Source organism: Neoaquamicrobium sediminum (assembly GCF_040970315.1).
Lineage (GTDB): Bacteria > Pseudomonadota > Alphaproteobacteria > Rhizobiales > Rhizobiaceae > Aerobium > Aerobium sediminum.
In genome coordinates, this window is sequence record NZ_JAZHFV010000001.1 from 1 (window position 1) to 230152 (window position 230152).

General features: G+C 64.5%; 214 protein-coding genes, 2 tRNA genes and 1 riboswitch (1 of these 217 cut by a window edge). Of the genes, 110 read left to right on the plus strand and 106 right to left on the minus strand.

From position 1 onward, the window contains the following. The 4 genes from dctP (V1479_RS00005) to galE form a co-directional block, all read left to right on the plus strand. On the plus strand, positions 1 to 533 hold a 533-nt coding region (gene dctP / locus V1479_RS00005; RefSeq protein ID WP_368801125.1), incomplete at its 5' end, for a TRAP transporter substrate-binding protein DctP. 66 nt (positions 534 to 599) lie between these two features. Beyond that, positions 600 to 1106 carry a TRAP transporter small permease gene (locus V1479_RS00010; protein WP_368801126.1) on the plus strand — a complete coding sequence of 169 codons (507 nt, stop codon included), beginning with the start codon at positions 600 to 602 and terminating at the stop codon, positions 1104 to 1106. Continuing rightward, positions 1103 to 2386: a TRAP transporter large permease gene (locus tag V1479_RS00015; RefSeq protein ID WP_368801127.1), complete on the plus strand. Its 1284-nt coding sequence runs from the start codon at positions 1103 to 1105 to the stop codon at positions 2384 to 2386. The genes V1479_RS00010 and V1479_RS00015 overlap by 4 nt, the downstream gene beginning before the upstream one ends. 108 nt (positions 2387 to 2494) lie before the next feature. Then, entirely contained in the window at positions 2495 to 3487 is a 993-nt protein-coding gene (gene galE, locus V1479_RS00020; RefSeq protein ID WP_368801128.1) for a UDP-glucose 4-epimerase GalE, read from the plus strand. Between the two features lie 10 nt (positions 3488 to 3497). On the opposite strand, the gene V1479_RS00025 is transcribed toward galE, so the two are convergent. Beyond that, positions 3498 to 5642, minus strand: coding sequence for a glycosyltransferase family protein (locus V1479_RS00025; protein ID WP_368801129.1), 2145 nt, complete (start codon positions 5640 to 5642; stop codon positions 3498 to 3500). 169 nt (positions 5643 to 5811) lie between these two features. On the opposite strand from V1479_RS00025, the gene V1479_RS00030 reads away from it, so the two are divergent. Continuing rightward, a complete protein-coding gene (locus tag V1479_RS00030; RefSeq protein WP_173189152.1) occupies positions 5812 to 6561 on the plus strand; it encodes a hypothetical protein in 750 nt (249 codons plus the stop codon). On the opposite strand, the gene V1479_RS00035 is transcribed toward V1479_RS00030, so the two are convergent. Continuing rightward, positions 6545 to 7726 (minus strand): glycosyltransferase, encoded by a 1182-nt coding sequence (locus tag V1479_RS00035; RefSeq protein ID WP_368801130.1) that lies wholly within the window; start codon positions 7724 to 7726, stop codon positions 6545 to 6547. The two genes, V1479_RS00030 and V1479_RS00035, sit on opposite strands and share 17 nt — an antisense overlap. Before the next feature lie 186 nt (positions 7727 to 7912). On the opposite strand from V1479_RS00035, the gene V1479_RS00040 reads away from it, so the two are divergent. From V1479_RS00040 to V1479_RS00075, 8 genes are all read left to right on the plus strand, one after another. Then, positions 7913 to 8695, plus strand: a complete 783-nt coding sequence (locus tag V1479_RS00040; protein ID WP_368801131.1) for an ABC transporter permease — start codon at positions 7913 to 7915, stop codon at positions 8693 to 8695. 16 nt (positions 8696 to 8711) lie between these two features. Then, positions 8712 to 9497, plus strand: a complete 786-nt coding sequence (locus tag V1479_RS00045) for an ABC transporter ATP-binding protein (RefSeq protein ID WP_368801132.1) — start codon at positions 8712 to 8714, stop codon at positions 9495 to 9497. Positions 9498 to 9527: 30 nt separating this feature from the next. Beyond that, positions 9528 to 10652: a non-hydrolyzing UDP-N-acetylglucosamine 2-epimerase gene (wecB, locus tag V1479_RS00050; protein WP_368801133.1), complete on the plus strand. Its 1125-nt coding sequence runs from the start codon at positions 9528 to 9530 to the stop codon at positions 10650 to 10652. A 43-nt stretch (positions 10653 to 10695) separates the two neighbouring features. Next, positions 10696 to 10899: riboswitch (cobalamin riboswitch) on the plus strand. A 179-nt stretch (positions 10900 to 11078) separates the two neighbouring features. Continuing rightward, the gene (locus V1479_RS00055; protein WP_368801134.1) at positions 11079 to 12938 is read left to right on the plus strand and encodes a TonB-dependent receptor domain-containing protein; all 1860 of its coding nucleotides are present in this window, start codon (positions 11079 to 11081) and stop codon (positions 12936 to 12938) included. 14 nt (positions 12939 to 12952) lie between these two features. Then, a complete protein-coding gene (locus tag V1479_RS00060) occupies positions 12953 to 13804 on the plus strand; it encodes an ABC transporter substrate-binding protein (protein WP_368801135.1) in 852 nt (283 codons plus the stop codon). Then, complete coding sequence (locus V1479_RS00065; RefSeq protein ID WP_368801136.1) at positions 13801 to 14802, plus strand: FecCD family ABC transporter permease; 1002 nt, start codon at positions 13801 to 13803, stop codon at positions 14800 to 14802. The genes V1479_RS00060 and V1479_RS00065 overlap by 4 nt, the downstream gene beginning before the upstream one ends. Then, entirely contained in the window at positions 14799 to 15572 is a 774-nt protein-coding gene (locus tag V1479_RS00070) for an ABC transporter ATP-binding protein (RefSeq protein WP_368801137.1), read from the plus strand. The genes V1479_RS00065 and V1479_RS00070 overlap by 4 nt, the downstream gene beginning before the upstream one ends. A 13-nt stretch (positions 15573 to 15585) precedes the next feature. Beyond that, on the plus strand, positions 15586 to 16623 hold the full coding sequence (locus V1479_RS00075) for a DUF6925 family protein (RefSeq protein ID WP_368801138.1): 1038 nt from the start codon (positions 15586 to 15588) through the stop codon (positions 16621 to 16623). Between the two features lie 4 nt (positions 16624 to 16627). Here V1479_RS00075 and V1479_RS00080 read toward each other — a convergent pair whose 3' ends face one another. Next, positions 16628 to 17014, minus strand: a complete 387-nt coding sequence (locus tag V1479_RS00080) for a DUF2794 domain-containing protein (RefSeq protein ID WP_173189137.1) — start codon at positions 17012 to 17014, stop codon at positions 16628 to 16630. Positions 17015 to 17433: 419 nt separating this feature from the next. Then, on the minus strand, positions 17434 to 18189 hold the full coding sequence (locus V1479_RS00085; RefSeq protein ID WP_368801139.1) for a DUF1223 domain-containing protein: 756 nt from the start codon (positions 18187 to 18189) through the stop codon (positions 17434 to 17436). Positions 18190 to 18339: 150 nt separating this feature from the next. On the opposite strand from V1479_RS00085, the gene V1479_RS00090 reads away from it, so the two are divergent. Further along, positions 18340 to 19041: a ceramidase domain-containing protein gene (locus tag V1479_RS00090; RefSeq protein WP_368801140.1), complete on the plus strand. Its 702-nt coding sequence runs from the start codon at positions 18340 to 18342 to the stop codon at positions 19039 to 19041. A 79-nt stretch (positions 19042 to 19120) separates the two neighbouring features. After that, the gene (locus tag V1479_RS00095) at positions 19121 to 19600 is read left to right on the plus strand and encodes a cupin domain-containing protein (RefSeq protein ID WP_368801141.1); all 480 of its coding nucleotides are present in this window, start codon (positions 19121 to 19123) and stop codon (positions 19598 to 19600) included. Here the strand turns inward: V1479_RS00095 and acnA are convergent, their stop codons facing one another. Next, on the minus strand, positions 19601 to 22291 hold the full coding sequence (gene acnA, locus V1479_RS00100; RefSeq protein ID WP_368801142.1) for an aconitate hydratase AcnA: 2691 nt from the start codon (positions 22289 to 22291) through the stop codon (positions 19601 to 19603). It lies immediately after the preceding gene. 278 nt (positions 22292 to 22569) lie between these two features. Between acnA and ccmA the strand changes: the two genes are divergently transcribed. From ccmA to V1479_RS00125, 5 genes are all read left to right on the plus strand, one after another. After that, complete coding sequence (gene ccmA, locus V1479_RS00105; protein ID WP_368801959.1) at positions 22570 to 23181, plus strand: heme ABC exporter ATP-binding protein CcmA; 612 nt, start codon at positions 22570 to 22572, stop codon at positions 23179 to 23181. A 223-nt stretch (positions 23182 to 23404) separates the two neighbouring features. After that, entirely contained in the window at positions 23405 to 24070 is a 666-nt protein-coding gene (gene ccmB, locus V1479_RS00110; RefSeq protein WP_368801143.1) for a heme exporter protein CcmB, read from the plus strand. Between the two features lie 79 nt (positions 24071 to 24149). Next, a complete protein-coding gene (locus V1479_RS00115) occupies positions 24150 to 24923 on the plus strand; it encodes a heme ABC transporter permease (protein WP_368801144.1) in 774 nt (257 codons plus the stop codon). Then, the gene (gene ccmD, locus V1479_RS00120) at positions 24920 to 25090 is read left to right on the plus strand and encodes a heme exporter protein CcmD (RefSeq protein WP_368801145.1); all 171 of its coding nucleotides are present in this window, start codon (positions 24920 to 24922) and stop codon (positions 25088 to 25090) included. Before V1479_RS00115 ends, ccmD begins: the two co-directional genes overlap by 4 nt. Then, positions 25087 to 25668, plus strand: a complete 582-nt coding sequence (locus V1479_RS00125) for a DsbE family thiol:disulfide interchange protein (protein WP_368801146.1) — start codon at positions 25087 to 25089, stop codon at positions 25666 to 25668. Before ccmD ends, V1479_RS00125 begins: the two co-directional genes overlap by 4 nt. Before the next feature lie 73 nt (positions 25669 to 25741). On the opposite strand, the gene V1479_RS00130 is transcribed toward V1479_RS00125, so the two are convergent. The 3 genes from V1479_RS00130 to V1479_RS00140 all read right to left on the minus strand — a co-directional run bounded on the left by V1479_RS00130 (position 25742) and on the right by V1479_RS00140 (position 28018). Beyond that, positions 25742 to 26866, minus strand: a complete 1125-nt coding sequence (locus tag V1479_RS00130; protein WP_368801147.1) for a Glu/Leu/Phe/Val family dehydrogenase — start codon at positions 26864 to 26866, stop codon at positions 25742 to 25744. A 161-nt stretch (positions 26867 to 27027) separates the two neighbouring features. Continuing rightward, a complete protein-coding gene (locus V1479_RS00135; protein ID WP_368801148.1) occupies positions 27028 to 27453 on the minus strand; it encodes an OsmC family protein in 426 nt (141 codons plus the stop codon). A gap of 106 nt (positions 27454 to 27559) precedes the next feature. Next, on the minus strand, positions 27560 to 28018 hold the full coding sequence (locus tag V1479_RS00140) for a YbaK/EbsC family protein (protein ID WP_368801149.1): 459 nt from the start codon (positions 28016 to 28018) through the stop codon (positions 27560 to 27562). A gap of 116 nt (positions 28019 to 28134) precedes the next feature. Between V1479_RS00140 and V1479_RS00145 the strand changes: the two genes are divergently transcribed. Together V1479_RS00145 and V1479_RS00150 are read left to right on the plus strand one after the other, a co-directional pair. Then, positions 28135 to 28662, plus strand: coding sequence for a hypothetical protein (locus V1479_RS00145; protein WP_368801150.1), 528 nt, complete (start codon positions 28135 to 28137; stop codon positions 28660 to 28662). A 460-nt stretch (positions 28663 to 29122) separates the two neighbouring features. Next, positions 29123 to 29476: a YciI family protein gene (locus V1479_RS00150; RefSeq protein WP_368801151.1), complete on the plus strand. Its 354-nt coding sequence runs from the start codon at positions 29123 to 29125 to the stop codon at positions 29474 to 29476. Here V1479_RS00150 and V1479_RS00155 read toward each other — a convergent pair whose 3' ends face one another. Further along, entirely contained in the window at positions 29477 to 30736 is a 1260-nt protein-coding gene (locus tag V1479_RS00155) for a ubiquinone biosynthesis hydroxylase (RefSeq protein WP_368801152.1), read from the minus strand. A 102-nt stretch (positions 30737 to 30838) separates the two neighbouring features. Here V1479_RS00155 and tesB point away from each other — a divergent pair, with 102 nt between their 5' ends. From tesB to V1479_RS00170, 3 genes are all read left to right on the plus strand, one after another. Beyond that, positions 30839 to 31714: an acyl-CoA thioesterase II gene (tesB, locus tag V1479_RS00160; protein WP_173189114.1), complete on the plus strand. Its 876-nt coding sequence runs from the start codon at positions 30839 to 30841 to the stop codon at positions 31712 to 31714. 220 nt (positions 31715 to 31934) lie between these two features. Further along, positions 31935 to 32273 (plus strand): P-II family nitrogen regulator, encoded by a 339-nt coding sequence (locus tag V1479_RS00165; protein WP_173189112.1) that lies wholly within the window; start codon positions 31935 to 31937, stop codon positions 32271 to 32273. A gap of 28 nt (positions 32274 to 32301) precedes the next feature. After that, complete coding sequence (locus V1479_RS00170) at positions 32302 to 33684, plus strand: ammonium transporter (protein WP_206680494.1); 1383 nt, start codon at positions 32302 to 32304, stop codon at positions 33682 to 33684. 94 nt (positions 33685 to 33778) lie between these two features. Here V1479_RS00170 and V1479_RS00175 read toward each other — a convergent pair whose 3' ends face one another. Next, the gene (locus tag V1479_RS00175; RefSeq protein WP_368801153.1) at positions 33779 to 34666 is read right to left on the minus strand and encodes a LysR family transcriptional regulator; all 888 of its coding nucleotides are present in this window, start codon (positions 34664 to 34666) and stop codon (positions 33779 to 33781) included. 99 nt (positions 34667 to 34765) lie between these two features. Here V1479_RS00175 and V1479_RS00180 point away from each other — a divergent pair, with 99 nt between their 5' ends. After that, complete coding sequence (locus V1479_RS00180; RefSeq protein ID WP_368801154.1) at positions 34766 to 35926, plus strand: serine hydrolase domain-containing protein; 1161 nt, start codon at positions 34766 to 34768, stop codon at positions 35924 to 35926. Between the two features lie 10 nt (positions 35927 to 35936). On the opposite strand, the gene V1479_RS00185 is transcribed toward V1479_RS00180, so the two are convergent. Then, the gene (locus tag V1479_RS00185) at positions 35937 to 37136 is read right to left on the minus strand and encodes a multidrug effflux MFS transporter (RefSeq protein WP_368801155.1); all 1200 of its coding nucleotides are present in this window, start codon (positions 37134 to 37136) and stop codon (positions 35937 to 35939) included. A 336-nt stretch (positions 37137 to 37472) separates the two neighbouring features. Here V1479_RS00185 and V1479_RS00190 point away from each other — a divergent pair, with 336 nt between their 5' ends. The 3 genes from V1479_RS00190 to V1479_RS00200 all read left to right on the plus strand — a co-directional run bounded on the left by V1479_RS00190 (position 37473) and on the right by V1479_RS00200 (position 41840). After that, entirely contained in the window at positions 37473 to 40106 is a 2634-nt protein-coding gene (locus V1479_RS00190) for a DNA translocase FtsK (RefSeq protein WP_368801156.1), read from the plus strand. A 110-nt stretch (positions 40107 to 40216) separates the two neighbouring features. Then, the gene (locus V1479_RS00195; protein WP_173189103.1) at positions 40217 to 40906 is read left to right on the plus strand and encodes an outer membrane lipoprotein carrier protein LolA; all 690 of its coding nucleotides are present in this window, start codon (positions 40217 to 40219) and stop codon (positions 40904 to 40906) included. Positions 40907 to 41033: 127 nt separating this feature from the next. Further along, complete coding sequence (locus V1479_RS00200) at positions 41034 to 41840, plus strand: exodeoxyribonuclease III (RefSeq protein ID WP_368801157.1); 807 nt, start codon at positions 41034 to 41036, stop codon at positions 41838 to 41840. 1 nt (position 41841) lies between these two features. On the opposite strand, the gene V1479_RS00205 is transcribed toward V1479_RS00200, so the two are convergent. Then, positions 41842 to 42297, minus strand: coding sequence for a cyclic nucleotide-binding domain-containing protein (locus V1479_RS00205; RefSeq protein WP_173189101.1), 456 nt, complete (start codon positions 42295 to 42297; stop codon positions 41842 to 41844). Positions 42298 to 42352: 55 nt separating this feature from the next. Then, positions 42353 to 43036: a response regulator transcription factor gene (locus V1479_RS00210; RefSeq protein ID WP_173189099.1), complete on the minus strand. Its 684-nt coding sequence runs from the start codon at positions 43034 to 43036 to the stop codon at positions 42353 to 42355. 93 nt (positions 43037 to 43129) lie between these two features. On the opposite strand from V1479_RS00210, the gene V1479_RS00215 reads away from it, so the two are divergent. Further along, complete coding sequence (locus tag V1479_RS00215; RefSeq protein WP_368801158.1) at positions 43130 to 43708, plus strand: L,D-transpeptidase family protein; 579 nt, start codon at positions 43130 to 43132, stop codon at positions 43706 to 43708. Positions 43709 to 43727: 19 nt separating this feature from the next. Here the strand turns inward: V1479_RS00215 and V1479_RS00220 are convergent, their stop codons facing one another. Genes V1479_RS00220 through tsaD form a run of 5 tightly spaced genes read right to left on the minus strand, consistent with a single transcriptional unit; the run spans position 43728 to position 47200 of the window. Beyond that, positions 43728 to 44429, minus strand: coding sequence for a class I SAM-dependent methyltransferase (locus tag V1479_RS00220; protein ID WP_368801159.1), 702 nt, complete (start codon positions 44427 to 44429; stop codon positions 43728 to 43730). After that, positions 44384 to 44809 (minus strand): EVE domain-containing protein, encoded by a 426-nt coding sequence (locus tag V1479_RS00225; RefSeq protein ID WP_368801160.1) that lies wholly within the window; start codon positions 44807 to 44809, stop codon positions 44384 to 44386. Before V1479_RS00225 ends, V1479_RS00220 begins: the two co-directional genes overlap by 46 nt. Continuing rightward, positions 44809 to 45105 carry a YciI-like protein gene (locus V1479_RS00230; RefSeq protein ID WP_368801161.1) on the minus strand — a complete coding sequence of 99 codons (297 nt, stop codon included), beginning with the start codon at positions 45103 to 45105 and terminating at the stop codon, positions 44809 to 44811. The genes V1479_RS00225 and V1479_RS00230 overlap by 1 nt, the downstream gene beginning before the upstream one ends. Then, positions 45102 to 46118 carry an NAD(P)H-dependent glycerol-3-phosphate dehydrogenase gene (locus tag V1479_RS00235; RefSeq protein ID WP_368801162.1) on the minus strand — a complete coding sequence of 339 codons (1017 nt, stop codon included), beginning with the start codon at positions 46116 to 46118 and terminating at the stop codon, positions 45102 to 45104. The genes V1479_RS00230 and V1479_RS00235 overlap by 4 nt, the downstream gene beginning before the upstream one ends. Next, on the minus strand, positions 46115 to 47200 hold the full coding sequence (gene tsaD / locus V1479_RS00240; RefSeq protein WP_368801960.1) for a tRNA (adenosine(37)-N6)-threonylcarbamoyltransferase complex transferase subunit TsaD: 1086 nt from the start codon (positions 47198 to 47200) through the stop codon (positions 46115 to 46117). The genes V1479_RS00235 and tsaD overlap by 4 nt, the downstream gene beginning before the upstream one ends. A gap of 62 nt (positions 47201 to 47262) precedes the next feature. On the opposite strand from tsaD, the gene hemC reads away from it, so the two are divergent. The 6 genes from hemC to V1479_RS00270 all read left to right on the plus strand — a co-directional run bounded on the left by hemC (position 47263) and on the right by V1479_RS00270 (position 53560). Beyond that, a complete protein-coding gene (gene hemC, locus V1479_RS00245; RefSeq protein ID WP_368801163.1) occupies positions 47263 to 48192 on the plus strand; it encodes a hydroxymethylbilane synthase in 930 nt (309 codons plus the stop codon). After that, positions 48189 to 48911, plus strand: coding sequence for a uroporphyrinogen-III synthase (locus tag V1479_RS00250; RefSeq protein ID WP_368801164.1), 723 nt, complete (start codon positions 48189 to 48191; stop codon positions 48909 to 48911). The genes hemC and V1479_RS00250 overlap by 4 nt, the downstream gene beginning before the upstream one ends. A gap of 101 nt (positions 48912 to 49012) precedes the next feature. Next, positions 49013 to 50407: a COG4223 family protein gene (locus V1479_RS00255; RefSeq protein ID WP_368801165.1), complete on the plus strand. Its 1395-nt coding sequence runs from the start codon at positions 49013 to 49015 to the stop codon at positions 50405 to 50407. A gap of 13 nt (positions 50408 to 50420) precedes the next feature. Next, entirely contained in the window at positions 50421 to 52208 is a 1788-nt protein-coding gene (locus V1479_RS00260; protein ID WP_368801166.1) for a heme biosynthesis protein HemY, read from the plus strand. A gap of 86 nt (positions 52209 to 52294) precedes the next feature. After that, positions 52295 to 52774, plus strand: a complete 480-nt coding sequence (locus V1479_RS00265; protein WP_368801167.1) for a tellurite resistance TerB family protein — start codon at positions 52295 to 52297, stop codon at positions 52772 to 52774. Between the two features lie 6 nt (positions 52775 to 52780). Continuing rightward, a complete protein-coding gene (locus V1479_RS00270) occupies positions 52781 to 53560 on the plus strand; it encodes a glutamine amidotransferase (protein WP_368801168.1) in 780 nt (259 codons plus the stop codon). On the opposite strand, the gene V1479_RS00275 is transcribed toward V1479_RS00270, so the two are convergent. The 10 genes from V1479_RS00275 to ccoN form a co-directional block, all read right to left on the minus strand. After that, positions 53526 to 54761, minus strand: a complete 1236-nt coding sequence (locus tag V1479_RS00275) for an MFS transporter (RefSeq protein ID WP_368801169.1) — start codon at positions 54759 to 54761, stop codon at positions 53526 to 53528. The genes V1479_RS00270 and V1479_RS00275 overlap by 35 nt on opposite strands. 120 nt (positions 54762 to 54881) lie before the next feature. Then, positions 54882 to 56108 carry a 5-aminolevulinate synthase gene (gene hemA / locus V1479_RS00280; RefSeq protein WP_368801961.1) on the minus strand — a complete coding sequence of 409 codons (1227 nt, stop codon included), beginning with the start codon at positions 56106 to 56108 and terminating at the stop codon, positions 54882 to 54884. A 52-nt stretch (positions 56109 to 56160) separates the two neighbouring features. Next, positions 56161 to 56334, minus strand: coding sequence for a cbb3-type cytochrome oxidase assembly protein CcoS (ccoS, locus tag V1479_RS00285; protein WP_368801170.1), 174 nt, complete (start codon positions 56332 to 56334; stop codon positions 56161 to 56163). Beyond that, positions 56331 to 58562 (minus strand): cation-translocating P-type ATPase, encoded by a 2232-nt coding sequence (locus V1479_RS00290; RefSeq protein ID WP_368801171.1) that lies wholly within the window; start codon positions 58560 to 58562, stop codon positions 56331 to 56333. Before V1479_RS00290 ends, ccoS begins: the two co-directional genes overlap by 4 nt. Then, positions 58559 to 59059 carry a FixH family protein gene (locus tag V1479_RS00295; protein WP_368801172.1) on the minus strand — a complete coding sequence of 167 codons (501 nt, stop codon included), beginning with the start codon at positions 59057 to 59059 and terminating at the stop codon, positions 58559 to 58561. The genes V1479_RS00290 and V1479_RS00295 overlap by 4 nt, the downstream gene beginning before the upstream one ends. Positions 59060 to 59064: 5 nt before the next feature. Further along, entirely contained in the window at positions 59065 to 60615 is a 1551-nt protein-coding gene (gene ccoG, locus V1479_RS00300; protein ID WP_368801173.1) for a cytochrome c oxidase accessory protein CcoG, read from the minus strand. A 171-nt stretch (positions 60616 to 60786) separates the two neighbouring features. Next, the gene (ccoP, locus tag V1479_RS00305; protein ID WP_368801174.1) at positions 60787 to 61641 is read right to left on the minus strand and encodes a cytochrome-c oxidase, cbb3-type subunit III; all 855 of its coding nucleotides are present in this window, start codon (positions 61639 to 61641) and stop codon (positions 60787 to 60789) included. A gap of 1 nt (position 61642) precedes the next feature. After that, complete coding sequence (locus V1479_RS00310) at positions 61643 to 61795, minus strand: cbb3-type cytochrome c oxidase subunit 3 (RefSeq protein WP_173189065.1); 153 nt, start codon at positions 61793 to 61795, stop codon at positions 61643 to 61645. 11 nt (positions 61796 to 61806) lie between these two features. Continuing rightward, positions 61807 to 62538 carry a cytochrome-c oxidase, cbb3-type subunit II gene (ccoO, locus tag V1479_RS00315; RefSeq protein ID WP_173189063.1) on the minus strand — a complete coding sequence of 244 codons (732 nt, stop codon included), beginning with the start codon at positions 62536 to 62538 and terminating at the stop codon, positions 61807 to 61809. A gap of 11 nt (positions 62539 to 62549) precedes the next feature. Then, the gene (ccoN, locus tag V1479_RS00320; protein ID WP_368801175.1) at positions 62550 to 64172 is read right to left on the minus strand and encodes a cytochrome-c oxidase, cbb3-type subunit I; all 1623 of its coding nucleotides are present in this window, start codon (positions 64170 to 64172) and stop codon (positions 62550 to 62552) included. Positions 64173 to 64337: 165 nt separating this feature from the next. Here ccoN and hemN point away from each other — a divergent pair, with 165 nt between their 5' ends. From hemN to V1479_RS00360, 8 genes are all read left to right on the plus strand, one after another. Beyond that, positions 64338 to 65663 carry an oxygen-independent coproporphyrinogen III oxidase gene (hemN, locus tag V1479_RS00325; RefSeq protein ID WP_368801176.1) on the plus strand — a complete coding sequence of 442 codons (1326 nt, stop codon included), beginning with the start codon at positions 64338 to 64340 and terminating at the stop codon, positions 65661 to 65663. A 191-nt stretch (positions 65664 to 65854) separates the two neighbouring features. Further along, complete coding sequence (locus V1479_RS00330; protein WP_368801177.1) at positions 65855 to 66499, plus strand: 50S ribosomal protein L21; 645 nt, start codon at positions 65855 to 65857, stop codon at positions 66497 to 66499. An 81-nt stretch (positions 66500 to 66580) separates the two neighbouring features. Next, positions 66581 to 66850: a 50S ribosomal protein L27 gene (gene rpmA, locus V1479_RS00335; protein ID WP_173189055.1), complete on the plus strand. Its 270-nt coding sequence runs from the start codon at positions 66581 to 66583 to the stop codon at positions 66848 to 66850. 123 nt (positions 66851 to 66973) lie between these two features. Further along, complete coding sequence (locus V1479_RS00340) at positions 66974 to 67564, plus strand: GNAT family N-acetyltransferase (protein WP_173189053.1); 591 nt, start codon at positions 66974 to 66976, stop codon at positions 67562 to 67564. A gap of 145 nt (positions 67565 to 67709) precedes the next feature. Next, positions 67710 to 68117 (plus strand): OsmC family protein, encoded by a 408-nt coding sequence (locus V1479_RS00345; RefSeq protein WP_368801178.1) that lies wholly within the window; start codon positions 67710 to 67712, stop codon positions 68115 to 68117. Between the two features lie 28 nt (positions 68118 to 68145). Further along, entirely contained in the window at positions 68146 to 69282 is a 1137-nt protein-coding gene (gene dctP, locus V1479_RS00350; protein WP_368801179.1) for a TRAP transporter substrate-binding protein DctP, read from the plus strand. After that, positions 69283 to 69747 carry a TRAP transporter small permease gene (locus tag V1479_RS00355; RefSeq protein ID WP_368801180.1) on the plus strand — a complete coding sequence of 155 codons (465 nt, stop codon included), beginning with the start codon at positions 69283 to 69285 and terminating at the stop codon, positions 69745 to 69747. It abuts the gene before it with no gap. Then, positions 69747 to 71045, plus strand: a complete 1299-nt coding sequence (locus tag V1479_RS00360; RefSeq protein ID WP_368801181.1) for a TRAP transporter large permease — start codon at positions 69747 to 69749, stop codon at positions 71043 to 71045. Before V1479_RS00355 ends, V1479_RS00360 begins: the two co-directional genes overlap by 1 nt. On the opposite strand, the gene V1479_RS00365 is transcribed toward V1479_RS00360, so the two are convergent. Further along, complete coding sequence (locus V1479_RS00365) at positions 71042 to 71905, minus strand: endonuclease/exonuclease/phosphatase family protein (protein ID WP_368801182.1); 864 nt, start codon at positions 71903 to 71905, stop codon at positions 71042 to 71044. The two genes, V1479_RS00360 and V1479_RS00365, sit on opposite strands and share 4 nt — an antisense overlap. A 100-nt stretch (positions 71906 to 72005) precedes the next feature. Here V1479_RS00365 and obgE point away from each other — a divergent pair, with 100 nt between their 5' ends. The 12 genes from obgE to V1479_RS00425 all read left to right on the plus strand — a co-directional run bounded on the left by obgE (position 72006) and on the right by V1479_RS00425 (position 84062). Continuing rightward, complete coding sequence (obgE, locus tag V1479_RS00370) at positions 72006 to 73037, plus strand: GTPase ObgE (RefSeq protein ID WP_368801183.1); 1032 nt, start codon at positions 72006 to 72008, stop codon at positions 73035 to 73037. 214 nt (positions 73038 to 73251) lie between these two features. Further along, positions 73252 to 74400 carry a glutamate 5-kinase gene (proB, locus tag V1479_RS00375; RefSeq protein WP_368801184.1) on the plus strand — a complete coding sequence of 383 codons (1149 nt, stop codon included), beginning with the start codon at positions 73252 to 73254 and terminating at the stop codon, positions 74398 to 74400. Then, positions 74384 to 75670 (plus strand): glutamate-5-semialdehyde dehydrogenase, encoded by a 1287-nt coding sequence (locus V1479_RS00380; protein WP_368801185.1) that lies wholly within the window; start codon positions 74384 to 74386, stop codon positions 75668 to 75670. Before proB ends, V1479_RS00380 begins: the two co-directional genes overlap by 17 nt. A 33-nt stretch (positions 75671 to 75703) precedes the next feature. Further along, positions 75704 to 76291: a nicotinate-nucleotide adenylyltransferase gene (locus V1479_RS00385; protein WP_368801962.1), complete on the plus strand. Its 588-nt coding sequence runs from the start codon at positions 75704 to 75706 to the stop codon at positions 76289 to 76291. Positions 76292 to 76377: 86 nt separating this feature from the next. After that, a complete protein-coding gene (locus V1479_RS00390) occupies positions 76378 to 77682 on the plus strand; it encodes an MFS transporter (RefSeq protein WP_368801186.1) in 1305 nt (434 codons plus the stop codon). A 49-nt stretch (positions 77683 to 77731) separates the two neighbouring features. Then, on the plus strand, positions 77732 to 78178 hold the full coding sequence (rsfS, locus tag V1479_RS00395) for a ribosome silencing factor (RefSeq protein ID WP_368801187.1): 447 nt from the start codon (positions 77732 to 77734) through the stop codon (positions 78176 to 78178). A gap of 42 nt (positions 78179 to 78220) precedes the next feature. Then, positions 78221 to 78700 (plus strand): 23S rRNA (pseudouridine(1915)-N(3))-methyltransferase RlmH, encoded by a 480-nt coding sequence (rlmH, locus tag V1479_RS00400; protein WP_368801188.1) that lies wholly within the window; start codon positions 78221 to 78223, stop codon positions 78698 to 78700. Positions 78701 to 78792: 92 nt separating this feature from the next. Further along, complete coding sequence (locus V1479_RS00405) at positions 78793 to 80106, plus strand: murein hydrolase activator EnvC family protein (RefSeq protein ID WP_368801189.1); 1314 nt, start codon at positions 78793 to 78795, stop codon at positions 80104 to 80106. Beyond that, positions 80096 to 81421 carry a S41 family peptidase gene (locus V1479_RS00410; protein ID WP_368801190.1) on the plus strand — a complete coding sequence of 442 codons (1326 nt, stop codon included), beginning with the start codon at positions 80096 to 80098 and terminating at the stop codon, positions 81419 to 81421. The genes V1479_RS00405 and V1479_RS00410 overlap by 11 nt, the downstream gene beginning before the upstream one ends. A gap of 112 nt (positions 81422 to 81533) precedes the next feature. After that, positions 81534 to 82715: a divergent polysaccharide deacetylase family protein gene (locus V1479_RS00415; protein WP_368801191.1), complete on the plus strand. Its 1182-nt coding sequence runs from the start codon at positions 81534 to 81536 to the stop codon at positions 82713 to 82715. 5 nt (positions 82716 to 82720) lie between these two features. Beyond that, on the plus strand, positions 82721 to 83242 hold the full coding sequence (locus V1479_RS00420; protein ID WP_368801192.1) for an RNA pyrophosphohydrolase: 522 nt from the start codon (positions 82721 to 82723) through the stop codon (positions 83240 to 83242). A gap of 295 nt (positions 83243 to 83537) precedes the next feature. Further along, on the plus strand, positions 83538 to 84062 hold the full coding sequence (locus V1479_RS00425; protein WP_368801193.1) for a winged helix-turn-helix transcriptional regulator: 525 nt from the start codon (positions 83538 to 83540) through the stop codon (positions 84060 to 84062). A gap of 383 nt (positions 84063 to 84445) precedes the next feature. Here the strand turns inward: V1479_RS00425 and V1479_RS00430 are convergent, their stop codons facing one another. The 7 genes from V1479_RS00430 to V1479_RS00460 form a co-directional block, all read right to left on the minus strand. Continuing rightward, a complete protein-coding gene (locus V1479_RS00430; protein ID WP_368801194.1) occupies positions 84446 to 84853 on the minus strand; it encodes a F0F1 ATP synthase subunit epsilon in 408 nt (135 codons plus the stop codon). Between the two features lie 102 nt (positions 84854 to 84955). After that, positions 84956 to 86560 (minus strand): F0F1 ATP synthase subunit beta, encoded by a 1605-nt coding sequence (gene atpD, locus V1479_RS00435; RefSeq protein WP_368801195.1) that lies wholly within the window; start codon positions 86558 to 86560, stop codon positions 84956 to 84958. Positions 86561 to 86636: 76 nt separating this feature from the next. Further along, on the minus strand, positions 86637 to 87512 hold the full coding sequence (locus V1479_RS00440) for a F0F1 ATP synthase subunit gamma (protein ID WP_368801196.1): 876 nt from the start codon (positions 87510 to 87512) through the stop codon (positions 86637 to 86639). 32 nt (positions 87513 to 87544) lie between these two features. Next, the gene (gene atpA / locus V1479_RS00445) at positions 87545 to 89074 is read right to left on the minus strand and encodes a F0F1 ATP synthase subunit alpha (RefSeq protein WP_173189020.1); all 1530 of its coding nucleotides are present in this window, start codon (positions 89072 to 89074) and stop codon (positions 87545 to 87547) included. After that, positions 89074 to 89616 carry a F0F1 ATP synthase subunit delta gene (locus V1479_RS00450; protein ID WP_438620490.1) on the minus strand — a complete coding sequence of 181 codons (543 nt, stop codon included), beginning with the start codon at positions 89614 to 89616 and terminating at the stop codon, positions 89074 to 89076. The genes atpA and V1479_RS00450 overlap by 1 nt, the downstream gene beginning before the upstream one ends. Before the next feature lie 256 nt (positions 89617 to 89872). Further along, positions 89873 to 90268, minus strand: a complete 396-nt coding sequence (locus V1479_RS00455; RefSeq protein ID WP_368801198.1) for an AGROH133_08824 family phage infection protein — start codon at positions 90266 to 90268, stop codon at positions 89873 to 89875. 101 nt (positions 90269 to 90369) lie between these two features. Continuing rightward, positions 90370 to 92550, minus strand: coding sequence for a primosomal protein N' (locus tag V1479_RS00460; RefSeq protein ID WP_368801199.1), 2181 nt, complete (start codon positions 92548 to 92550; stop codon positions 90370 to 90372). Positions 92551 to 92640: 90 nt separating this feature from the next. On the opposite strand from V1479_RS00460, the gene fsa reads away from it, so the two are divergent. Beyond that, positions 92641 to 93294 (plus strand): fructose-6-phosphate aldolase, encoded by a 654-nt coding sequence (gene fsa / locus V1479_RS00465; protein WP_368801200.1) that lies wholly within the window; start codon positions 92641 to 92643, stop codon positions 93292 to 93294. A gap of 16 nt (positions 93295 to 93310) precedes the next feature. Here the strand turns inward: fsa and V1479_RS00470 are convergent, their stop codons facing one another. The 3 genes from V1479_RS00470 to leuS all read right to left on the minus strand — a co-directional run bounded on the left by V1479_RS00470 (position 93311) and on the right by leuS (position 97621). Beyond that, positions 93311 to 94207, minus strand: a complete 897-nt coding sequence (locus V1479_RS00470) for a GNAT family N-acetyltransferase (RefSeq protein ID WP_379014132.1) — start codon at positions 94205 to 94207, stop codon at positions 93311 to 93313. A 134-nt stretch (positions 94208 to 94341) separates the two neighbouring features. Further along, positions 94342 to 94995, minus strand: coding sequence for a hypothetical protein (locus V1479_RS00475; protein ID WP_368801201.1), 654 nt, complete (start codon positions 94993 to 94995; stop codon positions 94342 to 94344). After that, positions 94982 to 97621, minus strand: a complete 2640-nt coding sequence (gene leuS / locus V1479_RS00480) for a leucine--tRNA ligase (protein WP_368801202.1) — start codon at positions 97619 to 97621, stop codon at positions 94982 to 94984. Before leuS ends, V1479_RS00475 begins: the two co-directional genes overlap by 14 nt. Before the next feature lie 143 nt (positions 97622 to 97764). Here leuS and V1479_RS00485 point away from each other — a divergent pair, with 143 nt between their 5' ends. Beyond that, on the plus strand, positions 97765 to 98427 hold the full coding sequence (locus V1479_RS00485; protein ID WP_368801203.1) for a YggS family pyridoxal phosphate-dependent enzyme: 663 nt from the start codon (positions 97765 to 97767) through the stop codon (positions 98425 to 98427). Positions 98428 to 98439: 12 nt separating this feature from the next. Here V1479_RS00485 and V1479_RS00490 read toward each other — a convergent pair whose 3' ends face one another. Then, positions 98440 to 99348 (minus strand): LysR family transcriptional regulator, encoded by a 909-nt coding sequence (locus V1479_RS00490; protein WP_368801204.1) that lies wholly within the window; start codon positions 99346 to 99348, stop codon positions 98440 to 98442. A gap of 120 nt (positions 99349 to 99468) precedes the next feature. Between V1479_RS00490 and V1479_RS00495 the strand changes: the two genes are divergently transcribed. Then, entirely contained in the window at positions 99469 to 100662 is a 1194-nt protein-coding gene (locus V1479_RS00495) for an MFS transporter (RefSeq protein ID WP_368801205.1), read from the plus strand. A gap of 34 nt (positions 100663 to 100696) precedes the next feature. After that, positions 100697 to 101731 (plus strand): aldo/keto reductase, encoded by a 1035-nt coding sequence (locus V1479_RS00500; protein WP_368801206.1) that lies wholly within the window; start codon positions 100697 to 100699, stop codon positions 101729 to 101731. Positions 101732 to 101755: 24 nt separating this feature from the next. On the opposite strand, the gene V1479_RS00505 is transcribed toward V1479_RS00500, so the two are convergent. Next, positions 101756 to 102028 carry an usg protein gene (locus V1479_RS00505; protein ID WP_368801207.1) on the minus strand — a complete coding sequence of 91 codons (273 nt, stop codon included), beginning with the start codon at positions 102026 to 102028 and terminating at the stop codon, positions 101756 to 101758. Between the two features lie 313 nt (positions 102029 to 102341). On the opposite strand from V1479_RS00505, the gene acs reads away from it, so the two are divergent. Further along, positions 102342 to 104297, plus strand: a complete 1956-nt coding sequence (acs, locus tag V1479_RS00510) for an acetate--CoA ligase (RefSeq protein WP_368801208.1) — start codon at positions 102342 to 102344, stop codon at positions 104295 to 104297. Positions 104298 to 104574: 277 nt separating this feature from the next. Here the strand turns inward: acs and V1479_RS00515 are convergent, their stop codons facing one another. The 3 genes from V1479_RS00515 to V1479_RS00525 all read right to left on the minus strand — a co-directional run bounded on the left by V1479_RS00515 (position 104575) and on the right by V1479_RS00525 (position 106921). After that, a complete protein-coding gene (locus tag V1479_RS00515; RefSeq protein WP_368801209.1) occupies positions 104575 to 105963 on the minus strand; it encodes a vWA domain-containing protein in 1389 nt (462 codons plus the stop codon). A gap of 215 nt (positions 105964 to 106178) precedes the next feature. Then, positions 106179 to 106640, minus strand: coding sequence for a thermonuclease family protein (locus tag V1479_RS00520; protein ID WP_368801210.1), 462 nt, complete (start codon positions 106638 to 106640; stop codon positions 106179 to 106181). Positions 106641 to 106699: 59 nt separating this feature from the next. Then, positions 106700 to 106921 carry a DUF1674 domain-containing protein gene (locus tag V1479_RS00525; protein WP_368801211.1) on the minus strand — a complete coding sequence of 74 codons (222 nt, stop codon included), beginning with the start codon at positions 106919 to 106921 and terminating at the stop codon, positions 106700 to 106702. 108 nt (positions 106922 to 107029) lie between these two features. Here V1479_RS00525 and htpX point away from each other — a divergent pair, with 108 nt between their 5' ends. The 4 genes from htpX to purH all read left to right on the plus strand — a co-directional run bounded on the left by htpX (position 107030) and on the right by purH (position 112920). After that, positions 107030 to 108052 (plus strand): zinc metalloprotease HtpX, encoded by a 1023-nt coding sequence (gene htpX, locus V1479_RS00530; RefSeq protein WP_368801212.1) that lies wholly within the window; start codon positions 107030 to 107032, stop codon positions 108050 to 108052. Beyond that, positions 108049 to 109428 (plus strand): RsmB/NOP family class I SAM-dependent RNA methyltransferase, encoded by a 1380-nt coding sequence (locus tag V1479_RS00535; RefSeq protein WP_368801213.1) that lies wholly within the window; start codon positions 108049 to 108051, stop codon positions 109426 to 109428. Before htpX ends, V1479_RS00535 begins: the two co-directional genes overlap by 4 nt. A gap of 150 nt (positions 109429 to 109578) precedes the next feature. Continuing rightward, positions 109579 to 111225, plus strand: a complete 1647-nt coding sequence (locus tag V1479_RS00540) for a heparinase II/III family protein (RefSeq protein WP_368801964.1) — start codon at positions 109579 to 109581, stop codon at positions 111223 to 111225. A gap of 78 nt (positions 111226 to 111303) precedes the next feature. Beyond that, complete coding sequence (gene purH / locus V1479_RS00545) at positions 111304 to 112920, plus strand: bifunctional phosphoribosylaminoimidazolecarboxamide formyltransferase/IMP cyclohydrolase (RefSeq protein WP_368801214.1); 1617 nt, start codon at positions 111304 to 111306, stop codon at positions 112918 to 112920. A 165-nt stretch (positions 112921 to 113085) separates the two neighbouring features. On the opposite strand, the gene V1479_RS00550 is transcribed toward purH, so the two are convergent. Continuing rightward, entirely contained in the window at positions 113086 to 114477 is a 1392-nt protein-coding gene (locus V1479_RS00550) for an MFS transporter (protein WP_173188989.1), read from the minus strand. Positions 114478 to 114520: 43 nt separating this feature from the next. Next, positions 114521 to 119287, minus strand: a complete 4767-nt coding sequence (locus V1479_RS00555) for an NAD-glutamate dehydrogenase (protein WP_368801215.1) — start codon at positions 119285 to 119287, stop codon at positions 114521 to 114523. 124 nt (positions 119288 to 119411) lie between these two features. Between V1479_RS00555 and V1479_RS00560 the strand changes: the two genes are divergently transcribed. Next, the gene (locus tag V1479_RS00560) at positions 119412 to 119978 is read left to right on the plus strand and encodes a peroxidase-related enzyme (RefSeq protein WP_173188987.1); all 567 of its coding nucleotides are present in this window, start codon (positions 119412 to 119414) and stop codon (positions 119976 to 119978) included. Positions 119979 to 120456: 478 nt separating this feature from the next. Here V1479_RS00560 and V1479_RS00565 read toward each other — a convergent pair whose 3' ends face one another. From V1479_RS00565 to V1479_RS00585, 5 genes are all read right to left on the minus strand, one after another. After that, on the minus strand, positions 120457 to 121071 hold the full coding sequence (locus V1479_RS00565) for a LysE family translocator (protein WP_368801216.1): 615 nt from the start codon (positions 121069 to 121071) through the stop codon (positions 120457 to 120459). A gap of 26 nt (positions 121072 to 121097) precedes the next feature. After that, on the minus strand, positions 121098 to 121709 hold the full coding sequence (locus V1479_RS00570) for a LysE family translocator (protein ID WP_368801217.1): 612 nt from the start codon (positions 121707 to 121709) through the stop codon (positions 121098 to 121100). A 52-nt stretch (positions 121710 to 121761) separates the two neighbouring features. Then, entirely contained in the window at positions 121762 to 122430 is a 669-nt protein-coding gene (locus V1479_RS00575) for a DUF1062 domain-containing protein (RefSeq protein WP_368801218.1), read from the minus strand. A gap of 399 nt (positions 122431 to 122829) precedes the next feature. Then, on the minus strand, positions 122830 to 124656 hold the full coding sequence (gene typA, locus V1479_RS00580; RefSeq protein ID WP_173188979.1) for a translational GTPase TypA: 1827 nt from the start codon (positions 124654 to 124656) through the stop codon (positions 122830 to 122832). Between the two features lie 165 nt (positions 124657 to 124821). After that, positions 124822 to 126012 (minus strand): acyltransferase family protein, encoded by a 1191-nt coding sequence (locus tag V1479_RS00585; RefSeq protein ID WP_368801219.1) that lies wholly within the window; start codon positions 126010 to 126012, stop codon positions 124822 to 124824. A 180-nt stretch (positions 126013 to 126192) separates the two neighbouring features. Between V1479_RS00585 and V1479_RS00590 the strand changes: the two genes are divergently transcribed. Continuing rightward, the gene (locus tag V1479_RS00590) at positions 126193 to 127038 is read left to right on the plus strand and encodes a LytTR family DNA-binding domain-containing protein (protein WP_368801220.1); all 846 of its coding nucleotides are present in this window, start codon (positions 126193 to 126195) and stop codon (positions 127036 to 127038) included. A 67-nt stretch (positions 127039 to 127105) separates the two neighbouring features. On the opposite strand, the gene V1479_RS00595 is transcribed toward V1479_RS00590, so the two are convergent. Continuing rightward, positions 127106 to 128677 (minus strand): alkaline phosphatase D family protein, encoded by a 1572-nt coding sequence (locus V1479_RS00595; RefSeq protein ID WP_438620491.1) that lies wholly within the window; start codon positions 128675 to 128677, stop codon positions 127106 to 127108. Between the two features lie 253 nt (positions 128678 to 128930). Between V1479_RS00595 and V1479_RS00600 the strand changes: the two genes are divergently transcribed. Further along, positions 128931 to 129179 carry a hypothetical protein gene (locus V1479_RS00600; RefSeq protein WP_368801222.1) on the plus strand — a complete coding sequence of 83 codons (249 nt, stop codon included), beginning with the start codon at positions 128931 to 128933 and terminating at the stop codon, positions 129177 to 129179. Between the two features lie 4 nt (positions 129180 to 129183). Here V1479_RS00600 and V1479_RS00605 read toward each other — a convergent pair whose 3' ends face one another. Beyond that, positions 129184 to 131238 carry a M3 family metallopeptidase gene (locus V1479_RS00605; RefSeq protein ID WP_368801223.1) on the minus strand — a complete coding sequence of 685 codons (2055 nt, stop codon included), beginning with the start codon at positions 131236 to 131238 and terminating at the stop codon, positions 129184 to 129186. 152 nt (positions 131239 to 131390) lie between these two features. Here V1479_RS00605 and V1479_RS00610 point away from each other — a divergent pair, with 152 nt between their 5' ends. Both V1479_RS00610 and V1479_RS00615 read left to right on the plus strand, forming a co-directional pair. After that, positions 131391 to 131864: a MarR family winged helix-turn-helix transcriptional regulator gene (locus tag V1479_RS00610; protein WP_368801224.1), complete on the plus strand. Its 474-nt coding sequence runs from the start codon at positions 131391 to 131393 to the stop codon at positions 131862 to 131864. Next, positions 131861 to 133129 carry a multidrug effflux MFS transporter gene (locus V1479_RS00615; RefSeq protein ID WP_368801225.1) on the plus strand — a complete coding sequence of 423 codons (1269 nt, stop codon included), beginning with the start codon at positions 131861 to 131863 and terminating at the stop codon, positions 133127 to 133129. Before V1479_RS00610 ends, V1479_RS00615 begins: the two co-directional genes overlap by 4 nt. Before the next feature lie 4 nt (positions 133130 to 133133). Here V1479_RS00615 and V1479_RS00620 read toward each other — a convergent pair whose 3' ends face one another. Genes V1479_RS00620 through V1479_RS00635 form a run of 4 tightly spaced genes read right to left on the minus strand, consistent with a single transcriptional unit; the run spans position 133134 to position 135697 of the window. Continuing rightward, a complete protein-coding gene (locus tag V1479_RS00620) occupies positions 133134 to 133778 on the minus strand; it encodes a carbonic anhydrase (protein WP_173188965.1) in 645 nt (214 codons plus the stop codon). Between the two features lie 44 nt (positions 133779 to 133822). Further along, complete coding sequence (locus V1479_RS00625; protein WP_368801226.1) at positions 133823 to 134581, minus strand: DUF429 domain-containing protein; 759 nt, start codon at positions 134579 to 134581, stop codon at positions 133823 to 133825. Beyond that, positions 134578 to 135462, minus strand: a complete 885-nt coding sequence (pdxY, locus tag V1479_RS00630) for a pyridoxal kinase PdxY (RefSeq protein WP_368801227.1) — start codon at positions 135460 to 135462, stop codon at positions 134578 to 134580. Before pdxY ends, V1479_RS00625 begins: the two co-directional genes overlap by 4 nt. A gap of 4 nt (positions 135463 to 135466) precedes the next feature. Continuing rightward, positions 135467 to 135697, minus strand: a complete 231-nt coding sequence (locus tag V1479_RS00635) for a hypothetical protein (protein ID WP_368801228.1) — start codon at positions 135695 to 135697, stop codon at positions 135467 to 135469. A gap of 139 nt (positions 135698 to 135836) precedes the next feature. On the opposite strand from V1479_RS00635, the gene V1479_RS00640 reads away from it, so the two are divergent. The 5 genes from V1479_RS00640 to ppa all read left to right on the plus strand — a co-directional run bounded on the left by V1479_RS00640 (position 135837) and on the right by ppa (position 139239). Then, positions 135837 to 136466, plus strand: a complete 630-nt coding sequence (locus V1479_RS00640; RefSeq protein WP_368801229.1) for a LemA family protein — start codon at positions 135837 to 135839, stop codon at positions 136464 to 136466. Positions 136467 to 136485: 19 nt separating this feature from the next. Then, positions 136486 to 137331 carry a TPM domain-containing protein gene (locus V1479_RS00645; RefSeq protein ID WP_173188957.1) on the plus strand — a complete coding sequence of 282 codons (846 nt, stop codon included), beginning with the start codon at positions 136486 to 136488 and terminating at the stop codon, positions 137329 to 137331. A gap of 9 nt (positions 137332 to 137340) precedes the next feature. Further along, entirely contained in the window at positions 137341 to 137976 is a 636-nt protein-coding gene (locus tag V1479_RS00650) for a TPM domain-containing protein (RefSeq protein WP_173188955.1), read from the plus strand. A 92-nt stretch (positions 137977 to 138068) separates the two neighbouring features. Next, complete coding sequence (locus tag V1479_RS00655; RefSeq protein ID WP_368801230.1) at positions 138069 to 138575, plus strand: GNAT family N-acetyltransferase; 507 nt, start codon at positions 138069 to 138071, stop codon at positions 138573 to 138575. 136 nt (positions 138576 to 138711) lie between these two features. Further along, a complete protein-coding gene (ppa, locus tag V1479_RS00660) occupies positions 138712 to 139239 on the plus strand; it encodes an inorganic diphosphatase (RefSeq protein WP_173188951.1) in 528 nt (175 codons plus the stop codon). A 30-nt stretch (positions 139240 to 139269) separates the two neighbouring features. On the opposite strand, the gene V1479_RS00665 is transcribed toward ppa, so the two are convergent. The 3 genes from V1479_RS00665 to V1479_RS00675 form a co-directional block, all read right to left on the minus strand. Next, complete coding sequence (locus V1479_RS00665) at positions 139270 to 139869, minus strand: hypothetical protein (RefSeq protein WP_368801231.1); 600 nt, start codon at positions 139867 to 139869, stop codon at positions 139270 to 139272. Positions 139870 to 139933: 64 nt separating this feature from the next. Continuing rightward, positions 139934 to 140254, minus strand: a complete 321-nt coding sequence (locus V1479_RS00670; RefSeq protein WP_368801232.1) for a DUF167 family protein — start codon at positions 140252 to 140254, stop codon at positions 139934 to 139936. 5 nt (positions 140255 to 140259) lie between these two features. After that, positions 140260 to 140556, minus strand: a complete 297-nt coding sequence (locus tag V1479_RS00675) for a YggT family protein (protein WP_368801233.1) — start codon at positions 140554 to 140556, stop codon at positions 140260 to 140262. A 194-nt stretch (positions 140557 to 140750) separates the two neighbouring features. Here V1479_RS00675 and V1479_RS00680 point away from each other — a divergent pair. Further along, positions 140751 to 140826, plus strand: a tRNA-Ala gene (locus tag V1479_RS00680). Positions 140827 to 141037: 211 nt separating this feature from the next. On the opposite strand, the gene V1479_RS00685 is transcribed toward V1479_RS00680, so the two are convergent. The 5 genes from V1479_RS00685 to V1479_RS00705 all read right to left on the minus strand — a co-directional run bounded on the left by V1479_RS00685 (position 141038) and on the right by V1479_RS00705 (position 147598). Then, positions 141038 to 142711: a dipeptide ABC transporter ATP-binding protein gene (locus tag V1479_RS00685; RefSeq protein ID WP_368801234.1), complete on the minus strand. Its 1674-nt coding sequence runs from the start codon at positions 142709 to 142711 to the stop codon at positions 141038 to 141040. Between the two features lie 2 nt (positions 142712 to 142713). Further along, positions 142714 to 143526: an ABC transporter permease gene (locus tag V1479_RS00690; RefSeq protein ID WP_368801235.1), complete on the minus strand. Its 813-nt coding sequence runs from the start codon at positions 143524 to 143526 to the stop codon at positions 142714 to 142716. Further along, positions 143523 to 144467, minus strand: a complete 945-nt coding sequence (locus tag V1479_RS00695) for an ABC transporter permease (RefSeq protein WP_368801236.1) — start codon at positions 144465 to 144467, stop codon at positions 143523 to 143525. Before V1479_RS00695 ends, V1479_RS00690 begins: the two co-directional genes overlap by 4 nt. 25 nt (positions 144468 to 144492) lie before the next feature. Continuing rightward, positions 144493 to 146031 (minus strand): ABC transporter substrate-binding protein, encoded by a 1539-nt coding sequence (locus V1479_RS00700; protein WP_368801237.1) that lies wholly within the window; start codon positions 146029 to 146031, stop codon positions 144493 to 144495. A gap of 154 nt (positions 146032 to 146185) precedes the next feature. Continuing rightward, positions 146186 to 147598 (minus strand): M20 family metallopeptidase, encoded by a 1413-nt coding sequence (locus tag V1479_RS00705; protein ID WP_368801238.1) that lies wholly within the window; start codon positions 147596 to 147598, stop codon positions 146186 to 146188. A 103-nt stretch (positions 147599 to 147701) separates the two neighbouring features. Here V1479_RS00705 and V1479_RS00710 point away from each other — a divergent pair, with 103 nt between their 5' ends. After that, positions 147702 to 148598, plus strand: a complete 897-nt coding sequence (locus V1479_RS00710; RefSeq protein WP_173188935.1) for a LysR substrate-binding domain-containing protein — start codon at positions 147702 to 147704, stop codon at positions 148596 to 148598. A gap of 12 nt (positions 148599 to 148610) precedes the next feature. On the opposite strand, the gene V1479_RS00715 is transcribed toward V1479_RS00710, so the two are convergent. After that, positions 148611 to 148874, minus strand: a complete 264-nt coding sequence (locus tag V1479_RS00715) for an ACT-like domain-containing protein (RefSeq protein ID WP_368801239.1) — start codon at positions 148872 to 148874, stop codon at positions 148611 to 148613. Continuing rightward, a complete protein-coding gene (locus tag V1479_RS00720; protein WP_368801240.1) occupies positions 148871 to 149932 on the minus strand; it encodes a Glu/Leu/Phe/Val family dehydrogenase in 1062 nt (353 codons plus the stop codon). The genes V1479_RS00715 and V1479_RS00720 overlap by 4 nt, the downstream gene beginning before the upstream one ends. Positions 149933 to 150115: 183 nt before the next feature. On the opposite strand from V1479_RS00720, the gene V1479_RS00725 reads away from it, so the two are divergent. Next, entirely contained in the window at positions 150116 to 150571 is a 456-nt protein-coding gene (locus V1479_RS00725) for an Lrp/AsnC family transcriptional regulator (RefSeq protein WP_368801241.1), read from the plus strand. 121 nt (positions 150572 to 150692) lie between these two features. Here V1479_RS00725 and V1479_RS00730 read toward each other — a convergent pair whose 3' ends face one another. The 6 genes from V1479_RS00730 to V1479_RS00755 form a co-directional block, all read right to left on the minus strand. Further along, positions 150693 to 151652 carry an ABC transporter ATP-binding protein gene (locus V1479_RS00730; RefSeq protein WP_368801242.1) on the minus strand — a complete coding sequence of 320 codons (960 nt, stop codon included), beginning with the start codon at positions 151650 to 151652 and terminating at the stop codon, positions 150693 to 150695. After that, on the minus strand, positions 151649 to 152557 hold the full coding sequence (locus tag V1479_RS00735; protein WP_173188927.1) for an ABC transporter ATP-binding protein: 909 nt from the start codon (positions 152555 to 152557) through the stop codon (positions 151649 to 151651). The genes V1479_RS00730 and V1479_RS00735 overlap by 4 nt, the downstream gene beginning before the upstream one ends. Next, positions 152554 to 153375: an ABC transporter permease gene (locus V1479_RS00740; RefSeq protein ID WP_173188926.1), complete on the minus strand. Its 822-nt coding sequence runs from the start codon at positions 153373 to 153375 to the stop codon at positions 152554 to 152556. The genes V1479_RS00735 and V1479_RS00740 overlap by 4 nt, the downstream gene beginning before the upstream one ends. Before the next feature lie 6 nt (positions 153376 to 153381). Continuing rightward, positions 153382 to 154317: an ABC transporter permease gene (locus V1479_RS00745; protein ID WP_173188924.1), complete on the minus strand. Its 936-nt coding sequence runs from the start codon at positions 154315 to 154317 to the stop codon at positions 153382 to 153384. A gap of 102 nt (positions 154318 to 154419) precedes the next feature. Further along, positions 154420 to 156015, minus strand: a complete 1596-nt coding sequence (locus V1479_RS00750) for an ABC transporter substrate-binding protein (protein ID WP_368801243.1) — start codon at positions 156013 to 156015, stop codon at positions 154420 to 154422. Between the two features lie 110 nt (positions 156016 to 156125). Then, positions 156126 to 157751: an amidohydrolase gene (locus V1479_RS00755; RefSeq protein WP_368801244.1), complete on the minus strand. Its 1626-nt coding sequence runs from the start codon at positions 157749 to 157751 to the stop codon at positions 156126 to 156128. Between the two features lie 353 nt (positions 157752 to 158104). On the opposite strand from V1479_RS00755, the gene V1479_RS00760 reads away from it, so the two are divergent. Continuing rightward, positions 158105 to 159043: a LysR family transcriptional regulator gene (locus tag V1479_RS00760; RefSeq protein ID WP_368801245.1), complete on the plus strand. Its 939-nt coding sequence runs from the start codon at positions 158105 to 158107 to the stop codon at positions 159041 to 159043. On the opposite strand, the gene V1479_RS00765 is transcribed toward V1479_RS00760, so the two are convergent. Both V1479_RS00765 and V1479_RS00770 read right to left on the minus strand, forming a co-directional pair. Next, positions 159033 to 159830 (minus strand): M55 family metallopeptidase, encoded by a 798-nt coding sequence (locus V1479_RS00765; protein ID WP_368801246.1) that lies wholly within the window; start codon positions 159828 to 159830, stop codon positions 159033 to 159035. The two genes, V1479_RS00760 and V1479_RS00765, sit on opposite strands and share 11 nt — an antisense overlap. Then, a complete protein-coding gene (locus V1479_RS00770) occupies positions 159827 to 160861 on the minus strand; it encodes a DmpA family aminopeptidase (protein WP_368801247.1) in 1035 nt (344 codons plus the stop codon). Before V1479_RS00770 ends, V1479_RS00765 begins: the two co-directional genes overlap by 4 nt. A 222-nt stretch (positions 160862 to 161083) precedes the next feature. On the opposite strand from V1479_RS00770, the gene V1479_RS00775 reads away from it, so the two are divergent. After that, entirely contained in the window at positions 161084 to 162553 is a 1470-nt protein-coding gene (locus V1479_RS00775) for a M81 family metallopeptidase (protein ID WP_368801248.1), read from the plus strand. A gap of 16 nt (positions 162554 to 162569) precedes the next feature. On the opposite strand, the gene V1479_RS00780 is transcribed toward V1479_RS00775, so the two are convergent. Further along, positions 162570 to 163544, minus strand: coding sequence for a phosphotriesterase family protein (locus tag V1479_RS00780; RefSeq protein WP_368801249.1), 975 nt, complete (start codon positions 163542 to 163544; stop codon positions 162570 to 162572). 158 nt (positions 163545 to 163702) lie between these two features. Here V1479_RS00780 and V1479_RS00785 point away from each other — a divergent pair, with 158 nt between their 5' ends. The 8 genes from V1479_RS00785 to V1479_RS00820 all read left to right on the plus strand — a co-directional run bounded on the left by V1479_RS00785 (position 163703) and on the right by V1479_RS00820 (position 172482). After that, positions 163703 to 164617, plus strand: coding sequence for a phosphotriesterase family protein (locus V1479_RS00785; protein ID WP_368801250.1), 915 nt, complete (start codon positions 163703 to 163705; stop codon positions 164615 to 164617). Positions 164618 to 164651: 34 nt separating this feature from the next. Next, entirely contained in the window at positions 164652 to 165380 is a 729-nt protein-coding gene (locus V1479_RS00790) for a creatininase family protein (RefSeq protein ID WP_368801251.1), read from the plus strand. 45 nt (positions 165381 to 165425) lie between these two features. Further along, on the plus strand, positions 165426 to 166286 hold the full coding sequence (locus tag V1479_RS00795; protein WP_368801252.1) for a MurR/RpiR family transcriptional regulator: 861 nt from the start codon (positions 165426 to 165428) through the stop codon (positions 166284 to 166286). Between the two features lie 168 nt (positions 166287 to 166454). Next, positions 166455 to 167531: an ABC transporter substrate-binding protein gene (locus V1479_RS00800; protein ID WP_368801253.1), complete on the plus strand. Its 1077-nt coding sequence runs from the start codon at positions 166455 to 166457 to the stop codon at positions 167529 to 167531. Between the two features lie 89 nt (positions 167532 to 167620). Then, positions 167621 to 169120 carry a sugar ABC transporter ATP-binding protein gene (locus V1479_RS00805; RefSeq protein WP_368801254.1) on the plus strand — a complete coding sequence of 500 codons (1500 nt, stop codon included), beginning with the start codon at positions 167621 to 167623 and terminating at the stop codon, positions 169118 to 169120. Next, positions 169117 to 170094, plus strand: a complete 978-nt coding sequence (locus V1479_RS00810; RefSeq protein WP_173188900.1) for an ABC transporter permease — start codon at positions 169117 to 169119, stop codon at positions 170092 to 170094. The genes V1479_RS00805 and V1479_RS00810 overlap by 4 nt, the downstream gene beginning before the upstream one ends. Before the next feature lie 5 nt (positions 170095 to 170099). After that, complete coding sequence (locus V1479_RS00815; RefSeq protein ID WP_368801255.1) at positions 170100 to 171017, plus strand: ABC transporter permease; 918 nt, start codon at positions 170100 to 170102, stop codon at positions 171015 to 171017. Next, positions 171010 to 172482: a xylulokinase gene (locus V1479_RS00820; RefSeq protein ID WP_368801256.1), complete on the plus strand. Its 1473-nt coding sequence runs from the start codon at positions 171010 to 171012 to the stop codon at positions 172480 to 172482. Before V1479_RS00815 ends, V1479_RS00820 begins: the two co-directional genes overlap by 8 nt. A gap of 35 nt (positions 172483 to 172517) precedes the next feature. On the opposite strand, the gene V1479_RS00825 is transcribed toward V1479_RS00820, so the two are convergent. From V1479_RS00825 to V1479_RS00855, 7 genes are all read right to left on the minus strand, one after another. Beyond that, positions 172518 to 173648 (minus strand): M20/M25/M40 family metallo-hydrolase, encoded by a 1131-nt coding sequence (locus V1479_RS00825; protein ID WP_368801257.1) that lies wholly within the window; start codon positions 173646 to 173648, stop codon positions 172518 to 172520. 87 nt (positions 173649 to 173735) lie between these two features. Further along, complete coding sequence (locus V1479_RS00830; RefSeq protein ID WP_368801258.1) at positions 173736 to 174899, minus strand: M20 aminoacylase family protein; 1164 nt, start codon at positions 174897 to 174899, stop codon at positions 173736 to 173738. Between the two features lie 26 nt (positions 174900 to 174925). After that, entirely contained in the window at positions 174926 to 176587 is a 1662-nt protein-coding gene (locus V1479_RS00835; protein WP_368801259.1) for an ABC transporter ATP-binding protein, read from the minus strand. 3 nt (positions 176588 to 176590) lie between these two features. Continuing rightward, positions 176591 to 177445 (minus strand): ABC transporter permease, encoded by an 855-nt coding sequence (locus tag V1479_RS00840; RefSeq protein WP_244648832.1) that lies wholly within the window; start codon positions 177443 to 177445, stop codon positions 176591 to 176593. Between the two features lie 29 nt (positions 177446 to 177474). Continuing rightward, a complete protein-coding gene (locus tag V1479_RS00845; RefSeq protein WP_173188886.1) occupies positions 177475 to 178416 on the minus strand; it encodes an ABC transporter permease in 942 nt (313 codons plus the stop codon). A gap of 72 nt (positions 178417 to 178488) precedes the next feature. After that, positions 178489 to 180114, minus strand: a complete 1626-nt coding sequence (locus V1479_RS00850; RefSeq protein WP_438620474.1) for an ABC transporter substrate-binding protein — start codon at positions 180112 to 180114, stop codon at positions 178489 to 178491. Between the two features lie 73 nt (positions 180115 to 180187). Further along, a complete protein-coding gene (locus V1479_RS00855; protein WP_368801260.1) occupies positions 180188 to 181714 on the minus strand; it encodes a M81 family metallopeptidase in 1527 nt (508 codons plus the stop codon). A 127-nt stretch (positions 181715 to 181841) separates the two neighbouring features. Between V1479_RS00855 and V1479_RS00860 the strand changes: the two genes are divergently transcribed. The 4 genes from V1479_RS00860 (at position 181842) to V1479_RS00875 (ending at position 185877) form a co-directional block, all read left to right on the plus strand. Then, positions 181842 to 182657, plus strand: a complete 816-nt coding sequence (locus V1479_RS00860) for an IclR family transcriptional regulator (RefSeq protein ID WP_368801261.1) — start codon at positions 181842 to 181844, stop codon at positions 182655 to 182657. An 84-nt stretch (positions 182658 to 182741) separates the two neighbouring features. Further along, a complete protein-coding gene (locus V1479_RS00865; protein WP_368801262.1) occupies positions 182742 to 183245 on the plus strand; it encodes a TRAP transporter small permease subunit in 504 nt (167 codons plus the stop codon). After that, on the plus strand, positions 183242 to 184786 hold the full coding sequence (locus tag V1479_RS00870; RefSeq protein ID WP_368801263.1) for a TRAP transporter large permease: 1545 nt from the start codon (positions 183242 to 183244) through the stop codon (positions 184784 to 184786). Before V1479_RS00865 ends, V1479_RS00870 begins: the two co-directional genes overlap by 4 nt. A 26-nt stretch (positions 184787 to 184812) precedes the next feature. Then, positions 184813 to 185877 (plus strand): TRAP transporter substrate-binding protein, encoded by a 1065-nt coding sequence (locus V1479_RS00875; protein WP_368801264.1) that lies wholly within the window; start codon positions 184813 to 184815, stop codon positions 185875 to 185877. 54 nt (positions 185878 to 185931) lie between these two features. Here the strand turns inward: V1479_RS00875 and iolB are convergent, their stop codons facing one another. The 6 genes from iolB to V1479_RS00905 all read right to left on the minus strand — a co-directional run bounded on the left by iolB (position 185932) and on the right by V1479_RS00905 (position 192631). Continuing rightward, positions 185932 to 186741, minus strand: a complete 810-nt coding sequence (gene iolB, locus V1479_RS00880) for a 5-deoxy-glucuronate isomerase (protein ID WP_368801265.1) — start codon at positions 186739 to 186741, stop codon at positions 185932 to 185934. Between the two features lie 4 nt (positions 186742 to 186745). Further along, a complete protein-coding gene (locus tag V1479_RS00885) occupies positions 186746 to 186928 on the minus strand; it encodes a DUF3329 domain-containing protein (protein ID WP_173188874.1) in 183 nt (60 codons plus the stop codon). After that, complete coding sequence (iolE, locus tag V1479_RS00890; protein ID WP_368801266.1) at positions 186925 to 187809, minus strand: myo-inosose-2 dehydratase; 885 nt, start codon at positions 187807 to 187809, stop codon at positions 186925 to 186927. The genes V1479_RS00885 and iolE overlap by 4 nt, the downstream gene beginning before the upstream one ends. Positions 187810 to 187845: 36 nt before the next feature. Further along, positions 187846 to 189696, minus strand: coding sequence for a 3D-(3,5/4)-trihydroxycyclohexane-1,2-dione acylhydrolase (decyclizing) (gene iolD / locus V1479_RS00895; protein WP_368801267.1), 1851 nt, complete (start codon positions 189694 to 189696; stop codon positions 187846 to 187848). Between the two features lie 19 nt (positions 189697 to 189715). Beyond that, entirely contained in the window at positions 189716 to 191650 is a 1935-nt protein-coding gene (locus V1479_RS00900) for a bifunctional 5-dehydro-2-deoxygluconokinase/5-dehydro-2-deoxyphosphogluconate aldolase (RefSeq protein ID WP_368801268.1), read from the minus strand. A gap of 126 nt (positions 191651 to 191776) precedes the next feature. Beyond that, a complete protein-coding gene (locus V1479_RS00905) occupies positions 191777 to 192631 on the minus strand; it encodes a MurR/RpiR family transcriptional regulator (RefSeq protein ID WP_368801269.1) in 855 nt (284 codons plus the stop codon). Between the two features lie 126 nt (positions 192632 to 192757). Here V1479_RS00905 and V1479_RS00910 point away from each other — a divergent pair, with 126 nt between their 5' ends. Then, the gene (locus tag V1479_RS00910; protein WP_368801270.1) at positions 192758 to 193897 is read left to right on the plus strand and encodes a Gfo/Idh/MocA family protein; all 1140 of its coding nucleotides are present in this window, start codon (positions 192758 to 192760) and stop codon (positions 193895 to 193897) included. An 18-nt stretch (positions 193898 to 193915) separates the two neighbouring features. Here V1479_RS00910 and iolG read toward each other — a convergent pair whose 3' ends face one another. The 13 genes from iolG to V1479_RS00975 all read right to left on the minus strand — a co-directional run bounded on the left by iolG (position 193916) and on the right by V1479_RS00975 (position 209938). Beyond that, entirely contained in the window at positions 193916 to 194905 is a 990-nt protein-coding gene (iolG, locus tag V1479_RS00915; protein WP_368801271.1) for an inositol 2-dehydrogenase, read from the minus strand. A 79-nt stretch (positions 194906 to 194984) separates the two neighbouring features. Next, positions 194985 to 195767, minus strand: coding sequence for an ATP-binding cassette domain-containing protein (locus V1479_RS00920; protein ID WP_173188862.1), 783 nt, complete (start codon positions 195765 to 195767; stop codon positions 194985 to 194987). Position 195768: 1 nt separating this feature from the next. Beyond that, positions 195769 to 196917: an ABC transporter permease gene (locus tag V1479_RS00925; RefSeq protein WP_368801272.1), complete on the minus strand. Its 1149-nt coding sequence runs from the start codon at positions 196915 to 196917 to the stop codon at positions 195769 to 195771. Positions 196918 to 197047: 130 nt separating this feature from the next. Further along, the gene (locus V1479_RS00930) at positions 197048 to 197989 is read right to left on the minus strand and encodes a sugar ABC transporter substrate-binding protein (protein ID WP_368801273.1); all 942 of its coding nucleotides are present in this window, start codon (positions 197987 to 197989) and stop codon (positions 197048 to 197050) included. 317 nt (positions 197990 to 198306) lie between these two features. Next, the gene (locus V1479_RS00935) at positions 198307 to 199767 is read right to left on the minus strand and encodes a cryptochrome/photolyase family protein (RefSeq protein WP_368801274.1); all 1461 of its coding nucleotides are present in this window, start codon (positions 199765 to 199767) and stop codon (positions 198307 to 198309) included. A 169-nt stretch (positions 199768 to 199936) separates the two neighbouring features. After that, positions 199937 to 201658: an ABC transporter substrate-binding protein gene (locus V1479_RS00940; RefSeq protein WP_368801275.1), complete on the minus strand. Its 1722-nt coding sequence runs from the start codon at positions 201656 to 201658 to the stop codon at positions 199937 to 199939. Between the two features lie 70 nt (positions 201659 to 201728). Continuing rightward, positions 201729 to 202136, minus strand: coding sequence for a DUF2160 domain-containing protein (locus V1479_RS00945; protein WP_421929427.1), 408 nt, complete (start codon positions 202134 to 202136; stop codon positions 201729 to 201731). Continuing rightward, positions 202136 to 202954 carry a carbohydrate ABC transporter permease gene (locus tag V1479_RS00950; RefSeq protein WP_368801966.1) on the minus strand — a complete coding sequence of 273 codons (819 nt, stop codon included), beginning with the start codon at positions 202952 to 202954 and terminating at the stop codon, positions 202136 to 202138. The genes V1479_RS00945 and V1479_RS00950 overlap by 1 nt, the downstream gene beginning before the upstream one ends. A 104-nt stretch (positions 202955 to 203058) precedes the next feature. Next, on the minus strand, positions 203059 to 203928 hold the full coding sequence (locus V1479_RS00955) for a carbohydrate ABC transporter permease (protein ID WP_368801277.1): 870 nt from the start codon (positions 203926 to 203928) through the stop codon (positions 203059 to 203061). 2 nt (positions 203929 to 203930) lie between these two features. After that, on the minus strand, positions 203931 to 205001 hold the full coding sequence (locus V1479_RS00960; protein WP_368801278.1) for an ABC transporter ATP-binding protein: 1071 nt from the start codon (positions 204999 to 205001) through the stop codon (positions 203931 to 203933). Between the two features lie 9 nt (positions 205002 to 205010). Next, positions 205011 to 206078, minus strand: a complete 1068-nt coding sequence (locus tag V1479_RS00965) for an ABC transporter ATP-binding protein (RefSeq protein ID WP_368801279.1) — start codon at positions 206076 to 206078, stop codon at positions 205011 to 205013. A 35-nt stretch (positions 206079 to 206113) separates the two neighbouring features. Further along, the gene (gene glpD, locus V1479_RS00970; protein ID WP_368801280.1) at positions 206114 to 207637 is read right to left on the minus strand and encodes a glycerol-3-phosphate dehydrogenase; all 1524 of its coding nucleotides are present in this window, start codon (positions 207635 to 207637) and stop codon (positions 206114 to 206116) included. Positions 207638 to 207835: 198 nt separating this feature from the next. After that, positions 207836 to 209938 (minus strand): bifunctional rhamnulose-1-phosphate aldolase/short-chain dehydrogenase, encoded by a 2103-nt coding sequence (locus V1479_RS00975; protein WP_368801281.1) that lies wholly within the window; start codon positions 209936 to 209938, stop codon positions 207836 to 207838. Positions 209939 to 210172: 234 nt separating this feature from the next. On the opposite strand from V1479_RS00975, the gene V1479_RS00980 reads away from it, so the two are divergent. The 16 genes from V1479_RS00980 (at position 210173) to V1479_RS01055 (ending at position 227161) form a co-directional block, all read left to right on the plus strand. Beyond that, positions 210173 to 210952: a DeoR/GlpR family DNA-binding transcription regulator gene (locus V1479_RS00980; RefSeq protein WP_173188847.1), complete on the plus strand. Its 780-nt coding sequence runs from the start codon at positions 210173 to 210175 to the stop codon at positions 210950 to 210952. Between the two features lies 1 nt (position 210953). Continuing rightward, the gene (locus V1479_RS00985) at positions 210954 to 212477 is read left to right on the plus strand and encodes a sugar ABC transporter ATP-binding protein (RefSeq protein ID WP_368801282.1); all 1524 of its coding nucleotides are present in this window, start codon (positions 210954 to 210956) and stop codon (positions 212475 to 212477) included. Continuing rightward, on the plus strand, positions 212474 to 213463 hold the full coding sequence (locus tag V1479_RS00990) for an ABC transporter permease subunit (protein ID WP_173188843.1): 990 nt from the start codon (positions 212474 to 212476) through the stop codon (positions 213461 to 213463). The genes V1479_RS00985 and V1479_RS00990 overlap by 4 nt, the downstream gene beginning before the upstream one ends. A 78-nt stretch (positions 213464 to 213541) precedes the next feature. Continuing rightward, entirely contained in the window at positions 213542 to 214480 is a 939-nt protein-coding gene (locus V1479_RS00995) for an ABC transporter substrate-binding protein (RefSeq protein WP_368801283.1), read from the plus strand. Between the two features lie 67 nt (positions 214481 to 214547). Then, positions 214548 to 215441 carry a sugar phosphate isomerase/epimerase family protein gene (locus tag V1479_RS01000; protein WP_368801284.1) on the plus strand — a complete coding sequence of 298 codons (894 nt, stop codon included), beginning with the start codon at positions 214548 to 214550 and terminating at the stop codon, positions 215439 to 215441. Continuing rightward, the gene (locus V1479_RS01005) at positions 215438 to 216865 is read left to right on the plus strand and encodes an FGGY-family carbohydrate kinase (protein ID WP_368801285.1); all 1428 of its coding nucleotides are present in this window, start codon (positions 215438 to 215440) and stop codon (positions 216863 to 216865) included. Before V1479_RS01000 ends, V1479_RS01005 begins: the two co-directional genes overlap by 4 nt. Further along, a complete protein-coding gene (locus V1479_RS01010; protein WP_368801286.1) occupies positions 216862 to 218376 on the plus strand; it encodes a sugar ABC transporter ATP-binding protein in 1515 nt (504 codons plus the stop codon). The genes V1479_RS01005 and V1479_RS01010 overlap by 4 nt, the downstream gene beginning before the upstream one ends. 5 nt (positions 218377 to 218381) lie before the next feature. Next, on the plus strand, positions 218382 to 219377 hold the full coding sequence (locus tag V1479_RS01015; protein ID WP_368801967.1) for an ABC transporter permease: 996 nt from the start codon (positions 218382 to 218384) through the stop codon (positions 219375 to 219377). A 10-nt stretch (positions 219378 to 219387) separates the two neighbouring features. Further along, positions 219388 to 220332: an ABC transporter permease gene (locus V1479_RS01020; protein WP_368801287.1), complete on the plus strand. Its 945-nt coding sequence runs from the start codon at positions 219388 to 219390 to the stop codon at positions 220330 to 220332. A 61-nt stretch (positions 220333 to 220393) separates the two neighbouring features. After that, positions 220394 to 221500, plus strand: coding sequence for an autoinducer 2 ABC transporter substrate-binding protein (locus V1479_RS01025; RefSeq protein WP_368801288.1), 1107 nt, complete (start codon positions 220394 to 220396; stop codon positions 221498 to 221500). A gap of 84 nt (positions 221501 to 221584) precedes the next feature. Then, on the plus strand, positions 221585 to 222640 hold the full coding sequence (locus tag V1479_RS01030; RefSeq protein ID WP_368801289.1) for a class II aldolase/adducin family protein: 1056 nt from the start codon (positions 221585 to 221587) through the stop codon (positions 222638 to 222640). A gap of 64 nt (positions 222641 to 222704) precedes the next feature. Beyond that, positions 222705 to 223982 carry an FGGY-family carbohydrate kinase gene (locus V1479_RS01035; RefSeq protein WP_368801290.1) on the plus strand — a complete coding sequence of 426 codons (1278 nt, stop codon included), beginning with the start codon at positions 222705 to 222707 and terminating at the stop codon, positions 223980 to 223982. Then, positions 223979 to 224824, plus strand: a complete 846-nt coding sequence (locus V1479_RS01040; protein WP_173188825.1) for a TIGR01459 family HAD-type hydrolase — start codon at positions 223979 to 223981, stop codon at positions 224822 to 224824. Before V1479_RS01035 ends, V1479_RS01040 begins: the two co-directional genes overlap by 4 nt. A gap of 19 nt (positions 224825 to 224843) precedes the next feature. After that, a complete protein-coding gene (gene rhaI, locus V1479_RS01045; protein WP_368801291.1) occupies positions 224844 to 226133 on the plus strand; it encodes an L-rhamnose catabolism isomerase in 1290 nt (429 codons plus the stop codon). A 12-nt stretch (positions 226134 to 226145) separates the two neighbouring features. Next, on the plus strand, positions 226146 to 226463 hold the full coding sequence (gene rhaM, locus V1479_RS01050; protein WP_173188823.1) for an L-rhamnose mutarotase: 318 nt from the start codon (positions 226146 to 226148) through the stop codon (positions 226461 to 226463). A gap of 11 nt (positions 226464 to 226474) precedes the next feature. Then, positions 226475 to 227161: a class II aldolase/adducin family protein gene (locus V1479_RS01055; protein ID WP_173188821.1), complete on the plus strand. Its 687-nt coding sequence runs from the start codon at positions 226475 to 226477 to the stop codon at positions 227159 to 227161. Between the two features lie 101 nt (positions 227162 to 227262). Here V1479_RS01055 and V1479_RS01060 read toward each other — a convergent pair whose 3' ends face one another. The 4 genes from V1479_RS01060 to V1479_RS01075 form a co-directional block, all read right to left on the minus strand. Beyond that, positions 227263 to 227481 carry a hypothetical protein gene (locus V1479_RS01060; RefSeq protein ID WP_173188819.1) on the minus strand — a complete coding sequence of 73 codons (219 nt, stop codon included), beginning with the start codon at positions 227479 to 227481 and terminating at the stop codon, positions 227263 to 227265. A gap of 108 nt (positions 227482 to 227589) precedes the next feature. After that, complete coding sequence (locus V1479_RS01065) at positions 227590 to 227799, minus strand: cold-shock protein (protein ID WP_173188817.1); 210 nt, start codon at positions 227797 to 227799, stop codon at positions 227590 to 227592. A 249-nt stretch (positions 227800 to 228048) separates the two neighbouring features. Continuing rightward, positions 228049 to 229659 carry a GMC family oxidoreductase gene (locus V1479_RS01070; RefSeq protein ID WP_368801292.1) on the minus strand — a complete coding sequence of 537 codons (1611 nt, stop codon included), beginning with the start codon at positions 229657 to 229659 and terminating at the stop codon, positions 228049 to 228051. 204 nt (positions 229660 to 229863) lie between these two features. Continuing rightward, positions 229864 to 229938 (minus strand) — tRNA-Gly (locus V1479_RS01075). 184 nt (positions 229939 to 230122) lie between these two features. Here V1479_RS01075 and V1479_RS01080 point away from each other — a divergent pair. Continuing rightward, positions 230123 to 230152, plus strand: the beginning of a protein-coding gene (locus tag V1479_RS01080) for a prolyl-tRNA synthetase associated domain-containing protein (protein WP_173188813.1). It continues 468 nt past the right edge of the window; 30 of the gene's 498 nt are visible here — the first part of the coding sequence; its start codon is at positions 230123 to 230125; the stop codon falls past the right edge of the window.

The following is a 230152-nucleotide window of genomic DNA, read 5'->3' on the forward strand; positions in this document are numbered from 1 at the left end:
CCAACAACCGCAACGCCATTGCAGGGCCTGCCGACGTCGCCGGCCTGAAGCTGCGCACGATGGAAAACCCGACCCACATCACCGCCTTCGAGGCGCTGGGCGCGGCTCCCACCCCGATGGCATGGCCGGAGGTGATCGGCGCCCTGCAGCAGGGCACCATCGACGGCCAGGAAAACCCGCTCTCCGTCATCACGTCCGCCAAGCTGTCGGAAGTGCAGAAGTACCTGACGCTGTCGGGCCACGTCTATTCGCCGGCGATGCTGCTCGTCTCCAAGCAGCTCTGGGACAGCATGTCGGCCGAGGACCAGGAGATCTTCCGCAACGCGGCGTCCGAAGCCGTGACCGCCATGCGCGGCTTCGTCGACGACGTCGAGACCTCCGGCGTCGCACAACTCAAGGAAGCCGGAATGGACGTCGGAGAGCTGAGCACCGAGCAGAAGGCGATGTTCCAGAACGCGCTCGGCAGCGCCTACGAGCAGTATTACGGCACCTACGGCAAGGACCTGATCGACCAGATCATCGCGACAAAATAGGCCGCGACCGACCGTGACAGGCTGACCGGCGCGGGCCATCCGCGCCGGCCTTTGGGAGGGGAGCCGATGCACACTTTCGAGCGTATCTTCGTTGCAATCAACAAATGGGTAGTGGTGCTGCTGCTGGCGGCGATGTCGTCGATCGTCTTCGCCAACGTCTCGCTGCGCTATCTCTCGAACTTCTCGATCACCTGGGCCGAGGAAGTCGCCCGCTATCTGATGATCTGGATGACATTCCTCGGGGCGGGCCTGTCGCTGCGCATCGGCGGGCATGTCGCCATCACCAACCTGCATGACTTCCTGGGTACCCGGCCCCAGCGCCTCCTGCGCGCATTCATCGGCCTGCTGCTGATCTGCTTTTTCGTCGCCATGATGTGGATCGGCTACGAATACATGAACCGCATGGGCCGCCAGCTCACGCCGGCAACCCGCATTCCGTTCAGCTATATCTATGCCGCCATGCCGATCGGCTTCGCCCTGATGATCGCGCATTTCCTGCTGATCGCGCGCAGCTACATCCTCGGCGAGGATCTGCCGACCGACAATGTTCCGACGGAGGGGGCCGCCGGATGATCGCGATCCTCTTCTGCTCTTTCTTCGTGCTTCTCGTCATCGGCGTGCCGGTCGCCTTCTCGATGGCGATTGCCGCAGCGCTCGCCGTCTATTTCGGCTCAAGCTACCCGCTGATCGTCGTGGTCAAGGAGATGTTCTCCGGCCTCGACAGCTTTCCGCTGATGGCAGTGCCGTTCTTCATCCTCGCGGCCGAACTGATGTCCGGCGGTGCGATGACCACCATCCTGCTGCGCTTCGCCTCGCAGTTCGTAGGCCACCTGCGCGGCGGCCTCGGCTACGCAAACGTGCTGTCCTCGACCATGTTCGCAGGCATTTCCGGCTCGGCGCTGGCCGATGCCGCGGGTCCCGGCGCCATGATGGTGCGCATGATGGAAAAGGGCGGCTACGACAAGCCCTATGCCGGCGCACTCACCGCCTCGGCAGCCGTGATCGGGCCGATCATCCCGCCCTCCATCATCATGATCCTCTATGCCATGCAGGTGGAGGAGGTGTCCGTCGGCGCGCTGTTCATGGCCGGCATCCTGCCCGGTCTTCTCATCATGCTCATGCTGTGCGCGGCCAACTGGTACATCTGCCGCAAACGCGGCTACCGCAGCACGGAGCCACGGCCGGGCGCGCGCGAAATGCTTCGCACGACGCTCTACGCGCTGCCCGCACTCTTCCTGATCGTTATCATCATCGGCGGCATCCGCACCGGCATCTTCACCCCCACTGAAGCGTCCGTCGTCGCGGTCTTCTATGCGCTGCTTTGTGGCATGTTCGTCTATCGCTCGCTTAAGCTGCGCCACCTGCCGGACATCATCTATCGCGCGGCCCTCGTCAGCATCGCCGTCCTCATCATCCTCGCAGCGGCGCGCGCTTTCGCTTGGGTGCTCATAATCCAGAGCGTTCCGCAGACGCTTGCGGCTGTCATCGTGAGCTGGGAACTGAGCCCGATCGTCTTCCTGCTTGCGATCAACGTTCTGCTCCTCGCCTTCGGCCTCTTCATGGATCCGCTGCCCGGCGTCATGGTGCTGGTACCGATCCTCGCGCCGATCGCCCATTCGCTCGGCATCGACCCGGTCCATTTCGCCATCGTCGTTATCGTGAACCTGACGCTTGGGCTGATCACGCCGCCGGTCGGGAGCCTGCTGTTCGTGGTTTCATCCGCCGTCAAGCTGCGCGTGACCGAGCTTGTCGGCGAAATGCCGCCTTTCTTCATCGCTCACGTCATCGTGTTGCTCATCCTGACTTTCGTGCCGGCCGTTTCGACCTGGCTGCCGCATATCAGCGGTTTCTGATGCGCCGTTAACTCAGCCGAAATCGGGTGTTGTCATAACGGTCAGGCCCCATTTGCATGGCGGCGACATCGATGGCGCATGGAAGCCCTGTGGGCGAGGATTGAACGAATGGCAGTCTTGGTGACGGGCGGTGCCGGCTATATCGGCAGCCACATGGTCTGGGCACTGGTCGACGCAGGCGAGGAAGTGGTCGTCCTCGATCGCCTCTCAACCGGTTTTCGATGGGCGGTGGCCCCGGAAGCGGAGCTGGTGGTCGGCGATATTGGTGACCAGGAACTGGTCGCGTCGCTGATCGAAACCCATGCCGTCGATGCCATCATCCACTTCGCGGGCTCGATCGTGGTGCCGGAATCCGTGAGCGACCCGCTCGGCTACTACGCCAACAATACCTGCAAAACCCGCAACCTGCTCGAAGCTGCCATTCGCGGCGGGGTCAAGCACTTCATCTTTTCGTCGACCGCGGCCGTGTATGGCGCGGCCGGCCTAGAGCCGGTGCGCGAGAACGCGACACTTGCGCCTGAATCGCCCTACGGCACCTCCAAGCTGATGAGCGAACTGATGTTGCGGGACGCTGCCGTCGCACATGATTTCACCTACACTGCGCTGCGCTACTTCAACGTCTCGGGCGCGGACCCGCGCGGACGCACGGGCCAGTCGACGCCCGGCGCCACCCATCTCATCAAGGTCGCCAGCGAAACCGCGCTCGGCAAGCGGCCGGCACTGACCGTCTTTGGCGACGACTACCCGACTCCGGACGGCACCTGCGTGCGCGATTACATCCATGTGTCGGATCTGGCGGCTGCGCATCTTCTGGCGCTGCAGCGCCTGCGGTCCGGGGGCGGCAACCTCATCGCCAATTGTGGCTACAACCACGGCTATTCCGTGCTGGAAGTCATCAACGCGGTGCGTCGCGTTTCCGGCGAGGATTTTACCGTGGAGATGGGCCCACGCCGGCCGGGCGACGCCGCGGCCGTCGTCGCCGATTCCAGCCTTGCCCGTGCTGAATTCGGCTGGAAGCCGGCCTATGACGATCTCGACACGATCGTCGGACATGCGCTTTCATGGGAAAGCGCGTTGTCACGCCGCAACCAACGGGACTGACGGCGGCCCGTCAGCCGCGAAACCATCCCGCCAGATGGTCAACCGTACGGGCGATGTCGAAATCGCGCGCACCCGTCTCCTGCATCGCGGTCATCCCCGCGCGCGCGCCGGCATCGACAGCCAGAATGGCGCGCGCCATGTCCTCGACGGTCTCGAAGACCGCCGCGTCGCCGTAGACCGACCGCGCGCCGGGCCAGTCGATGACGATCGGCACCGCTCCGGAACAGATGCCTTCCGCGACCGAGGTGTGGCAGCCCTCGCTTTCAGACGTCGACAGGATGAACCCGACATTGCGATACCATTCGGCCATGTTGGCGCCCGGCCGGTCGAAAATCACTGCGTCCCGCAGATCCTGATCGGCATTCAGCCGACGGAAAAGCGTTTCGAAAGCCTCGCGCTCAGGAGCGTTGTCCTTCCAGATCCACTCGAACTCCCACGGCATTGCGGAACGCACGCGCATGCGGAACTCCGGATCGCTGCGGCGAACGATACGCAGGATGTCGAGGGCTCGGTCGAAACGCTTGTGGTGATAGCCATTGATGCCGACGAAACCGAGCGTCTTTTCCGCGCCGGGATTCTTGTCACGCCGAAGCTGATCGGCCAGGCAATATTGCGGCAGCACGCTGATCCGCTCGCCGCTCCAGCCGAATTCCCGCACGCAGATGTCGCGGAAATGGTCGCTGACGACAATGACGCCGTCGAGCGCGTCGCCGACCACCTCGCGTGGAAACGGCCTGAACGCCTCGAAGCGGTGAAGCCGCACATAGAGCTTCTGGTGCGGTTGCTTGTTGCGGCTGTACCATACCGCCTGACCCACGCACCACTCGCAGAAGATGATGTCGGCATCGCGCAGCAGCGAGCGGCTGTAGGCTTCGTCATGGGTCGAGGCCGAATACCAGTGGTCGCGCACGATCTCGCAGTCGCCTGCCTCCGCGAGCCGTTTCAGCGCTGTGTCGATGAACTTGAAGTCGTGCGAGGCGACGATCACCTTCGGTTTTGCCTGTGCCGCTGCGCGGCGCGGCCTTTCCAGTAGCAGCGCCTTACGCAGGCGCTGCGCGGCTGCCTCGTAGGTAAAGCCCGCGGCAAGGTCCAGGCAGCGCTGCCGCATCGCGTCGTGCCGGCCCGGATCGGTGGCAACGCCACGCGCGGCTGAAATCACATCGTCCATCGTCTCGGCGAAATAGGCATAGTCCGCACCCAGAAGGGCCTCGTAGGCGGCGGTCCTGTTGACGACGGAGGGCACGCCGACGCTCGCGAATTCAAGGAACTTCGTCGAGATTTCAAGAGAATCGTTGAGCGCGTCGGTACGCCAGCAGAGGCCGAGGTCGTGGCCTGCCGATTCCCGCATCGCGACCTCGCGATCCATCGCACCGTGCCAGGTGATGCCTGGCGTCGACTTGAACTTTTCCAGGATGCGGGCACGAAAGCCCGGATCGTCCTTTTCGTTGTGGACCTTGTCGCCGATCATCGACACGGTGGCTTCCAGCCCGGCTGCTCGGCATGCGGCCGGAATGTCGAAGAATGCCTCCACGTTCCAGTCGGCCGAATATTTGCCGGAATAGACAAGGCGCACGGGCTGGCGACCCGATGCGGCGGGGGCCCCCTCGGCCGCCACCGGTTTGACCATCGGCGGCAGGACCGACACCTTGTTTGCCGCGCCGTTGAAGACCGCTTCCAGAAGGCCCCGCTGCGTATCGGACTGGACCAGAAGCCCTCCGGCTTTCTCCGTCAGTTCCGCCAGTGCAGAACGGTCATCGTCGAGGTCGAGCGACGGGCTTTCCAATAGATAAGCCCAGACCCGCGCACGCAGGGCACCGACGCGCACGAGCGCCAGCGCGGTTTCCATGTCGCGCACTACGATCCGGTCCAGACCCTCCTGCTGGTCGATATGCTCGACGATCTTCGCGATTCCGGTGCTTTCACCGGGTTTCGGATGTTCGGCGGCGATTGCCTCGAAGTCGCCGTAGCAGACGATGCGCACATTATCGAGCCGCTCCAGTGCCGGTACGACGCCCTTGCCGGCCAGAGGGTCGCGACTGAGAACGATCACCTCGCAACCGAGCTGTTGCGACAGGATTTCCACGATGCTCTGGACCCATATGGTCGAGCCGTCGATGAGGTTGAGTCCGACGCTGGCGTAGACCAGGACCTTCATGGGAGCCTTCTTGATTTCGCTAGGAATGTCTGCGACATCAGCCTCTCTAGAGAGAGCATCCCGAGGATGCAAGGAACTCCCCTGCCTTCACGCGGGACCGGTATCCGGTCGCGATGCCGCCCGTTCGGGCGATGCGCGCGCGGCAGCGGCGCTTAAGGACGTTGTATTGATGAGCTCCGACAACGGCATGCGGGAAATCGGCGGCTATCTCCGGGAGCTGGAAAAGGTCAATCGCCAACTCGCCACCGAGAACACGCAGTTGCGCGTCTCCCACAGCTACCGCCTCGGCAACGCCTTCGTTGCTTTCGCCAAGAACCGCCGGATCGGCGGCATTCCGCAGTTGCTGCGCCAGATCAGGCAGGCGATGCGCCCTATGCAGGCGCACGCGCCTGCCCTGCCAAAGCGGCCTGACGAATTTTACGATATGCTGGGCGCGTCGGGTTCCGACCTCTTGCGCAAGCGGGTCGAGGAATCGCCTGTCGGCACCAGGATCATCCGGCAAGCGACCTTGCACGGGACCAGTGCCGATCTGCTGCGCCTCGTAGGCGTGATCGGACCCGACATCGCCACGAGGTGGGGCGGCGCAGTCAAGGATGCCTGCCTCGCCTATGACCGGTGGGATGGCGACTGGAGAACGCTGGAGCCGACCCATCTCGTCATCGACACCGATGAACTGGCTCGCCAGCCCGGCTGGCACCACGTCTTCACGCTGCGCGATCCAGCCGCTACCGTCGAGGCCGCAGCCATGCTTCACAAGGCGCGGCGGCAGGGGCTCGTAACGGTTCTGGTCGAGCCGTCACAGCCGAACCGTTTTCCGCTGCTTTCGCGCGCAAAGCCGCTTTTCGACGTGGTGCTCGAGCGTGACGATGTTGCGATCGATCGCCTGGCCGCAAGCGAGGCCCTCACAGCGCCAGAATAGCGCGCTCCAGCTCTTCGCCACGCCGTCGCCAGGACGTTCCGTCCGCCCATGCGCGACGCGCTTCGCGTGCCGGCGCGGTTTCCTCGGCGAGTACCGCTTTGACACCTTCCGCGAATTCGCCGGGCGTCCGGTAAAGCCGCACGTGGCCGGCGGCCGCCTCGATCTCGGCTGATGCATAACTCACCACCGGCAGGCCGGCGGCGCAGTATTCATAGAGCTTGAGCGGATTTATCGCGTTCACCAGTTCCGGCATGGCGGCAGCGTCGAACGGAATTATACCTGCCTGACAATGGGCAAGGAACGATGGGATCCGTGCGAAAGGCACCGCGCCAAGCAGATGGACGTTGCCGGGCAAGGCCTGCGGCAGATCGGTCGTGACTTTACCCAGCAGCACGAATTGCAGATCAGGAGAGGCCTGCGCGGCCGCCAGCAATGCTGTCCAGTCGAACCATGGCCCGATCGTGCCGGCGTAGATGATCCTCGGCCCGGCGATGCCCCGCAACTCCTCCGGCTCGTCCCACGAGCCGTAAAACCGGTCGATGTCGACGCCGTTGGGCAGGTAAAGCGTCTTGCCCTCGCGTCCGCCCAGGTCGTCGAGCAGCGCCTTGGACGTGTGCACGACAAGCGCGGCGTCGCGGAACACGGCCTGCTGCTTGTCCACCAGAGCCGGCGTCACCTCGGGAAAGCACTGGATGCGATCGGCGTAGCGATAGACCGTCGGCACCCCCAGTGCGCCGCCCAGCGAATGGAAATAGGGACTGTCGAACAGCAGGGCCCGCGCGTCCGAGAAGCCGCTGGCCGCCACGTAGCGCGTGATCGAAGGGTAGGTATGGCGCCACCAGCGATCGAGGATGAAGGCATTGCGAAAAACGGGAACGTTCACATGTGGCCACCAAGCCGCGACGCTCAGGAGCCGGACGCTGCCGCCGGCCGGCGTGGCGAACACCTGCTCGCGGCCGCGCGCCGTTTCGGCCGCGCTTCTCAGCTTCCTGCGAGCGATGCCGCTCGATCTCGGGTGCACGAGATGGAGCAGCGAGGTTGGCTGGTCGAGGTAAAGGACGTCCCAGCCACGGTTGGCAAGCGCCTCGGCGAGATAGGAGGTACCCAGCCGCATCTCCGGCATGTAGGGGTGCGCGGATGCGACGATGACCTGCGGTGGCGACATGAAATCCCGGCTGTGTGGGCGACGCGGTCTCTTAGCCCCTGACCCCGCCCCTGTCCAGTTGGCCGGGAAGCTTTGAAAGGGAACAAATACCTTGCAGCCGCCTCAATGGTCGGGCAAACGGTGTCCCGGCGCGGCGCGGGACACTCGCTGCCGCATCAAGCGGGATAGAATTCAAGGTATCAGCCGTTGCAAGCCATCCTCGCCGAATTTCGCTCCGTCGTCACGTCGTGGCGGTTCTGGTCCCTGTTCGGTTTTCACGACGCTCAGCTTCCGATGCACCGCACGCGTTTCGGATTGCTGTTCTACACGTTCCAGTCGCTGCTGCGCGTCACCGTGATCTTTCTCGTGCTCGGTCCGGCCGTCGCGGCAAATCATCACGACTATTTCGGCTATCTCTCGATAGGCATGCCGTTGTTCGCCTTCTATTCGGCGGCAGTTACGTCCGGCTACGGCATCCTGACGCGGAACAAGATCATTCTTGGCAACGGCAACGTCACCTATCTGGCCTGCGTCATGCGGTTCATGACGGAGCACTCGGTGCGTTTCGCCTTTTCCATATTGGGTTTTGCAGGATACCTCGCGGTCTATCCGCAGACCTTCAACGCAGCCATGCTGCTGCTCGTACCGGGAATCATCATCGCCGTCGTTTTCATTTTCGCGACGGCGCTCACCTTCATGGTGGTAAGTTCCTTTCTGCCGAACCTGGCAGAGGCGGTGAACTCGATCATGGGCATCATGTTTTTCGCAACCCCGCTTCTATGGTACGCCGACGAGCGCGGCGGGATGAGAGGCCTTATCGCAATGGTCAATCCGTTCACCCATCTGATCGCCGTCGTCCGCGAGCCTGCGCTCGGACGCGTACCGGAGGCGATCTCCTATATCTACGCCTGCTCCTTCACCTTGCTGGTGGTGGTCGCGTCGATCTGGCTTTTCGGCGTCACGCGCAGGTGGATGATCTTCAAGGTCTGACGAAGAGGTTGCGGCGATGACACACATCGAACTGACCAAGGCAGGCGTCGACTACCCGGTCATGCGCAGCGGGCGCGACCGCGGGCGTGGCGTCGGCGACCTGCTCGGCGGCACCATCTTCAAGATGGAAAGCCGCACATTCGTGCGCGCGCTGGACAACATCAATCTCGATCTGCGCGAAGGCGTGCGCCTCGGTCTGATCGGCAACAACGGCTCCGGCAAAAGCACGCTGCTGCGCACGCTGGCAGGCATTCTCCCGCTTTCGCGCGGCACCCGCACCTACAGCGGCAAGATCCTCACGCTTTTCAGCACGGTCGCCGGCATCGACCTGAGATTGACCGGCCTGGAAAACGTCCAGCGGCTTGCCGCTCTCCACCAGCTCGACCCGAAGCGGATCCCCGACGTCGTCGAGGACATCGTCGATTTCACCGAGCTGGGCGACTTCTTCGATCTGCCGGTCGGCACCTATTCCGCCGGCATGCGTGCCCGCTTTGGCTTCGCCTTCATGACCGCGTTGGAGGCCGACATCCTCCTGATAGACGAGGTCATCGGGGCCGGCGACAAGCGTTTCCATTCGAAAGCCGAGAAGCGACTGGAAACGTTCACAGCGTCCGGCGGCATAATCGTCGTTGCCTCGCACTCGACGGCCGTCCTGTCGGCGCTCTGCACACGGGCGGTCGTGATGCGCAAGGGCAGGATCGCGTTCAGGGGGTCCGTGCCGAAGGCATCCGCCTTCTTCACGGCAAGCGAGACCGGCGGCGCCACCGGAGACGATCCATCCGCCGAGCAGCCCGCTGCCTGACGACACGGCGCTAGAAACGCGGAGCAGCACTTGAAGGTAGCAATCGTATTCGGAACCCGCCCGGAAGCCATCAAGATGGCGCCTGTCGTGGCCGCGTTTCGCGCCGATTCCGCTTTCGAGACCCTCGTCTGCGTGACGGGGCAGCATCGCACGATGCTGGATCAGGTGCTCGGTATCTTCGGGATCGAGCCTGACATCGATCTCGACATCATGACGCCCGGCCAGTCACTCACCGACATAACCGTGCGTGTGCTGCAGGGTATGGAAAAGGTGATCCGCGAGCACAAGCCGGACGTCGTTCTGGTCCATGGCGATACGACCACGGCCATGGCGGCGGCGCTGGCGGCCTTCTACCATCAGGTGCCGGTAGGCCATGTCGAAGCAGGCCTGCGCACCCGCGACATCATGCGTCCGTGGCCAGAGGAGATGAACCGCAGCGTCATCGACGTGGTCGGACGCTGGCTCTTCGCGCCGACGCCGCAGGCGCGCCAAGCCTTGCTCGACGAACGGATCGACGCTTCGCGCATCGCCGTTACCGGCAACACCGTCATCGACGCGTTGCTGATGGCCTCCGATCTGATCGAGGGCGACGCGGCGAGGCAAAATGCGATCGCCTCGGATTTCACCTATCTCGATCCGGCCAAACGTCTCTTGCTGGTCACGGGGCATCGCCGCGAAAACTTCGGCGGTGGCCTGCGCCGCATGTGCGAGGCACTCGCGCGGCTGGCGAGGCGCGGCGACGTGCAGGTCGTCTATCCGGTCCATCTGAACGAGAACGTACAGCAGGCCGCACGCGAGACCCTGTCCGGCGTGGACGACGTCTTCCTGATCGATCCACTGGAATATCTGCCGTTCATCTACCTGATGCGTCGGTCGCACCTCATCATCACCGATTCCGGCGGCATCCAGGAGGAAGCGCCGTCGCTCGGCAAGCCTGTGCTCGTCACCCGCGACGTGACGGAGAGGCCAGAGGCAGTAGAAGCCGGCACCGCACGTTTGGTCGGAACAGATCCTGACGTCATCGTCCGTGAGGCGACCCATCTTCTCGATTCGCCCGAGGCGTACAGGCGTGTCAGCGAAATCACCAACCCCTACGGGGACGGCAAGGCCGCCCAGCGGATCCTCGAAGCGATCAGGATCGGCATTTCCCGTTGATCCAACGGCATCCAACTGCGTTGACGAGCGGCTTCGCACGCGATAGCACGATCTTGGAACTGGTTCCGCCGCGAGGCGGATGAAAATGGGAACGCGGTGCGGCCTTTGTGGGCCAATGCCGCGGCTGCCCCCGCAACTGTAACCGTTGAGCCAACTACCGGACATGCCACTGGCCTCGATCGGCCGGGAAGGTGGAAGGAGGCGATGACACGGGAGCCAGGAGACCTGCCGTTCCAGTCACCCAAGCCAGGATACGGGGTGTGTCCTAGCGCGGTCGTCCGTCGCGGTGACATCGAAAGTTGCCGCATGCCGGAAACGGCCGGGGTTCGATGTGCATTCGCCCGTCATAAGCCTCAAGCCTGAAACCGTCTGCGGTTCTGATGAAACCGGGGCGCGTAGCGCCCTTGCCTGGAAGCGGGGACAGACATGAGACAGTGGATTTTGACGGCAAGCGCGCTGGCGCTCGCATGTGGGGCGGCGCAGGGGCAGAGCGCGCTCGGTACGGACAACGACACGACCGTTCTGGACACGATCGTGGTAACGACGCCGTTGCGGCGCGAGACGCCGCTGATCCGTTCGACGTCGTCGGTGACGGTTGTCGACGAGGCGGAGATAGCAAGCTCGGCGGCGGCCGACTTGCCGTCGTTGCTCAAGCGCTACACCGGCGTTTCGATAACCAGCTACGGTGGCCAGGGCGCTTCATCCAACGTGCAGCTTCGGGGCATGTCCTCGACCCAGACGCTGGTGCTGGTCAACGGCGTGCGCACCGCAGCGGCAACAAGCGGCACCAGCTCGCTTTTCAATATTCCGCTGTCGGCGATCGAGCGTATCGAGATCGCCAAGGGGCCTCATTCTTCGCAATACGGCGCCGATGCGATGGGCGGCGTCATCAACATCATCACCAAGCGCGGCGGTGCCTGCGGTGACGGCCGCAATTTCTGCGGCAGCGTGACGGCGGGCGTCAGCCATCCGTGGGGTGCGCAGCTATCCGCAGACCTTCGTGGCGAGGTGGACGGCCTCGAATATTCGGTCGGCGGCGGCATCCTTGGCACGCGTGGCTACGACTTCACCCTGCCGACGACCTGGGGGCACGAACCCGATGATGACGGGTTCATGCAGGGCTCGTTCAATTTCTCGCTTTCCAAGCAGTTCGGCTGGGGCCGGCTCTATGCCGACGGTCTCTTCTCGCGTGGCCGCAGCCAGTATGACGCCACCGCTCCCGGCTTCAACGAGGTCGACACCACGACTTTCGCTGGCAAGGCCGGTGCAACCTTCGACCACACCGACGACTGGTCGTCGACGGTGGAATTTTCGAGCGGCGTAGACCTGAGCACGAATTTCCGTGACGGCGTGCCGGGCGAGGACGAATTTGACACGACCCGCTATGGCGTTCTTGCATCGACAGAAAAGAGCTTCACGACTGGACTGGTCGACCACACGCTGCTTGGCGGCTTCGAGGTCTATCGCGAAAGCGTCGACACCACCTTGCCGCTAGCCGTCACGGGCCGCACGCTTGCAGCCGGTTTCGCGCAATACTCGCTCGACTATGGCGCGCTTACCGTCGATAGCGGCATCCGCCACGACTACAACGAGCAGTTCGGTGATGCGACCACCTACAATATCGGCGCCAGCTACGAATTCGTGCCGGGCCTTGTCGGCCGCGCATCCTATGGTACGGGCTTCCGCGCCCCGACCTTCAACGACCTTTATTACCCTGGCTATTCCAATCCGGACCTGCGCCCGGAGAAGTCGCAGACCTACGAGGTCGGGCTAGCCTGGCAGCCGAACGCCGATACCAGCGTCGATCTCGTTTTCTACCAGACGTGGCTGCGTGACGCGATCGCCTCAATGCCGGCGACCTATATCCCGTTCAATGTCGCGCGTGCGCGCATCACCGGCTTCGAGGCATCTGTGTGGCACGCTTTCGACGAGCGCTGGAGCGGCAAGGTGACCCTCGACGTGCGCGATCCGGTCAATCTCGATAACGGGCTCCATATCCCCAACCGCGATCGCTTCAAGGCGGGCGCGGAGCTGAACTTCGCCGCCACCGACAAGCTCGACCTGTCGGCCAAGGTGCTCTACGTGGCCTCCAAGCACTCGAACGTGGCCAACACCACCAGGGCGCCGGACTATGTTACGGTCGATCTTTCCGCCAGCTATCGCTTCGATGAGAAGTCGACGATGAAGTTCTCGGTCGAGAACCTGTTCGATGAGACGTACGAGACTGTTGCGGGCTACCGCGCGCCGGGCCGGACGATCAATTTGAGCCTGACACGGCAATTCTGATCGGGAAACGCGCCGTGTTCATCGCCCGCGCCATAGTTGCCGTTTCCCTGACAATTGCTGCGGGGATATCGCCGGCGCGGGCGACCGACGCCGCACCAAGCCGCGTCGTCTCGATGAATGTCTGCACCGACCAGCTCGCCATGCTGCTGGCCGCGGAGGGGCAGCTCCACTCCGTTTCGCACCTTGCCGGCGATCCGGGCGTGTCCGTGCTGGCCGACGAGGCGGGACGCTATGTCGTCAATCACGGGCTCGGCGAGGAAATCTTCCTGATGCAGCCGGACCTGGTGATTGCCGGCACTTTCACCACGCGGGCAACCATCGACATGTTGCGGCGCCTGGGCTTTCGGGTGGAGGAATTCGCCCCCGAAGGCACGTTCGAGGGCGTGCGGGCCAACATACGCCGCATGGGCGAGTTGCTTGGGCGGCAGCAGCGCGCGGATGAATTGATCGCGGAACTCGATGCGGGGCTGGCGGAACTGGCACGCGAACCGGCGCCGCCGCTTTCCGTCGCGATCTATTCCGCCAACAGCTACACGTCCGGCGACGGCTCGCTGTCCAACGCCGTGATAGAGGCCGCAGGCCTGCAAAGCATCGCCGACCGGCTCGGGATCGTCGGCGTCCAGCGCCTTCCACTCGAGGAGCTCGTGCTTGCCAACCCGGATCTGGTCGTGCTCGGCGAACGCACTTACGACCGCCCAGCTCTCGCCCATCAGAATTTCCGGCATCCCGCCTTCACAGCGATCGCCTCGCAGGACCGGCTGGTGCGCATTCCCGACCGCTACTGGATATGCGGCGCGCCCTTCACGCTCGAGGCGGCGCGACTCCTGCGCGATGCGGCGAATGCCCATGCAGAGGCCGCGCGATGAGCGATCGCATCAGCTATGCGGCGGTGCTTGGCGCGCTTGCGGCGGCAACGCTTGCGCTGTTTTTCGTGTCGCTGACCACCGGACCGGCGGATGTCGGCTTCGGCGAGAGCATCAGGGCGCTTGTTTCCGGCGACGCCGACCTGCTGACCCTGGTGATGCGTGAGATACGCCTCCCCCGCGCGCTGCTGGGGTTGATGATCGGCGCGACCCTCGGTCTCTCCGGTGCGGTACTGCAGGGCTATCTGCGCAACCCGCTTGCAGAGCCTGGCCTCCTCGGCATCAGCGCTTCGGCCTCTCTGGGCGCCGTCGTCGCCATCTACACCGGTATCTCGGTTGCCTTTCCGCTCGGCCTGCCGCTTGCAGCCCTGGCGGGCGCCGTGCTGGCTGTGCTGCTGCTGCGCGTCATGGCCGGAGAGCGCGGCGGCACGCTCACGATCATCCTGGCAGGCGTAGCAATTTCGGCCTTTGCCGGCGCGATGACATCGCTGGTGCTGAACCTGTCGCCCAACCCCTTCGCCGCTACCGAAATCGTATTCTGGATGCTGGGCTCGCTCACCGACCGATCGATGACCCATCTGTGGCTGTCGGCCCCATTCATGCTTGCAGGCTGGGTGATGCTTGGCATGCTGACGCGGCCGCTTGACGTGCTGACGCTGGGCTCGGATGCCGCCGCAAGCATGGGGGTCGACATGCGTCGGGTCCAGTTCCTCGCCGTGTTCGGCACGGCGGCTTCTGTCGGCGCGGCTACCGCGATCGCCGGCGCGATCGGTTTCATTGGACTTGTGGTGCCCCACGTGCTGCGGCCGCTGGTTGGTGCCGTGCCATCCCGCCTGCTGCCAGCCAGCGCGCTGGGAGGCGCTACAGTGCTTCTTGCAGCAGACATACTCGTCCGCCTGATCGCACCCGGCCGCGACCTGAAGCTCGGTGTGCTTACCGCCATCGTCGGCGCGCCGTTCTTCCTGTGGCTCGTCTGGCGCACACGGAGGCGGATGCTGTGACGCTGCTGGCCCTTTCCAGTCTTTCGGCCGAACTCGGCGGCAAGACCGTGCTGCGCGACGTCGCACTGACGGTCAAGGAAGGCGAATTCGTCGGCCTGATCGGGCCCAACGGGGCCGGAAAGTCGACCCTGCTGCGCACCATCCTCGGCTTGACGCCGTCCCAAGGCAATATCGAGCTTGGCGGCCAGGCTGCCGCATCGATGAGCGCGGCGCAACGCGCCAAGCTGGTCTCCTACCTGCCGCAGGAGCGCGAGATCGCCTGGCCGGTAACCGTCGAGCGTCTTGTCGGCCTCGGCCGCGCGCCCCACCTGCCGCCTTTCGCCCGTCCCGGCGCGGCGGATGAAGCGGCGGTACGTGAGGCTATGCGGCGCATGGATGTCGAAGACTTCGCAACCCGCCGCGCCACCGAGCTTTCCGGTGGCGAAAAGGCGCGCGTGCTGATCGCCCGCGCGCTGGCGCAGGAGGCGCCCTTGATGCTGGCCGACGAGCCGACGGCCGGGCTCGATCCCGCGCACCAGATCACGCTGATGCGCGTGTTTGCCGGGCTCGCCAAGGAGGGGCGGAGCGTCATCGCGTGCCTGCACGACCTTGGACTCGCCGCACGCTGGTGTTCACGGCTGGTTCTCTTGGCCAACGGATCGATCGTCGCCGATGGCCCGCCTCGGGACGTTCTCACCGCTGCGCGTCTGCGCGACGTATATGGCATCCAGGCCTATCTGGGCGAAGACGGCGGCGGCCTCGTCGTCCACCCGCTCGACCTGGCCGAATGACGAGGCGAAGACAATGACGCAGCTGCCGCAACTCCTTGCCGAACATCTTTGCGACTGGCGCTCCGGCTGGAGCATGGGCACGTTCGGCGCGATCGCCGAGTTCCATCACGACGAAGGGGAAAAGCCGCAGGTTGACGACGCAGCCGGCCTTGCCAGAGCTACATCGAGAGGCGGTGTCCGCATCGATGCCGACCGTGTCGCCGAGATCGTGCCCCTCGCCTACGAGACCCTGAGCCCGCGCGCCCATCGCTGGACGCAGGCGGTCGCCCTGTGCATGCCGGAGGCGACAGCGCGACGCACCGCGCGCGCCGTGCTGACCGAGCTTGGGCCTGACATCGAAGCTGTGCGGCCGCAGGACCGCGATGGCGTGCTGTTCGACATGGGGCTTTCGCTGCCGCAATGCGATTTCTGCATCAGGACTGCCGATCCGGCGCTGCTCGAAATCTTGCGGCAGGCCGAAGGGCGCTCGCTGTTCGAACCCGGCAATCCGGCGATGCCAGCTATCCTCACGGCCCATCCGCACCGCGTGGCGATCACCAATATCGGTCGCGTCGAGGTTTATCAGAAGATCGGCGGGCCGGACACGGGCGGCGTCTCCCCGCCTGGACCCCACACCCACCTGTTACCCAAATTGCTCGCCACCGGTCGCACGCACTCGGCAAACACACCGATACCGAAAGGGTTGCTGCCGCTCGGCTCGCTTCATCCCGGCAATCCCGTGATCGGCGCGATGGGCGAAGACCGCCCGTTCGACGCCGCGTTGCATGAAGCCTTCCAGCAGATGCTCGTCCGTTTCGGATCGACGGAAGCCGTCGCCGAAAAGACGCGGGTGCTGGAGGCGGTTTCACGTGCCGACGAACCGACTACCTATGGTCTGCCGCGCACGCGCCTCGGCCGCGTCGCGATGCGACTGGCCCTGCGCCAGCAGGCCCATGTGACGGCAGAGGCTTCGGATACCGCGGCGCATGCCGAAATCAACCGCTGGATTGCCGCGATCGAGCCAGCGGGCGGCAACGAGGCCGACACCGACGACGACGCGCCCGGTCATTAGGCGTTCAGGTACCCACCAGCTTCAGCGGCTTGTCGAAAACGGCAAGAACGCGGCCGAGTTCATGTCCGCGCTTGAGGATCATCCCGCTCGCGGCGACCACCGAAAAAGCGCCCTGTCGTCGCGCCAGCGCCGGCGTCTTGACGATCTGGTAGAGCGGCACTTCGCTGGTGCGCCGAAAGACCGAGAACACTGCACGGTCCCGCAGATGGTCGATGGCGTAGTCGCGCCATTCGCCTGCCGCGACCATGGTGCCGTAGATTTTCAGGATCTGATCGAGCTCTCGCCGATGAAAGGTTACCGGAAGCTCATCCCGCTCGCGCCGCCTTTCGTGCAGCGGGATCAATATTGCGGAATCGTCCTTACCCTCCGCTCCGGTGCCGTGATCGGTCATGCAGTGGCCTTTCGTGACAGTTCGACGACAATACGAAGGTCGCGCTTCCAGACCGGAAATGCAAGCCCCGTTGCCCAGCGCGGGTCACGTCAGGGTTCGATGTGAAGTCGAAAAAGTTCCGTCACATTGCATCACAAAGTGCCACGGCGTGTCGTGATTGGTGATGGCTCGCCTTATTGTCGCCGCATTTTATCCAAGCTGACGCCCCATTGTGTGGCGACCATCCACCTGTTGCCTGAGACGGTTCGGTCCGGCAAGGCCCTGTAACCCCAAGCCCCCCGCCCACGGGGCAAGGTCGGATCGAACCAACTCCGGGTGAACGCCCGGACGTCGAAGGTACGACGATCCCAAAGCAAGCAATCACCGGCGCTGGTCCCAGTGCCGGTTTTTGTTTTTACGGGAACCGTCTGACGGTGTCTTCACCAGTTTGGGGGACGGGTAACGATCGCGGCGCCCAGGATCGGGCCGGGTAGTCCACCCGACACCATCTCCTGCACGAGCACGGCGCAGCCGCCGGCGCCCTTCTTGGCGACTTCGCTCATCGGCAATTCGAACCGCGCCTTCTTGCCGTGCCACATGCCTGCCGAGTGAAAGCCCGACACGGCGTTCAGATAAGTGAAGTTTCGGCCGCGATTTTCGCCGCGGGTGATTTCCACCTCGCTCGCCGCATTGAAATAGACCAGCACGACATGTGCTTCGTCGACCGAACGCGGCAATTCGCCGGTCTCGATGATGACCGAATCGCCGCTGTAGGAGACCTTGACGTCAACGACCATGCCTTCCGCGGTACCCGCCATGCGCTCTATGGCCGCCTCGACCTTGCCGCGCTTGGCGCCATTCATCTGCTGGCGGCCGTTGACGACCGCCTGGGGCGTGTAGACTGAGCGGTTCCCGAAGGCGCGGTTGTATTCCTGCTGGCGCGCGGTGTTGTCGGCGCTGGCGAGCGTGTCGCGCCAACCGAGATAGTCCCAGTAGTCGACGTGGTAGGCCAGAGCCACCACGTCACCGGCCAGCGCAAGGCGACTTAGCGTCTCGTCCGCCGGCGGACAGGAATTGCAGCCCTGGCTTGTAAAGAGCTCCACGACAGCCTTCGGCCGCTTGACATTTTCCTGCGCGAGCGCGCCATAGGGCAATGCAAGCAGGAGCACGGCCGTCGCCAGCCTCAGAAGGTTCACGCCCAATGGTTGTTTCCGAATTTCCCTGTCGGGTCCCCGACCGGACCCTTCTTGATGGCTGCGCAGATTAGGCATCGCAGCCCTCAACGGAAAGTCACGTTGCGGTGAAATTTTTGTACCAATCTTCAATGCCGTGCTTCGGAGCCGCGAATGTTTGACGATCTGCAGACCCGTTTCGACCTCTATTGCGAACGTACCGGCCCGGAATTCTGGTCAGAGCCCGTCAATGCACTGACCAATCTCGCTTTCGTCATGGCCGGACTGTGGGGCCTTTGCGCGACGCGGCGGCGCGGGAAAGACGCCTTCTCGGAATTGCTTTGCTGGTGGGTAGTGGCGATCGGCGTCGGCTCCTTCCTGTTCCACACCTTCGCCACCCGGCTCACTATGTGGGCCGACATCCTGCCGATAGCCGGCTTCACGCTTGCCTATACCCTGTTCAACCTGCGCCGATTCATGGGCCTGTCCTGGCTGTCGTCACTGATGGCGTTCGTGGCGTTCTATGTCGTAGCCGGCGTTTTCACGGCGCTCGTGCCAGACTGGCTGCGTGACGCCTCCAACGGTTCGACCGGCTATCTGCCGCCTTTCCTGGCGCTATTCGTGTTCGGTCTGCTGGTTCTGCGAAGCGGACACCCGGCCGGCTGGTACAACCTGGCAGCCGCCGGCATCTTCGTCGTATCCGTCAGCTTCCGTGCACTCGACCCGCATGTGTGCGAAGCCATGCCGCTCGGCACGCATTTCCTCTGGCACACGCTCAACGGGCTCCTTCTGGGCGTGCTGCTGGCAGCCGTTGCGCGATATGGAGCCGCAGGCGATGCCCGGCTCGCACGGCCACCCATTCAGTCGGCCGGATGAACCTGCAGGCCCCTTTGCAGTAAGCGTCGCCTTGCCGCAACTATGGTATGATCGGGGATGACACGGAGAGGTCGTTCCCATGTCCAGCTTCACAAGCGCAGTCGTATCGATACCGGGCAGTGAGCGCATTGGGCGAACGCCCTTCGGCGCGCGCATGATCGTGCATGCCACTGCTGCCGAGACCGACGGCGCCTTCGGCATGTGGGAGACGTTCACGCCACCCGGAAAAGGCCCCGCACCGCACACACATACGCGCGAGACCGAGGTCTTTCGTGTGATCCGCGGCCTCTATCGCTTCCATTGCGGTGACGACGAGTTCGACGCGCCACCCGGCTCGGTTGTGGTGCTGCCGCCGCATGTGCGTCATGGCTGGGTGAATATCAGTGACGAGGAAGGCCAGATGTTCGCCACCGTGACGCCGGGCGGCCTGGAGCAGCTGTTCCTGGAGATCGAGGCCCTTAGGACCATCACGCAGGAGGAAATTGCGGCGATGGAAGCGCGCCTCGGCATCATCAACGATGAAACCGAGGCGCTTGGCGTTTCGTTTCCCGGCTGGTGACTACGCGGCGAGATCGCGCAGAACGTACTGCAGGATGCCGCCGTTCTTGAAGTAGTCCAGCTCATCGAGCGTATCGATGCGGCAAAGGATCGGAACGTCCTTCACCGTGCCGTCGGCATATGTCACCTTGGCCACCATCTTCTGGCGCGGCTTGATGGTCTCGAGCCCGTCAATGGTGACGGTCTCGTCGCCCTTCAGGCCCAGCGACGCCCAGCTCGTGCCCTCGTCCAGCGTGAACGGCACGACGCCCATGCCGACGAGGTTGGAACGGTGGATGCGCTCGAACGACTGCGCGATCACGGCGCGAACGCCGAGCAGGTTGGTGCCCTTGGCAGCCCAGTCGCGGGACGAGCCGTTGCCGTATTCGACGCCCGCGAAGATCACCAGCGGCACGCCCTCGGCCTTGTATTGCATGGCCGCATCGTAGATCGACATCTCCTCCTTGGAGGGATAGTGGATCGTGAAGCCGCCTTCCTTGCCGTTTTCGCCGAGCATGTGGTTGCGGATGCGGATATTGGCGAAGGTGCCTCGCATCATCACCTCATGATTGCCGCGACGCGTGCCGTACTGGTTGAAGTCGGCAACGCCGACGCCGTGGTCGGTGAGATACTTGCCAGCCGGCGACGCAGCCTTGATCGAACCGGCCGGGGAGATGTGGTCGGTGGTGATCTTGTCGCCGAACAGGCCCAGAATGCGGGCGCCCTTGACCGGAGCTGTCGCGTCCGCCTTCTGGCCCATGCCCACGAAGTAAGGCGGGTTCTGCACGTAGGTCGACTGGTCGTCCCATGCATAGGTCTCGCCGGACGGTGCCTGCACCTTCTGCCAGTTCTCGTCGCCCTTGAACACGTCGGCATACTTCGTGGCGAAGATTTCGCGCGTAACGTATTTCTCGATGAATTCCTGGATTTCCTGCGTGGTCGGCCAGATGTCCTTGAGATAGACCGGCTGGCCGTCGGCGCCCTCGCCGAGCGGCTCGGTGGTCAGGTCCTTGGTCACCGTGCCGGCAAGCGCGTGTGCGACCACCAGCGGCGGCGAGGCGAGATAGTTCGCCTGCACGTCGGGCGACACACGGCCTTCGAAGTTGCGGTTGCCAGAAAGCACGGCCGCGCCGATCAGGCTCTTGTCGTTGATGGTCTTGGAGATCGGCGCCGGCAGCGGGCCGGAATTGCCGATACAGGTCGTGCAGCCGAAACCGACGAGATTGAAGCCGATCTGGTCGAGCTCCTTCTGGAGGCCGGACTTTTCGAGATATTCGGCCACCACCTGCGAGCCGGGCGCGAGCGACGTCTTGACCCACGGCTTCTGCTTGAGGCCGACGCGGTTGGCGTTGCGCGCAAGCAGGCCCGCGCCGATCAGCACCGAAGGGTTCGATGTGTTGGTGCAGGAGGTGATCGCCGCGATCACCACATCGCCATGGCCGAGGTCGAAATCCTCGCCCTCGACCGCATAGCGCTTGGAGACGTCGACGGTCTTCTTGTATTCGGTTTCGAGCGACTTGGCGAAGCCGGATGCGATGTCTTCCAGCGGGATGCGCCCTTCCGGCCGCTTGGGGCCGGCCATCGACGGCACGACGGCGCCCAGGTCGAGCTCCAGCGTGTCGGTGAAGACCGGATCAGCAATGCCGTCCTCGCGCCACATGCCCTGCGCCTTGGAGTAGGCCTCGACCAGCGCGATGCGATCCTCGTCGCGGCCCGAGGTCGTCAGGTAGCGCAGCGTTTCGTTGTCGACCGGGAAGAAGCCGCAGGTTGCGCCATATTCCGGCGCCATGTTGCCGATCGTCGCGCGGTCCGCCAGCGTCATCGAGGACAGGCCCGGACCGAAGAACTCGACGAACTTGCCGACGACGCCCTTCTTGCGCAGCATCTGCGTGACGGTCAGCACGAGGTCGGTCGCGGTCACGCCTTCCTTCAGTTTGCCGGTGAGGCGGAAGCCGATCACTTCCGGCAGCAGCATGGAAACCGGCTGGCCAAGCATGGCAGCCTCGGCCTCGATGCCGCCCACGCCCCAGCCCAGAACGCCGAGGCCGTTGATCATGGTGGTGTGGCTGTCGGTGCCGACGCAGGTGTCAGGGTAGGCGACCGTCTCGCCCTCTTCATCCTTGGTCCAGACGACCTGGCCAAGATATTCGAGGTTGACCTGATGGCAGATGCCTGTGCCGGGCGGCACGACGCGGAAGTTGCGGAACGCCTGCTGGCCCCACTTCAGGAACTTGTAGCGCTCCTCGTTGCGCTGGTATTCGAGCTCGACATTGCGGGCGAACGCCAGAGGTGTGCCGAATTCGTCGACGATGACCGAGTGGTCGATGACGAGATCGACGGGAACGAGCGGGTTGATCTTCTGCGGATCGCCGCCCAGCGAGGCCATCGCGTCGCGCATGGCGGCAAGGTCGACGACGGCCGGTACGCCGGTGAAGTCCTGCATCAGCACGCGCGCCGGCCGGTAGGCGATCTCGACGCCGGCCGTGCCCTTGTCGGTGAGCCACGCGGCAACCGCCGAGATGCTCTCTTTGGTGACCGAGCGGCCGTCCTCGTTGCGCAGCAGGTTCTCAAGCAGCACCTTCATCGAGAAAGGCAGCTTGGAAATGCCGGTCAGGCCATTCTTTTCGGCCTCAACGAGGTTGAAATAAGTGTATTCCGCACCGCCCGCATTGAGCGTCCTGCGGCAATTGAAGCTGTCGAGTGATTGTGACACGTGCGATCCCTAACGTTCGGTTGCCGATTGGGTAACGGACGCCAGTGCATGCTCATCACGCGCAAAGGTGCGGGTACGGTCATTTCCGCTGTCCGTTCCCGTGCGACCCGGCCGTTCAAGGCGGCGCGCGCGCTGGTTCGGCGCAATATGGTTCCCGTGCCGACCGCTGGCACGGTTGCCCCGCATATAGAGAATTTCGTAGAATAGTTCTAGAGCGCTTTGGGGTGAATTTGCTGCATCGCACCGGGTGGTCCGGCGCAGCCGGAGAACTGGAAGGCATGCGGCTGATTGCCGAGAACCTGGCGGGAGAACGCGGCGGAGAGCCGGTTTTCTCTGATGTAAGCTTTGCCATCGGAGAGGGCGAAGGCCTCGTCGTGACCGGTCCGAACGGGTCCGGTAAGTCGACGCTGCTGCGCATTGTCGCCGGCCTCCTGCCGGCAAGCGGCGGCCTGATTCGGCTGGACGGTGGAGGCGAGCAATGGCCAGACATAGCCTCGGCCTGCCACTATCTCGGCCACGCCAACGCGATGAAGACAGCGCTGAGCGTGGATGAGAACCTGCATTTCTGGCAGGACTTTGCCGGCGAGCCGCATCTTTCGATCGACGAAGCGCTGGACATGGTGGGCCTTCCGCAGATCGGCCACCTGCCTTACGGCTACCTCTCCACCGGACAGAAACGGCGCATCGCGATTGCCAGGCTGCTTGTCAGCTACCGTCCGGTCTGGCTGCTAGACGAACCGACGGCAGGGCTCGACAAGGCTTCTGAAGGGCAATTCGCCGCGTTGATGCGGGCGCATCTCGAGGACGGCGGCATCATCCTCGCCGCCACCCACCTGCCGCTGGGGCTCGAAGGGGCGAAGGCTTTGAAGATGGGAGAGCACCGGGAATGACGGCTCCCTACGTTGCCCCCCTCTGTCCTGCCGGACATCTCCCCCACGAGGGGGGAGATCAGCCGGCCGCGCGGCTTTCGCCAATCGCCGGCGTTGCAGTAGGAACGGTGCGCGCTAAGCTGCCGATCTCCCCCCTCGTGGGGGAGATGTCCGGCAGGACAGAGGGGGGCAACGTAGGGCGCGAGGCTGCCGTTTGCCTGCTCACACCAGGGCATGAAGCTCCATGCTAGCCCTCTATCTCCGCGACCTGCGCCTCGGCATCCGCGCCGGCGGCGGCGCGCTGGTGGGTATCCTGTTCTTCCTCGCCGTGGTGGCCGTGGTGCCGTTCGGTGTCGGACCCGACCTCAACCTGCTGGCCCGCATCGGCCCCGCCATCCTGTGGATCGGCGCGCTTCTGGCCTCGCTGCTCGGCCTCGACCGATTGTTTCAGGCAGAGCGCGAGGACGGCGCGCTGGACGTGATCCTGCTGACGGAAGGCCGTCACCTGCTGGCGCTGAGCGTCTTCGTCAAATGCCTCGCGCACTGGACGGCCGCGGTGCTGCCGCTGGTGGTCGCCTCGCCGCTGCTTGGCCTGTTCATGAACATGGACCCGCTGGGGATCGGTGCGACGACGCTGACGCTGCTCGTCGGCACGCCGGCCATCGCCTTCATCGGCGCGGTCGGAGCCGCGGTCGCGGTCGCTCTGCCGCGCGGCGGCTTGCTTGTATCGGTGCTTGTCCTGCCGCTGACCATACCCGTGCTGATCTTCGGGGTGTCCGCAGCCTACGGCGCGGTCAACGATCCCGATCCATTCCTCCCTCCCTTCCTCATTCTTGCCGCCTTGACGTTGTTCTTCGCCGTGATAGGGCCGTTTGCAGCCGCTTTGGCTCTCAAGGGCGGGTCCGACTGACGACCGTGCGGCGAAGACACTCACGCGAGTTTGATCCGCCGCAATTGCAAGCGCCCGAGCCTGAGCCTAAGAAAAGCGCATGAGCGACACTGCAACCGCACAGTCAGCACGCTGGATCGACCTAGCCAACCCGACCCGTTTCGTCGCGCTGGCCGACAGGCTTGTGCCGTGGCTGGCAGCGCTCTCCGCCCTGACTCTGGCAGCCGGCATATGGATGGGTTTCGCAGCACCCGAAGACTACCAGCAGGGCATCACCGTACGGATCATGTACCTGCACGTGCCGTTCGCGTGGCTGGCGATGATGTGCTACTCGCTGATGGCCGTCTCGACGCTCGGCACGCTGGTCTGGCGGCATCCGTTGGCCGACGTCTCGCTGAAGGCGGCCGCACCCGTCGGCGCCGCGTTCACGCTTCTGGCACTCGCCACCGGTTCGATCTGGGGCAAGCCGATGTGGGGCACATGGTGGGTCTGGGACGCACGCCTGACCTCCGTCTTCATCCTGTTCCTGATGTATCTGGGCATCATCGCGCTGACGCGCGCCCTCGACGATCCTTACCGCAGCGCGCGCGCCGCCGCGATCGTCACGCTGGTCGGCTTCGTGAACATTCCCATCATCAAGTTCTCGGTCGACTGGTGGAACACGCTGCACCAGCCGGCGTCGGTCATCCGGCTCGATGGCCCGACGATCCATCCGACGCTGCTGTGGCCGTTGCTCGTCTGCGCGCTCGGCTTCACGCTGCTGTTCTTCACCCTGCACATGATGGCAATGCGAACGGAAATCTGGCGACGCCGGGTTACCGCGATGCGGCGGCTGGCAGCCCGGTCGGCCGACGCGGAAAGGACCGCTTCGTGAGCGCGCATGCCCTCTACGTCTCTGCCGCCTATGGCATCTCCGCGTTGGTGATCCTTGGCCTGATCGGCTGGATTCTGATCGACCAGCGCAACCGCAAACGTGAATTGTCCCGGCTCGAGGCGGCAGGCATCCGCCGCCGCTCTGACGCGAGGCCGGCCACGCAATGAGCACTGAAACGGAAAGCGCCCGGCCCAGGTCGCGGCGGCTCTGGCTGGCCCTGCTGCCGCTTGGGCTTTTCATGGCGCTTGCGGCGATCTTTCTCGCCCAGCTTCTTTCCGGCCGCGACAACTCGGTGGTCCCGTCAGCACTCATCGGCGCCGAGGCGCCGCAAACGTCCCTCCCCCCGCTGGACGGTACCGGCCTGCCTGGTCTCGATTCGACCCAGTTCGAGGGCAAGGTGACATTGGTCAATGTCTGGGCTTCGTGGTGTGCGCCCTGCCGGCAGGAGCATCCGCTGCTGATGCAGATGGCGCAGGATCCCCGCATCGTCGTAGCCGGCCTCAACTACAAGGACAGACCGGAAAACGCCCGGCGCTTTCTGGGCGAACTCGGCAATCCGTACGCGCAGATCGGAGTCGACGGCAATGGCCGAGCCGCGATCGACTGGGGCGTCTACGGCGTGCCGGAGACGTTTCTCGTGGGCAAGGATGGCCGCATCGCCTGGAAGCATGTCGGCCCGTTCACGCCGGATTCGATCGTCACCGGACTGATGCCGGAAATCGAAAAAGCACTCGCGACAGAATAGTCACGAACAAAAAAGGCCGTTCGGGGCCGCCTTCTGTGTGCGGTCACCCGTCCGGTTCCCCTGAACGAATTTGTCAGGCCGCGCGCGCCTGCGCGATACGCTCCTCGGCGATTGCCTGCGCGATGTCGTTGGTGGGCCGCTGTTCGGCCTCGGCGCGCTGGAAGATGTCCATCAGCGTCTCAGGGATAAGCGCCACGTGCCGCATGACCTCCGCACGGTCGTAGCCTTCCGGCGCAAGCTCGGCGGCCACGTTGATGAGGCCGCCAGCATTGATGACGTAGTCGGGCGCGTACAGCACGCCGCGCCGCATCAGATGGGCCGCATCCTCATGGCGTGCGAGCTGGTTGTTGGCCGCACCTGCGACAATGCGTGCCTTCAGATGCGGGATCGTGTCGGCCGAAAGCACGCCGCCCAGCGCGCATGGTGCGAAAAGATCGGCCTCAGCCGCGACGATCGTCTCCGTCTCCACCACCTCGGCTCCGAAAGCCTCCCTGGCTTTGGCTACGCGCGCCGCATCGATGTCGGCGACTATCAGCGACGCGCCTTCGCTGTGAAGCTGCTCGCAGAGCGACCAGCCAACGGAGCCCAGCCCCTGGACGGCGATACGCAGGCCTGAAACGGCATCCGAACCGCGCGCGTGCTTCAACGCAGCCTTGACGCCCAGGAACGTCCCGAGCGCCGTAACGGGCGAAGGGTTGCCGCTACCGCCAACGGTGGTGCCGGACACATTCGGCGTGCGTTCACGCAGGAAGTTGGCGTCATCCAGCGTCAGCCCGACATCTTCGCCGGTATAGTACTGGCCGTTCAGGGCCGCCAGCATCTCGGCATATGCCTCGAGCATTGCCGGCGTCTTTTCGGTCTTTGAATCCGCCTTGATGACGGCCTTGCCGCCGCCGAACGGCATGCGCGCGATGGCAGACTTGAAGGTCATGCCGCGCGAAAGCCGCAGCGCGTCGGTGAGTGCGGCGTCGAACGTCGCGTGCGGCCACACCCGCGTGCCACCCAGTGCAGGTCCAAGCGCGGTGTTGTGGATCGCGACGATAGCGGTGAGACCGCGTTCATCGTCCTGACCGAGCCAGATCTGTTCGTGATTGTCGAAGGCGGCAAGCCGCGCGGCCTTCGCGGTGATGTCGGTCAGTTTCAATGTCGACGAAGCAGTGACCGGGCGCAGGGTGCGCGCCTCCCCTGTCTGCAGCATACGTTCCTCCCGGATGTTGCGTTTCCGGTGTAATTTTAACGCGGCAGCACGGTTTTTGGTTTCGAAGTAGCCTGGAAAGACGTTCTTACGTTGCGGGACCAACCGATTAGCATTGTCGAATATGTCGCGGGCGCTGCCGATGGCAGCGCCCGCGACATCGGTCAGGCGAGGCGAGCGTCGAGCGTAACCTCGATAGCGCCCAGCGCCTTGGAAACCGGGCAGCCTTCCTTGGCTTTGTTCGCCAGCTCCTTGAACTTGGCCTCGTCGATACCGGGAACCGCACCGACAAGCGTCAGCGCGCTGCCGGTAATGCCGGTGCCGGGCACCAGGGTGACGACGGCCTTCGCCTCCAGCTTTTCAGCCGGGGTGCCGTTCTCTGCCAGAAAATGCGAAAGCTGCATGGCAAAGCAGCCGGCATGGGCAGCCGCGATCAGTTCCTCGGGATTCGTGCCCGATTTGCCCTGTTCGTCCTCGAAACGGGCCTTGAATGAATATGGGTGAGCTGAGAAGGCCCCGCTCTGAAGGTCGATGGCACCCGTGCCTTCCTTCAGATTACCCTTCCATACCGCGGTTGCGTGTCGATCCATGGTGGTCTCCCTGGCAAATTGAGCTGCGTTGCCGCCGCGGACGCGACGGTTCCGCTTAAACATAGGGCAGCAGGCCCCGGCGTTCCATGATGCGACGGAAACTTGCCTACTGGCAGACGTCGACCCACTGCGCATCCGTCAGGGCGGCCAGCCGGTCCGGGGCGATGCGCACCGCAGCGTTGATCGCGCCGGCAGCAGGCACGACCTCCTCGAAGCGCTTGAGCGATACGTCGCAGTAGACCGGCAAGGGCTGTGGCAGCCCGAACGGGCAGACGCCGCCGATGGGATGGCTGGTCAGGGCGACGACCTCTTCCGCGCCCAGCATGCGCGGCTTGCCGCCGAGGGTAGACTTCGCCTTCTTGTTGTCCAGGCGTGCGGTCCCGGCCGCCACCACCAGCATGGGCTGCTCGCCCACGCGCAAGCAGATGGTCTTGGCGATCTGCGCCGGCTCGACCCCATGCGCAGCCGCTGCGAGATCGACCGTCGCAGAGCTCTGCTTGGTAACGATGACGGAAATTTCAGGGGCTTTTTCGGCGAAGAAAGTGCGGACGGATTCAAGGCTCATGCGCCGCACAATATCCGCGCGGCGGGATGATGCAACACCCGACATACGGGAAACTTGTCGCGTTCAGCAGCCGTGAGTATAAGCGCATCAGGGCGGGGTTATTCGAGGTTTCCCTGATGCATATCGTTCTGCTTGTGCTTGGTGTCGTCGCCGGTCTGGGTTTCTGGTGGTACCGCCTACGCGCCGCACATGATGCTGCGGGCGAGGTGGTGGATGCGGTGGGTCGCATGCGCGGGTCGATGCGGCGCAAGAAGATCCGCAACCAGAACCAGCTTTCGCCACTGACCGCCGTGAACGACCCGATAGTCGCCGCGGCGACGATCCTCGTAGCGGTCGCAACGGACGATGTTGCACTTTCAACGGCCCGCGAGGAGACGATCCGCGCCGAGATCGGCAAGCTGACGTCGCCCGACAAGCTGGAGGAAGCCGTTATCTACGGGAAATGGGCGGCCGCCCAGATCGCCGACACTGCGGTGGTTATCGACAAGCTCGGCCCATTTTTGGCCGAGCGGCTCGACGGCGCCGAAAAACACGGCATGATGACGATGGCCCGCAATGTGTGCGCGGCTGAAGGTCCCGACCTGCCGCTGGAAGCACAGCGATTCCGCCGGCTGACCCAGAAGCTCGGCCTCGAAGTCCACTGATCGGATAGCCCACCCGCAGCAGGCGCGGGGCTTGTCAGCAATCCTGACCTCGCCGAGCTTGACGCCAGTTCGGCGTCGAAGACGATCTCGTCGTTGGCAGCAACACCGCGGGCGTCCTGCGCCCGTACCCTCCAGACAATCGACAACTGGCGGTGGCTCAGCAGCCTATCAGGTTTGTCTGTGCAAAAATGTCGGCCTGTCCAGGGCCAACCCGTCTCCAGTACAGGCGCGCCATTCCGGCGCGGCAAAAGGGAGACGACATCATGGACCTGTTGCTGATGACTGATCATTTGCGGAAACTGTCTGCGGAGCCACGCGGCGCCCACCGGAGGAACTTTGCCGGAACTGGTCTCGCGATTCTCGGTTTCGCGCTACTGGGGTTTACACTGGCATCGATATTACACGATGGCGACGGTCGGCTGTCGCGCGTGAATGCAACGCCGACAACGGAGGATGCACGATGAAATTCGTTTGCCTGATCCATCATACCCAGGAAGCCTTCGCGCAGATGAGCGAGGCCGAACACAGCGCCATGCAGGCCGATTCGCTTTCTTATGACCGCGAACTGATGGACCAGGGCAAACTGTTCCTGGCACAGGCCCTGCGCCTGCCCGATGAGGCCAAGACGGTGCGCAGCCGTCGCCGCAAGCCCATGATCACCGACGGGCCGTTCGCGGAAACCAAGGAGCAGATTGTCGGCCTGATCGTGATCGAGGCGCGGGATATGGACGAGGCTGTCCAGATCGCAGGCAGGGTGCCGCTGGCCCGAACCGGCCACGTGGAGGTGCGCGAAGCCTATTCCATCCACGATTGATCAGATCGGCTCGCCCTGCAGAAGGCGCGGCGCGTGCTCCGACAGTCCGGACGCCTGGCGGATGAAGAAGTCCTTCATCCGCGGCATGCGCTCGACAATGCCCAGCCCGAAATCGCGCACCGCGCGCAGCGGGCCGAAATCATTGGAGAACATGCGGTTCAGCACGTCGGTGGTGATGCCCATCTGCAGCGTGTCGAAGCGACGCCATTGCTGGTAGCGCTCCAGCACGTCGAGCGCGCCGATGTCCTGTCCGAGCCGATCCGCTTCGACCACGACCTGCGCAAGCGCTGCCGCATCCTTGAAGCCGAGATTGAGGCCTTGGCCCGCGATCGGGTGGATGCCATGCGCGGCGTCGCCCGCCAGCGCGAAGCGCGGCTTCACGAAATCACGGGCCAGCGTCAGCCCGAGTGGCCATGCGCGGGGCTTGTCCGCAACCCTGATCTCGCCGAGCTTGAGGCCGAAGCGCTGTTCCAGCTCGGCCTCGAAGACGATCTCGTCCTCGGATACAAGCCGCTCTGCGTCCTGCGTCCGCTCCGTCCAGACGATGGAAGAGCGGTTGCGCCCGTCTTCGCCGGTCTTGAGCGGCAGGATCGCAAATGGACCGCCGGGCAGGAAATGCTCTTCGGCGCGGCCCATATGCGGTCTTTCGTGCTCGACCGTGCAGACGATGCCCGACTGGCCGTACTCCCAGTTCACCGTCCTGATGCCGGCCATGTCGCGCAGGCGCGACCGCACACCGTCGGCGGCCACCAGCAGCCGCGTGCGAAACGTCACGCCGTCGGCAAGATGCACGAGCGTTTCCTGCGCACCCCCCTCGAAGCCGGAAACGCCCACCCCTTCGATGATGTCGATGCCGAGTTCGGCAGCGCGGCGTCGAAGGGCGGCATTGAGGTGCCGGTTCGCGACCATGTGCGCGAAGGCCTCACCGGGCGCTACCTCGCCGTCGAAGGTGAGGAATACGGGCCGCACCGGATCGGCCGTGCGTGAATCGGTCACGACCATCTCGGTCATGGCCTGTGCATTGGGCTCGATCTCGTCCCAGCACCCAAGTTGCCCGAGCATGCGGGTGGCGGCCGCAGCAATCGCCGAAGCGCGACCGTCCTTCTGCCAGACCCCGGCAGGGGCCGCATCCACCACTGCGATCGCAAGGTGCGGGCTTGCCTGCGCAATGCTGACCGCTGCCGCGAGCCCAACATAGCCGGCGCCCGCGACGATCACGTCGAGGCGGACGTCGTCATCTTTTCTGGGCCGAGCCGGCATCGCGCATACCTTCCGTTTCCATCCGCAGGAACCCTCCCGCGCTTGACTTGTTCCGCCGAACTGTCGAAACCCGGATGACTTTCATTGCCGGGGACAGACCAGATGACGCAGGCCATGCAGGAGCTTCTCGACATACTCGACCTCGAGCAGCTTGAACACAACCTGTATCGTGGTCGCAGCCATAAGGTCGGCTGGCAGCGCGTATTCGGAGGCCAGGTCATCGGGCAGGCGCTGGTGGCAGCCCAGCGCACCGTCGATGGCGAGCGCTATGTTCACTCCTTGCACTGCTATTTCATGAGGCCGGGCGATCCTGCGGTACCGATCGTCTACGAGGTCGACCGCCTGCGCGACGGCGGCTCCTTCACCACGAGGCGCGTCACTGCGATCCAGCACGGCCATGCGATCTTCTCGCTCGAATGCTCGTTCCAGATCGAGGAGCACGGGCTCGAGCACCAGATGCCGATGCCGCTCGACGTACCCGGCCCCGAACAGTTGCATTCACAGATCGAGCTGCTTCAGGAAACCGGCCACACTGTGCCGGAATCGGTGCGCAAGTTCTGGGCGCGCGAGCGGCCGCTGGAGATCAAGCCCGTCAACATCGAGCACTACACCACGCGCGACAAGCTGCCGCCGCGCCAGCATGTCTGGGTGCGCGCCAGCGGCGAGGTGCCGGACGACCGGCGGTTGCAGGCCGCCATCCTCGCCTACCTGTCGGACATGACCCTGCTCGACACGTCGACCTTCGCCCATGGGCGCATCGGCTTCGATCCCGAAATCCAGATGGCGAGCCTCGACCACGCAATGTGGTTCCATCGCCCGCACAAGCTCGACGACTGGCTGCTCTACACGCAGGACAGCCCCAATTCGATCGGCTCCCGAGGCTTCTCGCGGGGTTTTCTTTATGCGCGCGACGGTGCGCTGATCGCCTCCACCGCCCAGGAAGGGCTGGTGCGCCTTCGCACGCCGCGCGAGAAATAGTCGATACTGTGCAATTGCCTAATTTCTAGGCAATTGTGTTGCTGCACCTGCGAACGGCGGTCGGCCGGTCTCAGAATTTTTCACGTATTTACAATCAGTTAACTGCGCCGGGGCAACTGGCACGCGGCTTGATTCACCTTTAGCACTCCTCGGCTGCCCAGGCAGACCGGCGATGTCACGGCAAACGCGGGGGACCCGCAAAAGCGAAGGGTGAAACCTTATGAAAATCGTGATGGCAATCATCAAGCCGTTCAAGCTCGACGAGGTGCGCGAAGCGCTAACCGCCGTCGGGATCCAGGGCCTGACTGTCACCGAAGTCAAAGGCTACGGGCGGCAGAAGGGTCACACGGAAATCTATCGCGGCGCGGAATACGCCGTTTCCTTTCTTCCCAAGGTGAAGATCGAGGTCGCTGTCAGCACCGATCTCGTCGACAAGGCCGTGGAGGCGATCTCCGGCGCGGCCAAGACCGGGCAGATCGGCGACGGCAAGATCTTCGTCTACGGCATCGATCAGGCCGTGCGCATCCGCACCGGCGAAACAGACACCGACGCGCTCTGAGCGGCACGGACCATCCATGGAGATTGCTATGAAAATTCCAACCTTCGTTTCAGCTGCCCGCGCGAGCGCCGGCATGCTGGCGCTGACCGCGTTCACCGCGATGCCCGCCTGGGCGCAGGACGCCGCCGAGGGTGCGGCCGAAGAGGCCGCAGAGGCTGCGCCGCAATTTGCCGCCGCGGCCGACACTGCATTCATCTTCAACACGCTGCTCTTCCTGATGGGTGGCTTCCTGGTGATGTGGATGGCTGCTGGCTTCGCGATGCTCGAAGCAGGCATGGTGCGCACCAAGAACGTCTCGATCCAGCTCACCAAGAACATCGCCCTCTACGCGATTGCAGGCCTGATGTACTGGGTCATTGGCTACAGCCTCATGTATGTCGACGTCGGCAGCTATTTCGGCACGTTCGCTCCATACAGCTTCGATCCGGTCGGGCTTGAAGGCGCCGACACGGCGGCGTTGCTTGAAACCGGCTATTCGACCGCCTCGGACTGGTTCTTCCAGATGGTGTTCGTGGCGACCGCCGCATCGATCGTCTCCGGCACGCTCGCCGAGCGCATCAAGCTGTGGCCCTTCCTCGCTTTCGTCGTCATCCTCACCGGCATCCTCTACCCGATCACCGGCGCCTGGACCTGGGGCGGCGGCTGGCTGAGCCAGATGGGCTTCTCCGACTTCGCCGGCTCCACGATCGTTCACTCGGTCGGCGGCTGGGCAGCCCTTGCCGGTGCGATCCTGCTCGGCGCGCGTAATGGCAAATACGCCTCCGACGGCTCCGTGCAGCCCATTCCGGGCTCCAACATGACGCTCGCGACCCTCGGCACCTTCATCCTGTGGCTCGGCTGGTTCGGCTTCAACGGCGCCTCCCAGCTTGCCATGGGCACGATCGGTGACGCGGCAGACATCAGCCGTATCTTCGCCAACACCAACCTTGCCGCGGCCGCGGGCGTAGTCGCCGCGCTGGTTCTGACCCAGATCCTCTACAAGAAGGTCGATATCACCATGGTGCTCAACGGCGCTCTGGCCGGTCTGGTGTCGATCACCGCCGAGCCGCTCGCCCCCGGGCCGTTCGCCGCGATCCTCATCGGTGCCGTTGGCGGCGTCATCGTTGTACTTGCCGTGCCGATGCTCGACAAGTTCAAGATCGACGACGTCGTGGGCGCGATACCCGTCCACCTCTTCGCAGGCATCTGGGGCACGCTCGTCGTTCCGTTCACCAACGCGGACGCAAGCTTCGGCACGCAGATCGTCGGCATCGTGGCCATGGGCCTGTTCACCCTGGTCGCCTCCTTCGTTGTCTGGTTCATCATCAAGGCCACCATCGGCCTGCGTGCGAGCCCCGAAGACGAAATGGCCGGCCTCGATCTCGCGGAGATCGGCGTGGAGGCCTATCCGGAGTTCTCGGCGGGCCGCTGACGCGAAACCCATCCCGTGGCGGCGGTCATAAAGGCCGCCGCACCTTTGAGGCCCGGTTCCCGCCGGGCCTCATTTTTGTCGACCGCCGAGACCGTCAGCCGCAGAACCAGTCGATGAATGCCTGCAGTTTGGGCGGCTGCCCGCGCGACGGATAGTAAAGCTGAAAACGGTCCGGTGCAGGCTCGAACCGTGACAGGACTTCGACCAGTTCGCCCGCTTCGATAGCCGAAAGTTCCGTTGCCCTGAAGCGTTGAGCGATGCCAAGTCCTTCGCGCACCGCCAGGCCCATATGGTCGTTGTCGTCCAGCACCAGCCGCGGATTCGGATCGATCCGCAGCACCTGGCCGTCGACGTTGAAGGTTAGCGGCTCCAGCCGCTGGCTGCCCGGCAGCCGATAGCGGATGATCTGGTGGCCTTCGAGGTCGCCCGGCACATCGGGAATACCCGCGATCTCCAGATAGCCCGGCGAAGCGAGCATGACCCGGCGAAGCATTGGCCCGATGGGGCGGGCGATCATGTCCATCTCGAGCGCATTCGGAAACCGGATACCCGCGTCGTAGCCGCCGGCCACGATGTCGGCCAGTCGGTCGTCGGTCGTCAGCTCCAGCGTGATTTCCGGGTAGGCCCTGATGAAAGCGCCCAGCCTTGGCAGGATGCAGACCTGCGCGGCCAGCCGCGACAGGTTGATGCGCAAATTGCCGGCCGGCCTCTTGCCAACGGTGCGGACCCGGTCGAGCGCGTCGGTAATGTCACCGAAAGCCCTTTCGGTATCCCGCAACAGGAGTTCGCCTGCCTCCGTCAAACGCACACTGCGGCTGGTGCGCTCGAAGAGCCTGACGCCGACCATGCCTTCAAGCTGGCGGATTTTCTGGGATACCGCGGAAGGCGTCATGCCCAACCGGCCGGAAGCCGCGGTGAAACCGCCGGCCGAAGCCACCATTCGGAAAGCAGGCAGAAGAGGGAAGACTTCCGGGACAATCATTTAGTATCTCTTCATGACGCTTGAAGAATGCATCGGCTCAACTTCACGATCAAGCCGCGTCATCTATCGCTCATTCCCTTTCAGAAGATGGAGTGACGAATGACCGGGATGACCAATCCGAAAATGCCGGACCCGGAGCAGCGGTTCGGCGACAGTATCGACGTTGCGATAGAGAAAGCCCTTGCAGAGCAAAGGATCGTGGGCTGCGTGGTTCTCGTGGCCGATAGCGGTGAGCTGGTTTACGAGCGCGCCGCCGGCTACGCCGATCGCGAAGCGGGCCTGCCGATGAAACCCCACACCGCTTTCCGCTTTGCATCGGTGACGAAACCCTTCACGACGATGGCGGCGTTGAAGTTGATGGAGGCAGGTCGCCTTTCGCACGAGGACAGGCTGACCAATCATCTGCCCGCCTTCAGCCCCCGCCTGAGGAGTGGCACCGTGGCCGATATGCGGATCCGCCACCTGATGGCGCATCTGGCGGGGCTCGACTACGGCTTCAACCAGCAGGCAGACGGTCCTTACGCCCGCGCGGGCATTTCCGACGGTCTCGACAACGCCGGCGGCTCGCTGGCAGAAAACCTCGAACGGATCGCGAGCGTGCCGCTCGATCAGGCGCCCGGTGAAGGCTGGCGCTACTCAGTGGCAACGGATGTTCTTGGCGCGGTGATCGAGGCGGTCGTTGGCGAGCCGCTCGACAAGGCGATCGGTGAACTGGTCTGCCGTCCATTAGGGCTCAATGCAGCCTTTGCGTGGCCCGGCGACGATCTCGCCATTCCGTATTACGACGCCGACCCGCAGCCCGCAAGAATGACCGGGCCGGTGGAAGTCCCGTTGCCGTTCGTCGAGGGGCCCGGCGTCCGCTTCGATCCCGGGCGCATCCGCTTGCACACTGCGTGGCCCTCCGGCGGCGCAGGCATGGCCGGCCGCGCCAGCGACGTACTGACCCTTCTGGAAGCTTACCGAACCGGCAATTTCCTGCACGACGATCTCCGCCAGGCCGCCCTGCTCCCTCGCACCGGCGCGGAGGCACAGATGGCCGGACCGGGCTGGGGCGCCTCCTGGCTCGGTGCCGTGCTGGTCGATCCCGGCACGGCTGGCAGCGCCTGGAGCCCGGGATCGGTTTCGTGGGGCGGTGTCTACGGAAACTGGTGGGGCATCGATTTCACACGAAAGAGAACAGTCGTCTCGCTGACCAACACGGCCTACGAAGGCATGATCGGTGAATTCGCGAGGGACATCGCCGCCGCGACCGCCCCATGAAAGATCCAGCCTATTGCCGGCTGGCTGCAGCCGAAGAGCGCTCCAGCCGGCCAGCGTACAAGGCCGCGGCAAGGGCAATCGCCGCGGAACCCAGCATGACGACCAGCATCCCGTAACGGGCATTGTCCGGCGTCAGAACGGCTCCCGTGATCGACGCCATTGCGGCGCCCCCGGCCACCGCAATGGCGCTCGCAAGACCGGCCGCACTGCCCGTCAGATGAGGCCGAACCGACATCGCGCCTGCATTCGCCGCCGGCATCGACAGGCCGTTCGAGAGGCCGGCGAACATGCAGGGACCGAACAGTGCCCAGACATGAGCCACCCCAGCCGCCCAGAGGACCAAGCCCAGAAGAAGACCGGCGCAGGCCACCATTCGTCCCCAAACGAGCATGGCCGTCAGTTGAAAGCGATGCGCAAAGCGCCCTGCAATAAAACTTCCCGACATGAACCCGACCGTGATCGAGCCCATGTAGAGACCGAGTGTCGTCGGCGACAGATCGAAAGAGGCAGCGGCAAGCGGCGCCCCGGCCAGAAAGGCGTAGAAGACACCTATCGAGAAGGCCATGCACAGCGAGTAGGCCCAGAAGCGGTTTGACCCGAGCAATTGGGGATAGGCGCGAAACTGTTCGGCAAGTGTGCTGGACGGGTTGGAGTTGGTTTCACGCAGATCGAACCAGCACAGGACGAACACGCCGATGCCGACGATTGCGAGGAACCAGAAACTCGCCCGCCATCCGAACATCTGGTCGAGAAAACCACCGAGGCTGGGGCCGAGCATCGGCGCCAACGCCCAGGCCATCGCCACATAACCGATCCTGCTTGCCGCATCTTCCCTGCTGGTCGTGTCGCGGATGGCCGCCAGCGCCACTGCATAGGTCGGCGCAATCACGGCCTGCACCATACGAAGAGCGAGGAATGTCCGGACGTCGGAAACCATGATGCAGCCGATCGTGGCCACAATGAAGATGGCAAGCCCCCAAAGAATCACCGGCCTTCGACCGAACCTGTCCGACAACGGTCCCATCACCACCTGCAGGCACGCCGAAACGGCGGCGTATGCCGCCAGCGCCAGACCGACAACGCCATAGCCCACCCCGAACTCCGCAGCCATCGCAGGCAAGGACGGGAGGAAGATGTTGATGGGGATGATTCCAAGCGCCGACAACAAGATCAGCGTGACGAGGTGTGGTGCGGTTGTTGTTTTCGACATGACGATCGGCTTCGGGAGCGAACAAATTCAGAGGCATAAAAAAGGCCCCATCCGGGGCCGGCTTACCGCGCATGGGTGCTTTCGCCTGGCAGCCTAAGCCACCTTGCCCACGCGCCTTCCCACTACGATCGAAACCATCTCGCTACTCATGATCTTACCCGCTAGACGGGAATCGGCGAGCGGTCAACATCGTCAGCGCACTGGAACAGACCGGTCTCAACACCGCACCGCGCGGTGGCGCATGGTTAATGCCGCCTTAACCTCCACCGCCTAACCTGCACTCGATTCCGCGCGGCCGTACTGGCCTGCGCAAACCATGCTTGACGGGGAGTTCTCATGCGTTCGGGTGCGTCAGCGCAGATGACCATCGGCGATTCGGGTTACGGCCTGCGAGGTTTCTTTCATCGTCAGTTGACGCGGGCCGCGGGGCTCGGCGGACTGGCGGCGATTGCCTTCTGCCTCGCCAGCCTCGGCACATGGAGTGTCGCCGATCCAAGCTTCAGCCATGCCACCGACAATCCCGTCACGAATGCGATGGGGTATCCCGGCGCTGTTGTCTCCGACCTGCTGATGCAGTTTTTCGGCCTTTCGTCCGTGGTCGCGCTCGTGCCGGGCCTTGCCTGGGCCACGTGGCTTCTGCTGGCCCGCCGTGTCGACCGCATGCCGCGCCGTGCAGCGGCATGGGCAGGCGGAGCGGCCCTGGCCGCCGGCATCGTCGGATGCATCGGCGCGCCGCCGACCTGGCCCCTGCCTTCCGGCCTCGGTGGCGTAGTCGGCGATGTCGCGCTCGCGATCCCGTCCTGGTTCGCCGGCAGCTATCCGACAGGTGCGGCCGCGATCCTGACCATCGCACTCTATGCGGTGCCGACCCTGTGGCTGCTTGCTTTCGGCGCGGCGATCATCCGCCGACCCGTTGACGAAGACGCTCCGGCAGCCTCGGGCCGTCCCGCCCGCAAACGCCGCGCGCAGGAAGTGGAAGAAGAGGACGATCTCGAGGACGACGAAGACGAGCGCGGCGGCTTGCTCGCGGCCTTTGGCGCGGTCACGCATTGGTGGCTGTCGACGCGGGCGTTCGTCAGGCGTCACACGGCCGGCATTCCGCGCCCGCGCGTTCTCGACCGCTATGACGATGAAGACGATATGCCGGAAATGCCTGTGGTCGCGCGGCGGGCCGACCGCATCGAACCCGGCTTCGACAATGCGCCCCGCCTCGACGAGGTCGAACCGCCCTTCGACGTCGGAAATTCCGATGACTATCAGGCATATGATGACGACTTCGACGACGACGTGGTCATCCGCCCGACCCCACCGGCGAGCGACGCTCAGGCCCAGGTGCGCCAGTTCCGCTCCGATGCGGCAACCCGCGTCGAAGCACCGGCAGCACGGCCGCAACAGGGAGCCCGCGTGCAGCGCGAGGCGCAGCGGTCTCTGATCGGCACCGACGCGTTCGAAATGCCGTCGCTGCATTTCCTGTCGGAGGCCAAGAACGTCGCCCGTGACCCATCGCTGTCACAGGACGCGCTTGAACAGAATGCACGGCTGCTCGAAGGCGTGCTGGAGGATTTCGGCGTCAAGGGCGAGATCATCCATGTCCGGCCCGGTCCGGTGGTCACGCTCTACGAGCTGGAGCCCGCGCCGGGCATCAAGTCCTCCCGCGTGATCGGGCTTGCCGACGACATCGCCCGGTCGATGAGCGCGATCGCCTGCCGTGTCGCCGTGGTTCCGGGCCGCAACGCGATCGGCATCGAGCTGCCCAACGTCAAGCGCGAGACGGTTTACCTGCGCGAGATCCTGGCCAGCCGCGACTTCGAGCAGACCAAGTGCAAACTGGCGCTGGCGCTCGGCAAGACGATCAACGGCGAGGCCGTCATTACCGACATCGCCAAGATGCCGCACGTGCTGGTCGCCGGCACCACCGGCTCGGGCAAGTCGGTGGCCATCAACACCATGATCCTGTCGCTGCTCTACCGCATGACGCCGGAGCAGTGCCGTCTCATCATGATCGACCCGAAGATGCTGGAACTCTCCGTCTATGACGGCATCCCGCATCTGCTAACCCCGGTCGTCACCGATCCGAAGAAGGCCGTCGTCGCGCTGAAATGGACCGTGCGCGAGATGGAAGACCGCTATCGCAAGATGTCGAAGGTCGGCGTGCGTAACATCGACGGCTTCAACCAGCGGGTCGCGCAGGCGCAGAAGAAGGGCGAGCAGATCACCCGCACGGTGCAGACCGGCTTCGACCGGGAGACCGGCGAGGCCATTTACGAGACGGAGCACCTCGATCTCGATCCGATGCCCTATATCGTCGTTATCATCGACGAGATGGCCGACCTGATGATGGTCGCCGGCAAGGACATCGAGGGCGCTGTGCAGCGCCTTGCCCAGATGGCGCGTGCTGCCGGCATCCACGTCATCATGGCGACCCAGCGCCCGTCGGTCGACGTCATCACCGGCACCATCAAGGCCAACTTCCCGACCCGTATCTCCTTCCAGGTGACCTCCAAGATCGACAGCCGCACGATTCTGGGCGAGCAGGGCGCCGAACAGCTCCTGGGCATGGGCGACATGCTCTACATGGCTGGCGGTGGCCGCATCCAGCGCGTCCACGGGCCCTTCGTCTCCGACGACGAGGTGGAGAAGGTGGTCGGGCACCTGAAACTTCAGGGTGTGCCGGAATATCTCGACGCGATCACCGAAGATGACGACGAGGACGATGGCGACGGTGGTGGCGGCAAGGGCGGTTCGTCCGGCGGCAACTTCGAGGATTCGGAAGATCCTTATGACCAGGCCGTGGCCGTGGTGCTGCGCGACGGCAAGGCGTCGACCAGCTACATCCAGCGCCGGCTCGGCATCGGCTACAACCGCGCCGCCTCTATCATCGAGAAAATGGAGCAGGAGGGCATCGTCGGCCCAGCCAATCACGCCGGCAAGCGCGAGATCCTCGTGCCGACGGAAGAAGACAAGTTCTAGATCGATGCAACCCGGTGGGCCCGGTCCCCGTTTGAGGGCGGAACGGGCTGGCCCAATTTCGGCCCAACTGAACGCCTAGCTGAAAAGGCATGAAGCAAGGACGGAATACGATGGACACCATGGCGAAGACCATTGCCGCTCAACCGGTATCTGGCATGACGCGTCGCAGCTTTCTCGGCGCCGCGGCGCTGGGCATTGGCGTGCTCGCATTGGCACAGGTCACCGGGCCGTTCGTTTCAACGGCCGACGCACAGGCCGCGACCGCACAGCGCATAGCCGACCATTTCGCCAGCGTCCGCACAATGATGGGCGAATTCGTGCAGTTCGGCCCGCGCGGCGAACAGACCGGCGGCAAGTTCTACATCGAGCGTCCGGGCAAGGTGCGGTTCAACTACGAAGCGCCGTCGAACTTCCGCGTGACATCCGACGGCACGACCGTCGTGCTTGAAAACACAAAGCTCCGGACCGCAGACATCTATCCGCTGTCACGCACCCCGCTAAAGCTCCTGCTGGACGACCGCATCGACCTCTCCGGCAACAAGGTGCGCGCCGTCAAGGAAGAGGACGACCTGACCACGATCCAGCTTGCCGACAAGTCGGTATTCGGTGATTCGACCATTACGATGATGTTCGACCCTGCCAGCTTCGAGTTGCGGCAGTGGACCATTACTGATGCCCAAGGCAAGGACACGACGGTGATGATCTTCAACGTCGAGCAGGGCGTGGTTTTTGATCCTTCGGTGTTCGCCATCGACCACCGCAAGGTGCAGGAGATGCAGCAGCGCAGCCACAACCGCTGACGAACGCACAAGCTGCGCTTTCTGTGGAATAGCGCCCGAGGCCGGTGGCTTACGCAGCCGTGGCTTGTCTTGTCGGCGCTCGACTGGCAGGGTCCGGCACCCGATTGCCTGAGACTCGATTCCCGCCATGCCTTTTTCCATTGCCACCTGGAACATCAACTCCGTGCGGCTGCGGATGCCGTTGGTCGCGCAGTTTCTGGCCGACTACCAGCCGGACGTGCTTTGCCTTCAGGAAACCAAATGCCCGGACGACCTCTTTCCGCTCTCTGCTTTTCGCAAGGCTGGCTACGAGCACGTCGCGATCAGCGGCCAGAAGGGTTACCACGGGGTCGCAACCGTTGCCCGGCGGCCGATCGAGATCGTCGAGAAGCGCCGCTTCTGCGACAATGGCGACTGCCGCCATCTGTCCGTCCACGTCGAGGCCGGCAGCCGGCGCATCCTGCTGCACAATTTCTACGTACCGGCAGGAGGCGATGAGCCCGACCCCGAGATCAACCCGAAATTCCGTCATAAGCTGGATTTCGTAGCCGAGATGCACGACGTGCCGGCGCTGGAAGCCGACAACCTCTCCTCGGTACTCGTCGGCGATCTCAATATCGCACCGCTGGAAACCGACGTCTGGTCGCACAAGCAGCTTCTCAACGTGGTCAGCCATACCCCGATCGAGACAACCAGCTTCGAGGCGATGCGCCGCGCCGGCAACTGGGTCGACCTCATGCGCCAGGCGATCCCCCCGGAAGAAAAGCTCTACACCTGGTGGAGCTACCGGGCGCAGGATTGGGCGGCTTCCGATCGCGGTCGGCGTCTCGACCATGTCTGGTCGTCACCCAACCTTTCGCCGGCGCTGACCGGCATCAAGGTGCTACGCCATGCCCGCGGCTGGGAGCGGCCGTCGGACCACGTGCCCGTCATCGCCTCGTTCGATCTGGATTAAACTAGTCGGCGAACTTGACGCCGAGACGCTCGATCTTCTTGAGAAACTCCTGGAGATCTTCGAGCATGCGCCGATGAAGGTCGGCGGCGGCTTCCGGATATTCTTCCAGTATGCGCCGGAACAGAGATCGGTTGAGCCTGATCATCTCCACATCGGTCTCCGCCGCGGCATAGGTCAGGCGCCTGCTATCTGCGATCAATGCGAGTTCACCGAGAATCGCGCCCGGCCCCAGACGCGAGACGGCCACCGATTCGCCATTGTGATCACGATAGAGAACGACCTTGCCGGAGATGACGATATAGGCGCAATCCGCCGGGGCGGTTTCGCGATAAATCTCGCGCCCGGCCTGAAAGCGTACGGCTTCCGCGCCGAACGCCAGCAGTCTCAGTTGCTCCGCGCTCAGTCCGGAAAACAGGCTGACGCCGGACAAAATGCGGATATCGTCGTCAAGCGCCAAATCGCGGTCCCCGGTTGCGCCCCCACCCGGTTCTTCCGCCGCGATGGGAAAACAGTCAAGGGACGAGCTTGTAACCGCCGCTTTCCGTCACAAGAATTTCCGCATTCGAGGGATCGCGCTCGATCTTCTGGCGAAGGCGATAGACGTGTGTTTCGAGCGTATGCGTGGTGACGCCGGAGTTGTAGCCCCATACCTCTTCGAGCAGGATGTCGCGGGTCACCACCTTCTGGTCGGCCCGGTAGAGATATTTGATGATCGACGCTTCCTTTTCGGTAAGCCGCACCTTGCCGCCCTTCTGGTCGGTGAGCAGTTTCTGGCTCGGCTTGAAGACGTAAGGGCCCACAGAGAAGGTGGCGTCCTCGCTCTGCTCGTGCTGGCGAAGCTGGGCGCGTATGCGCGCAAGCAGTACCGCGAACCTGAACGGTTTTGTGACGTAGTCGTTGGCCCCGGCCTCAAGGCCCAGGATCGTGTCCGAATCGGTATCGTGTCCGGTCAGCATGATGATCGGCGCCTTGAACCCGCCCTTGCGCAGCAGCTTCACCGCTTCGCGGCCGTCCATGTCAGGCAGGCCGACATCCATGATGAGCAGGTCGATAATGCCACCGCGCGCCGTTTGAACGCCCTTTCCGGCGGTGGCCTCCTCAAGCACTTCGAATTCCTCGTAGAGCGAAAGCTGTTCCACAAGCGTTTCGCGCAGATCGGCGTCGTCGTCGACAATGAGGATGGTGCGTGACGTCATGTTCTATCCGTAGCTGGAGGCGGCAGTTGACCGCACCTCGGTTTATGCGGAAGCATAGCGCCGAAAAAGAACATCACGACGATTTGTTCCACAGTGACATCATACCCCAAATATCGTGGACGCAATGAGGCGGCGAAACGCGGCCTTGCGCGCAACGCACCGATCGTGGTTCGACCGCGCCCGGGACAGCCGACGCAAGGCCTGCTCGTCTGGTGTGGAACCGTCTTTCCCTGCGCGCTTGGGCGCGGCGGCATCCGCGCGATCAAGCGTGAAGGCGACGGCGCCACGCCTCTCTGCCGGATGCGGCTGATCGACGGATGGTTCCGCCACGGCAGGCTCGCAAACCTGCGCTCAGGCCTTGCTCTTCGACGAATCGGCCCGCGTGACGGCTGGTGCGACGCACCTGGCGACCGCAACTACAATCGCGCGGTCACGCTGCCTTATCCGGCAAGCTGCGAAAGCATGGAGCGCAACGACCGCCTCTACGATTGCTGCATCGTGCTTGACTACAACATAGCCCCGCGCAAGCGCGGCATGGGCAGTGCCATCTTCTTCCACATCGCCAGCGATGGTTTTCGGCCCACCGAAGGCTGTGTAGCCATAACCCCGCGCGTCATGGCCCGGATGCTGCCGCATCTTTCGCCAAGGACGGTGATAGTGGTGTCGCGCTGACCTGCGGAGACAAAACGGGTCAGCCGAACCGCCAGACCGTCGTCTTCTTGACCTCGGCGTCCTCCAGCGCGCGCGTGACCGGCACCTGATAGGTCGCAAGCGCTTCGAGACCGGTTTTCGGCAGATAGGCGCGGCCGGGATCGCCGACCAGGATTTCGCAGCCACATATCCGCATCTGCGCAAACCACGGCAGCAGCCGATCTGCGAAAGCCCGGTCGTAAAAGACATCCCCGGCCAGGATCACATCCCATGCACCGGGAGTCCCGACCAGATCGCTGTCAGTGAAATCGACCGCCACGCCGTTAGCGGCGGCGTTGAGCCGCACGGCTGCGGCGCAGAACGCATCTATATCGGCGGCAAGCACATGCGCAGCGCCAGCCTTTGCCGCAGCGATCGCCACCAGCCCGGAGCCGCTCGCAAAATCGAGCACCTTGCGTCCCTGCACGAGCCCGGCATTGTCGAGCACGTGGCGTGCAAGCCCCTGCCCGCCGGCCCAGGCAAACGCCCAGAAGGGCGGCTGCAGCCCGATAGCCTCCAGCTCTTCCTCCGTCCGCCGCCACAGGTCGTGGGCCTCGTCGGCCAGATGCAACCGGATTTCGGGCACATGCGGCGGCGCGATGAGGGCCGTGTTCGCCCGGATGAAGGCCTCGGCCCGATCAGACGAAATCGGCGGCGTCACGGCGCGGGAACGAGACCTCCCATGCGGCAGACCTCTTCCCATTCGTCAGGCTTCACCGGCTGCACGGAAAGCCGCATCGAGGTCACGAGCGCCATGTCGGCGAGATTGGGATTGGCCTTGACGTCCTTGAGCGTCACCGGCTTCGGCATGTCGCGCACCGCGCGGATGTCGACGCATTCCCAGCGCGGGTCGTTGGTGCTGGAATCTGGATGCGCCAGCTTGCAGACCTCGACAATGCCGACCACTTCCAGGCCCTCATTGGAGTGGTAATAGAAACCGAGATCGCCGATCTGCATGGCGCGCATGTTGTTGCGCGCCTGGTAGTTGCGCACGCCGGTCCATTCCTCGCCGGCCTTGCCCTTGGCCTTCTGCTGGTCCCACGACCAGGCGTCGGGCTCGGACTTGAACAGCCAGTAAGCCATCACTTCGCCTCCGGAGCCTTGAACACCCAGTTCCACGGCAGGATCTCGACGCTTTCGAACAGCCCGGCCTTGGCATAGGGGTCGCCCGCCGCGATCTGCTCGGCGCCGGCGCGATCCTGTGCCTCGACCGCGACCAGGCTGCCGATCGGCTTGCCGTCCTCGCCCAGGAACGGGCCGGCGAACTTGAGCGCGCCCTCGCGATCCAGCGCCATCAGATAGTCGACATGCGCCGGCCGGTTGGCGAGCCGCACGTCGAGCTGGCCGGGTTTGTCCTTGCAGATGAAAGTGAAGATCATCGGTGGTCTCCGTTGCCTTGACGTTGTTCCTGTTCGCTCTTGAGCGGCCGCGACAGCAACGCTGCCACGGCCTCCGCGATGCTGGCCTTACCGCGAAGGATGCGGTCGACAGCCTCGATGATCGGCGCGTCCACGCCCTTCTCGCGCGCGATCCGCGCTGCGATCCCGGCAGTCGACGCGCCTTCGGCGAGCGGCCGGCCCTCCAGGCTTTCACCACGCCCAAGCGCCAGACCATATGAGAAGTTGCGCGACTGGGGTGACCCGCAGGTGAGGATGAGGTCACCGAGCCCCGAAAGGCCCATCAGGGTCTCCGCCTCGGCTCCGAAAGCCGCGCCGACACGGCGCAGTTCGACAAAGCCTCGCGTCACCATCGCTGCCTGCGCGCTGGCGCCGAGACCTGCGCCCGATACCGCACCTGCGGCGATCGCCAGCACGTTCTTAAGCGCCCCGCCCACTTCGACGCCGGTGAGATCCGCGCTCGAATAGCAGCGGAAGGCGGGCGCCGACAGCAGCAGCGCCAGCGACGAGGCAAGCTGCGGGTCAGCGGCGGCGACCGTCACCGCCGTCGGCAGGCCGCGCGCAACGTCGGTGGCAAAGCTCGGCCCCGAAAGGGCAGCAATCGGCGTGTGTGGCAGCAATTCGGCGGCTATCTGAGACAGAAGCAGGCCACTCTCCCGCTCGATGCCTTTCGCGCAGAGCACGATCGGTACGCCCGGCCGCAGGCGGTCGGCGAGTGAAACAAGCAGACCGCGCATCGCCTGCGCGGGCACGACCGCGAGAACGCAATCCGTGTCGGCAAGCGCCTCCTCCAGGCCTTCGGTCGCTTGGATGCCCGCTTCCAGCACGATGTCCGGCAGGTAACGCGGATTCTCGCGCCGTTGGTTGAGCGAAGCGACGATCTCCGCGTCCCGCGCCCACAAGGCAGTCGCGTTGCCGGCCCGCACCATCGTGGCGGCCAGCGCAGTGCCCCACGCCCCACCGCCGAGCACTGCGATCTTCTTGGGCGCGCTCATGCCTTGGCTCCGCGTTTGCCCGAACCGATGACCGGTGGCGCGCCGGTATCGAGCGGCCAGCGGGATCGCGGCGCAAAGCCCATCGCGTCATCCTCTACCAATCCGCCCCGCATCCGCTCGATACCTGCCCAGGCGATCATTGCGGCGTTGTCGGTGCACAGATGCAGCGGCGGCGCGACGAGGTTCATGCCGTGCCGCTCACATAGTCCTTCCAGCGCAGCGCGGATCGCCTTGTTGGCGGCAACGCCACCGGCGACCACGAGCGCCGGCCGTGCAAGATCCGGAAATGCTTCACGAAATCGCGTCAGGCTGCGGCCGACACGCTCTTCTAGCGTTTCGGTGATCGCAAGCTGGAAAGCCGCGCAGATGTCGGCGACGTCCTGATCGGACAGCGGCGCGATGGCGCTCGCCGCCTGCCGCACGGCCGTCTTGAGGCCGGAGAACGAGAAATCGAGCCGCGCATCGCCCCTAAGGGGCCTCGGAAAGGAAAAGCGCCTGGGGTCTCCCCTTGCCGCCTGCCTTTCGACATTCGGTCCGCCCGGATAGGGCAGGCCCAGCAGCTTCGCGGTTTTGTCGAACGCCTCGCCCAGCGCATCGTCTATGGTCGACGCCCAGCGCTCGTAGTCGCCAACGCCGCGCACGAGCACGACCTGCGTGTGGCCGCCGGAGACCAGCAGCAGGAGATACGGAAAATCGAGCCCGTCTGTCAGCCGCGCGGTAAGCGCATGGCCTTCGAGGTGATTGACCGGGACGAGCGTCTTGCCGGCCGCTGCCGCCACCGCCTTGGCCGTCATAAACCCCACGATCAATCCGCCGATCAATCCGGGTCCGGCCGTTGCCGCAATCCCGTCGACCGCGCCGAGGGGCACGCCTGCCTCGTCCAGCGCCGCCTCGATCACGCCGTCCAGCGTCTCGACATGCGCGCGCGCCGCGATCTCCGGCACGACGCCGCCGAATGCGGCATGATCCTCGATCTGGCTCAGAACCACGTTGGATAGAATGCGGGGCGCGCCGTCGTCGCCAAGCTCGACCACGGAGGCGGCCGTCTCGTCGCAACTGGTTTCGATGCCGAGCATGCGGATCATTGCTGTGGTGGTCATTCCTCGATAGGAGTTGGCCGGCACTATCACGGACGAAGCGGCACATGCAAACGGATGTCTTGAAGATCGGAACGCGCGGGAGCGCCCTTGCGCTGGCGCAGGCGCACGAAACGCGCGCAAGGCTCATGGCAGCGCACGCCCTGCCCCAGGAAGCCTTCGAGATCGTCGTCATATCCACCAGCGGGGACCGCATTCAGGACCGGCCGCTTTCGGAAGCCGGCGGCAAGGGCCTTTTCACCAAGGAAATCGAGGAGGCGCTGCTCGACGGTCGCATCGACATCGCCGTCCATTCCTCCAAGGACATGCCGACCGCGCTGCCGGAAGGGCTGGAGCTGTCCGCCTTTCTCGAGCGCGAGGACGTGCGCGACGCTTTCATCGGCCGGGCCGCGGCAAAGCTGGCCGACCTGCCGGAACGCGCGGTTGTGGGCTCCTCGTCGCTGCGTCGTCAGGCGCTGATCCGCCGGCTGCGGCCGGACATCGACGTGGTCGTCTTTCGCGGCAACGTGCAAACGCGACTGCGCAAACTGGACGAGGGGCAGGTGGCCGGCACGTTGCTGGCCAATGCCGGGCTGCGTCGGCTCGATCTGGCGAACATCATCACCGAGTTGCTGCCGGCCGAGACCTTCCCGCCCGCCCCCGGCCAGGGCGCGATCTGCATCGAAAGCCGGATCGGCGATGCAGCCACGACCGCCATGCTCGCCCCGATCAACCACCTGCCGACGGCGCAGGCTCTGGCCTGCGAGCGCGCCTTCCTTGCAGCACTCGACGGCTCCTGCCGTACGCCGATTGCGGGCTACGCGCGCATCGAGGGCAAAAACCTATACTTCAACGGCATGATTCTCACCCCCGACGGGCGCGAGGCACACGAAGTCGATGCCTCGGGACCGACCAGCGAGGCGGCGAGCCTCGGCGCGGATGCCGGCGAACGCGTCCGCGCCAAAGCGGGCACCGGCTTCTTCGACGGCTGGTCGTGAAACGGCGCGTTCTCGTCACGCGGCCGGTACCCGGCGCGAGCGAGACGGCGGCGCGGCTCGAGGCGCTCGGTTTCGAGACCGTCGTCCTGCCTTTGACCCACATCGTTCCACTGGATGCAGGACCCGCGCCGGATCCGCACACCGTCGATGCGGTTGCGGTGACCAGCGTCAACGCCCTGCGTCACGCGTCAGCGGCGATGCTTGCCGCACTTTCGGCCAAACCGGTTTTCGCAGTCGGCGATGCAACGGCCGAAGCGGCGCGCCAGTCGGGATTTGCTTTCGTAACGTCCGCGGCCGGAACCGCAATTGATCTCGCCGCGGCTATTGAGACACGGATGCCCATCCGTTCCCACATCCTTCACCTCGCCGGCAGGGAACGCACAGGGGGTTTTGCAGAAGCGCTGTATGACAGAGGCTTCAGCGTCAGGGTAACCGAGGTCTATGGCGCTGAAAAAGTCAGTTACATCACTGACTTTTTGATAGAGACCTTCGCCGGTCGTCCGATATGGGGGTGTCCAGTCCTCTCGACGCGTGGCGCAGTCTTTCTAAACGAGTTGGTGGCCAACCGAGAACTCTCGCATACCTTTGAAGAAACACGGTTTTTCTGTATCTCGCGGAAGGTTGCGCGGGTGCTGAAGCCGACGGTGGGCGACCGAGCAAGTGTAAGCGACGAGCCCACCGAAGACAGCGTCATGGTGCTGCTTTCGTCGCAGCGGTAGGCCTCGTCGCATTCCAACCCTTTTCAGTTTCTATCCAGCCCTTTAGATCAGAAGGAGCCGGCGGCATCGCCTGCCCGAACAGCGGCTGAAGGAAATCAGGAATGGTCAAGACGCCCCGAACCCGCCACTCGAAGACCAGCAAGGAGCCGGTGACCATCGATCTCGCGCCCGGCGAAATCTCGCGCGCCAAGGCGGAGGCCGAGAAGGCCGATCCGGTGAAGCAGTCCGAGGCACCGCAGCAGGCGAAGGCAGAAACCCCGAAGCCCGAAGATTCCAAGCCGGCGAACCAGAGCAGCGCAGCTTCCGGCGCGGATACGCGCGACGCAAAGCCGCAACCCGCAGCCGCAAGCAGTCAACAGAAACCCGGAGCGGCAGCGACCGGCAGCAGCCAGACCTTCGGTCGCAAGGAAAAGGACACGGCGGCACCCGCCGCGCCACCCTCATCCGGGCGCAGCAGCGCGCTCGCCGCTGGCGTCGCCGGTGGCGTGATCGCGCTGGTGCTTGCCGGAGGGCTTCAGCTTGCCGGGTTGCTGCCGGCGCCCGGCAGCAGCGGCGAGCAACCTGCTGACCCAACAGCCTCCATCGACGCCCTGGAGCAGGAAATCGCGGCGCTTCGCAGCGAAATCGGCGGTGCGACTGGTTCCGGCACCGAACTTGGCGGTCGCGTATCCCAGGCCGAGGAACGCGTCACGGCTCTCGCCTCGCAGATCGAGACCCTGACCGGCGAGGTGGCGGGCATCGCGCGGGAGCCGGGCGGCGAGGCCGCTGCCCCCGTCGATCTCTCCCCGCTGGAAGAGAGGCTTGCCATCCTTGAAGGCACCGTAGGCGCGCTTGGCGACGCCGGTCCGTCGCAGGCAGTGAAGGAGAGGCTGACGGCGCTGGGTGACGAAATCGCCGCCGCGCGTGAAGCCCAGGCGGCGGCGGGCACGCGGCTCGATGCGGTGGAAAAGTCCATCGGAGACCTCAGCGGCCGCGTCGACGAAGCCGCCGAAACGCCGGCAACCGCGGTCATCATCGCCGCATCCGCACTCAAGGCCGCGATCGAACGCGGCGTGCCCTTCACGGCCGAACTCGATACCCTTGCAGCGCTTGCTCCCGAGGCACCGCAGATCGGCGACCTGCGCGAACTGGCAGCCGACGGCGTGCCGACGCGCGCCCAGATCGCCGAGGAATCGGACGCCGCGGCCAACGCGATGATCGCGGCCGCGCGACCGGTCGATCCGCAGGCAGGCGTCATCGACCGGCTGATGGGCAGTGCGATGAGCCTCGTCCAGGTGCGGCCGGTCGGCATGGTCGAAGGCGACGGCGTGCCGGAGATCGTCGCCCGGCTCGACGCTGCTGTTCAGGCGGGCGACTACGAACGCGCACTCGCCGAGTATGATGCCTTGCCGGAGCCATCCAAGGCCGCCGGCGCGGCTTTCATCGAAAAGGTACGCGCGCGCCAGAACGCCGACCGGCTGATCGATGATGCGCTCGCCGCCGCGCTCGCGAAGTAAGGAAGGAAATCCGATGCTGCGTATCCTTTTCTTCCTCGGCCTCGTCTTCCTGATGGGGCTTGGCTTTGCCTGGCTGGCCGACAGGCCGGGTGATCTCGTCATCACCTTTGGCGGCTACCAGTATCAGGTCACGCTGATGGTAGCGGCTGTCATCGTCGCCGCGATCGTGCTTGCCGTGATGCTTTCGTGGTGGCTGCTCAAGAGCATCTGGTACAGCCCCTACACCGTGTCCCGCTACTTCCGCGTCCGTCGCCGCGATCGCGGCTACCAGGCGCTGTCGACCGGTATGATTGCCGCCGGCGCCGGAGATGCCGGGCTTGCGCGCCGCAAGAAGAAGGAGGCGATGAAGCTCATCAGCGCCGATCAGGAGCCGCTCATCCACCTGCTCGATGCGCAGGCCTCGCTGCTGGAAGGCGACCACGAGGCGGCGCGGCGCAAGTTCGAGGCGATGCTCGAAGATCCTGAAACGCGGCTTCTCGGCCTGCGCGGCCTCTATCTGGAAGCCGAGCGGCTGGGCGACCGCACCGCGGCGCGCCACTATGCCGCCAAGGCGACGGAGGCGGCACCCCAGCTTGAATGGGCGTCGGAGTCGACGCTTGAGGAAAAGACCGAGGCCGGCGAATGGGACGAGGCACTGCGCCTCGTCAGCGCGCAGAAGTCGACAAGGCAGATCGAGCGCGAGGCGGCGAACCGCCGCAAGGCCGTCCTCCTGACGGCCAAGGCGATGGCAACCCTCGATGCCGATCCCGCAGGCGCGAAGACCGCCGCGCTCGAGGCTAACCGCCTGGCGCCTGAGCTTGTGCCGGCAGCGACGACCGCCGCCAGGGCGTTGTTCCGCCTCGCCGATATCCGGAAGGGCTCCAGGATCCTGGAGTCCGCTTGGAAAAAGGACCCACATCCCGAGATCGCGGACATCTACGTCCACGCCCGGCCGGGCGATTCGACCCATGACCGGCTGACGCGGGCCAAAAAACTGCAATCGCTGCGTCAGAACCATGTCGAATCGGCCCTTGCCGTGGCCCGCGCGGCACTCGATGCCCGCGAGTTCAAGCTGGCGCGGCGCGAGGCCGAGGCAGCCGCGCGGCTTGATCCGCGAGAGGCGTCATGGCTCCTTCTGGCCGATGTCGAGGAGGCGGAGACGGGCGACCAGGGCAAGGTGCGCCAGTTGCTCGGCAAGGCTTTGCGCGCGCCGCGCGACCCGGCATGGGTTGCCGACGGCGTTGTTTCCGAACGCTGGGCCCCGGTTTCACCGGTGACCGGCCGGCTCGACGCCTTCGAGTGGAAGGTGCCGGCCGAACGTCTCGCGCAGCTTGTCGAATCGCTCCACGACGAACCGGAACCTCCGCGCCCCGCGCCCCGGGCGATAGCCCCTGTGCCGGCAGAGCCCGTCAGGGAGGCTCCGAAAACCGTCGACGACCAGGTCGAGGACGCAGTCGTCGAGCCGCCAGCCGCGCCGATCCCGGCAGCTTCCAAACCTGTTGCGGAGACGCCTGCGGAAAGCCCGCAGCCCGAGAAGTCGACAGAACCGGCACACAAGCCTGTTTCCGCCACCGCCAGGCCGACTGAGCCCGCGTCGGCGGCCGCTCCCGACGCAACCAAAGCTGCGCCTGCGAAGCCGGCGCCTGAGAAGAAGGACAGTGCGGTCGTCGGGCCAGCCGTGGTCGCGCCAGCGCCGGTGCTCGATGCGCCGCCGCCGGATGAGGAGGAGGACAATCAGAAGTCCATCCGCCTTCCGGATGATCCCGGTGTCGATCCTGATGATGCCGACCGGGACGAGCCGCAGCGCTTCCGGTTGTTCTGACCGCCAAGTTCGCGCTAGGAAAGGGGCATGACGGTGGGGCGCACCGCCCAAACCGACAATCTGACACCGCGAGGATGCGATAGCCTATGCTCGAAAGACTGAAGTCGTTTTTCAGCGCACTGCCGGAAAAGCCGCGCGGCGGAGGCCTCAAGGCCGATGATCCGCGCGTGGCCGCCGCCGCCTTGATGTTTTTCGTCATCGATGCCGACGGCGTGCGGGACGAGACGGAACGGGCACGGCTGCGTGAGGTGCTGGCCGCTTCCTATGCGCTATCCGGCGACGAGTTGGACGAGATCGTGAAAGCCGGTGACGAAGCCCACAACGAGGCGGTCGATCTCTTCGCCTTCACAAGCGTGCTGAACCGGAGCCTCGACGAGACGGCCAAGATCGAGTTCATCGGCATTCTCTGGGAAATGGTCTATGCTGACGGCGAAATCCATGAACTTGAGGACAATATCGTCTGGCGCACGGCCGAACTGATCGGCGTGTCGCAGCGCGACAGGATCCTGATGCGCCAGCGCGTTCGTGACGAACAGGACGCCGACGCGGACGAACGGGGCGAGTGACCGGTTATGCTGGCGCGCGACAAGGGCAAGATCCTGATCGTCCTGCACCAGGAACTGTCCAGCCCCGGCCGGGTCGGGCAGTTGCTGGTCGAATCCGGCTTCCACCTCGACATCAGGCGACCGCCGCTCGGCGATCCGCTGCCTGACACGCTGGAAGACCATGCCGGCGCAGTGATCTTCGGCGGGCCGATGAGTGCCAACGACACCAGCGAGTTCGTACGCCGCGAAACCGACTGGCTGGCTGTGCCGCTGGCCGAGGACAAGCCCTTCCTCGGCATCTGCCTCGGCGCTCAGATGCTGGTCAACCACCTTGGCGGCTCGGTTGCGGGCCATGACGACGGCCTAGTCGAAATCGGCTGGTATCCGATCCGGCCGACCGAGGCCGGCAGCGGGCTGATCGACTGGCCGGAGATGGTTTACCAGTTTCACCGCGAGGGGTTCTCGCTACCGTCCGGCGCAACCCTTCTGGCCGGAGCCGAACACTACCCGAACCAGGCCTTCCGCTACGGCCGCAATGCCTGGGGTATCCAGTTCCACGCCGAGCTGACGCGGGTGATGATGCAGCGTTGGGTGGTGCGTGGCGCGCACCGCTTCGTGCTGCCGGGTGCGCAGGCAGGCAGCGACCATCTCAACGGCCGCATGCTGTGGGACATCAGGCTGAAGCGCTGGCTGGAGGATTTCCTCGGGCTGGTGTTCGAGGGTCGGCAGCCTCAGCGCACGCCAGCGACCACCCACGCTGTCGCGACGAACGTCACACCCGACCGTCGAGACGGCGAGCCTTCCTGAGTTCGGGGAACAGCCAGGCCCACAGCGCGGCGACGCCGATCGCCCCGATGCCGCCGAACACAACCGCCGGCACGGTGCCAACGAGCGCCGCCATCGATCCGGCGCGAAACTCACCGAGCTCGTTCGAAGCACCGACGAAGACCATATTGACGGCATTGACCCGGCCGCGCACCCGGTCCGGCGTCCAGAGCTGGATCAGTGTTTCGCGGATATATACGCTGATCATGTCAGCCGCACCCAGTAATGCCAGGACGGTAATGGACACCCAGGGGATCGTCGATATCCCGAAGATGGCCGTGAACAGCCCGAAGAGACCGACGAAAAAGAACATGACGAGACCGGCGTGGTCGCGGATCGGGTGCCCCGCCAGCCACACCGCCACGAGAATGGCGCCGATGCCGGGCGCGGCGCGTAGAAGACCCAGGCCCCAGGGTCCGAGATCAAGGATGTCGCGGGCATAGACCGGCAGCAGGGCTACCGCGCCGCCAAGCAGCACTGCGAACAGGTCCAGCGAGATCGCGCCAAGCACGATCTTCTCGCTGCGAATGTATCTGAAGCCCGCGAATATCGTGGCGAGCGATGGGCGTTCCGTCTCCGTATGCTGCTGCGGCTTCGGGATCGACAGGATCAGGACGCCGGCTGAAACCATCATCGCGGCAGCAACTCCGTAGGCGGCTTCCGGCGCGAGACCGTAGAGCAGGCCGCCCGCGACCGGACCGACTATGGTGGCCGTCTGCCAGGCCGAAGAGTTCCATGCCACCGCGTTGGCGAAATCCTCCGGCGGCACGAGATTGGCGACCAGCGACGCCGAGGCCGGACCGAAGAACGAGCGAGCAATGCCAAAGACGGCAAGAACAACGAAGACCTGCGTCACCGAGGTCAGCCCGCGAAGGGTCAGCACCAGGAGTGCTGCCGCGCACAACGCTTCCAGCAGGATCGCGAGCGACATGATGAGCCGTCGTCCGAAGCGATCGGCGGCCGCACCAGTCACCAGCACCAGCAGCAAAGACGGTGCAAACTGGATCAGGCCAACAAGGCCGAGATCGAACGGGTTGCGTGATAAATCATAGACCTGCCATCCCACGGCGACGGAAACGACCTGCGTGGCGAAGGTGGTGAGAAACCGAGCCGCCCAGAACCTCAGATAGGAGGAATGGCGAAAGGCGGCGAAGCGGTCGTCTGATGCTGAAACGGAGGTCATCGGCGCGGAAAGCAGGAAAAGACGCTCTCACTTAGCGCATCTTGACCGCCTGCGCGCGACTTTCTGCCCTCTGGACCAATGGACGGACAGGCACGTTGGCCGAAAGCCCCGTAGGAAGCCTTATGCCACCTGCCGCGCCAGCGCGCAGCGCGACCAGAGGCTTGATAGCGCGGTTGCGAGCCGATCGATCTCAGCGTCGGTATGGAGCGGCGTCGGCGTGATGCGCAGCCGCTCGGTCTTCTTCGGCACCGTCGGATAGTTGATCGGCTGCACGTAGATGCCGTGCTCGTCGAGCAGAAGGTCGCTGATCCACTTGCACTTGGCAGCATCTCCCACCATCACCGGCACGATGTGGCTGGGGTTGGCAAGCACCGGAATGCCGATCGCGTCGAGCCGCGCCCGCACCTTCTTCACCCCCGCGCGCTGGCCCATCCGCTCGACGTCGCTGCGCTTGAGGTGGCGCACCGAGGCAAGCGCGCCGGCCGCCACATGCGGCGGCAGCGCGGTTGTGAAGATGAATCCGCTCGCGAACGAGCGGATGAAATCGCACAGTGCAGCCGAACCGGTGATGTAGCCGCCGACCACGCCGAACGCCTTGCCCAGCGTGCCCTCGATCAGCGTGATGCGGTCCATCAACCCTTCGCGCTCGGCAATGCCGCCGCCGCGCGGGCCGTACATGCCGACCGCATGCACCTCGTCCAGATAGGTCATCGCGCCATGCTTCTCGGCCACCGCTACGATGTCGGCGATCGGCGCAATGTCGCCGTCCATCGAATAGACGCTCTCGAAGGCGACGATCTTCGGGCGCTCCGGGCCGTATTCCGAAAGCAGCCGGTCGAGGTCCTCGACGTCGTTGTGCTTCCAGATTCGCTTTTCCGCCTTCGAATGGCGCACGCCCTCGATCATAGAGGCGTGGTTGCCGGCATCCGAAAAGATCACGCAGCCGGGTATGCTGGCGCCCAGCGTCGACAGGCTCGTCCAGTTGGACACGTAGCCCGACGTAAACAGAAGTGCTGCCTCCTTGCCATGCAGGTCGGCCAGCTCACGTTCCAGCAGCACGTGATAATGATTGGTGCCCGAGATGTTGCGCGTGCCGCCGGCACCCGCACCGCAGGCGTCCAGCGCCTCATGCATCGCGGCGATCACGTCCGGATGCTGGCCCATGCCGAGATAATCGTTGGAACACCATACCGACACCTCGCCCACCGGCGCGCGCCCACCCTTGCCGTCGAACCGTGTCGCAGAGGGAAACGACCCCGCCTTGCGCTCAAGTTCTGCAAACACGCGATAGCGGCCCTCCTCGCGCAGAAGGTCCAGCTTCGTGGCAAAAAAGGCTTCGAAGTTCATCGCCGATCCCTGTGATCGGGCCATTTTCGTTCCACGCGGCCTTCGGGTCAAGCTACAAGGGGTTGTTGCCGTGCGGCCGAGCGTCGCTGTCGTCATCGAACAGGATGCGTTCGGCCGCCCCGTCGAGGTCCTCATACTGACCGGCCCGCAGCGCCCACAGGAAAGCAAGCAACGCCGATCCGCCCAGAAACAGCGCCACCGGCACCAGATACAGGAGCATGCTCATCGTGCGGCCTCCGCATTGCGGAACAGGCCCGGCCGACCGGCGACGCGCGCCCCGGCCCTCGGGCTGACAAGCCGCATCGCATTGGCAATCACGATGATGGATGAGCTCGACATCGCAACGGCTGCGATCAGCGGCGTCGCATAACCCAAAACCGCGATCGGCACCGCAACGACATTGTATGCGATGGCCAGGAAGAGATTTTGCCGGATCAACGTGCCGGCACGGCGCGACACGTCGAGTGCCATGGGGATCGCCGAAAGGCTTTCCCGCAGGAAGACGAAATCGGCGGCGTTGCGCCCGACATCGGCCGCACTCGCCGGCGCGAAAGAAACATGGGCCGCGCCCAGCGCCGGCGCGTCGTTGAGGCCGTCGCCGACCATCAGCACCTTGCGCCCCTGTCGCGCAAGTTCATCGATACGCGCCACCTTGCCGGCCGGCAAGAGCCCCGCCGACATCTTCGTTAAACCGAGCTGGCTCGCGACGGCACGGCAGGCAGTTTCCGTGTCGCCGGACAGCATCTCTACCGGCCCCATCCGGTCCTCTAGCGAAGAGATCGTCTCAGCCGCATCCCGCCTCAGCCGGTCCTCGAAGGCGAAAGCGGCGACAGCGACACCATCGCGCGAAAGCACGGTGCCTTCCCCGGTTTCGCTCGCCCAGCCTGTCCGTCCGAGCCGCCATAGCCGGCCATCCGCCCGCCCTTCGACGCCAAAACCCGGATGCTCGACGACATCGCTGAAGGCGACGACGCTGCGGTCGTGCACGGCAATCGCCCGCGACAGCGGATGGCGCGAATGGGCCGCGAGCGACGCCGCCATGGCCAGAAGGCCGGGCTCGATCGCAGCGGCATTCGTCAGCACCGGCTCGCCAAGCGTTAGCGTTCCCGTCTTGTCGAACACGGCCGTGTCGGCTTCGGCCAGCCGCTCCATGGCGCTGCCGTCGCGCACCATCACCCCGCTCTCGAACAGCCGCCGTGCGGCCATCACCTGCACGATCGGCACGGCAAGCCCGAGCGCGCACGGGCAGGTGATGATGAGCACCGCGATCGCCACGGTGGTGGCGCGGTGCCAGTCGCCCGTAGCGATCATCCAGCCGATGAAGGTGGCAAGCGCAGCCAGATGCACAACGGGCGCATAGAGGCCCGAAACCCGATCCGCCAAGCGCCTGTAGCGCGCTCGACCGCCTTCGGCCGCTTCCATCATGCGTACCATCTCGGCAAGGAAGGAATCGGAAGCGCGTGCCGTGGCCTCCAGCGTCAGCGGCCCGGTGAGGTTTAGCATGCCGGCGCGCACGCTCTCGCCCGCTGACACCGCCTGCGGCGCGCTTTCGCCGGTCACCAGCGAGCAATCCAGATCGGAGCTTCCCTGCACGATCCTCGCATCGACCGGAATACGGTCGCCCGCAGCCACCAGCAGCCGCATGCCGGGCTCGATTTCCTCCAGCGGGCTGTAGTCCCGGCTGCCATCCGCATTAAGCACGAGCGCGCCGCGCGGCGACAGCCTCGCAAGGCCCATCACCGCCGTGCGCGCCCTGTTGCGCATGACATGGTCGAGCGTGCGGCCGATCAGGAGGAAGAACAGCAGGGTCACCGCTGCATCGAAATAGGCATGATGGCCGCTATTGACGGTTTCATAGAGGCTGAGCGCGTAGGCGCATGTAATGCCGATGGCGATCGGCACGTCCATGTTCATCCGCCCGTGCCGCAGCGCGCTCCAGGCCGAGCGGTAATAGATGCGTCCGGCAAAGACGAGCGCAGGCAGCGCGATCAGCGCCGAGACCCAGTGAAAGAGGTCGCGCGTTGCGCCCTCCGCGCCGGACCATACGGACACCGAAAGCAGCATGATGTTGCCGGCCGCAAAGCCGGAGACCGCCACCGCACGCAGCAGCTCGGAAAGCGTGTTGTCCTTTTCTTCCCTGCCGTCATCGAAGAGGTTCGGCGGATAGCCAACCCGCGCCAGTGCGTCGACGATCGGCGGCAAGGTCTCGCCGCGCCAGCGAATGCTGACGCGCTTTGTCGATAGGTTCACCCGCGCGCCTTCGACCCCCGGCAGCGCGTCGAGCGCGTGTTCGACGGTGCGGATGCAAGCCCCGCAATGGACTGACGGAACCGACAGCTCCACTTGGCGGACCCCGTTCCCGAGATCGCGCGCGCCAAAACGCAGCTCCTCCTCGGACGGCAGCGCCACCCGGATCGCAGCGACGTCTTCGGCCCCCGGTGCGCAGCAGCTCATCTGACTGCTCCGTCGCGTACGTTCAGGCGGCGGGTTTCGCGATAGGGATGCGCCAACCCCGCTTCGGCCCGCACCTCGACGATCCATGCCCCGTCCGCCAGCGCGACCGGCCCCTTGAGGCTACCGTCGGGCTCCGCGGCCAGTGTTACGACGGTGTCCTCCACATCGTTGACCGGCCGGCGAAAGGTAGCGGTGCCACCCTGCATCGGCTTCATCGCACCGTCAGTATCCGCAAGCGAGAAACGCACCGCGCCGTCCCTGACCGTCAGCGTGGCCGTCCAGCCGAGCGCGGCCTGAGCGCGGCCTTCCTGGGCCTTCCGATTGAACTCCTGGCTGGCGACGTAGGTGTTCTTCACCACCAGCCCCGTCCAGCTCGTGCTTGCGGTCACTGCCATGGTAACGTTGACGGCGATGATGACGCCGAAGAACGCAATCATGATTGCCAGCATATGGAAGCCTGTGAACCCGCCTTGGCTGCCGCTGTCGGTTGTCCTCATCGCATTCACTCCGGACTCTCGAAACTCGTGGTGTAGTCGGCCGCCTCAAGCGTCGACCTGTCCTCCACCGTGAAGCGCAATGCCTGCGCCCCGCCGGCGCCCAGTTCGCGCGGCTGGCGCACATAGATCTTCAGCGATTTCGTACGGTCGGGTTCGAGCGTCACCGGAACCGAGACGCTGTCCGGCAGGTCGATGCCCACAACGTTCATGGTGGCACCCGGAAGGTCGTGCAGGCTGACGAGCACGGTCCGCACCTCTGGCACCTTGTTGAGCAGCTTGACCGTGTAGCCATTGCGGATCGACCCGTCCGACAGCACGACGAATTGCGGGTTGCGGTCGTGGAGAACGTTCATCTCGAGCCTGTCGCGCGTGACGAGGCCATAGACCAGCATCAGCCCAACCAGCGCCCATCCGCCGAAATAGATGAAGGTGCGCGGCCTGAAGATCTTGCGAAGGTGGAAATGCGCGACCGCCTCCGACAGCGCTCCGCCGGCATCGCGCACTTTGGCGGGCTCGATCGCATGCGCGCCGTTGCCGGTGGCTAGCGCCATATTGGCGTTGTAGTCGGCAAGCGTAGCGTAGGAAATCAGGCCACGCTCGCGACCGAGCTTGTCCATCACGCCGTCGCAGGCGTCGATGCAGAGCGCGCAGGTGATGCATTCCAGCTGCTGGCCGTCACGAATGTCGATACCCATAGGGCAGACGACCACGCAGGCATTGCAGTCGACACAATCGCCGGTGGTGATGCCCTGCGCCTGCGCGCGCTTGGCGTGGCGCGAGCGCGGCTCGCCGCGCCAGTCATTGTAGGTGACGGTCAGCGAATGCTCATCCAGCATCGCCGCCTGGATGCGTGGCCACGGGCACATATAGGTGCAGACCTGCTCGCGCATCAGGCCGCCGAACGTGTATGTGGTCGCGGTGAGGATCGCGACGGTGATGTAGGCAACTGGCGCCGCCTGGGCCGTGAAAAGCTCGACGAAAAGCGTTGGCGCATCGGCGAAGTAGAATATCCATGCACCGCCGGTCGCGACCGCAATCGCGATCCAGATCGCGTGCTTGGCAAGGCGCAGGCCCAGCTTGCGCGCGCTCCACGGAGCCTGGTCAAGCTTGATGCGCGCGTTGCGGTCGCCCTCGATCGCGCGCTCGACGACCAGGAAAAGGTCCACCCACACGGTCTGTGGACAGGTATAGCCGCACCATGCGCGCCCGACTGTCGAGGTGACGAGAAAAAGCCCCAGCCCCGCCATGACCAGCAGGCCGGCAACCAAAAAGAATTCCTGCGGCCATATCTCGATGAAGAAGAAATAGAAGCGCCGGTTGGCGAGATCGACCAGCACCGCCTGGTCCGGCGCGTGCGGTCCCCGATCCCAGCGTAGCCACGGAGTCAGGTAGTAGATGCCGAGCGTCACCGCCATCACCAGCCACTTGAAGCTGCGATAGGAACCCGATGCCCGCTTCGGGAAAATCTTGCGGCGCGCGGTATAGAGCGGCTGACGCAGCTTGGCCGAGTTGACGGCTTCGGCCTCGTGCCGCTCGACCTCTATCGTGCCCGACATTCTATTCTCCCGGTGGCATTGCAGCCCACCAGATGCCGCGTCTGTACCGAAACAGCCTTGATCCACGTCAACGGCGAAGCGTTTGCCGCACCTGCGAAAAGGCTCGGGTCCGGCAAGGCCCCCCGCGACCTGCCGGACCCGCTCCCCACTCGGCGATGGCCAAGGTGGGGCCTACTGCCCACCGCCGAGCGAATGGACGTAGACGGTGAGTTCCTTGACCGTGGTTTCGCCCAGGCGATCGATCCAGCCCGGCATGACGCCGTGCCGCGGCGCACGGATCTGGGCGGCGATGTCGGCGCTGGTCGAACCGTAGAGCCAGATCGCATCGGTCAGGTCTGGCGCGCCCAGCGTGATGTCGCCCTTGCCGGCCTCGCCGTGACAGGACGCGCAGTTGTTGGCGAAGAGCTCCGCGCCAGGACCGGAAAGGTCACCGCCCTCGCCAAGCGCCTTCACATGCGTTGCCAGCGCAGTCACCTCGTCACGGCCGAGCATGCCCCCGAAGGCCGGCATCTCCGAAAACCGCGTTTTGCCGTCGGCCTCGAAGCGAATGCCATGGGCGATGGTAACGCGAATGTCCTCCGGCGTGCCGCCCCACAGCCATTCGTCATCGTTGAGGTTCGGATAACCGGCGGACCCGGCAGCCCCCGAACCGTGGCACTGAACGCAGTTCACCTTGAAGGCTGCGGCACCTGCGGAGGTCGCGAACTGGCGAAGCGCTTCGTCGGCGATGATATCCTCGACCGGTGCGGCGGCAACTGCGGCCGCATAATCGGCGCGCGCGGCCACGGCGCCGTCAAGCTCGGTGCGCAGTTCGGCCCGGCTCGAATAGCCGAGCATTCCGTTCGTTGCCGACGAGATGAGTGGCCAGGCCGGATAGGCGATGGTGTAGGCAAGCGCCCACACGATGGTCGCGTAGAAGGTCCACAGCCACCAGCGGGGCATCGGGTTGTCAAGTTCCCTGATTCCGTCCCATTCGTGGCCGGTGGTCGAGATGCCGGTGACGTCGTCGATCTTTTTGTCGCTCATCTCAATCGTCCTTGAGGGGAATACGGGCGGCGTGGTCGGCCTGTTTCCGGCTCCCCGGCCGGAAGGCGAAGACGACGACGCCGATGAAGAACAGTGTCATTGCGAGCAGCGCCCAGGAATCGGCGAACGAACGCATCGCGGTGTAGGTGTCCATCGCGCCCTCCCTCAGCGATAACCGGCGGCTTCGTCATAGGTCGAGAAGTCGACCAGCGTGCCGAGCATCTGCAGATAAGCCACGAGCGCATCCATCTCGGTGAGCGCTGCAGGATTGCCGTCGAAGTCGCCGAGCTTGGCCTTCGGATAGCGCGCTTCCAGGTCGGACGTGGACGCATTGGGGTCGGCCTGTGCCTTCAGGTCGGCCTCGGCATTCTCGATCATCTCGTCGGTGTAAGGCACGCCCACGCGCCGGTTGGCGACGAGATGCGTGGAGAAATCCTCCACCTTGAGCCGCGTGTCCTTCAGGAAGGCGTAGCTGGGCATCACCGATTCCGGCACGACGGAACGCGGCTCGATCAGATGCTGCACATGCCACTCGTTCGAGTAGCGGTCGCCAACGCGGGCAAGGTCCGGCCCGGTGCGTTTGGATCCCCACTGGAAGGGATGGTCGTACATCGATTCCGCCGCCAGGCTGTAGTGGCCGTAGCGCTCGACCTCGTCGCGGAAGGGGCGGATCATCTGCGAATGGCAGACATAGCACCCTTCACGCACGTAGATGTTGCGACCTGCCAGCTCCAGCGGCGAGTAGGGCCGCATGCCTTCCACCTTCTCGATCGTGTTTTCGAGGTAGAAGAGTGGCGCAATCTCGACGATGCCGCCGATCGTCACGACGAAGAGCGAACCCGCCAGCAGCAGCGTGGCATTGCGTTCGAGTATCGCGTGCTTGTCCATCAAAGCCATGATGTGGTTCCTTATTCGGCAGGCTGGAGTGCTGGCACGGGTCTTGCGGCGCTGCCGCCGATGGGCTTCTCCTCACGCTGGTGACCAAGGATGGTCATCGCGATGTTGAAGGCCATCACCAGCGCGCCGGCGAGGTAGAGCGCGCCGCCCGCCGCCCGCATGACGTAGTAGGGGAACATGGCCTGCACGGTTTCGGCGAACGAGTAGACCAGGAAGCCCTGCCCGTCGTACTCGCGCCACATCAGACCCTGCATGATGCCGGACACCCACATCACGGCCGCGTAGATGACGATGCCGATCATCGCGAGCCAGAAGTGCCAAATCACCAGCCGTTCGGAGTAGAGCCGCGGCATGCCCCAGAGCTTGGGCACCATGTGATAGATCGCTGCGAACGAGATCAGACCCACCCAGCCCAGCGCACCGGAATGTACGTGGCCAATCGTCCAGTCCGTGTAGTGGCTGAGCGAATTGACCGCCTTGATCGACATCACCGGGCCCTCGAAGGTCGACATGCCGTAGAAGGCGATGGCTGCGACCATCATGCGGATGATGGGATCGGTGCGGATCTTGTCCCAGGCGCCCGAAAGCGTCATCAGGCCGTTGATCATACCGCCCCAGGAGGGCATCCACAGCATGATCGAGAACACCATGCCCAGCGTCTGCGCCCAGTCGGGCAGCGCGGTGTAGTGCAAATGGTGCGGCCCGGCCCAGATATAGAGGAAGATCAGCGCCCAGAAGTGGATGATCGACAGCCGGTAGGAATAGACGGGCCGGTTCGCCTGCTTGGGCACGAAATAATACATCATGCCGAGGAAGCCCGCGGTGAGGAAGAAGCCGACCGCGTTGTGGCCGTACCACCATTGCGTCAGCGCGTCCTGCACGCCGGCGAAGGCCGAGTAGGAGTGCGAGCCCAGGAGCGAACTCGGCATCGCCAGGTTGTTCACCACATGCAGCATCGCGATCGTCACGATGAAGGCGAGGTAGAACCAGTTGGCGACGTAGATGTGCGGTTCCTTGCGCTTCAGGATCGTGCCGAGGAACACGACGAGATAGGCGACCCAGACAAGCGTCAGCCAGATGTCGACATACCATTCCGGCTCGGCATATTCGCGGCTCTGGGTGATGCCCAGCAGATAGCCGGTCGCCGCCATCACGATGAAAAGCTGGTAGCCCCAGAAAACGAACCAGACGAGGTTGCCGCCAAAGAGGCGGGCCTGCGAGGTGCGCTGCACGACATAAAACGACGTGGCGATCAGCGCGTTGCCGCCAAAGGCGAAGACGACCGCCGAGGTGTGCAGCGGACGCATCCGGCCGAAATTGAACCACGGCTCGATGTTGAAATCCGGGAAAGCGAGCTGCAGCGCTACAACGACGCCCACCAGCAACCCGACGATGCCCCAGAACATCGTCGCGATCGAACCGTAGCGGATCGGCTCGTCCATGTAGGCGGACGGGTTGGCCGGCACGGCCGGCTCGAAGCTGGTGCGCCGCATCAGGATCACTGTGAATGCGGCAAGCGTGAAGAACAGCACCCACATATGCTGCCTGAACGGCGCGTCAACGCCGAAGGCGGCCCCTATCAGGGCTACGAAGGCGAACAGCCCGATCCCTGGTATTGCAGCTCCGAATCTCATTCCCTGGACCCCCGTCGGCGGCATGAACATGCGAACGCTGCTGCACCCATGGCGCGAGCGTCCGGCTGTCACCCATCGCCTGACGCGTCTGCCGCCGCCTTGATTCAGGTCAAGGCGCGCGAGTGGAGGTGACGCGACATCTGCGTTCGAACGGAGGTCCGCGCCATGCAGACAGATACAGCGCCCCGCTACACCAGCTATCCCACAGCCCCGCATTTCCATGCAGGCGTGGACGCCGACGAGGTGAAGGGCTGGATCGCCGCACTGCCTTCGGGCGAAATGCTGTCGCTTTACGTGCACATCCCGTTCTGCGATCGCCTCTGCTGGTTCTGCGCCTGCCATACCAAGCAGACACGTCGCTACGAACCGGTCGCCGCCTTCCTCGAGGCGTTGCAGAAGGAGATCGAGACCGTCGGCGCGCTGGCCGGTAACGATACCCAGGTCGCCGCGCTCCACTTCGGAGGCGGATCGCCGACGCTGCTGACACCCACCGACATTGTTGCCTTGATGGCGACTTTGCGGAAGAGTTTCGCTTTTGCGGCCGACGCATCGATCAGCGTCGAGATCGATCCCAACGACATGGACGAGCCGAGGCTCGATGCGCTTGCCGCGATCGGCCTGACCCGCGCCAGCCTTGGCATCCAGGATTTCGACGAGCGCGTGCAAAAGGCGATCAACCGCGAACAGAGCTTCGAGGCGACGCGTGCGGTGGTCGACGGCCTGCGCGATCGCGGCGTTGGTTCGGTCAATCTCGATATGCTCTACGGCCTGCCGCACCAGACACGGGAAAGCCTCGCCGCAACCGTCGACAAGGTGCTGTCACTGCATCCCGACCGCATCGCGCTTTTCGGCTACGCGCATGTGCCTTGGTTCAAGAAGCACCAGACGATGATTGACGAGGCGGCGCTGCCCGACGCGGAAGAAAGGCTCGCGCAATACGAACTGGCCGCCCGCCTGATTAAGCGTGCGGGCTATGTGACGATCGGTCTCGACCACTTCGCGTTGCCGGAGGATTCCCTTGCCGTGGCCGCAAAGGCCGGATCGCTGCGCCGCAACTTTCAGGGCTATACCGACGACGACTGCGAGACGCTGATCGGGCTTGGCCCGTCCTCTGTCAGCCGCTTCCGCGAAGGCTACGCCCAGAACCTGCCCGCCACAGCCGAATATGAACGGCGCGTGCGGGCAGGCTCGCTTGCGACCGCCAGAGGCATCGCCCTGTCGGACGACGACCGCCTGCGCGCCTGGACGATCGAGCGGCTGATGTGCGACTTCGGCTTCAGCGTACCGGAAGCCACCACGCGTTTCGGCGCTGCCGCAAGAACCATCCTTGCCGAGGCGGCCGCGATGGCGCAGGAACCGGAACCGCTTCTGCTGCGCGACGGCGAGAGGTTCGTCATCCCTTCCGCCCGCCGCCCGTTGGTCCGGCTTGCCGCCGCGCGCTTCGACCGCTATTTCGCCAGCGGCACGGCACGGCATTCCGCCGCCGTCTGAAGCGTCTTCATCTTGACTCCCTGTGGCCCCTCCTGTATCGGGACCGCAAATCCGGCGTGGAGTCTCTCCGCGCCGGTCGTTCTTTGCGCGAACATGGCGCTGTGGGACGCACTCCCGAAACCGACTGACAAAAAGACGGCCGGACCGCATTGCGGTCGCTGGAGGCCGGACGAACAGCGAAAGGCAGAATAATGTTCGCAGTCATCAAAACCGGCGGCAAGCAGTACCGCGTCGCCGCCGACGATGTGTTGAAGATCGAGAAGGTGGTCGGCGAAGTCGGCGATATCGTAACGATCGGCTCCGTGCTGGCCTTCGGCGAAGGCGAGAACGTGACCATCGGCGCGCCCTTCGTGGATGGCGCTTCGGTTGCCGCCGAAGTCGTTGCGCAGGGCAAGGCTCCGACGGTCATCGCGTTCAAGAAGCGCCGCCGCCAGAACTCGCGCCGCACGCGCGGCCATCGCCAGCTGCTCACCACGGTGCGCATCTCGGAAATCCTGACCGACGGCGCGAAGCCCTCGAAGAAGGCTGCCGCCAAGAAGGAAGCACCGAAGGCGGACGCCAAGAAGGACGAGGCTCCGAAGGCCGAAGCCGCCAAGGCCGAGACCGCTGCCGCGGCGCCCCTGTTCAAGGCGCCGAAGGGCAAGGGCGACGACCTGACGGAGATCAAGGGCATCGGCCCGGTGGCTGCCGGCCAGCTCAACGAGCAGGGCATCACCACCTTCAAGCAGGTGGCCGGTCTCTCCGACGAGGACATCGTCCGCATCGACGAGGCGATGCCTTTCAGCGCCGACCAGATCAAGGACTGGCGCGAGCAGGCCAAGGAGCTGGCGAAGTAATTTCGCCTGGTGATTGAAATTTCCCGCGAAAGCGGGCATTGAGAGATTGAGGCGCTCGTCAGGGCGCAAAGGAGCACTACGATGGCACACAAGAAAGCTGGCGGTTCTTCGCGCAACGGTCGCGACTCCGAGTCCAAGCGCCTTGGCGTCAAGAAGTTCGGCGGCGAATCGGTCGTGGCCGGCAACATCATCATCCGTCAACGCGGCACCAAGTGGCACCCGGGCGTGAACGTCGGCATGGGCAAGGACCATACCCTTTTCGCACTCGAGGAAGGCGCCGTTTCCTTTGCACGCAAAGCAAATGGCCGAACCTACGTGTCGGTAAACCCGATTACGGAAGCAGCGGAGTAAGCCGGATCCGCACCAAGACACCGGCGCCCCATCTCGGGACCGGTGTCCGGACAGTCCGGAAAAAGGAACAGGGGAGATGGGTCGCCATCTCCCCTTTTTCATTTTCATCTGGAGGACTGACCCATGGTTGCCGAGAAGGAAGACGTCGAGGACGAGAGTCTGCACATAGACTGCCCGGTCCTGGTGACGGAGCGGCTCGTGCTACGCCCGCCGCACAAGGACGACGTGCCGGAGCTGGTCGAACTCGCCAACAACCGCAAACTCGCCGAGATGCTGGGGCGCATGCCCCATCCCTACACCCAAAACCACGCCCACACCTTCCTGGAAGGCACCCGCAATGGCGCGATCGCCGGCTGCACCTATGCCGTAACGCTGGCCGATAACGGTGCTTTCCTGGGATGTGCGGGCCTGCATCCGCGCAGCCAGGGGCTCGAGCTCGGCTACTGGATCGGCGAGCCCTACTGGGGCCGCGGTTACGCGACCGAGGCTGCACATGCACTTGTCGATCTCGCCTTCCGGGCTACGCTGATCGACCGTCTGTACGTCTCCTGCCGCGTCATCAACTCCGCGTCGCGGCGCGTGATCCACAAATGCGGTTTCCAGTATTCCGGTCAGGGCATGCTGGAATCCGTCTATGCCGGGCGCGTGCCCACGGAGCGCTACGCGCTCGACCGCGCCACCTGGGTCAGTCTCAGGAGCTGGGGACAGGTTTGAGCGATCGCTCCGGCCGCTCACGCGGCCGGAGCGCACTTACGCTGACGGTGTGCCAAACATTGTCTCGGACGTGGAATTTCTTTTCTTCTGCCTGTAGACCTATGCCTGCTATCCCGCTGACATTCGAACAAGGGAACAGGCCATCGTGGCAGTCAAATCCGCAAAAGTTCGCGCGCATAGCGCCACGGCCGCTTCCTGCACCGTTACCAACGACCGCGACAAGGTGATCGAGGCGGTCTTCTCACCCAAGGCCGACGGCTTCACGCCGCTGGAAATCCAGGCAGCGGCACTGGCCGCCTGCATCGCGGCAAGCATCCGAATCGCCGCCCGCGCCATGGATGTGGGCCAACTGGGCGAGATCGACGTCGAGGTCGAGGCGATCAAGGCCGAGGACGAGCCGAGCCGGCTCGGCCGCTTCGAGGCTTCCGTCACCTTCTCCGATCCGCTCGACACCGACGTTCAGGACCGCCTGATCCACGCGGCCGAAGACATCTGCACAATCAGCAACACGCTCCGCGCCGGCGACACTGTCGTAGCCGGCCGCCGGGCATAGGCAGCACGCCATTACAGGAGAGTTCCCCATGCGTCGTCTCGTATTGTCCCTCGCGCTGGCGTTGTCGGTCGCGCCCGCCCATGCGTTCACCGTCGCCGAATGGCTGGCGCACGAGGTGCCGGCCGCCGAGCCGGAAATCGCCTATGACGGCGATCCGGTGACGATGAAATTCTCCTCGCCGAACCCGGCCGCATCGCTGGTGCCGGAAGTCTGGACCAAGGGCTTCAAGTGGCTGAACGAGGCGACCGACGGCAAGCTGACGATCGAGGAATATCACGGCGGAACCCTGCATGCCGCGGCCGACGGCTGGCGCGCCGTGCGCAACAGGGTCAGCGACTATGCGGCCTGCTACACCTCCTATGAAGGCAGCGGCTTCCCGCTGCACAAGGCGATCGAGATGCCCTTCGTGACGCCGTCCAACCCGGTGGCGGCCACCCGCATCATCCAGGAGCTGGCGCCGAAATATTTCGTGCCGGAATGGGAAGGCCGCGGCGTGCTCTACGGATACACCGTGATCGCCGGCGTCTCCGACATCATGAGCAACAAGCCGATCCGCACGCCGGAAGACATGAAGGGCCTGCGCGTCATCGCCCAGGGCTTCCCGCCGGAGGCCGCCGAGGCGCTCGGCATCACCACGCTGAACATCCCCTTCCCGGAAATCTACACGGCTTTCCAGCAGGGCATCGCCGACGCGGTGATCTGGGTCGATCCGGGTTTCGTGCCGTTCAAGATCTACGAACTGGCGAAATATCACACCAGCCTCGGCCTCACCGCCCAGCATATCGACACCTGCATCAACCGTGACGCCTACGCCGGCCTGCCCGATGCGCTGAAGCCGGTCTTCGGCCAGTTCCAGCAGAATATCGCCCATGCGGTGAGCCAGCGCCTCGGCGTCGAGTTCCGCGAACAGGCACTCAAGACCTATGCCGACAACGGCGTCGAGCTGATCGAGCTTTCAGACGAGGAGAAGAAGACCTGGCAGGATGCTCTGCAACCGGTTCTCGACACCTGGATCGAAGCGCGCGAGGCGGAGGGTCTACCGGCCCGCGAACTGGTCGAGGACATCCGTCGCCTCGGTGCGGAATATGGTGACAAGAGCGCTGAGGAAATCTTCGAGATGACCGTCAACACGCCCGTCGAAGGGCTGCTGCCCGCGGCCCAGTAAATGCAGCGTATCGTCGACTTCCTGGAAGGCTGGGTCGCCTATCTGCTTCTGCCCGGGCTGGCCTTGCTGGTGGGAGCCGATGTGGTGCTGCGCTACGTGCTGAACCTGCCGTTGCGGTGGGGTAACGACGTCAAGGAGCTGTTGCTGCTGCTTGTCGTCGTCGGCGCCCTGCCGGGCGTCAGCCTCGCCGACCAGCATATCCGCGTCGGCTTGCTCGACCGCCTGTTTCGCAATCGGGCCGGCCGGGTCTGGATCGCGTTGCGCCATCTTCTGACGGGGATGGTCGCCGTTGCCATTGCCTATGCGGTGCTGCTGATGGCGCTCGACATGTATCGCTATGGCGACCGTGCCGAGATGATCGCCATCAGCTTCTGGCCGTTCGCCGCCTTCGTCACGCTGGCAGCCGCCCTGTCGGCGCTGGCCGAGTTTGTCCGCGCGGTCCGCGCGCTGAAAGAGAACCGCTGATGGACCCGTTGACGCTCGGCATCGTCGTGCTTGCCGCCATGCTCGTCGTCGTCCTGTTGGGTCTGCCGGTCGGCTACGCCCTGCTCGGCGCCGGCACCATCGGCTACGCGTTGCTTTCCGGCCCCTCCCAGGCCCTCACCCAGGTCGGCCTGGCACTGTGGGACAACGGTACCAACTTCCTGTTCATCGCCGTGCCGCTCTTCATCCTGATGGGACAGCTCATCTTCCACGCCGGTCTCGCCGAGGACATCTTCTCGCTCGCCCAGCGTGCGTTACGGCGCCTGCCCGGCGGGCTCGGCGTCTCGACCGTGCTTGCCTCCGCCGGCTTCGGTGCCGTTACCGGCTCCAGCGTCGCCGCGGTGGCGACGATTGGCAACATCGCCGTGCCCCAGATGATCAAGCGCGGCTACAGCGACAAGCTCTCGACGGCAACGGTGGCAAGTGCCGCCACGCTCGCCATCATCATCCCGCCCAGCGTGCCGTTGGTCATCTACGGCGTCTGGAGCGAGACCTCGATCGGTTCGCTCTTCATCGCCGGCATCGTGCCCGGCCTTGTGCTTATGCTCGCCTTCGTCGCGACCGTGATGCTGCAGCGCCGCCAATACGCCGCCGCAACCCGGGCAGAACCCGCCGTCGCCGATCGACCTCTTTCGGCTCATGCGGTGGGGCTGGTTTCGGTGGTCGTGATTTTCGTTATCGTCATCGGCGGCATCTATGCCGGCGTCTTCACGCCCACCGAAGCCTCGGGCGTGGGCGTTATGAGCGTCCTCGTCATCGCGCTTGTCAGCCGCCGCCTCGGCCTGACGATGATGCGCGATGCGTTGAAGGAAACGATCCGCACCTCGGCTGCGATCTTCCTGATCCTTACCGGCGGCATCATCCTGTCGCGCTTTCTCGTCCAGACCCGGCTGACGGATGCCGTGGTCGGCCTCGTGTCCGACCTGGACGCGTCGCCGCAGGTGATCCTTCTGGCGCTGGCGCTTGTCTACCTGCTGCTTGGCGCCATCATGGACACGTTCGGCATGCTGATCCTAACGCTGCCGCTCGTGCTGCCCATTACCATCGCACTCGGCTACGACCCGATCTGGACCGGCATCTATCTGACGATCCTGATGGAGATCGCCATGCTCACGCCACCGATCGGGCTCAACGTCTTCGTGCTCGAGCGTGCCACCGGCGTGCCGGCAAGCCGCATCTTCGCCGGCGTCTGGCCTTTCGTGGCCGCCTCGCTCGCAGTCGTGGTCCTGCTGGTCTTCTTTCCGCAGCTCGCCACCTGGCTGCCGCAGACGATGCGCTAACCCAGCTCCACCCAGACCGGACGATGGTCGGACCCGACCGCTTCCGTGTCGACCCGGCAGGACCTCACCTTCGACGCCAGCAGCGGATGCACGAAGCAGTAGTCGATGCGCTTGTGCATGCTGTTGTCAGCGGGGTCTTCGAGATTGACGCAGGTCGGCCGCTTGTCTCCGCCCTCGCACAGCCCGGCATCGACGGCATAACGCGCCACCAGTGGGGTGCCGAATTCGTGGTCGGGCATGCCGGCAACGATATGATATTCGGGCGAGCCTTCGAGCATGTTGAAATCGCCCATCAGCACATAGGCCTCGGGCGTCGGCGGTTCGGGGAAGCCCATCTCCGAGATGCCGCTGATCGCCCCACCTTCCAGCGTATAGGACAGCATGCGCTCCATCAGGAAACGAAGCTGCGCAGCACGCTCATCGGCGCCGCGATGGTCGAGATGCAGCGAATAGAACCGCACCGGGCCGAACGGCGTATCGATCATGGCCTCGAGCGCGCCGCGCTGGAGATTGACCTTGTCGTAGCTGCGCGTGCGGGGCAGAAGCAGGTTGCGCGACAACAGGATCGGCGTCTTGGACAGGATCATGTTGCCGAACTGGAGCCGCACGTCGACAGCCTTGCCATCCTTGACGTGGCTGGCGATCTCGGCCTCGAAATTGGGACCGTAGGCGGCAAAATAGTCCGGCAGCAGGCTGCGTATGTCGGCGACGAGGTCGCGCCCTTCGTTCATCGGGCTGTTACGCGTAACCTCCTGCAGGCAGATCACATCTGCGCCGCGCACGGCGTCAATGATGCGCTCTAGATCGAACCGGGCGTCCTGGCCGAAGCCGAACTGGATGTTGTAGCTGACGCATTTCATGCCGTTTCGACCCCCGGTCCTGGTTTTCGAGCGTGATTCCGCGCATTACATGCGCTAGTGGTCCGTTCCAGAACAGAAGAAGAAGCAGACTGTCAATCCGATGAAATTTCTCGATCAGGCGAAGGTCTATATCCGCTCCGGCGACGGCGGGGCCGGCTCGGTCTCATTCCGTCGCGAGAAGTTCATCGAGTTCGGCGGTCCGGACGGCGGCGACGGCGGGCGTGGCGGCGATGTCTGGGCCGAGGCCGTCGACGGCCTCAATACGCTGATCGACTATCGCTACCAGCAGCACTTCAAGGCCAAGACCGGCACCCACGGCATGGGCCGCAACCGCACCGGCGCCAAGGGCACGGATGTGACGTTGAAGGTGCCCGCCGGCACCCAGGTCTTCGAGGAGGACAACGAAACGCTGATCTGCGACCTGACCGAGGTCGGCCAGCGCTTCCTGCTCGCCAAGGGCGGCAATGGCGGCTTCGGCAACCAGCATTTCAAGACCTCGACCAATCAGGCCCCGCGGCGGGCCAATCCCGGCCTGCCCGGCGAGGAGCGCGCGATCTGGCTGCGCCTCAAGCTGATCGCGGACGCCGGGCTGGTCGGCCTGCCCAACGCCGGCAAGTCGACCTTCCTGGCGACCGTCACGGCGGCCAAGCCGAAGATCGCCGACTATCCCTTCACAACGCTGCATCCGGGTCTCGGTGTCGCGCGCGTGGACGCGCGCGAATTCGTCATTGCCGACATTCCGGGCCTCATCGAAGGCGCACACGAGGGCATCGGCATCGGCGACCGCTTCCTCGGCCATGTCGAGCGCACGCGCGTTCTCCTTCATCTGGTCTCGGCGCAGGAAGAGCACCCGGGCAAGGTCTACAAGACCGTGCGTGCGGAGCTCGAGGCCTACGGCCATGGCCTTGCGGAAAAGCCGGAAATCGTCGCGCTCAGCCAGGTCGACACGCTGGACCCTGACGCTCGCAAGAAGAAGGTCGCTGCCTTGAAACGCGCCTGCGGGCACGCGCCGATCCTGCTCTCCGCCGTCACCCGCGAAGGCGTGGAAGAGACCCTGCGCGCGTTGATGGGCGTCGTCGAGGACGCCCGCTCAGAAGAAGCGCCCGTCGAAGACACCCGCTGGATTAAGTAGCGCCGGAAATGTTTGCGCTCTACGTTGCCCCCCTCTGTCCTGCCGGACATCTCCCCCACAAGGAGGGAGATCGGCTCTCAGTGCCCTCACTGCGTCTGCTGGAACGGTGGCGCTTGGCAAAAGCTTGGCGGCCGGCTGATCTCCCCCCTTGTGGGGGAGATGTCCGGCAGGACAGAGGGGGGCGCGAAGGAACACGGCCTGTCAGGTTGGTCCAATGAAAAAACTGTCTTCCTTCCGCCGCATCACCGTCAAGATCGGCTCGGCGCTGCTGGTAGACCGCGCGAAAGGATTGAAGCGCGATTGGCTCGCCTCGCTTGCCGACGACATTGGTGCGCTGGCCGCCACGGGAGCGGAGGTGCTGGTCGTATCGTCCGGCGCGATCGCACTGGGGCGCACCGTGCTGGGCTTGCAGTCGCGCACCTTGCGGCTGGAGGAAAGCCAGGCGGCGGCGGCCGTCGGCCAGATCGAGCTCGCAGGCGCGTGGGCTGAAGCGCTCGCCCGCAGGAACCTGAAATCCGGCCAGGTCCTTGTCACGCTCGGCGACACCGAGGAGCGACGCCGCTACCTCAACGCGCGCGCCACCATCTCGACGCTGCTGAAACTGGGCGCAGTGCCCGTCATCAACGAAAACGACACGGTGGCGACCAGCGAGATCCGCTACGGCGACAACGATCGCCTCGCCGCCCGCGTCGCGACCATGATGGGCGCGGACCTGCTGGTGCTCCTGTCCGACATTGACGGGCTCTACACCGCCCCGCCCGCGCTGGACCCGTCAGCGCGCTTCATCCCGCGCGTCGAGCGCATCACGCCGGAGATCGAGGCGATGGCCGGTGCCGCTGCGTCGGAGTTCTCGCGCGGCGGCATGCGCACCAAGCTCGACGCCGGCAAGATCGCGACCATTGCCGGCACGACGATGGTGATTACCGCCGGCGACAGGCTCAACCCGCTGGCGGCGATCGACGCCGGCGAGCGGGCGACCTGGTTCGACGCCGCGCCCGTGCCGGTGCGCGGCTACAAGACGTGGATTGCCGGCAATCTGGAGCCGGCCGGCCGCGTCACCGTCGATGCCGGCGCCGTCAGGGCGTTGAAATCCGGCAAATCGCTGCTGCCGGCGGGCGTCACGCTCGTTTCCGGCAGCTTTGCGCGCGGCGACACCGTGGCGATCCTCGACCCCGCCGGACACGAGATCGCGCGCGGCCTTGTTGCCTACGATGCCCCGGATGCCGTAAGGATCGCGGGCCTGAAGACGGCCGAGATAGAGGCGGTACTGGGTTACGAGGCCCGTTCCGCCATGGTGCACCGCGACGACATGGTCATGGCGCGGGCATCCGAAGTGGAGGTTGACCATGCTGAACGTGCCTGAGGCAAAGAGCGAGGACATCACCGCCCTGATGGCGGAGATCGGGCGCAGGGCCCGCGCGGCCTCCCGACCGCTTGCGCTGGCGACCGCCGAGCGCAAGCATGCCGCACTCGTCGCCATGGTCGAAGCGATCCGGCGCGGCGAGGATGCCATCCTGCAAGCCAACGCCATCGACCTCGCCAACGGAGAGGAAGCAGGGCTTTCGCCTGCGATGATGGATCGGCTGAAATTGACGCCCGACCGTATCCGCGCCCTTTCGGATGGCATCCGCACCATTGCGGAGCTGCGCGATCCGGTCGGCGACGTGATCGCCGAGTGGGACCGGCCCAACGGCCTCCACATCGAGCGCGTCAGGACGCCGCTCGGCGTCATCGGCGTGATCTATGAAAGCCGGCCCAACGTGACGGCCGATGCCGGCGCGCTGTGCCTCATGGCCGGCAATGCCGTCATCCTGCGCGGTGGCTCGGACTCGATCAATTCATCCTCCGCGATCCACGCCTGCCTGGTCCAGGGCCTCAAGGCCGCGGGCCTGCCGGCGGATGCCATTCAGCTCGTGCCGACCACGGACCGCGCGGCCGTCGGCGAGATGCTCAAGGGATTGGGCGGCAATGTCGACGTGATCGTGCCGCGCGGCGGTCGCAGCCTCGTGGAGCGCGTGCAGAACGAGGCCCGCGTGCCCGTCTTCGCGCATCTCGAAGGCATCTGCCACCTCTATATCGACCGCTCGGCCAAGCTCGACATGGCCGTGCCGCTCGCAGTCAACGCCAAGATGCGGCGCACCGGCATCTGCGGCGCCGCCGAGACGTTGCTGGTCGACCGCGCCGTCGCCCAGACGCACCTTGTGCCGATCCTGCAGGCGTTTGCCGATGCGGGTTGCGAGGTCAGGGCGACGGACGAAGTCCGCGCGGCATTTTCCGCGGCCGTGCCCGCGGCCGAAGCAGATTGGTCGACCGAATATCTGGATGCGATCATTTCGGTAAAGCTGGTCGATGGCGTAGCCGGTGCGATCGATCATATCGACACATATTCGTCGCATCATACCGAGGCGATCGTCGCGGAGGATGCCGCCACCGTCGAGCGCTTCTTCAACGAGATCGATTCGGCGATCCTGCTGCACAACGCGTCCACTCAGTTCGCCGATGGCGGCGAATTCGGAATGGGCGCGGAGATCGGCATCGCCACGGGCAGAATGCACGCGCGGGGGCCCGTGGGCGTCGAGCAACTCACCTCTTTCAAATACCGCGTGCGCGGCAACGGTCAGGTCAGGCCGTAATTGCTGGACGGCGTTTCTCCCCACCACCTGCGCATGCCTCATGTCGAGAAGCGCATGCAGGTGGGGCTGTTCGGCGGGTCATTCAATCCGCCTCATGCCGGCCATTCGCTTGTCGCCGAGATTGCGCTGCGAAGCCTGCGCCTCGATCAGCTCTGGTGGATCGTGACACCCGGCAACCCGCTGAAGGCGGGCCGCGAGATCGCACCGCTCGCCGAGCGTATAGCGCTGTCGGAGGCGATCGCCACCGACCCGCGCATCAAGGTCACGGCGTTCGAGGCCGCCTATAGCGTGCGCTACACCGCCGACACGCTGGCGCTGGTACGGGCGCGCAATCCGGGGGTCGATTTCGTCTGGATCATGGGCGCCGACAACCTCGCCGATTTCCACCGCTGGCAGCGCTGGCGTGAAATCGCACTGACGATGCCGATCGCGGTGATCGACCGCCCCGGTTCGACGCTGTCCTTCATGTCGTCGGTAATGGCCAAGACGTTCGACCATGCGCGCGTACCGGAGCGGCAGGCCGGGACGCTGGCACACATGCGCCCGCCTGCATGGACGTTCATCCACGGTCCGCGGTCCCTGTTGTCATCGACTGCGATCCGCGCCGCCCGAAAGGGCTGATCCAGAACCGGCGAAGTCTCGGACCAGACCTTTTGTGTCGCATTTACTGCGGCGCAGCGCCCGCAAGCGGGTGCAGGTTTCGCCGCATGGTCGATGCAGTGGCAACCAGCACCGAAGCTCCCCGCTCCGCGACGCTCGTCGCCGTGGCGAGCGTCATCGTGTCCATGGCCTGCGCGGCCGTCGGCAACGGGCTGATGTTCGCCTATATTCCGGTGCGCCTCGGCCTTTCGGGTTTCGACCCCACCTGGGCAGGCCTGATCCTCACCGGTCTTTCGGCCGGAGGCATCGCCGGCTGCCTGCTAACCGGCCTGCTCGTCCGCCGCGTCGGCCATGCGCGCGCGTTCATGATCTTCTCGGCGCTAATCGTGCTGTCCAATGCCTCGATCGGCGCTGGCGTCTATCCTGTCTTCTGGATCGCGGCGCGTGCACTCTACGGCTTCGCGATCTGCGGCATGTTCATCGTCGGCCAGAGCTGGCTGAACGACGCCGTGGCCAACAACGTTCGTGGCCGGGTGATGGCCATATTCTATGTCAGCTACATCGTCGGGCTCGGGGTCGGCTCGTGGCTCATGGGGCTGCTGGACATTTCCGGCGCATCGATACCGCTGATCGGCATCGCCTTCACCGCGCTGTCGATCCTGCCCGTGGGCCTGACGCGATTGCCGCCGCCCCCGCCGCCGGAGCGCGCCTCCGTCGCTTTCGCACGCGCCTGGGCAATCTCGCCGGTCGGCGTCGCCGGCATGCTGGCCGTCGGCGGGCTTTCGATGATGATTGCCGGTTTCGCGCCGATTCATGCCACGGCAAGCGGATTCAGCCAGAGCCAGGTTGCAACGCTGATGTTTGCCATGCCGCTCGGAACGCTGATATTCCAGCTTCCCTTCGGCTGGGTGTCCGACCGCATCGACCGGCGCTATGTACTTGTCGCGGCCTCGCTGCTGGTTGTCGTGGCCGGCATCGCGGCCGGCATTTTCGACGGCAGCGCGCTGCCGCTCATGATCGTCATCTACATGGTCTGGAGCGGCGCGTCGGAATCGATCTACTCGCTTTCGTCAGCCCACGCCAACGACCGCGCCACCAAGGACGATCTCGTCGCGCTCTCGAGCACCATGCTCTTTGCGTGGTCGGTCTCGGGTTTCATCGTGCCCGCACTCGGCACCGCCCTGACCGCCGTCTTCGGCACGGCCGCCTTCATGGCCATCGCCATCGTCATAGGTGCTGCCTTCAGCGTCTTCGTGGTCGTCCGTATCGCGCGGAACCCCGCGGTACCGGCCGACGAGACCGGAAGTTTCGCGCCGATGACGGCGCAGGTTCCCCTGCCTGTCGAACTCGGTTTCGACACCGAAGACACAGTCGCACCCGATACCGAAGCCCCGAATCGCCCGATGTCTTGAAACTGTTGTTCGACTCTGCCTATCTAAGGGGTGCCGGGTGCACGAATGCATGCGGCGAGCTTGTTCTTGTCGGAAAGGAAAGACACTGAGAACAGCACTGCGGAAGAAGGCGGAAATCCAGCCTTCGCCGGCCGGGATCAGCGGCAACGCCGATGCCTCCCGCGCCCTCGAAACGGTCCTTGCCAGTCTGGACGACTCAAAGGCCGAAAACATCATCTCAATCGACATACAGGGCAAGTCCAGCCTCGGCGACTACATGGTCGTCGCGTCGGGACGATCCAACCGTCACGTTTCGGCGGTGGCCGATCACCTGATCAAGGCGCTGAAGGATGCCGGTCTCGGCCTCCCCCGCGTCGAAGGCCTCGCCAATGCAGATTGGGTCCTGATCGATTCGGGCGACGTTATCGTCCACGTCTTCCGTCCGGAGGTCCGGGAATTCTACAACATCGAAAAGATGTGGCAGGCTCCCGACCTGGAGGACGAGACGCTCCACTAGCCGTCCCCGTCCGCTTAGGGCGGGGCCTGCGGGAAGGCAGGCATGCGTATAGGCGTTCACGCCGTGGGTCGAATGAAAGCCGGCCCCGAGAGGGAGTTGGTCGACCGCTATTTCGGGCGTTTCGCCAAGGCAGGCCCGTCGATCGGACTGGAATTTTCGGGGATCTCGGAAATTGCCGAAAGCCGCGCCAGAAGTGTGGACGAGCGGCGACGCGAGGAAGCCGCCTTGCTCGAGACCTATCGCGGCGACGCAGCTTTGTTCCTGCTCGACGAACGCGGCAAGAACCCCACCTCGGAGGATCTGGCCCAGCGCATCGCGCGAATACGGGATGACGGCAGGCGGCAGGCGGTGTTCGCAATCGGCGGACCTGACGGCCACGATGCCGCCTCGCGCGCTGCTGCCGACATGGTCATCTCGTTCGGCGCACAGACCTGGCCGCATCAGCTCATCCGGGTCATGCTGGCCGAACAGCTCTACCGGGTGGCGACGATCCTTGCGGGTCATCCCTATCACCGAAGCTGAACGGCGTCGGTGGATAGCCATCCGCCATCACATGGTTGATGGTTCGTTAACGAAGCCCCGCTAGCCTTCGAACTTTGATCGACATGCGAGACATGACGGGCAGGACCACACAGCTTCTCCTTGCAACGGCGCTGACGCTCTTCTTCGCAGCGGCAGGAGCCGCGCGTGCGCAGGATTCAGCCGAACTGGAGACCCGCCGCGCGGCGAGCGTCCTCGAACACGAGCGCATATCGCAGGCACTGACGCTTTCTGAGGAACGCGCCGCGGAGATCGCAGCCGAGATAGCATCCATACGCAAGGACAACGCGTCCCTTTCGGCCGCCCTCGTGCAGGCCGCCAAGACCGAGCGCAAGCTCAGCCAGGACGTTGCCGACATCGCCGCGCGCCTGGAAACACTTCAGCTTCAGGAAAACGGCTTGCGTGAATCGCTTGCCGAGCGGCGTGGCGTGCTCGCCGAGGTTCTGGGTGCCCTGCAACGCATGGGGCTGAACCCGCCGCCGGCGATCCTGGTGCGCCCGGAAGACGCGCTCGCCTCGGTGCGCAGTTCCATCCTGCTGGCTGCCGTGGTGCCTGAGCTGCGCGGCGAGACCGAGGTGCTGATCGGCGACCTCAGGGAGCTTTCACGCATTGTCGCGACCATCAAGAGCGAGCAGGCGCGCCTGCTGGCAACGATAGAGGAGCAGGCCTCCGAGCAGCGACGGCTATCACTTCTTCTTGAGGAGAAGCAGCGGCTGCAGGCGACATCGGAAGAAATGCTGGCCGCCGAAAAGAAGCGTGCCGAAGAGCTGGCGGGACAGGCCAGCTCTCTGCGCGAACTGATCGACGCCCTTGAAGGCGAGATCGAAATCGCCGCCCGACAGGCGGCCGAAGAGAACCGCATGGCCTCCCTGGGCGAAGAATCGACCGATACGCCGAACGGAACCGGCGCACGCCAGGCTTTTGAGGCCAGTACCGAGCCGTTTTCGCAGATGCAGGGGCGTGTGGTCCTGCCGGTCGCCGGCCGCGTCGCGAAACGATTCGGCGAAAGCGACGATAGCGGCTCAACATTGCAGGGGGACATGGTTGCGACACATTCAGCCGCAATCGTGACCGCACCGGTCAACGGTTCGGTGCTCTATGCCGGTCCGTTCCGCTCTTACGGCCAACTCTTGATCCTCAATGCGGGAGGCGGCTATCATATCGTTCTGGCGGGCATGGGCAGAATTAGCGTTTCACCGGGCCAATCCGTCCTCGCTGGAGAGCCGGTCGGCCTCATGGGCGAGACAAGAGTGGTGAGCGCCGTCGCCTTCGCCGAGGCAAGCGCCGGCCCGGAACTCTACGTGGAGTTCCGCAAGGAAGGAAAACCCGTCGATCCGGCCCCATGGTGGGCGGAGCGCGATTCTGGAAGGACAGGAAATGATACGTAAGTTGTCGCTTCTGCTTGCCGGCGCACTGATGGGCGCGTCCGCCATGAGCGTAGTCTACGGCGCCGGCGGAACGACGGCGAATGCGGCCGGGTCGGAAACCTATCGCCAGTTGGCGATCTTCGGCGACATCTTTGAGCGTGTGCGGGCGCAATATGTCACGCCGCCCGAGGAAAAGAAGCTGGTCGAAAGCGCCATCAACGGCATGCTGACCTCGCTCGATCCGCATTCCTCCTATCTCAACCCGGAAGCGGCGCAGGACATGCGCGTGCAGACGCGCGGAGAATTCGGCGGGCTCGGCATCGAAGTCACGATGGAAAGCGAGCTGGTCAAGGTGATCGCGCCGATCGAAGGCACCCCGGCGGAACGCGCGGGCGTGCTGGCAGGCGACCTCATCTCGGAGATCGACGGCACGGAAGTCCGCGGCATGTCGCTCAGCGATGCCGTCGACAAGATGCGTGGCGCCGTCGACACCGCAATCGAGCTGACGATCCTGCGCGAGGGCGCAACGGAGCCGATCAAGCTCAGCATCGTGCGCGACATCATCAAGGTGCGCGCGGTACGCCATCGCGTCGAGGAGAATGTCGGCTATCTGAAGATCAATTCCTTTACGGAAAAGACCTTCGACGACCTTCAGGCGGCGATCGAGGACATCAAGAGCCAGGTGCCGGCGGAAGATCTGCGCGGCTATGTGCTCGACCTTCGCCTCAACCCGGGCGGTCTGCTCGACCAGGCCGTCAGCGTGACCGATACCTTCCTGGATCGTGGCGAGATCGTATCGACGCGCGGCCGCGACCCGAAGGACATCACCCGCTTCGATTCGCGCCCTGGTGACGAGATCGACGGCAAGCCGCTGGTGATTCTCATCAATGGCGGCTCGGCCAGCGCCTCGGAAATCGTGGCCGGCGCCTTGCAGGACCACCGTCGCGCCACCGTCCTGGGCACGCAGTCCTTCGGCAAGGGATCGGTGCAGACCATCATCCCGCTGGCGGAAAACGGCGCGTTGCGGCTCACCACGGCGCTCTATTACACGCCGGCCGGAACGTCGATCCAAGGCAAGGGCATCACGCCCGACATCAAGGTCGAGCAGCCGCTGCCGGAAGAGCTTCAGGGACGCGACGTCTCGCGCGGCGAGTCGGACCTGAAGGGCCACATCAAGGGCACCGAGGAGGACGAGACCGGCTCGGGTTCGGTCGCTTATGTCCCGCCGGATCCCAAGGACGACATACAGCTTGGCTACGCGCTCGACCTGCTGCGCGGCGTCAAGACCGACCCTGCGTTCCCGCCGGATCCCGATCAGGCAGTACTGAACCAGTAGCGTATCCCGGTTCCGGCTTCCCACCGGTCCTGGCCAGTTATCCGCGTCGGCGTTCCACCTTGAACGCCGGCGCGGTTTTACGAATCGACCCGCGCAAGGACGTTCGCTGCCCGTGAACAAAGCCTCTCCCGAAAAAGACATCGACAAGCCGCTGGGCGTGGGTGGCGGGAGACGCGGTGCCAACCGGAAAACGCACCGTCGCCTGCGCGCCGGTCAGGTCGTTCTGGCACTCGCCGGTCTCTGCCTGTTCGGAGCTGCCGGCTTTATTGCCTTGGGTGACGATCCTTTCCGCACACCACAGCAGGTCGTCGTATCGACGCCCGAGCAAACGCCGGAAGCCGGAACGGCGACAGCCAGCGAAACCGCCGCTGCATATCCCGATCGTTCGCCCGCAGATGGCCCCTCGATCATCAAGGTGGAGCCGTCGGATACCGACGAGAGCAGCAATGTCGTGATCATTCGCGACCCGTCCTCGCTCGGCCAGAACCCGCGCACCGCGCATCTACCCGACAGGGCGCTGATTGAGGACACGGACATCGGCCCGCTGCCGATAAGAGCGGCCGACGGACGCCGGGCCTTCGACGTCTATGCGCGCCCGTGGTCCGGAACCCGTGGCGCCCGTGTGGCGATCGTCATCGGGGGGCTTGGCGTCTCCCAGACCGGCACACAGGAGGCGATCGCCAAGCTACCGCCGGAGGTGACGCTCGCTTTCGCCAGCGGCGGCAACAGCCTCGACCGCTGGATGCAGTCAGCCCGTCGCGAAGGCCACGAAATAGTCATGCAGGTGCCGCTGGAGCCCTTCGATTACCCGTCGGTGGATCCGGGCCGCAACACGCTGACGGTGGAGGCCGATCCGGTCGAGAACCGCGACCGGCTGCATTGGGCGCTTTCGCGCATCACCAACTACACCGGCGTGATGAACTATATGGGCGGACGCTTCGTCACCAGCGAGCCGGCGGTGACGCCCTTCTTCGGCGAACTTGCCAAGCGCGGCCTGATGTATCTCGACGACGGTTCCTCGGCGCGCAGCATCGCACCGGACACCGCGCGGCGACAGGGCGTTCCCTTTGCCGCCGTCGATATCGCGATCGATGGCGAACGGGACCGCGGCGCTATCCTCAAGAAGCTCGACGAAGCAGAGCGCACCGCGCGCGCCAAGGGGTTCGCGGTCGCGACCGGCTCGGCTTTCGAGGTTACCGTGGACGCGGTTGCCACCTGGGCCGAGGAAGCAAAACGACGGGGTATCGAGATCGTGCCGATCTCGGCAATCGCGGAAGATCCCGAGAGAGGCTGATTTCCATGACGAAGAACAAGAAGGTCGACCCCGAGAGCCTGCCCTACCGGCCTTGCGTCGGCATCATGGCGCTGAACCGAGAGGGACTGGTGTGGGCGGGCCGCCGCATCGCCTTGAGCGACAGCGAAATGGCGGGAACCGACCGGCTCTGGCAGATGCCGCAGGGCGGCATCGACAAGGGCGAGGACCCGCTCCCGGCAGCCATACGCGAGCTATACGAGGAGACCGGCATGCGTAGTGTCACCTTGCTGGCGGAAGCGCCCGACTGGATCAACTACGACCTGCCGCGCGATCTCGTCGGCATCGCGCTCAAGGGCAAATATCGCGGCCAGACACAGAAATGGTTCGCCTTCCGCTTCGACGGCGACGAGAGCGAGATCGCCATCAACCCGCCTCCCGGAGGGCACGAAGCCGAGTTCGACGCATGGGCCTGGAAGCCGATGGCCGATCTGCCCGAACTTATCGTGCCCTTCAAGCGCAAGGTCTATGACGAGGTCATAGCAGCCTTCCGGCACCTCGCCGCATAGGCCCCGCCAGTCGTCTATCGCGGTGTAGGCGCCCGTCCAGAAATCGCGGAAATGCAGCGGCATAGTCGGCGAATCCATCATCCGCCGCGTCATCAATCAGCGCTTCGGCAGGGTCGGCATAGCCGAGGTGGTCGGTGGCAGCGGCGAAACTGTACGTTTCCGGACCGGCCATTCGCCCTCAACCACCTTCGACGTAGAGCACGGTTCCGTCGCGAAACCCCTTCCAATTGCATTTAGCGATCAGTTGTCTTATTTCATAACTGATGCGATATTGCAATCGGTTTTGGAGAGCAGCATGAATGAACGGCATCGGTCGGGTTGCCCGATCAACCTCACGCTCGAGATTCTCGGCGACAAATGGAGCCTGCTGATCATTCGCGACATGATGTTCGGCAATCGCCGCCATTTCCGTGAGCTGCTGCATGGCTCCGAGGAGGGCATCGCTTCGAACATCCTGGCCGACCGGCTCAAGCGCCTGCTGGCGCAGGGTGTGATCTCCAAGCGCGACGATCCGAGCCACAAGCAGAAGGCGATCTACAGCCTGACGGAGCGTGGCGTGGAACTGCTGCCGATCTTCGCGCATATCGGCGCCTGGGGGCGACGCTACCTGCCCGTCAGCGAGGAACTGAGCATCCGGGCGCAACTTCTGGAGGAAGGCGGGCCGGTCATGTGGGAACGCTTCATGCAGGAACTGCGCGCCGAGCATATCGGCGCCGCGCGGGGTGAACAGGCCGCAGCCTCACCAACCGTGCGCGAGGAACTGCAGGCGGCCTATCAGGGCGTCATGGCCCGTAAGGCCGGCGAAGCGCAGGAAGCGTGAAGCGTGGGCGGAGCCGGGTAGCGCTTGCCTCTCCAACGTCATCCCGGCCGACCGAGTTTGCGAGGGAGAGCCGGGACCCATTGGCGCGAGATCGCGTGGCACAGCCCGGTTCAGGAGGTCGCGCCGATCATCCCCGCTGAGAAAAGCCGTCACCCGGCCGCGCTGCTCAATGGGTCCCGGCTCGGCCGTCGCTCCGCTCTCTTGGCCGGGATGACGGCAGGGAGGTTCCGTCCAGTCTTCAGTGTTGGCGACTGGCAGGAAACGTCCATGACGGCGGTATCCCGACCAACAAGCTTATGAAAGATGAGCCGGCAATGCCGGCACCCTATACGCAAAAGGCCGGCTTACGCCGGCCTTTTGAATAATGTCCCTGCTGCCAGCAATCAGGCGGGCAGGATAGCGCCTTCGAGCGTGGTGAGCTGAGCGAGAAACTGCTCGGCCTTGGTCCGGCTCTCGTCGTCCCTGGCATCGGAAACGTCTTCCTTCGCTTCCTGGATACGGCGTGCGAGGTCCGCGCGGTCGATGTCTTTCACAGCGACGGCCGATTCGGCCAGCAACGTGCAGCCTTCCGGCAGGATGTCGGCGAAGCCGCCGAACACCACGTAACGCTGCTCGGGGCCCGACACCGGCTTGACGGTGACGACGCCCGGCTTGACCGTGGTCATCACAGGCGCGTGCTTGGCCATGACCGTCATCTCGCCTTCCGTCCCCGGAATCACGACCGACTCGACCTGCTCCGAGATCAGAAGCCGCTCGGGCGAGACCAGTTCGAATTTGTAGGGTTCAGCCATGTCTCATTAGCGAGCAGGGAAGACGAACAGGGAATGGTTTTCAGAACCAATCCGCCAGAAGCCTGTTCCCTATTCGCTACTCCCTATTCGCTATTGCCCAGCTTAAGCCGCTTCCGCAGCCAGCTTCTGTGCCTTCTCGACCGCTTCCTCGATGGAGCCGACCATGTAGAAGGCCGCTTCCGGGAGGTGGTCGTATTCGCCGGCAACCAGGCCCTTGAAGCCCTTGATGGTGTCGGCGAGGTCGACGAGCTTGCCCGGCGAGCCGGTGAACACCTCGGCCACGAAGAACGGCTGCGACAGGAAGCGCTCGATCTTGCGGGCGCGGGCAACGGTCAGCTTGTCCTCTTCGGAAAGCTCGTCCATGCCCAGGATCGCGATGATGTCCTGCAGCGACTTGTAGCGCTGCAGCGTCTGCTGCACGTCGCGGGCAACCGCATAGTGCTCTTCACCGACGATCTGCGGGTCGAGCATGCGCGAGGTCGAGTCGAGCGGATCCACCGCCGGGTAGATGCCCTTCTCGGCGATCGAGCGGTTCAGCGTCGTCGTCGCGTCAAGGTGCGCGAACGAGGTTGCAGGCGCAGGGTCGGTCAAGTCATCGGCCGGCACGTAGATGGCCTGCACCGAGGTGATCGAGCCCTTCTGCGTGGTGGTGATGCGCTCCTGCAGCGCGCCCATGTCGGTGGCGAGCGTCGGCTGGTAGCCCACGGCCGAAGGAATACGGCCGAGAAGCGCCGACACTTCCGAACCCGCCTGCGTGAAGCGGAAGATGTTGTCGACGAAGAACAGCACGTCCTGGCCCTGGTCGCGGAAATACTCGGCGACCGTCAGGCCGGTGAGGCCGACGCGCGCACGCGCACCGGGCGGCTCGTTCATCTGGCCGTACACGAGTGCCGCCTTCGAGCCTTCGCCGCCGCCCTTCTTGTTGACGCCGGACTCGATGAACTCGTGATAGAGATCGTTGCCCTCGCGGGTGCGCTCGCCGACGCCGGCGAACACGGAGTAGCCGCCATGCGCCTTGGCGATGTTGTTGATCAGTTCCTGGATCAAAACGGTCTTGCCGACGCCGGCGCCGCCGAACAGGCCGATCTTGCCGCCCTTGGCGTAAGGAGCGAGAAGGTCGATGACCTTGATGCCGGTCACGAGGATCGCGGCTTCCGTCGACTGCTCGATATATTCGGGTGCGGGCGCGTGGATCGGACGCATCTCGGTCGCGTTGAGCGGCCCTTCCTCGTCGATCGCCTCGCCGATCACGTTGATGATGCGGCCCAGCATTTCGGGGCCGACCGGAACGGAGATCGCGGCGCCGGTATCAGTAACCGCCTGGCCGCGCACGAGACCCTCGGTGGAGTCCATGGCGATGCAGCGCACCGTGTTCTCACCCAGGTGCTGGGCGACTTCGAGCACAAGGCGGTTGCCCTGGTTGTCGGTCTCCAACGCGTTCAGGATCGCCGGCAGATCGCCTTCGAATGATACGTCGACGACGGCGCCGATGACCTGGCGGACCTTCCCGGTAGCACCGGTTGCCTTGACGCGGGGCGCAGCGCTGGTCTTGGTTGCCGCTGCCTTGGCCGGAGCGGCCTTGCGAGCGGCCGGAGCCTTTGCAGCAGCCGCCTTGGGCGCAGCCGCTTTGGTGGCAGCCGCCTTCGGCGCTGCTGCGGCCTTGGCGGTGCTCGCCGGGGCCTTCTTGGGGGTAGCTGCTTTAGCCATCGTGAATACCCTCTTTCGTGTTCCTGTTGTCCGTCCGGTCGCCGCGGGGGCCGCCCGGCCCCGCGCCTGTCGGCGGCTAGAGCGCTTCCGCGCCCGAAATGATCTCGATCAGTTCCTTGGTGATCTGCGCCTGGCGCTGGCGGTTGTAGGTGATCGAGAGCTTGTTGATCATGTCGCCTGCGTTGCGCGTGGCGTTGTCCATCGCCGTCATCTTCGCGCCCATCTCGCCGGCAGCATTCTCCAGCAGCGCGCGGAAGACCTGCACTGCAATGTTGCGCGGGATGAGGTCTGCGAGGATGTCGCCCGCCTCCGGCTCATACTCGTAGACGGCGCCGCCATTGGCCTCACCCTCGACCGCCGGGGCGGAAGCGGGAATGATCTGCTGCGCTGTGGGCACCTGGCTGATGACCGACTTGAACTGCGAGTAGAACAGGGTCGCGACGTCGAACCCGCCTTCGTTGAAGAGCGAGATCACCTTTTTGGCGATGCCGTCTGCATGCACGAAGCCGACCTGCTTGGCGTCACGCAGCTCGACCCGGTCGATGATCTTGTCGGCGAAGTCGCGGCGCAGGATGTCGTAGCCCTTCTTGCCGACGGTGATGATCTTCACCGTCTTGCCCTCGCTGAGCAGCTTGCGGGCGTGGTCGCGCGCAAGGCGGGCGATCTGCGAGTTGAAGCCGCCGCACAGACCGCGCTCGGCAGTTGCGACGACTAGAAGATGCACGTCGTCCTTGCCTGTACCGGCCATCAGCGGCGGCGCATCCGACGCCGAAACCGCCTGACCGATATTGGCCATCACCGCTGCCATGCGCTCCGAATAGGGGCGCGCAGCCTCGGCCGCCTCCTGAGCACGGCGCAGCTTCGCCGCGGCGACCATCTGCATCGCCTTGGTGATCTTCTGCGTCGCCTTGACCGAGGCGATGCGGTTTCGAAGGTCTTTCAGTGAAGCCATGAGGCTACCCTATCCCCTTTGTCCGGCAAGCCTCAGACGAAGTTCTTGGCGAAGGCGTCGATCTCGGCCTTGAGCTTGGCGCGCAGGTCGTCCGACAGCGCCTTCTCCTTGCGGATCGCGTCGAGCACCGCCTTGCCGTCAGAACGCATGTGTGACAGCAGGCCCTGCTCGAACTTCGACACCTGGTTGATGGCGAGGTTGTCGAGGTAGCCATTGACGCCGGCGAAGATCACCGCGACCTGCTCTTCCGTCTTCAGCGGCGAGAACTGCGGCTGCTTGAGCAACTCGGTCAGGCGCGCACCGCGGTTGAGCAGACGCTGCGTGGCAGCGTCGAGATCGGAGCCGAACTGCGCGAAGGCGGCCATCTCGCGATACTGCGCGAGTTCGCCCTTGATCGAGCCGGCAACCTGCTTCATCGCCTTGATCTGCGCGGCCGAGCCGACGCGGGACACCGACAGACCAACATTCACCGCCGGGCGAATACCCTGGAAGAACAGGTTGGTCTCGAGGAAGATCTGGCCGTCGGTGATCGAGATCACGTTGGTCGGGATGTAGGCCGACACGTCGTTGGCCTGCGTCTCGATGACCGGAAGCGCGGTCAGCGAGCCGGCCCCCATGTCGTCGTTCATCTTCGCCGCGCGCTCGAGCAGGCGGGAGTGCAGGTAGAAGACGTCGCCCGGATAGGCTTCACGGCCGGGCGGACGGCGCAGCAGCAGCGACATCTGACGGTAAGCCACGGCCTGCTTGGACAGATCGTCATAGGCGATCAGCGCATGCTTGCCGTTGTCGCGGAAATATTCGCCCATGGCGCAGCCGGAGAACGGCGCGATGTACTGCAGCGGTGCAGGATCGGAAGCGGTCGCGGCGATGATGATCGAATATTCGAGCGCGCCGCGCTCTTCCAGAACCTTCACGAGCTGCGCGACGGTGGAGCGCTTCTGGCCGACGGCGACATAGACGCAATAGAGCTTCTGGCTCTCGTCGTCGCCGTCGTTGAGCGGCTTCTGGTTGAGGAAGGTGTCGAGAATGATCGCGGTCTTGCCGGTCTGGCGGTCGCCGATGACGAGCTCGCGCTGGCCACGGCCGACCGGGATCAGGGCGTCGATGGCCTTGAGGCCGGTCGACATCGGCTCATGCACCGACTTGCGCGGGATGATGCCGGGCGCCTTGACGTCGACGCGGCGGCGCTCCTTGGCCTTGATCGGGCCCTTGCCGTCGATCGGGTTGCCGAGGGCGTCGACCACGCGCCCGAGCAGCTCGGGACCGACAGGCACGTCCACGATGGCGCCGGTGCGCTTGACGGTGTCGCCTTCCTTGATGTCACGGTCGTTGCCGAAGATAACGACGCCGACATTGTCGGCTTCGAGGTTCAGCGCCATGCCACGGATGCCGCCGGGGAACTCGACCATTTCGCCGGCCTGGACATTGTCGAGGCCGTAGACGCGGGCGATGCCGTCACCGACGGAGAGAACCTGACCGACCTCGGAAACCTCGGCCTCTTTGCCGAAATTCTTGATCTGGTCCTTGAGAATTGCGGAAATTTCCGCGGCGCGGATATCCATCAGCCGACCTCTTTCAGTGCGAGCTTAAGCGAAGCGAGTTTGGTTTTGAGCGACGTGTCGATCTGGCGCGAGCCCATCTTGACCACCATGCCGCCGAGAAGGGTGGGGTCCACCGTCAGGTTCACCGCAACGTCCTTGCCGGCCACCGTCTTGAGCGCGGCAGTCAGTTCGGAGCGCTGTGCGGCGGTGAGTTCGTGCGCCGAGGAAACCTCGGCGGCGACCTCGCCGCGCGCCTCGGCCGCGATGCGACGGAAGGCGCGGATCATGCCGGGAACGGCGAAGAGACGGCGGTTGCGCGCGACCACGCGCAGGAAATTGCCGGTAAGGCCAGTGATCTTGGCCTTGTCCACAATGGCGGAGATCGCCTTGAACTGGTCCTCGGCCGAGAACACGGGGCTCTCGATCAGTCGCCGCATATCGGCGCTGCCTTCGATCAGCGTTTCGAAGCGCGAAAGCTCGGATTCGACCTTGGCCACGGAGTTGGCTTGTGAAGCCAGTTCATGGAGCGAACCCGCATAGCGTTCGGCCACTCCGGAGATCATCGAGCCAGACTGTGCCACGGACCGTCTTTTCTCTCTGCCTGACAGGTCAGAAGATTTTCCGCTGGAGCATCGGACTCTGGCTAAATCTTTGACCTTGTTGAAATTTCTCAGCCGGAACTATGGGCTTGCCGCATCCCCCTGCCGAAAGTCGCTTGCCGTCTAGCACAGGCTTTCCCGACTCGCAACAAGGCGAAAGGTAAGGATTTGCGGCAGTTTTGTCGCAGTCAGCGCGCGAAGGTGCGAGCCTGGCGCGGAATCAGGCGATGAAGCCAACCGCAAACGACAGAGCCAGCCCCGCGAGCGCGATTTCGATCACCAGCCACAGCCAGTTATAGATCGTGTTGCCGTCGTCGGAGAGCATCGAGATGATACGGCCGAATGCCGTCAGCCCCCAGCACAGGCCGAGCGACAGGTACAGCAGCGGCTGGGCGAGCAGGATGCAGGCAAGCCCGCTGCCGAGATAGAAGCCGGACATGGTCGCCCGCGCCTCGGACACGGCCTCCGGATGCTCTGGAATGGTCTGCAAGCGCAGCGCCTTGAGCGTGAGGCCGGGCGCGAACAGCATCAACAGACCGAACACCAATGTGACGGCGGCAGCCGACCAGGCCAGCCACTCGCCCTGGCTCACCGGCCACGGAAACGCGAATTCCATGATCATCCCCTCAAATCGAATCGCGGCGCGACATTAGCGAATGCCGGAAGTGCTGTCGCGCAGGAGTGCACGATGCTGGCGCGCATGTCCTGGCACCCTCCTCACAAGAAGCTCTGCGGATCGATGTCGACCGACACGCGCACCGAACCGCGTGGCCTTTCCGCCGCCGCCACCATCGCACGGACGAAGCCCTGCATGTCGGAGCGCCTTTCGCCGTGGATCAGCAGGCGGAAGCGGTGGCGGCCCGCCACCAGCGCGAGCGGCGCCTCTGTCGGCCCCAGCACCGAAATGTCGGCGGCAGCGGGGGCAGCGCGGCGTAGGGCCCTACCGTGACTTTCGGCCTCGGCGCGCGTTGCGGCGCTGATGATGATCGCCGCGAGCCGGCCGAATGGAGGCAGCCCCGCGCGTTCGCGCTCGGCGATCTCGCGTTCGTAGAACGATTCGGCATCGCCTGAGACGAGCGCCTGCATCACCGGATGCGCGGGCTGGTAGGTCTGGATCAGGCCAAGGCTCTTGCGCCCGGTGCGGCCTGCGCGGCCGGTCACCTGGCTCAGGAGCTGGAAGGTGCGCTCGGCGGCGCGGGGGTCGCCGTTTGCAAGGCCGAGGTCAGCATCCACCACGCCCACCAGCGTCATGTTCGGGAAATTGTGCCCCTTGGCGACGAGCTGGGTGCCGATAACGATGTCGGCCTCGCCCTTTGCGATCGCGTCGAGCTCAAGCCGCAGCCGCTTCACGCCGCCCAGCATGTCGGACGACAGCACGATGGTGCGCGCGTCGGGGAAGCGTCCCACCACCTCCTCGGCGATCCGCTCCACGCCCGGCCCGCAGGCGACCAGATGGTCGAGCGCACCGCACGAGGGACAGGCTTCCGGACGCGGCTCGGTATGGGCGCAATGGTGGCAGACGAGCTGCCCGCGAAACCGGTGTTCGACCAGCCAGCTCGAACAGCTCGGGCACTGAAAGCGGTGTCCGCAGACACGGCAGAGCGTCAATGGCGCATAGCCGCGGCGGTTGAGGAAGAGCAGCGCCTGCTCGCCGCGCGCAACGGTCTTTTCCACTTGCTCCAGCAGGACCGGCGACAGGAAGCCGCCGCGCGCGGGCGGGCTGCGGCGCATGTCGATGGCGCGCAGGTCGGGCATCGCGGCTTCCGCGAAACGGGCCGGCAGCATGACGCGCTCGTATCGCCCCTGATCGGCGTTGACGCGGCTCTCCACGGCCGGCGTTGCAGATGCCAGCACCACGGGAAAGCCCCCGATATGGCCGCGTACCACGGCCATGTCGCGCGCCGAGTAATAGACACGGTCCTCCTGTTTGTAGGCAGGGTCGTGCTCCTCGTCGACGACGATCAGCCCGAGATCGTTGAACGGCAGGAAAAGTGCCGAGCGCGCGCCGGCCACCACCCGCACCCGGCCCTCCGCAACCTGCCGCCAGACGCGCTCCCGCATCCTCGGCGACAGATCGGAATGCCATTCGGCAGGCTTGGCGCCGAAGCGATCGTGAAAGCGGTCGAGGAAGGCCGCCGTCAGCGCAATTTCGGGCACCAGCACCAGTACCTGCCGGCCAGCCTCCACAGCCGCCGCGATCGCCTCGAAATAGACCTCCGTCTTGCCCGAGCCGGTCACGCCGTCGAGCAGCGTCACGGAAAAGCCGCCGCCTGCCTTGTCGCGCAACGTGCCCGCTGCGTCCCGCTGGTCGGGCGTCAGGTCGGCCGCCCCATAGGTTGGGTCAGGGGCTGCAACGACCGGCGGTGGCGGGATCTTGACGGTCTCGAACAGACCCTGTGCCTTGAGCCCGTCGACAACAGTGAGCGAAACCCCCGCCGCATGCGCCAGGCCTGAACGCGTCCACGCCATGCCGTCGCGCGCCAGTTCCAGCACGCGAGCCCGCGCCGCCGTCGCTCGCTCGGGTTCGCCGCCGGCAAAGACCAGCCCTTCCAGCGGCGGCTCGGGGTCGAATGCGGCTGGCGCGCGCAGGAACATGCGGGCGACCATGCCGGGTGGCGACAGCGTGTAGGCCGCCACCCAGTCGACGAACCGGCGGTCGGCTTCCGCCAGCGGCGGACAGTCGAACACCTCGCTGATCGGCCGCAGCTTCTTCGCATCCACCCTATCGGTCGGCGTGTCCCAGACGATGCCCGCCACCTCGCGCGGACCGAGCGGCACGCGCACGATCGACCCCGGGCCGATAACCATGCCATCGGGCACCGCATAGGAATAGGGTCGCTCCGCCGGCATCGGCACCAGCACGGGAACGATTCTGTTTCTGGACGAATCTTCGCTCATCGGACGTGACCTTGCCCGCTTCGTGCGTTAGAGCAAGGGCCAATGCGAAGCGACGGCGCCACCGTCGCGAGACTGTCAGGGAAAGAGACCATGAAGTTCTTCGTCGATACCGCCGATGTGAAGGAAATCCGCGAGCTCAACGATTTGGGCCTTCTGGATGGCGTAACCACCAACCCTTCGCTCATCCTCAAATCGGGCGGCAACATCACGGAAGTCACCAAAGAAATCTGCTCGATCGTCGAAGGCCCCGTCTCTGCCGAGGTCGTGGCGACCGAATACAACGAGATGATGCGCGAAGCCGACGTGCTGTCGAAAATCGCCGACAACATCTGCATCAAGGTGCCGCTGACGCTCGACGGGCTAAAGGCCTGCAAAGCGATCACCTCCGGCGGCCGCCTCGTCAACGTCACGCTGTGCTTCTCGGCCAATCAGGCACTGCTGGCTGCCAAGGCGGGTGCGACCTTCATCTCGCCCTTCATCGGCCGCATCGACGACATGGGTGTCGACGGCATGGAGCTGATCTCCGAGATCCGCACCATCTACGACAATTACGGCTTCAACACCGAGATCCTCGCCGCCTCCATCCGCACCGTGAACCACGTCAAGCAGGCCGCCCTGATCGGCGCGGACGTCGCCACCGTACCGCCGACGACTCTGAAGGCGCTGGTCAAGCACCCGCTGACCGACAAGGGCCTGGAAGCCTTCCTCGCCGACTGGGCAAAGACCGGCCAGAAGATCGGCTGAGCCGGTTAGCTAGGGATTATGATCGCGTGAAGATGGCGGCCGGGTCGGCCGCCATTTTTTCGACCGTGTGCTGCTGCAGCAGCGCGGCGACCTCGCCCGGCTCGCCATCGAGCAGATCGGGCGCGATCGGCTTGCCGATGGTGATGCGGAAAGCGTCCTGCTTCTTGTTCAGCAGTTCGTGAAAGACCGTCATGTCACGCAGTTCGGTCGAATATTTCGACAGAAGGTAGAACAGGCCGGAATTGCGCGCCGTGAGGCGGGCCGGGACGACCGGGACGCCGAACCGCCGGGCAAGTGCGACCACCGATCCCTGCCACGGCCGTTCGGTCAGCTTGCCTTCGTTCCAGTAGGCGATACGCCCGGAAGGGAACAGCACCACGGCCTTGCCGTCGCCGAAGGCGCGCGCCGTCATGGCGAGCGTGTCGCGGCTCTTGGAGTGCGACTTCTCGCCCTGGCGCCATTCAACCGGGATAATCAGGTCGCGGAAGCCCGCCGCCACGCGCAGCGCATCGCGGTTGGCGAAAATCGCCATATCGGGTCGGCACCCCTTCAGCAGGTCGAAGACCGCGATGCCGTCGGCGATGCCGGTCGGATGGCTAGGCGCCAGAATGAACGCGCCCTCTTTCGGCAGGTTTTCGGTGCCGGTCGCCGTAACGTCCAGCGAAAGCAGGCGACTCAGATAGTCGAACGCGTCCCAGCCGGACATCGGACCGATGTCGTTCGCCATGGACACGGCCTGCCGGTAGTGAAAGGTGCGATAGATGATCGGCCGCAGGACCGGCCAGAGTGGACTGCGGGAAAGCCGGGTCGCGCGCTCGGCGATAAGCTGATCGACGATATGCTTCACTTGCGAACCGGCTCGTTCGTTCTCAAGCGCTGAGACCACTGAACCGGGCATCGACCTGAATTCCATTGGCAACCACTCCGTCGGGCCATGACTGGCTTAGGAAAGTGACAGCGCAGTGACAGGCCGAACTCTCCCACAACCTGAAACGCCGTGCATCGGGAAAGGTTCCATCTCGTTTTGAAGCCCGTTCACGGCTGGCCCTACAATTCCTCGGATTCGTCCTGCCCCAGCTTCTGGGCTTCCTCGGGACTTACGGGAACGTCTGCCGGCGCAACCTTGGAGGTGGATTGCTCCAGCTCCTGGGCAAGCGCCAGACGCAGCACTTCGGCGAGCTCGCGCGATGCCCTGTCTTCGGCGTTGCGGACGGCCCTGAGTGCTGCGAATTCCTGCCGCGGAATATCGTATGGCGCCTGAACGGAGCGCGTACCGGCTGAAATACGTTCGCCATTGCTGGAATCGGTTAGCACATACGAGCCCTGAACGGTGACGATGCCCGATGTCGGGTCGAGGTTCACGCGGCTCGTGTTGATCGAACTCGCGCGCGCGTCGGTCACGCGTACGGAAAGCTGCACCTTGTAGGCGGGCGATGCCGGCTGGCCCTTTCCGCCGCCGAGCAGGAAGATGAGATGGTTGCGCACTTCCTGGCCGACGCGGTCGTCCACCGGCGCGATCTCGATCGATTCGAGCCGCGCGGATGCGAAGGCCTGCGGCCCGGTCGCAGAAGTCACGTCGCCATAAAGCGGGCGGACAGTGCAGCCGGCGACAACCACCAGACCCAGAACGGAAACCAGGGTCAGAAACCGCTTCCGCAGGCCGGGCGTGCGGTGCGCGTGTCCCAGATCAGATGACGACATTGACGATCCTCTGCGGCACAACGATCACCTTGCGCGGCTGCTTTCCCTCGAGCGCAGCACGCACCACATCCAGCGCAAGCGCTGCTTCCTCGACGGCAGATTGATCCGCGTTTCGCGCGATTGTCAAATCGCCGCGCTTCTTGCCGTTGATCTGAACGGGCAGCACGATTTCGTCGTCGACGACCAGCGCGGGGTCGAATTCCGGCCATGGCTGATTCGCCGCCAGACCCTCGCCGCCCAGCGCCGCCCAGCACTCCTCGGCCAGATGCGGCATCATCGGCGCGATCATCCGCACCAGCGCCTCGACCGCCTCGCGTAGCGCCGCCTTGGTGGTCGCGTCGGCTGCGCCGGCACCCGCGACCTGCGGCGAAAGCACATTGACCAGCTCGTAAAGCCGCGCGACCGCCTTGTTGAAGCCGAGCTTCTCGATGTCCTCTCCGACAGCCTTCACCGTCTTGTGGACGGCCTTCGAGGTTGAAGCCGCGTTCCCTTCGCGTGCGGGCTCAGGCGACACACCAGCCAGCGCGGGTGCGATCTCGGAAATCAGTCGCCACACGCGCTGCACGAAGCGGTGCGCGCCTTCGACGCCGGCTTCCGTCCAGATCACATCGCGCTCGGGCGGCGAATCCGACAGCATGAACCAGCGCGCCGTATCGGCTCCGTAGCCGGCGATGATGTCGTCCGGATCGACGACATTCTTCTTCGACTTCGACATCTTCTCGATCGGCCCGATCGTGACGTCTTCGCCGGAAGTGATCATGCTGGCGCGCCGCGTCCCATCGGTCTCGTCGACCTTCACCTCCGCCGGCGTCACCCAGGTTCCGTTGGCGCCGCTGCCCAGCCTGTAGGTCTCGTGAACCACCATGCCCTGCGTGAACAGGCCCTGGAATGGCTCCTCCACGCTGTTGAGGTGGCCGGTAACCTTCATCGCCCGCGCGAAGAAGCGCGAATAGAGCAGGTGCAGGATCGCGTGCTCGATGCCGCCGATATACTGGTTGACCGGCAGCCACCCGTTCGGCCCGTCCACATAGGCGAGGTCCGTCGGCTGGGCCTCGTCCCAGGGATCGGTGAAACGCGCAAAATACCAGGACGAGTCGACAAACGTATCCATCGTGTCGGTGTCGCGCCGGGCATCCTTGCCACAGTTCGGACAGGCAGCATGCTTCCAGGTCGGATGATGGTCGAGCGGATTGCCAGGCTTGTCGAACGAAACGTCGTCCGGTAACCGCACCGGCAACTGGTCGGCGGGAACCGGCACCGCACCGCAGTCGTCGCAGTGGACGACCGGGATCGGACAACCCCAGTAGCGCTGCCGCGAAATCAGCCAGTCGCGCAGGCGGAACTGCACTTTGCGCTCGCCCTGTGGCCGCCCGCCGATGGTCACGCCCGACAGACGTTGCGCCACCTCGTCGAAGGCTTCTGCCGGCTTCATCCCGTCGAGGAAGCGCGAGTTGATCATCACGCCGTCGTCGGTGAAGGCTTCCTCGGTGATCTGGAACGTCGCCGCGTCGGCGCCTTCCGGCATCACGACTGGCACAACCGGCAGGCCATATTTGTTGGCGAAGTCGAGGTCGCGCTGGTCGCCCGAGGGACAGCCGAAGATCGCCCCGGTGCCGTAGTCCATCAGCACGAAATTGGCGACATAGACCGGCAGCGTCCAGCTCTCGTCGAACGGATGCACGACGCGGATACCGGTGTCGAAACCCTTCTTCTCGGCGGTCTCGATTTCCGCCGCCGACGTGCCGGAGCGTTTGATCTCCTCGATGAAGGAAGCCAGCCTCGGATTGTTCTCGGCCGCCTTCTTCGCCAGCGGATGGTCCGCCGCGATCGCCATGAACGAGGCGCCGAAGATCGTGTCCGGCCGCGTCGTATAGACTTCCAGTTCGCTCTCGCCCGCGGGCGCCGAGGCAGGGTCCAGCTTCCACCGGATCTGCAGGCCTTCGGAGCGGCCGATCCAGTTGGACTGCATCAGCTTCACCTTCTCGGGCCAGCGCGGCAGCGTCTCAAGCCCGTCGAGCAGCTCCTGCGCCATCGAGGTGATCTTGAAGAACCATTGCGTCAGGTCGCGCTGCTCCACGGGCGCGCCCGAGCGCCAGCCCCGGCCGTCGATCACCTGCTCGTTGGCGAGCACGGTCATGTCGACCGGGTCCCAGTTGACCTTGGCGTTGCGGCGCTCGACCAGACCGGCCTTCCAGAAGTCCAGGAACATCTTCTGCTGGTGGCGGTAGTAGGACGGGTCGCAGGTCGCAAACTCGCGCGCCCAATCGAGCGACAGGCCCATCGTCTTCAACTGGCCCTTCATCGTCTCGATGTTGGCGTAGGTCCAGTCGCGCGGGTTGACCTTGTTGTCGCGTGCCGCGTTTTCCGCCGGCAGGCCGAAGGCGTCCCAGCCCATCGGATGCAGGACGTTGAAGCCCTTCGCGCGCTTGTAGCGCGCGACCACATCGCCCATGGCATAGTTGCGGACATGGCCCATATGGATGCGGCCCGACGGGTACGGGAACATCTCAAGCACGTAATACTTCTCGCCCGGCGCGTCGTTCTTCGTCTCGAAGAGCTTCGCATAGTCCCAGGCCTTCTGCCATTTGGGCTCTGATGCGCGGGGATTGTATCGTTCGGTTGCCATGTCCGGAATTTCACCTAAAAGACGCTGGGATTCACACTTGCCAAGTGAAGGTCACTTGAAAGAAGTGCCATGCCTTCACCACGGTTTCCCGAACCCGTCAACCGTGGCGGGCGCGCAGGCAATGAAAACAGCGGATTTGGACCATGAACGAGGCGGTTTCGCGGCTTGAGGCGGTAAAGGCCAACATCACCAGTGCCGAGAAAGAGGCCGGCCGCGCGGCCGGCTCGGTCACGCTCGTCGCCGTCTCCAAGACCTTTGCGGCCGACGACATCCACCCCGTCATTGAGGCGGGACAACGCGTCTTCGGCGAAAACCGGGTTCAGGAGGCGCAGTCGAAATGGCCGGCGCTGCGCGAGCACTTCCCCGATCTGGAACTACACCTGATCGGCCCGCTGCAATCCAACAAGGCGAAGGAAGCGGTCGCCTTGTTCGACGTCATCGAAACCGTCGATCGCGAGAAGATCGCCGCTGAGCTGGCGAAGGAGATCGACAAGCAGGGCAAGGCGCCGCGCCTCTACGTTCAGGTCAATACCGGGCTCGAAGAGCAGAAGGCCGGCATCGATCCGCGCGAGGCGGTCGCTTTCGTCGCACGCTGCCGCGAGGTCCACGGCCTCGTCATCGAGGGGTTGATGGCGATCCCGCCCTTCGACGAGAATCCGGGACCGCATTTCGCGTTGCTGGAAAAGCTCGCGCGCGAGGCCGGCGTGGAAAAGCTCTCCATGGGAATGTCCGGCGACTACGAGAAGGCGATAGCCTTCGGCGCGACCAGTGTGCGGGTCGGCTCGGCCATCTTCGGCACGCGCTGAAGACCCGCACCTTCACGTCATCCGCACCGTCTCCACGAGAAAATCGAGGAAAGCCCGCACGCGCGCCGGCAGATGCTTGCCTTGTCCGACATAGACCGCGTGGGTCACTTCATTGTCGCCGGGATTGAACGGCTCAAGCAGCGCGACCAGCCGCCCGGCCTCGATGTCCGGTCCGACATGCCAGCGCGCAAGCCGCGCGATGCCGGCCCCCGCAAGTGCCATATGCCGCATCGCCTCGCCGTCGCTCACCAGCGCATTGCCGGAGAGGTTGACCATCGTCGTCTCGCCTCCCGTGCCAAGGAACGGCCAGCCGCTGATATGGCGCACGAAACAGAACGCGAGCAGGTTGTGGCTGGCAAGATCGTCCGGCGTTTGTGGCACGCCGCGCTTTTCCAGATAAGATGGAGCAGCGACCAGCACCATCGGGCTCTGGCCGAGTTTGCGCGCGATCAGGCTCGATTCGCCGAGCGGCCCGGCGCGAATCGCGACGTCAGCCCTCTCCTCCATCAGGTCGATCACATTGTCGGTCAGCACGACGTCGACGCTCACCTCAGGAAAGCGCTCCAGAAAGCGCGGCAGCAGCGGTATCAGCTTGAGCTGGCCGAACGGCACGTAGCTGTTGACGCGCAAGCGCCCGCGCGGTGCGGAACCCGCCGCGGCCTCGCGCTCGGCTGAGAGCATTTCGGCCAGAATGCGCGTTGCGCTCTCGTAGAATCCGGCCCCCTCCGGCGTCAGTTGCAGCTTGCGTGTCGAGCGGCTGACGAGCCGCGCGCCAAGGCGCGCTTCCAGCCGCGCAATCAGCTTGCTGACGGCCGATGGCGTCATGCGAAGCTGGCGGGCGGCAGCGGAGAAGCTGCCCGTTTCCACCACGCGCGCGAACACTTCCATTTCGCCGGAGCGATTGATCTCGGGTCTGGCCATTGTGGAATCTATTTCACAGAAAATATGCCAACGGCAAGGCTGGTTCACAGAGCCTGAGGCCACGATCTTTCGGGTCTCGCGCCCACCGAGGCGCATGACCTGTCTTGAACGGAGCGTCCGATGCCTCTGGCCCTCTATGCACTCACCGCCGGCGCATTCGGCATCGGTGTCACCGAATTCGTTATCATGGGCCTGCTGCTGGAAGTCAGTGCCGATCTCGGCGTGACGATCTCGTCGGCCGGCCTGCTTATTTCCGGCTATGCGCTCGGTGTGGTGGCCGGCGCGCCGTTGCTCGGCGCCTTCACTGGCAAATGGCCGCGCAAGACGCTGCTGATGAGCCTGATGGCGGTGTTCACGCTCGGCAACCTCGCCTGCGCGCTGGCCCCCGACTACTGGTCGCTGATGGCCGCGCGGGTGCTGACCGCCTTCGCCCACGCTTCCTTCTTCGGCGTCGGTTCGGTGGTCGCCACAGGCCTCGTCGCGCCCGACAGAAAGGCGTCGGCGATCGCGGTGATGTTCACCGGCCTCACGGTCGCGAATATCCTCGGCGTCCCCTTCGGCACCTGGCTCGGCCAGGCTTACGGATGGCGGGCGAGCTTCTGGGCCGTGACGCTGATCGGCATCTCGGCTCTTGCGGTGATCGCCTTTCTCGTGCCGGCCGACGAAAAGCCCGAGGACAACGTGGGAACCGCCGGAGCCCTTTCCGTGCTCGGTCGCGGCCCTGTGCTGCTCGGCCTGCTCACCACGGTTCTGAGCTGGGTCGGCGTCTTCGCTGCCTTCACCTACATCGCGCCGATCCTGACGCAGATCACCGGCTTTTCGGATTCTGCCGTCTCGCCGATCCTGCTCGTCTTCGGCGGCGGCCTCGTGGTCGGCAACCTGCTCGGTGGCCGCCTTGCAGACAGGCGCCTCGTGCCGACCATGCTCGGCAGCCTCGTGGTTCTTTCGGTCGTGCTGCTTGGCATGACCTTCGCGATCCACAACCGCATCCTTGCCGTTATCGCCGTGGGGCTGCTCGGTGCCGCCGCCTTCGCCACCGTCGCGCCGTTGCAGATTTGGGTGCTGGAGAAGGCCGAGGGCGCAGGCCAGGGCCTTGCATCGAGCTTCAACATCGCCGCCTTCAACCTCGGCAACGCAATCGGCGCCGGTCTCGGCGGTCTCATAATCGCTCAAGGCCCCGGCCTCGGCGCGATCCCCTGGATCGCCGGCCTCGTGCCGCTTGCAGCGCTGCTCGTCGCCCTCGCCGCCCTGCGCTTGGAACGACGCAGCATCGCGCCGACGCCGGTCCGGGCCTGCCCCGACCCCGCCGAATGACACCCTTCAAACGACCCAGCAAGGAGTTCGAACTATGGAATACAGACGTCTCGGAGCCTCCGGCCTCAAGGTGCCGGCCCTCAGCTTTGGCGCGGGCACCTTCGGTGGCGCCGGCCCGCTGTTCGGCGCCTGGGGCAACACCGACGCCACCGAAGCGCGCCGGCTTGTCGAAATCTGCCTCGAAGCGGGCGTGAACCTCTTCGATACGGCCGATGTCTACTCGAACGGAGCCTCCGAGGAGGTGCTTGGCGCAGCCCTCAAGGGATTGCGCGACGACGTGCTAATCTCGACCAAGATGTCGCTGCCGATGGGCGATGGCCCCAACGACGGCGGTTCGTCTCGATCGCGGCTGATCCAGGGCGTCGAGGACGCATTGCACAGGCTCGACACCGACCGGATCGATATTTTCCAGCTTCATGCCTTCGATGCGGGCACGCCCGTCGAGGAAGTCCTGTCGACGCTGGACACCCTGGTCCGCGACGGCAAGCTCCGTTACGTCGGCGTTTCCAACTTCTCCGGATGGCAGATCATGAAGGCGCTGGCCGTAGCCGACCGGCATGGCTGGCCGCGTTACGTTGCTCACCAGGTCTATTATTCCCTGGTCGGTCGCGACTATGAGTGGGATCTGATGCCGCTTGGCCGGGACGAGGGCGTCGGCGCGCTCGTCTGGAGCCCGCTCGGATGGGGCCGCCTGACCGGCAAGATCAGGCGCGGCCAGCCTCTGCCGGAAGGCAGCAGGCTGCATGATACGGCAAGCTTCGGCCCCCCGGTCGAGGACGAGCATCTCTTCCGGGTCGTCGACGCGCTGGAAGAGGTAGCTGGCGAGGCGGGCAAGACCGTTCCGCAGGTGGCGATCAACTGGCTGTTGCAACGCCCGACCGTTTCGTCGGTCATCATCGGCGCGCGCAACGAGGAGCAGCTCAGGCAGAACCTCGGCGCGGTAGGCTGGTCGCTGACGCCGGAGCAGATCGCAAGGCTCGACGCCGCCAGCGAGGTCACCGCCCCCTACCCGCATTTCCCCTACCGGCGCCAGGAGGGCTTCGCCCGCCTCAATCCGCCCGCGGTCTAAAACAAGCGCCCCGTGCGTCGCCGGTCAGTGCAGTTGCAACTCGCCGGCGACGTTGCGCCATTCGTTCGGCGCAATCAGCTTTCGGTGGGTGTAGGCCACCGAATGCAGCGCGCCCTCGATCTTTTCCTGCCAGAAGTCGATGAACCGGTAGAGTGCCGGGAATTTCGGCGCGATGTCGTAGTGCTGCCAGATAAAGGTTTGCAGCAGGCCGTGATGGTCGGGCATGTGATAGAGGATCTGCGCCGTTGTCAGCCCGTAGCCCTTGAGCATCAGTTCCATTTCCGCATTGTCGGACATGATGGATTCCCCGTTGCCGTTATCTCCTCCACGTGTGAAGTGTGCCGGTAAACTGGTTAACCGTCTACGCATTCATCGCCGATCACGACAGTTTTATCACGTAATTCCAATAGCCTGGCAGCATCAAGGCATGAGTGCTGACAGCGCATCTCGGAACCCGCCTGGCATAGGCGGTGGCGCGTGTATGCCCTGACCACAAGGTCTAATGTTGTGGCCCGGCGCGAATTGGTAATAATGCGCCGCGAATGGCGACCGTCCTTCGCCTGCCGGCCCGCGCACGTGGGAAGGCTGAACAATCCGGGGAGAGAGATTCATGTCCGAAGTCAAGCTTCATCGCGTCCAGCCAGCGTGGAAGAAAGGCGCGCTGATCGATAACGACACCTATCTGAAATGGTATCGGGACAGCGTGAAGAACCCGGAGAAGTTCTGGGACAAGCATGGCAAGCGCATCGACTGGTTCAAGCCCTATACGAAGGTCAAGAACACCTCGTTTTCCGGCAAGGTCTCGATCAAGTGGTTCGAGGACGGGCAGACCAACGTCGCCTACAACTGCATCGACCGCCACCTGAAGAAGCGCGGCGATCAGGTCGCGATCATCTGGGAAGGCGACAACCCCTACGACGACAAGAAGATCACCTATAACGAGCTCTACGAGCACGTCTGCCGGCTGGCCAACGTGATGAAGAAGCACGGCGTCAAGAAGGGCGACCGGGTCACCATCTACATGCCGATGATCCCCGAGGCGACCTATGCGATGCTCGCCTGCGCCCGCATCGGCGCGGTGCATTCGGTCGTCTTCGGCGGCTTCTCGCCCGACGCGCTGGCAGGCCGGATCGTCGATTGCGAATCGACCTTCGTCATCACCGCCGACGAGGGCCTGCGCGGCGGTCGTGGCATTCCGCTCAAGGAGAACACCGATAAGGCGATCGACATCGCCGCAAGAAACCATGTCATGGTCAAGAACGTGCTGGTGGTGCGGCGCACGGGCGGCAAGGTCGGCTGGGCCGAGGGCCGCGACCTCTGGTATCATGACGAGGTGCGCACGGTTAAGGCTGAGTGCAAGCCCGAGAAGATGAAGGCGGAGGACCCGCTGTTCATCCTCTACACCTCCGGCTCGACCGGCAAGCCGAAGGGCGTTCTGCACACCACCGGCGGCTATCTCGTCTATGCCTCGATGACGCATCAATACGTCTTCGACTACCATGACGGGGACATCTACTGGTGCACCGCCGATGTCGGCTGGGTGACCGGCCATTCCTATATCGTCTACGGCCCGCTCGCCAACGGCGCGACGACGCTGATGTTCGAGGGCGTGCCCAACTATCCCACCGCCGGCCGCTTCTGGGAGGTGGTCGACAAGCACAAGGTCAACATCTTCTACACTGCACCCACCGCCATCCGCGCGCTGATGGGCGCTGGCGACGACCTTGTGAAAAAGTCATCGCGCAAGACGCTGAAGGTGCTGGGCTCGGTCGGCGAGCCGATCAACCCGGAAGCCTGGGAATGGTATTTCAACGTCGTCGGCGAAAAGAAGGTACCCATCGTCGACACATGGTGGCAGACCGAGACCGGCGGCATCCTGATCACGCCGCTTCCCGGCGCGACCGACCTCAAGGCAGGCTCGGCGACGCGGCCTTTCTTCGGGGTCCAGCCGCAGCTCGTCGACAATGACGGCAACGTGCTCGAGGGCGCTGCCGACGGCAATCTCTGCATCGTCGATTCCTGGCCCGGCCAGATGCGCACGGTTTATGGCGACCATGACCGTTTCATCCAGACCTACTTCGCCACCTACAAGGGCAAGTATTTCACCGGCGATGGCTGCCGGCGCGACGCGGACGGATACTACTGGATCACCGGCCGCGTCGACGACGTGCTCAATGTGTCGGGCCACCGCATGGGCACGGCCGAGGTGGAATCGGCACTGGTCAGCCACGACAAGGTCTCCGAGGCCGCCGTCGTCGGCTATCCGCACGACGTCAAGGGTCAGGGCATCTACTGCTACGTTACCCTGATGGCCGGCGAGCAAGGCTCCGACGCGCTGCGCAAGGAGCTGGTCGCCCATGTGCGCAAGGAAATCGGCCCGATCGCCTCACCGGACCTGATCCAGTTCTCGCCCGGCCTGCCCAAGACCCGCTCAGGCAAGATCATGCGGCGCATTCTGCGCAAAATCGCCGAGGACGATTTCGGTGCGCTGGGCGACACTTCGACGCTCGCGGATCCCGGTGTGGTGGACGACCTGGTCGAGAACCGACAAAACAAGAAGAAGTGACGTCGCGTAAGCGCGGACTTGCGAAAACGTCCTGACTGTCCCACATTGGGCATGTGTTCAACGAACTGAAAGGAGGTGATCCAATGTCGAGTGATTCCATGTTCCGTAGCGTGGTCCCGGCGGATCGTCCTTTCGGGAAGCAGTCTTCCTGACAGGCGCGTGAAGCGCGGCCGGCGACCGGAGCTTCGGCGAGGGTTGTCGCCACGGGTCGCGCCACAGAACGGAAACACGAGGGCCGCTCTTTCGAGCGGCCCTTTTTCTTGCCGTTTGCGTTTTCTTACTTTGTCAGAGCCAGGCTCTCGATGTTCCTGACGATAGCCTTGAAAGCCTGATCGAGTTCTGAACCCGACGACGTGTCGTAGAAGAAGGTAACACCGCTGGTTGCGGGCGAGGCGCAATCCTTCATCAGGTCCCTCGCCGACGCGTTCGGCAGTTTGAAGCCGATGGTAAATATCTTGATGCCGGCGGCGCGCATGTTCGTGCAAAGCTGCTTTGCATGCGGGATCGAGCGCGTCGCTGCAGCGTTGCCATAGGCCAGATTGGCGGTCGTCGCTCCGGCAAAGTTCAGGTTGAACTCGCCATCGGTCATGAGGATGGCGAACTTGCCGACCTCCTCCTCGTCATAGGGGCCGGCAGCCGCGCTGGCGGGGACGACATCCTTCCATTTGTCGGAGAGCATGTACCAGGCCCACTGAATGCCGACATGCCCCCCGGTGCCGCCGTCGGCAACGAAGTTGTTGATGGTGTCGGTCAGGGTTTTCTTGTTGGCAGTCAGCGGAACCAGGGCCGCCGCTGGGCAGCGTACGCTTTTCGTATACCCCGCATCGCCGTCTGCGAACTCTGTCAGGAAATAATCCCTGTTGGCCATCGCCACATTCGGACCCTTGTCCGTGTAGATTTCGGCACCTCTTCGCTCGGTCGAGCAGTTGTCCGGACGCAGGAGCGCGGAGACGAGGTTGAGGAGGTTGGTGTTGGGAACGCTCCTGCCGCGATCCGACTTGCTCTTTTCGACATAGACGGACTTGTAGGCGATGGACGAACCGACATTGACGGAGTTTGAGTAGGGCACGAGTGCGATGCGCACGCGGTCATCCAGGTTCTTGCCACCCAGCAGCAGGTTGACCGCATTCGTTGCCGCCTTCTGGAGGTCACCCAGCTTGTCGTCCGATCCGGCCTTTTTCATGGAGCCTGTCAAGTCGAGCGCCATTGCAATCTCGATCTTACGATCGGAGTAGATCGCTGCGGATTCGGCTGTAATCTTCTGATGGTTTGCCGTCCCGAACAGGGCGAAGGCAAGGTCGAGTTCCACGCTTGCCTTTGCTTCCACCGTCCGGGCCACAGGATCGATAACGATGCTGTCGAGCGTCAAACGGCCTTCTTCGGCATAGGCGCGCTGCCCGTTGGCCAGCAGAAAGGCCTCCACCACGCCCCGCGCCTCATCCTTGGTGATGACGCCCGTCGTCAGGTCGCGGGCCGTGGACGTCACCGCCGAGTCCAGCGCCGCGAGCAGGTTCGACTTCGTAATCGATATCTGCGCAACGTTGAGGCCGTAGCCGGATGCCAGCACCAGCAGCGGTGCCGTCACAGCCATCATCAAACCGAAATTGCCGCGGCGATTGCGCCTAAAGCGCGCTCCGAGCCGCCCAAAACCCCCGACCTTCCGCATCGCCTGTCTCCATTCACAACAAGTGACATCGTTCGCCATAGCCCTGCATCCGATGGGCCGGTGCGGGCGAAATCACGGTCGATAAGGCGCGAAATACGTTAAAGTCCTGTTTTTTACTGGCTGAAGCTGTTGGCGTGGTTGGTGGCAGGTTAACGCGCTGAGACAAAAGAAAACCGGCTCGTCGGCTATCCGGGATTCGTGTGTTTCATTTCAGATCAACTTGCACCGTTGGCATCGCGATTGTCGCAAAATAGCACACGGCGCCCGTTCCCATAATGACGCACCAAACCTTGGGTAATCAGGGCTTCCGCGATCGAGGGGCCTGCCGCGATTGCCGCATCGGCCAGGACCCTGCCGTAATATTTGCCGCCGCCGACATGCGAGAGCACCACCTGCCGCCCCTCAATCAGCCGCTCAAGTGCGGCCTTCGCCTGCATGGCCGCTCGCTTTTCCGCGCGGCAGCGGCTGCGCAGCTCAGGCGCGTCTATGCCTCGGATACGCACGGCAACCCGTACCCTGTGCCCCGGCCACACAAGCGCTTCTGCCTCGAAGGTGTCTCCGTCGATAACACGCAGCACGCGTGCGTTGACCGGCCCGTCCACGAGTTCGGAAGCTGACGCTGGGAGCAACCAGAAAACACAAATGGCTATCGATATGAGCCGCGCATAGGTCATCATAGGATCATATTCCTATCATGATCTGTGCGCAAGCACCCCTGCTAGGTTGTTACCCGAGCCTAGAAGTCGCTGGCCATGCCCTTGACCTCCCAGTCGCCGTAGCGGGCGGGATCGAGCCCGTCGCGTCCACCGAGCTCCTTCGGTCTTTCGGCTTCGCGCTTCAGTGACTGCGCGCGGCGGGCCTCTGCCTCGGCGAGCGCCCGACGGGCAGCATCGCTCAGCGGCCTGGGCGCGGTTTCGTCCCGGGTTTCCGATAGTTCGGTCACGGGCGCGTCACGCATGCGGCTTTCCCTCGAAACATTGAATTTCCTTTGGTCGCTGCCCATCATATAGACGGTTCGCCGGGCGGGATCGACCCGGGACAACCAGTTTCGGAAACGGAGTTCTGCATGAACGTGATCCGCACAGCGATGCTCCTTGCCCTGATGACGGCGCTCTTCATGGGCATCGGCTACATGATCGGCGGCTCGGGCGGCATGATGATCGCGTTCGTCATCGCTGCCGGCATGAACCTGTTCAGCTACTGGAACGCCGACAAGATGGTCCTGCGGATGCACCACGCGGTCGAAGTCGACGAGCGGAACGCACCCGAATATTACGGCATCGTGCGTGAGCTGGCCGCACGCGCCGAATTGCCGATGCCGAAGGTCTACCTGATCGACAACGCGCAGCCCAACGCCTTTGCCACCGGCCGCAATCCGCAGAACGCGGCGGTGGCCGCCACCACCGGCCTACTGCAGCGGTTGAGCCGCGAGGAAGTGGCCGGCGTCATGGCGCACGAGTTGGCGCACGTGCAGAACCGCGACACGCTGACCATGACGATAACGGCAACGCTGGCCGGCGCCATCTCGATGCTTGGCAACTTCGCCTTCTTCATGGGCGGCAGCCGCGACAATAACAATCCGTTCGGCATTATCGGCGTGCTGCTGGCGATCATCGTGGCGCCGATTGCCGCGATGATCGTGCAGATGGCGATCAGCCGCACGCGTGAATACGCCGCCGACAGGCGCGGCGCCGAAATCTGCGGACAGCCGATATGGCTGGCCTCCGCGCTCGACAAGATCGCCCGCAACGCCAAGGCGATCCACAATCAGGATGCCGAGCGCAATCCGGCCACGGCCCACATGTTCATCATCAATCCGCTCTCGGGTGAGCGGATGGACAATCTCTTCTCGACTCACCCGAATACCGAGAACCGTATTGCCGCGCTGCGCGCAATGGCCCAGGAGTTCGGTGGCGGCGGCCAGCCGGCACAACCTGCCCAGGAGCAGCCGCGGGCGCCGCACGATGAAACCCAGGCCGGCCCATGGGGCGGCAGGCCCACGCTGGCACCGCCGCCTGCCGCGCCTGAAAAACCGCAGTCAAATCCGTGGGGTCGCAATCCGACGGGCCCGCGGAGCCGCAGGTCGTGACGGATGGTCGTCGCCGCGCTCACGGCGGCCCGGCCCGCAAGCCAGACCCCTTCGCCCACACGCCCGGTCTTGCTTCGCGCAAGGCGGCCGCCCGCCTGCTGGCGGCGATTGTCGACGCGCGAACTTCGCTCGACGGACTGACGGATCACGAGAACGGCCATCCGCAGTTCCTGGCGCTCGACATGCGCGACCGCGCACTGGTCCGTGCGATCCTGACGACGGCTCTGCGCTTCCGTGGTACCATCCAGGCGCTGATCGACGCCCGCCTCGATCGGCCTCTGCCCGCCAACGCGCATGCGCTTTCGCACGTGCTTCACGTCGCAGCCGCCCAGATGCTGTTTCTCGACGTCCCGGATTCGGCCGCCGTCGACATCGCCGTCACGCAGGCGAAGTCCGATCCTCGCACCAGCCGCTTCGCGGCGCTCGTCAATGGCGTGCTGCGTGAGATCGCCCGGCGCAAGGAGCGCGCGCTGCCGGCAGCCCTCGCCGAGGCCGTCGACGCGCCGGAATGGTTCGTCGAGCGGCTGGAAAACGCCTATGGTAAGACGCAGGCGGCAGCGATCCTCGCCGCCCACCGGATCGAGGCCCCAATCGACCTCACCGTCAAATCGAACCCCCAGGATTGGGCGGAGCGGTTGGGCGGCACCGTCCTGCCGACAGGCGGCGTGCGGCTTGGGACGGTCGAGGGCCCTATCACCGAGCTTCCCGGCTTTGCCGAAGGCGAATGGTGGGTCCAGGACGCCGCAGCCGCCATCCCCGCGCAGCTTCTTGGCGACATCGCCGGCCTTCGGGTCGCAGATTTGTGCGCCGCGCCTGGCGGCAAGACCGCGCAGCTCGCGCTCGCCGGCGCCGATGTGACGGCGCTTGAAATCTCGGCCAACCGCGCGCGCCGTCTGTCTGCCAATCTGGAGCGGCTAGGGCTCGAGGTAGAGATCGTCGTTTCGGACCTCTTCGCATTCGAGCCCACGACCGCGTTCGATGCCGTGCTGCTGGATGCGCCCTGCTCTTCGACCGGTACGGTTCGCCGCCATCCCGACGTGCCATGGACCAAAGGCCCCGAGGATGTGGCAAAACTGGCCGCGCTGCAGGCGCGTATGCTCGCGCGCGCGGTGGAAATGGTGAAGCCAGGCGGGCTCATCGTCTTTTCGAACTGCTCGCTCGACCCGCTGGAAGGCGAGGCGCTCTTTCGAGACTTCGTTGCAACGCGCCCGGACACCGTGCCCGAACCCGTGAAGCCCGGCGAATTTGGCTTTGCCGACCCGTTTCTAGGCGATGATGGAACCGTGCGCACGACGCCGGCCGGTCTCGATCTTGGGGAGCCGGCCCTGTCAGGCCTGGACGGCTTTTTCGCAGCGCGCCTGCGCCGTCGCAGCTGATCTCCAAGAGAATTTCAGCCTTCGCATAAATTCTTGAATCATCTAGTGTATTGGCAACTTCGGCGGTCCGGGGCTGCGATTCGGAGGTTGGACAACTTGGCGGTTGCGAGGGGTAATTCCCCGCAAATATGGGCACTTGTCGCATCGACGATGTGGCGAAGGCTGCGCGGCAGGTTGCGCGTCGGCCCGGTTTACCGATGGCGGTTCACCGGCCGCACGCCTGAGCGCGTGCTGATCGCTCCGCCGGACCTGCGGCTCGCCGACCCGCAGATCGCCCACGAGATCTATCACGGTCGCTTCCCGTTCGCGGGCTACATGGTCGAAACGGACGGAGCATCGCCCTTCGCCGTCGAAATACCGAGCGCCGCCTGGCTTGCCTCGCTGCACGGCTTTCGCTGGCTGCGCCACATGCGCGCTGCCGAAACGGAACTTGCGGCCGCCAATGCCCGCGCTCTGGTGAGCGACTGGATCGCCCTGCACGGCCGTCGGATCGGTGGTGTCGCGTGGACCCCCGCCATCACCGCCCGCCGCGTGATCGCATGGCTGCAGCATTCCGCGGTCGTTCTGCAGGGTGCGGAGTTTCCGTTCTATCGCGCCTTCCTCAAGTCGCTTGCCGTCCAGATCCGCTATCTGCGCGCAACCGCGCCGGAAATGCCGGACGGAGAGGACAAGCTGCGCGCCCGCATCGCGCTTGCCTTCGCGGCCCTCTCGCTGCCTGCCCCGCCTTCGGCCCTGCGCAATGCGTCGCGCCTGCTGTCAGCCGAACTGGAGCGGCAGATCCTGCCGGACGGCGGGCACATCTCGCGCAATCCGGAAGCCATCCTCGAATTGCTGGCGGACCTGCTGCCGCTGCGCCAGACCTATTCCAATCAGGCCGAGGCGCCGCCCGAAGCGTTGATTGGCGCGGTCGAACGCATGCTGCCGGCTTTGCGCTTCTATCGTCACCAGGACGGCACGCTCGCGCGCTTCAACGGCATGGGCGCCACCAGTCACGACCGGGTCGCGGCGATCCTCCACCACGACGATACCGCCGGCGCGCCGCTGCTGCACGCGCCCTATTCAGGCTACGAGCGGCTTTCGATGGGCGGGGTGACGGTCATCGCGGACACGGGTATGCCGCCGCCGGCGGAGGTGTCGCATGCCGCGCAGGCGGGATGCCTGTCCTTCGAGCTGTCGTCCGGCAGGAGCCATTTCGTCGTCAATTGCGGTGTCGACACCTACGGATCCGACGATTTCAGGCCGCTGGCGCGCTCAACGGCGGCCCACTCCACCGCGACGCTCAACGATACGTCTTCCGCGCGCTTCGCGTTGACCCAGGGGTTTGCAGGCATCATCGGCGCGCCGTTGCTTTCGGGGCCACGCTCCGTCCCGTGCAAACGCATGGATTCGGCGGGCATACAGTCTTTCGTCGCGCGCCACGACGCCTATGTCGCTCGTTTCGGCCTCTATCACGAGCGCGAGCTGGCACTGGGCGCGGGCGGCGAGTTGCTGGAGGGCATCGACCGCATATTCCGACGGGGCGGTGAGGTCGCAAGGGCCGACGGCCGCGACCAGACTGTCGTGCGCTTTCACCTCCACCCCGACGTCGCCCTGTTCGAGAACAAGCGCAGCGAGCTGGTGCTTGCCACCCCCGGCAACGAGGAACGTTGGGAATTCTCCTGCGAGGAACTGGCGCCGGAGGTGGAGGAATCGCTGTTCTTCGCCGGTCTCGGTGGCCCCCGCCGCAGCCGCCAGATCGTTCTGGCCTACAACGCGTCCGATCATCCGGAAATCCACTGGCGCTTCCTGCGCATCTGACGCCCGGTCATTTGCATTCCGCCCCCGCTGTGCTACGGCCCGCCCATCCCCGCAGCCGCAAGATGGAGCCTGCCGCTTATGGCCGTCGCCTCGAAGAACATTCCCGCTCCCGATCTCGTCAAGGCGCGCCGCGCGCTGCTTTCCGTGTCAGACAAGACCGGGCTGGTCGACCTCGCCCGCGCACTTCTCGCGGCTGGCATCGAGCTGGTCTCGACCGGCGGCACGGCAAAGGCGATCGCCGAGGCGGGCATCGCGGTGAAGGACGTCTCCGACATCACTGGCTTCCCCGAGATCATGGACGGCCGCGTCAAGACCCTGCATCCATCCGTTCATGGCGGCCTTCTCGCGATCCGCGACGATGCGGAACACGCAGCGGCAATGCGGGAGCACGGCATCGGGCCGATCGACATCGCAATCATCAATCTCTACCCGTTCGAGGAAGTCCGCGCGGCCGGCGGCGACTATGCGTCGGTGGTCGAGAACATCGACATCGGGGGCCCGGCCATGGTGCGGGCATCCGCCAAGAACCACGCCTATGTTGCGATCGTCACAGACCCTGCCGACTACGCGCGACTGACGGAGACGCTGGCCGCGAATGACGGCGCCACGCCCTACCGCTTCCGTCAGGAACTGGCGGCGAAGGCCTATGCGCGCACAGCCGCCTATGACGCGGCGATCTCGGGCTGGTTCGCGGAAGCGCTCGACATCGAGGCTCCGGCCTGGCGCGCCTTCGGCGGAAAGCTTGAAACCGTCATGCGCTACGGCGAGAACCCGCACCAGAAGGCCGGCTTCTATGTCAACGGCGACAAGCGGCCCGGCGTCGCCACCGCCCGCCAGCTCCAGGGCAAGCAGCTTTCCTACAATAACGTCAACGACACCGACGCCGCCTTCGAGCTCGTCGCCGAGTTCGATCCGGCGCGCACAGCCGCCGTCGCGATCATCAAGCACGCCAACCCCTGTGGCGTGGCGGAGGGCGATAGCCTGCGCGAGGCCTATCTCGCGGCGCTTGCCTGCGACCCGGTTTCGGCATTCGGCGGCATCGTCGCGCTCAACCGCCTGCTTGACGCAGAAGCCGCGGAAGAGATCGTGAAGACCTTCACTGAGGTGATCATCGCGCCCGAGGCATCGCCCGAAGCCACCGCAATCGTCGCGGCCAAGAAGAACCTGCGGCTGCTGGTGACCGACGGCCTGCCGGACCCGCGCGCCGCCGGCATCATGGCGAAGTCGGTCGCAGGCGGCCTCCTGGTGCAATCACGCGACAATGCCGTGGTCGATGACCTCGACCTCAAGGTGGTGACGAAGCGCGCGCCGTCAGATGCCGAGATGGTCGACCTGCGCTTCGCCTTCCGCGTGGCCAAGCACGTCAAGTCCAACGCCATCGTCTACGCGCGGGGCGGCGCGACCGTCGGCATCGGAGCAGGCCAGATGAGCCGCGTGGACTCCTCGCGCATTGCCGCCCGCAAGGCGCTGGATGCAGCGGAAGCTGCCGGGGCCGGCGAGCCGCTGACGAAAGGCTCGGTGGTCGCCTCCGACGCCTTCTTCCCGTTTGCCGACGGACTGCTCGCAGCCGTCGAGGCAGGCGCTACTGCGGTCATCCAGCCCGGTGGCTCGATGCGCGACGACGAGGTCATCGCGGCGGCCGACGAGCATGGCATCGCCATGGTCTTCACCGGAGTGCGCCACTTCCGGCATTGAGGCTGTCGAACGCCCCCTCCACCGCCTTCGGCGGTCCCCCTCCCCCATAAATGGGGGAGGATCCAGCGTTGCGGCCGTCCGCACCCTCGGTTCCTCCCCTGCGAAGCGGGGGAGGGGGACCACGAAGTGGTGGAGGGGCGTTCGCGTAACCTCCGAGCCTCCACCTCAGGGCCCTGCCACCTCATATTGCCGGCTCTTGACCATCGGCAGCAGCACCAGCCCGATCATGAACAGTACGATGATCGGCGTGACGCCCAGCCGCTGTGCCTCCTGGGTCGATAGCCCGAAAGCTTCCTGCGCGAAGAAGGCGGTGGCGAACGCGATCGCCAGCGGGCCGATGAAGGTGGTGGCCTTGCCCGACAGCGCGTAGAGGCCGAACGCCTCTGTCACCTTGTCGCGGTCCACCTGGTCGACCAGCAGCGTGCGCGAAGCCGCCTGGATTGCGCCGCCGGCCGCGCCGATCAGCGCCCCGGCGACATAGAAGGTGATGTCCGGCAGGCCGCTACCGCCGGCGGCCTCGGCAACCGTGATGAAGAGCACCTGCGTCTGCGTGGTCGAGATGACCAGCAGGCAGCAGAAGGTGAGGATCAGGATCGACCAGCTCACCACGACCTTGGGGCCGTAGCGCTGGTCGGCGCGGCCGCCAAGCCAGGCGCCGGCCGCCCCCGTGATGTTGGCGAGGATGCCGAAGATGCCGATCTGGATGATCGACCAGCCGAGCACGCCCGCCGCATAGATGCCGCCGAAGGCATAAAGCGCATTGAGCGCGTCACGGTAGAACATGCTCGACATCAGGAAGCTGAAATAGCTGCGCTCGCCCGGCAGCCGCCGCAGCGTCTTGCCAAGTTGCGAAAGCCCTTCCTTGACCGCACCGGAGACCGAAGGCTTGCGCTTCACATCGGGCGTAAACAGGAACATCGGCAGCACGAACACCACGTACCACAGCGCCGTCAGCGGGCCTGAAGACCGGTCCCCCTCCCGCATGGCCGGATCGAGCCCGAACAGCGGCTCGAAGCCCAGCAGCGTGCGGCCCGTTTCCGGCGATGCGGAGAGGAAGCCGAGCACGAGGACGAGCGTGATGAGACCGCCAAGATAGCCGAGCCCCCACGCCGAGCCCGAAAGCCGGCCGAGCTCGGAGCGGGGCACCAGCGTCGGCATCATCGCGTTGTTGAAGACGGCTGCGAACTCCATGCCGAACACCGCCAGCGCGATCGCCAGGAGCACGAATGTCAGGTTCTCCATGCCGGGCACAGCGAACCACAGCGCCCAGCAGCCGATCACGCCGAGAATCGAGAACGCGAAGATCCAAGGCTTACGGGGGCCGCTGGCGTCCGCAATCGCGCCGAGCACCGGCGACGACAGCGCGATCAGCAGGCCGCCTATGCCGGTGGCATACCCCCAGAGTTCCTGCCCGCGCGCGGCGTCCGGAGCCACGGCCGCTGCGAAATAAGGGGCGAAGACGAAGGTGATGATGAGCGTGTGGAAAGGCTGCTGCGCCCAGTCGAACAGCATCCAGCCCCAGATTCCGCGCTTCGGCGCGCGCGTTTCCTCAACCATCACCCCTCCCGATATCCTGACGGGACATGCCGCCCGGTTGTTCTTATCCCAGATCGGACATCAGGCCGGAAGCCACCGTCAGGCGCGAAACCGTCAGCTCCCCTCCTTCGGTCAGGGCCTGCAGCCGGTCGCGCACGCGGGCCACGCGCTCGCCGCCGGCGTCCAGCCAGGTCGCAACCGGGTCGGCCTGCTTGCCGAAGCGGGAGAGCGCCGCCGCCGCCATATCGTTGCGGGCGGTGCTGATCGTCTCCGTCGCACGCGAGAGCGCCAGCCCGTCATAATAGTCGGACGGGGTGATCGCGCGCGCGGCATCCGAAATGCGGCCTATGCGGAACGCGTCGGTGACGGCGAAGAATGCCTGCGCCGCCTCGACCAGGCCGGACTTTGCATCCCGCGCGACCCGGGCGATGTCTGGCACCAACTCGGCGATGGGCAGGAAGGCGACACGCTTGGCCAGCGCCTCCGGCGCGCCCGCCTTGAACAGCTCGTGGGTACGCTCCTCCAGCCGGTCTCCGGTAAAGGACGGCAACATCGCGCCGATGCGGCCCTCGAGTGCCTTGCGCGCGGCGCGCAGCGTCGCGATGCGCTCGCCCAGCGGGGCGGCATTGTCATCGTGCTTGAGGAACCACGTGGTCGCCGAATGCACCAGCCGCCCGACCGACTGGTAGAGTTCGAGCTGGAGGCTGCCGTCCACCTTGTTGTCGAGCGCGTCGATCTCGCTGTAGAGCGCCGGCAGTTCGAAACCGTCGCGCACCACCGAGAAGGCGGCGACGGCTTCGGCCGCCGCGCAGCCTGTCAGATCCTGCATGCGCGTGATGAAGGACGGCCCCCCGCGATTGATAACATCGTTGCCAAGCACCGTCGCAACGATCTCGCGCCGCAGCCGGTGTCCTTCGATTTCGGTCGCATATTTCTTGGCCATGCGGGCCGGGAAATAGCCCATCAGGTCGGTATGGAAATGCGGATCGTCGGGCAGCTTGCTGGCCACGATGTCGTCGAACAGCACGATCTTGGCATAGGCGAGCAGGACGCCGATCTCGGCGCGGGTCAGCGGCTCGCCGCGCGCCTCGCGTTCGGCCATCGCGGCGCTGCTCGGCAGCACCTCGACCACCCGGTCGAGCTGCCCCCGCCCCTCCAGCGCCTGCATGAAACGCTCCTGATGGGCGAGGTCGGCCAATCCCCGACGGCGGGTGAGCGAGATCGACAGCGTCTGCTCGTAATTGTTGGCAAGCACCAGCGCCGCTACCTCTTCGGTCATCTCGGCGAGCAGCTTGTCGCGGGCGGGGCGCGTGAGCGAGCCCTTGCGCATGGCAGCCGCCAGCGCGATCTTGATGTTGACCTCGACGTCCGACGAATTCACGCCGGCGGAATTGTCGATCGCGTCGGAATTGCAGCGCCCGCCATTGAGGCCATATTCGATGCGCGCGCGCTGGGTCATGCCCAGATTGGCGCCTTCGCCGACAACCTTGGCCCGCACTTCGGCGCCGATGATGCGGATTGCGTCGTTGGCGCGATCGCCCACCTCGGCGTTCGATTCGCCCGCGCCGCGCACATAGGTGCCGATGCCGCCGAACCAGAGCAGGTCCACCGATGCCTTGAGGATGGCATTCATGATCTCGGCCGGCGAGGCCGTCGTCTTGTCGAGCCCGATCGCGTTCATGGCCTGCGGGGTCAGCGAAACCGACTTGGCCGAGCGCGGGATCACCATGCCGCCTTCCGACATGGCCTCGCGGTTGTAGTCCTGCCAGTTGAGCTGCGGGTTCTCGAACAGCCGCTTGCGCTCGGCGAAGGATTTCGCCTCGTCCGGGTTGGGGTCGATGAAGATGTCGCGATGGTCGAACGCGGCGATAAGCCGGACGCACGGCGACAGCAGCATACCGTTGCCGAAAACGTCGCCCGACATGTCGCCGACGCCGACCACCGTGAAGGGTTCGGTCTGGATGTCGCGGTTCATCTCCCGGAAATGCCGCTTCACCGCCTCCCACGCACCGCGCGCGGTGATGCCCATCTTCTTGTGGTCGTAACCGGCCGACCCGCCCGAGGCGAAAGCGTCGTCTAGCCAGAAGTCATGCGACTGGCTGATCGCGTTTGCGGTGTCAGAGAACGTCGCCGTACCCTTGTCGGCCGCGACAACGAAATAGGGGTCGTCACCGTCACGACGGATCACGCCCTTCGGCGGCACGACCTTATCACCGTGGAGATTGTCGGTGATCGACAGCATCGTCGAGATGAAGTTGACGTAGGCCTTCTTGCCGGCCTCGAAGATCTCGGCGCGGCTGCCGCCCGTCGGAAGCAGGCGCGGGTAGAAGCCGCCCTTGGCGCCCACCGGCACGATCACGGCATTCTTGACCTGCTGCGCCTTGACGAGACCCAGCACCTCGGTGCGGTAGTCCTGGGCCCGGTCCGACCAGCGCAGTCCACCGCGCGCCACGGCGCCGAAACGCAGATGCACGCCCTCGACCTCGGAGCCGTAGACGAAGATCTCGCGCCATGGGCGCGGTTCCGGCAACCCGGAAACGGACCGCGAATCGAGCTTGATCGCGAGCGAACGCGGACCTTCGGATGAGACCGAAAAATAGTTGGTGCGCAACGAGGATTCGATAAGGTTCTGGTAACGGCGCAGAATGGTGTCGTCGTCAAGGTTCGGCACCGCGTCGAGCGCGTCCTTGATCGCCGCCTTGATGTGAAGGGCGGTGACTTCGCCCTCCTTCTGCATGGCCGGATCGAACCGCGCCTCGAAAAGCTGGAACAGCGCCCTTGCGATGTCGGGATAGCGGTTGAGCACGGCTGCGATGAAATCTTGGCTCTGCGGAATGCCGGCCTGCTGGAGGTAGCGCCCGTAGGCCCGCAGGAGCTGTATCTGATGGGCGCCCATGCCCGCGGTCTGCACCAGCGCGGCATAGGCGTCGTTGTCGGTTTCGCCGCGCCAGACCGACAGGAAGACCTCCTCCAGCAACGCGCCGCCGTCGGAAAGGTCGATCGGCTGCCCGAAGCCGTTGACCAGCTCCATGTCGTGGACGAAGGTCGGAGCCGCACCCTCCTCGGCCTCGATCTCGAACGTGCGCTCGCTGATGACGCGGAAGCCCATGTTTTCGAGAAGCGGCACGCGCTTGGACAGCGCCACCGGCATGCCGTGATGATAGATTTTCAGTCCGGCATCGGAAGCTGTGTGGTCTCCAAGCCTGTAAAAATCGATCGCAATGGGGTTCTCAGGGCCGACATTCGCGATCCTGCCCGCGTCGCGCAGCGCAATGTCTGCCGGGAACGAGTTGCGATAGCTCTGCGGCAGGCGGTTGGCGATGGCCACCATCGCGGGCGCCACGCCGGCATCGGCGGCCGCCTCGCGCAGAGCGTCGTCCCAAGTGCGCACGATGGCGCGCAGACCCGCCTCGAGCGCAGCGGTCTCGACCTTCGGGGTCTTGTCCCCCGAGCGGCCGATGATGAAGTGGACGCGGGCGAGGCTGCCTTCCGGGAAGGCCGGATAATAAGCCGACAAACGTCCGTCAAAGATCGTCTTGAGAAAATCGCCGATCCGCTCGCGCACGTTGGAATCGTAGCGGTCGCGCGGCACGAAGACGATGACGGAGACGAAGCGATCGAACTGGTCGACGCGGAAAAGTGCCCGCACGCGCGGCCGCTCGCCCAGCGCCAGGATCGCCTCGGCATGCTTGCGCAAAATCGGAACGCTGATCTGGAACAGCTCGTCGCGCGGATAGGATTCCAGCACGTTGATGAGCGCCTTGCCGGAGTGGTCGCCCGGATCGAACCCGGACCGCGCGATGACGGCGTTGGCCTTCGAGCGCAGATAGGGGATCTTCATCACCGAGCGCGTATAGGCCGTCGAGGTGAACAGGCCGACGATCCGCAATTCGCCGGTCAGCTTGCCCTTCGCGTCGAAGGTCTTGACCCCGATATAATCGAGATAGATGCGCCGGTGGACGACCGACTTGGCGTTCGCCTTGGTGACCAGCAGCGGCTCCGGCCCGTGCAGGAATGCGCGGATCTCGGGCGTGGTGGTCACCGGCTCGGCGCCGCGACGCAAAACCCGCACATCAGGGTCCGCGAGAATGCCGAGGCCTACCTTCTTGGTGCGCTCGAGCGAGCCGCTCTTCTCGCCCCCGACATATTTGAACTCGCGCATGCCGAGGAAGGTGAAATTGTCGTCGCGCAGCCATTCCAGGAACGCGATGCTCTCGGTCACCTCGTCCTTGTCGAGCGGCACCGGCACGTAGCGGAAATCGTGGATCGCCTGATCGAGCCGGGCAAGCATCGGTTTCCAGTCGCTGACGGCGGCCCGCACCTGCGAGAGGATATGCGCCAGCCGGCCCTTGAGCGCTTCCGCCGCTTCCTTGCCCATGCGCGCGACATGCACATGGATGAGGCTGACGCGGTCCGCCTGAGGGTCGGACTTGCCAGCCGACCCGTCGCCGACCAGATCGGCGACGCCGTTCTTGTCGTGCTTGACCAGAATGACCGGGTGCAGCACCAGCGACGCCTCGCCGGCGCTCTCGGCGATCTCGCCGGTGATCGAATCGAACAGGAACGGCATGTTATCGTTGACGATGGTGATCGCGGAAACCGGGCGGCCGTGCCGCAGGAGCGCCGGGTCCTCGTCGATGGAGATCACGCTGTCGCCGCGCTTGTGCCGCTTCAGTGCCGCGTAAGCTAGCCCGGCCGCATGTTCGAAGACGCCGGGATCGTAATCGGAAAGGTCTTCGGCCGGGGCCCTTGCCTTGAGGAAGGCCGCAAGCTTCTCCACTTCAGCCGTTTTCGACTTTGTGGCGGTCGGCTTCCTGGTGCCCGCAACCATGGCGATTCCCTCTCCCAAATAATACTTTTGTCGGTATCGTAGCAGACAAAAACGGTTTGACGAGCCGGGTTGACCACCGGCGCGCGGCGAATATGCAGACAAGCGATGAAAGGGAGATGAAGCGATGGGCGAAAAGGTGACGGCGCTGGATCTGGCGCAGGAGGGCGAGCTTTCCGATGCAACAAAGGCCTATTTCGCCAAATGCGAGGAGAAGCTTGGCCTCGTGCCCAACGTGCTTCTGGCCTATGCGTTCAACGAAAAGAAGCTGCGCGCCTTCACCGACATGTATAACGACCTGATGCTTGGCGATTCGGGCCTTTCGAAGCTCGAGCGCGAGATGATCGCGGTCGCCGTGTCGTCGGTGAACCATTGCTACTACTGCCTCACGGCCCACGGCGCGGCGGTGCGCCAGCTCTCCGGGGACCCGGCGCTCGGCGAGATGATGGTGATGAACTATCGCGCAGCCGATCTGACAGCGAAGCAGAAAGCCATGCTCGATTTCGCCGTGAAGCTGACCGAGCGGCCCGACACGATCGAGGAGGCCGACCGGCAGGGCCTGCGCGATGCCGGCTTTTCCGAGCGCGACATCTGGGACATCGCCTCGACCGCCGCCTTCTTCAACATGTCCAACCGCGTCGCGGCCGCCATCGACATGCGCCCCAACGCCGAATACCACGCCATGGCACGGTAAACGATGAGCATAGATACGTCAGGCACCTGGTGGGTTGGCAGCGAGCCGAGCGATATCGCAGGCTTCTTGGTAGCCTATGCCCCCAAAGGGTATGAGGTTCACGAACTCCGGTTTGCTCAATGCAACTGCGGATCGTTAGCGTTTCTCTTGGACGCGGACGACAATGAGAGTGTCGCGCGGCGAACGTGTACGAGTTGTGCATCCGAGCATTTCATATGTGACAGCGGCGAATACTGGAACGACGCTGAGCCGGAGCGTCTGAAATGCATTGAATGTGGATCGGAGTCCACCAATGTGGGTGTCGGGTTTTCAATCTATCCCGACCGGGGCGGCATTCGCTGGCTCTACGTCGGGACCCGGTGCACCGCGTGCGGAGTACTGGGCTGCTTCGCCGGTTGGAAAGTTGGTACGTCAGACAGTATGAATCTCTTGGAGTCGGTCTGAACTTTCTGGCTCCATTGGACGCCGATAAGGAACATCACGACCGCGCGGCAATCGCGGCGGCGGCCCCCGCCATGGTTGTCGCCGAGACCCGGTTGGCGGCGCGCATGGCGCGTGGGCTGCGCAGCAGACGACGCGCCTGCACGGCTGCCGCGACCCAGAAGAGATCTATGGCGATCAGCACGAGAGCCATCGTCGCCGTCAGCTCGGCCCAGCCGACCAGAGTCACCGTGCCGAGATCGATGATGGTCGGCAGCAATGCCATGTAGAACATCATGATCTTGGGATTGCCGAGCGTGACGGCCATGCCGGCCATGAACAGCCGCCACGGCGACTCGGCACGCGGCATCTCGCCTTCGCGGATCGTCACGGGTGCCGTCCACATCTTCCAGGCGAGCCAGCAGAGATAGGCGACGCCCGCCCATTTCAGCACGACAAAGGCCATGTGAAAGGACTGCGCCACGAAGGCGAGGCCGAAGACGGCCATCGACAGCCAGATCGCCTCGCCGATCCACATCGCGGCCAGAAACGGGAAGACGTCGCGAAAACCCTTGGAGATCACACGCGCCACCAGCGCTGCGATCGAAGGGCCGGGAGAGCCGGCTGCAACCAGCAGGGCGCCGGCAAAAACGACGAGCGAAGTCAGTTCCATTGTTCAGCCCTCCCGGGTCACGGCGTCTACCGTGTCGACAGTGCCAGCCGCAGGCCGAGCAGCGCAAACGCGGCGGCAAAGCTCCGCCGCAGCCACGCCATGACGACCGGGCTCGACAGCACACGCCCGCGCACCAGTGCGGCCATCTGGCCGTAGATGACGAAGACCACGAAGGTCATCGCCATGAATATCAGGGCGAGCCAGACCATAGTGGCCGTCGGCGCGGCTGCATCAGCCGGCACAAATTGCGGCAGGAAGGCGAGGAAGAAGATCGAAAGCTTCGGGTTGAGGATGTTGATCAGTACGCCGCGCCGGGCAATCGCGAAATGCGACAGCCGGGACCGTTCCGGCTGGGCATCGAGCAGGCCGCGCTCCTTCAGCGTGTTCCAGGCCATCCACAGAAGGTAGGCAACACCCGCGAACTTGACGATCTGGAACAGCACCGCGCTGGTATGCATCAGCGCCGCAAGTCCGAGGATCGCGGCCACCATATGCGGAATAATGCCCAGCGTGCAGCCGAACGCAGCCGACACGGATGCGACCCCGCCGCGACCGAGCGCCACCGCAAGCGTGTAGAGAACGCCGGTGCCCGGCGATGCGACGACGATCAGCGCGGTGATCAGAAATGCCAGGTCCACGATGCAGGCCTCCCGATGGAAAGCCCGCATCATCGCCGGAAGCCGGACGCTGTCAATCGAGCGGTGCAGACGCTGCTGACACGGGGATGTCAGACTGTCCGGAAGCGGCGGCGAGAAGAAGCGCCGCATTGACCAACCCGTCGAGCGTGAGCCATACCCGCTGCCCGTCGCGCAAGGGTCTGGCCAGTGCAGTCGTCGCCCCCGGCTCGAACGCCAGTCGTCCGCCCCGCGCCAGTTTGTCGACAGCGCTTCGCGAAACGCCGAGCCCAAGCGCCAGCACCTTGTCGCAGCGAATGCTTGGCACCGGCGACGGCATGCGCATGGTGATCTCCAGAAGTGCGACATCTGCTTTGCAGGTTGAAGCGACCGCCTTGGCAACCGATAGGCCGATATGATCGCCACCGGACTCCCAGCGCTTGATGCCGGTCACGTCGAGGGCGGTTTTCGTCGCAAACCCAGGATCGTTGCGCTGCAATGCGTCGAGCAACGCCGGATCGACCGTATTTCGGGCCCGGCGCTCGAAGATTGTCCGATTCCAAGTCTGGTCGCAGACGGTGCAGCGATAGATCAGCCATGCGTCGAGACGCTTGCCGTTGGCGTTGAGCCGAAACCGGCCGCTGCTGGCGAATGCGCGCCGCGTGTCGCAGCGTGCGCAGGTCAGGATCGGCATGGGTGAGGCGGAAGATGTAATGGTCCAGGTGATGCACAGGGTGCCCGGCATAAGCGCTTGCCCTTGAAAAGGGTCCGGCGGGGCATGCGGGGCGAGACGCCTCGAAGGAGGCTCGGTGCGGCGGCGCTAGGAGATGTTCGGAACGGCGTGTCCGGAGGCAGGCGATGCCATACCGGTCTCGAACCGCCGCCCCTCGCGAACGAAGACGATCTCGCGGGCGCGTTGGCGCACCCGTTGGGGACTGACGATGAGACCGGTCGTTACTGTGGCAAAGCTCGGGGCATCCGCATTGTTTCGGAGACGGCTTCAATAGGCTCTGAACGCGCAAGCGGCAAGATTAAATCGGGAGCAACGGCCGCAAGCCGAGCCCGCGACTGCGGGCCGCCGGTCGTCCGGCGCCCCGCGGAGGGCCAGCCGCCGCGAGGCGGCGATGCGGCCCGTGAGCGAAAATTAAGCCGCGCCGGCCGTCCGCTGCTTCTCGAAGCGCTTGCGCTCGTTGGGGTCGAGATAGAGCTTGCGCAGGCGGATCGACTTCGGCGTCACCTCGACCAGCTCGTCGTCCTGGATCCACGACAGCGCACGCTCAAGCGTCATGCGGATCGGCGGCGTCAGCTTCACCGCCTCGTCCTTGCCGGCCGCGCGGATGTTGGTCAGCTTCTTGCCCTTCAGCACATTGACCTCGAGGTCGTTGTCGCGGCTGTGGATGCCGATGATCATGCCCTGATAGACCTTCACGCCGGGGTCGACCACCATCGGGCCGCGATCCTCCAGGTTGAACAGCGCATAGGCGACGGCCTCACCCTGGTCGTTGGAGATCAGCACGCCGTTGACGCGGCCGGGCAGCTCGCCCTTGTAAGGCTGGTAGGCGTGGAACAGCCGGTTCATCACCGCCGTGCCACGGGTGTCGGTCAGCAGTTCCGACTGGTAGCCGATGAGGCCGCGCGTCGGTGCGTGGAAGACGAGGCGCTGGCGGTTGCCACCGGAAGGGCGCAGCTCGACCATCTCGGCCTTGCGTTCCGACATCTTCTGAACGACGACGCCGGCATGTTCCTCGTCGACGTCGACGACCACTTCCTCGATCGGCTCGAGCAGGTTGCCGTCTTCGTCCTTCTGCATGACCACGCGCGGACGCGAGACGGCAAGCTCGAAGCCCTCGCGACGCATGGTCTCGATCAGCACCGCGAGCTGCAATTCGCCACGGCCGGAGACGTAGAAGGAATCCTTGTCGGCCGATTCCTCGATCTTGAGCGCGACGTTGCCTTCGGCCTCCTTGAGCAGGCGGTCGCGGATCACGCGGCTCGTCACCTTGTCGCCCTCGGTGCCGGCCAGCGGCGAATCGTTGACGATGAAGGACATCGTCACCGTCGGCGGATCGATCGGCTGGGCCTGCATCGGCTCGGAAATGGACGGATCGCAGAACGTGTCGGCGACCGTGCCCTTGGAAAGCCCGGCAATGGCGACGATGTCACCGGCCTGTGCTTCTTCGATAGGCTGGCGCTCAAGCCCGCGGAAGGCGAGGATTTTGGAGACGCGGCCGTTCTCGAGCAGCGAACCGTCGTGGTGCAGCACTTTCACCGCCTGGTTCGGCTTGAGCGAGCCCGATTCGATGCGGCCGGTGATGATGCGGCCGAGGAACGGATTGGCCTCGAGAATGGTGCCGATCATGCGGAACGGACCTTCCTTCACCGTCGGCTCCGGAACGTGCTTGAGCACGAGGTCGAACAGCGGCGCCAGCCCGTCTTCCTTCGGCCCCTCCGGCGCTTCCGCCATCCAGCCGTCGCGGCCCGAACCGTAGAGGATCGGGAAATCGAGCTGCTCGTCGGTAGCGTCGAGGGCGGCGAACAGGTCGAAAACCTCGTTGACGACTTCGATGTGGCGTGCGTCCGGCCGGTCGATCTTGTTGATCGCGACGATCGGCTTGAGGCCGACCTTCAGCGCCTTGCCGACCACGAACTTGGTCTGCGGCATCGGGCCTTCGGCAGCGTCCACCAGCACGATCGCGCCGTCCACCATCGACAGGATGCGTTCCACCTCGCCGCCAAAGTCGGCGTGGCCGGGGGTATCGACGATATTGATGCGCGTATCCTTCCAGTCCACCGACGTGGCCTTGGCGAGGATGGTGATGCCGCGCTCCTTCTCGAGATCGTTCGAGTCCATCGCGCGTTCGGCGACGCGCTGGTTTTCGCGGAACGAGCCCGACTGTTTGAGCAATTCGTCGACGAGCGTGGTCTTGCCATGGTCGACATGCGCGATGATCGCGATGTTGCGGAGCTTCATAGGTCTCTCGGAGGTTCGGCAGGCCCGGCAGGGCACGGGCGTTTTCGGTTGCCGCGCTCTTACAGGCTTTTTCGCAAATGCGAAAGGGGGCTGCCGAACCTTCGGCATTCGAAGCCGAAGGGCCTGCCCCTCCCGCGCACAAAAACGGAGGAGAGGCCGGCTTCCTCAAGCCATCGCACCGGCTGCACCGGCCCTGCGCCCTGTGCTGGTGCGCTTGAGGCCGAAGAGCGGCCGCAGCCACCAGACCCGCCGGATGACATATTCATGGAGGATCAGGCAGCCGCCGACAGTCGCGACCACGATGATGGTCGCCTCGCCCCACACCGGCAACCCCGAACCGATCATCGCATAGCCAACCACCACGATGATCGACTGGTGCAGGATGTACCAGGGGAATACCGCCTCGGTCATGTATTTCAGCGCTGGCGAGGTCCAATTGAGGAACCGCCGCGCCAGACCGAGCAACGTGGTGATAACGGTCCATGCGTAAATCGTGCGAACCACGCCGAAGACCGGCCAGAAACCGTCGATCCGGCGAAATTCGTCAAGGTTGAGCCTTGCGACAATGATCGTGACGCCGAGCGCCAGGGCGATCGCTCCCGCAACCGGCAGCACACGGTCGACCGCCGACCAGAATGTCTCGTTGCGGGCCGCGAACCAGCCGACCAGAAGCACGGTCAGATAGTTTGCGTGCGTTGCCCAGTCGCCGACCAGCGCGTGGGTGGTCGGGAACAGCGGATTGAGCACGAGCGCGTAGAACGCGAAGGGCGCGGCAATGAGCAGGATCGTTGCAGGATGCCGCCGCAGCCAACCGGTAACGGTGCAGCCGAAATTGCCTTCGACGGTTTTCAGCAATGGGGCCAGCCCTGCCAGCAGCAGCGTATAGACGAGCACATAGGCGACATACCACAGGTGATTCCAGGTCGGCGTTATGATCGAGAAGCCTTCCCCGAAACCGAGATAGCGCGGATAGAAGTCGACGATGCTGCCCCGGAATTCGCCCTTGTAGCAGAGCTCGAAATAGGCCTGGGGCACGACCAGCACCAGCATGCCGAAGGCAAGCGGCACGAAGAGGCGCGCGCTCCGTTCCGGCAGCAGCGCCTTGAAGCCGCGCGCGTCGGCCGCAAAGCGCAGCGCGACACCCGAGATGAAGAACAGGAGGGCGAGACGCCACGGATTGAGCAGCAACATGGCTGGCTCCAGGAACGGCGAGGCGTGGTCGCTCTTCACGTGCCAGCCCCACGTCACGTAGAACATGCCGATGTGGTAGAAGATGAGCGCGCCGAAGGCGAGAACGCGCAGCCAGTCGAGATCGTGGCGACGCGTGGATTGCGGAACGGAAATGAGGGCGGACATGAATGGTCTCCGAAAGCTGTGTTGCGGAGCGAGCCTAGTCACCGTCGCCCGACGGCTGATAGCGCCCGGTGACGGACGCCGGCCCGGCGGGACGAACGGCACGGCGCGATCCGGCGCCCGTGACGAGTGGCGGCGCAGGTGGGACGAGCGGCGGACGCCAACAGGAGCACCTGTCGCGTCATGACGATGCCCGAAGTCCTCAGCGACGATGAAATCGAGCGGCGGATCGGCCGCCGCGTCTTCCTCATTTGCCTGACGTTCTTTCCTCTCGTCGCGGCGATCAACGCCGCCTCCTGGTGGACCGACGCCGTGCGCATCGGACTGGCGGTCGACCCGCTGCAGCCATGGTTCTACGAGTTCACCAGCATCGCGGTGATCCTTGCGCTGGTGCCGCTGGTTATCCTGCTCGAAAGGCGGTTTCCGCTCGCCCCGGGGGAGCTGCTGCGCACGCTCGCCATACTGGCGGCCGGCAGCGTGGCGTTCTCCCTGCTGCATATCGCCGGCATGGTCCTGCTGCGCACCTTCCTGGCGCCGCTGGTGCTCGGCGGCAATTACTGGTTCTTCGACGACCCGGTGACCGATCTGGTTTATGAGTTCCGCAAGGACCTGTTCCCCTATGCCGGCATCATCGCCATCGCGACCCTGTCCCGCAGCGTCGAGGAAAGCAGGCGCGAGGCGGCGGCTACGCGCGCCGAGGCCCGCGAGACCGGGCGGCTGACGTTGAAATCGGGCGGCCGCTCCTTCTTCATCGACGCCGGCACCACGCAATGGGCGCGCGCGGCGGGCAACTATGCCGAAATTCGCGCGGGCGGACGGACCCTGCTGCCGCGTGTGACGCTGACGGCACTGGAGCAGCAGCTCCGCGAGGCAGGCGTCGACATGGTGCGGGTCCACCGCTCGCATCTCGTCAACCGCTCGATGGTCACCGAAATCGTTCCGGCTGGTGACGGTGATTTCCGCATTCGGCTACGCGACGGCTCGGAGATCAGGGGCTCGCGCCGCTATCGCGACCAGCTCGGCGCCTGACGTTCCTGCGGCACGACGAAAACCGCCGCTCCTTTCGGCAGCGGCGGTTTCGCGGAAGACCCTGCAATCAGGTCGAATGCACCGGATCGAGCGTCACGCTGTAGAGTTCGTTGTCGTCGCGATCCATCAGCCGAACCGTCATCTGCTCGGTCTGGCCGTCGATGTCCGCGATGCCGAAGAACTGCAGCCCGGCCGAGGGCGGCAGGTTGGCGCCCTGTTCTGCGGTAGGCGCCTTCACGTATTTCACCTCGGGTCCGAACGTCATGTCGAGATCGTTCGGGCCGAAGGTGCCGGCATGGATCGGTCCGGAGATGAATTCCCAGAACGGATTGAAGTCCTGGAACTGCGCCTTGTTCGGATCGTAATAGTGCGCCGCCGTGTAGTGAACGTCGGCGGTCATCCACACCGTATTGTCGATACCGGCATTCTTGATGAAGCGCAGCAGGTCGGCAATCTCCAGCTCCCGCCCCTTGGCCGGGCCATGATCGCCATTGGCGATCGCCTCCGCGCCGCTGCTCTCCATGAAATCGTCCCACACGATCACGCCGATCGGCATGTCGGATGCGATCACCTTCCAGGTTGCACGCGAGTTCGCCAGCTCCCGCTTCAGCCACCGCATTTGCTCCGCGCCGAGAATTCGCGACGCGTCGGTCATTTCCTCTTCCATCGAGGCGCCGTTGGGGCCGCGATAGGAGCGCAGGTCCAGGAAGAAGACGTCGAGCAGCGGACCATAGGCGATCTTGCGGTAGACGCGCCCCGGCTCGGCCGGCATGAAGCGGATCGGCGTCATCTCGTGGAAGGCGCGCGCCGCGCGGGCAGTGAGCAGCCCTACCGATTTCTCGCTGTAGCGGTCGTCCCCTGACAGGTCCTTGGAGCTCGACCAGTTGTTGGTCACCTCGTGATCGTCCCACTGGAAAAAGGTCGGGCAAACGGCGTTGAGGGCGCGGCAGTGTTCGTCCATCAGATTGTATTTCCACTGGCCCCGATATTCATCGAGCGTCTCGGCGACCTTGCGCTTCTCGTCGATCAGCACCTTGTTGATCCATTTGGTGCCGTCCGCGAGCTCGACCTCGTCCTTCATCGGCCCGTCGGCATAGATCGTATCGCCGGAATGCAGGAAGAAGTCGGGTTCGTGCCGCGCCATCGTCGCATAGGTGTACATACCCTGATCGTCGATGCCCCAGCCTTGGCCCGCTGTATCGCCCGACCAGGTAAAGCGGACATTGCGGCGCGCGGCCGGCGCGGTCCGGAAACGGCCGATGACAGGCTCCGACATCGCATTCGTATCCGAAAGATCGACTGCGACCATGCGGTAGAATATCTCCTGGTCGGAAGGCAGGTCCTCGAGCAGGCGCTTCACCGCGAAATCGCTTTCGGGCAGTACGTCGAGCGCCGCCAGACGCTTCGAGTTGGCGAAGCTCTCGGTCGTCGAAACCTCGAACATGACACGCGACGGGCGGTCCGTGCGGGTCCAGATCATGCCGGAATTCGTATCGACATCGCCGGATTGCACGCCGTGCGTGAAAACCGGGCGGCTGCTCGCCCGCGACAGCGCCGGCATCGCGAGACCGGAAGCTGCCAGAACGGCGGTGGCGCCGGCGCTTTTCATAAGCCTGCGCCGGTTAAGGGAGGGGATCATGTTCATGGCTCTCATCCTGATGGCTGGAAACCACGGCAACCTCCCCGAGCAAGGTTGCAGGCATTTGTCCGCTGCATGAATTTTTGCTGACTGTTCCGTGACTGTGGAAAGCCATTAACCGGAAACGGCACGTATGCCGGCAGACCGGCGATCTGCGCTGCCAAAACGACGACGCGGGCATCTGCGTTAACGAAAGCTTGAAACATTCTTAACGCTTGAGCGTTACCGTGGCGAAGATCGACACGAGGTCACGATGACGACGCCCGCCTGGGTTCTCAAACTTGCCGCAGCAGCAGTCATTCCCGTTATGGTCGGAATGGGGGTTGCCCTTTCCGCGCCCGCCCCACGGGTGAATACGACAGATATCCTTCGCGACGACACCTACCGCCCCGGCACCGAGGGTGTTGATTTCGCATCCGTAACGGGCCCCGTTGCCCCACGCGACGGCAGGCAGCCCGCCTGCGCGGACCCGGCAAGCGGCCTCGCACCCTGCCTGAAGTAGCGGGCTAGATCAGCCCGCGTTTCTCCATCATCGCCTCGGGCGAAGGCATCTTGCCGCGGAATGCGGTGTAGAGTTCTTCCGGGTCCCTTGAGCCACCTGCAGAATAAATGAAGGTCCGCAACTTGCCGGCCATCGCCGGATCGAACACGTCGCCTGTTTCCTCGAATGCCGAGAACGCGTCCGCGTCGAGAACCTCCGACCACATGTAGGAATAATAGCCGGCGGAATAGCCGTCGCCTGAGAACACGTGCAGGAAATGCGGCGTGCGATGGCGCATGACGATTTCGTCCGGCATGGCGAGCCTGCGCAGCGTCTCGGCCTCGAATGCCCCAGGGTCTTCAGGCGCATCCGCCTCCGCATGATAGGCCATGTCGACCAGCGCGCTTGACGTGAACTCCACCGTGGCGAAGCCCGCGTTGAAGGTTCGCGCGGCCAGCATCTTCTCCAGCAAAGCCGCGGGCATCGGCGCGCCGGTGCGATAGTGCAACGCGTGCTTTTCCAGGATTTCAGGTACTGTCAGCCAGTGTTCGTAGAGCTGCGAGGGAAGCTCCACGAAATCGCGCGACACCGAGGTTCCCGCCACCGACGGCCATGTGACGTCGGTCAGGATGCCGTGCAGCGCGTGGCCGAACTCATGGAACAGCGTGCGCGCATCGTCCATCGACAGAAGCGCCGGCTCACCCTTGGGTGGCTTGGCGAAGTTCATCACGTTGTAGATGATCGGCGACGCTCCATCGCCGAGCTTGTAGCCGCTTTCCAGCGAGCTCATCCACGCGCCGGAGCGCTTGGATGGCCGGTTGAAATAGTCGGCCAGGAATGTCGCACGATGCGACCCGTCGGCATTCTTCACCTCGAAGACGCGCACGTCCTCGTGCCAGGCCGCGATGCCCTTCTTCTCCTCGAAGGTCAGCCCGAAAAGCCGGTTCGCCACATCGAAGCACGCATCGATGATCCGGTCGAGCTGGAGGTAGGGTTTCAGCTCGGCCTCGTCGAAGGCGTATTTCTCCGCGCGCAGCTTCTCCTGCCAGTAGCGCCAGTCGGCTGCGGCGATCTTGTCGTTGCTGCCTGCGGCGAGCGCGATGCGCTCCAGCTCCGCCTTGTCGGCAGCCGCCTTCTCGCGCGCCTTCTCCCAGACCGGAACCAGCAGCTCCATCACCGCTTCGGGCGTCTTCGCCATCGTGTCGTCGAGCTTCAACGCGGCATAGCTGGCATAACCGAGCAGCTTCGCCTTCTCCGCACGCAGCGCCAGCGTCTCCTTCACGATCGCGCCATTGTCGGTCTCGCCGCCGTTCTCCCCGCGCGACGTGAAAGCCGCGAACGCTTTTTCGCGCAGGTCCCGCCGTGCGGAGAACGTCAGGAACGGCTCGATGATAGAGCGGGAAAGCGTGACCGCGAAGCGCCCTGCCCGACCACGCGATTCGGCAGCTTCAGCCATCGCATCCTTGAGGAAGTCCGGCTGGCCGGCGAGATCGTCGCCATCGTCGAGGAACAGCGCCCATTCGGCCTCGTCGGCCAGCACATTCTGGCCGAACTGCGCACCCAGCGAAGCGAGCCTCTCGCCGATCGCTGCCAGCCTCTTCTTATCTTCGGCTCCAAGCTTCGCACCGGCCTTGACGAAGCGCTTCCACGTCTTCTCGAGCACGCGTGCAGTCTCCGCGTCGAGCCCCAGCGCGTCACGCCGCGCGTAGAGCGTATCGATGCGTGCGAACAGCGCCTCGTTCATGTAGATCGCCGAGAAATGGCGCGACATCTTCGGCGCGATCTCGCGTTCGAGCGCCTGTATCTGCGGGTTGGTATGCGCCCCAGCCCGACCCCAGAAAATCGCCGAGACCCGGCCGAGCGCCTCGCCAGCCAACTCCAGCGCCTCCAGCGTGTTGGCAATGCTCGGCTCCTGCTCGTTGCCGGCAATCGCTGCGATCTCGGTCTCATGTGCGGCCAACGCCGCGTCAAAGACCGGAGCGAACTGATCATCGCTGATCGCCGCGAAATCAGGCAGGCCGAGAGGCGCCGTCCAATGCGTCAGCGGATGGCGGTCAAGATCGATTGCTTCGGTGGACATGCGGAACCTCGGAGAAGAATGCGCGAACGGCGCTGGAACATCGTGCGTGATTTAGGCGCCGCGCCACGCAAGCGCAACGCCGCGCTCGCCCCGATCCTTGACGGCAAAGGGCCGCGCCGATAAGAAACCGAGATAATAAGGATATCTTACGAATGCCCGCAAGGTTCGATCCAGACGCGATCGGCTTCCTGATCACCGATGTCGCCCGCCTGCTGCGCGCCGAATTCGACCGCCGCACGGCCAATAGCGGCCTCGGCCTGACGCCGGGCGACGCGCGCACGCTCGTCAACGCCGCCCGCGCCGGCGGGGTCAGGCAGACCGTACTCGCCGAGCGCATGGGCGTGGAGGCGATGACGCTGTCCGCCTATCTTGACCGGCTGGAAGCCCATGGTCTTGTGCGCCGCGAGCCCGACCCGAGCGACCGCCGCGCCAAGCTCGTCGAGGTCACGGAAGCGGCACAGCCGGTGCTTGAGGAGATTTCGAGGATTGGCGCTGAGCTGCGCACGGACATCTCCGTCTCGCTAGCGCCTAAGCAGCTCGAAGAGATTCGTGACGGGTTGAAAACGATGCGCACGACACTGGCCGGCATGCGCCCGGACTTCGGGAAAGGAAGTTCCAGCACATGAACGTCCATCCGACCGCCCCGGTCGCCGCACCCTTGATGAGCGAACGTCGGGTCAGCCTGCTTGGCGCGCTGCTTGTAGCCATCGGCCCCATATCGATGGCTTTGTTCACCCCGGCCATGACCGAGATCGTGCGCGCCTTCGGCACCACCGAAGCGGCTGTGAAGATGACGCTGTCGCTTTATTTTGCCGGCTTCGCGCTTGCCCAGCTCGTCTGCGGCCCGCTCTCCGACGGCTTCGGGCGCAAGCCCGTGGCGCTCGCCTTCATGGGCATCTATCTGCTCGCGAGTGCGCTGGCCCTTTTTGCCCCGACCATCGAATTCCTGATCGCCGCCCGCTTCCTGCAGGGTATCGGCGCAGCGGTCGGCGTTGCCATCTCGCGTGCCATCGTGCGCGACCTTTTCACCAACGAGCGATCGGCACGGATCATGAATCTGATCGGCATGATCCTCGGCATCGGCCCGGCCTTCGCGCCAACGCTGGGCGGCATAACGATGGAACTTTTCGGCTGGCATTCGATCTTCGCGCTGATGCTGCTGTTCGGCATCGTCATCGTGCTGGTCATCCATTTCATGCTCGTCGAAACGGTGGTTCGCGACGTCTCGCGCATCCGGCCCCGCGCGCTGATCCGCTCCTACGGCCAGCTTCTACGCAGCGGCTACTTCATGTCGTCGGGTCTGGCGCTGGGCGGCGCGATTGGCGCCTTCTACACGCTCGCCGTCGTGCTGCCATTTATCCTGATGGGTCGGGTGGGCCTGTCGCCGACGCAGTTCGGCCTCGGAATGCTCTTTCAATCGGGAGCCTTCTTCGCCGGTTCTCTGGTCGTGCGGCGCGCGATGGGCGTTTACGGCGCCTATCGCATCATGCCGGCCGGGCTTGCCTTCATCGCGGCCGGCAGCCTCGCGCTGGCGGTGCTGCTGCGGGTGATGGAGCCGTCTTTCATCATCGTTATGGGGCCCGTTGCGCTCTATGCCTTCGGCGCATCCTTCATCCTGCCCGCGATGTCCACCGCATCGCTCGCACCCTTCCCGCACATCGCGGGCGCGGCGGCGGCGCTGGGCGGCTTCCTGCAGATGGGCGGCGGGTTGGTTGGCGGGCTGCTGGCGGCACTCTTCGACGATCCGGTGATCGCGATCGCCACCGTAGTGCCGGGCCTCGGAATCCTGGCGATCCTGTGCTGGGCGTGGTGGCGCTCGCTGCCCGAACCCGCGATGGCAAGCGTCGTTCTGGCCCGCACGGCCGAGACCCCGCCGCCTCCGGCCGAGTAGCGGGTCAGTCGACCTCGGGTCGCTGGAAGTCCCCGCTCTCGGGATTCATGGTCCACAATTCGCCGGTCGAAATATCGAACCACGCGCCATGCAGGCTCAACCGCTCCTTGCGCTCGAGGATCGAGACGCAGGGAAAGGTGCGCAGGTTGGCGATCGAATAGCGGATGGAGATGCGCTCGAGAGCCGTCTGACGCTCCGATGCCGTCATCATCGCATTGCCGGCCACCGTCTCCGCCGCCGGCGCGACGAGGTTCATCCACTTGCCGATGAAATCGCCCGGCGAGAGCGGCTCCGCGGTTGGCGAAAGCGCTGCCTGGATGCCGCCGCAGCGCCCATGGCCGAGCACGACGATGTGCTTGACCTTGAGGCTCTGCACCGCGAATTCCAGCGCAGCGGAGGTCGAGTGATGCTTGCCGTCCGGCGCGTAGGGCGGCACCAGATTGGCGACGTTGCGGACGACGAAGAGTTCACCCGGCCCGGTGTCGAAGATGGTCTCGGGCGCGGCGCGCGAATCGCAGCAGGCGATGACCATCGTTTCTGGCGTCTGGCCTTCGCGGGCGAGCTCGCGGTAGCGGTCGCGCTCGGCAGCGTAGCGGCCACGCATGAAGGCGCTGTAGCCTTCGAGGAGTCTTTGCGGCAGATGTTCCATGCCTTGCCACTAGCCTCAAACCGCCGGTCGTGCAATCGCCTTGCTCAGGTCCATATGGCGATGGGGATGCCATGGGCGTCTTCAAGCGGCGGATCGGGAAACGACACCGCCTCGCCACGCGCATGTCGCTCGGCGACCAGAAGCACCGCGCAGGCATCCAGAAAGTCGTCCTCCGTGGCACCGCGCGGCGGCTGGGTGGAGACAAACGCTTCCGGCAGGCCGCACCGTGCCAGCAGCGCCTTGCGCTCGGCCATGCCCGGCGCGTTGACGCGCCCCTTCACTTTCTTCGGCCGGCTCATCGCCTGTTCGCCGTTGAGGCGCCAGAATGCGGCTTCGGGATGGGATTCGATGACGCGTGCCCTCAGGTCTGGGCGACCTATCATCAATCCATCCAGCTCGCGGATCTTCGAGAAGATGCCGAAGGCCTGTATGGAGATTCCCCGCGGCGGATCGGATGTTTCACGCGCGACCGCGCTCGCTCGCCGGTGCGCCGCATACCAGGCCTCCATACCATCGAACGGGCCGGTCTCCGCATGTACAGCCGCCCGCGACGGTATCGAGAACACGCTCGACTGGCGTTGTCCGAGATGCCGCCGCACCAGCGGCTCCGGTCCCCTGCCGCCCTTTCCGGTTGTCTCCGGCAGCCCGATGGGCATATCGACGGCAATAGTTGCGTCAGGCGGCAGGAAATCGACGAGCGTGGCGAAATCACCGAAGACCGCCGCCTCCACCGTGCTGTCCGGCCGGCGGATCGCCGCGACCCAGCCGGCCTTGCAGCCGTCAACGCCGGCGCAACTTCTCATGCACGCCTTTCGCCGTCGGGATGCACCAGCCGTCGCATCTGCACCATTGCCATTGGATGCACGAGGCTTTGAGCGTCGGTTTCCAGCATCAGTTCGTCGGCCTGGCGTTTGACCGCGCGCGCCACCACCTCGAACACCGCCGCCGCCGTCATCTGCAGCGACTTCTCCGCGCTGCGACCTTCCAAAAGCCGTGCCAGAAACAGGGCAGCGGCCAGATCGCCGGTGCCGTTAGGGGGCTTGGGCACGGAGCGGTGCTCGGCGAGTATCACCTCGCGGGGCGTCACCAGCAGGTTGCCGATCGAACCGGCCATCAGCGCATGAGCCGACGTGACCAGCATTCGCGACGGCCCCATGCGCAGCGCAGCCTGTCCTATGGCGCGGTTGTCGCCGAGCGTCTCGCCGGCAAGCCATTCGAGCTCGAAGCGGTTTGGCGTGGCGATGTCTGCAAGCGGCATCAGCAGGTCGCGCATGGCGGCGGCCGTCGCCTCCGGGACATAGAGCCCGCCGGCATCGCCCATCACAGGGTCGCAGAGATAGAGCGCCTTCGGATTGCGCGCCTTGACAACCGACACCAGCGACGCGACGGCGACGGCTTGCTCGGCATCGCCGAGATAGCCGGAAAGGACTGCGCCTACCTCGCCGATCCATGGAGATGACTCAAGATCGCGCATCAGCGACGCGAATTGATCCGGGCTCGGAACGATCCTTGTCGCGGGTCCATGCCCCGGATGCCACGGCAGTACCACAGTCGGCACCGCCCAGACCGGGAAGCCGAGTTGCTGCAGAGCGAAGACGCTCGCCCGGTTGCCGACCGCGCCGCGCGCAACATGGCTCGATATGACGATGACGGCGCCATGTCCGCCCGGTTCTTCGCTTGTCATCGTTTCAGCCGCCGCTTGCCGTGAAATCGATAAGCCACCAGATCAGATAGAGCAGCAGGGCAAGGCCAAGCCAGCGGCCGATACGCGTGCCCCACAATTCGGCCCAGTCCTTCTCGTGGGCGTCGCGTCCGGTCATGTGGTCCTTAACGCGACCGGCCATCGTCGGTTCGCTTTCGGCACCCACGCGCCCGATGATGCGCTGCGATTCCGCTTCCCTGTCGTCGTCCCGGCCCATCCGCAGCCCTTTCCTGGCTGCGCGGACCTTAGACGCTTGGCGCCGCCGCGCACAAGCGCAAGCAGATTTGCGATAGCGCATTTTCGCCGCGCGCGAATGTCGCTAAGGTCTTTGCCTCCATAACCTCGGGGACCGAATCATGTCGTCACGCGCCATTTCCCTTTCCCTGCCGCGGCCTGCTCTGTCTGCGCTGTTTCTCGCCCTGATGCTGCCGCTGCTTTCGGCCTGCGGTTTCAACACCATTCCTACCAACGAGGAACGCGCCAAGGCGGCCTGGAGCGAGGTGCTCAACCAGTATCAAAGGCGCGCCGACCTGATACCCAATCTGGTCGAGACCGTGCGCGGCTATGCGGCTCACGAACGCGAAGTTCTTGAGGCCGTGGTGAAAGCTCGCGCCCAGGCGACCCAGGTGCAGGTCTCGCCGGAGCTACTGCAGGACCCCGCAGCATTCGAGGCATTCCAGCAGAGCCAATCCCAGCTTACCGGCGCGCTGTCGCGGCTGCTTGCCGTCGTCGAGAATTATCCCGACCTCAAGGCCAACCAGAACTTCCTGGCATTGCAGGCCCAGCTTGAAGGCACCGAGAACCGCATCGCGGTGGCGCGGCGCGACTACATCGAAGCGGTACGCGTCTACAACACGTCCCTGAGAACCCTGCCTTCGATGATATGGGCCAAGATCTGGTTCGCCGACAACGAGCCTTTCCAGAACTTCACAGTCGCCGAGGACAAGCTGGAAGTGCCGCAGGTGAACTTCGGCAACGACGGCTAGGCGGGCTACGCACATAACCATGCAGGTCCCGCCCCAACGGCACCGGCTTTCGCCAGTCCCCGCGTCATCGCATTGCTGGTGCGCGGCAGCGTTTCTCGTGGCCGCGCTGCTCTTCTGCCTGCCAGCGCTCGCCCAGTCGCTGCCTGCGCTCACCGGCCGCGTCGTCGACAACGCGGGCATGATCGATCCGGCCGACGAAAGCGCGCTGGTCGCCACGCTGGAGGCTTTCGAGCAGAAATCGTCGGACCAGATCGTCGTCGCCACGATCGAATCGCTTGGCGGGGAGGCCATCGAGCCATACGCCAACCGGCTTTTCCGTCAGTGGGGCCTGGGCCAGGCCGGCGAAAACAATGGCGTTCTGCTGCTGGTCGCTCGCGACGACCGGCGAATGCGCATCGAGGTCGGCTACGGGCTCGAGGGCACGCTCACCGACCTGCATTCCAAGCTCATCATCGAAAACACGATGGTGCCGGCTTTCCGGGCGGGTGACTTTTCCGGCGGCATCACCCGCGCCGTCAACGACATCATCATGGTCCTCGAAGGCAACGCAGCCGAACTCGAGGCGCGCGCCGAGCGCAATCAGGCACAGGACGACGGCATGCCGTGGTTTGTCGTGCTGTTCATCCTCGTCTGGTGCGTTCTCTTCTTCGGCGCCTTCGCGTTCGCCTTTCTGGCTCCCGTCTTCGGCCGCAAGATCGGCGCCAAGCGCTACAAATGGCTAGGCATGGAGTTCGACTACACGCAGTCATCGCGAAGCTCCTCCGGACGATCTTCCGGCGGCGGCTGGTCGTCTTCGTCCGGCGGGGGTGGCTTCTCGGGTGGTGGCGGTTCGTCCGGTGGCGGCGGCGCGTCGGGAAGCTGGTAGGGAGACGAGATGACCAAGCCGCTGACCCCCGAACAGCATGAATCGCTGGCCGCCCGCATCCGGCAGGCCGAGGCGCAAACCCGGGGCGAAATCTATTGCGTCGTCGCACGCGCGAGCGACAGCTACGCCTATCCGGCAGCCTTCATGCTTGCGCTGGGCGTCATGCTCGTCAGCCTGCCGGTGGTCGTCTGGCTCGACCGGAGCTGGCTCGGCCTGCCACACCTGACGCTTGTGCTGTCGCAACTCGCAGCAATTGGCGTCGCCTGCCTGCTGCTGTGGTCCGTTCCACGGCTGCGCATCCTGCTGGTGCCACGAAGGCTGCGCTACCTGCGCGCCCACGACAACGCGCTCAAGCAGTTCCTCGCCCACAACGTCCACGTCACCGAACAGCGGACAGGCATCCTGATATTTGTTTCGCTTGCGGAACGGTATGCCGAAGTGGTGGCCGATTCCGGCATCAACGCCAAAGTGCCGCAGGAAGAGTGGAACGGCATCGTCGAGCGGCTTGTCGCGGCCGCGGCCGCCGACCATCTTGCCGAGGGCCTTGCGGACGCGGTCGACCGCGCCGGCGCCCTGCTTTCCGGACATTTCCCGGGCGGCACGAACAATCCCAACGAGCTCGACGACCACGTCGTCGAAATGTGAGTCGGCAGGCCGGCAACACCCTGTGAGAAATGATCGTGCGCGCAGCCGGACTCTTGCCGCCATGCCGCCGCCCGGTTTATGCTTAACAAATCATGAATACGCTGACGATCGACATCAGACGGGCGGAACCACGCGACGCAGACGCGATCGCCGGCGTGCATCATGAAGCATGGCAGGGTGCCTACGCCGGCATCATCCCCTATCGGGCGCTGACGGCGATGATCAACCGTCGCGGCACATCCTGGTGGGGCAACGCGATTCGCCGCGCTGCCAGTGTCCTGGTGATCGAGATCGGCGGCGAGGTCGTCGGCTATGCAACGCTTGGCCGCAACCGCGCCCGCGAGCTGCCGCAGCAGGGAGAGATTTACGAGCTCTACCTGAAACCGGAATATCAGGGCATCGGGCTCGGTGGCCGTTTGTTCGCCGCTGCCCGCGAGAAGCTCGCCACGCACGGCCTGTCCGGACTGGTGGTCTGGGCACTGGAAGAAAACGCCAATGCCATCGGTTTCTATACCGGTGCGGGCGGCCGCGACGTCGCCGAAGGCGTCGAGGTTTTCGACCAGAAGGCGTTGCGCAAAGTCGCCTTCGTCTGGGACTGACGCGCCCCTCCCCTCCTTGCTGCATTGCAATATCGGGCTGCGCGGTATATCCGCTGGCTCGACGGATTTGACGCCTGCGGCGACACGCTCATAATCGTGGCGGCTGGGGCAAACGCAGCATCAGGAACGGACGACCATGCGCATCGACGCCATCGCCATCGGCAGCAACCCACCGGAAGACGTCAACGTGATCGTCGAGGTGCCCGTCGGCGGCCAGCCGATCAAGTACGAGATGGACAAAAACGCCGGCACGCTCGTGGTGGATCGCTTCCTCTACACGCCGATGACCTATCCGGGGAATTACGGCTTCGTGCCGCATACGCTTTCGGAGGACGGCGACCCGATCGACGTTCTGGTCTGCAACACCCGCCAGCTCATTCCCGGCTGCGTCATCAATGTGCGCCCGATCGGCGTGCTTGTGATGGAAGACAATGCCGGCAAGGACGAGAAGATCATCGCCGTGCCCTCGCCGCACCTGACCCGGCGCTACGAGAACGTGCACGAGCATACCGACATGCCTGAGATCACGCTCAAGCAGATCGAACATTTCTTCGAGCACTACAAGGATCTGGAGCCCGGCAAGTGGGTCAAGATCGGCGACTGGCGCGGCGCGGCAGCAGCCCGCAAGATGATCGTCGAGGCCATCGAGCGCGCGAAATCCTGATACGAACGAGGCCGGCCTGAGTGATCGGCCTCAATTCTCTGCGCGGCTGAACGGCGGCACCGGCACGCTTCCGGCGTCGATGACGGGCTGGTCCCCGCAGGCGAAATCGCGCGCCTGCGTATCGGCTATGCGCCGCGCCTTCTCATTGGCGTCGGGGTTGCCCGTGGCGACCACATAGCCAACGGCGCACCCTTCCCGGCCATGGATCTGGCCGACCTTTTCCACCACCAGAACCTCGGTCTTTGTATCCGCATCGTCGGGCTCGCTGACGAACCAGCGATGGATGGTCGCAAAAGGCGTCTCGCGCGAGCCGTCGCGCTCGATGCGCCATTCGATGCGGGGTCCTGCCGAATTGAAGCCGTCGAAACTCTCCCAGGTCGGCGCGAGATCACCGTCCGGCGGAAAGCCGTAGAAGATCGATTCGCGTGCGTCGGCGTAATAGATGACGATCGGATATCCGCGATAGCCGGAGCAGACCATGTCGACCCAGTCGCCGTCGCCTTCCTCCGCCGCCGCGAAGACGGAGCAGTGGTGATCGGCTTCCAGATTGGTGTAGGCGCTGACGATCTCCTGTGCGCCTGCGATGCCGGTGCCGCCAAGCAGGAGAAGGGCTGAAAGGATGATACGCATCGGCTGCTCCATGATCTGGTTCGGGCAAACCTAACCTAAAGGCGGCCGTGCGCCCAGCCTCTGCTCAGCCTTCGAGCAGTGCAAGCTGCGCTTCGATAAGCTCTGGGTCACCTGCCACGCGAACGGTCTTGAGGCGCGCGGTGCCGCCGGCAACGACGCTGACCGAGCTCGCAGGCACGCCAAGCGCCGATGCGAGAAGTCTTTCGAGCGCCTGATTGGCCTTGCCCTTCTCGGGCACGGCCCGCACCCGCGCCTTCAGGAATGCACGGCCATCGGCGCCGGCCTCCACACCCTCGATGGCGTCGCGCGCCGATTTCGGCGTCAACCGGACAAACAGCTCCACGCCGCCCGCATGGCGGCGGTGGAAAGCCGGTGCCGCCGACATCTCGATCAGGCGGAAAGCAGGATCGGCGCGACCGTCGTCAGAAGGAGCTGGCGGATGAAGAAGAGAATAAGCAGCAGGATGATCGGCGAGATGTCGATGCCGCCGAGATCGGGCATGAAGCGCCGGATCGGACGCAGTGCCGGTTCGGTGAGGCGGAACAGCATGTTGCCGATCGAGCCCACGAACTGGTTGCGCGGATTGATGACGTTGAATGCATAGAGCCACGAGAAGATCGCGGATGCGATGATGATCCACCAGTAAAGATCGAGCGCGAGCACGATGGTCTGGATAAGCGCGAGCATGCCGGTCTCCCTTCGAACGCCCGCGACATGTAGCCATTGCGGGCACAACCGGCAAGTGCCGAGCTGCCGCACGGCCCCCGCACGGTAAACGCCCGGTACGGATCGCGCGCAGATCCGATGCGGGTGGCAGGGCCGGCCATCTGACGCTTGACACGAAGCCGCCGCCGCTCGTAAATGCCGCCCATCCGCTGGACGGGGCCGTAGCTCAGCTGGGAGAGCGCGTCGTTCGCAATGACGAGGTCAGGGGTTCGATCCCCCTCGGCTCCACCAACGGCTTCCAAGCGATACCTCAACCTGAAAGCGCTTTTCGGAGACATACAGGGCACTGCAAGTCCGCGACGAATCTGGTTCGGAGATGCTGCGTTCGCATCCGCTGATTGACTTGCGCTCGGCCTGGGTCCCGAAGATGACGGCGAGGTCCAGCCTCCGTAAATCGCAGAAATAAGAACAGGTGGCCGGACTCTATTGCGCCGCTGCTAGATTATTCGGCCGCTTTCGGTCCCGCCTGTAAAACATCGCTGTCAAAACGCCATCCCAGTTTCACCCCGCCGTGGCCCGTTCGGACAAGGGTGGGAATGGCCTGCAGCAATTCCCTAGTGTATTCGTGCTGAGGATTGTCGAAGATCGCATCGCGGCTTCCCTGTTCGACCACGACGCCCCTCTTCATTACGATCACACGATCGGCGATCTGCTCGACAACGGCCAGATCATGGCTGATGAACAGGCATGAGAAGCCGTGTTTGCGTTGCAGATCGGCAAAAAGTTTAAGGACCTGTGCCCGGACCGTGACATCCAGCGCGGATACAGGTTCGTCGGCGATGACGAATTGCGGCCGCGTCACGACGGCACGGGCTATGGCGATACGCTGGCGCTGCCCTCCCGAGAGCTGGTGCGGGAACCTGGTTGCAAAGGATGCAGCCAGGCCAACTTCGTCGAGAACCTCAGTCACTCGCAAACGCTTTTCGCCCGCCGACAGGTCGTTGCGGTGGCGCAACGCCTCCCCCACCAGGCCAGCGACTTTCATCCGGGGATCGAGCGACGAATAAGGATCCTGGAAAACCATCTGGCAGTTTACCCGATAGTCCCCATAATTCGTCGACGAGGGCGATATGGGATCGCCATTGAAGAGAACCTGGCCTTCCGTCGGGGGAATCAACCCGGCGATCGCCCGGCCGAGCGTCGTCTTGCCCGAACCCGATCCTCCGACCACCGCAACGACTTCCCCCGGCATCACATTCAGGCTGATGCCGTTCAGCGCGCGCTTGGGTTTCCCCTCGCGAAACAGGCCCTGGCGCGCGGCATAATCCACGACGAGCCCGTCGACCTCGATCCGCGCCACCGGCGTAGTCTCGATTGCGCGAGCGGGCATGCGCTGCGGCAGGGCCGACAGGAGCTTGCCCGTATAGGCATGTCGCGGCGCCTCCAGCAGGCTTTGCGTTTCGCCCTGCTCGACGATTTCGCCTTGCGACATGACAACGACGCGGTCGGAGTAGGTCGCCACCATCGCCAGATCGTGGCTGATCATCAGCACGGCCGTGTTGTTCTCGCGCGTCAGTTCGACCATCAGTTCCAGAACGTCGCGCTGCACCACCGCGTCCAACGCGGTCGTCGGCTCATCGGCGATCAGCAATGCCGGCTTCAGCAGCATCATCGCAGCGAGCATGATGCGCTGGCGCATGCCGCCTGAGAAATGATGCGGCATTGCCGAAAGCGCCGTACTCGGATCGTTCAAGCCGACACGGGCGAGCATGTCGACGATCAACCGGTGGCGTTCGCGCTTCGTATGCCGACTGTGAAGGCGCAACCCCTCTTCCATTTGCCGGCCGATGGTCATCGACGGGTTGAGGGAGGTCATGGGCTCCTGAAACACCATGCCGACGCGGGCGCCGCGCAGCGCCCGCAGGTCGCGCTTGCTCATGGTGCAGATGTCGCGGTCTTCGAATCGTATCGAGCCACTGGTGCGTCGGATGTCGGGTGGGTTGAGAGCGACGATGGAACGCGCCGCCATCGACTTTCCGGAACCGGATTCGCCCACGATGCCGACAATCTCGCCGGCATTCACATTGAAGCTGATGTGCTTGAGGATCTGGATCCCTGTTCGCCCCACCTCGAGGGAAAGGTCGCGCACATCGAGGATGGGCCTTGGCTCGTGCATCGTCAATGTCTCATCCTTGGGTCGAGTTTGTCGCGTAACGCGTCGCCCAGGAGATTGATTCCGAGCAGCGTGAGCGAGATGCAAAGGCCTGGGAAGATGGCCAGCCAAACCGCCTGCGAGATGAATGGGCGCCCACTCGCGAGCATGTTTCCCCAGGTCGGCGCGGGTGGCGGCACACCGAGTCCGAGAAAGCTCAGCGCACTTTCGGCAAGCAACACCCATCCAAACATCGATGTGGCTAGAACCGTCAGCGGCGCGATGCAGTTTGGCAGAATGTGACGCAGCATTGTGTATGCATTCGAATTGCCCATGACACGGGACGCTTCGATGAACTCCCGCTCGCGTAGCGACATGACGGCGCCACGCACGATGCGGACAACGGTCGGCGTATATGCCAGCCCCAGAGCCAGCACGATGCCGTACTTGTTTGCGCCGAATATCGCGAGCAGACCGAGGGCCAGCAGAATGCCGGGGAAAGCCAGCAGCGCGTCGTTGAACATCATCACGACGCGATCGACCCAGCCTCGAAAATAACCCGTGACGATCCCGATCACGGTGCCAGCACTTACTGCCAGACATACGGTGAGGAAACTTATCCAGAAGCTCGTTGCAGCGCCGGTCAGCAATCGGCTGAGCACGTCCCGCCCGAACTCGTCCGTGCCAAGCCAGTGCGCGGCCCCTGGACCAGCCAGCTTGAGGGTGAAGTTGAGCCCCAAGGGGTCGTAAGGGGTCCACACGGCCCCCAGCAACGCGGCACATAGAAGTGCCCCGGTAAGCAGCACACCCAGAACCGCACTTGGAGATAGCCGGGTCATTGGGCGTTCACTTTCGGGTCAAACACCGGATACAGCAGATCCACCACCAGATTGACGAGGACGTAGATGGTCGCGATCATCAGCAGGCAGCCCTGGATCACCGGGTAGTCGCGGGCGAAGATTGCTTCCACAAGCAGCCGCCCAAGCCCGGGTATCGCAAACACGGTTTCAATGACGGCGATGCCGCCGAGCAGGTTTCCAAGAACAATTCCGATGAGGGTCCATGTCGGACCAAAAGCGTTTTTGAACGCATGTCGCCACATGACTGCGGCTTCGGACAGGCCCTTGGCGCGGGCATGGGTGATGTAGTCCAGTTGCATGACTTCAAGCGTGGACGCGCGGGCCATCCGCATGATCACGCCGATCTCGTGGAGTAGAAGCGTTGCAACTGGCAGGATGATGTAGAGAAGGCCCTGCATGAAATCCTGGCTGATCGAGACATATCCGACCAGCGGCAGCCAACCGAGCTTGAGCACGAACAGCAGGAGTAGCAACAAGCCCATCCAGAATGCGGGAATGGACAGCAGAACCGTTGCGATACTCACCAGGGCCACGTCGGTAAGGCTGTTCTGGCGCCAGGCGGCAATCATGCCGGCAGGCACGGCTATGACGCTGGCAAGAAGCACCGCTATCAGCACGATCTCCGCGCTGACACGAAGCCGCCCGAGGATGAGAGGCAGGACTTCCTGCTGGCTGGTGATCGACCTGCCAAAATCTCCGCTGAGTATGTTGCCCAGCCAGATCGTGAACTGAACTGGAATGCTCTGGTCAAGTCCGAGCCGTGACCGCAGGTCGGCAAGGCTGGCCGCATCGGCAAGATCGCCCAACATCAGCGAGGCTGGGTCGCCCGGGATTAGCCGAATAAGAAAGAAGACGGATACCGACACGATGAACAGTGTCGGTATCGCCGCAATAATCCGGCTTATTGCGAATTTTAGCATTGTCCAACCGTGATCAGATGAAAATCTACTGCTTCGCCACTTCCCAGAGGCGCAGCTTCGACTGCCATGACACAACGCCTTGCAGTCGCTTGTTCGATACGATGTCGTTGACGCCATTGCTGTAGATGATCATGGGCACATCGTGCAGGAGAAGCGTGTGCAATTCGTCGAAGATCGCCTGGCGCCTTGCGGGATCGGACACGGCCTTGCCTTCGTCAATCAGCTTGAGCGCTTCCGGATTGTTCCAGACCTTGCCGGAGGTGGTGTCCTTGGGGCCCGAAAACTGCTCGAAGCTGAGAGCGGGGTCGAAGCGGGACGAGTATGAAAATGCCATCATCTGATAATTGCCGGAGAAGTAGCGGCTAAGCTGCGTGCCCCACTCCATCACCTCGATCGTGGCATTGATACCAGCAGCCTGCAGCATGGCCTGCGCCACTACAGCCGTCTCGAAGCTCGGCGTGGTTGGCCGCTTGTTGGCAATTATGGTGATGGGTTCGCCCTTGTAGCCTGCCTCGGCAAGCAGCTCCCGCGCCTTGTCCAGATCATGCGCGAACGCCTGCTTCTGCACGTCGCTGTAATACATCGATTGTGGAAAGATGGCCGAGTTGTTCGGTCGACCGTAGCCGTTGGTCACCTGGGTTACGAGCGTCGGCAGGTCCAGAGCGGCGGCAATAGCCTGACGCATTTCGACCTTTGAGAGCAGCGGATCGACGACCTGCAGAGACAAGGTGTGCTTTGACGCGTCAACCGAGTCCGCGACATTGAAGTCCGGATTTGCTGCGAACTCCGGCACATCGGTGCTGGCAACGGCGGCGAGGTCCACTGTGCCGGACAGTAGGCCGGCCTTGATCGTTTCCGGATCGCTGATGACGTAGAAGCGGACCTTTTCCGCCAGCGGCTTCTTTGCACCGACATATCCATCCGGTGCGCTGCCGGCGGGCGTCACATAGTCCGCAAATGCCTCCAGCTCGAAATATTCGCCGCGCTTCCAGGTTCCGAATTTGTACGGGCCGGTTCCGATCGGCTGGTTCCACGTCCCGTCTTCGTTGACAGACGCATAGTGCAGGATGCCTGCCATGCCGCAGTCGGTGCGCGCAAGCGCATCGAGGAAAACGGCGCTTGGCCGGTTGATTGTCATCACGATGGTTTGCGCGTCGGGTGCGGTTACGCTCTCGACCTTCAGGCCGTTGCGGCCGTCAAACTCCGCGAGGCATCGCCATTCGGTTGCCGGGTCCATGTAACGGGTCCAGTTCCACAGGACGTTTTCGGCGCTGAAGATTTCACCGTTGTGAAAGGTGATCCCTGTCCTCAGCTTAAATGTGTATGTCAGCCCGTCCGCGGACATGTCCACGCTCTGCGCGAGCAGTGGACCCACAGAGCCATCTTCGCGATAGCCGACCAGGCCCTCGACCATATGCAGGACGACGCCATCGGTCGTGTCATCGCGGTTGACGCCCGGGTTCGTGCTGCGAACATCCTGGGCGATGGACGCCGTGATCGTTTGCGCCATCGCCTGCGGCGACAGCAACCCAAGCATCATGGCTGAAAGCACAATACGTTTCATTCCAAGTTCCCCGCTTATGTATCCCGGGCGTTCGTGTCCGGGATTTCTATTAATTTCCGAACCAAAGAAGGCATTGTCCGGCATCGTCTGTTCGCTCACCGCACTGCACGGCGATGTGGGTGTACCCGATTGCACATTCGTATTTCTGGTGGGATCAGAGGCTCGCTGCGCCTGCGCGAGGCGATGGCGGCGGTGTCTCGTGAAGGTCCCAGAAGAGGCCCGCCATGACCCCAAGTCCTTCCTCGGCCAGTGGCATCAGAAGGTGTTCGTTCGGGGCGTGTTGATTGCAACCCCAATACGAATGAGGAACCCAGATCGTCGGCATGCCGAGCAGGGTCGAAAAACAATCGTTGGGAAGCGAGCCGCCGGCATTCGGCAGGATGATCGGCTGCTTGCCGGTGGTATTGGCTACAGATGACGCCGCCCACGCCATCAAGGGGTGATCCGGCTCGAGCCGCGTCGCGCCCGATATGTCGCGTTCCACATTCGGGACGAACTGGATTTGCTGAAATCCGTTCTCGTCGAGAAACGCGCGGATGGTTGCCTCGAATGTGCTGGGGTCGACATCCACGGTATAGCGGACCTGCATCCGCGCCCAAGCAATCGGCGGGATTGCGTTGACAGGAAGCTCCGGTGTGCCGGCGGTCATGGCGAGCACCTCGAGCGCGGTCCACCCGAAGACGCGCTCCGCCGGGGAGAGGCCGGGCTCGCCCCACCACGCGTCAAGGTCCGGCCCCTCCTCTGTCTTTCTCAGCTTTATGCCCTGCAAGGCATCGGTGACTGCCGCAGGAACCTGCTGCGGCACGATACCGCGAACGCGAATGTGCCCTTCAGCGGAAATCAGGCTGGAAACCGCATTGCACAGTATCGTTGCCGGATTGGCGATCAGCCCGCCCCAATTGCCGGAGTGATGTGCGCCCTCACGAAGATTGCAGACGAGATCGAATGTGTAGACCCCGCGCGTGCCACCTTTCAGCGTAGGCGTTTCAGGAAACAGCCGTGGGCCGTCGGAAGCAATCAGCCAGTCCGCCGAAAGCAGGTCACGATGCGTTTCGCAGGTCTCATGAAGCCCCGACGAGCCGGTTTCCTCGGACGTTTCGACAAAGAACGTGACGTTGTAGCCGAGAGATTCGCGCGCCGTCAGAACCGCTTCGAGCGCGAGGGCAGCAATTGTATGCTGCCCCTTGTTGTCTGCCGTTCCGCGACCATAGATCTTTTCGCCCTCGACAGAGAGTTTCCAGGGGTCGCGCCCATCGCTCCAGCGCGTCTCCATCCCCGCGACCACATCGCCATGGCCATAGATCAGAAGGGTAGGCAGCGTTTCGTCCTCAATGCGCCTGGCAATGAGGTACGGTCCCCCAACGGCTGTCGGGTTGTCGATGATGCGCCCTTCAAAGCCAAGTTCCGCAAGGTCGTCGGCAAAAAGCTTCAAATACTGGTAGCAGCTCGGCAAACGATCGGGATTCTGACTTTCGGTCGGGATCGCGACCCGTTTAGCAAGATCATGCAGAAAGCGACCCTCGCGACAATAGGAGCGGGCAGCGGCGATAGCTCGTTCGCGAGACATAATTTTCCTCAACACTCAGGTTGACAAAATTAAGCCACACGTCACTTTTCAACACAAACTAATAATCCTGTATCTGAGGCATAACTGAGTTAGGTCTGAAAGAATGGTTCGCCGCCTTCCTCCGCTGACCGCGCTGCGTGCATTCGAAGCAGCCGCCCGGCATCTGAATTTTGTACGAGCCGGCGCAGAGCTGGGGGTCACGCCCGGCGCGATCAGCCACCAGGTCAAGCAGCTCGAAGAATGGGTCGGTGGCACGCTTTTCGAACGTCGCGCACACGGCGTAACGCTGACGTCCAGGGGCGTGAGTTTTTCAAAGCAACTTGGCGCGATTTTCGATCAGATCTCGGTTGCCTCATTCTCCGCGCGTTCCCGGGAACTGGACAGCGAGGTGCTGATCCGGTGCCAATATTCACTGGCAATGCGGTGGCTTGCGCCCCGCATGGCGAAGTTCCACGAAGTCCATCCGGACATAGCGATCCGGATCTCGGCTATGTCGCAGAAGTGGAACGCGCAGGACCCGACCCCCGATCTCGCCATCTACCATAGCCTCGCCGAGAAAAAGGATATGCAGCAGGACCTCTTGTTGGCGGGGCATCTCACGGCGGTGTGTACGCCGGCTTTCGTCGAAAGATTGCCGCCGCAGCCGACGCCGGCGGATCTGGTAAAACAGCCCTTGATCAAGGTCGATTTCTCCGAGCCGGGCTGGAACGTTGATAGTTGGGAAAACTGGTTCTACGCAGCGGGCTTCACGAACATCACGCTGAAATTCAGCACGTCGGTCAACCTCCTCGTGCTCGCAATAGAAGCGTGTCTGGCAGGCGCCGGCTTTGCGCTCATTCCTAATTTTCTGATCGAGAAAGAACTGGCCGAAGGCCTGTTGGTCGACCCCTTCCAGATACATTTCCCCGTCCGGATCCCCTATGTCCTGATGACGCCGGTCGCCAGCTTCGATCGGCCGGACGTGGCGATCGTGCGTAATTGGCTACTTTCGCATCGCTAGTCGGAAGCGCGCCTATGAAATCGGCGTGACGTTCACCATGCGCGTCGTGACGAGTGTTTGTAGCCGGCACGCGATGGAAGCGGCTTCGCTCTCTGCAAACTCCCGTAAAGTGAGCGTGATCGCAAGCGCTTCCGGCCCTTGCTCAATAGTGATTGTTTCGGGCATCACCGATCGTTGGGCAAGGACATCCAGAACGCGCATCACCGCCTGCATGCCTTTGTCGACGGTAATCAGCAGGCACTGTCCTGGCTGACGGCCAGCGGCAGGGGCGCTCATAATGCGCTGTCCGCGCGGAACGGTGACGGGCCTGCCGCAATCGTGGCGCGGGCCAGTTCGTCTGCAGCTTGGTTGGGAGCGACCCCGGTTGCGGATGCGTGATCCAGCACGCGGATGAGCCTGTTGCCGGTATCGGCTACGCGTCGCTGTGTGTCCTTTTCCGTCCAGCCGAAATATTCGCCGGCAACGTTGATGATGCCGCCCGCATTCACCACGTAATCCGGGGCGTACAGGATGCCGCGCGCGGCAAGCCGCGCGCCGTCACCGGGTGTGGCGAGCTGGTTGTTGGCAGCACCGCATATTATTCTCGCCCGGATGGTGCCGATGCTGGCTTCGTCGAAGATCGCGCCCAGCGCGCAAGGGGCGAGAACGTCGGCCTCCACCGAGAGGATTTGGTCGGCGGGAACCACCGTTGCTCCGGTTTCAGCAACAAGGCGGCGGACGTTTTGTTCGGAAATATCCGCAACGAGCAACCGTGCGCCGGCTTCATGCAGCATCCGCGCGAGCGAACGGCCGACATGGCCGAGACCTTGGACCGCAACAACGCAATCCGAAAGGTCTCCAGAAAGATGACGCCGAACGAGCGTCTCCATCGAGACGAAGACGCCTTGCGCCGTCCACGGAGAGGGATCGCCGCCGGGACCGCCAGCTCCTGAGGGAAGCCCCGCGACAAAGCGCGTTTTCTCGGACACCGCTTGCATATCCTCGACGCTGGTGCCGACATCCTCCGCCGTAATATAGCGGCCGCCCAGCGCATCCACTGCCCGGCCAAAAGCGCGGAAGAGTTCGTGCCGGGAAAAGGTGCCTTGCGGCAATCGAATAACCGCCTTACCGCCGCCCATCGGAAGGCCGGCGAGCGCATTCTTGTAGCTCATGCCCTCCGCAAGGCGGAAAGCATCGGCCTGCATCAGGGATGCGTCCTGATAGTGCAGCAGCCGACACCCGCCCGCTGCCGGCCCAAGTGCTGTCGAGTGAAGGACAATAAGGCCTTCAAGCCCGCTGTCAGGGTCACGTAACGTATGGACGCCCTCAGGCGCCGCGACGTGTTGCTTATTCACCATTCTCTCCCGCACGGTGCACCGATATTTCCGCGCAGGATGTTGGCCAATAATGGCCGCGAATATCTCCCGATCTTTATGCTATTGCGCCAGGATTGCAGAACAGGAATCACATAGATGGCAGCTTTACGAAACAAACGTTCTCGATCTACGACAACTCGGATTTCCGGCGAGATCGATCTGATGGACCGCAAGATCCTGTCCGCACTGCGCACCGATGGGCGGCTGACCACCAGCGAACTCGGGGCAAAGGTGGGGCTGTCGCCATCGCCCTGCTGGACACGGGTCAAGAAGCTTGAAGCGAGTGGCGCGATCGAAGGCTATGTCGCGCTGCTCAATCACGCGGCTTTTGGATTATTCAACACGGTGTTCGTCGAGGTGACGCTGGACAAGCACAACGACACGGTACTGGCCGAGTTTGGTGAAGCCTTGCTCAGGATACCTGAAGTCGTGGAGGCCCACCTTGCCACGGGAGATTACGATTACCTGATCAAGGTCGCAGTCTCAGACACGCTGCACTTCGAAAGGTTCCTGCGGGAAAGGCTCTACAAACTGCCCGGCATACGCAACACGCGCTCGACCTTTGCGCTGCGCGCGCTCAAGCGCTCTACATCGGTCGACCCGCTGTTGCTGGTCTGAAGCCAACGGCTCTCGATGGACCCCACTGCCTGCCCCCGTATTTAACGCGCAAAACGGGCGCATGGCTCGGCACGTCCTCGAAGCGGAGACGACGCTCCGACGCCTGACAAAGCGGCGCGGGTCAAGCGCGCAACAGGCGGACCTTATGTTGGGGGCCAACGTCGACCAACTCCGATGGCTCGGGCGGTGAGAACACGTTCGGTGCGGCGCTGCCATCGGAGCCAAAGCGCCAGCCGGCCGGCGCAGCGGGCTGCGTTGCCCCTGCCGCCAGACCGCCATGCCCCAGCGCGACATCGGGGTCGGGGATCGCGTCGATCAGCCGCCGCGTGTAGGGGTGCTGCGGGTTCTCGAAAATTTCCTTCCAGCCGCCCTGCTCGACGATCTGGCTGAAAAACATCACCAGCACCCGGTCGCTCATATGCTCGACCACCGACAGGTCGTGCGAGATCATCACATAGGACAGGCCGAATTCTTCCTGCAGATCGAGCAGGAGGTTGATGATCTGCGCGCGGATGGACACGTCCAGCGCCGAGACCGGCTCGTCGAGGACGACGATCTCCGGTTCCAGGATCAGCGCGCGGGCTATGCCGATACGCTGCCGCTGGCCGCCTGAGAATTCATGCGGGTAGCGCGTGCCCTGTTCGGGCGTGAGGCCGACGCTCCCGAGCATGGCGGCAATGCGGTCCGTTGCTTCCGAGCCTGTAATCCCGTGAAGTTTCAGCGGCTGCGCCAGCGACGCGTTCACCGTCTGGCGCGGATTGAGGCTGGCATAGGGATCCTGAAAGACCATCTGCGCGGCCTTGGCGCGCGCCATCCGGCTCGGCGCGCCGGGACCGGTGATGGGCTGGCCCTTGAAGCGGATCGTGCCCTCGCTGGGCTCCTGCAGCCCCATGATCGAAAGTGCCGTTGTCGACTTGCCGCAACCGGATTCGCCCACGATCGAGAGGCATTCGCCCTTGGCCAGCGAAAAGCTGACACCCGTCACCGCGTAAAGTGTCCGTTTGCCGGTTCCCAGCATGCCGCCGCCCGTGATGGGGAAGCGGACGTGCAGGTTGTCGACCTCGAGAATTGGTGCGCTCACGCTGGCGCTCCTTCCTCGCGCGGGCTGATGAAGCGCGTTTGAGTGAGCTTGGAGCGGTCGTCGATGATGCTGTCGATGTCGACCAGCCGCTGCCGGCCATGCGACGAGCGGCTGCCGAGGCGGGGCAAGGCTCCCAGGAGGCCGCGCGTATATTCATGGCGTGGGTTGGCAAAGAGAGCCTCGGTCCAGTTCTCCTCGACCAGCGTTCCGGCATACATCACGCCGACGCGCTGGCAGGTCGAGGCGATGACGCCGAGATCGTGGCTGATGAAAAGCACCGCCGTGCCGCGCTCCGTGCAGAGTTCCTTGATCAGTCGCAGAACCTCGGCCTGCACCGTCACGTCGAGCGCGGTAGTCGGTTCGTCGGCGATCAGCAGGTCGGGATCGCAGGCCATCGCCATGGCGATCATCACGCGCTGGCGCAGGCCGCCCGACATCTGGTGCGGATAGTTCTTCGCCCGGCGGTCGGGATTGGGCACGCGCACATTCGCAAGCGCCTCAATCGCCAGCTTCTCGCCCTCCGCCCAAGACTTGCCCTGATGCAGATAGAACATCTCGGCGATCTGCCGCCCCACGGTGACCAGCGGGTTGAGCGCGGTCATCGGTTCCTGGAAGATCATGGCGACGCGATCGCCCCGGAGCTTCCGCATTTCGCGTTTCGAAAGCTTCAGCAGGTCGCGGCCCCGGAACAGGATTTCGCCACCCGTCGCGCGCAATGGTTTCTTCAGAAGTCCCATCGTGGCGAGCGAAGTGACCGACTTGCCGGAACCCGATTCCCCGACGAGGCCGAAAGCCTCACCCGGCATAATCTTGAACGAAACGCCCTGCAGGATCGGATACATCTGCCCGCCGCCGGCGGGCAGGCCGACGTGCAGGTCTTTTACTTCGAGAAGCGGATCGGTCATGCCTTGCGCGTCCTCATATGCGGGTCGAGACTGTCGCGCAGGCCGTCGCCGAGCAGGTTGAAGCCCAGCACCGACAGGAAGATCGCGAGCCCGGGGAATATGGCCACCCATGGAGCGAGCTGGATCATCTCGCGCGCATCCGTCAACATCGACCCCCAGGACGGGAATGGCGGCTGGATGCCGAGGCCGAGGAAGCTCAGTGCCGCCTCCGACAGCACCGCGCTACCCATGCCGAGCGTCGCCATGACCAGGATCGGCCCCATCATGTTGGGCAATATCTGGGTGAACATAATGCGCAGGTCGGAGTAGCCGAGCGACTGTGCCGCAAGCACGTAGCCCTGCGATTTGAGCGAAAGCGTGGAGGAGCGCGCGATCCGGCACGTCCAGCTCCAGTTCGTCAGCCCGAGCGCGATCAGCAGCGACACCAGGCCCGGTCCGAGAACGGCCATAACCGCCAGCGCGAAGATCAGCGAAGGAATCGCCAGCATGACGTTGGTCAGGCCGTTGACCAGATCGTCCCACCAGCCGCCCCAGTATCCGGCGGTCATGCCGAGCGTCACGCCGATCACCGAATTGATGACCTGCGAGACGATGCCGACCGTCAGCGATATCTGCGCGCCGTAAAGGATGCGGGAATAGACGTCCCTGCCCTGGCTGTCCGTGCCGAACCAGAACTCGCTGTCCGGCGGGAGCTCGGCATTCATCAGGTTCGCACCCAGAACTGGGTCGAACGGAGCAAGCCACGGCGCAAGGGCGCCGGCGAGGATCACCACGGCGGTGAGGAACCCTCCGAAGAGGAGATTGAAACCTAGACGCATCGCCGCTTACTCCTGCTTGATGCGTGGGTCGATGGCCGCATAGAGCAGATCGACAAGCGTGTTGATGACCAGAAACCACAGCACGATGACGAGGATCGTGCCCTGAACGACGGGAATATCGCGGATCGCCACGCTGTCGACCAGCAGCGAGCCGATGCCCGGCCATGCAAACAGCTTCTCGATGACGACGGCCTGGCCGATCAGCGAGCCGAACTGCAGCCCCACGGTGGTAATGATCAGCACCAGCGCGTTGCGGGCGACGTGGCGGCGCACCACCGCCGTCTCGCTCATGCCCTTGGCGTGTGCCGTGCGAATGAAGTCCGAATTCATTACATCGAGCACGCCCGCGCGCGTCGTGCGCGCCAACAGCGCGAGCGGCGTCACCCCCAGCGCCATGGCGGGCAGGATGAGGTTGCGGAACGACCCGTCGCCGTAACCGAAGCTCGGCAGCCAGTTCAGATGCAGCGCGAAGAGCAGCATCATCAGCAGGCCCAGCCAGAACTGCGGCAGCGAAAGGCCCGAAACAGCCCCGATCATCGTGACGGTGTCGAGGACCGATCCGGGACGCAGCGCGGCCAGAAAGCCGAGAGGCACACCGATGACGATCGCGAACACCATTGCGGCCGTGGCAAGTTCCAGCGAAGCCCACATCCGCTCGTTGATCATCTGGATCACCGGCAGACGCGTACGGAACGAGGTGCCCAGATCGAACCGTGCCAGGTCCCAGATATAGGTGAAGAAGCGCTCGTGGAGCGGCTTGTCCAGGCCGAACTGGGCGGTGATCCGGGCAATGAGTTGCGGATCGGCGTTGGTCCGTCCGTCGGAGAACAGACTGGCCGCGAAGCTGCCTGGAACAACACTGAAGATCACGAAGATCAGCAGGGCGACGACGATCACGGTGGGGATGATCTGGAGAATGCGCCGAAGCGCGAAACGTAGCATGGGCGGGTCCCGTCTCAGGCCGCGTCAGGTTGCGGAGTGATACACACTCGCAAAAGAAGCCGTCCACGAGAAGCATGTCTTCCCGTGGACGGCGCTTTCGGCCTACTTGCGGCTTTCCGGAGCTGTGTCGTCGATCCAGATGTCGTCATAAGGCTGGAGCGCGAGCTCGGTCGCGTTTGGTACCAGCCCGTGCACCCACGGCTGATGAGCCATGACCGCCTTGTTGTAGTTGAAGAACCAGATCGGCGCTTCTTCCTGGATGAAGTTGTTGGCCTGCTTCAGCAGTTCCAACTGCTTGTCCGGGTCCCGCTCGGCACGGGCCGCCTCATAGATCTTGTCGTATTCGGGGTTCGAATAGGCGGTGTAGTTGCAAGCCGACTGCGGCGTCTGCGACCAGAAGCAGCGCATCACCGTCAGCGGGTCCGGCCCGGTCAGGTTCGACCAGATATAGGCCTGGAAATTACCCGACTGCACGGTCGAGCCGAGCGCTGCCGATTCGATCGGACGCGGCCGGACGGTAACGCCTACCTCTGCCAGCATCGGCAGGATCGCCTCGACGATCGGCACGCCCCAGCTTTCGTTCGGTGTTGCGGTGACCTCGAATTCGAAGCCGTCTTCATAGCCGGCTTCCTTCAGCAGCTCCTTGGCCTTCTCCGGATCGTAGGGATAGGGCTTGGCTTCGCTGTCGAACGCAGGCGATCCCAGCGGCAGCCAGCTCGTGGCGCGCACCGCCTTGCCCTTGACCAGGCGCTCGATGATGAGATCCGAGTTGATCGCGTAGTTGATGGCCTGACGGACACGCTTGTCCTTGAACGCCTCGACCTGGGTCTGGCTGAAGCCGATATTGCGGGTGAAGGTTTCGGCAACCTCGAGAAGGTTGTCCTTCAGCTCGGGATCTGCCTGGTAGGCCGAATACTGCACCGGGCCGAGGATCGAGACGTCGATCTCCTTGTTGCGGAAGGCCACGTCGCGCGCCGAGCCCTCGGCCATTACGATGATGTTGACCCGGTCGAGATAGGGCCTGCCCTCCTCGTAATAGTCATCGAAGCGCTCGACCACGATCTGCGAGCCGGGAATGTGCTCCTTGAACTTGAAGGCGCCGAGGCCGACAGGGTTGATCGCCTGCTGCTCGAGCGGCACGTCGGAGGGATAGATCGCCGTCGTGGCTTCCATGAGGTTGAAGCCCGGATTGCCCGCCGCGTTCAGCGTGACTTCCAGCGTATTGTCGTCGATCTTCTTGAGGCCCGAAATCTCGGTCGCGGCACCGGAGCCGAATTCCTCGACGCCCTTGATGATGGAGAGGTAGCTCGCGCCCGACAAGGCGTTGGAAGCGGTCGCCAGACGCTCATAGGTGAAGATGAAGTCGTCGGCGGTCAGCGGCTTGCCGTTGTGGAAGACCGCGTTCTTCTTGAGATGATAGGTGTAGGTGGTGCCGTCGTCGGAGACATCGACCGAATCCGCCAGCTCAAGCACCGGCTTGTTGGCGTTGGAATCCCACGAATACAGGCTGCGATGGATCGCAAAGGTGAGGAACTGTTCCTGGATATTGGGGCTGGAATGGGTATCTAGCGTCGAGAAGGCCGAACCGTAGGGCGCCGTGAAGTTGAACGTGCCGCCATGTCGCGGCTCATCTGCCGACCAGGCCAGCGTCGCAGTGCCGAGGCTTAGAACCGCGGCTAATGAAAGTGTCTTGAACATCGTTCTTTCTCTCCTCTGGTGGCGCGCCATTCCTTACGCTCGGGCGCGATTATCGTTGTTTGTCGTAACCTCCTCAGGCAACGGCCCGCGCAATGAGGCCGCTTTGCCGCTTATCGTGCATCATGAACGACGCGGCCTGCAAGCAAGGTGAGCACGCAGCGCGTGTCATCCCGCAAGGTCTCGGGTGCCGTCTCCACGAGATCTTCGTTGAAGACGGCGATGTCTGCCCACTGTCCCGGCACCAGCCGACCCTTCACGTTTTCCGCCTTCTGCGAATACGCTCCATACTCTGTGAAGACCTGCAAGGCCTGCTCACGGCTCAGCGCCTCGGATTCGGAAAGTAGCGTGCCCTTCCATGTCCGGCGAGTGACCATCGTATAAAGGTTCGGGAAGGGGTTGGGCGAACACACCGGAGAATCGGATCCCGTCGATGGCTTCAGCCCCATCTCCATCCACGTGCCGATCGGGTATGAGCGTGCCCCGCGCTCCTCGCCCAGCACCGAGACGTAGCTGTCGCCGAAATCGTATATGAAGGCCTGTTGCGGCGCGGGCAGGATGCCGGCAGCCTTCATGCGCCGGTTCTGCTCGTCGCTGGGATAGCCGCAATGTTCGATTCTGTGCCGGCGCTCGGCATCCGGAGAGGCCGCGAGCGCCTTCTCATAGGCGGTGATGAGCTGCTCGATGGCCCCGTCGCCGATGGCATGGCAGGCCAGCGCGTAGCCCTTGTCGTGATAGTCCTGCACCAGCGCATAGACCTGCTCGTCGGGCAGCATCTGGACGCCAAGATTTTCCGGCTCGTCCTTGTATGGCTCGGTCATCCAGGCGGTGCGGCCACCGGCCGAACCGTCGAGGAAAATCTTCACGGCGCCAACGCGCAGCATGTCGTCGCCCGCGCCGGAGACGAGGCCCATCTTCCAGCAATCCTCGACGATCGACCGTTCCGGATCGCCCAGAAGCGCGAGCCAGACCCGAACCGGCAAGCGGCCCGCCAGCTTCGCCAGTTCGTAAGCGCGGATTTCGGAAAGACCGCCCACCTGTCCGACCGCTGCATCCATCGTGCTGGTGATGCCCAGCGACAGCAGGTAGCGGCCGCCCATCTCGATCGCGTCGACCAGGCGTTCCACCGGCAGTTTCGGGATCGCCGACCTGACCATGCCGATGGCATTCTCGGCCAGCAGGCCGTTCAGGCGGTTGCCGGTCATGCCGATCACACCGCCATCCGGCGTTGGGGTGGATTCGGATACGCCGGCCAGCTCCAGAGCCTTGGAGTTCGCAATTGCGACATGGCCACACGCGCGCGTCACCAGCACGGGATGGTCCGGGGCGGCACGGTCGAGGTCCGCGCGCGTCGGGTGCACCCCGGTATCGAGCTTGACCTGGTCGTAGCCGCGCGCCAGTACCCATTCACCCTTCGGCGTCTGTTGCGCACGCTCGGCAATGGCATCGACAATTGCTTTCAGCGTCGGCGCTGCCGTGGCGGTAACGTCTACCATGCCCATGGTCAGGCCGGTCGCGATGAGATGGAGGTGATTGTCGATCAGGCCGGGGCTTGCAAAGCGGCCCTGCAGATCGACGATTTCCGTCTCCGGCCCCTTGAGCTCCATCATTTCGCCGTCGGTGCCCGTGGCCAGCACCTTGCCCTGCCATACGGCCAGCGCTTGGCAGCGGCCGTCTTCATAGCCGCGCCAGATGTTGCCATTGATCAGGATAAGGTCAGCGAAGATACGACTGGACAAAAAAGCCTCCGAAAATTGACGCCCGCGGCGCCGAAACAAAGCAGGGGATCACAGCGGAGAACCGCCGATGCATCGTGAAGTGATTCTGACTGGCGTCACGCCCCCGCGTACTGCGACGCCGAATGGATTTATACCGAGCCCCGGCCCGTCCCTCCGTGCAATCCCCGTTATTCTCCTGTGACGGGCATCTTGGCGCGCCCCTTGTCAGAGCCCCAACAGTGGGACCCCGACCGGTGCTTGGCAAATTCGCTTTTGACAAATGACTATGCAAAATCTGCATAATGTGTGCGTTACATCCTTGTCGTCGCTTCCGGGAGTGCCGATAGTGCCGCCGACAGAAAGGGATGCCTGCGTTGGAAATAAAATGGCTCGAAGATTTTGTGGCGCTGGCCGAGACCTCGAGCTTTTCGCGCGCCGCGGAGCTGCGAAACGTGACCCAGTCCGCATTCAGCCGCCGCATCAGGCAGCTGGAATCGTGGCTGGGTACAACCCTGATCACCCGCGCCACAGTACCAGCCCAGTTGACCTCGGAGGGTCGCGCCTTTCTGCCCGTCGCGCAGGAAACCATCAGCACTTTCTATGCCATTCGCGAAACGCTGCGGCCTTCACCGGGCGCACGGCTCGTGCGCATCGCCGCTCTTCACACGCTCACCTTGACCTTCTTCCCCGAATGGCTGGGTCGGTTGGAGGCCGTCGCAGGCCCCCTCGGCACCTCGTTCATTCCCGACCGGGGCGGGATCGAAGCCAATGTCGAGGCGATGGTCACGGAAGACGCGGATCTGTTCCTCACCTACGCCCATCCCGAGGTACCGCTTCGCCTCGACCGGGCCAAGTTCGAGCACCTGACCATCGGACATGACCGGCTGGTCCCGGTCGCGGCACCGGAGGTCCGCATCTTCGGAACGCCGCACAAGGGAGCGGGCATCCTCGATCGCGCCGTCTCCGGCGATCTCGTCGTGCCATGCCTGTCCTACGGCTATGCGTCCTTCTTCGGGGTAGCCCTCGGGCATCTTCTGGCCAAGCGCCCGCCCTTTGCGCGTCGCACCGTGCACGAGAACACGATTAGTGCCGGGCTCAAGAAGGTCGCCATGACCGGCTTCGGCCTGAGCTGGCTGCCCGAAAGCCTCGTCGCCGAGGAACTGGCGGATGGACGGCTCGTCGTCGCCACCACAACGGACGACTGGCATCTCGATCTCGAAATCCGCCTCTACCGCCAATACGCCAACCGCTCCAAACCGGTCGAGACGATGTGGCGTGCAGCCGAGCAGATACAGGCCGAAATCAACCCTTGATGAACCGCAGGGCACGCATGATGTCGAAGAACTCCCGCGCCTCGAGCGCCACTGCCCTCGGACCGTGCTCGCGCGCTCCGGGGTACCAGCGCGACTGATACGCGTTGACCGGATTGACAAACTCCACGACCACCTCCCACGGTCCCTCGGTCGAGGGAATGCCGCCTGCGCCGCCCGTCAGAGCAGCCTCGACCCCGTCACGAATCAGGCGGCAGGATCGCGCCGGCGCGATGGAATTGGAGGCAGGCCCGGCGCCGAACAGCGTTTCGACCGTCCCCATGCCGGGAACCATCGCGCGCGCGTCGGCGCAGATGCCTGCGTCTCCGGCAAGAAACGCCGAGGGCACACCGTAGAGCCCCGCGCACAGCGCGTTTACGGTGAACTCCGACGCCACCTCGCCATTCAGAAGCAGGCGGGAGATTTTCAGGTTGAAGGAGTGGGCAAGCGGATTGTCCTCGGTCCCCGCCTTGGCATGATAGCCGGTATAGATGGCGGCACTGAAGCTCTCGTCCAGGCCGAACATCATGCCGTCGGGATGGCCCGACCAGTTGCGCACGATCCGCACATCGTCGGGAAGTCGCTCGACCAGCAGGTTGCGCCCGCTGTCATGCGCGTCCTTGATCACGATCTCGGTGGCACCTGCGGCACGCGCGCCGTCGCATGCGGCCAGAACCTCGGCCGTCATCAGGGCGCGGTATTCAGGCCAGTCGGCATGGCCGTGGATCGTTTCATCCCAGTGGTTGATGCCGGCCGTGCCTTCGATATCGGCGGAAATGAAAATCTTCATCGTAGCGGGTTCTCCTTGAGCCAATCGGCGAGCGAGGGGTAATGGCGGCCGTCGCGGCCTAGTGTTGCAGGCGCCTCACACAGCGCGTTCAGAACGGCTTCCTGCGTCGCCTCGGCGGCGGCGCGGAAGGCGAGATCGATCTTTGCATCGTCCAGACGCCGCAGCAGAGCAAACGCGGATTGCGGCGCATGCTCGACCGGATCGGCGGTGGTAAAGCAGACAGCAAGGTCCCCGCTGCCATTGCCCCAATACGCGCCAAGCCGCGCCAGCCCAGCCCCGGCTCGGCGCGCAACGCGCTGCAACTGACGGTCGCCGAGCGGCAGATCGGTCGCCAGAACCACGATCACCGAGCCTTTTTCCGCCTCGGCATCGCGGGCGGGCACAGGTCGCCGGCCGTCCGGAAGGACCAGTTGTCCGGCCGGCCCGAAATTCGCCAGAACCATCGCCCCCAGGGTGAAGTCCTCGCCATCGATCTGCATCAGCCGGGATGACGTACCTATGCCGGCCTTGAAACCAAACGCCGTCATGCCGCTCCCCGCGCCGACCGCACCCTGGGCGAAGCCGCCCGGCCTTGCGGCATCGAGCGCCGTATCGGCATCGTGGGGCATAACCGCCATCGCCTGAATGTCGCTGATCCCGCCGTCATTGCATTCGCAGACGAGCGCGTTGACGGTCGACGTGCTGCGGCCGATCTCCGGGTTGGCCGCGACCGCCCTGCGGATCAGCGCCTGCGTGCAGGCGGCCACCCCGAACGTATTGGTCAGCAGGATCGGCGTCTCGATCGTGCCAAGTTCGGCAACCTGCATCAGCCCCGCCGATTTTCCGAAACCGTTGATGACGTCGACCGCGGCACGCGGCTTGAGCCGGAAGAGGTCGCCTTTATGCGGCAGGATCGCGGTAACCCCGGTGGCGATTCCGTCGCCAGACATCGTTCGATGCCCCACCGCCACGCCGGTAACATCCGTGATCGCATTGAGAGGTCCTGTGGGCAGCCCCCCGATCATCAGCCCCAGTTCGCGCGCTGTCGCCATCCCGTCCCCAGTTCATTGTTATTGTCCCGCGTGGCGCACCTTTATAGCGGCTGCGGAGAGGAGGTCATCGGTCCAGACACCCCTCACCGCAGTATCAAGCAGCCGGCGTCCGTTGACGAGCGGCTCTGGCGCAACGCTATCTGGAGCGTGGATGCTGGCTCCGGCTATAGTTGCACCGTCGCAGCCGACGCCGAAGATATCCAATTACGAGGCCTCTTGAATATGCCAGCACGCGTCTTGATCGCCGAATTCATGCACGAAACCAATACGTTCAGCGTCCAGAAGACGGACCGTACGAGCTTCGAGAAGGGCACGCTCTATCTCGAGAACGAGATATCCGCAGCCTTCAGGGGCACCCACACATTCATGGGCGCAGGCTACGAAGCTGCTGACAAGTACGGCTGGTCCTCCATCACGCCCCTTGTTGCCGGCGCAACGCCGGCAGGACGAGTAACGGACGCATGTTTCGAGGAATTTGCCGCGATCCTGCTCGCCGCCGCAGGAGAGGTGGACGGCATCCTCCTGCACCTCCACGGCTCCATGTCCACGGAGAGCCATGACGACGGCGAAGGCGAATTGCTGGCGCGGATGCGGGCCGCCGTCGGGCCATCCATTCCCGTCGTCGTTGTGCTCGACCTGCATGCGACCGTGACACAGGCCATGGCCGACAACGCCGACGCGCTGATCTCCTATCGCACCTACCCACATATCGACCAGTATGAGCGCGGGCATCAGGCGGCTGCCTTGCTGGACCGTACGCTTCGGGGCGAAATCCAGCCCAAGGTGGCCATCGCCCGTCGACCGATCCTTTATGCCCTGGACGGCGGCCGAACCACGTCCAGGCCGATGGTCGAGCTGCTCGCGCGGGCCGATGCGCTGGAAGCGTCGGGAGAGGCGCTGGTCGTCAGCGTCCAGGCAGGCTTCTCGTCTGCCGACGTTCACGACATCGGCCCCTCGATCCTGGTCACGGCCGAGGACAGGAACAGGGCTCAGGAGATCGCGGAAGAGCTGATGGACTATGTCTGGCAGGAAAGGCACTGGTCGACGATCACCTTTACGCCGCTCGAGGAAGCGCTTGCCGAGGCGGCCGCACCGTCGAACGACGACAGGCCTCTGGTGATTTCGGACTATTCCGACAACCCTGGATCGGGCGCCTATGGCGACACGACGACCCTGCTTCGCGCGCTCCTGGAGGCAGGGCTGACAAATGTCGGTTTCCATGCCATCTGCGACCCCGAAGCAGCGCTCAAGGCGCAGGAGGCGGGCGTCGGCAACACAGTGCGCCTGAAGCTGGGCGGCAAGGTCGACCCGTCCATCGGCGGCGCGCCGCTGGACGTGACAGCGGAGGTCGTGACGCTCTCCAGCGGTCGCTTCATCGCCCACGGACCTATCGGTGGCGGCACATGGCGCAACCACGGCCTCAGCGCGCTTCTGCGGATCGACGGCGTCGAGGTCGCGGTGATCACCAATAACGGACAGGCGACGGATCTGGCGCAGTTCACGTCACTGGGCGTGGACCCACACCGCAAATCCACGCTTATCGTCAAGTCGATGCAGCATTTCCGCGCTGCCTTCGAGCCCATCGCCCGCAAGGTGATCGAGGTCGACACCGGTGCGCTGTCGACCAAGAACTTCTTCGCTCGTCCCTACAGGCACATCCGGCGGCCCATCTGGCCGCTGGACGAGATTTGATCCAGCCGGCGGGGTGTCAGCCCGCAAACGCGAAAGCGCGCTGGGGATTCTCGACGAAGAACTTGTGAACCAGCTTCTCGCCGTCGAAGCCCGCTTCCCCGGCCTCCTCGATGAAGCGCGGTTTCCACTTTTCGAGGATGAAGCCCATGCCCAGCCCGCCCTCGCCATAGCTGGCGAACATCGTCCGCCGGGCGATGTCGCCGCCGACCATGATCTGGTCCTCATGACCCCAGCGCACGAGGTCCAGAATGCAGCGGGTTCGCACGTCTTCGGAATAATATTTGACCCGCGTGATGCCGTCGAAGGAGAAGAACACGCCGGTTTCGGCCACCTTGCGGTGCAGCCACGGATCCGGGTTGCGGTCCAGGTGCGCGATGGTGAGCCGCGCCGGATCGACGCCTTCCGCCTTGACGAGGTCGAGCTGCTCGAGGGCCATCGTGCCGAGTTCGGTGTGCGAATGGATCGGCGCGCCGGTCTCCTTGTGAGCGTCGAGCACCGCCAGCAATATCTTGATCTCCGACTCGTTCATCGTGTTGTAGCCGGTCCCGAACTTGACGACGCCGCCCCTGACATCGGTTCCGTCCATGCCTTCGGTGACCTCGGCGACCACGTGGCGCGCGAGCGCGTCGCGGCTCTGCGAGGCGATCCATTGGTTGAAGGTCATCCCCTTGCCGGGCATCTTGCCCGGCCACATGATCGCCTTGTTGAAACCGGCTGTCGCGATCACCTGCACGCCGGCGGCTTCCGCGATCCGCTTGACGGTGCCGACGTCGCGACCGTAGTCGATCGCCGTGGCGTCGTAGATCGTGCGCCCGCCCGCCTTCGCGAAGAGTTCCAGTTCCGCCTGCGAGGCCTCGGGGCTATCGAGCAGGAGATCGGTATCGCCCTTTTCCTTCCAGAGCTGCGGAATGCAATAGATGTGGTCGTGCGCATAGGTCACGCCCATTTCCGAAGGGTCTATGTCGCCACTCACGGTTCGAACGAAGGCCATGATCCATATCCTTGTGAAAATAGTTTTCTCAAAGATTATAGCTGATTTTCCGGCATCATAAAGTCACAACACGCATCTACGAAAATAATTGCAATGACGCTCGCTTTTGGTAGGTTGGCCGTCGCTGCGCCGTTTGCAGCGCAAACCGTGAGAAGCACATGGCCAAGATCCGCACCGTTCTGGGCGACATCGGGACCGACAGGCTCGGGCTCGTCTATACCCACGAGCACCTGATCACCTATCCTCCGGCGGTCCAGAAGGATCGCGATCTCGAATTGTCGAGCTACGAATGCTCGTTGCGCGAACTGGTCATCTTCAAGGAGTCGGGCGGGACGCTGCTTGTCGAGGCGACGACGCTCGACTACGGGCGCGACCCGTCGGCGATGGCGCGCATGTCCGCCGAGGCGGGTGTGCCGGTCGTCGCGGTCAGCGGCTTCAACAAGGCCGCCTATTTCCCGCACTGGGTCGAGACGACGCCGGTCAACGGCATCGCCGACAAGCTCGTGCGCGACGTTATGGAAGGCATGGACGGCGGATCGCACAAGGCTGGCCACCTGAAATCCGGCGGCTCCTACAACTTCATCCATGCGCTGGAAGACAAGACGACCCGCGCCGTCGCGCGTGCGCACAAGGAAACCGGCGCGCCTGTCTGGCTTCACACGGAAGCCGGTACGATGGGCCTGGAGATGCTCGACATTCTCGAAAGCGAGGGTGTCGACCTGGAGGCGGTCGTCGTCGGCCACTCCGACCGCAATCCGGACCCGTGGTATCACGCCTCGATCGCCAGGCGCGGCGCGACCGTCCAGTTCGACGGCGTCTCCAAGGTGAAGTACCATCCAGATTCCGTGCGCATCGCCTGCGTCAAGGCGCTGGTCGAGGCAGGCCATGCGTCGCGCCTGATGATTTCGGGCGACATGGGGCGCGCCTCCTATCTTGCCGGCTATGGCGGCGGGCCGGGCTTTGCCTTCATCGCGACGAAGTTCATTCCCCGCATGCGCGAGGAGGGCATTTCGGACGATGTGATCGACACCATCTTCAAGAAGAATCCGGTGCGCTGGCTCGCCCGGTTCTGAGCCTTTGAAACCAACGACCAGCGGCGAGCTATCCATGACTGTCGAAGCCAAGAACCTTTCCCGCGATGCCTTTGCCGCACGCATCGCGCAATGTCCCGCGGTGATCCTGCCTCTCGGCGCGACGGAGCAGCATGGCTATCACCTGCCGCTCGGCGTCGACATCATCCTCGCCGAGGCGCTGGCCGTCCGGGTCGCCGAGGCCACGGGCGCAACCGTGATGCCGGCGATGCCCTACGGCTATTCCTGGGTATGGCGCGACGCACCGGGTTCGGTGACCGTCGAATCACGCACGCTCGAGGATGTGATCGTCCAAATCGCGGAAAGCCTTGCCCGTCACGGCGTCCGACACGTGTTCCTGATAAACGGGCACGAGGCGAACGGCGCCACGATGAAATACGCCTCCCGTCGCCTGTGGGACCATGCCGGCGTCAAGGTCTGGCGTCTGTTCTATCCGGACCTGGGCTCCGTGATGGCCGAGCACTGCGAAAGCCCGACCTGGCACGGCATCGTCCATGCCTGCGAGTTTGAGACGTCGCTCATGCTCGCCGTCGCTCCGCACCTTGTCGACATGGACAAGGCAGTCCGGGAATATCCCGACCGTGACCGCGGCTATTTCCAGGGCGGCCGCCCCATGGGCGAGCTCAGCGAGAGCGGCGTTTTCGGAGACGCCACGCTTGCCACCGCCGAGAAAGGCGAGGCGATGCTCTCGATCTTCGTAGACTCCATGGCGCGCGCCGTCCGCGAGATTTGCGCGGAAGCCTGACGTGGTCCATATCGGTCCCATCGCCAAGTCGATCCAGGACCGATCATGAACGACGTCTTCAGCCGCATTTCCAAGATTTATCCCGGGCTGAAGAAGGCCGAGAGGAAGATCGCCGACCTCATCCTCGCCGATGCGGATTTCTTCCTGCGCGGCTCGATTACCGATGTCGCCGAGGCTGCCGGTGTCTCGGCCTCCTCGCTCACCCGTTTCAGCAGGCTCCTCGAGGTCGAAGGCTTCCGTGAACTGAAGCTGTCGATCGCGCAGGCCAAGAGCGCCCAGAGCCCCTATTACCACCAGTCCATCCAGGCCCTAGACGAGGTGGAGATCGCCGGCGGCAGGCTGGAATATCTCTATCTCCAGCAGGTCGTTGCCTCGCTGAACTCGACCTTCACCCGCCTCAACCCGGAAGCGCTGGTCGACGCCATCCGTGCGATACGCTCGGCAAGGCGCATACGCACCTTCGGCGTTGCAGTGTCCGGCCTCATCGCCTCGGAAACGGCAATGCGTCTCATGCGGCTTGGCCTGGAAGCCACCTATGTAGCCGACTCGCATTTCATGCGCATCGCCTCCAGCCTGCTGGGCGTTGGCGACGTCGCCATTTGCATTTCGCACACCGGCCATTCACAGGAAGTGCTCGACGCAGCCGACATGGCCCATCGCCAGGGCGCACAGGTGCTTTGCATGACCGCACCGCATACGCCGCTTTCGCGCAAGGCCGACATCCTCCTGGAAATATCCGTCTTCGAGGAGATCGACATCTACACGCCGTCGATCTCGCATTTCGCCTACCACTATGTCATCGGGCTGCTGGCATTCCATATCGGACAGTCGGCCGAACTGGACCGGGAAGGGCTTCTTGCCAAGATCAAGGCGGGCCTTGCGCGCGGCCAAAGCCCTGAGTCCTAACAATGAAAATTTTTGCATGAAAAAAATATAGCAAATTCAGAGTGATACGAAGACGTCAGCCGAAAAGGAAAATCTTTACATTTCTGGCTGGGCTGTTAGAGTTTCCTCGATGGAAGCTGGCGCCGCTCATCGTTGCGGGGGCGCCGGTCAACGCAAAGGGGAACTGCAATGAGATTTTCCGGCATCTGCACGGGCGTGGCGCTCGCACTTCTCACCCAGGCTGCCCATGCGCAGACCGAGGTGAAGCTTCATACCGGCCTCGGGCCCGCCGAGGGCGCCGAACTCGTCGACGTCTCGCGCTATGAAGCGCGCCGCGACGGCAAATATACGATCGGCTTCTCGAACGTCTTCACCGGCAATAGCTGGGTCGTCCAGCTTCTTGCCGAAGCCGAATGGCGCGCCGCCCAGTTTCCCGAGATCGAGCGCTATATCGTCACCGACGCCAATTTCGACCCCTCGAAGCAGGTGGCCGACGTCGAGGACATGCTGGCTCAGGGCGTCGACGCGATCGTCATCAACCCGACCTCGCCGGTTGCCGTCGTGCCCGTGCTCGAGAAGGCCTATGACGCCGGCGTGGCCGTAATCATCGTCGCGGCCGACGCCGAGACGGAGAAGGCGACCGTCCGCATCCTCGCCGATCAGGTCAAGTTCGGTCGCGACGGCGGCGAATTCCTCGCCGAATCCATGGGCGGCGAAGGCAAGGTTATCGCACTGCGCGGCATCGCCGGCATCTCGGTCGACACCGACCGCTGGGCGGGCGCCGCGGAGGTTTTCGAAAAGCATCCGGGCATCGAGGTCGTCGGCGAGGTCTACGCGCAGTGGGCCTATGACCAGGGCCGTCAGGCGTGCGAGAGCCTTGCGCTCGCTCACCCGCAGATCGACGGCGTGTGGTCGTCGGGCGGCGCCATGACGCAGGCTTGCATCGAGGTCTTCAACGAGCTGGGCCGCGATCTCGTCCCGATGACCGGTGAGGCCAATAACGGCTTCTTCGGCGCATGGAAGGATAACCAGTCTGCCGGCTTCGACTCGATCGCACCGCAGAACCCCACCTGGATGGTTGCCGAAGGTGTGGCCGCCGCCGTGGGCGTGCTCAATGGCCAGGACATCTACGGCGAATACAAGGTCGTCGCCGAACCCTATACCTCGGCCGACCTCGATGAGCTCTATCGTCCGGATCTGAACGATTCCTACTGGGTGGGTTCCATCCTGCCCGACGATAAGCTGAAGGAACTCTACGGCAACTGAGGCTATCATCGTCCTGTCGGCCCGGCCTTGCCGGGCCGATGGCATGCGCGGCACGCTGCGCAAATCTGTGATTTAGTTTGGATGCGATGGTGGCTGCCACTCCCCTGATCCAGGTCGAAGGCCTCAGCAAGAGCTTTGGCCCGGTCAAGGCCCTGCGCGACATGCAGCTCGTCGGCCACGCTGGCAAGGTTCATGCCGTCATGGGCGAGAACGGAGCCGGCAAATCGACGCTGATGAAGCTGCTTTCGGGCGTGTTCAGGCCGGATGCCGGAACGATCCGCCTGCGTGGCGAGACGGTCCAGTTCAACCATCCCAGCGATGCGCATCACGCCGGCATTTCCACCATTTTCCAGGAATTTTCCCTGCTGCCCAACCTGTCGGTGGCGGAAAACCTCTTTCTCGGCCGCACCGGCGAAAACGGCAGGGCCGTCGGGCGCGGCGAGATGAAAGCGAGGACGGTCGCCGCACTTGCCGCGCTCGACCTTCGCATCGATCCCGACCGGCGGGTCGGCGCACTGAGCGTCGGCCAGCAGCAGATGATCGAGATCGCCAAGGGGGTCCTCGCCGACGCGTCGGTCTTCATCTTCGACGAGCCGACCGCCGCGCTTGCCTCGCACGAAGTCGAGACCCTGTTTGCGTTGATCCGCAGGCTCGCCGGCGAAGGCAAGGTCATCTTCTACATCTCCCATCGGCTGAGCGAGATCTTCGCGATCTGCGACGACATCACGATCATGAAGGACGGCGCATTCGTCCGTTGCGTGCCTGCGGCGGAAACGAACGTCGACGAGGTTATCCAGGGCATGGTGGGGCGTCCCATCGAAGAGCTTTTCGAGCCCCGCGCAGCGCAACCCGGATCAGTTCTGCTGTCTGCCAAAGATCTGCGCGGAGAGGCGTCTCCGCATCCTCTATCGCTCGAAATCCGCGAGGGCGAGATCGTCGGGATCGCCGGCTTGGAAGGCCAGGGCCAGCAGGAGCTTATGCGCCTTCTGGCGGGCTTCGACAAAGCCGATGGCGGCTCGCTCGTCCTCGGCGGCGATGCGATCGAGGGGCACTCGGCGCGTCGGCGCATGGCGGCGGGCATCGGCTTCGTCCCGGAAAGCCGCAAGGATGACGGGCTGTTCCTGTCGCTCGACATCGGCGCCAACATGGCCACGGCCGCCATCGCGCGGCGTGGGATTCTGTCTTGGGTTCCCGGCATACGGCAGCAGGTCGGCGGCATCATGAAGGACCTCGCCGTCAAGGCGCCGAACGCACGAACGGCGGTCGTTGATCTCTCGGGCGGCAACCAGCAGAAGGTGGTGCTTGGCCGCTGGCTGCTTGCGGGCGCCCGTATCCTTCTCTGCGAGGAGCCGACCCGCGGCGTCGATGTCGGTGCGAAGCGCGAAATCTACCGCCAGCTCAGGCAGTTCGCCGCCGGCGGGCACGGAATACTCGTCACGTCGCGCGAATTGCCAGAACTTATCGGCCTCTGCGACCGTCTTCTTGTCATCCGCGACGGCAGGATCGTCGCCGAGGTTCCGGCCGAGGGCGCGACCGAGAGCGAATTGCTGCGGGCGGCCTTGCCTGCCGTCGAAAGCCAGGCGGCATGAGCGCCGCATCGCCAAGTGCCCCGCGCAGGCTTCTTGCCCGCTTCCGGCAGGATGCGTTCTGGTACCGCCAGCGCGGCGCGGCCTTGTCCTTCGCGATCCTGGCGTTGATGCTGGCCGCGCTGTCGGTCATCGTGCCCCAGAGCTTCTATTCCGGCACGAACCTGTCGAACCTTGCGGGCCAGCTCGCACCCCTCTTTCTCGTCTCGCTGGGCCAGACCTTCGTGCTTCTGGGCGCCGGGTTCGACCTCTCCGTCGGCGCGGTTATTTCGCTGACCTCGGCCATTCTGACGCTGGATCTGGCCGACCCGGTCAAGATACCGCTCGCTTTCGCCGCAGCCGCTACCGTCGGGCTCGCCAATGGTATGGGCTGCGTCTATCTGCGCGTTCATCCTATCATCATGACGCTGGCGACCAGCTCGATCGTGCAGGGCATCGCCCTGATCCTCCTCCCCACGCCCGGCGGCGTTGCACCGCGCGCACTTGTCGGGCTGGCGTCCGGTTCGTTCCTCGGCCTTCCCGCCGGCTTCTACTGGATCGTCGCCGGCGTCGTCGCCGCGATCTGGCTGATGCACGGGACCGGCTACGGCGTGAAGCTCTATGCGACGGGCCAGAACCCGCAGGCCGCCTGGATAAGCGGCATCGCAGCGCCGAAAATCCGCGTATCGACCTATGTGATCTCGTCTCTGGCGGCCGCGCTCGCCGGTGCCTACCTGACCGGACGCCTCGCGTCGGGCGACCCCAATGTCGGCAGCGCACTGGGGCTCGATAGCGTCCTGGGCGCGGCTCTCGGCGGCACGCTCCTCTCCGGAGGCGTCGGCGGTCCGATCGGAACCATTGCCGGCGTGCTCATCATCGGCATTCTTAACAACGGGCTCAATCTGGCTGGCGTATCGCCCTACTACCAGTTCGTCGTGAAAGGCACGATGCTGATTGCCGCCGTAAGCCTCTTCCGCAGACGCGAGGCCGGCCTGTGAAGAGGATGCTTCTTTCTCTTCCCCCTGCCTTCTGGGGGTTGATAGCGGTCTGCGTGTTTGCGGCCTTCACCCAGCCGCAGTTCCTGTCGCTTCCCTTCCTGATGATCCTGCTGCGTCAGGCAGCGCCGCTCGGCATCGTTGCGCTCGGCCAGACATTCGTCGTGGCCAATCGTTCGCTCGATCTCTCGGTCGGTGCGACGATCGCGTTCGTCAACCTCATCGTCTCGCACGCCATGTGGAACGGCTATCCCCCAGCCGTACCCATCGCCGTGGCGCTCTCCGCCGGACTTTTCATCGGCCTCGTCAACGGCGTGCTGGTAACGGTGCTGCGCGCATCGGCCGTCGTCGTCACCCTTGGCACGGCCGCCATCATCACCGGCATAGGCTTCCTTTACACCGGCGGCGCGCCCGGCAGCTCGATGGCCGACGTGATCAAGTGGCTCGGCCGTGGCCGCATCGGCGTGGTTCCCGTGTCCGGCCTCATATGGCTCGGCTTCGCCATCGTCGCCTATCTGCTGATGCGGCGTCTTACGATCGGTCGCTACATCTTCGCCGCAGGCGACAACCCGTCTGCCGCCACCTATTCCGGCATCCCGGTGAATCGTACGCTACTCGTCTCTCATGTCCTCAGCGGGCTGTTTGCGGCGAGCGGCGGTCTGCTGCTTTCCGGCCTCGTCGGCGTCGGCTCGCTGAACCTCGGCGCCGACTACGTGCTGAGCTCGATTGCCGCTGTGATCCTCGGCGGAGCGGTGTTCGGCGGCGGAGCCGGCGGCGCAGTGGGAACCGTGCTGGGTGCCGCCCTTCTCGTCATGGTCCTCAACCTGCTGACGGTGTTCGGTGTGGACCAGTCAGGCAAGTTGATCGTGCAGGGTCTGGTCATCGCCGTTGCGGCCATCATCTACCAGCAGGGCCGGCGTGGTTGACGGCCTGACGCTCGGGATCGATTTCGGCACCTCCGCGGTCAAGGTTGTGGCGCTGCGTGGGGACGGCACGGTCGCGGCTCACGCGAGCAGCGGCTACGAGACCTTCAAGCCCGCACCGGATCGCGCCGAACAGGAGCCCGAGGACTGGTGGCGCGCGCTTTCGACCGCTGCCGCGTCCGTCATGGCGGAAATCGACCCCGCGAGCGTCATCGCGGCCGGCCTGTCGGGACAATTGAACGGCATCGTGCTGATCGATGCCGACGGCGCGGCTCTCGGACGGAGCCTCATCTGGCTCGACCAGCGCTGTGGCGACGAGGTCGCCGAACTCGAGCGCTCGCATGCCGAGACGCTTGCAGCCAAGGTCTCGTCCCCAACCTCTCCGATCGCGGTGCTGCCCAAGCTGCAATGGCTGGCCCGCCATGAGCCTGCGCGAATGCACCGGGCAAGACATGTGTTTCAGGTCAAGGATTACATCCTGTGGCGCCTCACTGGCGCCGTCGCGACGGATGCCAATGAGGCGTCGGCAACGCTTATGATGAACCTCGCCAGCCGCCAATGGGACGCGGCGCTGGTCGCCCTTTCGGGCCTAGCGACCGGCCATCTGAGCCCGATCCGCGCCTCAACCGAAATAGTCGGCCGCGTCACCGCCGAGGCATCGGCAGCAAGCGGCCTGCCCCGTGGCCTCGGCGTCGTGCCCGGTTCGGGCGACACCGGTGCGCTCGGCGTCGGCTGCGGCGCGTTCGCAGCCGGTACAGCGGCCGTGACGCTCGGCACCGCCGGCCATATCGTCGCCTCCGTTCCCAACCAGCCTCCGGCGTTGGTTCCGGGCCTGTGGCGGATGGCGCACGTCACGCCCGACCGCGAACTATGGCTTGGGCTCATCCCCGCCGGCGGCCTCTCGATCGCCTGGCTCCGCAATCTAGGCACCGGTTTTGCCGGCCGCCCCTTCGGCTTTGACGATCTTGAACGCCTTGTTCAGGCAACGGAGCCCGGATCGGGCGCCGCTGTTTTCCTGCCGTTCCTCGAGGGTGCCGGCACGCCATGGAACGACCCCTCGCGGTTTGCCGCCGTTGCGGGCCTGAACGTCACGCACGGAGCCGGTCATCTCGTGCGCGCCGTCTATGAGGGTGTCGCCTTCAACATCCGTGCCTGTCTGGAAAGTTTCGAGGTGGCCGGAGTCAGCCTTGAGCGGGTCCATCTCGCCGAAGGCGGCGCCCAGTCGCCTGCATGGTGTCAGATCATCGCCGACGTGCTGGACCGCGACGTCCGTGTCGTCGCCGAACGCGACACGTCGGCCACCGGCGCTGCTATTCTCGCGCGTGCGGCGGTCGACGCCACCGACCTCGCAGTGGTCGTCGAACGCTCTGTGCGGATCGCGCGGGTCCACGAGCCTAACCCCGCCGTGCGAGACCGGATAGACCTTTCATGGAAGCGCTTCCAGCAAGAGGCCGGACGCACCAACTAGGTCAGGGCGCCACGCTTGCCGCCCGCATCCTCGTCTCAGTCGAGGCGGGCGAGCAGACCCGCCATCAGCCGCGCCCGTTCCGCAAGGCTGTCCACCTCGATATGCTCGCCCAGCGTGTGAAGCCCCGCACCGCGCACGCCAATCGAATCGAGCGTCGGGATGCCGAGTGCGCCCGTGAAGTTTCCGTCGGAACCGCCGCCGGCGCTGCCATGCGTCAGGTCGAAGCCGATTTCGGCGGCCACCGCCTTGCCCACTTCATAAAGCGCCATGGTGCCCGCGTCCGGCTCCCAGACGGGACGCGTAACCCCGCGCGTCACCTCGAACCGGACGTCGTTCTCCTCCGCCGTCAACGCCAGCATCGCCTCGACGCCCCGGTCAAGATCATCCTGGCGCTTCGCCATCGACAGGGCTTCTGCATGGCAGACTGACGAAACGCAGTTGACCCACTGGCCGGCATGAATGACGCCCACGGAGAAGGTGCAGTCTTCGGTGGTCATCGCTTCCACCTCAAGCAGCTTGCGCGCCATCAGCGCGATCGCCGAGCGACCGTCCTTCAGCGCCCAGCCGGCGTGGCTCGGCCGGCCCTCGGTCTTCAGGTTGAAGCGCGCGATCGCATAGCGGCCGGTCACCGCGCCGCCGTCGGGGCGCGCGGGCTCGGGCACCAGCACATATTTGTTCTTCCGCGCTTCCATCTCGATCAGCTCGCGGGTCGAGGGTGTGCCGACCTCCTCGTCCGGCGTGAACAGCACTGTCACGGGCAGAGGCGTTTCGATGCCAGCCAGCGCGAGCTGCCGGATCGCCTCCACAGCCGCGTAATTGCCGCCCTTCATGTCCTGGATGCCCGGGCCGTAGCATTTGTTGCCGTCACGACGGAAAGGCAGCTTTTGGAGTGTTCCGACAGGATGGACGGTGTCGAGATGGCCGGAGATCAGGATGCCCGGTTTGCCGAAATCCTTGTGCGGAAACCGCGCGCGGACGGAGCCCCCGAACCCCATGCGGCCGGGGATCCGCTCGATCTCGGCGCCTGCGGCCGCCAGATCGTAGCTGGCAAGGTCCATCATCCGGTCGACGGCGGCCGCGTCGAATGTCGGGCTTTCGCACTCGATCCAGGGCTTCAGCCCGGAAAGCATGGCGTCGCTGTCGAAGGGGAGTGCGTTGAGGTTCATGGATGCGTCTTTCGGCATCGGCTGGAATCGCCGGACGGGCGCACGAACCCCGCCGATGCGTCGGGGTTCCGCCCTCGAATGTTAAGCTCAGCTCAGCGGCAGGCGCTTCTCGACGATGCGCGCCATGACGCTGGCGCCCACCGGAAGGATGGCGTCGTCAAAGACGAAACCCGGATTGTGAACCGGCACGTCGCCCCCATGGCCGATGGTGCAATAGGCACCCGGCACGGCCTTCAGCATGTCGGCAAAATCCTCGCTGCCCATCACCAGTTCGTTCTCGGTGGTAATGTTGTCCGCGCCTACGATATCGGAAGCCGCTTCAAGATAGGCTTCGCTCAGATCGGCGTCGTTCATCAGTACGGTGAAGATCGGCCGCAGATCCGCCGTCACCTCGATGCCGAACAGCTTCGAATAGCCCTCGCACATCTCCTCGATCCGCTTGTGGATGAGATCGCGGACTTCGTCGTCGAAATAGCGGATCGTGCCGCAGATCACCGCCTTGTCGGGCACGACATTGTAGGCCGATCCGGAATGGATCTGCGTGACCGACAGCACGGCCGGCTTCACCGCCGGCACGTTGCGGCTGACGATCGACTGCAGCGTCTGCACCAGCGAGGTAATCGCAACGATCGGATCCTTCGAATGGTGCGGCATGGCGCCATGGCTGCCGACGCCCTTCACATGGATGTCGAAGAAGGTCGATCCCGCCATCGCCGGTCCCGGCTTCACGCCAACCTTGTTGGGGGTGGCGAGCGGATTGTTGTGCATGCCGTAGACTTCGTCGCAGGGAAAGCGCTCGAACAGACCGTCGGCGAGCATGGCGCGCGCGCCGCCAAGGCCTTCCTCGGCGGGCTGAAAGATGAACACCGCCTTGCCGGAAAAGTCGCGCGTCTCGGAAAGGTAGCGCGCCGCACCCAGCAGCATGGTCGTATGCCCGTCATGGCCACAGCCGTGAAATTTACCCGCGGATTTCGAGCGCCACGGCAGGTTCGTTTCCTCGTCCATCGGCAGTGCGTCCATGTCGGCGCGCAGTCCCACCGCGCGGCCACCGCCGCCCTTGCCTTCCAGCACGCCGACGACACCGGTCTTGCCGATGCCAGTATGCACCTCGATGCCCCAGGAACGAAGCTTCTCCGCGACGATGCCCGCCGTGCGCGTCTCCTCGAAACCGATCTCCGGATGCTCGTGCAGGTCGCGCCTGATGGCGGTCAGCTCGTCGGCATATTCCTCGATCCGGGGCAGGCTTGGCATGGTCGTCTCCTTGGCATGTGCGACGCTCAGTTCGTCGCGAGTTCCCTGAAATTGGCGAAGTCCCAGCTTCTGCCGGGCGCCGCTTCGATAAGCGCCCGCGTATAGTCGTGCGCCGGGCTGCCCAGCACGTTTTCGGCCGTGTCGTGCTCTACGATGCGGCCGTGCTGCATCACCACCACCTCGTCGCAGATCTGCGCGGCGACCCGCAGGTCGTGCGTGATGAAGAGAATGGCGATGCCCAGCTTTTCCTGCAGGTCGTCGAGCAGTTTCAGCACCTGCGCCTGCACCGACACATCCAGCGCCGACACGGCCTCGTCGGCGACGAGGATGTCGGGCCGCATCGCGATCGCGCGCGCTATGGCGATGCGCTGGCGCTGGCCGCCCGAGAACTGGTGCGGATAGCGCTTGAGCGCGTCGCGCGGCAGGCCGACCAGCTCCATCAGTTCGCCGGCGTGCTTGAGGGCCTCGTCGCGCGACTGGCCGAAATTGAGCAACCCCTCGATCAGGCTGTCGCCGATCGTCCAGCGCGGGTTGAGCGACCGGAACGGGTCCTGGAAGACGATCTGGATATGCTTGCGGTGCGGCTGGAGCGCGGCGCGATTGAGCTTGGCGATGTCGGCCTGCCCGACCCGGATTTCACCGTCTGTCGGATCGATGAGACGCATGATGCAGCGCGCCACCGTCGACTTGCCCGATCCGCTTTCGCCGACGATGCCGAGTGTGCGGCCACGACCAATCGCGAAATCGACATTCTCGGCCGCACGCGTCTGCCGGCCTTTGCCGAAAACGCCGCGCGTATCGTAGATCTTGGTTAGGCCCTTGACGTCCAGCGCCGGGGCGCCATCACGGGAAGCGCGTGCCGCGCGCGGAATCAGGCTCGGAACCGCGGCGAGCAGCTCGCGCGTATAGACTTTGCGGGGCGAACGAAGCAGCGTTTCCACCGGCGCGTGCTCGACGATTTCGCCATGCCGCATGACATAGACGGTATCGGCGATCTCGGCCACCACGCCCATGTCGTGCGTGATGAAGAGCACGGCGGTGCCGTGGCGCTCCTGCAATTCGGCAATGAGCTTGAGGACCTGGTTCTGCGTCGTCACGTCCAGCGCCGTGGTCGGCTCATCGGCGATCAAGAGCTTCGGTTCGAGAATCAGCGCCATCGCGATCATGATGCGCTGGCGCTGGCCGCCCGAAAGCTGGTGCGGGTAGGAGCCGTAGACACGTTCGACGTCGGGCAGATGCACCTGCTCCATGATGTCGATGACGCGATTTTTCTTCTCGGCGGTTCCCAGCCTTGTGTGGCTGTCCAGCACCTCCTCGATCTGCGCGCCGACCGTCATGACCGGGTTCAGCGCCGTCATCGGTTCCTGGAAGATCATCGAGATACGGCGCGCCCGCATCTCCCGCATCGCGCCGGCATCGAGCTCGAGAAGGTTCTGACCCTCCAGCTCGATGCGTCCGCCGGTGACCTCGAGCGAGCCTTTGGGAAGCAGGCCCATGACGGCGAGCGAGGTGACCGACTTGCCGGAACCCGACTCGCCCACGAGGCAAACGGTCTCCCCGTCGCGGATCGTCACGTCGATGGAAGAAAGGATCTGGGTCTGCGTTCTGCCGCCGACGGTCGCGACGGACAGGCCCTTGATTTCCAGCGCTATTGGTCGATCGCAGAAATCACGATTGCGGAAGATCATCGCTCAGGCCTCCCGCTTCTTGAGGCGCGGATCGAGCATGTCGCGCGCCGTGTCGCCGAGCAAATTGATGGAGAGGATGCAAAGCGACAGCATCAGCCCCGGCCAGAAGATCAGTTCCGGCTTGATCTGGAAGAACATGCGCCCCTCGGCCATGATGTTGCCCCAGGTGGGAATCTCGGTCGAAACGCCCGCGCCCAGGAACGACAGGATCGCCTCGGTGAGGATCGCCGACGCGCAGATATAGGTCCCCTGCACGATGATCGGCGCGAGCGTATTCGGCATCAGGTGCTGCCACAGGATCTTCGACATCGACGAGCCGAGCGCGATCGCAGCCTCGACATAAGGCTCCTCGCGCGCCGAAAGCACGACCGAGCGCACCAGCCGCACCACACGTGGAATCTCCGGAATGGTGATCGCAAAGATCACCGACCATATGCTCGGCCCGTTGAGTGCGACCAGCGCGATGGCCAGCAGGATCGAGGGGATCGCCATAAGGGCATCCATGATGCGCATGATGATCGCGTCCGCGGTACGGAAGAAACCGGAGACGAGGCCGATCACCAAACCGATAAAGACGGAAACGATTGCCGCGCCGACGCCAATCAGCAACGAGACCTGCCCGCCGATCATGACGCGGGAGAACAGGTCGCGGCCGTAGGGGTCGGTGCCCAGCCAGAACGTCTCGCTCGGCCCCTTGAGGCGTTGCAGTGCGTTCATGTTCATCGGGTCGTGCGGCACGTAGAGATAGGCCGTGGCTGTCGCCAGTACGATCAGGAAGAGCACGACCGCTGCGATGATCGGGCCGACACCGAGGCGGAAGGACGCCGGAAGCTGGATCGCGCCGAGCACGACCTGCATGGCGGAGGTCGGTTGCGGTTGGCCGGCCATCAGTAGCGGATCCTCGGATCGAAGAAGGTATAGGAGATGTCAATAAGGAGATTGATGAACACGTAGATCGCGCTCGTCAGCAGGATCATCGCCTGGATCACCGGATAATCCCGCGCCAGGATCGCGTCGACGGTGAGCCTGCCGATGCCGGGGATGTTGAACACGCTCTCCGTCACCACCACGCCCGAGATCAGCAGTGCGAAACCGGTGCCGATAATGGTCATGATCGGCACCGCCGCGTTACGCAGCGCATGACGGAACAGCACAATCCGCTCCTTCACGCCCTTGGCGCGTGCGGTGCGCACATAGTCCTCGCCCAGCACCTCCAGCATGCTCGCGCGCGTCATCCGCGCGATCAGCGCGACGTAGATCGTCGCCAGCGTCAGGCAGGGCAGGATTGCCCTAAGGAAGAATGCCTGAAGATTTTCGCTCGGCGCGCTGTAGCCCTGCACCGGCAGCCAGCGCAGGTCGATCGCAAAGATCTTGATGAAGATGTAGCCGATGACGAAGACCGGTATCGAGAAGCCGAGCACGGAAAAGGTCATCACCGCGTAGTCGACCCAGGTCCGGTGGCGCCAGGCGGCGAGCACGCCGAGCGGCACGGCAATCAGCACCGACAGGATGATGGTCAGCGTGCCGATCTGTAGCGTCGGCCAGATGCGCTGGCCGATCAGCCGGGTCACGGGCTGGTTCGAGATGATCGACGTGCCGAGATCGCCTTGGAAAAGCTGCCCGATCCATGTGACGAGCTGGACGTGAAGCGGCTCGGACAGGCCGAGCGACTCGCGGATACGCTCGAGCTGGGCGGGTGTGGCGGAATCACCCGCGATGATCGCCGCGGGATCGCCCGGCGTCAGGCGCAGAAGCAGGAAAACGAAGATCGCGACGATCGCCATCACGGGAATGACGGCAAGGATGCGCCGGATGATGTAGCCAAGCATCGGCGAGGTGGCCCCTTCTGGACTCGGAGGAAATGACGTCCCCCGCCGCGAAGGCGGGGGACGAAGCGGGCCTTACTCGGTCTTGTCGACCTCCCAGAACACCGGCACCGGGGCGGGGATCATGTTGACGATGTTCGTGCGCCGCGACTGGACCGGCAGATACTGACCGAGCGGCACGTAGTTCACGACATCGATGACATGCGCCTGGATGCGCTCCGCGATCTCCTTCTGCGCGTCCGCGGAGGTGGCGGCGATGAACTCCGCGCGCAGCTCTTCCAGCTCCGGGTCCTCGGGCCAGCCGAACCAGGCGTCGTCGCCGCGCCCGTTGACCATCGGGTTGATCAGCGGCGAGGAAATCTCCGGCACCATCCAGTTGGTGAAGAAGATGTTCCAGCCGCCTTCCGAAGGCGCCGACTGGCTGGCGCGGCGCGTCACCAGCGTCTGCCAGTCCATCGCCTGCATGTCGACGTTGAAGCCGGCTTCGCGCAACTGCTGCGCGGCCACGACAGGCTGGGCGGTAAGCGTCACCACATCGGTCGGCTGCATCAACACGACCGGGGTGCCGTCATAGCCGGCTTCCTCAAGCAGCGCCTTGGCGCCGGCCGCGTCGCCGGCGCCCGTGAGGCTCTCCGTTCCCGTAGCGGACTCGAGTGGCGTTCCGCACCCGAACACGGCACCGCACATCTGGTAGTATTCGGGATTGCCGATCAGGGTTGCCAGCACCGGCTCCTGGCTCATCGCCATCAGGGCCGCCTGCCGGATCTTCACATCGTCGAACGGCGGGTGCTTGAAGTTCATGCGGCCCATCGTCTGGTAGCCGAGCGGGTCGCGCACCTCAACCACGACGTCCGGGCTGGCTTCGAGGATCGGCAGCAGGTCGATCGGCGTCTGCTCGAGATAGTCGATCTCACCCGAAACCAGCGCGTTGATCGCCGTCTGGGCGTCGGGCATCGCCACCCATTTCACCGTGTCGACGTTGACGACCTTGCCGCCCGCCATCCAGTCGACGGGCTCCTCGCGCGGCACATAGTCCGCAAACTTGGCGTAAGTCACCGAGACGCCGGGTTCGAATTCTTCCTCCACGAAGACGAACGGTCCCGATCCGGTATAATCGGTGATCGCCTCGTCGGCGGAGGTTTCGGCTACACGCGCCGGCATGATGAAAGGCGGCACCGCCGATTGCTTGCTGACGATGTCGAGCAGCGGGCCGAAGGGCTCAGATAGGGTCCAGGTAACGGTCTTGTCGTCCGTCGCTTCCAGGCTCGCGGTCACGTCGAAGATGAGCTGACCGCCGGAATCGCGCTTGCCCCAGCGCTGCAGCGAGGCAACCGCATCGGCGGCCGTCACAGGCTCCCCATCGTGGAACTTGAGACCGTCACGCAGCGTGAATGTGTAGGTCAGCCCGTCGTCGGAGACGGCGAATTCCGCCATCTGTGGCTGCGGCGTGAAGTTCTTGTCCTGCGCGACCAGCACGTCATAGATCATGTAGCCGTGATTGCGGGTGATATGCGCTGTGGTGATGATCGGGTCGAGCACGCGCAGGCCCGAATGCATTACCGCGGTGATGGTTTCGCCGTCCTGAGCGAGCGCGGCGCCGGCAGATATGATGGCCGTGGACGCCGCCAGCATGGCGGCGGCTGCGATCGAGCGGCCCCTGGCCAGGAACGACGTAGAAAAGTCGTGAGACATCAGTGTCATCTGTTTCCCTCTTCGTTTGGTTTTGCCTGTGGTTCAGTCCGGTCTTGTTGCCGGTTGGTATAACGGAGCCGCCTCATACCGCGCGGCGAACGGCCTCCTCACCTTGAAAGGGGCGGCCGCCGGGTGACAGCCGCGTGCCCGGCCGCAACCGCTTGAATGGCAGGTCGGCCGGGTCGAGCGCCATCGGGCCGGGCGCGGTCGCCACGAGGATTGCTTCGGCGTTCGGCTCGAAATCGGCGCGAAAATGCACCGAGCTCTTGTTGACGAGAATAGCCTGTTTTTCGGGCTCGATGCCGACAAAACGATACATCTCCCGGTCGGCGAGTTGAGCCTTGAAGGTCGATACGACGATCGTGACCCCGCCGATGGAGAGGCAGGCGGACGGGCCGAGATTCATCTGCGCCCCGCCATAATACGGCCCCGTCGCGACAAAACGGCCGTCCGAAATGCGCTCGACGCGGAACGTGCCTTCGAGCGGCGCATCGCCGGGAATGCCCGAATGGCCGCCCAGCGCGATCGTGATCTCCGCGCCCTCGCCTGCCTCATGGGCGGCCCTCGCCGCCTCGGGGTCAACCATCAGGCCCGTCGCCGCGCGTTCCACACCCGCATCGATCAGGGCGCGCAACATGCCGGTCGTGTTGGAGTCTCCGCCGGCGCCCGGATTGTCCTGCGTATCGGCGATCACCACCGGGCGGCTCGCGCCAGCGGCAAGGCGCGCGGCCTCGCGCACCGCCTCGGCAGGCGAATAGGCCTTGCCGGCGAACCGCGTCTCGCGGTCGAGAAACGCCCGCTCCAGCCGATCGGCCGCGGCATCCGCCTCTTCCTGCGTTTCGGCATAGGCGAGCACGCTCGGCAGGCAATCCTCGAAGTCGGCCGCCGGAAACCCGGTAAGGATCGATGCGCTCGAAACCGGCCCGGCCTCGGCCGCCCGGACATCTTCGTAGAGCGAGCCTGCCGGCTCGATCATCGTGCACTGCCACGGGATGGGGATCAGGAAAGGCACCTGCCGGAACGCCTTCGCGAACGGCTTGCCCCGCGCCATCACCCGGTCGAGCTGTGCGGCAGCGCGATAGCCGGTCTCGGCCATGTCTACATGCGGGTAGGTGCGAAAGGCGACCAGCACGTCGGCAAGGTCCACCATCTGGCGCGTCACGTTTCCATGAAGGTCGAGGCTCGCCGCGATCGGCAGGTCCGGCCCCGCAACCGCGCGCAGCCTCGCCAACAGTTCGCCCTCCCCGTCGTCGACATGCTCGGCGACCATCGCACCATGGAGGTCGAGCAAAAGTCCGTCGAGGGGGCCGGCCCCGCGCAGCCGTTCGACCAGTTCGTCCGCTATGGCTTCATATGCCTGCTTCTCGACATGCGCCGACGGGATCGCGCCGGTCCACAGCAGGGGCACCAGCTCCCAGCCCGCCTCCTTCGCGTAGTCGACGAAGCCGCTGATGCCGAGATTGACGCCACCGCAGCGGGTTAGGATCTCGTCGCCACGGCTCAGCGGGAGATAGCCACCGCCCTGTTCGAAATTATCGTAGCGGGCCAGTGTCGGCGCAAACGTGTTCGTCTCGTGGAGGAAGCCGCCGATGGCAACACGTTTGCTCATCCAACCTACCATCTTGTCCCGATTGACCCAGTGCGAGAATAGCTTGTATCGACAGGCGATACAGTTATATCGCTACTCAACGGTAGTGAGGGTCAAACAGTTCGTCAACAGGCAAGCGGGGAATGGAATGCTACGCAACATAGTCAGCGGCGAGAACGGAATTCGCGACCCCGACGACGGCGTGCGCGAAGATCCGCTCTTCGTGCAGGCGGTGGCACGCGCGATGCAGGTGCTTTCCGCTTTTCATCGCACGCAGAGGCCGCTGAGCCTGACGGCGATCGCGGAGGCGAGCGGCGTCGGCCGCAGCGCGGCCCAGCGCGTGGTGCATACGCTTCAGACACTCGGCTACATCGAGCGTGACGAGGACGGGCGCGGCTATATCCCGGGCATCAGGCTGCTCGACCACAGTCACGACTATCTGCGGCTCAACTCGCTCATCGAACGCGCCACACCGGTACTGCTGGACCTGCGCCGCAACGCCCGCGAGCGCGTCGACTTCAGCCTGTTCGACGATCTGCGCATGGTCTACGCGGTGCGCATGCAGAGCAAGCGCGAGACGTTTTTCGCCACCCTGGTCGGCCATTCCGTGCCGACGCTGTGTACCTCCGGCGGTCGCGCCGTGATGTCCCGTCTTCCCCATGCGGAAGTCGAGGACATCATCGCGCGGTCCGACCGTCGCCCTTTCACCGACAAGACGATTACCGATCCGCAGGAAGTCCACGAGAAGATCGCGGAGGCACGCCAGTTCGGCTATGCGCTGACGGTCGAGGAGGTGCTGGTCGGCGAGGTGGCAGTCGGTGTCGCCGTGCTTGGCCCAAACGGAAGACCGCTCGGCGCCATCCATATCGCGGGCTCGCTCAGTGAATGGACCCCCAGCGCCTTCGCCGAACGGTTCGCACCGCTCGCGTCGGAGGCAGCCCATGCGATCAATCGGGTCAGGTAACCGATTGGCCATGCTTCCCGCTGGCCCATCGCGAAGGCTTGCCGCAGCGCTTGTGATCTTGCGTCGGATAGAGCAAACAGGGCCATGCGCGGGCTTTTCCTGAACATTGCCGCATTGCTGGACCGCATCACGCGCGCCGCCTGCATGGTCGCGGTGCTGCTGCTGGTGGCGGCGGTGCTGACGATCGTCGTGCTGCGCTACGGCTTCGGGGTTGGCTATATCGGCCTTCAGGACTTCGCCAATTATGCCTTCGCGATCCTGCTTGCGCTTTCGGTTCCTGTCTGCCTCGCCCAGGGCGGCCATGTGCGCGTCGAGGTGATCTCGGAGCGCATGGGCCCGTCCTATCTGAGGATCGCCGATGCCGTCGCGCTGGTCCTGTTCCTGATCCCGGCCTTCGGCCTGCTGATCTGGGCCTATTGGCCGGAGCTGCGCTACGCATGGCAGATTCGCGAGGCGTCGATCGAGACCGGTGGCCTGCCGGGCCTCTATCTGGTCAAGACGACGCTGCCGATCGCCGCCGGGCTTACGATTGTTCAGGGCATCGCCGCCGTCCTTCGCGCCGGGCCCGGCGAGGGGGCCTCATCGTGATCGCGCAGGAACTCTTCCTGCTACTACTGCTGCTGGGCCTGTTCGCAGGCATCCTCAGCGGCATCCCGGCCATGCTCGCCATCGCCGGTGCGCCTTTGGTGACCGCGGTGATCGCGAGCCTATTCGGCGTCTTCGACCTGGCGTTCCTGAAATTCTTCCCCGCCCGTGTCTGGGGCATCATGTCCAACAGTCTGCTGATGGCTGTGCCGCTGTTCGTGCTGATGGGCGTACTGCTGGAGCGGGCGCGCCTGGCGGAAAACATGCTGACCGTTCTGGCGCGCATGATGGGCGGCAGCGCGCGCGGCATGGGCCTCTCGGTTCTGCTTTTTTCGGCGATGATCGCCGCGGCCACCGGCATTATCGGCGCCACCATCGTGATGCTGGTGCTCGTCAGCCTCAAGCCGTTGCTGGAGGCGGGCGTGCCGCCGCGCCGCGCCAGCGGCCTCATCTGCGCTTCCGGCACGCTGGGACAGATCATTCCCCCATCCATCATCCTCGTTCTGCTCGGCGACCAGATCGGCAACACCTATCTCGAAGCCCAGCAGCAAGCGGGCAATTTCGCGCCGCTGCCCGTCTCCGTCGCCGATCTCTTCGCCGGTGCATTGATCCCCGGCCTGATCCTCGTCGCGCTCTACGCGCTTTACCTGACGGTGGTCATGCGCCCCGCGCGTCAGGCAGCCAAGCCGCCATCGCAACCGCGGGTTCATCCGCGCGAGGTGATCTTCACCTTCCTGCCGCCCATGCTGCTGATCCTCTCCGTGCTCGGCTCGATCCTTGCCGGTGTCGCCACGGCGACAGAGGCAGCCGGGCTCGGCGCCGTCGGCGCACTGCTCATGGCTGCCTTCGCCACAACTGAAAACCGGAGCGTCCGTACCTTGCTCGCGGCTGCGGGGCTCGCTGCCTTCGCCCTCGTTGCGCTGCGGGCGGCGGGCATCGGCAGGACCGCAACCGACAGCGCCGCGGGCCTGTTCGCAATCGTCGCCGTGGCGCTGATCGCGATCGGCACGCTTGCCGCCGCGCTTAAGCTCTGGCGCAGCGGCCTGCTGCAGCCTTCGCTTAGCGAAACCATGAAGATTTCCGGCATGGTGTTCGGCATCGTGATTGCCGCCTCGCTGCTCGCGCTCGTCTTCCGCGGCTTCGGCGGCGACCGTCTGGTCATGGAACTGATGCGCAGCCTGCCGGGCGACCAGATGGGCGCGCTGCTGGTCATCATGCTGGTGGTCTTCCTGCTCGGCTTCATCCTCGAAGCTGTCGAGATCATCTATATCGTCGTGCCGCTGATGGGGCCTGCGATCCTCGGTACCGACATCTCGCCGGTCTGGTTCGGCGTCCTGCTGGCGATGAACCTGCAGACATCATTCCTGACGCCGCCTTTCGGCTTCGCGCTTTTCTATTTCCGTTCGGTGGCTCCCCGCTCGATCACCACCGGCGACATCTATCGCGGCGTAGCGCCATTCGTGGTGCTCCAGCTTGCTGCGCTTGCCACTCTCGTGGCAATACCGGAACTTGCGACATGGCTGCCTTCGCTGATCTTCGGCTAGGGCTGCCATCAACCCTGGGAGGAACCATGAAACGCAGGACTTTTCTTGCCGGCGGCGCCGGACTTGCCGCAGCCACCAGCCTTGCAGCGCCCGCCATCGCGCAGGGCCGCGTACAGTGGAACATCGCTTCCGCCTTCCCCAAGGCGGCACCGGGTGTCGGCACCAACGTCACCCGCTTCGCCGAGATGGTCGCCACCATGTCCGACGGCCGCATCCAGCTCGAGGTCTACGGCGCGGGCGAGCTGGTCCCACCCTTCGGCGTTGAGGACGCCGTCCAGCAGGGCAACGTGCCGGTCGGCCACGGCCCGACCTATTACGCGGCAGGCAAGAACCCCGCCCTGCATTGGTACACGGGCGTTCCCTTTGGCCTCACTTCGACCGAGCATGTCGCATGGCTGAAATGGGGCGGCGGTCAGGAAATCTGGGACGACATCTACGCCCAGCGCAATCTCAAGCCGTTCTATTCGGGCAATTCCAACACGCAGTCCGGTGGCTGGTTCAAGAAACGCATCGAAGGCGTCGCCGATCTCCAGGGCCTCAACATGCGCATTGCCGGCCTCGGCGGCGAGATGCTGCGCAAGCTTGGCGTCAACGCCGTGCTGCTGCCGCCGACGGAAATCTTCCAGGCACTGCAGTCCGGCGCCATCGACGCGGCCGAATGGGTTGGCCCGATGCTCGACCAGGCCTTCGGCCTGCAGCGCATCACCAACATCTGCTACATGCCGGCCTATGCCGAGCCCGGCGCTGCCGTCGCGGTCGTCTTCAACCAGGACGCCTGGGCCGAACTGCCCGCCGACCTGCAGACCATCTGCCAGCACGCCGCCCATGCGGCCGCGCTCGAGATGCACGCGCAGTTTGACTATTTCAACGCGCAGTCGTTCAAGGCGCTGAAGGATGAGGGCGTCGAGTTCCTCGATTTTCCCAAGGACGTGATCGACGCGATGCGCGGCGCCTGGGAAGAGGTTCGCGAAGAGCTGCGCGGCCAGAGCGAAGATGTCGCGCGGGTCCTGGAAAGCTACGATGCCTACTACCAGACGGCACATGCCTACAGCCGCGCCATGACGGAACCGCTGCTCGCCGGCAGAAACTGATCCGCATCCTGCCCTCTCCCGGCAACGGGAGAGGGTCCTTCCACCGCCGGAACGCTACCCCAGAAGCCACTCATGTTCCGGTGCGTTGTGGAACTTCCACGTGCGCGTCGGGCCGGCCATTACGTTGAGATAATAAAGGTCGTAGCCGTGGCAGGCCGCGCAGGGGTGGTATCCCTTGGGCACCAGCACAACGTCGCCGTCCTCGACCGCCATCGTCTCGTCGAGTTCGCGCCGGCCGGTTTCGTCGGCATCGGTATAGACCCGCTGGAAGGCGAAGCCCTGCGGCGGGTTGAGGCGGTGATAGTAGGTTTCCTCCAGCAGCGACTCGCGCGGCAGGTCGTCGCGGTCGTGCTTGTGCGGCGGATAACTCGACGTGTGGCCGCCGGGCGTGATGACCTCGACCACGAGCAGCGAATCCGCTGGCTCGCCTTCGGGCAGGATATTGGTGACGTAACGCGTATTGGTGCCCTGGCCGCGTACTTCCTGGCCTAACGCATCCGGCGCGATGACCCGCACAGGCAGCCCACCGCCGAGACCCGGCGCGGTGCAGACTGCAAGCACCACATCGCTTTCTGCAGTGACCGACCAGTGTTTGCCCTGCGGGACATAGACCGACCACGGCTTGCCTTCGAAGGGCGACATGCGCGCGCCGAGCACGCCGAGCTGCTCGCCACCCGCCACGGTCTCGCCCTTGCCCGAGATGAAGACGAGGCACGCCTCCCGCCCGCCGGTCTCCGCTTCGGCCGTCTCGCCCGGAGCCAGCCGGTAGAGTTCGAAACCGACATGCTGCCAGCCGGCGTTCTCCGGGGTGACGGCGATCACCCTGCCCGAGCGTCCCTGCGGTTTCACATGCAGTTGAGGCATGGTTCTACTCCTTGCTTGGCGGCTCGTAGGCGATGAGGAAGCTCCACACGCCATAGGCCCCTACCGCCCCTGCCAGCATCGCCCAGCCTGTCTGTCCGTTCACCAGTTCCAGCACCGCCCAGCCGAAACAGGCGAGCACGATGCCGACGCGCAGCCAGAGCGGGCGGAAGAAATCGTTGCCGTTCATGAAAACCCCGCTTCGGAAAGGAACCGCGTCAGGTTTGCATGGCCGAGCCGCGCATAGGCGGCAGGCTCGGCCTTTTCCGGGTCCTGCTCCGCTTCCACCACCACCCAGCCGGAATAGCCCGGCAATTCCTTGAGGACGCGTACATAGTCGATCATGCCGTCGCCGGGCACCGTATAGACGCCTTCCAGCACGGAATCGAGGAACGACCAGTCCTCGCGATTGGCGCGCCACATCACATCCTCGCGCACATCCTTGCAATGGACGTGGCCGATGCGGTCGCGGTAGTGCCGCGCGAGCCGCGCCGGGTCCGCGCCGCCCCATGTCGCGTGGCCCGTATCCAGCAGCAGCTGCACGCCATCGCCCGTCACAGCCATGAAGCGGTCGATCTCGGCCTCGGTCTGCACGCATGTACCCATGTGGTGATGATAGACGAGTTGCAGCCCGTATTCAGCCCTCAGCGCAGAGGCAAGTGCTGTGTAGCGCTCGCCGAATTGCGCCCAGTCGTCCTTTGCAAGCACCGGGCGCGCCGACAAAGGCACGGCGCGGTTGCTGTGGATCGCGTTGGAGGTCTCGGCGGCAATGAAGACGCCGCAGCCCATTTCGGCAAGCAGGGACGCATGATCCCGCGCGGCCGCGAGTTCGGCGTCGACGTCTCGCACCAGCAGCTCGGTCGACCACCAGCCACTCACCAGCTTGTGGCCGAAGCGTTCGAGAACAGGCCGCAGCTCGGCCGCGCGTCGCGGAAACTTGTTGCCCAGTTCCATGCCGACGAAGCCTGCAGCCTGCGCCTCGGCCAGGCACCGCTCCAGCGGAATATCTCCGCCGATCTCGATCATGTCGTCGTTGGACCAGCCGATGGGGTTGGCGCCGATGCGGATCATGTTGGTCGTATCTCCCGTTGCCTTGTCTCGGATCCGTCACTCGCCGATGCGCTGCTTTTCCCGAGCGTCCTCATAGGATGCGCGGGCAGCGCGCACGTCCTCGCGCTCGCTCACTTCGGGCACCGCCACGTCCCACCAGTGCCCGCCCGCCTCGGTGCTTGCAAGCGGATCGGTGTCGATCACCACGACGCTGGTCCGGTCGGATTCACGCGCCGCCTGCAGCGCCGTTTCCAGTTCCGCGATGGAGGCCACCTTGACCGCACGTGCACCGAGGCTTGCCGCGTGGGCGACGAAATCGACCTCGGGCAGCACCTCGTGCTGCGCATCCTTGAGCAGATTGTTGAAGCTCGCACCCCCGGTGGCGACCTGGAGCCGGTTGATGCAGCCGAAGCCGCGATTGTCGAGCAGCACGATCGTCAGCTTGAGCCCGAGCATCACCGATGTAGCGATCTCGGAATTGAGCATCAGATAGGACCCATCGCCAACCATGACGACCACCTCCTTGTCCGGTCGCGCCATCTTGGCGCCCAGGCCGCCTGCGATCTCGTAGCCCATGGCCGAGAAGCCGTATTCGGCATGATATGAACCCGGCCCGCCGGCCTGCCAGAGTTTATGCAGTTCGCCCGGCAGGCCGCCCGCCGCATGCAGCACGATCGCGTCATTGCCGATCGCCCGCTGCACGGCACCGATCACCTGCGCGTCGCTCGGCAGCGCTGCGTTGGTGGCGGCCGTCACCAACGCAGCGGCCTCCCGCCATGTAGCCTTGCCTGCCTGCGCATCGGCGGTCCAGGCGGCGGGCGCTGCCCACCCGGCAAGAGCAGCCGACAGTTCGCCCAGTCCCTCGCGCGCATCGGTCACCAGCGTCAGCGCCCGATGCTTGCCGGCGTCGAACGGCTGGACGTTGAGGCCGACGATGCGCTTGCCTGGATCGGCAAACAGCGACCAGGATCCGGTGGTGAAATCCTGCAGGCGCGTGCCGACCGCGATCACGAGATCGGCCTCGCGCGCCAGCCGGTTGGCGGCTTCGGTCCCGGTAACGCCAACCGCGCCCATGTTGAGCGGATGGCTGTCCGGCAGCGAGGATTTGCCGCCCTGCGTTTCGCAGACGGGAATGCCGCACGCTTCCGCCAGCGCTGCCAGCGCATCGGCAGCACCCGAATAGAGAACGCCGCCGCCGGCGATGATGAGCGGCTTTTTCGCCGCCCTGATCGCTGCGACAGCCCCTTCGAGTTCGCCCCGATCCGGGCGCAGACGGCGCGGCAGCCACAGCCGCTCGTCGAAGAAGCTTTCCGGATAGTCGTAGGCTTCCGCCTGCACGTCCTGGCACAGCGCCAGCGTCACCGGCCCGCACTCGGCCGGGTCGGTCAGCACCTGCATCGCACGCGCCATCGCCGGCACGATCTGCTCCGGCCGCGCGATGCGGTCGAAATAGCGCGAGACCGGCCGGAAGCAGTCGTTGGCCGAAACGGTCGCGTCGGCAAAGCTCTCCACCTGCTGCAGCACCGGATCGGGGATGCGGCTGGCGAACACGTCGCCGGGCAGCAGCAGCACCGGAAGCCTGTTCACATACGCAAGGGCTGCCGCCGTCACCAGATTGGTCGCACCCGGCCCGATCGACGTCGTGGCCGCCATCATGCGACGGCGGAAACTCGCCTTCGCATAGGCGATCGCCGCATGCGCCATCGCCTGCTCGTTGTGGGCGCGATAGGTCGGCAGCGCGTCGCGCACCTGATAGAGCGCTTCGCCGAGCCCCGCGACATTCCCATGACCGAAGATCGCCCATACGCCTGCAAAAACCGGCACGCGCGCGCCGTCGATCTCGGTCGTCTGGCGGGTCATGAAGCGCGTCAGCGCCTGCGCCATCGTCAGGCGCGCGGTCCTCGTCATGTCCTTCCTCCCTCTGCGTTCACGCCGCCCTGCCCGCTCTTGCCGATTGCCAGGCCCGCGTCAGGCTGTCGAAGCGCTCCGCCATCTCGGCAATCGCGGCCTCGTCGGAAATTTCGCCGGCAAACCAGCTCTCCGCCGCGCTCATGAACAGTGTCCTGCCGACAGCAAAGCCCTTTACCACCTGCACATCGGCGGTTGCCGCGAATGCCGCCTCGAGTTCGGCCTGCGGGGCCTCCAGCCCGAGCAGCATGACGCCCCTGCACCAAGGGTCGTTGCGTTCGATCACCGATGCGATGGCATTCCACGCCACAGGCGAGGCCTGCGGTTCGAGCTTCCACCAGTCGGGCTTGATGCCGAGCGCGTAGAGCTCCTCCAGCGCGGTCGCCACCGTGTCGTCGGCGAGCGGCCCGTGCTTGCCGCAGATGATCTCGATCAGCAGTTCGCGTCCGACCTTGCGCGCGGCATCGAACAGCGCCCGCAGCTTCTCCTGCTGCTCCGCCTTGAGCGCCGGCGGATCGTCGGGCCGGTAGAAGCACAGGCACTTGATGCAGTGGTCGACTGGCCATTCCACGAGCTGCGAGCCGATATCCTGACTGAACTCGAAGCGCAGCGGGCGCGAGCCCGGCACCTCGACCGGCCGGCCAAGCCACGAAAACTCGTGCCGCGCGAACTCGAACAGCGCCTCGCGCCCGAACCGTTCGTCGATCAGCATGCCATAGCCCGGCTTCCCGCCGGCAACCTCCGCCGCCGCCCTTACGGCCAGCGTCTTGAATGCGCCGATGCGGGCCGCGTCCTGCCCGTGGCGCGCGGCGAGTTCCTCGAACTGCGCGCGGTGGTCGACCGCAAAGGCCATGATCGACGGGATTTCCGTGCGCCGCGTGGTCGCCCAGTGGACATGGTTTATCGCCTCGTCCTTGCGCAACGCGTGGTGCCGTGAGCCATGCTTCAGGAAGAATTGCAGCTCCTCGAAGGTCGGGATCTCCGGCGCGCAGAGCAGTCGCGACACGGCAAAGGCGCCGCATGCGTTGGCCCATGTCGCCGCCGTCTCCAGCGGCTCGCCGCGCAGCCAGCCGCGCAGGAAACCCGACATGAAGGCGTCGCCGGCACCCAGCACGTTATAGACCTCGATCGGAAAGCCGCGCCCGACGATGCCCTGCTCCAGATCGTCGGGGATCGCGCCGTCATAGACGATGCAGCCCATCGGGCCACGCTTCAGCACGATCACGGCCTGCGAATGCACACGGATCGTCTTCAGCGCTGCCGGCAGTTCGCTCTCGCCCGAAGCGACCAGCACTTCCTCCTCCGTGCCGACGATCAGGTCGCATTCGGCAAGCACCGATTTCATCTTTGCCGAAACGGCGTCCGAGGCAATGTAGCGGTTGTCTCCTTCCGCATGGCCCGCAAGCCCCCACAGGTTCGGCCGGTAGTCGATGTCGAGCACGACCTTGCCGCCGGCCTCGCGCATCAGCCGCATCGCCTTGCGTTGAGCGGCCTCGGTTCCCGGCCGCGAAAAATGCGTGCCGGTGACGACGACGGCGCGCGCCCGGCCGATGAAATCGGCAGCGACGTCATCTTCGCCAAGCGCCATGTCGGCGCAGTTCTCGCGATAGAAAAGCAGCGGAAACGACCTGTCGTCCTGCACCGAGAGGATCGCCAGCGCCGTCAGCCGCTCCGGGTCGGCGACGATGCCGTCCGTGCTCACACCTTCGCGTCCGAGCTGCTCCCGGATGAAACGGCCGAACTGCTCGTCGCCGACGCGCGTCAGCAGCGCCGAGCGCAGGCCCAGCCGCGCCGTGCCGATCGCGATGTTGGCGGGGCAGCCGCCGACCGACTTGGCGAAAGACGCCGCATCCTCCAGCCGCGCGCCGATCTGCTGACCATAAAGGTCGACAGAGGCGCGCCCGATGGTGATGACGTCGAGTTCAGCGGTGCGTTCGCCTGCCGAGGCGGCCATGTTGTCCTCCAGCTTTTCGCAGGGCCGAAACACCGGCCTCTCGCCGCCGGCATCCTCAATACGAAATATCAATTCCAATGTAACGTCAATATGGAATAGACATTCCTTTTATGGCTATGCCGCTTCCTAGCCGGCGAGACGGCGCCGTTCCTCCGCGCAACCGACCGCAAGCGTCATCGCCAGCGCCATGGTCGCGCCGAGCGAGCGGAAGCCCGAAAAATCCGATTCGGCAACCTCGAACCAGACCGCAGCGAACTGCGCCAGCGGCGAAAAGGCGCTGTCGGTGATGGCAACGATCGGCACCCCGCGCTCGTGGAGCACCCGCACCTCGTCGATCGTGGCTGGCGCATAAGGCGAGAAACTCACCGCGATCACCGCATCGCGCGGCGTGGCGAAGCCGATGATCTCCGGCTGGAGCCCGGATGCGGACTCGATGATCTGGCTGCGCACATGCAGCTTGCCGAGCGCGTAGCCGAGATAGCTGGCGACCGGAAACGAGCGTCTTTTGGCGAGGATGTAGAGCGTCTCCGCCCGGGCTAGGATACCGACCGCCCTGTCGAGCGTTGCCTCGTCCACGCTGCGCGCCATCAGGTCCAGCGAGCGGACCGATGCGGCGAGGAACCCGTCGAGCATCGCCCGGTTGGTCGTGCCGTTCTGCGCCTCGTCCCGCAGTGCGGCCAGCCGCTCCTCATAGGTCGTGTTGCGCTCGCGCAGACGTTCACGAAATACCGACTGCAGGCTCGTGAACCCGTCGAAGCCGAGCTGCTGCGCGAAGCGGATCAGCGTCGAGGGCTGCACGCCGGCCGAGGCCGCAATGCTGGCCGTCGTGCCGAAGGCGATCTCGTCGGGGTTGTCCAGCGCATAGGCAGCCACCTGCGCAATGCGCTTCGGTAAGACGCTGCGCTGCTCAAGGATCGTTTCCCGCAGCGTTTCATAATCTCTTGGATAGGCAGCCTCGCCGGCCGGCGAACGGTCATTCATCCCAGTGTCGTCTCCCGGCCTCACAGGCAGTTAAGCGCCGCGCTGGCGCCAATGAACTAAACATTCCATTTTTGATGGAAATAGACTAAATCATTCGCATCAGCTTGCCAAGCGATGGGAGAGAGCATGGTTGCGAATATCGGCGTGGGCCTGATCGGCACCGGTTTCATGGGCAAATGCCACACGCTCGCCTGGAAGGCGGTCGGCACCATCTTCCCCGACATGCCGGCAATCACCCTTGCCCATCTCGCCGAGGTCGATGCCGATCTGGCACGGCGGCGCGCCGACGAGTTCGGATTTGCCCGGTCGACCGACGACTGGCGCACCGTCGTCGCCGATCCGCAGGTCGATGTCGTGTCGATTGCCGCACCCAATGAATTCCATCCCGAAATGGTAATCGCGGCCCTCGAAGCCGGCAAGCATGTCTGGTGCGAGAAACCGATGGCGCCCGCCCTCGCCGATGCCGAGCGCATGGCGCGGGCGGCACGGGCGGCACGGGCGAGCGGCAAGGTTGCGGTGCTTGGCTACAACTACATCCAGAGCCCCGCGATGCGGCATATAAGCCGCCTGCTCGCCGACGGCGCAATCGGCACCATCGCCCAGTTGCGCATCGAGATGGACGAGGACTTCATGGCCGACCCGGAGGCCATGTTCTTCTGGAAACATGAAGCCAAGTCCGGCTACGGCGCGCTCGACGATTTCGCGGTGCATCCGCTCTCCATCGTTTCGGTACTGTTCGGCCGCGTCGCGCGCGTGGTCTGCGACATGGCAATGCCCTATCCCGACCGGCCGATGCATGGCGGCGGGCGGCGCGACGTCGAAACCCACGACATCGCCTCCGCGCTGATGCAGCTCGAAAGCGGCATCCCGGCCACCTTGCAGGTCAGCCGTTCGGCATGGGGCCGCAAGGGCCGCCTCGCGATCCAGATCTTCGGCTCGAAGGGCACCATCCTGTTCGATCAGGAGCGCTTCAACGAGGTGCAGCTCTATCTCACCGCCGATCCCGTGGGCGAACAGGGCTTCCGTACCATCCTCAGCGCGCCCCGGCACGAACCCTATGGGCAGTTCGTGCCCGCGCCGGGCCATGGGCTGGGGTTCAACGACCTCAAGACCATCGAATGCCACGAGTTGATCACGTGCCTTTCCGGCGGGGGCGCTCGCGTCATCGACTTCGATAGGGGCCTGGAGATCGAGCGTACCGTGCATGCAATGGCCCGCTCGCATGCCGAACGGCGCTGGATCGACGTCGTCCACCCCGCCGCATAGACCGGCGGCACCACACGGCTACAGTCGGACGGTGCGGCCTTCCCTGGCGGAGGTCAGCGCCGCGTCCGCGAGCCGCAGCGCCGCAAGCCCGTCCGCCCCGCTCGGCGAAGGCGCCTTGCCTTCGGTGACGGTCGCAATGAAGGCCGCGATCTCGTTGGCGTAGGCCTCGGTGTATCGGGTCATGAAGAAATCGTGCAGCGGCGGCCGCGTATAGCCCGCGGCATTTGCGACTTCGATGGACACCGGACGCTGGTTTTCCGCCGCCACCATGCCCTTCGAGCCGAGCACCTCGATGCGCTGGTCGTAACCGTATGTCGCGCGGCGCGAATTGGAGATCGTGCACTGACGGCCCGACGCCGTCATCAGGATAACACTGACGCTGTCATAGTCGCCGAGTTCGCCCACTCTTTCGTCAACGAGCACGGATGCGCTGGCACTCACCATCACCGGCTCCTCGCCCAGCAGGAAGCGCGCCATGTCGAAATCGTGGATCGTCATGTCGCGGAAGATGCCGCCCGAACGCGGGATGTAGTCCAACGGCGGTAGGCCGGGGTCGCGCGAGGTGATCGTCACCATCTCCACAGCTCCGACCGCGCCATCGTCGATCGCCTGCCGAACGGCCTTGAAATGCGGATCGAAGCGCCGGTTGAAACCAACCATCAGCGTGGCACCGGTTTGCTCCACCACCGACAGGCACTGCTCCACGCGGCCGATGTCGAGATCGACCGGCTTTTCGCAGAACACGGCCTTGCCGGCGCGCGCGAACCGCTCGATGAGGTCGGCATGCGTGTCGGTCGGCGTGCAGATGATGACGGCATCGACATCGTCCGCCCGTTCGATCTCGTCGATGCTTTTCACCGTCGCACCGTAGATCGCGGCGAGCTCCTGGGCGACGTCGGCAAAGGCGTCGGCGACGGCGACGAGCCGCGCCTTGTGGTTGGAGGCGACGGCACGCGCATGGACCTTGCCGATGCGGCCGGCGCCAAGAAGGGCGAAAGATAGTGTCATCTGCTTTCTGCTCGCAAAACGGGGGACGCGACCCGCGTCCCCATCCGGTTTTTCATCCATGCTTTCAGGCGGGTAAGCCCTAGACCGTCCCGCCCAGCGAGCCCTCCAGCTCCGCTAGCTCGGCACCGCCCGCCATCAGGTCCTGCAATTCTTCGGTCGTGATCTCGCCGCGTTTCGCCGTGCCGAGCGTCTGGCCGCGATTGAGAACGGTGAACCGGTCGCCGACCGCCATGGCATGGCGCACATTGTGGGTGATGAACACGACGCCGATGCCCTTCTTGCGCACCTGGTCGATGGTGGCAAGCACCTTGGAGGTCTGCCGCACGCCGAGCGCCGAGGTTGGCTCATCGAGGATCAGAACCCGCGCCCCGAAATGAACTGCACGGCAGATCGCCACCGTCTGGCGTTCGCCGCCCGAAAGCGTGCCTACAGCCTGGTCCGGCTCGCGCAGGCGGATGCCCATCTCGCGCATCGCCTCCATCGCCACCCTGTTGGCGGTCTGGAAATCGAAGAAGCGGAATGGCCCGACGCGCCGCTTCGGCTCGCGGCCCATCCAGAAATTGCGGGTCACCGACATAAGCGGGATCATCGCGAGGTCCTGATAGACGGTGGCGATGCCACGTGCCATCGCGTCGCGCGGGCTGGTGAAGGCGACCCGTTCGCCATCGACCAGGATTTCGCCGCGCGTCGGCTTGTGAACGCCTGACATCGTCTTGATGAAGGTCGACTTGCCGGCGCCGTTGTCGCCCAGCAGGCAGTGGCATTCGCCGGGCATGACCGAGACCGATACGCCGGCCAGCGCGATCACCGAGCCGAAATGCTTTTCGATGTCGCGCAGTTCGATGAGCGGTGTGTCTGCCATTTCAGCGCTCCCCCGTGATCAGGCGGCGGATATAGGTGTTGAGCACCACCGCGAGCAGAAGGATGACGCCAAGGAAGACCCGGAACAGCGAGCTTTCGACGCCGGCGAAGAACAGGCCCTGCTGCACTACGCCGAAGATCAGCGCGCCGAAGGCCGCCCCGATCACCGAGCCGTAGCCGCCGGTGAGCAATGCGCCGCCGATGACGACGGAGATGATCGCCTCGAACTCCTTCAGGAGACCACGGTCGGCCGCCGCCGAGCCGAACTCGAGCACCTGGCAGGTTGCGAAGACCGTGGCGCAGAATGCGGTGAACACGAACATCAGGATCTTTACCCGGTTCACTGGCACGCCGACATAGCGCGCGGCCTGGGCATCGCCGCCTGCGGCGAATATCCAGTTTCCAAACTGCGTGCGGGTCAGAAGCACATGCGCAAAGATGATGAGCGCCAGCGCCCAGACCATCAACATGGGAATGCCGTCGATCACCGGCTGGCCGGCGCGCGTTCCGGCCACGAATTTGCCGATCACCCCGATGTCGGCGAGCCATACGAACAGCCCGCTGAGGATCTTGCCGCCGAACAGCGCCGCCAGCCAGTCGCCCTCGGCTGCCTCCTTGACGCCGCCGATGATCGTCTGGCGCGTCGTCGAAATCGAGATGAAGATCGTCAGGCCGCGAAGGATGTAAAGAAAGGCCAGCGTCACGATGAAGGACGGCAGGCCGGTTCTGATGACGAGAAATCCGTTCACCCAGCCGATCGCCATAGCCAGCAGGAAGGCGGCGATGATCGCCGCCCACATCGGCCAGCCATACGTCACCGAAAGCAGCGCGATGACGATGCCGGAAAAGCCGATCATCGAGCCCACCGACAGGTCGAACTCGCCGGCGATCATCAGCAGGCAGGCGCCCACGGCGATGATCATAAATTGCGCCGAGACAACGCCCCAGTTCATGACGCCCTCGGCGCTGAACATGCCAGTGTCGCGGGCGACCATGAGGAAATAGACGAAGACGAGGATCACCCCGCAGATGGCGCCCAGTTCGGGACGGACCAGCGCCTTGCGGAAGCGCGAGACCTCGCGAACCCGCTCGTCTCTCTCGGGTGGCTGGCCGGACGCGCCTTGCGCGCTTGGCTGGACGCTCTCGCTCATCTTTCGCTCCCTCGATCGCCCACGCGCCATCGACCGGGCGCGTAGACCCGCATGTCTGGCACATTCAAAGTCGTCTCGATGCGGATTTCAGGGCCGGGGGCGCATCCACCCCCGGCACGAGTTCAGCGGCTCAGCGGTATTCGCCCGCCAGCGCCTCGACTTGCTCGATATTGTCCTTGGTGATGTAGCCCGGACCCGAATTGATCGAGTTCGGCGGGATCACGCCGTAGCGGGCATAGTTGGTCAGGAGCACGATCGGCAGGTAACCTTGCAGATAGGGCTGCTGGTCGATGGCGAAGTCGATAACGTCGGCCTTGATGCCCTCCGAGATGCCCTGCGACAGGTCGAAGGTCGCAAAGAAGACCTCACCCGCCATGCCGTTCTCCTGAAGGGCTGCCAGCGTCGGCTCCGCCGAGTTCGGTCCCAGCGTCAGGATGCCGTTGGTGTCGGCATTGGCGCGCAGATGGGCGAGTACCTTGTTCTTCACCTCGGCCGGGTCGATGCCGGAATCGATCATCTGGTTGCCGAGTTCGACGCCGAGCGCGTCGGCAAAGCCCTGGCAGCGCTCCACCGAGGCCGGGTTGGTGATGTAGTGGTTCACGCACACGAACTTGGTGACGCCCGCCTCCTTGGCGCGCTCGCCGGCGCCCTTGCCGGCGTCATATTCCGGCTGGCCGATATGCAGCATCGCGCCGAGCTGCTTCGATTGCTCGACCGTACCGGAGTTGACGGTAATCACCGGAATGCCCTTGGCCACCGCATCGCTGATCGGTCCCTCCAGCGCATTGATGTCAGCGATCGAGGTGACGATGCCGTTCGGGCTCGAGGCTGCGGCCTGCTCGATGATGCGCGCCATGTCGGCGATGTCACCCGTCGGCGGATTTCGGTATTCGACCGTCACGTCCATCTGCTCGGCGGCGACGTTCAGCGCATTCTTGATCGTGTTCCACCATGAATCGGAATCCGGCGCATGGCTGACGAAAACGAACCGCTCGCCTTCGGCCTGCGCCGTGCCGGCGGCTCCTGCAGCCGCGGCAAAGGCCAGCCCGAGCGCCAATAGAAGCTTCCTCATTGTCGTTCTCCTCCACATTCGGTGTCCGGCTGCACCGATTTTATTGCCGGAGACCTGCCGCCTGACGGCAGACCTGTCTTTCGTGGCTCGACTGGCGAAGCCGGAATGGCAATTCCTCCCGGACCGTCCATTTCAGAATGTTCGCGCCATATTCGGCCAGTATGAAATATTTATTCCATATTGAGCCGTAACGTCAAGTGGCGTTTCACCCGTGCGCAAGACGACAGGTTCTTTGCCCCTGTAGCGATGGGCGAAGCGGCTCGGCTGCCGCAGGAGTCAAGAATTTGGAGCGGGGCGGCAAAACGGCCCCAAGTGGCCTACTGCGCTTCTTTGGCCGCGTCGTATGACGCAAGGGCGCGTTTTCTCGCAGCCGCGTGGTCGACCACAGGCTTGGGATAGGTGCGGCCAAGGTCCACGCCGGCGTCTGCCAGCACCTGGGCCGGCGCGTCCCATGGTTTATGCAGGTAGCGGTCGGGAAGTTTGTCCAGCTCGGGCACGAAGCTTCGGACATAGCTGCCGTCGGGATCGAACTTTTCGCCCTGCAGCACCGGATTGAATATCCGAAAATAGGGCGCCGCATCAGCGCCGGATCCCGCCACCCACTGCCAGTTTGCCGGATTGCTGGCGGCGTCGGCATCCACCAGCGTATCCCAGAACCAGCGCTCGCCCTCGCGCCAGTCGATCAGCAGATGCTTGGTCAGGAACGAGGCGACGATCATGCGCACCCGGTTGTGCATCACGCCGGTCTGCCAGAGTTCGCGCATGCCGGCATCGACGATCGGATACCCGGTTCTGCCCCGCTGCCACGCACGCAGGGCTTCCTTGTCGGACTTCCATGGGAAGGCATCGAAGGCTGGCTGGAAGTTTTCCTCGCAGAGCCCCGGATTATGAAACAGCAGATGGTGGCAGAACTCGCGCCAGCCGATTTCCTGGCGGAACTTGGCAAGGTTCGCGCTCGAGACCTCCTTCGCCTCGGCGCGCAACGCCGCGAATATCTGGTAGGGCGTAATCTCGCCATGCGCCAGATGCGGCGACAGCCCAGACGTCGACCCGCCGGCCGGAAAATCGCGGCCATCCGCATAATCGTCCAGCCGTTCCGAGATGAAGCTTTCAAGCCGCGCATGCGCACCGTCTTCACCGGGCGTCCAGACTTCGCCGAAAGCCTTGGCCCAGTCCGGTGATCGCGGCAATGGAAACAGCTCGTCGAGCGTCTGCGAGGCGATCTTGCCGTCATAGCCGGCGATCCTGCGCGGTGGATCGATCGGGGCGCGCGGATCGGGACCGGCCGACATCGCCTTCCAGAACGGCGTGAACACCTTGTAGAACGACCCCGCACCCGTCTGCAGACGAGACGGCTCGTGCAGAAGCTGTCCGTCGAAACTTTCCGCACGCAGGCCGCGTTCGCGCAGCGCGCTCTTGATCGCCGCGTCCGCCGCCGCTCCGGCCGGATGATAGCGGCGATTCCAGAACACCGTGTCGGCGTCGATTTCTCCGACCAGATCGTCCACGACGTCCGACATCGCCCCACTGCGTAGCACCAGTCGGACCCCGCGCTTTTCGAGGTCTTCGCTCAGCCGCGCCAGCGAATGGTGCAGCCACCAGCGCGCCGCGCCGCCGGGCGCACGCATGCCTTCGCTTTCCTCATCCAGCACATAGGCCGCAAGCACCGGCTTGTCCGTCTGCGCGGCCGCTGCCAGCGCGCCGTTTTCGGAAACCCGCAGATCGTGGCGGAACAGGACGAGCACCGTTCCCTGACCGTCCGGTCTGTCGTGGCTCATCGTGCCGGCATTCCCCTGCTCGTCGATTCCATCTTCATATCCAGACTACGCAGTCCGGCCGTTTTCGGTTCATTGCAAAATGCCTCGGCGCGCAATCGGTTTCCTGGAGGCAAAAACGACAGGGGGCCGCGATCGCGGCCCCCTGCTTCCGGATCGGGAAAAGCCGATCTTACTGCCAGCTCTTGACCAGCTCGTCGTAGTTGACGGTCTGAGGCTGTTCCTTTTCGTTTTCGATCTTGAGCTGCGGCGCGAGGTTGCCCTTCTCCACGGCATCCTTGTTCCAGTATTCGAGGTCGTGTTCCTCGGCGAGCTTGGGACCGATATCACCCTGCACGCCTGCGCGCTCCAGGCGCTCCATCACCCGCTCCTGCTCGGCGCAGAGCGAGTCCATGGCTTCTTGGGCGGTCTTCGCGCCCGAGGACGCATCGCCGATTGCCTGCCACCAGAGCTGCGCGAGCTTCGGATAGTCAGGCACGTTGGTGCCGGTCGGCGACCACTGCACGCGGGCCGGCGAGCGGTAGAACTCGATCAGGCCGCCGAGCTTGGGCGCGCGCTCGGTGAAGGATTCGTGCTGGATGCTCGATTCCCGGATCAGCGTCAGGCCGACATGGCTCTTCTTGACGTCGACCGTCTTCGACACGACGAACTGCGCATAGAGCCAGGCGGCCTTGGCGCGATCGTCGGGGGTGGACTTGAGGATCGTCCAAGAACCCACGTCCTGATAGCCGAGCTTCATGCCGTCCTTCCAGTAGACGCCATGCGGCGACGGCGCGAAACGCCACTTCGGCGTGCCGTCTTCGTTGACCACCGGCAGCCCGTCCTTGACCATGTCGGCGGTGAAGGCCGTGTACATGAACATCTGCTGAGCGATCTCGCCCTGCGCGGGAACCGGTCCGGATTCCGAGAAGGTCATGCCTTGGGCCGAGGCCGGCGCGTAAGCCTTCATCCAGTCCAGATATTTCTGGATCGCATAGACGGAAGCCGGGCCGTTGGTGTCGCCGCCGCGCGCCACGCAGGAGCCCACGGGACGCGAGTTCTCATCGACCTTGATGCCCCATTCGTCGACCGGCAGGCCGTTCGGCAGGCCCTTGTCGCCGTTCCCGGCCATCGACAGCCAGGCATCGGTGAACCGCCAGCCCAGCGACGGGTCCTTCTTGCCATAGTCCATATGGCCATAGACCTTCTTGCCGTCGATCTCGCGGCCGGTGAAGAACTCTGCGATGTCCTCATAGGCCGACCAGTTGACCGGCACGCCGAGGTCGTAGCCGTATTTCTCCTTGAACTCGGCTTTGTTCGCCTCATCGTTGAACCAGTCGTAGCGGAACCAGTAGAGGTTCGCGAATTGCTGGTCGGGCAACTGGTAGAGATCGCCGTCCGGCGCGGTGGTGAACTTCAGCCCGATGAAATCATCCAAGTCGAGGTTCGGGTTGGTGACGTCCTTGCCCTCGTTCGCCATCCAGTCGGTCAGCGACCGGGCCTGCTGGTAGCGCCAGTGGGTGCCGATCAGGTCGGAGTCGTTGACATAGGCGTCATAGACGTTTTCACCCGACTGCATCTGCGTCTGCAGTTTCTCGACGACGTCGCCCTCGCCGATCAGGTCGTGCGTGATGTTGATGCCGGTAATGGCTGCGAATGCAGGAGCCAGGGTTTTGGATTCGTACTCATGCGTGGTGATGGTCTCCGACACCACCTTGATGTCCATGCCCTTGAATTGTTCTGCAGCGTCGATGAACCACTGCATCTCGGCTTCCTGCTCCTCGCGGCTGAGCGCGGACATGTCGCCGATCTCTGCGTCGAGGAATGCCCGCGCCGCTTCCATGTCGGCGAAGGCGGGCGCCGCTCCGACCAGGAGCGCTATTGCTGTCGTTGATGCCAAAAGCTGCCGTCGCATTGATTTCCTCCCTAGGGTTTGAATGCGATCCGGAAGCGGCGCAGGTGCGCCGCATCCGCAGTTTCCCGCGCTAGACGTATCGAAACACGCCGATGGCGTAGACGACCGAAAGTGCGAGTGCCCACCACAGGCCGGGCCCGACCAGCCCAAGCCAAGCGAGATGGATGAAGGCGCTGCCGAGCAGCGAAACGAAAAGGCGGTCGCCGCGCGTCGTCTCGAAGCGCAGGATGCCCACACGAGGATGCCCGCCGGGCCGGGCGTATTCCCACACCGCCATCAGCGCGAGCAGCAGGAAGATGGTCGAGAAGAACAGCGCGGTCGGAAACGACCATGCCATCCAACTGCGCGGAAACAGCGAGGCGAACCAGTCCCGCTCGCCATCCTCCACCGGCAGGCGCTGCATGAAGAACCAGACCGCCGCGACGTAGATCGCCAGGACGACGGCCAGCGGTATCTGCCAGCGGCGTGTTTGCGTCATCATACCCTCCCCAGGGCGAAGCCCTTGGCGATGTAGTTGCGCACGAACCAGATCACGAGCGCGCCGGGGATGATCGTCAGCACGCCGGCTGCGGCCAGCACGCCCCAGTCGAGCCCGGAGGCGGAGACCGTGCGGGTCATCGTGGCAGCGATCGGTTTGGCGTCGGTCGTCGTCAGCGTGCGGGCGATCAGCAGCTCCACCCACGAGAACATGAAGCAGAAGAAGGCCGCCACCCCGATACCGCTGGCGATCAGCGGCATGAAGATCTTCACGAAGAAGCGCGGGAAGGAATAGCCATCGATATAGGCGGTCTCGTCGATCTCTTTCGGCACGCCGGACATGAAGCCTTCGAGAATCCAGACCGCCAGCGGAATGTTGAACAGGCAGTGCGCGATCGCCACGGCGATATGCGTGTCGATCAGGCCGAAGGCCGAATAGAGCTGGAAGAACGGCAGCGCGAAGACCGCCGGCGGGGCCATGCGATTCGTCAGCAACCAGAAGAACAGGTGCTTGTCGCCGAGGAACCTGTAGCGCGAGAAGGCATAGGCCGCCGGCAGCGCCGCGAGTACCGAAATGGTCGTGTTGAGCACGACGTAGATGATCGAGTTGATGTAGCCCGAATACCAGGACGGATCGGTGAAGATCACCGCGTAGTTGCGCAGCGTCGGGCTTTGAGGCCACAGCGAGAAGACGTTGAGGATTTCCTGGTTTGTCTTGAAGCTCATGTTGATGAGCCAGTAGATCGGCAGCATCAGGAAGATAATGTAGAGCGTAGGCACCAGCCACCAGAAGCGGGATTCCCCGCCGCGCCGGCGCATCTGCCGCAGCACGCGCTCGTTGGCCGCCGCCTTGTCGGCCGTGGTTCGGGTCTCCGGCACGGCCTCGCCGTTGCGCATCGTGGCCGTTCTTTCGTCGCCGGCCATCACTTCTTCTCCGCGTCGTAATTGGTCATGACGGTGTAGAAGACCCACGACATCGCCAGGATGATCAGGAAGTAGATGATCGACATCGCCGCCGCTGGCCCGAGGTCGAACTGGCCGATCGCCATCTTCACGAGGTCGATGGACAGGAACGTCGTCGAGTTGCCCGGCCCGCCGCCCGTCACCACGAAGGGCTCGGTGTAGATCATGAAGGAATCCATGAAGCGCAGCAGGATCGCGATCAGCAGCACGCGGCTCATCTTCGGCAACTGGATATAGCGGAACACCGCCCAGCGCGACGCGCCGTCGATCTTCGCCGCCTGGTAGTAAGCCTCGGGGATTGAGACGAGGCCGGCATAGCACAACAGCACCACGAGGCTCGTCCAGTGCCACACGTCCATGACGATCACCGTCACCCAGGCATCGATCGGATCGTTGACGTAGTTGTAGTCGATGCCGAGCGTATGGAGGGTGCGCCCCAACAGGCCGATGTCGATGCGGCCGAAGACCTGCCAGATCGTGCCGACCACGTTCCACGGAATGAGCAGCGGCAGCGCCATCAGCACCAGACAGACCGGCACGCCCCAGCCCTTGCGCGGCATGTTGAGCGCGATGAAGATGCCGAGCGGAATCTCGATCGCCAGGATGATGGCCGAAAAGGCGAGATTGCGGCCCATCGCCAGCCAGAACCTGTCGGAGCTGAGTATCTCCTCGAACCATTCGGTGCCGGCCCAGAAGAACTGGTTGCCGCCGAACGTGTCCTGCACCGAATAGTTGACGACGGTCATCAGCGGGATGACGGCCGAGAACGCCACCAGCAGCAGCACCGGCAGCACCATGAACCAGGCCCGATTGTTCCAGGTCTTCTCCATGGTCAGCCCTCCGTCGCTATCCGCCAGGAATCGGCATAGAGATTGATCCCCGCCGGATCGAAGCTCACCTTCGGATCGGTGGGAATGTAGTCGTCCTCGCCGAGGATCGCCGCGATCTCTCGCCCCTCCAGCATGGCCCGCACGATCCGGTAGCGCCCGACATCCTCCACCTTGCTGATCTCGACCGGCATGCCGCTGCGCCCCACGCGCACGAACTCCGGCCGGATGCCAAGCTCGATTGTGCCTGCGGGCTTGCCAGCAGGCGCGGCGGGAAGCTGGATCGTCTGGCCGCCGAGCTGGGCCTGTTGGCCGTCGAGCGCCACCGGCAGCACGTTCATGCCCGGCGAGCCAATGAAGTAGCCGACAAAGGTGTGCTTCGGCCGCGAGAACAGCTCGTCCGGCGTGCCGATCTGTACGATCTCGCCCTCATACATGACGACGACATCGTCGGCGAAGGTCAGCGCCTCGGTCTGGTCGTGCGTGACATAGACCATGGTGTAGCCGAAGCGACGATGAAGCTGCTTCAACTGCGAGCGCAGCACCCATTTCATGTGCGGATCGATGACCGTCAGCGGCTCGTCGAACAGGATCGCGTTGACGTCGGAGCGCACCAGCCCGCGGCCGAGCGAGATCTTCTGCTTCTGGTCGGCCGTCAGGCCCCGTGCCTTGCGCTGCGCCCAATCCTGCAGGTCAATCATCTCGATGATCTCGCGGACCTTGCGATCGATCTCGTCCGCCGGCACACCGCGATTGCGCAGCGGAAAGGCCAGATTGTCGTAGACCGTCATCGTGTCGTAGATGACCGGGAACTGGAACACCTGCGCGATGTTGCGCTCCTGCGTGGAAAGCCGGCTGACATCATTGCCGTCGAACAGGATGCGGCCTTCCGACGGCTCCACCAGCCCGGAGATGATGTTGAGCAGCGTGGTCTTGCCGCAGCCCGACGGCCCGAGCAGCGCATAGGCGCCGCCGTCGCGGAAGGTGTGGTGCACTTCCTTCAGCGCATAGTCGGCCGGGCCCTGCGGCTTCGGCCCGTAGGAGTGGCGGATGTGGTCGAGGTCGATCCGTGCCATCTCTTCCCCTCAGGCTGCCTGCGCCATGCGGCCGCTGCTGTCGAAGACCATTAGATGGCGCGGGTCGACATAGGCGTCGATCATCTGGTCGGGCTCGAAATTGTGAATACCACGCGCCAGCATCACCCACTTTTCATCGGCAACGGCCAGGTGAACGAAACTCTCCGAGCCGGTGATCTCGGTGACGGTCACCTTCGCCTTCACCGCGACCGCCCGGTCGTCGGCTGGCGCCAGGGTGAGATGATGCGGCTGGAAGCCGATCGTGTAGGAGCCGTCCGAGATGCCCGCCAGATGGGCCGGCGCCGGCAGGCTGAGTCCGCCATCCAGCTCGAAACGGTTCCCGCGCTTGGTCAGCAGCATCGTGTTGAGCGGCGGATCGGCGAACGTCATCGCGGTGAGCAGGTCGTTGGGCTTGCGGAAAACCTCGATGGTCGGGCCGAACTGGGTCACCCGTCCTTCCGACAGCGTCGCCGTGTTGCCACCCAGAAGCAGCGCCTCCGACGGTTCGGTGGTCGCATAGACGAAGATCGCGCCAGACTGCGAGAAGATGCGCGGCAGCTCGGCGCGCAATTCCTCGCGTAGCTTGTAGTCGAGATTGGCCAGCGGCTCGTCGAGCAGCACCAGCCCCGCATTCTTGACGATGGCGCGGGCAAGTGCTGTGCGCTGCTGCTGTCCGCCCGAAAGGTTGAGCGGCTTGCGGTCGAGATAGGGCGTCAGCCGCAGGAGCTCGGCCGCCTGCCGGACCTCGCGGTCGATGGCCGCCCTGTCATGGCCCGCGACCCGCAGTGGTGACGCGATGTTCTCATAGACCGTCATCGCCGGATAGTTGATGAACTGCTGGTAGACCATCGCGACGTTGCGCTTCTGCACGGCAACGCCGGTCACGTCCTTGCCGTCGAGCCACACCGAACCGGAGGTCGGCACGTCGAGGCCTGCCATGAGGCGCATCAGGCTGGTCTTGCCGGAAAGGGTCGGCCCGAGCAGCACGTTGAGGCTGCCATGCGACAGCGTCAGCGACACGTCGCCGATATGCGTGTCGCGTCCGACAACCTTCGATACGTTGCGCAGTTCGAGCATTGATCCTCCTCCCAGATCGTATGCCGTGCTGTCGTTTACGCGGCGGCTGTGTGCCGGCGCCCTCCCAGTTCCTTCATGTATTTCTCGAGCCCCGCTTCCTCCTCGGCGCTCAGGTGCAGCCCGCGCTTGGTACGCCGCCACAGGACGTCCTCCGCAGTCACCGCCCATTCGTTCTCGACAAGATAGCGCACTTCGGCCTCGAAGAGATCGGCGCCGAAATTGCGCCCGAGATCGGCGAGCGACGCTGCCGAACCCAGAATCGTCCGGGCGCGCGTGCCGTAGAGGCGTACCAGGCGTTGCGCCATGCGCTGGTCGAGAAACGGATAATCCTTTCGAAGCGACGCAACCTCCGCATCATAGCCCGTCGCCGGGAATTCGCCGCCAGGCAGGACCGCATCCGCCGTCCAGGACTTCCCCTTAGCCCCGAGAAGGCCTTCGATCTTTTCAAGCATGGCTTCCGAGAGCCGGCGATAGGTGGTGATCTTGCCGCCGAAGACGTTGATCAGCGGCGCTTCCCCATTGCTCCCTTCGGCCGCGAGCACATAGTCCCGCGTGGCCTCCTGCGCCTTCGATGCCCCGTCGTCATAGAGCGGGCGCACGCCGGAATAGGTCCATACGATGTCGTCGCGCTCGACCGGCTCGATGAAATATTCGCTGGCGGCCGCACACAGATAATCGATCTCCTCTTCCGTGATCGACGTATCGGCGGGGTTGCCTTCATAGTCGTGGTCGGTGGTGCCGATGAGGGTGAAATCGTCCTCATACGGGATCGCGAAGATGATGCGGCCGTCCCGGTTTTGGAAGAAATAGGCGCGCGGGTCCGAAAACTTCTTGCGGACCACGATGTGGCTGCCTTGCACCAGCCGCACATTGTGAACGTCGTTGCGCCCCAGCGTGCCCGCCAGAACCTCGTCGACCCATGGCCCGGCCGAATTGACGAGCAGCCGCGCCTTCACCTCTTCGGTCTTGCCGGTGCCCGTATCCTCGATGGTCACCGTCCACAGCCCGTCCTCGCGGCGCGCGCTCGTTACCCTTGTCCGGGTACGGACCACCGCGCCGCGGTCGGCGGCATCGCGCGCATTAAGCACGACCAGACGGGCGTCGTTTACGAAGCCGTCCGAATATTCGAACGCCTTGCGGAAAAGTGGCTTGAGCGGCTTTCCGGCCGGATCGGTCCGCATGTCCAGCGTCCGCGTCGCGGGCAAGAGCTTCCGCCCGCCCAGGTGGTCGTAGAGGAACAGTCCGAGCCGGATCAGCCAGGCCGGGCGGATGCCGTCGGCATAAGGCAGCACGAAACGCATCGGCCAGATGATGTGCGGTGCGGCGCGCCAAAGCACCTCGCGCTCCATCAGCGCCTCGCGCACCAGCCGGAATTCGTAGTGTTCGAGATAGCGCAGGCCGCCATGGATCAGCTTGGTCGAACCCGACGAGGTTCCGCTCGCCAGATCATTCATTTCGGCGAGGAGAACCGAGTAGCCGCGCCCCGCGGCATCGCGTGCCACGCCACATCCGTTGATGCCGCCGCCGATGATGAAAATGTCGTGGCTTGCAGTGCCCACGCAGGATTCCCCTTGATTTCGCAATGCAGCATAAATCCGCAGTATGAAAACCGAGAGGAATTATTTCGAAATCATAACGAATGTCAAACGAAACCTGTCCGGAAGACCGCATACAGCCGGGATCGCTCTCCGGCTGCATCATCGACCGAAGCTCGGAACTCTTTCCTCAATGAAGGGCAAGCTGTACCGGGTCCGCTTCTACCGGGTGAAACTCTGCGCGTTGCCCGCATCGACATTGATGATGTTGCCGGTCGATTTCGCCGACATGTCAGACGCGAGGAAGTACACGGCCTCGGCGACGTCTTCGGGAAACACCGACCGCTTCAGCATGGAACGCTTGCGGTAATGCTCCTCGAGCTGGTCCGGCTCCATCGCATAAGCGGCCGCGCGCTGTTCGCGCCACTCGCCGGTCCATATCTTGGAGCCGCGCAGCACCGCATCCGGATTGACCGTGTTGACGCGGATCTGGTGTTCCGCGCCCTCCAGCGCCAGGCAGCGTGCGAGATGGATTTCGGCGGCCTTGGCGGTGCAATAGGCCGCCGCGTTCGGCGAGGCGGCCAGTCCGTTCTTCGAGGCGATGAAGACGATGTTGCCGCCCACGCCCTGCTGCTTGAAGGTTCGGAACGCTTCCCGCGAAACGAGGAAATACCCTTTGGCGAGAATGTCCATGTTGCGGTCCCACATCGACAGTTCCGTTTCGTCGATCGGCGCGGACGACGAGATGCCGGCATTGGAGACGAGGATGTCGACGCCGCCATATTCGACCGCGGCACGAGCATAGGCCGAGGCGACTGCCATCTCGTCGGTCACGTCCAGTTTCACGGTGCGTACGAAATCGGCTCCGAAGGCCTTGGCGAATTCGTCACGGGCACTGCCCAGCGCCGGCTCGTCGATATCGGCGAGCACGACGCATGCGCCCTCGCGCAACAGCCGTGTCGCGGTTGCCTTGCCGATGCCACCCGCCCCGCCGGTCACGAAGGCGATCTGGCCAGCCAGCGACTTGGGCTTCGGCAGGCGCTGCAGCTTGGCCTCTTCGAGAAGCCAGTATTCGATGTCGAACGCCTCCTGCGCCGGCAGGCCGACATAGCTCGACACCGATGACGCGCCGCGCATCACGTTGATGGCGTTGACGTAAAACTCGCCGGAAATGCGCGCCGTCGCCTTGTCGGCGGCGAATGTGAACATGCCGACGCCTGGCATCAGGTACACCACCGCATTGGGGTCGCGCATGGCAGGCGAATCCGCATGCTTGTATTGCTCGTAATAGGCCCGGTAGCCGGCGCGGTATTCGTCGAGCGCGCCGGGCAGCGCCGCGACCACGGCATCGACATCCGGTCGCAAGGGATCGAACTCGATCACGAGCGGCCGGATCTTGGTACGCAGGAAATGATCGGGACAGGATGTGCCGAGCGCCGCGAGCGGCCGCAGCTCGCTGGAGTTGACGAATTCGAGCACTGTATCGGAATCGTCGAAGTGCCCGACCTTGCGCGGACCGTCCGCCGAGATCATGCCGCGTATGCGCGGCATCAGCCGCGCGGCAATCGCCCGGCGCTCCGCAGCGGGCAGGGAGCGGGTCGCGGGTCCGCCGAAGACCGGCTTGCCGGCCGCTTCCTTCTCGAACCAGGCGATCGCCTGGTTGATGATGTCGATGGTGGCCGCGTAGCAGTCCTTCGGCGTGTCGCCCCAGGTAAACAGTCCGTGGTTTCCCAGCACGACGCCCTTGGCCTGCGGATTCTCGCGGCAGAATTTTTCCAGCCACAGGCCGAGCTCGAAGCCCGGCCGCTTCCATGGCAGCCAGCCGATGGCGTCGCCGAAGATCCTCTTCGTCAGCGCTTCGGAATCCTTGGCAGCCGCGATCGCGATGATCGCGTCGGGGTGCATGTGATCGACATATCGGTGCGGCACAAAGGCGTGCAGCGGTGTATCGATCGAGGCCGCGCGCGGATTGAGGTTGAAGGTGCAATGCGGTAGGTAGCCGACCATTTCGTCTTCATGTGCGAGCCCGCGATAGAGCCCCCTCAGCGCGTTCAGCCTGTCCATGTAGAGGGTTGCGAAACCGTCGAGCTTGATCGAGGCGTTGTCGCCGCCCGATCCCTTGACCCACAGCACCTCGACGTCTTCGCCTGTCAGCGGGTCTTTCTGTGTGATCTTGGAAGAGGTGTTGCCGCCGCCATAGTTGGTCACGCGCTTGTCGGAACCGAGCAGGTTGGAGCGGTAGACGAGACGTTCCGGCTCGCTCATCGCGGCCGCCCTGGCGTCATCCCACAGGTTTGCAAGCCGCGCGGCCCCGTTCTCGACCATCTCCACACTCCTCCCGGCGCGGCACGAAGGGAGTGCCGCTTCGCTGCCGGCAATTCAGGCCAACACATGCGGTTTGTCAATCGCAAAAAGAGTGAAGTCGCTCATATTGCGACGCAATAGCCTTTGTTTGCATTGCGATATGAGCAAAGATTGTCACTATCCGCTTGCGCGCAGCGCCATTTTGCGTAACTTAGCTCATACGACGCGTTTCGCGGCGCCACGGGAGGAGGAATCGTGAGCGACCTGAGCCGCCACAAGCAGATCATCGAGATCCTGCGTGACAGGCCGTTTGCCTCCGTGCGCGACCTGCAGGAGCGCCTCGGCGTCTCGGCCGCCACCATCCGGCGCGACATCGACAAGATCGACGGCTCCGGCGCCGCGCGGAAGGTCTATGGCGGCATCTCGGCCCTCGACGGCGCCGCACAGGCAACCGCATTCGCCCGGCCCTATGACGAGAACCGTGACCTCGCGGTCGACGCAAAGCGCCAGATCGCCGATCGCGCCGCGACCATGGTGGCCGACGGCGACTCCGTCATCGTCAATGGCGGCTCAAGCTGCTTCCACCTCGGCGTCAAGCTCGCCGAGCGCAACATCCGCCTGTTCACCAACTCCATGCCGCTGGCAGCCTATCTGGGCGATCACGGCAAGTGCAGTCTCACGGTCGCCGGCGGCGAGCTGCACCGCGAGCCGCGCGTCATCTATTCTCCTGCCCAGCCCGTATCTTTTTTCGCGTCCAAATATTTCGTCGGCGCACAGGGCATCAGCCCCGACGGCCTCCTGGAATCGCACCCGCTGATGGTGCGCTCGATCCAGGAACTCAGCATGAATGTCGACCAAATCGTCGTGCTGGCCGACAGCCGCAAGTTTTCGATCCACGCCCGCAACGTCGCCCTGCCGCTCTCCAGGATCGCCACCCTCATCACCGACGACGGCATCGCCGACCAGCATGCCAAGATGCTGGAGAACGCGGGCGTCAGCCTCTGCGTTGTCTCCGCCAACGGGCTCGGAGGCTGACATGGCCGGTGCCGCGCCCGTCCTTGAAATGCGCGAGATCAGCAAGACGTTCGGCGTCGTGCGGGCATTGCACAACGTCTCGCTCACGGTGCACGCAGGCGAACTGCACGCCCTGATGGGCGAGAACGGCGCCGGCAAATCGACGCTGATGAAGATGCTGTCCGGCGCCTACCGGCCCGATCCCGGCGGTGAAATCCTCATCGACGGGCAGCCCGTTACCACCGGCGACCCGATCAAGGCGCGCGCGAACGGCGTCGCGGTGATCTATCAGGAGCTGTCGCTGGCTCCGAACCTCACCGTTGCCCAGAACATCTTCCTCGGCAACGAGCCCCGCCGGTTCGGCGTCGTCGACGTCAGCGCGATGATGGGGCGCGCAAAGCCGATCATCGACCGGCTTGGTCTGACCTTCTCGCCCCGCACCCGGGTTTCGCAGCTTTCGCTCGGCGAGCGCCAGCTCGTGGAGATCGCGCGGGCGTTGTCCACCGATGCGCGCATCATCATCATGGATGAGCCGACGACATCGCTCACCTCGCGCGAGACCGATCGCCTGTTCGAGGTGATCGCCGGGCTCAAGGCGCAGGGCATCGCCATCATCTACATCAGCCACCGCATGGAAGAGGTGTATCAGCTCGCCGACCGCGTCAGTGTGCTGCGCGACGGCGGCTATGTCGGCACGCTGGGCCGCGACGAGGTCGATGCGCCGCGCCTCGTCTCGATGATGGTGGGCCGCGACATCTCGTCTTTCTACAAGAAGGAGCATCAGGCGCCCGGTGCGCAGCGGCCGGTCGCGCTTTCGGTCCGCGGCCTGTCCGCCGAGCGGCTGGTGAAAGACTGCTCGCTTGATCTGCACGAGGGCGAGATCCTGGCGCTCTCGGGGCTGATCGGTTCCGGGCGCACCGAGCTTGCCCGGTTGATCTACGGCGCGGACCGCAAGACCGCCGGAACCATGGAGCTTGGCGGACGCCCGGTGGAGATCGCCTCGCCGGGAGCCGCGCTGGAAGCGGGCATCGCCTATCTCACCGAGGATCGCAGGGAACTCGGCCTCTTCCTCGACATGTCGATCGCCGACAACATCAACATGGGCGTCATGGCGCGCGATGCACGCCGGCTCGGCTTCCGGGACTTTGCGGTGGCCGACAAACGCGCCGCGCGCGCGGTGTCGGATCTGTCGATCCGCACCAGTTCGACGCGCATGAATGTCGGTTCGCTGTCGGGCGGCAACCAGCAGAAGGTCCTGCTTGCCCGCCTGCTGGAGACCAAGCCCAGGGTCGTCATCCTGGACGAGCCGACGCGCGGCGTCGACGTCGGCGCCAAGTCCGAGATCTACCGCATCATCGACGACCTCGCCAAGGACGGCATCGCCATCCTGATGATCTCCAGCGAGCTGCCGGAAATCATCGGTGTGGCCGACCGCGTGCTGGTCATGCGCGACGGCGAGATCGTCGGCGAAGTATCCGCCCGCGCAGACCGACGGTTCACCCAGGAAGAGATCATGGAACTTGCCACCGGAGCGTCAGGCACATGACTGACAAGACAAGCACCGCACCGAGCGACGGCGCCCGGCAGGCGCGCTTCCGCGTTGCATTCGCCGCACTCGGCATGCTGCCTGCCCTCATCCTGCTGGCGGTGATCTTCCAGGTCATCAATCCGCGCTTCATGACCGAGACGAACCTGCTGATCGTTCTGCAGCAATCCTCGATCAACATCGTTCTTGCCGCCGGCATGACCTTCGTCATTCTCACGGGCGGCATAGACCTGTCGGTCGGCTCCATACTGGCGGCTTCGGCGATGATCGCCGTGATCGTGTCGCTGATGCCGGAAATCGGCATGCTCGGCGTACCGGCTGCAATTCTAGCCGGTCTCGCCTTCGGCATGATGAATGGCGTGCTCATCGCCTATCTGAAGCTGCCACCCTTCATCGTCACGCTCGGGTCGCTGACGGCGGTGCGCGGCGTGGCGCGCCTGCTCGGCAACGACACAACCGTCTTCAATTCCGATCTGCCTTTTGCCTTCCTCGGCAACGGCACGTTTCTCGGCGTCCCCTGGCTCGTCATCATTGCGCTGCTGGTCGTGGTGATTTCGTGGTTCGTGCTCAGGCGCACGGTGCTGGGCACCTGGATCTATGCCGTCGGCGGCAACGCGGAGGCGGCAAGGCTCACCGGCATCAAGGTGCCGCTGGTGCTGCTCTTCGTCTACGGCGTTTCCGGGCTGCTGGCCGGTCTCGGCGGTGCGCTGTCGGCCGCGCGCCTTTACGCTGCGAACGGCCTCCAGCTCGGGCAATCCTACGAGCTCGACGCCATCGCCGCCGTCATCCTCGGCGGCACCAGCTTCGTCGGCGGCGTCGGGTCCATCTGGGGCACCCTGATCGGTGGCCTCATCATCGCCGTGCTGTCCAACGGGCTCATTCTCGCCGGTGTTTCGGACATCTGGCAGTACATCATCAAGGGCTTGGTCATCATCGTCGCGGTCGCCCTCGACCGCTACAGGCTCCAGGCAGGAGCACGAACATGATTGGCCTCAACGCGCCGGCCGCCGGCCGGACATAAGCATCGCGCCGCGAGAGGCGCGGCGCAGTCGGAGGAGAAGCAAATGAAGTGCATCACCAAACTGCTTTGCGCAGCCGCGCTCGCCTCGGTTGCCATCGCCCCTGCATCCGCCAAGGATCTCGAAAAGGTCGGCATCTCGGTCGGCCTGCTCGGCAATCCGTTCTTCGTGGCGACCATCAAGGGCATCGAGGATGCTGCCAGGAAGATCAATCCCGACGTCGAGGTGACATCGGTGTCAGCCGACTACGATCTCAACAAGCAGGTCTCGCAGGTCGACAGCTTCATCGCCGCCGGCGTCGACGTCATCATGCTGAACGCGGTCGATGCCAAGGCGATCGAACCGGCCGTCAAGAAGGCGCAGGCAGCGGGCATCGTGGTCGCCGCCTTCGACGTCTCAGCGCCGGGCGCCGACGTCACCGTGATGACCAACAACGTCAAGGCCGGCGAGGTCGCCTGCCAATATCTGGTGGACCATACGGGCGGCAAGGGCAACTACGTCATCCTCAACGGCCCGGCCTCGTCGTCCATTCTCGACCGTGTGGAGGGCTGCAAGAACGTGCTTTCGCAGCACCCCGACATCAAGATCCTGTCGGACGACCAGAACGCGGAAGGCTCGCGCGACGGCGGCCTGAAGGTCTTCCAGGCGCTGCTGACCCGCTTCGACCAGATCGACGCGGTCTTCGCGATCAACGATCCGACCGGCATCGGCGCCCAGCTCGCCGCCCGCCAGCTCAACCGCAACGAGTTCATTATCACCGCCGTCGACGGCGCGCCAGACATCGAGAAGGAACTCTCCAGCGGCAATTCCATGATCAAGGCATCGGCCTCGCAGGACCCGTACGTCATGGCCGGGCAGGCGCTTGACATGGCGGCCGCCGTGCTTGCGGGCGAGAAGCCTGCGGAACCCACGGTCCTGCTCGATCCGAAGCTGATCACTGCGGAAAATCTCGGCGAATACCAGGGCTGGACCGCCGCCCGCTGACCACGCGTATTTTTCCGGCCGCGTCTATCGCGGCCGGAAGCCTTCCATTTCGAACGGGGAAAGAACCATGGCGCATGTCGGCATTCATTCCTTCGTCTGGTCGGCGGCATCCGACCAGAAGGCGCTCGACCGCACGCTGGAGCGGACGAAGGAAGCAGGTTTCGACCTGATCGAATTCTCCTATCTCGATCCGGCCGACGTCGACATCGACCGTCTCGCCAAGCGCATCGCCGCGCATGGGCTCGGAGTCGCGATCAGCATTGGCCTGCCGGAAGAAGGCGACATCTCCAGCGCCGACAAGGCAGTCGCCGCACACGGCGTCGAGATCCTCGACGAGATGGTCGCGCTCACCCGCGATCTTGGCGGCAATGTCCTTGCTGGCATCCTGCAGACGAGCCATGGCCTGCAGACGCAGATGCCGACGAAGGACGGCTGGAACCGCAGCGCCCACACGCTTGCCGAAGTCGCCGCGCGAGCCAAACGCGCCGGCGTCTCGCTCAATGTCGAGATCGTCAACCGCTTCGAGAGCAACCTGCTCAACACCGCGTCCCAAGGCCTCGCCTATATCGAGACCTCCGGGTCGGACAATATCTTTCTGCACCTCGACACGTTTCACATGAACATCGAGGAGGCAGACGCCGCGCTCGCCATCCGGCACGCGGCCGACAGGATCGGCTATTTCCATATCGGCGAAAGCCATCGCGGCTTCCTCGGCACCGGCAGCATCGACTGGCGGGCTATCTTCGACGCGCTCGTCGCTGTCGGCTATTCGAAGGACGTTTCCTTCGAATCCTTCTCGTCCGAGATCGTCGACGAGAACCTCTCGCGCAAGACGGCGATCTGGCGCAACCTCTGGTCCGACAATGTCGAGCTCGCCCGCCACGCGCGGCGCTTCATCGATGTCGGCATGGAGACCGCGCGTCGCAAACACGAGCTTGTCGCCGCGGAGCATAGGCCGTGACGAGGCCGCCCCCGAAAGCCGGCCCGCTCGCCGTCTTCGATCTCGGCAAGACGAACTCGAAGCTGTTCGTCTTCGCGCCGGACGGGAAGCTGCTGGACGAACGGCGCACGAAACCCGTCTGGACGGATTTCCGTGGCCGCGGCGTGCTGGACGACGAGGCGCTGTTTTCCTGGATGAGCGCCGAACTCGCCGATGTGACCGCCATGCATGGCGTCACCGGCCTGATGATCTCGGCGCATGGCTGCGCCTTCGCGCTGGTGCGCGACGGCGAGCTGCTTCACCCGGTCCTCGACTACGAGCAGGAGATTCCCGACGCGGTGGCCGCGAAAATCGATCCGATCCTGCCGGACTTCTCCGAGACCTACACGCCACGCCTGCCGCTCGGCTTCTCGATCGCGCGCCACATCCACTGGCTCGAAACCGAGGAGCCCGAGCGCTTCGCGAAGACGCGATCCATCCTCTGCTTCCCGCAATACTGGGTCTGGCGTTTTACCGGCAGGCCGCTGGCCGAATGGTCCTATCTCGGTGCGCACAACCAGCTCTGGGCTCCCCTGAAGCGTGACTTTTCCTCCCTGGTAGACCGGCTGGGCTGGCGCGATCTCTTTCCGGAGATCGCGCCAGCCGGTGCAGTGGTCGGCACCACCGAGGTCACGCTTCCTGACGGCGCCCATCGCACATTGAACGTCCACAACGGCGTCCACGATTCCAACGCCGCCCTCGCCTATTACCGGATGACCGGCCTCTCTGGCTTCACCCTGGTCTCCACCGGCACCTGGGTCATCATCATCAACCTCGACTGTCCGCTCGATGCGCTGGATGGCGAGCGCGACATGATTGCCAACGTCACCGTCGACGGCGAGCCGGCGCCGTCGCTACGCTTCATGGGCGGCCGCGAATACGACGTCATCAGCGGAGGCTGGGACAAGCCGATCACCCGGGAGGCGGTCGAGCGCGTGATGACACGCGGCGTCTTCGCCATGCCGTCATGGGCGGCCGGCGGCCCGTTTCCGGAAACGACCGGCGAGATCGTCGGAGGCGATGTCGAGGGAGAGGAACGCGCCGCCGTCGCCGCGCTCTACGTGGTCATGATGACCGACCTGTCGCTCGACCTGATCAGGTCCGACAACCTGCTGGTCGTCGATGGCGGCCTCGCAAGGATCGATCTTTTCACCGCGATGCTCGGCCAGCTTCGTCCGTCGCAGACCGTGGTGCGCTCGACCATGAGCGAGGGATCGGCCACCGGTGCCGCCGCCCTCGCCTTCAAGGCGCTCGGCCTCTCGCCCTTCCGCGACGAGACGGTACCCGTCGCGCCAAGCGATGTACCCGGCCTGGAAGCCTATCGCGACCGCTGGCGCGAACTGGCCGCAGCGCGGCGCGCAGCCGCGCGGGCCTCGGCTGCCGCGATCAAGGAGGCAACCGGATGACCTCGCACGAGCCGTTCATCAGCCTCAGCGGCATGTCGAAGTCCTTTGTCGGCATCAGGGTTCTGAAGGATGTCGATTTCGACGTGCGCGAGGGCGAGGTCCACGCGCTGCTCGGCGAGAACGGCGCCGGCAAGTCGACGCTCATCAAGATGATGGCAGGGCTCTACAAGCCGGACAGCGGCGCCATCACCGTGAACGGTGAGGAGATGAAGTTCGCCGCCACCGGCGACGCCACCGCCGCCGGCATCGCCACCGTCTATCAGGAGCTTCTGCTTTTCCCCGAGCTGACCGTCGCCGAAAACGTCTTCCTCGGCCACTATCCGCGTACCCGCGCCGGGTGGATCGACTGGGCGGCCGTGCGCGCGCGCACTCGTGAACTGCTCGACCAGCTCGACACCCACGATCTCGACGTCGACGCCAAGGTGCTGACGCTTTCTGTCGCGCAGCGCCAGCGGGTGGAGATCGCCAAGGCGCTGAGCCGCAACGCGCGCATCCTCATCATGGACGAGCCGACCGCATCGCTTGTGGAATCCGACGTCCAGCGGCTGATGCAGGTGGTCCGTCAACTGCGGGAGCGCGGCGTCGGCATCGTCTATGTCAGCCACCGCATGTCCGAAATCTTCGCGCTCGCGGATCGCGTCACCGTCCTGCGCGACGGCGCGCATGTCGCCACCTGCGACATCGGCGAGGTAAACGAGCAGCAACTGGTCTCGATGATGGTCGGCCGCCCCATCGACAGCCTGTTCCCCAAGGCCGAGGCCGAGATCGGCGAAACCGTGCTGGAGGTGAAGAGCCTCAATCACGGCCGCCACGTGCAAGACATCTCGTTCAGGCTCCGGCGCGGCGAGATCCTCGGCATTGCCGGTCTCGTCGGTAGCGGTCGCACCGAGCTTGCCCTGACCCTGTTCGGCATGACGCCGGCAACCTCCGGCGAAATCCTTATGGAAGGCGTGCCGGTGCGCATCGGCTCGCCACAGCAGGCGCGCGACCTCGGCATCGCCTACGTGCCGGAGGATCGCGGCCTGCAGGGCCTCGTGCGGCCGATGGCGATCAGGAAGAACGTCTCCATGGCCACCATCGAGAAGCTGTCTTCGGGCATCTTCATCAGGGCTCGCGCCGAGGCGGAGCGCGCGAGGGAGGCCGTCAGGCGGTTCGGCATCCGCTGCCGCGACATCGACCAGCCGGTCAGCGAACTGTCCGGCGGCAACCAGCAGAAGGTGGTGATCGCCAAATGGCTGGAGACCGAGCCGAAGGTGCTGATACTCGATGAACCCACACGCGGCGTCGACGTTGGCGCGAAGGCCGAAATCCACACGATTATGGGCGAGCTGGTCAAGCGCGGCGTCGCCATCCTGATGATCTCGAGTGAACTGCCCGAAGTGCTCGGCATGAGCGATCGCATGCTGGTGATGAGCGGTGGCCGCGTCACAGCCGAGATCGATCGGGCCGACGCGACGCCCGAACGCGTCGGCGCCGCCATGACGGCGCATCGCGGCGCGGAGGCGGCCTGATGAGCATGGCAGTGAACCTTCCCCCGATCCGGCCGCAGACGGGCCAGAAGCGGCCCGGCCTGATGCGCCGCATCTTTTCCGAATACGGCCAGGAATGCGTGGTGCTGGCCGCCATCGTGCTGCTGTTCGTGGTGGTGACGCTCGTCAATCCGCGCTTCATCAACGCCAACAACCTCGTCACGATCTTCTCCGGCAACGCCTATATCGCGGTCGCCGCCATCGGCATGGCGATGGTCATCATGACCGGAAACATCGACGTCTCCGTCGGCGCGCTGATCGGCGTGCTCGCCACCGTCGCCGGCACGCTGGCCGTCTCGGGCTATCCGATCTGGTTCGCGCTGGTGGCACCAATCTTCGTCGGCATGGCGGTCAACACGGTCATCGGCGTGCTCGTCGCCTACGCGAAGATTCCGTCCATCGTCGTCACGCTGGGCGCGCTGTCGATCCTGCGCGGCGGCCTCATCAGCGTCACCGGCGGCACGTGGATCAGCGACCTGCCGCCCGATTTCCTGATCGCGCAGAAACGGCTCCTCGGCCTGCCCGTGCCGTTCCTGTTCATGATCGTCCTGACCATCGCGGCCTTCCTGTGGATGCGTTATTCGGCATTCGGCCGCTCCATCTACGCCATCGGCGGCAACCCGGAGGCGGCAGTCGCCACCGGCATCCCCGTCGAGCGGCGGTTGGTCTCCGTCTTCGCCATCCATGGTGCATTCGCCGGCGTCGCCGCGATCCTGTTCGCCACCCAGCTTCAGGTCATCCAGTCGACGGTGCCGCCGAACCTCGAACTGACGATCATCACTGCGACCGTCATCGGTGGCGTATCGATCCTCGGCGGGTCCGGCACGGTCATCGGCTCGACGCTGGCGACCATCCTGTTCGCCACGATCGGCTCGGCGCTGATCTTCATCAACGTCTCGGCCTACTGGCTCAGGGCGGTGATTGGCCTGCTGATCCTGGCGACGGTGCTCGCCGACATGCTGCGCCGGCACCGGCGGACATGAGGGAGCGATCATGAACCTTCGCTCCCTCATCCGCCACGAGACGTTTCTGGCGCTGCTCCTCGTGCTGGTCCTGATCGTGCTGTCCTGGCAGTCCGACCGCTTCTTCACCGTCTCGAACCTGCTCAATCAGGGCCGGCTGATGACGGAGATCGGCCTGATCGCGATCGCCATGACCTTCGTCATCGCCACCGGCGGCATCGATCTTTCCGTCGGCTCGATTCTCGGCCTCGTGGCGATCCTGCTCGGCGTGTTCTGGCAGAATGTCGGCATGCCGCTGCCGATGGCCATCGTCGCGGCCGTCGCGGCCGGCACCCTTGCCGGCTTCATGAACGGCTTCATCATCACCCGCTTCCGCGTGCCGCCGCTGATCGCGACGCTGGCGACGCTCGCGCTCTATCGCGGCTTGGCCGAAGGCATCAGTCAGGCTCGCTCGGTGCGCGGCTACCCCGACTGGTTCTATGTGCTCGGCCAGGGCCAGGTGCTCGGCGTACCGACCCAGCTCTGGATCCTTTTCGCCGCCGCGATCATCGCTGCGATCATCCTCGCCTATACGCGCTGGGGACGAACGGTCTACGCCATCGGCTCCAACGAGGTCGCCAGCCGCTTTTCCGGTCTTTCGGTCGAGAAGACGAAACTCGCGCTCTACACCGCCTCGGGTTTCGCCGCGTCGCTTGCAGCCGTGATCTTCGTATCGCGCGTGTCGACCACGCGCTCCGACATGGGCACCGGCATAGAGCTCGACGCGATCACCGCGGTGGTGCTCGGCGGCACGTCGATATTCGGCGGCCGCGGCACGATCCTTGGCACGATCATCGGGCTCTGCCTCATTCAAGCGCTGAAGAACGGCCTTTCGCTCGCCGGGGTCAAGGGTGACGGCACCATCATGCTGATCGGCGCCGTGCTGATACTGGCCATCCTGGTCAGCAACATATTCGGGAGGAGCGGCTCCCGATAGGAGGAACGCTTTCGCCGGGCACCGCCGCTCGCGGGTGCCTCGACGCTCAGTGGAGGAAAACATGGGTAAGATAGTTCTGTCTGCAATTCTGGCCTTGTCGTTTTCGACCAGCCTCAGCCATGCCCAGTCGACATGGACCGGCGGCGACGACCTGCCGACCAGCCCGCTCGCCTGCGACGGTGCCGCAGCCGCGGCGGCTGCGGTTCCCTATGACGGCGGCGAGCCGACCGACGCCCCCGACCGCAAGGGCAAGACGCTGACCGTGGTCGACGTGCCGAAGCTCGTCGGCATCGGCTACTTCAACGCCACCTCGAAGGGCATCGCCGACGCGGCCGCCGAGATGGGCACGATGAATGCCAAGACCGACGGCCCCAGCCGCGCCAATATCGACGACCAGATCACCCTGATCGACAACTACATCACCAGCGGCGTGGACGGCATCCTGTTCGCCGCCAATGACCCGGTGGCCATCTCGCCTGTTTTGAAGAAGGCCCTCGCGGCCGGCATCAATGTCGTCGGCTACGACGCCAATTCCGAACCGGATGCGCGGCAGTGGTTCGTCAACCAGGCCGAGTTCAACGGCATCGCCAAATCGATGGTCGACGCGATGGCCACCGAGATAGGCGAGGACGGCGCATTCGCCATCGTCACCTCGACCTTCACCACGCCGAACCAGGCTCGCTGGATCGCCGAGATGGAGGCCTATCAGAGCGAATGCTACCCCAACATGAAGTGGCTCGAGACGGTCGAGGCGCAGGAAGACAACATCCTGTCCTTCAACCAGGCCAACACGCTCATCAACAAGTATGGCGATGAGATGAAGGGTATATTCGGCATGACCAGCGTCGCCACGCCGGCTGCCGCCGATGCGGTGACGCAGGCAGGCCAGTGCGGCAACGTCGCCGTTGTCGGTCTCGCCACGCCCAACGCGATGAAGCCCTATGTTGCCTCGGACTGCGTCAAGTCGGTGGTTCTGTGGAACCCGCTCGACCTCGGCTATGCGGCAGCCTACGTGCTGCGCGCGGTGGCCGATGGAACGCTGGAGCCGGGTGCCACCTCGGTGGAAGCCGGCAAGCTGGGAGAACTCCAGGTCATCAACGGCTCGGAGATCCTTCTTGGTGCGCCGTTCGTGTTCACCAAGGACAACATCAACGACTTCGACTTCTAGGGTCGGATTTCGGGAGGGGTTTCACCCCTCCCGCACTGCCCGGCACTCGATGCCGGCAGTCAGACAAGGGAAAGGATCGGCACCATGCGAGAAGCGGCTTCACCACGGGTCGAGCTCGCCGACCTGCGGGCGCTTTCGGCACGGATCGGGTCCGATCCCCTTCTCATCCAGGGTGCGGGCGGCAACACTTCGCTGAAGGCCGACGGCATCCTCTGGATCAAGGCTTCGGGTACATGGCTCGCCCATGCGCTGGAACGCGACATCATGGTTCCGGTGGAAATTGCACCGCTGCTTGACGCCGTCTCGTCCGTGGATCCCGCCGCCGAGAGGGCGGAGCAATTCGTCGTTGCCGGCCTCGGCGCGTCCGGCCTGCGGCCCTCGATCGAGACGACGGTGCACGCGCTGATGCCACAACGCGTGGTCGTCCACGTGCATTGCGTCAACACGATAGCCCTTGCGGTCCGCACCGATTGCGAAGCGGAGCTGGCTACAAGGCTCGACGGGCTCAACTGGGCGCTGGTGCGCTATGCAAGGCCTGGCCTGCCGCTGGCGTTGGCCATAGCGGAGCATTCCTCGAAGAGGCCAGACGTTCTGGTGCTGGCCAATCACGGTCTGGTCGTCGCCGCGGAAACCGTCGACGCGGCCGAAGCCCTGTTGAATGACGTCACGCAAAGGCTCGCCAGCGAACCGCGCTCCGCTCCCCCCGCCAACATGGAGAAATTGCGCGCGCTCGGAGTCGCAACTTTCCGACTGCCCGAAAGCGACGCTGCCCATGCCGTCGCCACCGATCCGGCAAGCACGCATATCGCTGCGCGCGGCAGCCTCTATCCGGATCATGTCATTTTCCTTGGCGAAGGCTCCGCCATCGCGCGGCCTGGGGAAGATGCGCAGGCGGTCATAGCGCGCATCGGTGCAGCACCGGTCTCGATCGTGTTTCCAGGCATCGGCGTCCTGATGCGCGAGGACGCTACCGCGAGCGCCGACGCCATGGCGCGCTGTCTCGCCGACGTGGCGACCCGCATCCCGCCTGGCGCGCCCCTGCGTGTGCTCACCGCCGAAGAACACCTGCAGCTCACCGATTGGGACGCCGAGAAATACCGGCAAGAACTGGCCCGCAAGGCAGCGCGAAAGTCGGCGTGATGGTGCTTGGGATACCCGACATCGACAGTTGCGCGCGCGCTGTCTCCACATCGGAGCGTCATCCGTGACTCCCCTCGCCATCGGCATCGACCTCGGCACATCCGGCGCCCGCGCGGTTGCAATGACGCAGGCCTTCGACATCGCCGCGCAGGGCGCATCGGCTCTGTCCGACCATGGCGCCGACGCCCGCGATCCGGCCGTCTGGTGGCGCGCCGTCGAGACCGCGCTGGAGCAGGTGCTGATGGCCGTGGAGCCATATTCTGTGCGCGCGATCGCCGTCGACGGCACCTCCGGCACGCTGCTGCCGGTCGATGCCGACGGCACGCCGCTGGCCCGTCCGCTCATGTATAGCGACAAGGTCGAGGACGAGGGCCTGCTTGCCCGTATCGCGCCGGTCATCGCGCGCGACAGCGGGGCCCACGGCGCGACGTCCGGACTCGCCAAGGCGCTGGTCTTCCAAGGCGTCCCAGGCGTAGCCAAGGTCCTGCATCAGGCCGACTGGATCGCGGGACGGCTTTCCGGCCGCTTCGACACGACCGACGAGAACAACGCGCTCAAGACCGGCTACGACCCGGTCGCCGCGCGGTGGCCGGAATGGATCGCCGCAACCGGTCTGCGGCCAGAGCTGTTGCCGCGTGTGGTTGCCCCCGGCACGCCGGTCGGCACGATAGCGCCGACCATGGCGCAACGCTTCGGCCTTGCGAGGAATGTCGCCATCGTCGCCGGTACGACGGATGGATGCGCATCCTTCATCGCCACGGGCGCAAGCGAGCCGGGCGACGGCGTCACCGTGCTGGGCTCGACGCTGACCCTGAAACTCCTGTGCGACCAGCCCGTCTTCGCCCCCGAATTCGGCATCTACAGCCACCGCATCAACGGGCTCTGGCTCGCCGGCGGCGCATCGAACACGGGCGGCAGGGTTCTTGCGCAATATTTCACTGGCGCTGAGATCGCGCGGCTCTCGGATGAAATCGGTCACGAGGACGAAACCGGCCTCGACTACTACCCGCTACTCGGACCCGGCGAGCGGTTCCCGGTCATGGACCCCGCCTTGCAGCCGCGCCTCGAGCCCAGGCCGGCATCGGACGCCGCGTTCCTGAAGGGCATGCTGGAAGGCATCGCGGCGATCGAGAAACGCGGCTATGACCGCCTAGCCGATCTTGGCGCACCCGCGCTTCGCTCCGTTCGCAGCGTCGGCGGCGGCGCCGGCAATGTCGCCTGGACCGCCATCCGCCAGCGCAGGCTCGGCGTTCCTTTCCTGCCGGCACATTCCGAACAGGCCGCCGCCGGCGCGGCACGGCTGGCGCTGAAGGGGCTCGAACACTCCCGGGAGCCCGCATGAGCACGGCCGCACCGCAACCGCTTTCCGGGATCAGCGAACTCGCAGCACAGTTCGACTATTTCGTGCTCGACCAATTCGGCGTGCTGCACGATGGCGCCGCGCCCTATCCCGGCGCTGTAGAGGCGCTGTCACGGCTGAAGGCGGCAGGCAAAAGAAGCCTGCTCCTGTCCAATTCCGGCAAGCGCTCCGCCCCCAACGAGGCGCGGCTGGTGCGGCTGGGCTTCGAGCCTGGAAGCTGGGACCATTTCCTGTCGTCCGGCGAGGTCGCATGGCGCATGCTTGCCGAAGAACTGAGTGATACCGTCAACGCCCGCTGCCTGCTCATCGCCCGCGACGGAGACCGCTCGGCGATTGAAGGCCTGCCCCTGACCGTGACGGAAAGCGGTGCTGACGCCGACATCGTGCTTCTGTCGGGCAGCGAGGGAGATCGCTACGATCTCGACCACTATCGCCGCCTGCTGGAGCCGGCGGCCGTCGGCGGCGTGCGTTGTCTCTGCACCAATCCCGACAAGGTGATGCTGACGAGCGTCGGGCCGCGCTTCGGTGCCGGCCGGATCGCCCAACTCTATGCGGAACTGGGCGGCGCGGTGGAGTGGATCGGCAAGCCCTTCCCACGCATCTACGAGGCGGCACTCGAGCTGCTCGGCAATCCAGCGCCGGACCATATCGTCTGTGTCGGCGACAGCATCGAGCACGACATCGCGGGCGGCCGGGCGGCCGGGCTGAACACGGCGCTGGTCGCGACCGGCATACTGGAAACCAGCACCGCCACGGAGCGGGAGCGGCTGTTTGCCGAGCACGGCGCGCCGCCCGACTTTCTGCTGCCGGCTTTCGCATGGTGACCCCCGCACGGAGGACGAGATGGAAACGATCATAGAAACCGACATCGTCTCGCGGGAAAACGAGGCCAGGCAGACCGCGCTGAAATCCGACTATGCCGCACTCGGCGAGCAGCTCGCACGCCGGGGCATCGCCATCGATGCTGTTCTGGCAAAGGTGGAGGCCTTCGGCGTCGCGATCCCCTCATGGGGCGTCGGCACCGGGGGAACCCGCTTTGCCCGCTTTCCCGGCGGCGGCGAACCGCGCGACATCTTCGACAAGATCGAGGATTGCGCGGTTGTCCAGCAGCTTACCCGCGCCACACCGACCGTGTCGCTGCACATCCCATGGGACAAGGCCGACCCGAAGCGCCTGAAGCAGGCGGCCGCGCGCTTCGGCCTCGGCTTCGACGCGATGAACTCGAACACCTTTTCCGACGCGGTGGACCAGAAGCTTTCCTACAAGTTCGGCTCGCTCAGCCATGCCGATGCGGCCGTGCGCCGGCAGGCGGTCGAGCACAATCTCGAATGTATCGAGATCGGCAACACCCTCGGCTCGAAGGCGCTGACCGTCTGGATCGGCGACGGCTCCAACTTTCCCGGGCAGGTGAATTTCGCCCGCGCTTTTTCACGCTATCTGGAGGCAATGGCCGACATCTATGCAGCCCTGCCAGACGACTGGCGGCTCTTCACCGAGCACAAGATGTACGAGCCTGCCTTCTATTCGACCGTGGTGCAGGACTGGGGCACCAATTACATCATCGCGAAGGAGCTGGGTCCAAAGGCCTTCTGCCTTGTCGACCTCGGCCATCACGCGCCCAACGTCAACATCGAGATGATCGTGTCGCGGCTGATCCAGTTCGGCAAGCTGGGCGGCTTCCACTTCAACGACAGCAAGTATGGCGACGACGATCTCGACGCAGGGTCCATCGATCCCTATCGCCTGTTCCTCGTCTTCAACGAGCTGGTCGATGCCGAACTGTCCGCCGGCAAAGCCTTCCACCCCGCCCACATGCTCGACCAGAGCCATAACGTCACCGACCCGATCGAGAGCCTGATGCTGTCGGCCACGGAAGTGCAGCGCGCCTATGCGCAGGCGCTGCTCGTCGATCGTGACGCGCTCACCGCATTTCAGGAAGACAACGACGCATTGATGGCCACGCAGACGCTGAAGGCAGCCTACCGCACGGATGTCGAGCCGATCCTTGCCATGGCGCGGCTGAATGCAGGCGGAGCCATCGACCCGGTGTCCGCCTATCGCGCGGCAGGCTACCGCGCCAAGGTCACCGCGGAGCGCCCGGCGGTTGCCGCAGCCGGTGGCGGCATTGTCTAGGAGGATCGGCCAATGCCCGAGCGGATCGCATTTCGAATGGTGCTGAATCCCGGCCAGGTCGAGGAATATCGGCGGCGTCACGACGAGATATGGCCGCAGATGCTGGCAGCCCTGCGCGAGGCCGGCATCTCGGACTATTCGATCTGGCTCGACCCGGAAACGAACCATCTCTTCGCCACTCTCGTGCGCGCCGACGACCATACGATGGACGACCTGCCGCAAACGCAGATCAACCGCCGCTGGTGGGATTTTATGGCCGACATCATGCAGGTGGGCGACCGCAACGAGCCGGTCGTCGTGCCGCTGCAACGCGTTTTTCATATGGATTAGGAATAAGGACGATGACGAACCAGAAGCTGCGCGAGGAGATGGTTTCCATCTGCCGCCGCATGAATACCAGCGACATCAACCAGGGCACGGCGGGCAACCTCTCCGTGCGCTCCGGCGACGGCTTCTTGATAACGCCGTCGAGCATGCCCTACGACGTCATGACGCCGGACGACATCGTGGAGATGGACTTCGATGGCACTTATGTCGGCGGCCGCCCGTCTTCTGAATGGCGCTTCCATCGCGATATTCTCAAGGCCCGCGAAGACATCAATGTCGTGCTGCACTGCCACTCGGTCTACGCGACGACGCTGGCCTGCCATCACAAGACCATTCCGGCATTTCACTACATGACCGGCGTTGCCGGCGGCACCACCATCCGTTGCGCGCGCTATGCGACCTTTGGCACCCAGGCACTGTCAGACGCAGCACTCGAAGCGCTTGAGGGGCGGCTTGCCTGCCTGCTCGGCCAGCATGGCCAGATCTCGCTCGGCACGTCGCTGGAGGCCGCGCTCTGGCTGGCGATCGAGGTCGAGACACTGTCGCGCATGTATGTGCAGGCGCTGGCGCTCGGCGAGCCGCCGGTGCTGCCCGACGACGAGATGGAACGCGTCATCGCGCAGATGAAGCGCATGAGCTACGGCTTCGGACCCGAGGCCGAAGGCTCGAACGACGTCGCCCGCCCGCGCGGCAAGAACTGAATGAGCCGCTTCATCCGCTGTGGCGCCTATGGGCATGGTCGCTGTCCATGCTGATTACTGGCGAACGCGCGCAACCCGTTGCGCGAAATTGGCTCTTCAGGTCAGCTCTTCTTTTTGCGCGGCTTCTTCGCGGCAGGCGCCTCGGTCACCATGGCTTCTTCCCGCGCCAGCCGTGCTGCCCGCAGCCGCTCGGTCTTGGCCTCGCGGGCCGACAGCTCGTGGTCGATTATCGCACGCGCGGTCTTGGTTGTGACGTCCGCCTTGGTTTCCTGCTTGGAAGGCTTGGGCTGAAAAACGGCATTGATAAAAACGTCATCCATGATTGGGTCTCCTCAAAGTGAAAAAGGCCGGGAATTCCCGACCTTCTCCTGAGCGTCTCGATGGCCAGTGCCAGTACATCCGTGGTCAAAGACCAGAAACGCTATTCCTTATGCAGCCTGAAGATTCTCGGCTGCGCTCTTGCCGTTGCGGTTGTCCTTGACAACCTCGAAGCTGAGCTTCTGGCCTTCGGCGAGCGTGGACATGCCAGCCCGCTCGACTGCCGAAATATGCACGAACACGTCCGGCTGTCCGCCGTCCTGCTCGATGAAGCCAAAGCCCTTGGTGGAGTTGAAGAATTTTACGGTTCCAGTAGCCATATCGATTTTCCTTTTCAAATCGGCACAGATCATCGACGCCTGGCCGGATGCCAAACGTCGCAGTCTTCGAAATTGAGAGGGAAGATCGTCGGCGCGCTGTAGCGCAGAAACAAAGTTCGTCAACAAGATCGATTGACTGGATATAGGGATCGATTGTGTTCACGGCAAGGCCGCCGGCAACTTTAGTTAGCGGGGAGGCAGATCAACTTGGTCGGTGGGCGCAAAGCGGCTGCTCTCGATCGCCGGCGTTCAGGCGACGATCATCTGCGCGGCCTTCTCCGCGATCATGACGGCGGGCGCATGGGTATTGCCGGATACGATCGTCGGCATGATAGAGCAGTCGACGACCCGCAGCCCCTCGACGCCGCGAACGCGCAATTGCGGGTCGACAACGGCCTGCTCGTCGGTCCCCATCCGCGCGGTGCCGACCGGATGGAAGATTGTCGTCGCGATGTCGCCGGCGGCGCGCGCCAGCTCCTCGGGCGACTGGATCGCCGTTCCCGGCTTGAACTCCTCGGGCTTGTACTGCGCCATGCGACGCGTGGCCATGAGGCGACGGGCGGCCGTGATCGAGTCGGCGGCAACCTGGCGGTCCCCGTCGGTGGAAAGATAGTTGGGCGCGATCTCCGGGTGTTGGTCGAATTCGGGCGAGACGATCTTCACGGTGCCGCGCGACTGCGGCCGGAGGTTGCATACGGAGACGGTGATTGCGGGAAAATCGTGGAGCGGCTGGCCGAACGCCTCCAGCGAAAGAGGCTGCACGTGGAACTCGATGTTTGGCGTGTCGAACATCGCGTCCGATTTCATGAAGATGCCGAGCTGGCTCGGCGCCATGGACATCGGCCCCGAACGCCTGAAGGCATATTCCAGCGCGATTCGCGCCTTGCCTGCAAGCGTCGACTGCCGCTCGTTGAGCGTCTGCGCCCCCGCTATCCTGAATGCAGTGCGGATCTGAAGATGATCCTGCAAATTCTCCCCGACAGCCGGCGTGTCACGCACGACTGGAATGCCATGCCCCTGCAGCAGCGACCCCGCGCCGAGCCCGGAAAGCTGGAGCAGTTGGGGCGTGCCGATCGCGCCTGCAGAAAGGATGACTTCGCCCGAAGCATGCACCCGCGCCGGCTTGCCGCCGAGCCTCAGATCGACGCCCTTGGCGCGCAGCCCGTCGAAGACGATGCGCTCGGCCTGCGCATGCGACATCACTGTCAGGTTCCGGCGATGCCGCACCGGGCGGATGAAGGCGCGTACGGCGTTGAAGCGGAGGCCCGCCTTCTGGTTCACCTCGAAATAGGACGAGCCGAAATTGTCGCCGTCATTGAAGTCGTCTACTTGCGGCACGCCCAGCTCCTCGGCAGCCTCCCGTACGGCGTCGAGTATCGGCCACGAAAGCCGCTGGCGCTCGACCCTGAGCTCACCGTCCTGTCCGTGAAACGGCGCGCCCGACGCGTGGTGGTTCTCCGATTTGCGAAACAAGTGCAGCACGTCGTCCCAGCCCCAGCCGGGATTGCCGAGCTGGCGCCAGTGGTCGTAGTCGGCCGCCTGGCCGCGCATGTAGATCATGCCGTTGATCGACGAGCATCCGCCCATCACCTTGCCGCGCGGATAGGCAAGCGAACGCCCGTTCAGTCCCGGCTCCTTGACCGTCGAATAGCCCCAGTCGGTGCGCGGGTTGCCCATGCAGTAGAGATAGCCGACGGGAATATGGATCCAGTGGTAATTGTCGGAACCGCCAGCCTCCAACAGCAGCACGCGCTTGCCGGGATCCGCGCTCAGCCGGTTCGCAAGTACGCACCCGGACGAACCCGCCCCCACGATCACGTAGTCGAAAACACCAAGATCCAGCCGGTTCGAAACGGTCATCCTCACCCACACCTTCGCCAAACGACGGCAACGGCCTCCGCCGGCTCGCAGTAAAGCCGGAAACACGCGGCGATCCAATCTCGATTGTCGCAATAGGTGACCGGCGCATACCGCGGCCGGAGCGAATGGACCGGCCCTGAGCTTTCATCTGCCCGGAAAACACGAAAGCCGCGGCGAACCGCGGCTTTTCGATGTTAGATGATTTGGAGCGGGTGAAGCGATTCGAACGCTCGACCCCAACCTTGGCAAGGTTGTGCTCTACCCCTGAGCTACACCCGCTCACGCGGCTCTCGCCGCAAGCCGCGCTTATATGACCGAACTCGCTTGCGATTGCAACAGGGAAAGGTGCGAATTTCTGCGGCGTCCTTTCGTGCGGCCGAAACGCACGGAAAACCACGGGCTGGACGGCTCCCCGCCCCCTCGGTTAAGCAGGAAAGCTACGTTTTACAGGCCTATACCGACCATGCCCAAGACCCCTGACGAACTGCTCGCC

Coding starts and splice junctions, on each gene's coding strand:
- pdxY (WP_368801227.1), bottom strand. CDS start 135,462: ATGACAAGCGAAGAACCGGGCGGACATGGCGCCGTCATCGTCATATCG.
- atpD (WP_368801195.1), bottom strand. CDS start 86,560: ATGGCTAAAGCAGCTACCCCCAAGAAGGCCCCGGCGAGCACCGCCAAG.
- iolD (WP_368801267.1), bottom strand. CDS start 189,696: ATGACGAGGACCGCGCGCCTGACGATGGCGCAGGCGCTGACGCGCTTC.
- V1479_RS00295 (WP_368801172.1), bottom strand. CDS start 59,059: ATGAGGACAACCGACAGCGGCAGCCAAGGCGGGTTCACAGGCTTCCAT.
- V1479_RS00140 (WP_368801149.1), bottom strand. CDS start 28,018: ATGAGCCTTGAATCCGTCCGCACTTTCTTCGCCGAAAAAGCCCCTGAA.
- V1479_RS01040 (WP_173188825.1), top strand. CDS start 223,979: ATGAGCACGGCCGCACCGCAACCGCTTTCCGGGATCAGCGAACTCGCA.
- V1479_RS00515 (WP_368801209.1), bottom strand. CDS start 105,963: ATGCGGAAGGTCGGGGGTTTTGGGCGGCTCGGAGCGCGCTTTAGGCGC.
- V1479_RS00950 (WP_368801966.1), bottom strand. CDS start 202,954: ATGCGCCGGCGCGGCGGGGAATCCCGCTTCTGGTGGCTGGTGCCTACG.
- V1479_RS00835 (WP_368801259.1), bottom strand. CDS start 176,587: ATGATCTTCCGCAATCGTGATTTCTGCGATCGACCAATAGCGCTGGAA.
- V1479_RS00815 (WP_368801255.1), top strand. CDS start 170,100: ATGCTTCTTTCTCTTCCCCCTGCCTTCTGGGGGTTGATAGCGGTCTGC.
- V1479_RS00675 (WP_368801233.1), bottom strand. CDS start 140,556: ATGCTCGCGCTTATCCAGACCATCGTGCTCGCGCTCGATCTTTACTGG.
- V1479_RS00195 (WP_173189103.1), top strand. CDS start 40,217: ATGGACACCATGGCGAAGACCATTGCCGCTCAACCGGTATCTGGCATG.
- V1479_RS00825 (WP_368801257.1), bottom strand. CDS start 173,648: ATGAACCTCAACGCACTCCCCTTCGACAGCGACGCCATGCTTTCCGGG.
- obgE (WP_368801183.1), top strand. CDS start 72,006: ATGAAATTTCTCGATCAGGCGAAGGTCTATATCCGCTCCGGCGACGGC.
- V1479_RS00150 (WP_368801151.1), top strand. CDS start 29,123: ATGAAATTCGTTTGCCTGATCCATCATACCCAGGAAGCCTTCGCGCAG.
- V1479_RS00355 (WP_368801180.1), top strand. CDS start 69,283: ATGCAGCGTATCGTCGACTTCCTGGAAGGCTGGGTCGCCTATCTGCTT.
- dctP (WP_368801179.1), top strand. CDS start 68,146: ATGCGTCGTCTCGTATTGTCCCTCGCGCTGGCGTTGTCGGTCGCGCCC.
- galE (WP_368801128.1), top strand. CDS start 2,495: ATGGCAGTCTTGGTGACGGGCGGTGCCGGCTATATCGGCAGCCACATG.
- V1479_RS00385 (WP_368801962.1), top strand. CDS start 75,704: ATGCCTCATGTCGAGAAGCGCATGCAGGTGGGGCTGTTCGGCGGGTCA.
- V1479_RS00770 (WP_368801247.1), bottom strand. CDS start 160,861: ATGGCGACAGCGCGCGAACTGGGGCTGATGATCGGGGGGCTGCCCACA.
- V1479_RS00495 (WP_368801205.1), top strand. CDS start 99,469: ATGCCTCTGGCCCTCTATGCACTCACCGCCGGCGCATTCGGCATCGGT.
- V1479_RS00505 (WP_368801207.1), bottom strand. CDS start 102,028: ATGTCCGACAATGCGGAAATGGAACTGATGCTCAAGGGCTACGGGCTG.
- V1479_RS00030 (WP_173189152.1), top strand. CDS start 5,812: ATGAGCTCCGACAACGGCATGCGGGAAATCGGCGGCTATCTCCGGGAG.
- V1479_RS00555 (WP_368801215.1), bottom strand. CDS start 119,287: ATGGTTGCGGGCACCAGGAAGCCGACCGCCACAAAGTCGAAAACGGCT.
- V1479_RS00380 (WP_368801185.1), top strand. CDS start 74,384: ATGCTGAACGTGCCTGAGGCAAAGAGCGAGGACATCACCGCCCTGATG.
- V1479_RS00125 (WP_368801146.1), top strand. CDS start 25,087: ATGAGCACTGAAACGGAAAGCGCCCGGCCCAGGTCGCGGCGGCTCTGG.
- V1479_RS00925 (WP_368801272.1), bottom strand. CDS start 196,917: ATGAGCGAGAGCGTCCAGCCAAGCGCGCAAGGCGCGTCCGGCCAGCCA.
- V1479_RS00310 (WP_173189065.1), bottom strand. CDS start 61,795: ATGGACACCTACACCGCGATGCGTTCGTTCGCCGATTCCTGGGCGCTG.
- V1479_RS00955 (WP_368801277.1), bottom strand. CDS start 203,928: ATGGAGAAGACCTGGAACAATCGGGCCTGGTTCATGGTGCTGCCGGTG.
- iolE (WP_368801266.1), bottom strand. CDS start 187,809: ATGATCCGCATCGGCGCCAACCCCATCGGCTGGTCCAACGACGACATG.
- V1479_RS00795 (WP_368801252.1), top strand. CDS start 165,426: ATGAACGACGTCTTCAGCCGCATTTCCAAGATTTATCCCGGGCTGAAG.
- V1479_RS01025 (WP_368801288.1), top strand. CDS start 220,394: ATGGGTAAGATAGTTCTGTCTGCAATTCTGGCCTTGTCGTTTTCGACC.
- V1479_RS00785 (WP_368801250.1), top strand. CDS start 163,703: ATGGCCAAGATCCGCACCGTTCTGGGCGACATCGGGACCGACAGGCTC.
- iolG (WP_368801271.1), bottom strand. CDS start 194,905: ATGACACTATCTTTCGCCCTTCTTGGCGCCGGCCGCATCGGCAAGGTC.
- V1479_RS00015 (WP_368801127.1), top strand. CDS start 1,103: ATGATCGCGATCCTCTTCTGCTCTTTCTTCGTGCTTCTCGTCATCGGC.
- V1479_RS00625 (WP_368801226.1), bottom strand. CDS start 134,581: ATGAGAAGTTGCGCCGGCGTTGACGGCTGCAAGGCCGGCTGGGTCGCG.
- V1479_RS00715 (WP_368801239.1), bottom strand. CDS start 148,874: ATGAGCGCCCCTGCCGCTGGCCGTCAGCCAGGACAGTGCCTGCTGATT.
- V1479_RS00685 (WP_368801234.1), bottom strand. CDS start 142,711: ATGCACGAGCCAAGGCCCATCCTCGATGTGCGCGACCTTTCCCTCGAG.
- acs (WP_368801208.1), top strand. CDS start 102,342: ATGTCCGAAGTCAAGCTTCATCGCGTCCAGCCAGCGTGGAAGAAAGGC.
- V1479_RS01065 (WP_173188817.1), bottom strand. CDS start 227,799: ATGGCTACTGGAACCGTAAAATTCTTCAACTCCACCAAGGGCTTTGGC.
- V1479_RS00800 (WP_368801253.1), top strand. CDS start 166,455: ATGAGATTTTCCGGCATCTGCACGGGCGTGGCGCTCGCACTTCTCACC.
- V1479_RS00745 (WP_173188924.1), bottom strand. CDS start 154,317: ATGCTACGTTTCGCGCTTCGGCGCATTCTCCAGATCATCCCCACCGTG.
- V1479_RS00455 (WP_368801198.1), bottom strand. CDS start 90,268: ATGGAATTCGCGTTTCCGTGGCCGGTGAGCCAGGGCGAGTGGCTGGCC.
- V1479_RS00905 (WP_368801269.1), bottom strand. CDS start 192,631: ATGAATGACCGTTCGCCGGCCGGCGAGGCTGCCTATCCAAGAGATTAT.
- V1479_RS00255 (WP_368801165.1), top strand. CDS start 49,013: ATGGTCAAGACGCCCCGAACCCGCCACTCGAAGACCAGCAAGGAGCCG.
- V1479_RS00975 (WP_368801281.1), bottom strand. CDS start 209,938: ATGGTCGAGAACGGGGCCGCGCGGCTTGCAAACCTGTGGGATGACGCC.
- V1479_RS00425 (WP_368801193.1), top strand. CDS start 83,538: ATGAATGAACGGCATCGGTCGGGTTGCCCGATCAACCTCACGCTCGAG.
- V1479_RS00330 (WP_368801177.1), top strand. CDS start 65,855: ATGTTCGCAGTCATCAAAACCGGCGGCAAGCAGTACCGCGTCGCCGCC.
- V1479_RS00935 (WP_368801274.1), bottom strand. CDS start 199,767: ATGAGCCACGACAGACCGGACGGTCAGGGAACGGTGCTCGTCCTGTTC.
- V1479_RS00595 (WP_438620491.1), bottom strand. CDS start 128,677: ATGATCCCCTCCCTTAACCGGCGCAGGCTTATGAAAAGCGCCGGCGCC.
- V1479_RS00220 (WP_368801159.1), bottom strand. CDS start 44,429: ATGGGAAGAGGTCTGCCGCATGGGAGGTCTCGTTCCCGCGCCGTGACG.
- V1479_RS00550 (WP_173188989.1), bottom strand. CDS start 114,477: ATGGTTGAGGAAACGCGCGCGCCGAAGCGCGGAATCTGGGGCTGGATG.
- hemA (WP_368801961.1), bottom strand. CDS start 56,108: ATGAACTTCGAAGCCTTTTTTGCCACGAAGCTGGACCTTCTGCGCGAG.
- V1479_RS00230 (WP_368801161.1), bottom strand. CDS start 45,105: ATGATCTTCACTTTCATCTGCAAGGACAAACCCGGCCAGCTCGACGTG.
- V1479_RS00260 (WP_368801166.1), top strand. CDS start 50,421: ATGCTGCGTATCCTTTTCTTCCTCGGCCTCGTCTTCCTGATGGGGCTT.
- V1479_RS00920 (WP_173188862.1), bottom strand. CDS start 195,767: ATGGCAGACACACCGCTCATCGAACTGCGCGACATCGAAAAGCATTTC.
- V1479_RS00565 (WP_368801216.1), bottom strand. CDS start 121,071: ATGGAACTGACTTCGCTCGTCGTTTTTGCCGGCGCCCTGCTGGTTGCA.
- V1479_RS00130 (WP_368801147.1), bottom strand. CDS start 26,866: ATGCTGCAGACAGGGGAGGCGCGCACCCTGCGCCCGGTCACTGCTTCG.
- hemC (WP_368801163.1), top strand. CDS start 47,263: ATGCAAACGGATGTCTTGAAGATCGGAACGCGCGGGAGCGCCCTTGCG.
- purH (WP_368801214.1), top strand. CDS start 111,304: ATGGCCGTCGCCTCGAAGAACATTCCCGCTCCCGATCTCGTCAAGGCG.
- V1479_RS00850 (WP_438620474.1), bottom strand. CDS start 180,114: ATGACACTGATGTCTCACGACTTTTCTACGTCGTTCCTGGCCAGGGGC.
- V1479_RS00995 (WP_368801283.1), top strand. CDS start 213,542: ATGAAGTGCATCACCAAACTGCTTTGCGCAGCCGCGCTCGCCTCGGTT.
- V1479_RS00640 (WP_368801229.1), top strand. CDS start 135,837: ATGTCGTCACGCGCCATTTCCCTTTCCCTGCCGCGGCCTGCTCTGTCT.
- leuS (WP_368801202.1), bottom strand. CDS start 97,621: ATGGCAACCGAACGATACAATCCCCGCGCATCAGAGCCCAAATGGCAG.
- V1479_RS00775 (WP_368801248.1), top strand. CDS start 161,084: ATGCCAGCACGCGTCTTGATCGCCGAATTCATGCACGAAACCAATACG.
- V1479_RS00885 (WP_173188874.1), bottom strand. CDS start 186,928: ATGAACGGCAACGATTTCTTCCGCCCGCTCTGGCTGCGCGTCGGCATC.
- V1479_RS00615 (WP_368801225.1), top strand. CDS start 131,861: ATGAACGTCCATCCGACCGCCCCGGTCGCCGCACCCTTGATGAGCGAA.
- tesB (WP_173189114.1), top strand. CDS start 30,839: ATGACGCAGGCCATGCAGGAGCTTCTCGACATACTCGACCTCGAGCAG.
- V1479_RS00650 (WP_173188955.1), top strand. CDS start 137,341: ATGACCAAGCCGCTGACCCCCGAACAGCATGAATCGCTGGCCGCCCGC.
- V1479_RS00475 (WP_368801201.1), bottom strand. CDS start 94,995: ATGTCGTCATCTGATCTGGGACACGCGCACCGCACGCCCGGCCTGCGG.
- V1479_RS00930 (WP_368801273.1), bottom strand. CDS start 197,989: ATGAGGAAGCTTCTATTGGCGCTCGGGCTGGCCTTTGCCGCGGCTGCA.
- V1479_RS00170 (WP_206680494.1), top strand. CDS start 32,302: ATGAAAATTCCAACCTTCGTTTCAGCTGCCCGCGCGAGCGCCGGCATG.
- V1479_RS00665 (WP_368801231.1), bottom strand. CDS start 139,869: ATGCGTATCATCCTTTCAGCCCTTCTCCTGCTTGGCGGCACCGGCATC.
- V1479_RS00875 (WP_368801264.1), top strand. CDS start 184,813: ATGAAACGCAGGACTTTTCTTGCCGGCGGCGCCGGACTTGCCGCAGCC.
- V1479_RS00225 (WP_368801160.1), bottom strand. CDS start 44,809: ATGGCTTACTGGCTGTTCAAGTCCGAGCCCGACGCCTGGTCGTGGGAC.
- V1479_RS00990 (WP_173188843.1), top strand. CDS start 212,474: ATGACTGACAAGACAAGCACCGCACCGAGCGACGGCGCCCGGCAGGCG.
- ccoS (WP_368801170.1), bottom strand. CDS start 56,334: ATGAGCATGCTCCTGTATCTGGTGCCGGTGGCGCTGTTTCTGGGCGGA.
- proB (WP_368801184.1), top strand. CDS start 73,252: ATGAAAAAACTGTCTTCCTTCCGCCGCATCACCGTCAAGATCGGCTCG.
- V1479_RS00035 (WP_368801130.1), bottom strand. CDS start 7,726: ATGTCGCCACCGCAGGTCATCGTCGCATCCGCGCACCCCTACATGCCG.
- typA (WP_173188979.1), bottom strand. CDS start 124,656: ATGAAGCTCCGCAACATCGCGATCATCGCGCATGTCGACCATGGCAAG.
- V1479_RS00750 (WP_368801243.1), bottom strand. CDS start 156,015: ATGTTCAAGACACTTTCATTAGCCGCGGTTCTAAGCCTCGGCACTGCG.
- V1479_RS00690 (WP_368801235.1), bottom strand. CDS start 143,526: ATGACCCGGCTATCTCCAAGTGCGGTTCTGGGTGTGCTGCTTACCGGG.
- rpmA (WP_173189055.1), top strand. CDS start 66,581: ATGGCACACAAGAAAGCTGGCGGTTCTTCGCGCAACGGTCGCGACTCC.
- V1479_RS00705 (WP_368801238.1), bottom strand. CDS start 147,598: ATGTCTCGCGAACGAGCTATCGCCGCTGCCCGCTCCTATTGTCGCGAG.
- V1479_RS00900 (WP_368801268.1), bottom strand. CDS start 191,650: ATGGCCGCCTCGGCAGGCGAACGCACCGCTGAACTCGACGTCATCACC.
- V1479_RS00740 (WP_173188926.1), bottom strand. CDS start 153,375: ATGCGTCTAGGTTTCAATCTCCTCTTCGGAGGGTTCCTCACCGCCGTG.
- V1479_RS00485 (WP_368801203.1), top strand. CDS start 97,765: ATGAACGAGGCGGTTTCGCGGCTTGAGGCGGTAAAGGCCAACATCACC.
- V1479_RS00855 (WP_368801260.1), bottom strand. CDS start 181,714: ATGAGCAAACGTGTTGCCATCGGCGGCTTCCTCCACGAGACGAACACG.
- V1479_RS00405 (WP_368801189.1), top strand. CDS start 78,793: ATGACGGGCAGGACCACACAGCTTCTCCTTGCAACGGCGCTGACGCTC.
- V1479_RS00430 (WP_368801194.1), bottom strand. CDS start 84,853: ATGGCTGAACCCTACAAATTCGAACTGGTCTCGCCCGAGCGGCTTCTG.
- V1479_RS00390 (WP_368801186.1), top strand. CDS start 76,378: ATGGTCGATGCAGTGGCAACCAGCACCGAAGCTCCCCGCTCCGCGACG.
- V1479_RS00735 (WP_173188927.1), bottom strand. CDS start 152,557: ATGACCGATCCGCTTCTCGAAGTAAAAGACCTGCACGTCGGCCTGCCC.
- V1479_RS00190 (WP_368801156.1), top strand. CDS start 37,473: ATGCGTTCGGGTGCGTCAGCGCAGATGACCATCGGCGATTCGGGTTAC.
- V1479_RS00270 (WP_368801168.1), top strand. CDS start 52,781: ATGCTGGCGCGCGACAAGGGCAAGATCCTGATCGTCCTGCACCAGGAA.
- V1479_RS00830 (WP_368801258.1), bottom strand. CDS start 174,899: ATGCCAAGCCTGCCCCGGATCGAGGAATATGCCGACGAGCTGACCGCC.
- ccoO (WP_173189063.1), bottom strand. CDS start 62,538: ATGGCTTTGATGGACAAGCACGCGATACTCGAACGCAATGCCACGCTG.
- V1479_RS00600 (WP_368801222.1), top strand. CDS start 128,931: ATGACGACGCCCGCCTGGGTTCTCAAACTTGCCGCAGCAGCAGTCATT.
- V1479_RS00265 (WP_368801167.1), top strand. CDS start 52,295: ATGCTCGAAAGACTGAAGTCGTTTTTCAGCGCACTGCCGGAAAAGCCG.
- V1479_RS00525 (WP_368801211.1), bottom strand. CDS start 106,921: ATGCGTGACGCGCCCGTGACCGAACTATCGGAAACCCGGGACGAAACC.
- V1479_RS00840 (WP_244648832.1), bottom strand. CDS start 177,445: ATGCAGGTCGTGCTCGGCGCGATCCAGCTTCCGGCGTCCTTCCGCCTC.
- V1479_RS00780 (WP_368801249.1), bottom strand. CDS start 163,544: ATGGCCTTCGTTCGAACCGTGAGTGGCGACATAGACCCTTCGGAAATG.
- rsfS (WP_368801187.1), top strand. CDS start 77,732: ATGCGGCGAGCTTGTTCTTGTCGGAAAGGAAAGACACTGAGAACAGCA.
- V1479_RS00185 (WP_368801155.1), bottom strand. CDS start 37,136: ATGTCGAAAACAACAACCGCACCACACCTCGTCACGCTGATCTTGTTG.
- V1479_RS00605 (WP_368801223.1), bottom strand. CDS start 131,238: ATGTCCACCGAAGCAATCGATCTTGACCGCCATCCGCTGACGCATTGG.
- V1479_RS00725 (WP_368801241.1), top strand. CDS start 150,116: ATGGACCGCAAGATCCTGTCCGCACTGCGCACCGATGGGCGGCTGACC.
- rhaI (WP_368801291.1), top strand. CDS start 224,844: ATGGAAACGATCATAGAAACCGACATCGTCTCGCGGGAAAACGAGGCC.
- iolB (WP_368801265.1), bottom strand. CDS start 186,741: ATGCCTCAACTGCATGTGAAACCGCAGGGACGCTCGGGCAGGGTGATC.
- V1479_RS00865 (WP_368801262.1), top strand. CDS start 182,742: ATGCGCGGGCTTTTCCTGAACATTGCCGCATTGCTGGACCGCATCACG.
- V1479_RS00275 (WP_368801169.1), bottom strand. CDS start 54,761: ATGACCTCCGTTTCAGCATCAGACGACCGCTTCGCCGCCTTTCGCCAT.
- V1479_RS00575 (WP_368801218.1), bottom strand. CDS start 122,430: ATGCCGGGCACCCTGTGCATCACCTGGACCATTACATCTTCCGCCTCA.
- V1479_RS00500 (WP_368801206.1), top strand. CDS start 100,697: ATGGAATACAGACGTCTCGGAGCCTCCGGCCTCAAGGTGCCGGCCCTC.
- V1479_RS00025 (WP_368801129.1), bottom strand. CDS start 5,642: ATGAAGGTCCTGGTCTACGCCAGCGTCGGACTCAACCTCATCGACGGC.
- V1479_RS00115 (WP_368801144.1), top strand. CDS start 24,150: ATGAGCGACACTGCAACCGCACAGTCAGCACGCTGGATCGACCTAGCC.
- V1479_RS00585 (WP_368801219.1), bottom strand. CDS start 126,012: ATGTCCGCCCTCATTTCCGTTCCGCAATCCACGCGTCGCCACGATCTC.
- V1479_RS00960 (WP_368801278.1), bottom strand. CDS start 205,001: ATGGCACGGATCGACCTCGACCACATCCGCCACTCCTACGGGCCGAAG.
- V1479_RS00410 (WP_368801190.1), top strand. CDS start 80,096: ATGATACGTAAGTTGTCGCTTCTGCTTGCCGGCGCACTGATGGGCGCG.
- V1479_RS00540 (WP_368801964.1), top strand. CDS start 109,579: ATGTGGCGAAGGCTGCGCGGCAGGTTGCGCGTCGGCCCGGTTTACCGA.
- V1479_RS00945 (WP_421929427.1), bottom strand. CDS start 202,136: ATGACGCAAACACGCCGCTGGCAGATACCGCTGGCCGTCGTCCTGGCG.
- V1479_RS00695 (WP_368801236.1), bottom strand. CDS start 144,467: ATGCTAAAATTCGCAATAAGCCGGATTATTGCGGCGATACCGACACTG.
- ppa (WP_173188951.1), top strand. CDS start 138,712: ATGCGCATCGACGCCATCGCCATCGGCAGCAACCCACCGGAAGACGTC.
- rlmH (WP_368801188.1), top strand. CDS start 78,221: ATGCGTATAGGCGTTCACGCCGTGGGTCGAATGAAAGCCGGCCCCGAG.
- V1479_RS00460 (WP_368801199.1), bottom strand. CDS start 92,550: ATGAGCGAAGATTCGTCCAGAAACAGAATCGTTCCCGTGCTGGTGCCG.
- V1479_RS00670 (WP_368801232.1), bottom strand. CDS start 140,254: ATGTCGGCGGCACCGGCTTTCCACCGCCGCCATGCGGGCGGCGTGGAG.
- htpX (WP_368801212.1), top strand. CDS start 107,030: ATGAACGTGATCCGCACAGCGATGCTCCTTGCCCTGATGACGGCGCTC.
- V1479_RS00095 (WP_368801141.1), top strand. CDS start 19,121: ATGTCCAGCTTCACAAGCGCAGTCGTATCGATACCGGGCAGTGAGCGC.
- V1479_RS00045 (WP_368801132.1), top strand. CDS start 8,712: ATGACACACATCGAACTGACCAAGGCAGGCGTCGACTACCCGGTCATG.
- V1479_RS00940 (WP_368801275.1), bottom strand. CDS start 201,658: ATGCGACGGCAGCTTTTGGCATCAACGACAGCAATAGCGCTCCTGGTC.
- V1479_RS00365 (WP_368801182.1), bottom strand. CDS start 71,905: ATGAAATGCGTCAGCTACAACATCCAGTTCGGCTTCGGCCAGGACGCC.
- hemN (WP_368801176.1), top strand. CDS start 64,338: ATGCAGACAGATACAGCGCCCCGCTACACCAGCTATCCCACAGCCCCG.
- V1479_RS00520 (WP_368801210.1), bottom strand. CDS start 106,640: ATGATGACCTATGCGCGGCTCATATCGATAGCCATTTGTGTTTTCTGG.
- V1479_RS00235 (WP_368801162.1), bottom strand. CDS start 46,118: ATGAGCGCGCCCAAGAAGATCGCAGTGCTCGGCGGTGGGGCGTGGGGC.
- V1479_RS00210 (WP_173189099.1), bottom strand. CDS start 43,036: ATGACGTCACGCACCATCCTCATTGTCGACGACGACGCCGATCTGCGC.
- V1479_RS00440 (WP_368801196.1), bottom strand. CDS start 87,512: ATGGCTTCACTGAAAGACCTTCGAAACCGCATCGCCTCGGTCAAGGCG.
- rhaM (WP_173188823.1), top strand. CDS start 226,146: ATGCCCGAGCGGATCGCATTTCGAATGGTGCTGAATCCCGGCCAGGTC.
- V1479_RS00450 (WP_438620490.1), bottom strand. CDS start 89,616: ATGATCTCCGGAGTGGCCGAACGCTATGCGGGTTCGCTCCATGAACTG.
- V1479_RS00180 (WP_368801154.1), top strand. CDS start 34,766: ATGACCGGGATGACCAATCCGAAAATGCCGGACCCGGAGCAGCGGTTC.
- ccoP (WP_368801174.1), bottom strand. CDS start 61,641: ATGAGCGACAAAAAGATCGACGACGTCACCGGCATCTCGACCACCGGC.
- V1479_RS00065 (WP_368801136.1), top strand. CDS start 13,801: ATGAGCGATCGCATCAGCTATGCGGCGGTGCTTGGCGCGCTTGCGGCG.
- V1479_RS00145 (WP_368801150.1), top strand. CDS start 28,135: ATGCATATCGTTCTGCTTGTGCTTGGTGTCGTCGCCGGTCTGGGTTTC.
- V1479_RS00765 (WP_368801246.1), bottom strand. CDS start 159,830: ATGAAGATTTTCATTTCCGCCGATATCGAAGGCACGGCCGGCATCAAC.
- V1479_RS00175 (WP_368801153.1), bottom strand. CDS start 34,666: ATGATTGTCCCGGAAGTCTTCCCTCTTCTGCCTGCTTTCCGAATGGTG.
- V1479_RS00010 (WP_368801126.1), top strand. CDS start 600: ATGCACACTTTCGAGCGTATCTTCGTTGCAATCAACAAATGGGTAGTG.
- V1479_RS01010 (WP_368801286.1), top strand. CDS start 216,862: ATGACCTCGCACGAGCCGTTCATCAGCCTCAGCGGCATGTCGAAGTCC.
- V1479_RS00645 (WP_173188957.1), top strand. CDS start 136,486: ATGCAGGTCCCGCCCCAACGGCACCGGCTTTCGCCAGTCCCCGCGTCA.
- V1479_RS00290 (WP_368801171.1), bottom strand. CDS start 58,562: ATGAGCTGCTGCGCACCGGGGGCCGAAGACGTCGCTGCGATCCGGGTG.
- V1479_RS00790 (WP_368801251.1), top strand. CDS start 164,652: ATGACTGTCGAAGCCAAGAACCTTTCCCGCGATGCCTTTGCCGCACGC.
- V1479_RS00200 (WP_368801157.1), top strand. CDS start 41,034: ATGCCTTTTTCCATTGCCACCTGGAACATCAACTCCGTGCGGCTGCGG.
- V1479_RS00470 (WP_379014132.1), bottom strand. CDS start 94,207: ATGGAATTCAGGTCGATGCCCGGTTCAGTGGTCTCAGCGCTTGAGAAC.
- V1479_RS00055 (WP_368801134.1), top strand. CDS start 11,079: ATGAGACAGTGGATTTTGACGGCAAGCGCGCTGGCGCTCGCATGTGGG.
- ccmB (WP_368801143.1), top strand. CDS start 23,405: ATGCTAGCCCTCTATCTCCGCGACCTGCGCCTCGGCATCCGCGCCGGC.
- V1479_RS00590 (WP_368801220.1), top strand. CDS start 126,193: ATGACGATGCCCGAAGTCCTCAGCGACGATGAAATCGAGCGGCGGATC.
- V1479_RS00620 (WP_173188965.1), bottom strand. CDS start 133,778: ATGGAACATCTGCCGCAAAGACTCCTCGAAGGCTACAGCGCCTTCATG.
- V1479_RS00075 (WP_368801138.1), top strand. CDS start 15,586: ATGACGCAGCTGCCGCAACTCCTTGCCGAACATCTTTGCGACTGGCGC.
- V1479_RS00965 (WP_368801279.1), bottom strand. CDS start 206,078: ATGCTCGAACTGCGCAACGTATCGAAGGTTGTCGGACGCGACACGCAT.
- ccoN (WP_368801175.1), bottom strand. CDS start 64,172: ATGAGATTCGGAGCTGCAATACCAGGGATCGGGCTGTTCGCCTTCGTA.
- V1479_RS00490 (WP_368801204.1), bottom strand. CDS start 99,348: ATGGCCAGACCCGAGATCAATCGCTCCGGCGAAATGGAAGTGTTCGCG.
- V1479_RS01060 (WP_173188819.1), bottom strand. CDS start 227,481: ATGGATGACGTTTTTATCAATGCCGTTTTTCAGCCCAAGCCTTCCAAG.
- ccoG (WP_368801173.1), bottom strand. CDS start 60,615: ATGTCGGGCACGATAGAGGTCGAGCGGCACGAGGCCGAAGCCGTCAAC.
- V1479_RS01055 (WP_173188821.1), top strand. CDS start 226,475: ATGACGAACCAGAAGCTGCGCGAGGAGATGGTTTCCATCTGCCGCCGC.
- V1479_RS01015 (WP_368801967.1), top strand. CDS start 218,382: ATGGCAGTGAACCTTCCCCCGATCCGGCCGCAGACGGGCCAGAAGCGG.
- V1479_RS00910 (WP_368801270.1), top strand. CDS start 192,758: ATGGTTGCGAATATCGGCGTGGGCCTGATCGGCACCGGTTTCATGGGC.
- V1479_RS00610 (WP_368801224.1), top strand. CDS start 131,391: ATGCCCGCAAGGTTCGATCCAGACGCGATCGGCTTCCTGATCACCGAT.
- V1479_RS00655 (WP_368801230.1), top strand. CDS start 138,069: ATGAATACGCTGACGATCGACATCAGACGGGCGGAACCACGCGACGCA.
- V1479_RS01070 (WP_368801292.1), bottom strand. CDS start 229,659: ATGACCGTTTCGAACCGGCTGGATCTTGGTGTTTTCGACTACGTGATC.
- V1479_RS00985 (WP_368801282.1), top strand. CDS start 210,954: ATGGCCGGTGCCGCGCCCGTCCTTGAAATGCGCGAGATCAGCAAGACG.
- V1479_RS00340 (WP_173189053.1), top strand. CDS start 66,974: ATGGTTGCCGAGAAGGAAGACGTCGAGGACGAGAGTCTGCACATAGAC.
- V1479_RS01000 (WP_368801284.1), top strand. CDS start 214,548: ATGGCGCATGTCGGCATTCATTCCTTCGTCTGGTCGGCGGCATCCGAC.
- V1479_RS00080 (WP_173189137.1), bottom strand. CDS start 17,014: ATGACCGATCACGGCACCGGAGCGGAGGGTAAGGACGATTCCGCAATA.
- V1479_RS01030 (WP_368801289.1), top strand. CDS start 221,585: ATGCGAGAAGCGGCTTCACCACGGGTCGAGCTCGCCGACCTGCGGGCG.
- V1479_RS00700 (WP_368801237.1), bottom strand. CDS start 146,031: ATGAAACGTATTGTGCTTTCAGCCATGATGCTTGGGTTGCTGTCGCCG.
- V1479_RS00710 (WP_173188935.1), top strand. CDS start 147,702: ATGGTTCGCCGCCTTCCTCCGCTGACCGCGCTGCGTGCATTCGAAGCA.
- V1479_RS00135 (WP_368801148.1), bottom strand. CDS start 27,453: ATGGATCGACACGCAACCGCGGTATGGAAGGGTAATCTGAAGGAAGGC.
- V1479_RS00090 (WP_368801140.1), top strand. CDS start 18,340: ATGTTTGACGATCTGCAGACCCGTTTCGACCTCTATTGCGAACGTACC.
- V1479_RS00860 (WP_368801261.1), top strand. CDS start 181,842: ATGCTACGCAACATAGTCAGCGGCGAGAACGGAATTCGCGACCCCGAC.
- V1479_RS00810 (WP_173188900.1), top strand. CDS start 169,117: ATGAGCGCCGCATCGCCAAGTGCCCCGCGCAGGCTTCTTGCCCGCTTC.
- V1479_RS00845 (WP_173188886.1), bottom strand. CDS start 178,416: ATGCTTGGCTACATCATCCGGCGCATCCTTGCCGTCATTCCCGTGATG.
- V1479_RS00560 (WP_173188987.1), top strand. CDS start 119,412: ATGGGCGAAAAGGTGACGGCGCTGGATCTGGCGCAGGAGGGCGAGCTT.
- V1479_RS00360 (WP_368801181.1), top strand. CDS start 69,747: ATGGACCCGTTGACGCTCGGCATCGTCGTGCTTGCCGCCATGCTCGTC.
- V1479_RS00635 (WP_368801228.1), bottom strand. CDS start 135,697: ATGGGCCGGGACGACGACAGGGAAGCGGAATCGCAGCGCATCATCGGG.
- ccmA (WP_368801959.1), top strand. CDS start 22,570: ATGCGGCTGATTGCCGAGAACCTGGCGGGAGAACGCGGCGGAGAGCCG.
- V1479_RS00155 (WP_368801152.1), bottom strand. CDS start 30,736: ATGCCGGCTCGGCCCAGAAAAGATGACGACGTCCGCCTCGACGTGATC.
- V1479_RS00420 (WP_368801192.1), top strand. CDS start 82,721: ATGACGAAGAACAAGAAGGTCGACCCCGAGAGCCTGCCCTACCGGCCT.
- fsa (WP_368801200.1), top strand. CDS start 92,641: ATGAAGTTCTTCGTCGATACCGCCGATGTGAAGGAAATCCGCGAGCTC.
- V1479_RS00165 (WP_173189112.1), top strand. CDS start 31,935: ATGAAAATCGTGATGGCAATCATCAAGCCGTTCAAGCTCGACGAGGTG.
- atpA (WP_173189020.1), bottom strand. CDS start 89,074: ATGGATATCCGCGCCGCGGAAATTTCCGCAATTCTCAAGGACCAGATC.
- V1479_RS01020 (WP_368801287.1), top strand. CDS start 219,388: ATGAACCTTCGCTCCCTCATCCGCCACGAGACGTTTCTGGCGCTGCTC.